The following is a 230,686-nucleotide window of genomic DNA, read 5'->3' on the forward strand; positions in this document are numbered from 1 at the left end:
CATTTACAGGGAGGGTTGTTCAGATGCCGAAGGAAAAATTAGTAACAGGACCTGGAGTCATTAATCTTGTTTCTCAATATATGGGACCTAAACATGTGGCTTTTGTTCAAAAAGCGTGTGATTACGCAACACAAGCACATGAGGGACAAGTCCGTAAATCAGGGGAGCCGTACATTATTCATCCAATTCAAGTCGCGGGGATTTTAGCGGAGTTGCGAATGGATCCGCACACGGTGGCGACAGGTTTTTTACATGATGTCGTTGAAGATACGGATGTGACACTAGAAGATTTAGCAGAGGCGTTTGGTAAAGACGTTGCGATGCTAGTAGATGGCGTAACAAAACTGGGGAAAATTAAATATAAATCACATGAAGAACAGCTGGCGGAAAATCATCGTAAAATGCTGTTAGCAATGGCACAGGATCTACGAGTAATTATGGTTAAATTAGCTGACCGTTTGCATAATATGCGCACACTTAAACATTTGCGTGAGGATAAACAGCGGCGTATCGCCCAAGAAACGATGGAAATCTATGCTCCATTAGCACATCGTTTGGGGATTAGCCGGATCAAATGGGAATTGGAAGATACCGCGTTACGTTACTTGAATCCAAAACAATATTATCGGATTGTCCATTTGATGCAATCAAAACGTGAAGAGCGTGAAGCGTATGTCACAGAGACTGTGGAAGATATTCGTGTGGCTACAGAAGAGCTAGAGATTTATGCGGAAATCTATGGTCGACCAAAACACATTTATTCGATTTATCGGAAAATGAAGGATCAAAAGAAACAGTTTGATGAAATTTATGATCTGTTGGCGATTCGGGTAATTGTGGATTCGATTAAGGATTGTTATGCGGTCCTGGGCGCGATTCATACGAAATGGAAGCCAATGCCAGGGCGTTTCAAGGATTATATTGCGATGCCAAAAGCGAATATGTATCAGTCGTTGCATACGACTGTGATTGGGCCAAAAGGTAATCCAGTTGAAATTCAGATTCGAACACATGAGATGCACGAGATTGCCGAATTTGGGGTAGCGGCTCACTGGGCCTACAAAGAAGGCAAGACTGAAAAGACTGAGCCAGATGGCATGACGAAGCAGCTCAGCTGGTTCCATGAAATTATCGAGCTGCAGGATGAAAGTTATGATGCGTCCGAGTTTATGGAAGGCGTAAAAGGTGATATCTTTAGTGATAAGGTCTATGTATTTACGCCGAAGGGTGATGTAACTGAACTGCCGAAGGGCTCTGGCCCACTGGACTTTGCCTATAGTATTCATACCGATGTCGGTAATAAAACGACGGGTGCTAAGGTGAATGGCAAAATGGTTCAACTGGATTATAAGCTGAAGAATGGCGATATTATCGAAATTCTCACTTCGCCGAATTCATTTGGACCGAGTCGTGACTGGCTTAAAATGGTAGCGACTAGCAAGGCAAAAAATAAGATTAAGCGTTTCTTTAAAGTGCAGGATCGTGAGGAAAATATTATTCGTGGGCATGAAATGGTAACGAAATGTCTGAATGATTTAGGCTTTGCACCGAAAGAATTTTTGACGAAAGCTAAGATGAGCGAGGCGTTGGACCGTTTTAATTTCCAAGCGGAAGATGATATGTATGCAGCGGTCGGTTATGGCGAATTGAGTGCCTTGACGTTGACCAATCGTCTGACAGAAAAAGAGCGTCGTGAGCGAGAAAAAGAGAAGCAAAAACAAGAAGCGGAAGATATTCTTAATCAAACAGTCAAAAAAGAGCCAGAAAAAATGAAAGTCCGCCATGAAGGGGGCATTGTCATTCAAGGGGTCGAAAATCTGTTGATTCGCATTAGTCGTTGCTGTAATCCGGTACCGGGCGATGAGATTGTCGGCTACATCACGAAGGGTCGCGGAATTTCAATTCATCGTGCGGATTGTGCCAATGTGCAAAGTAAGGATGAATTGCCAGAGCGCTTGATTGAAGTGGAATGGGAAGATTCTGGCAATACGAAGAAGGAATACGATGCGGACCTAGAAATTTACGGCTACAATCGTTCGGGCCTATTAAATGATGTGCTCCAAACGATTAATTCCATGACCAAAAACTTGGTGAGTGTGGAAGCCAAAACAACGAAGGATAAAATGGCTACGATTCACGTGACATTAGGGATTCAAAACTTGTCTCATTTGAAGACAATTGTCGATAAAATTAAAATGGTGCCTGATGTCCATGGGGTTCGTAGAACTAACGGATAGGAGAGGAATAAAATGCGCGCAGTGATTCAACGAGTAAGTCAAGCTGAGGTTCAAGTCAACGGACATGCGGTAGGGAAAATTGGTCGAGGATTTATGATTTTGTTAGGGATTCATGAGACGGATACGCCCGAGGATGTTGAGTATCTTGTGCGCAAAATTTCTCTATTACGGGTCTTTGAGGATAAAGAGGGCAAGATGAATTTGAGTATTTCTGATATTGGCGGTAGTATTTTGAGCGTCTCGCAATTTACTTTATTTGCCGATACGAAGAAAGGCAATCGCCCAAGTTTTATTCAAGCGGCGCGTCCTGAACAGGCGATTCCCTTATATAGTGCGTTTAATGATGGCTTAAAACGCAAAGGAATTCCTGTATCAACGGGTGAATTTGGCGCTGATATGGATGTCGTCTTAACCAACGATGGCCCAGTCACAATCATTATTGACTCAAAAGAATAAAAAAAAGCTGAGGATTCGTTTGTAGTAGCCTCAAAAAGTGCGAAGAAATTGCGCATTTTTTGAGGCACTATGGGCATCTGCTCGGCTTTATTTTTTGGGCTTCAAAAAAATCTAGTAAAGGCGGGAGAAACTCATGAAATATATTCGATCAATTCAGCTTTCTTCAGAAACGGTTAAAAATCCCAATCTCTATCCTTATAACAATTTAAAAGGTAAGACAGGGGCTCATTTTTCATTAGATACGATTACGATGTTTTATGGGAGTAATGGCTCTGGGAAATCGACGTTACTGAATTTGATTGCTTCAAAATTGAAAATCAAAGGCGCGGAAGAACCCATGTACTACGGTCCGGCAGCGATTGATTATGTGGGGAAGTATGTTGAAGAATTACAGATTTTTTTTGAAGAAACAGAGGATGGTAAACGTCTAAGAAGGATTTCGCCAGATTCTTACTACATAAAAAGTGAAGATATTTTGTATGAGATTAAGAAGATTCAGCAGGCAGCGATTCTCGAAGAGGGCTACATTTATAAAAGAAAGCAGTTGGGCATGACCCAAGAGCAAGCGGTCCGGCATAAGGATTCTTATCAGATGCAAGAGCAGATAGAACGATTATTGTTCGCGCAGGAAAAATACTCGAATGGCGAGACGGCGATGCATATTTATGAGGATTATCTGGTGCCGGGAGGCGTGTATTTATTAGATGAACCGGAGGCCTCTCTTTCGGCGAAGAAGCAGCTGGAGCTGGTAGAAATTATTACGAAAGCGGCGCGTTTTTTTGATTGCCAATTCTTAATTGCGACACATTCCCCTTTATTATTAGGTAGCTTAGAAGGGATTATTTATGATATGGATCAAGATCATATGCTACCGACTCAGTGGACACAGCTAGAGAATGTCCGTATCATGGCGGAGTTCTTTCAGAAGTATCGAGATAAATTTTAGCTAAGTGGGTTTGGAGATGATCACTTAGCTAAAATCTTAGCAAATGTACGATTCGATGTACTGTGATAAATAACACATCTGAAGTTAGGTTTGAATTCAAAAATTTTGATTATCTACTGAAAAAAGAGGAAAAATATCGTCTTCAAAATTTTCTTGTGTTTTTTTATAAAAAAGTAGCTTTTGTGATTTTTTGAAGAAAAATAAATTGAACACCCAAAATTAGAACCGAAAATATTAAGTATACCAAATTTCTTGAATAGCCCTGCTATTTAGCGTCAAAATTCTTCAAAAGCTAAATAGTCAAAACATTAAGTATACCAAATTTTCCCCCTTTTTTTCGATTTAAGAGAGAGTTAACGCTTGAGTTTAGAAATGCTTGGCAAAGTAAGAGTATCGAAAGAAAAAATAACGATGACTGAAAATAATTCAACAGATAAATAATGGAAGAAATAGGTGAATTCTGCGGGTTCAAAAAGGCATCAATAATTTCTCAGAAGCGATTTTCAAATAGTAAAAGTTGGAAAATGCAAAAATAGTGACAAACTGTCACTGGTAGTTTATACTGGGCAAACGGTGACAGTTTGTCACTTTTAGAAAATGATTATTGGAGGATGACAGAATGTTTTTAGCGATAAAAGAAATGCGGTACGCGAAGCTGCGTTATGGCTTAATTATAGGCATTATGTTTTTGATTGCGTATGTGGTATTCATGTTATCTGGTTTAGCGACGGGCTTGTCTTGGCAGTTTAAACAAGCAATTGTCGATTGGCAGGCGGAGACGATTGTTTTATCTGAAGATGCCAATCAAGCATTTGCGGCTTCTCAATTAACCCGGCAGGATTTGACGGGTGTCAAAGGAGCGGATAAAGGGGCAGATAAAGCGCCGATTGGTTTATATAGCGCTGGTATCAAAGGGGATGGCGAGCAAGTCAACGTCTCAGTCTTTGGCACGGACACAGATGCGTTTATCTTACCAAAGGTGACGGAAGGTCAGATGTTTAAAGAGAATGGTGAAGTCATTATCTCACAGAATTTAGCTGACAAAGGCTACGAGATTGGTGATTTGGTAAAAATTGGGAAATCCGATGAGAAAGTCAAAATTGTTGGTATTTTTCCGGAAACTTTTTATTCAGTGACGCCGGTAATCTATACGTCGCTTGATAGTTTGACGGCTTTAAAATACCCTGGTCAAGTGTTTGCTTCAGAAGAGGAGCAACCGTTAAATATTGTTGCTGTGAAAGAGTCTCAGGTTGAATTAACTAATGACGCCACGACAAAATTAGAGCAGATGAAAGTAGCCGATTTTATTGAAAAATTACCGGGCTATTCGGCGCAAAATCTAACGCTAAATGCGATGATCTATTTCTTATTTGTCATCGTGGCGGCGATTGTCGGGATCTTTATGTATGTCATGACTTTGCAGAAAACAGCGATTTTTGGCGTGATGAAAGCGCAAGGAATCAGTAATCGTTTTATCGCCAGCTCGATCGTCGGGCAAGCTTTTATTGTTGGCTTGGTGGGTGTGATTATTGCGGTTGCGGCAGCGTATGGCACGAGTTTTATCCTGCCTGAAGTGATGCCGTTTTCAATAGACTGGCAACTGTGGAGTATTTATAGCGGCATTTTATTGGTTGTCGCAATTATTGGCGGACTCTTTTCGATTCGCACGGTAGCAAAAGTAAATCCGATTTCGGCCATAGGAGGTTAGTCAAAAATGAATGATATTTTAGTGATGAATCAGATTGAGAAAAAGTTTGGTAAAGGACACACTGAAGTAACGGCGCTAAAAGGCATTGATTTTACGGTCAAGGCTGGCGAATTTATTAGTATTATTGGGCCTTCTGGTTCGGGAAAAAGTACCTTTTTGACGATTGCCGGTGGCTTGCAAAATCCAACATCTGGTGAAATTTTGATTAATCAGACGAATTTTACGCGACTTTCCGAGAAGCAACGCTCGAAATTGCGTTTTAAAGAGATTGGTTTTATTTTACAAAGTGCCAATCTGATTCCTTTTTTAAAAGTTAAGGAACAATTTTATTTAGTCGATAAAGTAACCGGTCGTAAGAAAGAGGAAGCCTACATGGAAGAGCTGTTGGAGTCCTTGGATATTCTTAAATTGAAGGACAAATACCCTAGAGATTTGTCTGGTGGCGAAAGACAGCGAGTAGCGATTGGCCGAGCTTTATTTAATCAGCCGAGCTTAATTTTGGCAGATGAACCGACAGCCAGCTTAGATACGGATCATGCTTATGAAGTGGTCAAACTATTGGTCAAAGAAGCGCATGAAAAGCAAAAAGCGACCGTCATGGTGACGCATGATTCGCGAATGGTGCAATGGAGTGACCGCATCTATCGGATGGAAGACGGCCGGTTACTAGAAGAGAAGTAAGTGGCCTTTGAAATGAGCAGGCGGAAGCCTAGTCTGCTTATTTATCAAAGAAAACGGTGGAAATAATAAACGACATCGTTATAATAATGGATAGAATGGTTTTGTCGATTGGAGGATTGAGCATGCCGAGCCAAACATTTTTACAGCTTAAATCACCGAAAAAAGAAAAGATTGAAAAAATTCTCTTGGATGTTTTTTGTAAGCAACCGGTCAGCTTAGTCAAGGTTTCGGAAATTGTCGAGGCGATGGCTATGTCACGTGGCGCTTTTTATAAATATTTTACAGATTTAGAGGATGCCTATCATTATATTGTAAAAAAATATTCTGGCGTAGTTCATGGCGATATCCTACAAGCGATTAGTCAAAATGAACATGATTTTTTCCAAGGCATTAAACACTATCTTGCTTGGTGTGGTCAATTGGATCAGACTAGTGAAGAATGGAAAATATTAAAATTATTGACCCAAAGTAATGAGTTGTCAGGGGGCAAACGAGTTAAGCTTTCGGCGGACTCACCGATGTTGACACAATGGACGACATTACTTAAGAACAATCAATTTCAGATGAGTACCACTGAAGAAGCCCTTAGCTTTTTATATTTTGTGATGGCTTTAGTGATGGATTCAATCAAAGATTTGATTGTCAATGACTGGTCGGCTGACGAACTGGTACAGGATTTTCATTATAAAGCCAGCTGGTTATCAAACGGTTTGCATACGAAATAATAATCAGTTGTATGGTACGTATTTGAAAAAATTTTAAAGATAATTCCGCTATTTTTTGTTATGATAAATAGACAAGAGTGGGGGGATATGATGAGCGAGTCGAAGCAGACAAAAAAAGTTATTGGTGAGGCGCTAGTTGCGTTTTGTGAAGAGAAAAGCTTTAAAAAAATTAGTGTGCAAGACCTGACGAAAAAGGTCGGGCTGAATCGTCAGACGTTCTATTATCACTTTTCAGATAAGTATGATTTATTACGTTGGGTCTATCTAGAGGATTCCTTGTGTTATCTGAAGTCTGAAAGTTTGTCTTTGGAGAATTGGGAAGAACAAGCCTTAAAGATGCTCAAAGCGATGAAAGAAAAAGGTCCTTTTTATCATAATACGGTGCGAGAAGATCCAGAAATTCTGGTCAATGAGTTTTCTGAGATTACACAAAAATTATTTATTTCTTTGTTCAATCAGATGGATGAAGAAAAGCAGTTGTCAGAAAAAGATAAATATTTCTATGCACGGTTCTTTTCGTATGGCTGTAGTGGCGTCCTGATTAACTGGATTTTAGAAAGCTATGAAGAAAGTCCTTTGGAGATTGCGACACAACTATTTCGTTTGGCGCAAGATGTGGAGTTCTTTTCTTATCAATTATATTCAAAAAATGAAGTCGAATAGGCTTCTTTTTTATACAGAAGATGGAGGTTTGTTTGATGAAGAAAGTGTTGTTTGTCTGTTTAGGGAATATCTGCCGCTCGCCGATGGCTGAAGCAATGATGCGAGCTGAAATAAAAGCACGTCACTTGGAAGATAAAATTGTGGTCGATTCGGCGGCAACTAGTCGCTGGGAAGTTGGCAGTCAGCCACATCACGGGACGCAAAAAATTCTAAAGGCGCAGGGGATTGATTGTTCAGGAATCTATGCCCGTCAGATTACGACGCAGGATTTTCTTTCTGCGGATGTAATTATTGGTATGGATCAAAATAATGTCGATGAGCTGTTGAGCATAGCACCAGAAGAAGCCAAAGGAAAAGTTCAGCTATTCATGAGTGTCGTGCCAGGAAAAGAACAGATGGGTGTTCCAGATCCTTATTATACTGGGGATTTTGAAGAAACCTATCAGCTAGTTTCGGAAGGCTTGGCTGAATGGTTCAAGCAGTTTGGGGAGAGAGAAACACGGTAATGTCGATACCCTTTAAGGGGAACATCAAAGGGAACATCAAAGGGAACATCGAACGAGAACATGTTTTCTTGTGTTTTCTCTGAAAATTAGGTAAAATGATAAGTACTAGAACGTTTGTTTTTTCTGCTAAGGAGGCGATGACGATGGAGAAAAAGAAGGATTCAACTATGAAAAAATTAACTAGATTGGTCTCAACGACTTCTCAAAGCTTTTTGGATGCTTTTATTAATGACTCTGGTGATCAGCGTGTGCAAAAGCAGATGACAGCTGACATCGTGAAGAAACTCCAGAAGGCTGCTGCTCAGAAAAGTTTAGTGGTACTTCAAGTCCAAGAAGAGCCGCATAATCCTAAAGCTAAGGTCATTTCAGGTTGGATTGCTACCAAAACGGTAGGAAAAGATACAGTGGTTTTACGTGATCAATCTCAGGAGCAACAGATGCATATGGTCTCTATTGCTCAAATTAAAAAGATTAGTGTGCTTTCGACCAAAGGGTCAGAAGAACGTATGACAAAATAGATGAATAGTCACACAAATAATAGATAGATAGTCAAACAAAAAGTTCAGTGAAACGTTACGTATTCACTGGGCTTTTTTTGTTGTGTAGACCAAATGCTTAACTGGTGTTGGCTGTCTTTCTAGATTTCGATTATTTGAACGCTGTAATTAGTAAACTATAGTTATTTTTAGCGAATTATTTGTTAGTTATTTAGAATAGTTATTTCAAAATATTTTTTCTTTAGAAAAAATGTTGAAATAATATCATGACTTAACTTGTTTATACTAGAGAGTGTAAAGGAGAAAGTTGGATAAAGGGTTTATAGAATGAAATAGTCTAAGGCAATGTTTTGAAAGGACTCGTGAGGTGCTGGTATCGAACACGCGGATACAAGGGCCTCTTAACAAACAGGAAAAACGAGTCTGAAGGCAGCTATAGAGAACCTAGTTTTGACAGGACAGCTGACTTAATTAGCAGATCTTTGCTTAGTCGAAGATGATTTTCACAGATGGAACAAGCAGATACATATCTTTTGCTAATGGGGTCAGGAAAGCCTCATCAAAAAAATAGCAGCAACAAAGCACCCCGGCTAGATTGTTCGATGAACAACTACCATCTTCTTCGTTACATTAAAGGGTTTGACAAAAGCGCTCTCTGTGCCGTTCATTCGGAAAAAATTAAGGGATGCTAGCTGAATGTCTGATCCTTGAACCAATCGTTTATGAGAACCTATGTCATTGATACAGGAGGTGAAAAAGTGAAGAAAAGGAAACTAGAAAAACTTTTTTCAGCTGCTTTAGTTGGCTTACTGTTATTTCATCCAACAACTTTCCTGGCAATTACTGCTGATTCAGGAACTGATTTAGCAAAAGAAGGACAACAGGAAAGTCAACGAGCTACTTTAGATACGAATGTTTTACCGAGCAGTCTAGAGGAGTATGGGGTAAGAGCAGTTGAAGCAACAAGTGGTAGCCTTAATGAGGGAGAGATGAAACAAAGCGCAGAGAATCATTCTAAGGGGGAAGAAGGATTAGCTGCAGGGGTGAGTGAACAGGTCGACGGAAGCCAAAAAACTGAGTCTGATACTAAAAACTCAGAGAATGTGGGCATTTCTGGAGATCCGGCAAGTCAGGATATTCAAGAAGTACAAGAAGTACAGGAAAATCAAGATAGCCAAGTGGACAATGGAGTCCAGGAGGGACAAGAGAATCCTGAGGTTAAAGAAAATCCGGCAAGTGAAACAGGTCAAGATACAGGCCAAAGCTCAGAGACGCCAGTGAGTTCGGCTGCCACAGAAGAATCTGCTAGTACAGAAGATTCAAGTGAGACAGAGGAGTCGGACAAAAAGGAAAAGACGGTTGAAAAAACACCACGAGCAACTGTTGTGCAAGTCTCAACGGGTGAAGAGTTGAAAAACGCCTATAACAATCAGGCGGTTACAGCGGTTTCATTTACCAGAGACATCGTTATTTCAGGGAATATTCTGACGGAGCGGTCAACGTCCTTCTCGATTGAAGGGAATGGCTATAAGTTAGATTTAGGTGGCTCGCTCTTTAAAGTCAAACTAGCTTCTACGGCGGTTATGGATATTAGAAATATTTCTGAGATTAAATCCAGTAGTGTTTCGACTCTTCAAGGAGTGGTTCATTATAGCGATGTGCTAGCAACTGCTGTTTCAGGGTGGGAGATTAACTTTACCAATGTGCGTAGTCACGAGGATAATGTGATCCGGATTGCTTCGGTTCCAGGTGCGCAACTGAATTTGGCTGGTGAGATTTATTGGAAAACGCGTTCGGAGATGGCCTTGATTGATGGCGTCTATATTGCTCCCAATGCGAAGGTTACGGCGATTAAACAGCCCATTCACGATGATCGCTCATTCTTTTGGTATTCAAAATCCAATATGACCCAAGCGACTTCTGGTTCACGTAAATTTGAAGTGGGTGAGAATGCTACAGCCAATTTTAAAATGACTGGATCAGGCTATCTATATCCGGTGGTTTTTGCTTACTATACGGAGCTACGATTAAAAAAAGGTGCCAGCTTTAATGCAACGATGCCGGGCAATGCTTGGCGGAGTGACTACTATAATAGTAGTTTTATTGCGGAAGGGAATAACCGAATTAATTTGACTTCACTAACTTCAGGAAGTGCGCCGGTCGCGTTTGGTTCTGCTGTAAGTCCCGCAGTAGATTCTTATTTTTCAGTGGGACCACAGAGCGAATTGTATGTGATTGGTGCTACAAATAGACCCTTGTTCAATACTACATCGGCTATTGATGCGGCTCGGATGAATGTCATAATTGATAATCCTAAGAGTTATGACCTGAGAAATTATTCTAGTGGGACAACAGTTAATTCAAGTATTGCAAATGCCAATATCAAAACTTTTCAGATTAAAAATTCTGATATCGGCACTTGGAGACTTGCAACCAATGCGGATGGACCTGCAGATTATTTAGCAGAAGCAGCGACGATCACGCAGACCAATGGGACTGTGACTTCAACTACGGATAGCACACTTTCTTCTTATTTTCCAACGGCTGGAATTAGAAGAATTTCTGGGCTAAATCAGGACCCAGAGCTGAAATTCAATTCAGTGACAGATGCCGATAAATCAGTCAAAGCTAGAGTTATTCTTGGCTACAGTCCTGATAATAACGGAATGGCTGATGACGGCAGTGTCAATTATATTCCTGTCTATGCTGGGAAGGACCAAGCGAAAGCCGATATCACAGATTCATTAGGGACTAAATTTACTGATTTGACCACAGATGCTAATGGGTACGTGAAGACGACAGGAACGCAATTTCAGATGAAAAATAAAACAGTAACGGGAAGCGCCAAAAGGGGGGGCCGAAGTTCTGTTGAACAAGCAACTAGTACGGTGATTGATGTGACGCCACCGAATCCAACAGGATTAGCTGGTGGTTCGTCAATTATCGCGCCGACAACCAAAACTTTATCTGGCTCAACTGAGGCAGGCGCTAAAATTACCTTGTATAAAAATGGTTCTTTAACCAGTGTCACAGCCACGGCTGATGCCAGCGGGAGATTTAATTTGACGCTACCGAGCATTGTTTCTGGTGATAAATTGCAAGTGATTGCGACAGATAATGCTGGACTAGCTAATGTTGAAGACCGACCAACGACCAATAGTGCCAGTGGGAATAAAAACCCTCTGACGGCTCTTTCTTATCGAGAGGCAGTCTTTAATGCGGGACCGATTGTGACGGTTGGCTTAGCGGCAACTATTACAGCTGATGATGTGACAATCAACAAAGGGGCCTCATTTAATCCACTGAGTGCTAATAATAACTTGAGTGCCAGAGATATCGATGGTAGCAATATCACCAGTAAAATTACCGTAAAAAGTAATTCCGTGAACGTCAATGTGCCGGGGACTTATGAAGTCGTCTATCAAGTGACGGGCAATAACAGCGTCACGATTACGAAGGCAATTACTGTGACAGTTAAAGGTGGCGGAGTTGTTATTGGTGATGCAGTGATTAAAATTGAAAATAAAAATAGGCGTATTCGACAATTTCTCAATAATTTTAATCCTTTAGACGGAGTTAAAGCGACGGATGGCGACGGAACAGAAATTACCCACAAGATTGCAATAACCTATAACGATGTGGATACACAATTGCCAGGAAATTACGTCGTCTATTTTGCGGTGACTGGGGCAAATGGTAATCGAGTGACGGATTATATTCTGGTTGAAGTCTACAAAATGGAAGGACCAGAGATTATTGCCGAGGACATAACTCTTTATATAGGTCAGTCCTTTGATCCGATTACTCATGCTCAGTTTATTAATATTGATGGTACACCGATGCCCGTAGAATATTTAACGGAAGACTATAATGTCGATACCTCAAAAGTAGGCGAATATGAAGTGATTTACTTTGCTATTAGTGAGATTGATTATTCATATTCTAGTAAAACAATCATCGTAAGGGTTATAGAATGGCCGGCAAAGATTGATGCACCGGAAGTTTTGGAGCTGTATGTTGGCACAACGTTTGATCCAAAAAATCATGCCACCGCTAGCGATAGTGATGGAACTGATTTGACGAACCAACTAATCGTTGCCTCGAATACGGTTAATACTGAGACCGAAGGTGAAGGGCAAGTCGTCTACAAAGTTACGGGTAGGAATGAAGAGGAAGTCACGTTTACGATGCGCGTGATTGTCTTGAAGCGACCGCAGGAAACGAGCTTTATTAGTTATCCGGAGCGTATCTCATTTGGTCAAATTGAAGCGTCTAACCAAGAACAAAATGTCTTTGGTCAGCTGAGTGAAGCCTTAATTGTTAAAGATCAACGGGAAAATCAAGCGAATCATTTGAAAATTAAAGTACAGGAAATCACTCCGTTGACTTCAAGTGAGACGGCAGAAACATTGGCCGGCTACACATATTTCCAAAAAGATGGGCAGAAAACTTTCATCACGCAAGATCAAGTAATCGTTGCGACAAAGGATGACGCAGCTGAAGAGTTTAATGTCAGTCAATTTTGGCAAGCAGATGGAGAAGGAATCTATCTTTCTCTACCAGTTGAAAACCAACGAGTAGGCTCTTACCATGGGAAATACAGCTGGAGCATTGAGGATACCCCATAGAAGAAAGGATGAGAAGATGAAAAAAATAGGCAGTCTATTACTCGTCGTATCTATTCTTTTCACTTCTGGGGGCATGATTACCTATGCAAGTGAGGGGTACGACTCAAATGCTGTCACTGGTTTTTATGGAAAATATGTAGCACCTAATCCAGATGACAAAGATCCAGATAATATTGTTGATCAGGATCCTGATGATAAGAATCAGGGGAACGATAACGGGAATGGCAAAGATTCTGGTAATGATTCTGGAAACGGAGCTGGGAATGATTCTGGAAGTGGCGTTGGAGACGGCGTCGGAAATGGAACGGGTAACGGAACAGATACTGGTTCGAAGGGCAGAGTTGATGTACCTGCGGGTCCAATCTATGCAAAACCGACTTATCCAGTGATTCCTAAAGCAGGAGATCATTCATATGGTCTCTATCAAATGATTGGCGGATTGTTATTTTCAATCTGTCTGTGGGGAGTCTACTGGTTGAGTAAAAGGCGGGTGTCACATGGCTAATGTAAAGAAATTGATTGGCTCACTGATTCTAGTGGCGACAATTATTCACAGTCCACTGGCGTTTGCTGCGGAAGAACAAAGTCAGATTGAGTCGGAGAATCAGGTCTCAGTCATTAGTGGTGAGAGTCAAGGAAGTCCCTTGGATCCATTGAATCCTGAGCCTAATCGGCCGATTGAACCGGTGAATCCTTTACCGGGGACGCCAGAAACGGGAACGGGTGGCAACTTGAGTATTGATTTTGCTTCCAATTTCCAATTTGGTCAACATCCGGTTTCGACGAAAGAAACAGAATTTTTTGCTGATCCACAGTATTTAGTGGGCGGCGAGGCACGACCGAATTTCATTCAGATTACAGATGTTAGAGGAACGGGCACTGGCTGGCAATTAACGGCTATTCAATCGCCTTTCGAAACGGAGACAAAAACAATTTTACGAGGGAGTGTCTTATCTTTTGAGAATCTCTCGGTGTTATCAGAGCGAGTGTCAGAAAATGGACCGACGTTGTCTGCACCTAGAATTGAATTTGTTCCAGGAGAGGAAACCGCGATTGCTTCAGCAGGAGCTAGTCAGGGCATGGGCACTTGGATTATTCGTATGGGTCAGTCTGAAGCTGAGGCGGCGAATAGTGTCAAAGTCGATGTACTCAATGAAACCGTTCGATTGAAGAACCTTTATACGACTAAAATACAATGGGTGTTGAAAGATACACCGTAAAACAAGGAGGAGACAGATGAAGAAGCAAGTTGCGTATAGTTTACTTACGACCCTCATTTTATCTGGCATGGGCATCAGTGCATCTGCGGCGGAACAATCAATCACTTCAAATGGTGTGGTGGAATTTATTCCGGGAACAGGGATTACTGAGCCGATTGATCCAGATGTTGATCCGACAAATCCTGAGACTGTTGGACCGGTGACACCGATTGACCCAACAGATCCTGAAGGAAAGCCAACACCAGGAACGGCGGGGCCTTTGAGTATTGATTTTGCCTCATCGTTTGATTTTGGTTTAAACAAAATTACCAATAAAACAATGGATTATTATGCGCGTGCGCAAAAGTTTTCTAATGGAACTGCGGCTAGAGCTAATTACGTTCAAGTGAGCGATAATCGTGGAACGAATGCTGGCTGGCAGCTAACAGTTACCCAACAAACGCAATTAACGGCAACCACCAAAACAGCGAATGATGTTTTAACAGGAGCCGTGATTTCACTGAGTGAGGCGGCTGTCAACAGCTTGGCAACTAGTGCTGCACCAACACCGGAGGCTCAAGTAAAATTGACTCCTGGGGAACCTGAAAAAGTGACGACGGCGGCGAAAGATACCGGTGCTGGAACGTGGGTCACTAAGTGGGGCAGTGTTGAGGAAGTAACGGAAAAGAATGCGGCGGGCGAAGAGAGCCAAGTAGCGGTGAACAAAGCGGTAAAATTAACGATTCCGGGTGCCACTGCGAAGGATGCAGTGAAGTATGCGTCTGTCTTAACATGGACACTGAGCGATGTACCTTTGTAAGCAACAGGACGAAAAAAACGATAAAAAACTAAAAACAGACAGGGGAAATTTAAAATGAAAAAAAGTTCAATTATCTTAGCGAGTGCGATTTTATTAAGCAGTTTAACAGGGGTAGCGGCAAATGCAGCGCCAGCAATTTATGAAACAAATGGTCAAATCGAATTTACTGAGGCTACTGGTGTAACAAAACCGTTGGACCCAGATAATCCAGATACAGGAGTGACACCGAAAGATCCGACAAAACCAGATGGAACACCAACGGAGGGAACACCGGGACCATTAAGTATCGACTTTGCTTCAAGCTTGATATTTGGCCAACAAGAAATTACGTCAGAAACAAAGACTTATTTTGCTGAATTACAGAAAGCAACAGATAAAGAGGGTGCTGAAATTTCACGTCCTAACTATGTTCAGGTCAGTGATAACCGTGGAACAGAAACTGGTTGGGTTTTAACAGTTAAACAAGATGGTCAATTCAAAACATCTAGTGGTGTTGAATTGGCTAGTGCTAAAATCACTCTAGGTGACGGAACATTAGCGACAAATTCGACTTCAGCACATCCAACCGCTACTGCAAGTATCGCATTAGACCCAGCAGGTGCTGAAGAAACAGTAATGATCGCCGCTGCAGGTCAAGGGGCTGGAACGTATATCACTAAATGGGGGGCTGATGCAGCAAGTGCTGTTGAAAGTATCTCACTAGAGGTTCCTGGTGGATCTAAGAAAGAAAAAGCTGTTTATTCAACAAAACTTATTTGGTCATTAGCAGACGTACCAGCGTAAATATATTTTTTAGAGTCGTGACTGGGTGGAGCAGCGTCTCCCCCAGTCAGCGTTACTCTGATGAACAAGTTTTTGAAAAAAAGCGTTATACAAGATATGCGACATCATTTTAAGATTCAGATAATAAGCCAAAGCTCATTCAAATTTGAGTGATTAAGTAGGGAACACGTTGATCAAATCGAGCGTTTCGTGCTTTTTATTCGTTTAGTGAGTTTTGTCATATTAGCTAGAATGGGAAGTGAATCGTTCCGAGTCACTTTATCAGTTGATATATATAAATTTTATTAGGAGAGACATGCGATGAAAAAACTAGTTGTTTTACTATTTACTTTAGCAATTTTTGGAGGGGCCAAAGCGGTCGAGGCAGCAGAACTGAATTTTTCTGTTGAAACGATTCCTTCTGAGTACCAAGTGGACGAGAAAAAGACCTATTTGGATTTACGCTTGGCACCGAAGCAAGAACGAGAAGAACGGTTTATTTTGACTAATGGGACGGCGAATCCAGTTGACTTGGAGATCATTATCAATCATGCAGTCACGAATATGAATGGCGTGGCTAACTACAGTGCAGGTGAAACGAAGAATACGGATGGCTTGGTCTATATGATTGAAGATTTGGTGACGTATGAGAAGACGGTCAGCATCCCAGCGAACAGTAGTGTCACTTACCCAATCACCATTAAAATGCCGGACAAGGAGTATGAGGGTGTATTAGCCGGCGGGGTGACATTTAAAGAGGTGAGCAAAACAGAGACTGCGGAATCGACTGATGCAAAAGGTATGGCCATCGAAAATGAATTTTCTTTTGTGAAAGGCTTGGTGTTGCATGGCAAAGAGGGGGAGATTCTACCTGAATTGAACTTGATAGCTGCGCATCCTACACAAATAAATGGCCGCAACGCTTTTACTACGACGATTCAAAATAAGCAACCAATCTATGTCAGCCAAGTGGCAGTAATAAGTGAAATCGTCAAAAAAGGCACGACAGAAGTCTTGTATACAAATCAAAAAGAAAATATGCAGATGGTGCCTAATTCCCATATGGATTTCCCAACTCCTTTGAATGGGAAAAAGTTAGAAGCTGGAGATTATACAGCCAAGGTGACGGTCTATGCAGGAAAAGATGATGCCGGGGAGTATACTTACAAAAACTTGGCGGAAGAGGACGAAACGTATACTGATAAATGGGAATTCAGTAAGGATTTTACGGTCAAGGCAGAGGAAGCGAAGAAGCTCAACAAGAAAGATGTCAGCATTCCTGAAGATAATTCCAACGTGATGTATATCCTTTTAGGCATTTCTTTCTTGGTTATTTTGATACTGCTAGTCATTATTTTGAGAAAACGAAGCCATGAAAATAAAGCCAAATAAGCCCAGCGATAAAGCTGCTAGAAACACAACGATATTAGCTTTTATGTTGTCCTTATTTCTGATGGCTAGTGTGTTATTAATAGCATTTCCGTACTTACGAGGCGTCTTGATCGACAGCACGCGCTACACTAAAAGAATCGTTTCAGTTCATTCCGCTGATTATTCGATTGCGGATGAGGCAGAGTTTACGGCGATTCGTTCACCAAAAATGGCGGATGTTCTAGCGAGCTATACGCAGTCAGAGACGGTCGAGGCAGTCGGGAAACTGACGATTCCTAAGATAGATTTGGATTTGGAAATCTTGCCAGAGCTGAGTAATAGTAACCTGTTATTAGGCTGCGTCTCGCTCTTTCCAAATCGAATCCCGACGAAAGAGGATCTCGTATTAATCGGTCACAATCTGAATTATGCGCATTCGTTTTTCGAACGATTAGCTGAATTAAACGTTGGTGATATGATCCAACTTGGCTATGATCAAAAGAATTATCACTTTGAAGTTGTAAAGAGTTATATCGTTTCTGAAGAGGAAGTCAGTTTGCTAGAGGATTCTGGAAGTGGCATACTGCGGCTCATCACTTGCGATAGTGTCTATGAAACACCGAATAGATTGATTATTGATGCAGAAATTAGGCCAGTTAGTGGAAAAATAGAAGCCAATGAACAGGATGCAGTTGTGACTGAAGGAGCTAACCTAGTCAGTCATCAAGTGAAACAGGAAAAGACACTGCAACAAAAAATGCTTTATCGTCTCTCAAGTAAAGGAGCCCTTTTCCTCTTAGGTGGGATTATAGTAGGGCTATTTGGAATCTGTTTTCTTATTATCAAGTCTGTTCTGAAGCAAGGCACTAGATAAACTAGGGGATGTTAAGGGGAAGTCTCTGTTTGCAACACGATTAGTCGTGTAGTGGACAGGGGCTTTTTTTTGCTTTTAATGAGATTATGAATATTGTGCATGCTAGAAATCTTTTCATGATAGTGCTAAAAGAAATACATTCAAAAGTAATTTTCAGAGAAACTCTAGAAGTAGTCTGCATGGAATAGGGTGTGTAGATGTAGACTAAACAATACTTATCATTAGTCAATTTATAAGGATATATAACACGTTTGAAGTTAGATTTGAAGTCAGAAATCTGGATTGTTTGCTGAAAGATAACTAAAATTATTGTTCCTGAAATTTTTGAGGAGAACGTTCTTTTTGTGTTTTTTGAGGAATCATAAATGAAAAGTCCAAGAATATATTCCAAAAAGTTAAGTATGCTTAACTTTTTTGGTAGCTTTTCTACTAAATGTCAAAATTTTCCACTGGATTATCTGCTAAAAAGAAATTAAAAACATCTTTCCTAAATTTTCTTATGATTTATAAGGAAAACGTTCTTTTTGTATTTTTTGAGAAAAAATAAATTGAACGTCCAAAATTACAGTCAAAAAAAGTAAGTATACTTAATCTTTGAGGGGATTCCTCCTACCAAGCGTCAAAATTCTTCAAAATTTGAAGAGTTCAAAATAATAAGTATACTTAACCTTTTCTCCGTTAGAATCAAAAAAAGTAAGTATACTTACTATTTTTTGGTGATCTTTTTAGTAGATATTGAACTTCTTCAAAAGTTAAATAGACCCAACAGTAAGTATACTTAACTTTTCGTTATTGGGAGGATTCCCAGTTGCTAGAGGTAGTAACTATTAACTTGATTAAAAAAATAAATAAAATAACATTTTAAAGAATGCATTCGAAAATAATTTTTGGGAAAATATGAGGAAGCAGTTTGCATGAAATATGATGTGTAGATTAGAGAGTGGTTAACATTCTTGTTAGACGGATTGGTACAAGTTGGGTTGAGCGGCTAGGGACGGGTAGGGAATGAAAATGTACCATTTTCTTTATTGCTCTACGCATATCATTCTGCTAAATGGATTGGCAAAAGTTGAGTTGAGTAGCTAGGAGCATTTTAAATGAAGTGAATTGTCCCAATTCACAGGATTGCTCTACGCATATCATTCCGCTAGATGATTCTGCAGCTATAGAGTTGAGCGGCTAGGGACGGATAAGGAATGAAAATGTGCCATTTTCTTTATTGTCCTACGCATACCATTCAACTAAATGGATGTACAAATATAGAGTTGAGCAGCTAGGAGCATTTAAACGAAGTGAATTGTACCAATTCACAGGATTGCTCTACGCATATCATTCTTGCTAGATGGATCGTCAAAAGTTGAGTTGAGCGGCTAGGGACGGATAAGGAATGAAAATGTACCATTTTCTTTATAGTCCTACGCATACCATTCTGCTAATGCACTTAAGTTAGCAGAACTGGCAAAATAGCCCACCAGTGGGTAGCTGGTGGGCAAGGAGTAAAAAATGAAAAAGTGTTTTGTTAGGGTTGTTTTTGGGTATGTAATTACTATACCGAGAAAGTTTGAATAAATTAGGATGAAAACATAAAAAAATGGTAAAGAAAGGTAAGCGGAATTCTTAATATTGAATTGATTGATGAGGTATTGTTTGACAAGTGATTAGATTCAGGGATTTATTTTCATGGTTATGGAATAGGAGTTGAGTGATGGAGGAGGTATCGGGGGCACAAGATTGCTCTACGCATATCATTCTACTCCTGCGATACTTGGTAAGTAGAACTGACAAGCCCACCAGAGGGTAGCTGGTGGGCAAAGGAGTTAAAAAATGAAAAAGTGTTTTGTTAGGGTTGTTTCTGGGTATGTATATATAATAGCAAATGACTGTGACTAAATTGTGACAAATCTATTTGGAAATATTTAAGAAATTATTTCGGTAAATTAAATAAGCTTTGGTATTTATTGAGTATTTGAAATGAGCAGAGGGATGGAGTCTGTAAGATGGTTCTGCAGCTGTTGAGTTGAGCAGCTAGGGACGGGTAGGAAATGAAAATGTGCCATTTTCTTTATTGTCCTACGCATACCATTCCGCTACTGCGATACTTGGTAAGCGGAACTGGCAACTGGCAAAAATAAGGCCCACCAGAGGGTAGCTGGTGGGCAAAGGAGTAAAAAATGAAAAAGTGTTTTGTTAGGGTTGTTTGTTGGTATGCTTATATATTACCGAGTAAATATGAATATTCTGTGATAAAAGTTCTCAAAAGCTGTAAAGAATTGTTAAGGGAATCTTATAGCTGAATATATTTCTTTTTAGCGTTTTTTTTCAAATGTTATTTGACTATTATTCAAAGTTTTTTTCGGTATAGAGTTGTCGTAGTTCTTGATAAAGCGAAATTAATTCCGTTTCACTTGATGAATGATCCCAGAAATAAACGGGTAAATTGGGTTGATCTTGTTTTAATAAAAGAGACGAGCTGATAATTAAGTCATAGTCTTGACTTTTTGCATGGTTGTAGGGTTCAGCTTCGACAAATTTTAAGTCATCTAAAAATTGATACAATCCTTTTACTAACAGAAAATTGTGTTCCATGGCTAGGCTGACTTGTAATTTCTCTGAGTATTTTACCCGGTCATAATAAGGTAAGAGAATACTTGCGTACATTTTAGAAATCTCAGGTAGGACCTCATCAGTAATGAAACTAAAGGATTGTTCAGTCTTAATTGAATGGAAAAATTGTGTTATTTTATCTTGGAACTCCTCACTTGAGTGTGCTTGCATTTGTGGCTGAACGACGAGGCCATGAATAGATGGATAGACTTGTCGTAGGACATAGAAACTGAAGCCGACATTTAAAAGGTTGCCGAAAATTAGTGGACTTTCTAATAATTCTGGCTCAGCTTCGAAGAAATGTGCTCGGACATAATCCAAAAACTTAGTTGTCAGGTCATAGACAGGATTTGGGCGAGTCGAAAAATCTTCTAATGTCTGTAACAAACTGCTATCCTCTTCAATTGTATAGAAGGGGGCGAAGTGAGCTAAAAAGGCGATAAAGCCACTCTCACCTTTGATTTGTCTAGCGGTTAAAGGGAAATCAATCAGCTCTGTAATTTTTTGTGGGTCATAGTAGGTGTTTTTCTTTAATAAAAAATCATAGCGTTTATCATATTTAACGAATTTATTTTTAGCGAATCGTGACAAAAAAATTCCTGCAAAAAATTTTAATTCTAGGCGACCTAAATAGGTTCGGCTGAGAGGGAAATATTCTGCATAGGCTTGCGCCAGTTCTTCGGCTTTTTCTTCAGAAACACTGAGTGGCCAATACATACCTCGTGTGCCTAACCAAACTAAGATAAATAAAGCAATCCGAATAATTCGTTCATCCCCCACCAAACCAGCTTCTGTATAAGTAAGACGGAGGTGGAATTGATGTAAGTAAGCTCGAAGGTTAATAATTTTTCTGGAAACAGTCGAGCGACTAACGAAGAATTCTTCACAAAATTTATTTATATTGGGGTTAGGTTCATTTAAAAAATAAATCATAAATTGAAAAGGGACCGACTGTTGTAGTAAAAAGTAGCGATATTCATCAATGGTTGTGGTGATCTTGAAAGAGTTAACTTTTCCCGCACCAATTAGCATAGAGGGGTGATCTGGATGGATTTCCACCAAATCTTTATCAATCTCTGCTAAGTCAATCATTGTCTGCTGATAGTTTAAATCCATTTCTTCGGCAAGCTGTGTGACAGGGTAATGTTCATCATTTAAGCGAATAATTTTTTTAAATAAATCGAACTTTATCAATGTAGACGGATCCATAATCAATTCTTCATATAACATACGTTCGCCCTCCTTAACCGCATTGTACATTGTTTTACAAGTGCTGTCAGTTGATAACCTAACTCTCAAAGCAGATTCTCATGCGTTCCCCGAAAAAAACTTCTTTTAAGCAAAGAATTATTTAATAAAAAAACAGCAGAAATTCATTTTCAGAATTTCTGCTGTCGAGATAAGTTCTTAAATTAAAGGATCAGAGAAGGTGTTTGGTTTGATGATAGACCAGATAATTCCCAGTATAAAGCCAATCATAGCGGGGAGAATCCAGCCCATGCCCATCGTGAAAAAGGGCAAATAATTAGTCGCAAATTCTAAGACTTTTTTAACCAAACTTGTATTTTTTAAGAAATCTGGTGATGCTAGTAGCGCATCTAACACCGCTGCAAACAATGTGAAATAGGTAGTCATTTTATAGACGTGGGGGCGATGTTTAAATAATGGACTGAGCAAGACGAGTAAAATTAGGGTCATGGCTAAAGGATAAATAAACATGAGCACAGGTGTTGAAAATTGAATAATCTTAGTTAGTCCGACATTGGCGAAGATGCAGGGTAAAATACTGGCTGCTGCCACATAGAATGAATAACTCCGTGAAGGAAAAAGCGTCACAAAGGTTTCACCACAAGCGGTGATCAGGCCAATCGCAGTTTTTAGACAGGCGACAATCACGATCAGGGCCAGGAGAATACTGCCAGCGGTTCCTAAATAATAATTAGCAATTTGCGCTAAAGCTACACCACCGTTGGCACTCAGCGGAAATTCACCTAAGCTCATAGCGCCTAAATAAGAGAGTAGCGTGTAAATAATTCCCATAAGAAGAATGCTGATAGAGCCTGATTTAATCGTATCCTTGGCAATAGCAGAAGGTTGAGTGACACCCATATTCCGAATAGTTGTCACGATAATAATCCCAAATGCGAGAGCAGCAAGGGCATCCAAAGTATTGTAGCCTTGTGTAAAGCCAGTGATAAAGGTATTACTTTGATAGCTAGGTTGGACCAGACTTTCTGAGACCGTGCCAAGTGGCTTCAAAAAGCCTAATAAGAGTAAAACACCTAATAGAACCAAGAATAGTGGATTCAGAAATTTCCCAACATAATCTAAAATTTTTGACGGCTTGCGTGAGAAAAACCAAGCGGTTAAAAAGAATAAAACACTGAATAATGCGAGAAATGCTGGATGGATAGTTGGATCAATAAATGGTGCTAAGCCGACTTCGAAGGAGGTCGTAGCCAAACGTGGCAAGGCAAAAAATGGGCCAATGACTAAATATAAAAGAACTGTAAAAATAATTGCGTAGGTTTTATTGACTCGTTTTGCTAAATCAAAGACCCCTTCACTTTTTGAAATACCGATTGCGATGACCCCTAAAAAAGGCAAACCAATACCTGTAACTAAGAAACCTAAATTGGCCATAAAAATTTGTGCACCAGCTTCTTGTCCCATATGAACGGGGAAAATTAAGTTTCCGGCACCAAAAAACATGCCGAAAAGCATCGAACCAATATAAAGATATTCACGCCAGCCTAACTTTTTTTCCAATAACAACAACTCCTAACTTTTTTATTTCTAATAAAAATAACATGCTTACATTTGTTTAACAATAAAAATCGGGAAAGTTTCGTCAGTTTTTTTGTGGAGCAACCATTTAATAAAAAAAGCTGAGACAGTCAGTGCAACGACTGATGTCCCAGCAGTAAAGGATGAAGTTCACGTATGTCTAGCAGATTGCCGCTAGTTTTTTGCGGCTTTTAGATGGCTAGTGGAACAATCTTCTGACATTTTTTAATTTTTGATAGAATTTTTTCTGGCGCGTTTATCGTATTAATTAAGTACGCGGTGTAAAAATTCTTTCGTCCGGGCTTCTTTTGGATGGACAAAGAGCTGATCAGGTGTGCCTTCTTCGGCGATGACCCCTTTATCCATAAAGATGACGCGATCAGAAACTTCTTTGGCAAAAGCCATCTCGTGGGTAACGACAATCATGGTTAAACCCGTGTGCGCTAAATTTTTCATAGTAGTCAGCACTTCGCCGACCATTTCAGGATCAAGGGCAGAAGTAGGTTCATCAAATAGCATGACATCAGGATTCATAGATAGCGCGCGGGCAATTGCCACCCGTTGTTTTTGACCACCAGAAAGCTGAGAAGGTTTGGCATCGACATAGCGGGCCATGCCAACATTTTCTAAGTTTTCAAGCGCAATTTTACGTGCTTCTTCTTTTGAACGTTTCAAGACTGTTAATTGACCGGATAGACAGTTATCCAAGACATTCATGTTATTGAATAAATTAAATTGCTGGAAAACCATTCCAAGATGTGTGCGGTACGTAGGTAAGCTGTAGCCTTTCGCCAAGACGTTTTCGTCTTTGTAAAGAATTTTGCCGTCTGTTGGCTTTTCTAGTAGATTGATACAGCGTAAAAGTGTCGATTTTCCAGAACCGGAAGAGCCGATGATGGTCACAACTTCGCCTTTGTTGACTGTTAAGTTAATATCTTTTAAGACTTCATTTGTACCGAAGCTTTTTTTCAAATGTTGTACATCAATAATTGTGTTCATGGGAAACCTCCTTATTTTTCTTCCTGAATAGCAACTTCGTCGGCTACTTCGATTTGGACATAGGCTGAAGGACCGTCCATTTTTTTCTCAACAACACGCAAGATTCGGGTAATCGTATAAGTCATAATCAGGTACATAATACCAACGATTGTGAACGTTTGGAAGAATTTATAGTTGCCACCAGCGGTTGAGTTTCCTTGGAAAAATAGATCCGCGACACCAATCACACTCAATACGGCAGTATCTTTGATATTGATGACGAACTCGTTACCTGTAGCTGGCAAAATATTTCTTAAGACTTGCGGAATAATGACTTTTCGCATCGTTTGACCATGCGTCATACCGATGGCTTGGGCTGCTTCAAATTGACCAGTATCAACGGCGAAAATACCGCCTCGAACAATCTCTGACATGTAGGCTCCGGTATTAATAGAAACAATAAATAAAGCTGCAATGGTTTTATCTAACGAAATACCGAAAGCTAGTGCTAGTCCATAGAAAATGACCATTGCTTGAACCATCATTGGTGTGCCACGGAAAACTTCAATGTAGACTGATAGCAACCAGTTAGCTAATTTTTGTAAATAATAGAAGAATTTATTTTCAGATTCTGGAATCGTACGGAAAACACCGATTAATAAACCTAACACCGTTCCAACAACTGTTCCGAATAAGGCGATAACTAGAGTTAACCCTGCACCACGCAAGAAAAGCGTGCCGGATTGATCCCAAATCGTTTTAATGTCACTTAGGACACCCGTTTCCTTAGCGGCTGCTTCATCTGTATCGCCGTCCGCTGTTTCCTCTACAGCAGCAGGTTGATCAAGAATCGCTTGATCCATGATTTCTGTTCGTTCATCAGCTGAAATAGTTGCCAAAATCTGATTAACTTTCTCTTGGTCTGGATCGCCTTTACGCATCCCGATTGCTACTTGCACATCTTCGGGAGTCGTTTGAAAGCCATCTTCGGCTGAAAATTCTAACATCGTCATGTTTTTGTCAACGCTAGTTGCAGTGACACCTTCTGGACGCTCACTGACATAGCCATCAATGATGCCAGAAGAAAGTGCCGTCCGCATCGCTGAGAAGTTATCCATGGCTTGTTCTTTTATAACACCAGGGATTTGCTCAACGACTGAGTAATGGAAGGTGTTGAGTTGTCCAGTGATTTTAGCGCCGGATAAATCTTTTAGACTTTTAGCATTGGCATAAGAGCCATCTTTTTGCGTTACAACGACTAATTGTGATTCATAGTAAGCATCGGTAAAATCGACTTCTTTTTTACGTTCAGCTGTGGGTGACATGCCGGCGATGATGGCATCAATTTTGCCAGACTGCAAGGCAGGAGGAAGGCCGTCCCACTTAGTTTTGACAATCACTAATTTTTTACCTAAGCCGTCAGCGACTTTTTTAGCGATTTGGACATCATAGCCACCAGCAAAAGCACCATCTCCGACAGGAATTGCGCCATTTGAATTATCTTTTTGCGACCAGTTAAATGGTGCATAACCGGCCTCCATTCCGACACGAAATTCATCGGCTGGTGTTTTCTCGTCTGCGTGAGCCAAAGGACTAGCTAAATTGACTAACGATAGAACGAAACTTAGTGCAATGATCATTGAAAGTACTCTTTTTTTCATCTTTTTCTCCCCTGTTTTAAAAATATTTTCTTTGGCTAGGTGCGTAAAGAATGGTTTATCCTGTGTGTTTAAATTAAAACAACAAAAAAAGCCGCCGTTTCTATAGCAAGGCCGCTTGGTTTTATATAGGATGACAAACCTCTCACAAAACATAGCGCAACTTAGTATCACTACTAAGACAGTCCACAAGCTATTAACTTGTGTCCCAACATAAAGCCCAAGAGAGGACGTTACATTTCGGCGATTCTTCCTAGGCCTGCTTCAGCGTGTCTTCTTCACTCCACAGGATTAATAAGTCTCGCGACCTCTACCTCATTGATTGAGGCATTTCATATTCAGTTGATTGGTACAGTTACTGAGTGTACTTTATAATCTAAAAGTTGTCAATATAATAGTCGTTTTTTGGCTAAAGTTCCGAGTATAGATAGATGACGAAAAAACAGCTCCGCACAATAAAAAGANNTCTTTTTATTGTGCGGAGCTGGACGTTTCTTTCGCCTCTTTTTAGGCTTTAGCTGTTTTTGGTTCGCGGCCTAAAACGGCTTGAACAACAGCTAATACACCTAGTCCTGCTAAGATTAGATAGATTAAGCTTGAGTATTGAGTGACATCCCAACCCCACGTTCTATAAACTACTAGCATAATAGCTAGAACAATTGCGGCCATTACGTTGAAAAAGGCAAATGCCCAGAGGTTTCCATTTTCTTTGCGAGATAAATAGAAAATTGAAAAGAAAAGGCTTAGTGCAAACCAAGCAATACAAGCTAAAATAATTCCCCAATAAATGAACACTGGTAACATGTTAATTCACCTCACTTTATACAGCTAGTATTCTATCACGTTTCCTATTATTTGTCATGGAACTTGTGAGGAATTCAACAATAATTTGGCGCACCTAATTTGGTGGACACATTTCACACAGTATAGTTGACTGATGGAAGGGAAGGAATCCAGGCAGAAACGCGATCATTTTTACATAAACAGCAGATTGATGGTTTCTTATCACTGCTGATTTCTAGTATAATAGAGGGGAGGTGAAGAACATGAGAAATAGTTTGCCAAAAGAAGCCGCCGAACGCATTCGTGCGGCCCAAAAGATTACTTTTTTAACAGGTGCAGGTGTTTCGACGCCTTCCGGAATTCCAGATTATCGTTCACTCAAAGGCGTCTATCAAGGTCTGGAGGAGCCAGAATATTTATTGAGTCATGAGGCGATGGTTAATGAGCCAGAAAAATTTTATCAGTTTGTTCAAAATCTGTATCATCCAGATGCCCAACCCAATGTGATTCATCGGGTGATGGCTGAGTTGGAGCAGGAAAAATCTGTTTGGGTTGTCTCGCAAAATATTGATGGCTTGCATGAGAAGGCGGGGAGCCAACAGGTAATTAATTTTCATGGGAGCTTATACGATTGCCATTGTCGAAAATGTGGTGAATCAGTTTCTTATAAGGCGTATATGAAGAGTGACCGACATGCGGACTGTGGTGGGCAAATCCGACCAAATATTGTATTATATGGGGAAGGTTTTAGAGCGAGCGTCCTTGATGGTGCAGTGGAAGTTGTTGAACAGGCAGAGCTTATTGTGATTGTTGGGACGAGTTTTCAAGTGCATCCGTTTTGTGACTTAGTGCGGTACAAAAAACCACAAGCAAAAGTAATCGTAATCAATCAAACACCCATCTCACTGGCTCAGGACTATGACTTTGTCGAGGCAGATGGGGTACGTGTTTTTCAACAATTATAATGAAAAGAAAAAGGAGTAATGGAATGACTGAATACAAAAGTGAAAAAGAAAAAATGATTGCTGGAGAACTATATTTTTCAGCTGATCCTGAATTAGTAGCTGCACGTAAGTTTGCGCGTGAACAGATGGCTTTGATTAATGGACCGCAAACAACAGAGGTTCGTAGCCAATTGTTGAAGGAAACTTTAGGCACGACGGGAGAGCATGTCTATATTGAACCGATATTTAGCTTTGACTATGGTACGAATATTCATGTGGGTGCAAATTTTTATGCGAATTTTAACTGTACCTTTTTAGATGTCTGCCCGATTGTGATTGGCGATAACTGTATGTTCGGTCCGAATGTTCAATTGTATACTGCAACTCATCCTTTACACCCTGTGAAACGTAATAGTGGTCTAGAAAATGGTAAACCGATTACGATTGGTGATAATGTTTGGCTAGGCGGCGGTGTGGTTGTCGCACCTGGCGTGACTTTGGGGGATAACGTTGTTGTAGGCGCAGGAGCTGTGGTAACAAAATCATTTCCTGATAATGTCGTAATCGGTGGCAATCCAGCGCGTGTGATTAAAGAAATTGATTTAGAGGAAACGAAAGACTCATTGACGCAACAACGCCAACTAATTGATTCTGTGGATAGTCAAATCGTTCAATTATTAGAAAAACGAATGACAGCTGTCTCGAAAATTGCTGAGATTAAAGGGCAAAGTGGCAAACAAGTGTTGGATTCATCTCGTGAGCAACAAGTCTTAGAAAAAGTTGGAGATAGAGTCGTCAATCCTGATTATCAGGCGACGATTGTCGAAACGTTTAAGGATGTCATGAAGCATTCGCGTGCCTACCAAAAGGCGAAATTAGAAAAGGGGGAAGCTGAGTGATTGAGGGAAGCACTCGTCGAAGTGAAATTATTCGTCAACTGTCAGTCAGCGAAAAACCAATTAGTGCCAGCAAATTCGCCAAACAATTTGGTGTCAGTCGTCAAATCGTGGTAGGGGATATTGCCTTAATGCGCGCAAGTGGTGAAGGGATTGTAGCGACTGCCCGTGGCTACGTTTTAGAGAAAGCGAAAAGTGCAGAGGGCTTACTGAGTAAAATTGCGGTACAGCATGGTCCAGAAGATACCAGAAATGAATTGGAGCTGATTATTAAACAAGGTGGCGAAATTATCGACGTGATTGTTGAACATCCAATTTATGGAGAATTAGTCGGAGGACTTCATTTGAAGACGTTGAAAGATGTTGATTTGTTCATGAAGTCTTATGAAGAAGGCCAAGGCTCTTTGTTATCTCAATTGACCGAGGGGATTCATCTGCATACGATTCGTTATCAAGAAGAACGCCAATTTGAAGCCATCAAACAAGCGTTACTGGACGCGAATATTTTATACCAATCAGAATAAAAAAGAAAAAACGTGTTTTTCTGACCAGCTGCATGTAGCTAGTGAGAGAAACACGTTTTTTTACGGTTCGTAATCTTTCATGAAGATTAATCGATAACTAAGACGCCATCTTTTAAGGCAAATGGTGTGTCTTTATTGATATGGTCATAGAACATCACACCATTTAAGTGATCAATTTCATGTTGAACAACAATCGCTTCGTAATTTTTTAAACGAATCTTTTGCTTGGTGCCTTCGCTATCATAATAACTTAATGTCACTTTGGCATGACGCACCACGTATCCAGGCACTTCACGATCGACAGATAGGCAACCTTCACCTTCGCCTAGACAAGCATCTTGAACAGAGTGGCTTAAAATCTTAGGATTGTACATCACGGCGCTCAATAACGGCTCCTCATTTTCGGGATCCCCACTAGGAACATGAACAGCGATGATGCGTTTTGAAATATTCAATTGGGGAGCGGCTAAACCGACGCCACCACGTAATTTCATTTCTTCAGCCTTGACTGGGTCTTGGCTGTTTTTTAAAAATTCCATCATATCTTGTCCCAATGCCACCTCTTCTGGAGTTGGTGGAACGGTCACTTCTTTTGCGACTTCACGCAACGTTGGGTGGCCTTCACGGATAATATCATCCATAGTAATCATACGGTAAAAATACTCCTTTCAAGCAGTCAATAAATAAAATAGGTAATAGGTGCACGATTTATTGACATTGTTTAATTCACTTTAAGAAACTTTCTGCCTTATTAGTTTAACATAAAACGGAAAAGGTCGGGGGAAAATTGTTTGAAGAAGTGTGTGTTTATCTTGGGATGAGCAGTGTTCGCTGCTTCATTAGGTTAAATCGCATAAAAAAAAAGCCCAACCTATTAGCAGTAGGTTGGGCTCCGGTGCATCTTGATGAGTGAAATAGTTACTTTTCATAGAGAGCATAACACAAATAAATAGATTGTACAAATTACGTCCGTTTATTAAAATAAAGAGAGCGGATACAAAATAAACTTCCATTATGATAGAAGTCTCATCATACTCACAATATTCTAGGGTTATTAAGTGTGCTAGTGTGGTGATGGCGACTTGCCTCAAAAGGAGGTGTCGTCTTGATGAGAGAGATAGTTACGTTAGTTGTTGCGCCTCTATTTGTAGGTCTAGTGTTAGCACTAGTTTCCTATTGGTTGGGCAAAAAGGACAACGACTGAGAGCAAGTTACTCCAACCCGCCCGCTTGAGTTATTAAATAGAGTGTAAAAAAAGCCCAACCTACGGCAAATAGGTTGGGCTTTGGTGCGTCTTGCTAGAAATAGTTACTTTTCATAGAGAGCATAACACAAATAAACAAATTATACAAATTACGCTCGTTTAATACAGGAGACAATTAACTTTTTTCGATGAATAGTTAAAAATGCTCGATTTTTTGGTAGCAGATAAAAAATATGATTTCGAACCTATTTGCTTTGCTAATCTGACCAAGTAAATAATTACGAGAATTGAGCGCGAATTTAGGGCGTAAAAGTAAAAGAATTCTTGCAATTTGATGGGTTTTCGGGTAAAGTATACGTGTGTGTAATGCACCGTCTGTCACTTGGTTGAGCGAATCACCAACGTTCTACTCAGTTACGAGATGAATCTATAAGAAAGAGGTGGAAGACATGTCAATGTCAAAAGAGAAAAAGAACCAAATCATGAGCGAATATGCACGTCACGAAGGAGATACTGGTTCACCAGAAGTACAAATTGCTGTATTAACTGCTGAAATCAATCACTTAAACGAACATGCACGTGTTCACAAAAAAGATCACCATTCTTACCGTGGACTAATGAAAAAAGTTGGTCACCGTCGTAACTTGTTAGCTTACTTACGTAAAACTGACGTTCAACGTTACCGTGAATTAATCCAACGCTTAGAATTACGTCGTTAATTAAAATGAAAAAGTGAGGTTCAAGGTGAATCTCACTTTTTTGCTATTACTTATCACAGGTAAGTGTAAGCATCATTTTATAAAACAGGGGGAAAGCACCTTACGCTTAAATAAAATCGCCTTTGGAAAGTTTGTCGGGCTTCTACTAACCAAATGAAAGGTCCTAATTTTTAAGTATTGCCTTCATTTAGGAGTTTTCATTTGTTTAGTAGCGTCTTACTTTTCACAAGGCAAGAGGAGCTATTTATGTCAGAAAAACAAGTATTTAAAACAAATTGGGGCGGCCGTCCTCTACAAGTTGAGATTGGTCAACTAGCCAAACAAGCAAACGGTGCGGTATTAGTGCGTTATGGTGACACAGTGGTCTTAACTGCTGCGGTTGCTTCTAAAGATGCACGCGATTTCGATTTCTTCCCATTAACAGTCAACTATGAAGAAAAAATGTATGCCGTTGGTAAAATCCCTGGTGGCTTCATCAAACGTGAAGGACGTCCAAGTGAAAATGCGACATTAACAGCGCGTTTAATTGACCGTCCAATCCGTCCAATGTTCGCAGAAGGCTTCCGTAATGAAGTTCAAATCACGAACACAGTGATGAGCGTGGAACAAGATTGCACACCAGAAATGGCAGCAATGTTCGGTTCTTCATTAGCATTAGCTATCTCAGATATTCCTTTTGATGGCCCAATCGCGGGTGTTAATGTGGGACGTGTGGATGGAGAATTCATTTTAAATCCAACAACTGAACAAGCGGAAAAAACAGATATCGAATTGACTGTTGCTGGTACGAAAAAAGCGATCAACATGGTTGAGAGTGGTGCCAAAGAAGTTTCAGAAGAAGATATGTTAGGCGCGTTACTTTTCGGTTTTGACGCAATCAAAGAATTAGTTGCTTTCCAAGAAGAGATCGTGGCAGCTGTTGGCCAACCTAAAATGGAAATCAAATTATTACAAGTTGATGCTGACTTGAAAAAAGAAGTCTTCGACGCTTACTACGGTACAATGAAAGAAGCCGTAATGACTGAAGAAAAATTAGCTCGTGAAGATAATATCGACGCGGTTAAAGATCAAGTAAAAGAAGTCTATGCAGAAAAATTTGCTGGACATGAAGACGAAGCAAATCTGTTAAAAGAAATCAAACAGATTGCTGAAGATTTAGAAAAAGACGTAGTTCGTGAGTTAATCACGATCGATAAAATCCGCCCTGATGGCCGTAAATTGGATGAAATTCGTCCATTAGCTTCAGAAGTGAAATTATTACCGCGCGTGCATGGTTCTGGTTTATTCACTCGTGGCCAAACACAAGCACTCTCAGCGTGTACTTTAGCACCTTTAGGTGAACATCAAATTATTGATGGTCTAGGTACGCAAGAAAACAAACGTTTCATCCATCATTACAATTTCCCACAATATTCTGTGGGTTCAACAGGACGTGCGGGTTCACCTGGTCGTCGTGAGATTGGACATGGTGCTTTAGGCGAACGTGCCCTAGCACAAATTATTCCAAGTGAAGAGGATTTCCCTTACACAATTCGTTTGGTTGCTGAAGTATTAGAATCAAATGGTTCATCTTCTCAAGCGAGTATCTGTGCCGGAACATTAGCATTAATGGACGCTGGTGTACCAATCAAAGCACCGGTTGCTGGGATTGCTATGGGACTTGTCAGCGATGGCGAAAACTACACAATCTTAACTGATATTCAAGGTTTAGAAGATCATTTAGGCGACATGGACTTTAAAGTAGCTGGAACGAAAGATGGAATTACTGCCCTACAAATGGATATTAAAATCCAAGGAATCACGGAACAAATTTTAACAGAAGCCTTAACGCAAGCGAAAAAAGCTCGTTTAGAAATCTTAGATGAATTGACGTCAACATTGGCTGAGCCTCGTGCTGAGTTAAGTGAGTACGCACCGAAAATTGAAATGGTCAAAATTGATCCTGCGAAAATCAAAGATGTTATCGGTAAAGGTGGCGACACTATTAACGGTATTATTGATGAAACAGGCGTTAAGATTGATATCGATCAAGAAGGTAACGTAAGTATCGCTTCTGCTGATGCTGAAATGATTCAAAAAGCCATCAAGATTATTGAAGAATTAACGAAAGAAGTTAAAGTTGGCGAAGTTTACCTAGGTAAAGTTGTCCGCATCGAAAAATTCGGCGCGTTCATCAACTTAATCAAAGGTAAAGACGGCTTAGTTCATATTTCACAACTTGCGAACGAACGTGTAAATAACGTAGAAGATGTGATCAAATTAGGCGATGAAGTCCTTGTAAAAGTGACTGAAATCGACAAACAAGGGCGCGTAAACTTATCAAGAAAAGCATTATTAACAGACGATAAGAAATAAGCTCGACTAAATAAGATGTTAATCGCGAGAATCGAATAACGACAACAAGAAACACGACTCAGGAACTGCCAATTGGTGGGGAATGAGTCGTGTTTTGTTGTGGGCTAATATCGCCTTATTCGGGTTACTTCTTGTTTCGATTATTTAGCCAATAATCCGATTTTTTTGAGCCAATTTTTATTAGTAGCCCGAAGTTTGAACGCTGCAATATTTTTTATCAGAGTGAAGAAAACGGTTGCTTTTTTTTGATGGGTGTTATAGGCTAGATATATAGAAATAGTTGGATAGTTATTGCATCATGCAAGCTAAACCTGTTTATAGATAAGGGCGAGAAGGGCCTTTATTTGTGAGCGGGTTTTTCTTATTTTATGCGCAAAATGATGTTCAAACAAGAGCTTTGTTCACATGTCTAGCGATTGCTGGACTTTACAGTAGCTGTATTAAGTGTGTCGGAGCTATTAAAAAATTTAATTAAATTAAAAGAAAAGAGAGTGATTTATTATGACATTTCCAAAGAATTTTCTATGGGGCGGCGCGATTGCGGCGAATCAAGCTGAGGGAGCGTACAATGTTGACGGACGTGGTCTTGTTCAAACGGATGTGACGACTGGTGGTTCAGTTAATTCATCACGCATGACCACGTATATTGATAAAGATGGGAATCCCGGAAAAGCACCTTCGATGGGGCATAATGGTCGTATTCCTGAAGGCGCAAAATTTGCCGTCTTAGAAGACGAATATTATCCAAACCATAAAGCTGTTGATTTTTATCATCGCTATAAAGAAGATATCAAACTTTTTGCTGAGATGGGTTATTCTGTCTTCCGCCTGTCTATTTCTTGGGCGCGTATTTTCCCAAATGGCGATGAAACAGAACCGAATCAAGCGGGTCTAGATTTCTATCGTTCAGTTTTTGAAGAATGTCGCAAATATAATATTGAGCCGCTGGTTTCAATCTGGCATTTCGATACACCGCTTGCGCTTGAAGTGAATTATGGTGGTTGGTCAAACCGTAAATTGATTGATTTATACGTGAATTATGCAAAAGTTGTGTTCACTGAGTACAAGGATTTGGTGAAGTATTGGCTGACGTTTAATGAAATTAATAATACAACGATGTTCCTTGATATCTATGGCGATGCAGCGACAGATGAGGATTATCAAGAAGGGTATCAAGTGCTTCACAATCAATTTGTTGCGTCTGCTAAAGCGGTCCTATTAGGTCATGAAATTAATCCGGAATTTATGATTGGGAACATGATTTGTGGCATAACTTTCTATCCTGGTACATGTGATCCTGCTGATATTTTAGCAAATCAACACAAATGGGAGTCTGGCATTTATTACTGTGGGGATGTGCAGGCGAAAGGGAAGTATGGGACTTATGCCAAACGTCTTTGGAAAGAGCACAATGTGACACTTGATATCACGGAAGAAGATTTAGAGATTCTTAAAAAAGGAACCGTTGATATGTATACATTCTCTTATTACATGTCTAATAATGTGACCACGCATACCGATCAAGAACAGGTAGCTGGGAACTTTTCATCAGGGGCTAAAAATCCTTATCTAACTTATTCAGATTGGGGTTGGGCGCATGATCCAACAGGTTTACAATATTATCTTGAAAAAATATATGATCGTTATGAACTACCTTTGATGTTAGTCGAAAACGGCCTAGGTGCGTTTGACACAGTTGAAGAAGACGGTTCGATTCATGATGATTACCGTATTGATTATCATCGGGCACATGTCAAAGCGATGTCAGATGCGATTGATAATGGCGTTGATTTAATTGCTTATACTACCTGGGGCTGTATTGATATCGTCTCGGCTGGAACAGGTGAGATGCGCAAACGTTACGGTTTTATCTATGTCGATATGGATGATGAAGGAAATGGAACATTGAATCGTTCGAAGAAAGATAGCTTCGAGTGGTACAAAGAAGTGATTGCGACTAACGGTCAAAATTGTCTGACTGATTAATACGCAAGTAAATAGAATGAAATAGGTAGACGGGTAGACGGAGGAAAGAGGAGCATTCGCGTGCTTCTCCTTTTTCTGTCTCTTCCTTCATTAGATAAACAAGCAAATAACTAGCTAGATGAACCGTCTGTTAATTGATAGAATAAGAACAGGTAGTGTTTCACAAATAAGTGTAGGAGGAATGCGCATGTATACAATTGAAAAGAAAGAACAGTGGCAAAAAGTGACTCATGAGTCTGGACCTGTCTTGGGCGTGGCATTGGATTCAGGGGTTAAATTAATTGAAGTAGATGGACTGATGTTTAAAGATTTAAATAAAAATGGTACCCTGGATCCTTATGAAGATTGGCGCTTGCCGATTGAGGAGCGGGTCAATGATTTAGCTAAGCGCATGTCGATTGAAGAGATTGCTGGCTTGATGCTTTATAGTAAACATCAATCGGTTTCTTCTGGCAACGATTCATTTTCAAAAATATTTGGCGGGACTTATAACGGAAAAACGTTTGCTGACTATGACGGTGAGATTACAGATTTGACAGACCAACAAATTGATTTCTTGGAGAAACAGAAAGTCCGTCATTTTCTATTAACAGCAGTGGATTCGCCAGAGGTTTCTGGGAAATGGGCGAATAATTTACAGGCGGCTTCTGAAAAAATTGGCTTAGGTATCCCGGTTAACCTCAGCAGCGATCCGCGCCATGGGACTAGTGCAGATACGGAATTTAATTCTGGTGCCGGTGGCGATATTTCAAAATGGCCGGAACAATTAGGCTTAGCGGCGACCTTTAATCCTGAGACGGTTAAAACATTTGGTGATATTGCTCGTCAAGAATATCGCGCACTAGGAATTGCTACGGCACTGTCTCCACAAATTGATTTAGCGACTGAACCGCGTTGGATGCGATTTGATGGGACCTTTGGTGAAGGAACGGAGTTAGTTACTGATCTGGCGAGAGCTTATTGCGATGGTTTCCAAACGACGCCAGATGCCCAAGGTTGGGGAGCTGAAAGTGTTAACGCGATGGTCAAACATTGGCCTGGCGGTGGGAGCGGAGAAGCCGGCCGCGATGCTCATTATGGCTATGGAAAATATGCCGTTTATCCTGGCAAGAATTTTGATGAACATTTGAAACCTTTTGTGAATGGTGCCTTTGCCTTAACGGATGGCACGAAAAAAGCCTCGGCCGTGATGCCTTACTACACAATTTCTTACGAGATAGATCAGAAAAATCACGAGAATGTCGGGAATGGCTATAGCCGCTATCTGGTCACTGATTTATTGAGAGAAACTTATCAATATGATGGCGTGGTTTGTACGGATTGGAATATTACCAAGGATGCGCCGAAAATGGATGAATTTCTTTCAGGCAAGCCTTGGGGCGTGGAAGAGTTGAGCGAAGTTGAACGTCATTATAAAGCTTTATTGGCCGGTGTTGACCAATTTGGTGGGAATAATGAGATTCAGCCAGTCCTAGAAGCGTTTAAAATGGGTGCAGCTGAATTCGGTGAAGCCGCCTTTACTGAACGATTTAGAGCCTCAGCTAAACGTTTATTGACAAATATTATGCAAGTGGGTTTATTTGAAAATCCTTATGTCGATGTTGTCGAAACCAAAGCAACTGTCGGTCAGCCTGAATTTATGGCAGCTGGTTTCAAGGCACAGCTAGAGTCGATTGTTCTGCTTAAAAATAAAAATATTCTGCCGCTAGCGACGAAACAAAAAGTCTACGTGCCGAAGAATTTCCGAGCAGAGAGCAAGAATTGGTTTGGTCAAACGATTGATGCTCATGAGGTTAATCCGATTAACTCAGACATCTTGAATAAATATTATCAACGAGTGACGACGCCTGAAGAAAGCGACGTGATTCTGTGCTTCGCAGACTCACCAATCATGACGGGCTACGATACAGAAAAAGGCTATCTGCCAATCAGCTTGCAATATCAGGATTATACAGCGAAAACAAGCCGTGAAAAAGCGCTAGCTGATCCTGAGCGGACATATTATGAAAAATCTAATCGTCCGGTGAATCAACAAGAAGGACTACAGGTCAAAGCCTTGAAGGAACAGTATCCAAATAAACCAATCATCGTAGTGATGAAGATGACAAATCCAACGATTCTGTCAGAAATCGAACCTTATGCTGATGCAATTTTAGTAGAATTTGGTGTCCAAAGCCAAGCTATTCTAGAAATTCTATCAGGCAAGCAACCTACGAAAGGGCGCTTACCATTCCAACTGCCTACCAATATGGAAACGGTGGAAGCCCAACAAGAAGACGTTCCGCTGGATATGACGCCCTATGTCGATGAACTCGGAAATATTTATGACTATGGATTTGGCTTAAAGAGCTGAATTGAAAACTAAATTGAAGTGCTAAGCTGTTTGAAATAGAAATAGGTTTGGTCATCAATAGATTTCAAGAAATTATAAGCAAGTCACCGATAAATCGAAAAATAAAAAAACTCTGTCCTTCATGTGCTACCGAGTTTCTAAAATAGTTAGAAATGATTGCTAACTTTTTTAGAAACTGACGCATAAGGACAGAGTTTTTATTTACATGATTAGTAAGATGAATTAGTTATTTTTAAGACGTGTGACATCAATCACAGTCCCGGTAAAGGCATCAGCGATAAATTCATATTGAACTAGCTGGCCATCTTCTATGCGCGAAATTCCGCCTAGATAACCTTGTGAACGGATAGCAAACTTCCGTAATGGATGTTTCTCAAATGAAATCCATGAGCCATCGATGGGGCCTTCTACTAGAAAAGCCGCTTTGACTGCTTCTAAAACTTGATCTGGGCTGAGTGTTCTTTTTTTATGATACCAAATGGTGGAAGCAACTCCGCTGACTAAACCAAAGCCCATTCCTAGTGCTAAGCCACCTTTAAAGTAGTTAATTTGATTGTCTTCATTCATTTTGGAAGTCCTCCTCCTTTGCGCCATTCGGCAAACAAGCTCGTTTTCTCTAATTGTATCTATATTTTACCATACTCTATGAAAAATCTTAGAATTAAATACATTAAAAAATGAAAAAAAAGGAGTATAATAAAAAACGGATCAATAAGCAAAACGAGGCTGTAGCGAAATGAATTTTTTGGCTTGCCGTTTATTCAACAGATAGCGGATAGGCTAAGGCTTTTCGTGACACCTCCAGGCTTATTAAATTTTATTGCAAGGAAGGGGTATTGTCTGAACATTTTTTGAATGTCAGATGAGCTGTAGATGGAAGAAAAAACATTTCAACGTATCAAAGAATTAACAGAATTACAAGGAACAAGCGGATTTGAGCAAGATATTCGAGCTTACATGGAACAACATATGGAACCACTTGTTGATGAGCTCCAATACGATGGCTTAGGTGGCGTATTTGGTTTGAGAAATCATGCTGATGCCGATGCACCTCGTGTGATGGTTGCGGCCCACATGGATGAAGTTGGTTTTATGTTGACACAAATCCAAGATAACGGTTTATTCAAAGTCGTTCCTTTAGGTGGTTGGAATCCGTATGTGGTTTCTGCTCAACGTTTTACCCTAAAGACACGTAAAGGCAATTACCCATGTATCTCTTCTTCAGTTCCACCACATTTATTACGCGGCACAAGTGGTCAAAAACAATTAGAAGTGACAGATATCTTATTTGATGCTGGTTTTGAATCAAGAGCGGAAGCGGAAAGCTTTGGCGTTTTACCTGGCGACACGATTGTTCCTCTTGTAGAAACAATTAAAACAGCGAATGGCAAGAATATTATCAGCAAATCATGGGATAATCGCTATGGTTGTACGGTTGTCTTAGAAGCGTTGGAAGCCTTGAAGGATGAAAAATTAGGTCATACCTTAATCGCCGGTGCCAATGTTCAAGAAGAAGTTGGCTTACGCGGAACAAAAGGTTCTGTGCACAAATTTAACCCTGATTTATTCTTCGCAGTAGATTGTTCAGCAGCGGACGATACGGTCACTAAAAATGGCACATTCGGTCATTTGGGTGAAGGAACACTGATGCGTATCTATGATCCAGGTCTAATTACGTTGCCACGTTTGCGTGAATATTTACTAGACACAGCTGAAACAAACAATATTCCTTACCAATACTTTGTATCAAAAGGTGGGACAGATGCGGGTGCCGCTCATACGTCAAATGACGGGATTCCAAGTACTGTTATCGGTGTTGTGGGTCGTTATATCCATACGCATCAAACAATGTTTAGCATTAAAGATTATGAAGCAGCTAAAGAAATGTTGATTCATACCTTAAAAGGTTTAGACAAATCAACTGTTAATACGATTGTTTACGGCAAATAAGAACCAATGATAGAAACAAGTAGCTTAGTTAGATAAAGCTGCTTGTTTCTTTTTTGATAGCTAAGTTTTATCGGTGGCAAATTTTCCTATTCCTAGGCTAAACTGAGTAAATAGTTGGACTCTTTCAGCTGAAATAGAGGGTTTTGTGGTGTTGCCAGTGGCTTGTCTTTGTTCATTTCTCAGAAAAGTGTATAATTTACTTATATAGAAGAGAGAAAGTAGGCTGAACGAATGATTATACCTAAGAGTCTTGAGGAGTTAGCAAGCTATGTCGAGAAAGGGAAGAATGTCTTCTTTTTCACTGCAGGTTGGTGTGGCGATTGTACTTTTATTAAACCAAAGATGCCTGAAATTGAAGCAGATTTTCCAGAATGGCAATTTATCGAAGTAGATAGAGACGCATTTATGGACGTGGCTGTTGAATGGAACATATTTGGTATCCCTAGCTTTGTTGTCATCGAAGATGGAAAGGAATTAGGGCGTTTAGTTAATAAAGATCGGAAAACGAAAGAAGAAATTGAAACCTTTATCAGAAGCGTTCAAAACTAGAAATAAACTGGAGGGATTAAGATGAGCACGCAAGAATATAAACATATTTTAGTGGGAATCGACGGCAGTCAACAAGCCAATGCCGCCTTTAGAAAAGCGATTGAAGTCGCACGCAGAAACCAAGGAACGGTCTATGTAGCTAACGTGATTGATCAACAATACTATAACTTTATGGGCTACACGCCAATGAATCAAACCTTGGTGGATCAAGAAACCGAAGAAGCCAAAAAATTGATTGAAGAGTGTAAAGAATATGGAAAATCAGTCAATTATGAAAAAGTCGAAGGCATTGTCGCGTACGGCTCAGCTAAAGAAGCGATGGCTCACCAATTACCCGAAAAATATCAGATTGATTTGATTATGGTGGGGCAATCTGGCTTAAACGCAGTGGAACGCTTCATGGTGGGCAGTGTCTCAAGCTACATTATTCGTGAAGCATTGTGCGATGTTCTGGTTATTTCAGCACCAGATGAGGACGAGGATCAAGCGGCTGAATAAGTCAGAATAAGCGAAAAAAATTGTTCTAGAGATAAAATAAATAATAATTAGTAGAATAGGCATCTCCAGTTTCTTTCATTTGAAATTGGAGATGTTTTCTTTGATGACAAAATGGCAACCCATTCACTAGATAAATCTGCTAGAATAAGGTATTCGTAACAGGTGAGGTGGAGAAGTAAGTGGCTGAAATCGGTGAAACAATCAGAGAAATTCGTAAAGGTAAAGGGATTCTTCAGAAAGTATTGTATAAGGGTATTGTGTCACCCACGTTTGCTAGTCAATTTGAAAAAGGAACACATCGCATGAACTCAGAGGCCTTTTTAGAAATTCTAGATAGACTCTCGATGAATTCTGACGAGTTCCAAAAAATTCATAGGGGTTTTCAGGAAAATAAGTATACGGTTCTGTCCAATGCACTGATTGATGCGATGAATCAGAAGGATATTCTGCAAATAGAGGAATTACTGCTGGACTTTGAGGAATATCAAACAGTGTTCCAGTATAGTTTAGTCAGAGCATTGGCCAAAATGAATATTGCGCGACTAAAAGGGGAAACGCTAGACGAGGAGAGCGCAAATGTGAAGGTGATTGTCAGATTTCTGGCAAAAATAGATAATTGGACCTTATCAGACATCGTATTTATTACTAATTTCTCCCCCTTCGTTCCTTATGAATTGTTGATCGTTCAAGTCAAACCAATCGAAGAAAAACTAAAAAAACATAATGAACTGAGATTGCTTTGTTACTTCTATAATAATTTGTTGGATCGAGCGTTTTTAGAAAAAGATTATCAGAACGCCAAAATACTTTGTACAAATCTTGCGGAAATAGCACAGGCTCCAGAGTTCCTATTTTTTAAGATGATGTCACAGGTATTTAGTGATTTATTGGAACTAGCCCAGAAAGAGACGAACGCGACGCAAAGACAGGCCTATCTAGAACGAATAGATATTATCGTGAGGATTTTGGAGCAATATACGTCATTCGAATTGGAAGAAGAAATTGGGCAGCATATTCGTAATTTAGAAGAAAAAAATTAAGTATACTTAATTTTTTGAGAGTAGTGAGGGCCATTCTTATATGATAAAAGAAAAAACATATAAGGGTGAGCGAAATGAAATCAAAACGACAAGCAGAAATTGACATGGTAGAAAAGGGAAGAATAGCACTAGAATCGAAACCAAAAGCAGAATCAAAATCAGAATTAGAACCAAAAATCCAGTCGAAAATAAATCAAAAAATCGCACTGTTAATTGGCTTTAATGCCAGTTCATCTTTTGCGGATAGCTTCTTTTATCTTGTATTACTTTCGTTTGTGACGCAAGAAATTAATCTGAAAAATATGATTCCCTTCCTATCAATCTCTGAGACATTGCCTTTTTTTCTATCCGTTTTTATTGGAACCTTAGCGGATAGAACACGCAGAAAAAGCAAGTATCTATTCGTTTCAAGTGCGATGAGAATGGGGATTTATATGGGAATCCTCTTCGTGTATTGGCAATCGAATCAATTTATTTTTGTGGTGGTGGCTTGTGTATTAAATGTTGTATCCGATAGTTTTGGCAAATATGGGGGCAGTCTATTATTACCTGTCATTAAGCTACTGATTCCTGATCAAGAGAAGATGGAACGAGTACAGGGGCTGAATTCAGCAGTGGGGCAAATTTGTTCCATCGCGGGAACTTTGATAGGTGGATTTTTATTTACACGGATCACGTTGACGGGGTTACTGATTATTAATATCGGTCTGTTTAGTCTCGTCTTATTCATGACACTGGGTATTGTGTATCGGTGTCAAAAAATAGTCGAAACGATTGAAGTAGCGACTGTCGGTGAATTTAATTTTTTGGGTGAGCTTAAGTCAACGATTCGACTAGTTTTCAAAAATAAAAAGCTAGGACGTGAACTTTTCTTGATAGCAATCACCAACTTGTTGCTATCATTGACGTTACCGATAGTTTCTCTGCTTTCCAGTGGAGAAACTGTTTCTGGGCAATTAAGTCTGATTCAAACGATTCAAATTATATTTATGATACTAGGGAGTATCTTGACTGGAACACTCAAACGAGTGAGCTTGACCTCTTTATTTCTCGCTTTTTTTGGGACTTATTTCATGTTTTTACTTTCGTTGATGTTTGATCGATTAACGATTTCGCTGGCCTTTGTGGCACTCTTTTCACTGAGTTTAGGGCTACTTACCCCTAAATTTATGGCCTCAATTATTTCAACAGTAGCCGTGAAGAATATTGGTGGTTTTATGGGCATCATGAATACCTTGATAATGTTCGCGCCGTTTGTAAATTCGCTCCTTTTACAATTATTGATTCCAATCGTCACTGTCAAAACGCTGATTATTATCTACCTATTGCTGACGATAATGGCAGTTGGGCTCGCATTAATAACGGGTGCGACAGCAACTAAGAAGAATCTGAATTGAATACAGAATGAAATTAATTTGGGTGAAAGTATGCCTAAGATGGGTAAAATCTGTTGAGCGAGTGTACTCATTTTCCAAGTCGCAGCGTACATGAAAAAATTCTCATGATTTTATAGATGAATTCTGCTAAACTTGTTCTAGTGAGAAAAAAGAGATTTCAGGAGGTAGGCACGTGATAGCTGCATACAATAAAGAGCACGTCGGTGATACACTAATGGTGATTATCGCTGACGACAAAGAAGTAGAAAATAAGGTAGAACGTAAAGGCAATGTAGCCCGAGTGGAAACAATCGAAGGGACAGTCGTTGCTTGGAACTTTTTCCATATTTCAGATTATTTGCCAATTGAAGGCGTGGGCCAAATTTCATTGACAGAAGAGCAAGTCGCAGAGTTAAATCGTTTAATTAAACAAGCAGGATTTGAAGATGAACTTGTTGTAGATACGGAACCGAAAATCGTGGTAGGTTTCGTTAAAAGCTGTAAAAAACATCCAGATTCTGATCATTTATCAATCACACAAACGGAAGTTGCACCAGGAGAAATCCTGCAAATCGTCTGTGGCGCACCGAACATCAAAGCTGGTCAAAAAGTTGTTGTAGCGAAACCTGGCGCGATGATGCCTGATGGCTTAATGATCTGGCCTGGCGTTTTACGTGGCGTGGAAAGCTTTGGTATGATTTGTTCTGCCAAAGAATTACATGTACCAAATGCACCAGAGAAAAAAGGCATCTTAGAATTACCGTTTGATGCAGTAATCGGCGAAGCTTTTTCAGTTGGCGCGTAAAAATATATAACGACAAAAAAGAGGCGTGTGAGAATTTTTCCCACACGCCTCTTTTTTCCTGTTTTGTTGCTAAATTTCTTAATGATTGGTGGGTCAGAAGCTAAATATCTGACCACTTTTGCTGTTTGTCTCCGATTAATTATATAGGAGACAAAGCAGATTTTTTTCTTATAAATTTGGTATACTTAAACTTTTTGTTTTGAGCAGTCTCTCCAAGAAGAAGGACCGCTCAAAACTTTGGTATACTTAATTTTTTTTAGTTGCCATTTCCTGTGTTTGGTTGATTGGCTGATTGTAGAGCAGTTTGATCAATCGTTAATTCAACTGTGATTGTTTTTTCTGTTTCAGCACGGTAGAAGGTGATTTTTACAGAGTCACCGACTTTTTTCTTGTACAAGGCAGATTGTAATTCTACACCAGAAGCAACGTCTTTGCCATCGATTTTAGTGATCACGTCGTATTGTTTCAAGCCAGCTTTTTCAGCAGGTGTTGCGTTATTTACATCGATGATGACCACGCCGTTGATGATTGAGCTAGGAACTTTCAAGATTTCTTTTTGTTGTTGTGAAGAAATAGTTGAAAGGTCGCGCATTGAAATTCCTAAGGCTGGACGAGTTACTTTTCCATCAGTTTCTAATTGATTAATAACATTCACGACTTCATTACTTGGAATGGCAAAGCCGATTCCTTCAACGCTGACACTAGATGTGCTTTCTTGAGTTGAACCAATTTTACTTGAGTTAATCCCGATTACTTGGCCGGCAGCATTGATTAGTGGCCCACCTGAATTCCCAGGATTAATTGCCGCATCTGTTTGAATCGCGTTCGCATTGGCTACCGTTTCACCAGATTCACTTTGCATGACTACTTGACGATTAAGAGATGAAATAATCCCTGAAGTCACTGAGTTGGCATAAGTTGAGCCTAGAGGAGAACCAATCGCAATCGCCGGTTCACCGACTTTAATCTTGTCTGAGTCACCAAAATCCGCAACTGTTGAGATTTTATCTGATTTAATTTTTAGCACAGCTAAGTCAGTGTAGACATCCGTTCCCACGAGTTCAGCAGAAACTTTCGTGCCATCCTTCAAGAGAACTTCTAAGCCATCTTGCCCTTCAACTACGTGATTATTCGTCACGATATAGGCCGTGTCGCCTTCTTTTTTATAGATAACGCCACTTCCTTCACTGGCTTCTTCTAAGTCACCAGATGCGTCTTCTTCATTAGAGTTAGTCTCTTCACGGCTACCAAATAAGCCACCGAAACCATTTGTTTGTTGCTGTTGTTTTTGTAAATTAATCACGGAAACAACCGCGTCTTGAACTTTATTGACCGCATCCGTAATCGTTGAATTGACATCCACTTTGACCGGACTAACCGTTGTTTCACTACTTTTCGGTGTAGTATTTGAATTATTGCTGTTTGCAGAGTTTGATAGGCTTGTGCCCATTGCTAGATAAAAGCCACCGACGATGATCGCGCCGCCGACAAGTCCACCAGCTAAGCCAGCACCAAATCTTTTCCAAAAACCAGATGATTCTTTTTTAGGTGTTAAGTTGTTATTATTATTCTCCATTATTCTTTCCTCCCGTGTCATACTCACTGTTATAAGTATAATCTCTTTCGATAAGATTAGTCTACTACGGGACTTTGAACTTTTTATGAATAAGATTTGGAAAAAAATCTTGCAAAAGGTGAAGAATCGAAAGTTATCCCCAATAAATGTGGACAAACTAGGAAGTTTTCGGGTAAAACTAGTTAGAAAGTTATGCACAGGTTTGTGGATAACGGGGATAACTCGGTGGAAAACATATGTTTGCCTATAAGATTACTGTGAAATAAAGGATTCTAAGTGATTTTTCTGTGGATAAACCTGTGGGTACTGTGGACAACTCTGTGAGTAACTTTTTGCTACTCAATAAGAATAGAAATAAAAAATTGGGGAAATCTAGGGGCCATTCATGATAAACTAGAGGAGAATAAGTGAAAGGACACATAAAATCATGCATATAAAAATAATAACTGTTGGAAAACTAAAAGAAAAATATCTCGTCCAAGGCATCGCCGAGTATACCAAACGACTCTCAAAATACGCTAAGATCGATTTAATCGAAGTCCCAGATGAAAAAGCACCTGAAAATTTGAGCGCCGCAGAGATGATCCAAGTCAAAGACAAAGAAGGTGAACGAATCCTCGCCAAAATTAAAGACCAAGAATTTGTCTTTGTCCTGGCCATCAACGGCAAACAACCCACAAGCGAAGCCTTCGCTAAGCAAATCGACACACTAGGCATCCAAGGAAAAAGCCAATTAACTTTTGTTATCGGTGGCTCACTAGGTCTCAGTGCCTCAGTCATGAAACGAAGCAACGAACAAATCTCATTTGGCAAAATGACTTATCCACATCAGTTGATGAAACTGATTTTGGTCGAGCAAATTTATCGGGCTTATCGAATTAATAAAGGTGAGCCATATCATAAATAAAAATAGGTTGGCTCTTTCATACAACTTTTTAGATAACTAAATGTATTGCTGAAAAAGCCGAATAAGTAGTAAGTGTTATGAGGAGGTGTGAACAGTGAAAATTGAAAATACAACTCTAGATTACTGGCAGCTTGATGGGAAAAGATATCTGAAATATTCGAGTGCTTATCGAAATAAATTATTGAGTATCATGCAAAATTCAATATTTGATGAAAATATTAGAGTTTATGAAGTCGGTAAGAGTCTTGAAAAAACTAGTGATTATTATCTATTTCATGGTGAAGGAACTCTGTATTATACAGTTACACGAGTTTCTAGTCATAAAACATACTCTTCTTATTATTCTTACCGTTCATTCTTTCCATTTTGTTATGAACGTTCCGCTAATTTTACGGGAGATGTTCGTGATTATTTATATGGTGTGAGTTGGGATAAATTAAGTTATACTGAATATTTTTATTTGCAAATGATGAGATATGAGCAGATGGGAATATACATAGTTGGAGGGAAAAAGAAATTTGGAACACGTTGGAATCCTAGAGGGGCACTAGAATTTATAGTAAAAAATGAGCATACGAATGAAATCTATCCAGCCAATGCATTGTTAACACAGACTTTTAGGAAGATGGTGGCAAATGGGTTATTAATTCATGAAATTAAGAAAAATGAATTACGTTTATTATTATCTAAATCTGCTAAAATCCTCTGTCAGAAAACCAAAAAATTTTATCATTCGACTTGGGAAAAAGATCGACTGGTAGAAGGTCAAAAAGATATTAAACCAGTTTATGAATTTGATGAAGGTACAATTAATAATGTTTGGAGGACTCCGCAATCTCAATTTTCTAGTCAAGGCCTCGATAAATATGGAAAGACGGCTTCGAATGAAAAGAACGTAAGTCAAACAATTACTTCTATAATAGTAGATACCCAAACCAAGAATAATGCACTTGATAAATTTGATATACTTCATCGAGTAAAAATATATCGTAGAAAAAATAGCTTAGTCTATCAAATGATAAAAAAAGATATAGGTATCATAGCTGAAAGTGAATATCAAGTTGATAAAATAGTGATGGAGAAATTTTTTGTTCGTCTGAACTATGGGCTCAAATTGGATCAATGGGGAGTTCCTCAACATTCTATAGAAAGTAACTCGACAATAAAAGTGCGTCATAGTGATTTACGAATAAAAACTATCGATGTAAGTAGGCAAAATAAGTCAGTCCTAGAAAATTTAAAAAAACAAATTGTAAGCTTAGTTGATTTCGAAATCCTACCAGCTATATTTGAAGAGTAATAGGGAATAAAACTGTGAATTATAAAGCATTGAAGATAGAAATTTCTGGAAATAAAAAAATATATTAACTAAAGACAGTTATTCTTTGATAAGCGAAGCACGTATAATAAACGAGAAATAGTATGACTTGTTCATTGACAACTATATAAGAAATATCTGAGATGAAGCATTCAAAACTGAAACCTTGCTATGGACAAATGGCGCGATTACGGGATTTTATGGGAAATGAATAATTCCTGTGAGGCTTTAGAGCTGTGTTGAATTGAATGTTTGCAAAATTTCTCAATCTTTTAGACTTGCAGTAATATTGCTGTAAAGTTATCCCAAATTTATTAAAAATATCTATTTTATATAGGACAAAAAACTTGCTGTAGCCAATCAAAAAGCAATTCCATAAAAAGCTGAAATATACGCTTTTATGGAGTTGCTTTTTTGAGTTTCAATAATTAAAAGAAAGCCTATTTATACAGCCGAAAGTGCAGCGAAGGCGGTAGCTAAATCTGCTTCTCTAGTTGCTTCCAGACTAACGGGTAGCTGTTGCTGATTTTTTAAGAAGGAGAGAACAGGTTTGTAATTCATCTGTCCTGTGCCGACGGGAACGATTTTTATTTTTTTGTCGTGGATAACAAAATCTTTCAAATGAACAACTTCGATATGGGCATGTAATTGTTCTATCGCTTTTTCCACAACAGCTTCTTGAGTTAAATAATTGTCAGGTCGGATTAAGTTTGCTGCGTCAAAAATAACTTTAAGGTGAGGCGATTGAATCTCATCTAGTAATCGTTTCATCAGATCACTTGTGTAAACAGGATGGTTTAGTCCGGCTTCAATGCCGACAGTGACATCAAGTGTTTCAGCTAGCGTAACTAGCTCGATAATCGAGGTTCTGGCTTGGATGTAGGCTTCTTCCGTGAAGTTTTCAGTCGTGTATCCTTGTGTGACACTACCGGTTTCGGTGCCGACTAATTTTGCTTGAAAGGACTTCGCCAAGTGGAGATGCTGTTTAAATAAATTGATTGCTTGTTGTCGAACTAGTGCATCTCGTGAAGAAATATTGACATAGCAACCTAACACAGAAAGTTTTATATTCTGATTAGCAAAATAATCCCCATATTCTTTAGCAAAATCAGGTGTTAAATCAGTCCAATTTTGAATAAGAGTGGGAAATGATTTTTTTGGAGCAAATTGAATGTGCGTAAATTGATGGCTAGCTAACTTTTCTACAAGTTGCTCCTTTGTTTCTGCTTGAATGTCGTGTGCGCGAATTCCTAAATTTAATGTGTTTAACATGATTAATCACCTTTTATCCTGATGTCTTTAGCAAGTGGGAGCGGTAGTTTTTTTAATTCTGTTGCGATTAATTGAGCAATAAGTTCTGCTCCATTCGGATTCAAATGAGTATTGTCAGTAATTCCTTCAGGGTAGTTTTCAGAAGAATTTTCCGGTAAGTGTAAGAAAAAAGTCTTCGTTTCTTCAGCAGAGTAAGTGCTTAAAAGCTTCTGACTCTTTTCAAAAATGTCGACTACATATAGGCCTTGTTCAGTAGCTAAATCTTTCATCGCTTGAGGATAGTTCCCAAGCGTATTTGGATTAAGTTTTTTTGAATCAGAAAGATAGTCTCGACGAGTAATAGAAGTGAGTAGAATAGGCGTGGCCTTTTTTTTATTTGCGACGTTGATGTACTCTAAAAGATACGATTGATAGTCACTATCAGGATCAGTGCCACGCTCATCCTCTTTTTGATCATTATGACCAAATTGAATCAGTAAATAATCGTCTGGCTGCAATAGCTCTTCAATTTCTTTTAGGCGGCCTTCTTGAATGAACGATTTGGTTGAACGGCCGTTCATCGCTTTGTTGATTATTGTATAATCCTTTGGAACATAGTTGTGGAACATTTCTCCCCAACCCATTTCAGGACGTTTATTAGGTTCTTTAATAGCTGCAGTAGAGTCGCCTGCAATAATAATTTGTGTCATGTTAAATTCCTCCAGATTGTTTATTTAACCAGTGTTCTGCTAAGGATATCCACTGATAAATACTTGAATCTTCATTTCTCATAGCCATGCCATGTCGACCATTAGGAAATAAATGAAGTTCAACAGGTACGTTATTATTTATTAATGCTTGAGAAAGTATCAGACTATTTTCGACGGGAACAGATTGATCACCTGTTGTGTGCCAGATAAAGCAGGGTGGCGTGTTGGGCGTAATTAGGGTTTCAAGTGAGTAGGTATCGGCAATTAGTGTCGAATAACTAGCGCCTAAAAAGTTTCTAGCACTTCCTATATGGGCATATTTTCCAGTGAAAGTGACGACTGGATAACAAAGAATTAGACCCGCAATCTGTTTAGCTAATCTTGTCCCTAATGAACAGGCTAAGTGTGCGCCGGCTGAAAAACCGATAAAATAAAAAGTGGTGAATAAGGGATCCGTTTGTAATTGTCTAATAATCTCTTCTAATTCTTCAAATAAATCCTCAGGTGATTCTGGGGGTACCTGATAAGAGAGTACCACAGAATGATAGTTATTTCGATAAGCCCATGCTTGAATATCCGTGCCTTCTTTGTCAATCGCTAAGTGCTGATAGCCGCCCCCTGGGAAAATAATTACACAGGGGCGAGCTTTTTTATCACAATATAATAAGCTGTAGATAGCACTTTTAGCAGTCGAGTCTGATGAATCGTTTGAAGGATGAGTCATTGTTGTCACCTCTACTAGTTAAAAATGGAAATAATTTGCGGCGTTGCGATAGCAGATGTTTTCGATAAGTGACCCAAGTAATTCCCTATCTTCAGGAGCTTCTTCGCGCTCAACAAGTTCACCGATGAACTCACATAACACACGTCTGAAATATTCGTGTCGCGTGTAAGATAAGAAACTTCTAGAATCCGTTAGCATTCCGACAAAGTTGTGTAACGCACTTCCGTCAGCAAATTGAGTTAACTGATTTCTCATACCTGCCCGAGTGTCGTTATACCACCAACCAGAACCTAATTGTAGTTTACCTGGAGAATCCTTTTGGAAACAACCCATCAAGGCCACTAACAATGGATAATCATTGGGATTTAATGAATATAAAATGGTTTGCGGAAGCTGATCGGTTTTATTTGCCGCGTCTAATAAATGTTGAAGTGGAATAGTGATAGACAGGTCATTTATACCATCATAACCAGTATCAGGACCAAGTTCTTCTAACATTTTGCTGTTACAATTTCTATACGCATGAATGTGTAATTGCATGGTCCAACCATGTGCGTGATAGGCTTTAAATAGATGAACTAGTGTTGCTGTTTGATAAGCATAGACTTCTTTTTCAGCAAGTGTTTCTCCTGCGATAGCTTTTTTAAAGATTAGGTCGACAGATTGAGTATCTACTTCTACATATTTTAAAATATCTAAGGCATGGTCAGATAAGCGACAGCCCATAGTGTGAAAGTAGTCAATTCGTTGATCTAGCGCGTCTAGTAATTCAGAATAGTTTGTAATTTCATTTTTATCTGTCACCGCGGCTAATTGTTGAATGTAAGAGGAGAAGCCTGTCTGACTAATGTTTAATGATTTATCCGGACGGAATGTCGGCAAAACACGGAACCGTGATTCTTCATCAGCTAGTTTTTGATGAAATATTAGCGTATCGATTGGATCATCCGTCGTACAGATCACTTCTACTTGGCTATTTGCGATGATTTCTCTACGTTTAAAATTATCTGTTGCTAATTTTTCATTGGACATTTGCCAGATAATCGGTGCATTTTCTTCATTTACCAAAAGATCGATACCAAAAAAACGTTTCAGCTCTAAATGTGTCCAAGTATATAAGGGATTGCCAAGAATCTTGGGAACGGTTTGACACCAAGCTACGAATTTTTCATAACTTGAAGAGTCACCAGTAATTAGTTGCTCATCTACGCCACATGCACGCATCAAACGCCATTTATAATGGTCTCCACCAAGCCATGCTTCTGTAATATCGGTAAATTGTTGATTCTCATAGATTTCTTTAGGGTCTAAATGGCAGTGGTAGTCAATAATCGGCATTTTTTTTGCGTAGTCGTGATAAAGGTCTTTCGCCCATTGGTTAGATAATAAAAAGTTGTCTGATAAAAACATAGTGATTCCTTCTTCCTTAAATGATTATTTTCACAAATTGTAGTAAAGGGAATGGAGAGTATTCGTGAAAGAATCTCTCCATCGTATCAAGCTAAAGCGTCACACCATTTTTAAAAATAGCAATTTCGCGCACATCATTGGATTCATTACGAGTTTGTTGCCCGCTCGCAACGGCGATAATTGATTGAATGAAGTCTTCCAACACGACTTCCATTGGTTCATTCAATAAGCGACCGGCATTGAAGTCCATCCAGTGGCCTTTTTTATCAAATATTTGGGTATTAGTTGCTACTTTCATAGTAGGTACATAGGCACCAAATGGCGTTCCACGACCGGTGGTAAATAGAACAAGTTGGCAATCTGCTGATGCAAGAGCGGAAGCAGCTACTAAGTCATTGCCTGGTCCTTCAAGCAAACTAAGACCTTTTTCTTTAACCTTATCACCATAATGTAAAACATCTACGACTGCGGATGTTCCAGATTTTTGTGTACAACCGAGAGATTTATCTTCCAGTGTTGTAATCCCACCATCTTTATTTCCAGGAGAAGGGTTTTCATAGACTGGTTCGCCGAATGAAAGGAAATATTCCTTAAAGTCATTGATTAAATGAACAATGTCTTCAAAGACCTGTTCATCTTTTGCTCTAGCCATTAAAACTTGTTCTGCACCAAACATTTCTGGTACTTCTGTGAGTACAGAACTGCCTCCTTGGGCGATCAGAAAATCAGAAAATGCGCCTAATAGTGGGTTGGCTGTTATACCAGAGAAGCCATCAGAGCCGCCGCATTTTAGTCCAATAGTCAGTTCACTTAAGGGAATAGGTTCTCGACTATCTTCTTGAGCCGTAAGATATAGTTCTTCCAGGAGTTGTACACCTGCTTCCACTTCGTCATCTACTTCTTGTGCTACGAGGAATTTGATTCGTGAAGAATCGTATTCACCTAGACTTTGTTTAAATTCTTTGACGGTATTATTCTCGCAGCCAAGGCCAAAGACTAACACACCACCTGCATTTGGATGTTGAACAGCATCAATTAAAACTTTTTGCGTATTCTTATGATCTTTTCCAAGCTGAGAGCAACCATAAGGATGTTTAAGAATAGTCACATTATCGAATGTTCCTAAATCAGGGTGATTATTTTTAAATTTTTGAATCATTAGTTCAGCCATTCCATTAATACAGCCAACAGTCGGAACGATTAATAAATCATTTCTGATACCTACTTTATTATTTGCGCGACGATAGCCATCGAACGTTAACGCACGCTTTTCATAATTAACCGGGCGTAAATCTGGTTGGTAAGTATAACTGAGTTCACCGGATAAATTTGTTTTTATATTGTGTGTATGAATCCAATCCCCCATCTTAATATCCTCAAGTGCATGACCAATTGGATAACCATATTTTATAATATTGTCCCCTTTTTTAAGGGAGCATAAGGCTATCTTGTGTCCTTGAGGAATATCCATATTAGCTGTTATTGATTGAGGAGTTTGAAAAACAGTTCCTGCAGTAATCGGATGTAGTGCTACAGCAACGTTATCTTCGCTGTTTAATTTCAATAAATCGGATGCTTTTGTTGTACGGTCCATAGTCGTTTCCATAGTGTGCTCCTTCATAGTTAGTTGTTTGGGTATTCTACTTACTAGTTGTTGTAAGCTTACTGAAGTTCTTTATTAGTCAAGTTGTTGAATGAAAGCTCGTGCGCCATCACTTTCGATAGCTGCTACAGCGTGACTGACTGTATCCGCTAGTCCGCAAGCTACAAGGTCTGCTCCCCAAAGACTTTCTTTTGAAAGGAGGAAGGTGACCGCTTCACTTGAACTCATCTCTTTGCTTTCTTCAAAAATACTAATAACTTGGGCATCATCTTGAATAGTAAATTGATTTGAACGATAGAGAACAATCAAGCCTGCTAATGAAGCAATTATGCGTTTCGGAAGCTTATTTTCTTCTAATGAGTGTAAAAGAATAGGCAAGAGACGCGCTTTAAATTTAGAAATACTGTTTAATGCAATAGAAGTGAGCTCGTGTCGAACGAAAGGGTTTTTAAAACGTTCTTTAATTTGTTCAGCATATTCAATGAGTTCTGATTGCGGCAAGTTCAGCATAGGAATAAGTTCTTCTGTAAATAACTCATCGATGAATCCTGAGAAGTCCGGATCAGCCATTATTTCTTCGACGGTCTCAACACCTGCTAAGAGTCCTAGGGGTACCATTGCTGTATGAGGTCCATTTAGCAAATGAACTTTCCGTTCTCTATAAGGCGTCATATCATCGGTTATGATGACATTTAAGCCGGCTTCAACCAGTGGGAATTTTTCTGCTATTTCTTGTGGTCCTTCAATTACCCAAAGCATAAAAGGTTCTGCTTTAACCATCAGTTGGTCAATATACCCATGACGTTCATTCAATTCGTCAGCTTTTTGTCTAGGGTATCCTGGGACAATCCGATCGACTAAACTACAGCAAAAAGTATTCCGTTCCTCTAACCAAGTCTTAAAGGCATCGTCCAATTGCCAAGCTGTGCTATAACGTAAGATTAATTCTTTTAATTTATCTCCATTACGATCAATTAATTCGCAAGGAATAATAATGAAACCAGGCTTATTCAGTTGGAAACGGCGATAGAGTAGAGCAGTCAGTTTAGCCGGAAAGCTTTTCGGTGGGGTCATATCTAAGGCATCTTCTTCCACATAAGATATACCAGCTTCAGTAGTATTTGATAAAATGATTTCTAAGTGATCGTCTTCTGCTAAATCTAAAAATGCTTGGAAATCATCGTAAGGGTTAATTACTCGATTGATAGCGGTAATAATTTCGGAGCTGTTAATTGTTTGACCATCTAGGATTCCTTCAAGCAGCACGGTATATAAATTATCTTGCTCAGCAAGCATTTCACCTAATCCTTGTTGAATGGGTTGAACAACAACCGCGCTGCCTTCAAATAATTGCTGTTGATTCATTTGCTGTAATTGCCAGTCAACAAAGCCGCGCATAAAGTTTCCTTCGCCGAATTGAATTACTTTTTCTGGATACTGTTGAAAAGGATGCATTTGTTTTGATAATTTTTCCATGGGTTCCTCCTGCGAATGCACACGTTAACATTCTGTTTTATTTTTTTCCCCTCCCGTATTGGAAGGGGTTAGTTGACTGTTTGACGAATTTCTAAGGATGTATCAACCAAGAATTGTAATTGGCTGACTGTTTGTTGCTGGATAATTTTTAATAGTTCAATTGTTCCAATCTGACTAATCTGCATGATTGGTTTATGTACAGTAGTCAAAGGTGGACTAGTATATTTAACGAAGGGAATATCATCGAAACCAATGATGCTAATGTCACCAGGAATAGATAAGCCTTTCGCATGGCAAGCTTTCATAGCACCAACTGCCATATCATCATTCGAACAAAAAATTAATTCTGGTCGCTCAGAAAGACTAAGTAATTTTTCGCAAGCCAATTGTCCACTTTCGATACTGTAATCACCTTGAACGATAAACTCATTATTGAGTGGGATATCATGTTGCTTTAAGCTGTCGAGGTAGCCTTTCTTTCTCTCAAAGGTTGAACGAAAGCCAACTTTTCCTTCGATGAAAGCAATTTTACGATAGCCTTTTGTTAAAGAAAAGTCAATAGCTGATTTTACGCCTTGACGATCATTACTGGTAACATTTAATATATTTTTTTCATCTAATTGTCGATTGAGAACAGCAAAAGGAATCTCTTCAGAAAGTAGATGATGGATAAAGTGATCATCTTCATCACTTTGACTCATTAGGATGACACCGTCATAACGTTTATTGGTTTCTAAACTGTAATCAGTAAGAGAGTCAAGCCCTTGAACGGTTAAACTATATTCTTTTGGTAATACGGAATGAATTCCCTTGATGACTTCTACCAAAAAGCTGTCACTTGTTCCGTCTTGAATACTAGAAAAGAAGAGCCCAATGATATATGACTTTTGATTGACGAGGCGTTTAGCACTCATATTAGGCGTATAGTTCAGCTCTTTCGCAATTTTTTTGATTTTATCTTTGGTTTCAGAGCGAATTAAAGGACTATCATTCAGTGATCTAGACACGGTTGTATGTGAAACACCGGCTATTTTTGCAATATCTTTAATTGTCACCATTAAAAAATAACTCCTCCTTTTCTATACAGCTAGAGCATATCTTGAAACGAGATAAATGTCAATAGGTCAATGATGCACACGTGAAAATTACCATTGGTTTTTTTAGTTAATTATGTTATCCTTTATTTGTTGTTGTAGGAAAGGAAGAAAAAGAAAAAAATGAAAAAGAGTTCGGTTTTTTATAAAATTTTTCTACCCGTGTTTTTATTAGGAACGTGTTTAGTCATTGGTTTTAGTTTATATATCTATCAGAATATGTATACGTCAATTGAAAATGATTTTTTGTCAGATAAAATGAGTTTTTTAAGACAATTACGCACTAATTTTGAAAGAAAAATTAGAACAATCGAGTATTCTTTCTCTACATATGGTTCAACTCGGAGTTTTTCGGAAACGTTTACAAAAGAGCTGGATGCGCAAGATTATATCGAGTATTCAGAGATTCGCAAAGAACTTAATTTTATTGAAATGATGGCGATGGATCAGAATTCATTTGATTTGATTAGTCTAAAAGGGGGCTGGGGGGTAATAAATGGTTCATTACACCAGTTGTCTACTTCTGAAGTACAAGAGTTGAATAATCAATTTATGGATAGTAAAAAAAGTCTTTTTTGGCAGAAAGAAAATAATGGTATTCAAATGATCATTACGTTACCCATGTTTGAAGATGATAAATATGCAATGGGTAAAGCAATGATTACTGATTATAGTATTGACCAAATTATTAAAAATGATAGTGAAGACTTGATCAAGATATATAATGATGAAGAATTATTGTACAGTAACCAATCAAAAAGCCAAGAATATCAATTAAATAGTTATAGTGATGAGCTAGACTTCAATAATCCTAAAGTAGTTAAGAAGGATGGCAAAACATTTATTTTATTGAAATCTGACTATAATAATTGGGTATATAGCATGCAGTTAAGCTTAAATTCAGTAGCAAGTACAACTAGTAAGCTTAGGAAAGGCTTATTTGCCGTTTCTTTGGCGTTGATTTTCTTGATTGGAACGATATCCTATCTATTTTCGGAACGATTTGCGAAACCTATTAGACAAATTCAGGAAAGATTAGATTTAAAACCACATCGATTTAAGGATAAAGAATTAGATTTGGTTGCCAATTCTATCACAAAAATATTAGGTGAAAATCAATCATTGAGCGCAAATTTAATGACTCAAAAGCCACAATTGGAAACGCTTTTTATTCTGAGCCTTTTTCGAAATCGTGTTGAAAAAAGAGAATTAGAACAACGTCTAGCGCAGTTTGGTTATCCTAGCCATCAGCGGTATTATACGGCGGCCATTCAAATTGATTCGCTAGATAAGGATCGACATGGTGGTGAAAAAGATTTGCTACTAATGGCGATTAATAATATCGTTACGGAGATTGTTCCAGAAGCGAATCGAATGATTCCTATCGTTTTAAATGATGAGATGCAAGCAACAATCTTCCGTATGGATAAAGATGATCCTGAAGCTAGCCGAAAAATAATGCGTTATTGTCAAGAGATTCAAAGTGCTGTAAATGAGTATCTACATCTATCAATTAGTATTGGGATAAGTAAAAAATTCTTTATTTTGACACAAAGTAAACAATCAGTTGATTTAGCTAAAGAGGCTCTACATTATCGTGTGAATACAGGTCCAGGCTCGATTATTTTCTATAATGAAATCGCACCATCAGGTAATGAAAAAGAGTTAGTTAAGTATCCGATACAGCTACAGAACCAATTGTTCGAGGCTATTCGCTCAGGAGAAGACGTGGAGTTGATTTTGGATGAGTTGGTCAATAAGTTGTTTTCAAGCAATAAAAATCCATTGAATTTAGAAGTGGCACTGATGCGTTTAATTAATGAATTAGTTCAATTAGGACAAATGTTAGGTGTTGGCTCAAATATTTTTGAAAATATCAAACAGATTTATTTAAATGCTTTAACTAGATATCAACCAAAAGAATTAAAAGCAATTTTATTGGAACAATTGATTCTACCGATTATGAAACATACACAGGAACGGACAGAGATAGAGTTTAAGACACTTTCTGATAAAATCATGCATATTATTCAGACGGAATACGATAAAGATTTATCACTAGACTGTATCGCAGATCGTTTGCATTATAATCCTAATTATTTGAGTAGTGTATTCAAAAAAGAATCAGGTGAAAACTTTGGTGATTATGTTCAAAATTATCGACTGGATGTTGCAAAACAGTGGTTACGAGAAACAGAGTTACCGATAAAAGAAATTGCCGAACGGTTGCAGTATCGTAATCCCCAAAATTTTATCCGCTTCTTTAAAAAGAAAGAACAAAAGACTCCAGGCGAGTATCGAAAAGCTTATCGCTAATATTGAAAAAGATCAGTGTAAATAAACTGGATCCGCTGAAATTCTGAATTATGAAGACAATAAAAAAAGTGATTCAAAACAAGTATCTTGTTTCGAATCACTTTTTTATCTGTAATCAGATAGCTTAACCTTTGACCGAGCCCATCAACGCGCCCTTTACAAAGTATTTCTGTACAAAAGGATAAGCGATAAGCATAGGAACCGTAGCTACAACGATAACCGCCATTTTGATTGTTTGTGCAGGAGGTAAGATATCGACTGAACTACTCTCTGCTTGCATCCCGCTTGAAACAATCACGATTTGGCGAAGTAATATTTGAATAGGCCATTTTGTAGAATCATTAATATAAAGAATTGCGTTCATATAAGTATTCCAATAAGTAACTGCATAGAACAATGAAATTGTAGCGATAGATGGAAGGGCTAGCGGTAACATTATTTTTACAAAAACACCTAAGTCCGTACAGCCATCCATTTTTGCTGATTCTTCAAGACTATCAGGTAATGCCTGGAAGAAGTTTCGCATGATGATCATGTTCATAGCGTTGACACAGACCGGTAAAATCATAGACCAATAAGAGTTTACAAGACCTAAAGATTTTACAACAAGGAATGTTGGGATCATGCCTCCGCTAAAGAGCATAGAGAAGACGATTAGAAAGTTGAAGAAGTTACGTCCGAACAGATATTTACGAGAAAGGCCATAAGCCATAAGAGAGGTCACGACCATACTTACTAATGTACCTACTCCTGTGATACCGATGGATACGGCTAGTGCTCGGAAAATTGTTGGCGTGGATAAGATGTAGCGATAAGCATCGAGTGAAAATGTAGTCGGGAACAAAACAAATTTCTTAGTAACGACCTCTTGGGTTGATGCAAAGGAAGTAGCAACAACGTTTAAAAAGGGTAAGACACAAATTAGAGCGACAATTGTTAGTAAAGTGATGTTAAACACATTAAATGCGCGCTCTCCTGATGAAGTTTTTCTTTTTTTCATAAATAAATCCTCCTATTAAATTAATGAATAACAATTTCCTTGGTTCAAATTTATCATGGGGATAGAATTACGTATATAATCATCTAATAATACGCTGGGTTTCTTTCGAAATAGAAAGTAGTTAATAGAAAAAACAATCAATGCTCATTAGCACTGGTAAGTATCATGTTCTTATTATTAAGCGCTAACATTGTTGATTTATCAACGTTTCTTTTGGTGTTCAGAAGAAATGATTATATACGTAATACAGTTCTTTTTCTATGATTGGTGTATCAACTGGAAGTCACAAAAAATAAAAGGAGGCAATTATGGAAAATGTAACAAAGCCAGATGTATATGTATTAAATAAGACACCCGAAGAGGAAAAGAAGAGAAAAAAGCAGAAATTAATTGCGGGCATTAAAACAAACAAAATCCTCTATTTGATGATTTTGCCAGGGATATTATATTTCGTTATTTTTAAATATGTACCAATGGCCGGATTAGTTATTGCGTTTCAAGATTATCAGCCATTCTTAGGTATCTCAGGAAGCCCATGGGTAGGCTTGAAACATTTCGTTCGACTGTTTACAGAACCGACATTTCTTATGTTACTGAAAAATACATTGATATTATTCGCGATGAATATCTTCATCTTCTTCCCACTACCTATTGTTCTGTCACTACTATTAAATGAAGTTAAGAACAAGCATTTTAAAAATGGGGTGCAAACATTAATTTATATTCCCCATTTCATGTCTTGGGTAATTATTGTATCAATTACTTATGTATTCTTAAATGTAGACGGTGGAATTATTAATGAGCTTTTAGCAGCGCTAGGAAAAGATAAAATTAGTTTCTTAACTTCGACAGAATGGACAAGAATTGTCTACATTGGCCAAGTTATCTGGCGGGAATTAGGATGGTCGACAATTATTTATCTATCAGCTATTACAGCTGTGGACACCCAGCTTTATGAAGCGGCAGAAATGGATGGTGCAGGTCGCTTACGTAAAACTTGGCATGTCACTCTACCTGCTATTCGACCAGTCATTATCACGCTACTGATTTTAAAAATAGGAGCAACATTAGATTTAGGCTTTGAGCATATGTTCCTACTATTAAATTCTCTAAATAGAAATGTTGCAGAAATTTTTGATACCTACATTTATACTGCTGGATTGAAGAACGGCCAATTGAGTTTTAGTACAGCAATGGGAATGTTCAAAGGTGTCGTGGGTCTTGTCATGGTTGTTTTAGCAAATAAACTTGCTAAAAAACTTGGTGAGGACGGTGTCTATTAAAACAAATGTAATAGAAGGGGTGAGGAAACAATGATTCAGTCAATTGAGAAAGTAAACGCAGTCCTTATTCGATTTTTACAACTCATCTATTTAAACTTTTTGTGGATAGTTGTTACGGTTTTAGGATTGGGAATTTTTACCATTGGCCCAGCAACCTATGCGATGAGCTCGATTTTTAGAAGATGGATACGTTCAAAGGATCAGTTTCCTTTAACAAAAACCTATTTTGCTTATTTTAAAGAAAATTATAAAGAATCAGTTTTTATGAGCTGGATATATATTGTAGCAGGTGGGATTTTAACAGTTGATTTGATGTATGTCTCAAATTGGTATCTTCGTGTCCTTCTATTTATAATTTGTTTTTTCTATGTAATCTCACTTATTTATATCTTTCCAATTATGGCACACTACAGTTGGCAAGGTTATGCGATAAAAATTAAAATGGCTTTCTTATTTGGATTTGCACAGCTGCAATATACAGCCGTGTATATCTTATTTATAGGGATTACTTATTGGTTTATTGGACAATTTTTACCAGGTATATTCACGTTTGTTGGTAGTAGTTTTTTAATATTTGCAAGTACATGGACAGCGTTACAAGTATTTCGTATATTAGAAGCAGAATCTATCAAAGACGTCGAACATAAAACAATCATAAAGAGAGCAAAGGAGAAAATTGATGAAAAGAGAAAAATTTTTAAAGTTAGGTCTTAGTGTTGCAGCAATACTTCTGTTAAGTGCTTGTGGGAATAAGGCGAAGGACGCGAGCGCCTCAGATGATGGAGGGCCAACAAAGATTACATGGATGAACATGTTACACACGCCTTCACCACCTACAGATGTCATTGTAGATAAAATCGAAGAAGCAACAAACACAGATATCACGTTTAACTGGATTCCAGATGCTTCAAAAGAAGAACGCTTAACTACGGCATTAGCTTCAGATGAATTAGCTGATATCGTAACGATTACAATCATGCAAAATTCTTCTGTTAGAAACGCACTGAAATCAGGAATGTTTTGGGATGTAAAAGACTATTTAAAAGATTATGATAATTTGAAAAAAATCTCTGACGAACGGATTGAAACAGCAAGTATCGATGGACACGTCTATGGTGTACCGATTCAAAAAGATCTTGCACGTTCCGGCTTAGTTATCAGAAAAGATTGGTTAGATAAACTAGGTTTAGAAGTACCAACGACTATGGATGAGTTATATGAAGTAGCGAAACAATTTACAGAAAACGATCCAGATGGGAATGGGAAAGATGATACTGTAGGATTTGGTGATCGTGCGCCGACCGATATCAAATATAGTAGCTTTAAATTATTTACTTCATATTTTGGCGCACCAAATGGATGGGAAGTAGAGAAAGATGGTACATTTACTCCTGAATTTTTAACACCAGAATATAAAGAAGCATTGAATTTTTCAAGAGACTTATTTGAAAACGGATACTTAGCGCAAGATTTCGCAGTAACGCAAAAAACAGATCAACAGCAACAATTTGCGCAAGGAAAAGCTGGTATCTATACTGGAATGATCGATATCAAAAATCTTAAAACTATGGCACAAGGAATTCAAGATGATATGGAATTAGTCCCTGTAAATAAAATTTCTACTGGCGATGGCGAATATCATGTGTGGTCTGAAAATGGCGGAGTTGGGGGCTTACTAGCTTTTCCAAAATCAGTTGTAAAAGACGAAGCACATTTGAAAAAATTATTACAGTTTGTTAATGATTTAATCGATGAAGAAGTATTCTATTATATGACCGGTGGTATTGAAGGAACGCATTACAAAATAAATGAAGATGGCGCGCTAGAATATATTGATATGGATGCATGGCAACAAGATGTCCAACCATTATCTAGCTCTCGTCCAAGTGAAGTGACGTATAAAATTAAAGATGCATCACCTGAAAAACAATTGGCTAATGAGTTAGTTGCTGAAAATGAGCAGTATGCAGTGCTTGATCCAACATTCTCTTTAGATTCTGAAAAAGCGAATGAAGTTGGATCTGAGATTCAAAAAATTATTACTGATGCAACTGTTCAGTATATGATGGGTCAAATTGATGAAAAAGCCTTTGATAAAGCAGTGTCAGATTGGCAGGCACAAGGCGGAGATCAAATGAAGAAGGAATATGAAGAAGCCTATAAAGCTGCACAAAAAAATAAATAAAAATGTGAAATGAAAGTATTTTGTTTTGAGGTATTCGTTCATCATGTCTAAATCACGCATAAAAATCATTTAATGTAGTGTAATGTAAGACTAGGTTAAATGAAACAGTAGTAGCTAATAAGCCGAAATTCACGAAAATGACAGGAAACACGGAATATTTCATTCAGATGTTGATTGATTACTACTCAGTGTTCTTTAAGTTTTAGTGAGTTTTGGCTTATTTCTATATTTATTAGTTAGCTACACAATAGTTAGAGTTATTGAAAGTGGAAATAGTTGTGTTTTGTTATTCATAGGCGAAGAAATGAGCGTGAGACATGCAAAGGTATGATTGGAAAGAGAAGCAAACACTTCAAGAATTTATTGATCAAGCAGAAGGGATTATTGTTATTCCAGAGGGCTATTATCAAGAAAGGCTAGTCATTAATAATAGCCACCTCACGATTATTGGTGAAGGCGAAGTTATTATCGATAGCGCAGTAAGTGTAAAAAAATCCCCTTCATTGACAACCTATCAAACAGCTACCGTCTATATACTTGGAAATAATATTTGTTTGAAAAACTTAACGATTAGAAATTCATCCGGAATGAGTGCTGAGGTCGGACAAGCAGTCAGTTTGTTTGTGGATGGAAATGAAGTTTATATTGAAAACTGTCAGATTGAAGGGAATCAAGATACGTTGTATTTAGGACAGCCAAAGGAATTAGTTCCTAGTCGAACAACGAGGGTTCATTTTTATGATTGCCGGGTTTCTGGGGACATAGATTTTATTTTTGGCTCAGCTGCGGCGCTATTCGAAAACTGTCAAATAGTTAGTACAGCTATAGATGTGGGGTATTTAGTCGCTCCTGCAACTCCGCAAGATCAGATTCTTGGCTTTGTTTTTGTTAACTGTTTATTCAGGCAAAAACACGAAAGTGCCAAACACTATTTGGCTAGACCCTGGCGAGAGTATGCAAAAGTATATTTTTTTGAAAGTAGATTTGAACTCAAATTCGCAGAAGGTCGTTGGGATGACTGGGATAAGCTAAATGCGCGAGTGACAAGCGAGTTTTGTGAATATAACAATTCATACGCTGATCAATCAAGAAACGCATCTTGGGTAAATAAAAAAGAACTTGATAGTTTTATGTACTTAAAATATTTTGAGAAGGTGAAAAAATGGACAATTGGTCAATAAAAACAGCAGAGACGATTATGGAAAGAACACCGATTCTTTCTGAGGATAAAGGATACAACAAAAAGTGGTCCTATGATTACGGAGTTGTTTTAAAAGGATTTCAACTTTTATGGGAGAAAACTGGCGATCCGAAGTTTTTAGCATTCATTAAAACGAATATTGATGAGTTTGTGACAGAAGAAGGTACGATTAAAAAATATCGTGTTGGTGAGTACAATATCGATCATATCAACACAGGGAAGTTATTATTTGTATTATACAGAGAAACGAAAGAAGAAAAATATCGTAAAGCAGCTGAATTATTATATCAACAATTAGAAAATCATCCTCGAACTTCAGAAGGGGCTTTTTGGCATAAAGAAATTTATCCTTACCAAATCTGGTTGGATGGTTTATACATGGGAACACCGTTCTATACGGAATATATCAAAGAATTTGGCAAAATAGAAGAATATGAAGATGCCATGAAGCAATTTGAAATTAGTTATGCACACCTACTTGATAAAGAAACTGGCCTATTAATTCACGCTTGGGATGAGAAAAAAGTCCAGCCTTGGGCAGATCCTGAAACAGGACTTTCGCATCACTTTTGGAGTCGTTCGATTGGCTGGTATTTAATGGCTGCTGTGGATACGTATGAGTTATTGGAAGGAACAGACATTGACAGAAGTCTGCTACGTTCGATTGTTGAAACGACTCTATCGGCGTTATTAAACTATCAAAGTGAAGATAGCGGCGTATGGTATCAAGTAACGAATGAGCTGACGAGAAAAGGGAATTACTTAGAAGCTTCAGGTAGCAGCATGTTTGTCTATGCAATAGCTAAAGGCATACGCCTGGGTATTTTAGAGAGAGCAGAGTGGGAAGCACAACTCAAAAAATCATACCAAGGACTGCTAGATGAGTTTGTACTAGTCACCAAAGAAGGCTGGGTTAATTTAAATAAAAATTGTATGGTCGCCGGATTAGGTGGTGCTGATCAAAGAGATGGTAGCTTTGCCTATTATATAAGCGAACCGATTATCTGCAATGATCAAAAAGGTGTCGGCGCCTTTTTACAAGCCTTAATAGAGACGGAGGAAATATTACATGGTTAATATTTTAGAGTTTGGCGCTGATGAGAAGAAAATGAATACAAGCGCCATTCAAGAGGCTATTGATGCGACAAGTCAAAAGGGCGGTGGACGAGTAGTCATTCCTGCAGGGACGTATAATACTGGAGCAATCTTTTTGAAAAGCAACATCGAATTACATTTAAGTGCAGGAGCAGTATTGAAATTTTCTGATAAACAAGAAGATTATCCGGTCGTTTCTTCTCGATGGGAAGGGGTTCATAAAGATGTCTATGCTTCATGTATCTATGCAGAGAATGCAGAGAATATTTCAATCACAGGCTTCGGCGTATTAGATGGGAATGGCGAATCTTGGTGGCACGTATTCCGTAATCGACGCGAGGAACTGAACTATCCACGACCTAAATTGATTAGTTTTCACGCCTGCAAACGAGTAACTATCTCAGGCGTTCATATGGAGAACTCGCCCAGCTGGACGGTTAATCCAATTCTTTGTGAGAATATCACGATAGATAACATTTCTATTAAAAATCCTGCTGACTCACCAAATACAGACGGGATAGATCCAGAATCATGTAAAAATGTTCGAATTAGCAATTGTCATATCGATGTTGGCGATGATTGTATTGCAATTAAAGCTGGAACAGAGGATACAGAAGAACGGGTTTCTTGTGAGAATATTACAATCGTTAACTGTACAATGGTTCATGGCCATGGTGGTGTCGTTTTAGGTAGTGAAATGAGTGGCGATATTAGAAATGTAACGATTTCAAATTGTATCTTCCAAGATACAGATAGAGGCATCCGCTTGAAATCAAGACGTGGACGTGGCGGAACAGTTGAAGATATTCGAGTGAGCAATATTGTCATGGATAATGTGATGTGTCCATTTATCATCAATCTTTATTATTTCTGTGGACCACGAGGGAAAGAACCTTATGTATGGGAAAAAGTTCCTTATCCAATTGATGATCGAACACCTTGCTTTAGACGAATTCATTTTATGAATGTGACTGCACGAAATGTGCAAGCAGCAGCAGGCTTTATTTATGGTTTAGCTGAAAGAGTAGCAAGTGATATTAGCTTTACGAATGTTGATATTTCAATGGCAGAAGCAGCAATTCCAGGGAAACCAGCTATGATGACTGGGATTGAGGATATGACCAATAGAGGATTTTTTGTTGGTTTTGCCAAAGACATTTTGTTCGAACGCGTTTCTATAGAAAATCATGAAGGACCCGCGTTCTTATTAGAAGAAACAGAGGATATCGAGATTTCTCATTGTCGCTCTTACAATACCAAAAAAACAGAAGAATTGATTCGTCAGAAAGAGTCCTAAGTATGAAATTAATTGATTTATTAGGCGCACAATCTCTTGCTACTGAACCTAAATATCAAAAGACTAGTTCTCAACAAGTTGACGGGTATCTAGTTGAACGCTATCAACTAGCACTTAACGGGATTGAATCTGTCCCAGCTATTTGCGTTAAGCCTCTGACAGAGGGGCCTCATCCTGTCGTGCTCTTCCAACATTCTCATGGCGGAGATTTTGGCGTTGGGAAAACAGAACTCTTAGAAAGTTCAGCCTATTTGGCCAGTCCTAGCTTTGCTAAAACTTTAACGGATATGGGCTATGCAGTTTGGGCAATCGATGCCTGGGGCTTTGAAGAAAGAGGGGGGATCGCTGAAAGTGAACTCGTCAAAGAATTTCTTTTGACTGGGCGAACCCTTTGGGGAATGCGTTTGTTTGATGTCATAGCGCTGATTGATTATCTAGAAACTAGAGAAGATATGGATATGACCAATCTCGCAACCATTGGGATGTCTATGGGTGGCTTGTTGAGCTGGTGGTTGGCTGCGATTGATCCGCGTGTTCAAGTGTGCATCGATATTGCTGCACAAGTTGATCTCGAAACGTTACTTGCGCACAGAAGACTGGATCATCATGGGTTCTATTATTATGTGCCCAATCTTTTAACGTATTTTTCGACCGCTCAAATCCAAGCAATGATTGCGCCTAGAGCGCGTATGAGCCTAGTCGGTAAGCAAGATACGATGTGCATAAACGAAGGCGTAGAAAAACTAAATAATTATTTACAAACTGTGTATATAGAAAAAGGCGCACGACAAGCTTTTGTATCAAAATCATTAACCGGTGGACATATGGAAACTTCCGAGATGCGTTATGAATGGTGTCAGTTTTTGAAGGAGCATACACAATGAAGGAAATTATTATCGGCTCTGAAGATTTTTGCCAATTTGCTTCAATCCAAGCGGGAATTGATTATTTGGCGGAACTTCCAGAGCCTGTAGAAAAAAAGTTGACGATTTTAGCAGGAACTTATTATGAAACAATAACTAGCTATCTTTCTAATGTGATTATCTGCGGGCTTGGCGATGTAAAAATTATTGGCCATTACGGTGCTAGGGAAATCCTGCCAGATGGATCTGAGCGAGGAACCTTTCGAACAGCAACCTTTTTTATTGAAGGTGAAAATATTTTACTGGAGAATCTATCAATTGAAAATCAAGCAGGTCCTGGTGAATTAGTCGGACAGGCGATAGCCTTGTTTAATTGCGGCCATCAAACAACTGTCAGAAATTGTCGGCTAGTAGGTTACCAAGACACGCTCTGTACAGGGCCTTTGCCGGATTATCAAAAAGACGGAACCCCTTTTTTAAGTCCAATTAAAAAGCTGAAAGATTACTGTTTTCAAAAATATGAGCACTGTTTTATTTCAGGAACCATTGATTTTATTTTTGGCGGTGCACAAGCGATCTTTGAGTCGTGTCAATTGCATAGTTTAGATAAAGATGGAGCTGGTTTCATTACGGCAGCCTCGACTTCAAAAACACAAGCCGAAGGTTACCTATTTGAAAACTGTTATTTAAGTGCTGAATCTCAAGCAAAGAAAGTTTTCCTAGGTAGACCTTGGCGTCCCTATGCAAAAACGACCTTCAAACATTCGTATTTTGGCAGTCATATTGCTGCAGAGGGCTGGGATAACTGGGGAAATCCTAAGAATGAACAGTCCGTTAGATATCATGAAATAGATAATTATGGCGCACAAGGTAAAAGACCTAGTTGGATAAGAAGAAACGAGGAGAAGTGACTTATGAAACGAAAATGGGAGATAATTGCAGGCAGTATAGGCGGAGTAGTATCATTAATCTTCTTTGGTGGCGTCTCTGTGACCATGAAGCAAATGTCGCAGAATGAATTCATCGAGATGTATCGTGATTTTGCAAAAGATGGAAATGTATCGGCTACCGAAGCCTATCATTCATTAACAAATATAACTAATTATTTTTCTATCGCTTTATTTCTATCAATTATTTTTTTAATAGTAGCTATTTGTTTCTCGATAAAAGATAAATATTTGATCGTGGCCGTTCTTTTATATGCGATTGCGGGCATTGTTTTATTATTAGGAACACAGATGATTGCCTATCCATTTTCGTTTTTTTATTTTGTTGCTTGCGGCTTAGCCACTTACCGACTAATAAAAAGAAGGGAAATTATACATGTATAAAACAAAAATCAAAAATCCAATTTTAAGAGGCTTTAATCCAGATCCAAATATCTTACGCGTTGAGGATACGTACTATTTAGTTGTTTCTTCGTTTGAATGGTTGCCCGGTGTACGGGCGTATAGCTCAAAAGATTTAGTCAATTGGACGCATGTCACAGATATACTAACGCATCAAGTGAATTTGCAAGGGAATCCGCTTAACTGTAGTATATGGGCGCCTCAATTAAGTTATTCAAATGGAAAATTTTATTTAATTTATACAGATGTTAAAAGTACCGCTCGACCGTTTAAGGATTCCCATAATTATTTGATTACAGCAGATGAAATTACCGGTCCTTGGTCTGAACCTATCTATTTAAATAGCAGTGGATTTGATCCTTCTCTTTTTCATGATGAGGATGGACGTAAGTGGTTGTTGAACGAAATTTGGGATTATCGAATGACTACAAGTAATAAATCTGCAGGAATTGTACTACAAGAGTATGATGAAGAACTTAAGGCAGTAACTGGTCCAGTGTATAAAATTTTTGATGGTACAGAATTGGCTAAAACGGAAGCTCCTCATATTTATCGCCACCAAGAGTATTATTATTTAATAACAGCTGAGGGTGGTACAGGCACCGGACATACAGTCACTGTTTGTCGCTCAACATCGATTACTGGTCCGTACGAATTAGATGAGAGACCTTTATTGACTGCAAGCGATAAACCAGATTCTCCCTTACAATGTTCTGGACATGGGAGCTTAGTTGAAACACCTCAAGGTAAATGGTATATGGCCTACTTATGTACTAGACCGTTGAATGGCGCCGCAATCTTAGGCAGAGAAACGGCAATTCAAGAAGTAGTTTGGGAAGATGGCTGGTTGCGATTAGAGACTGGAGAAGATGGCCCAGCTGTTGAAACGTATATTGAAACCGAAGAACAGATTACTCAACAAATTAAGACAGCTTTTCATGATGATTTTTCTGGGAAAATTAAGTCTGAATGGAACGCGCTACGTATTATGCCAGATAACAGCTGGTGTAATATTGAAGAGAATCCAGGTTATCTACGTCTGTTTTCTGGAGAATCGATTCAATCTAGTTTTGACAATCATATTTTGGCTATTAGACAAAAAGATTTTGATTTTGAGGCACAAACAAAAGTCGAGTTTACCCCAAAAACATTTAATCAAATGGCGGGTATCACTCTTTTCTTGAACACGCAAAACTACATGTATTGTTACATTACTTGGGATGAAAAAGAAGGAAAAGTCATTCGATTTATTTTATCAATAGATGGAGAATACGAATTATCTGACGTGATTATCCCAATTACAGAGCAGTGGGTTTCCTTGAAGGTCGCTGTTTCTGGACCTGTCGGTAAATTTTATTATCGAGAAGACGATAAGCATCCATGGCAACAAGTGGGTGCACCACAAGATATGTCAACATTAGCTGGAGGATTTACTGGGAACTTTGTCGGTATAGGCGTTCATGATATGGATAGAAAAGCCGGCTGCTCAGCAGATTTTGATTATTTTATTTATGAAGGATTAGATAAATAAGTGCATGGATAGAATGAACAAAAAGGTATGCTCCCTGGGGAGCATACCTTTTTGTTTCTATGAATCACTTTAAAATGAAGTTTTATAGGGAGCTAATTTTTCCCAGTCAAAGGTTACACCAATACCTGGTTCTTCAGGTGCAACAGCCATCCCATCTGTTTTATCGATAACAAGCGGTCTAGTCGTGTATTGATCAATTGGGAAACTATGCATTTCTAAGTATCCAGCATTTGGTTGAGCAGCTAATAAACTTACGTGTAATTCTTGCATACCGTGAGTGGATACAGAAAGATTGTGAGTTTGAGCTAGTGCAGCGACTTTCAACCAACCAGTAATTCCGCCAACATTTGAAGCATCCGGTTGAGGGAAGTCAACATGTCCATAATTAATCATGTGCATAAATTCGATTGGCGTCCGTAAGTTTTCCCCACCAGCAACAGCGATATGTCCTTCTTCGGCAATCCGTGCGTAGCCTTCATAATCTTCAGGAATAGTTGGTTCTTCTAAGAATAGAATGTCATATGGATTCATTAATTTGGCAGCTTTAATTGCTTTTTCTACAGACCAACTCATATTAGCATCTACCATAAATGTGACATCTGGACCAATCAATTCACGAACAGCTTTTATTCGTTCGATGTCTTCTGCTAAAGTTTTTTGACCAAGTTTTATTTTTACGGCTTTTAAGCCCATATCGAGATATTTTTGATTATTTTTTAGTAATTTATCAAGTGGGAAATTTAAATCGATTGCGCCACCATAACATTTTACTTTATTACTATGTCCACCTAATAGTTTGTATAAAGGTTCATCAGCTTTTTTTGCTCGTAAATCCCATAATGCAATATCACAGGCTGCAATGGCAAAACTAGCTAAACCTCCACGGGCAACATAATGGATGCCCCAATTCATTTTATCCCAAAGAGATTCGACGCAGCTAGGATCTTGATTGATTAAAACCGCTTTCAATTCTTTGTCGATTAATTTTGCAATTGATTCTCCACCGAATCCACCTGTATAAGTATAACCGACACCAGTCCGGCCATCGTCCGTTGTGATTTTTACGATAGGGACTTCAAAATGGGTATGAAGGCCATGTTTTGCATCTTCCATAATTTCAGGTAAAGGAATACGGTAATACTCAGTAATGACATCGATAATTTTTGACATAATAAAATCCTCCTAATTTCTACTAATGTTAACGTGTGCATTGTTATCATAACACATTTTTTGGAATATTGGAAGAAACTAATTTTAGACGATTTATTTATAGATTACTCTAGACTAATTAGGATATAAGTTTTAGATTTATACCAGTCGCACAAAAAAATAAGCTCGTAACATTTTGTGATGAAAATGTTACGAGCTTAAAAATGAATTTCTTTATTATTATTTATTTTTTCTTTCTTCTAAAAATCACGAATAGAATGACAATGACGACTATGAGTCCGCCGATGACAGTTAGCCAAGCTTTTCTTTGCTCACCAGTTTTTGGTAAGAAGCCTGTATTCTTATCCTCTTTGTCTTCTTTTGCAGGCGTGCTTTCTTGAGCTTTTTGAGAAGAACTTGTCTGCTCAGTGGTTGAGCTTTCAGTTGTTGGTTGAAGAGCCGCGCCGCTTAGCACTTCTGGATTTTCAGAGTAATTAATAATCCAAGCAATCACCTCTGGGAATAAGGAACCCTGTTCTGCGATAATCTTTTTTTGAATAGGAGAAATATATCTTAAAATGTTCATTAATTCATCACGATCAAGTTTTGGCATGGGCATAAAAGAACTTGTTGTAGGGTAAAGCGCAGCTAGATAGTTTTCTAATTGATCAATTGATGGAATCATATCCAAGGTATTTTCGTAATCAGTTGGATTATAGGCTAGTGCGGGTTCAATTTCATCCCACGAAAGAGTTTTATCTTTGTACAATGCTTGCAGAACACGCGCATAACCGCCAATATCTAAGCCATAGACTTCTGTGCTATATCTGGTTGTAAGCGTCATCGCATTAAGTAATTGTTCATCAGAATAAGAATCTACTTCCTCAGGGGAAATGATTGATGCCATATTAGCATCTTTTAGGCTTTTGCGAAGATCTTCTGCGGTGCTACTGACATCTACTTCTTCAGCAGAAGTAGCAGCTTTTACACCAATTTTGTCTTCAAGCGTATTTTCTACATCCTCTTTTTCTTTAATTACATCAACAGAATCAGGCACAGTGACTTCAGAAGTGCTTATATCTGTTGTAGTTTGCTCTTTTTCTGTTGATGAGCTAATGACTTCGCTCGACTCAACGGTAGAAGAAAAATTGGTTTCTTGTGTAGAACTTGTTGTTAGACTTTCCATCGTACTTGAATCGACTGTATTTGCATTAGCGGTTAAAGGGAGTAAAAGAATAAATGCTGATAAAAATATGTATTTTTTCATCTATGTCATCTCCTTGATATGTTTGTAATATAAATGTAACATAAAAAGCGTGAAAGTAAATGATAACGCGCATTTATTTTTATTGTTTTCTCTGATATTTAAAGAAACTTAATAATTGCTATGAAAAAGATGGTATGACTAGCAGTACTAATTCTACATATTGATTATCAGGAAGAATCAGTGTATTTTTTAGGAAAGACATAGTCTCAATTGTTTTAAAAAATTGAGAAAAATCAATGGTGATTCGGCGAAAGAGTCAGGGGTAGTATGCTAATGGGTGTTAAACAGATGATTAGTGGAGAAGGGAGCTTGAATATTTATGACGTGGGGGGCAATTGCAACGTGGCGGATGGCGCATGATGGCGTCGTCGAAGCGCTGCGTTTATTGGCAGAAAATGATCAGGCCGGCGATGCGGTCGAGGCATTGATAAAAACGGTGGAGGATTATCCTTACTATAAATCAGTGGGGTATGGAGGATTGCCGAATGCGGCGGGGATTCTTGAGCTGGACGCGGCCTACATGGATGGCGATTCGTTTAAAATTGGTGCGGTCGCTGGAATTCGCGATGTCAAAAATCCAATCTCAGTGGCGCGAAAATTGAGCGAGGAAAAGTTCAACAGTTTTCGCGTGGGTGAGGGAGCGACGAATTATGCGATGCTGGAAGGCTTTGAACGGAAAAATATGCTGACTCGCCGGGCCCATCGTATCTGGGAAAAACGCCTGGAGGAAATTCGGCTATATAACCTAAATCCATATGACGGACACGATACAGTTGGGGCAATTGCACTTGATCAAGCGGGCACGATGGTCGCAGGTACGTCGAGTTCTGGTTTATTTATGAAGGCGCCAGGACGAGTCGGGGATTCGCCACTTTCCGGTTCGGGTTTTTATGTCGACAGCGAGATTGGCGGCGCGGCGGCGACTGGTTTAGGAGAAGACCTGATGAAGGGCTGCCTTTCCTATGAGATTGTTCGATTGATGGGCGAGGGGCTCAGTCCTCAGAAGGCTTGTGATCAAGCGGTCTACGGTTTCCATGACAAATTAACGCAGCGTTATGGCAAAGCTGGAGCCTTTTCACTAATTGCTATGAACAAAGCCGGCGAGTGGGGTGTTGCGACGAACGTGGAGTTTACCTTCAGTGTGGGTAATGAACAAAATAAGCCGCAAATCTTTATTGCGAACAAAGGTGAAAACCACACGACGCACATCGAACCTATCACGAAGGAATGGCTAGAAGCCTATGAGAAAAGAATTAAGGCGCCAGTGGAGTAGGATGTGGTTTGCTACCGTAAAATATTTTCCGAAATAAATTCCCTTTCAGCTTCAGCAACCCTACTAGCAGCTGATCAACTGCTCCCAAGCTTAATTTTTATCCGTTCCTAGTAACTTAGATATTTCACTTTACATGATTTTTTGGTATTCTCAATTTGCGTCATCGTGAATTCATCCTTTATTGATTGGTGTAGGAACCTCAATAATACATAGGATTTTACGATGACGTTTTTTTGTTTTTCTAGGTGGCTAAGTTCATTATAAAATCCGCCAGAATTTTTTGTGTTAAAATATATGAAAGTATCATTATTCCAACTTTTAGTACGTACAGTAGTATATTTTGATAATATACTTGAACCTCATTTCAGAAGTTTATTTTAGGAGCCCTATTCATGGAAAATACAAATTATTCTATCGGATCGATAATTAAAGAAATACGAATGGAGAAGCTGCTTACACAAAAATATGTTGCAGGTGATTTTTTCTCTACTAGGCATTTGATTAACATAGAAAATGGGTCAGTCAGCCCAAGTACAGATATTTTATTGCATATATGCCAGGCTTTAGGCGTCTCTATTGAAGAATTGTTCAATAGACTTTATGCTAAAGAGCAGACAGCACTTGACGAAATAAAAAATAGATTTAACTTTCTTTATGAGAATGGCTCATTTGATCAAATTCACGAGGAGCTTTCAATAAAGTTAGATCAAATTGTTAATAAAAATATTTGTGCGGCGGTTACGTATAAGTTCCTAAAAATTATGACAGATTACTATGGGAATAGTGATGAAAAACAAATCCTATATCGTTTAGAAAGTCTGATTGAGAGTAATCCGATCATATTAGAAGAACCGCTAAATGATTTACACGTAAATATTATTATTCAATATATTCAGGTTAGCTCTTATTCAGAAAAATCACTAGTAGTTGCACAATCTATCGATTTTATAAAAGATAGTGCACTGACGTATGCAGTTAACATGGGCTTATTAGTAAAAGAAGAATGGAAAAATGTGGTGGATAATTGTCGATTGTGTTTAGAAAATGTCCGGAATAAAGATCTTTTTATTTTGCCGGGTATATATTTTCAATTAGGCGTTTCTTTATACAAAATGAATGATTTAACAGGTTTGAATATGATTAATAAAGCTTTCATACACGCACAACTAAATTGCCAATCTTACTACCTAGACGGATTCAATGAGTTATTGGAATATTTTAGTATTGTACTTCCTATTGATTGTTTAATGGAAAATAAGGATTGGTTGTCTGAGTAATAGATATCAATCCTTGTTTTTTGAAACTAAATTAAGGTTAGATAATAAAAATAGCAACGGGCAAGTGAACTATAATTCACTTGTCCGTTGCTATTTCTTATCTTATATTTTGAATATACCAAAAATAAGCTAGATAGGAAGATGCCCAATGAATCTAATTTTTAACTATACAACAAAAAGAAAATTGATTGTTTGCTTTGCCTTTATGATTTTAACCGCTTGTACGAATGCGTTTACTAGTTTTCTTTTTTCAACAATCATTCAATCGGCAACTCAAGGGAACGGGTCGTACGTTATTTTACTTGTAATTTCTGTTCTTATTTATAGCCTGTTTTTTGTTCTAAGCTATTTTGAGATTCGATTAATTAATCAACTGACCTTCGAGTTTAACACGCGCATAAAAGAAAACTTTGTTCAGAGTCTTTTACAGGGAGGGAGCAGTGATCGTTCTTCCGGAGAGGAACTTAACTTTATTACAAATGATTTAAAACTATTGGAACAAAATTATCTAGGGAGTTTTTTTCAAATAGTGAAATTATTAGCAACATTTGTCGTCTCATTTGTAACAGCGTTGTTCTACAGTATTCCGATGGCCTTTATATTTATCGTTTTTTCACTAATTCCTTTATTTGTCCCTAAACTTTTTGAGGAACAGACCAAACAATCATCAAAAGAATGGTCGAAGGCTAATTCACTTTTCGTTTCGGCATTTAAAGAGATGATGACTGGACTTTCTGTTATCCAAATGTTCCAGAGTGAAAAATATTTTTCCCGAAAAAATTCAGCACTCATTGAAAAAGTAGAGAGTCGCTTGTTACGCATGAATTTTCTAACCCAAATTAGTTCCTCTTTAATCAATACTGTGGGCACGATTTGTTTTTTTATTCCAATCATTATTGGTGGAATACTTGTGACGGAAAAGCAATTGGCGCTGTCCAATCTGATGGGGTTGGTACAAATTTCAAATACGATTGTTAATCCGTTGATTTCAGGAATCGCTTTGATTAGTACCTTTCATTCGACATAACCAATTATTGAGAAACTACAGCATTACTTTTCACCAACCGAGAAAAATTCAACTAAGAAAAATAGTTCAGCAGCAACTGGAAGAATGCTTTTGAAAAATCTAACGGTCTCTAGGAATAATCGTGCACTGTTTCAGCCAATAAACACGACAATTGCGAGTGGCGACAAGGTTTTAATTAGAGGCCGATCGGGTATTGGGAAATCAACACTCTTACATCTTATTTTGGGGCAGAATATAAGTCATCAAGGAGTTTTCGAGATTGAACAAAATACTGTTGCGAACATGGGGAAATTAGCTTTACTTTTAGTTCCTCAAGAGCCATTTATAATGAATGCCTCAATCAAAGAGAATATCTGTTTTAATGAAATATTTTCTCCAGAGGAATACCAAGAAGTTATCAAAAAAACTGACCTTACCTCTATAGAACGAGAGTGGAAAAGTAAACCATTAGGGGAAAATGGACAATTTTTATCAGGCGGGCAGAAACAAAGAATTGTATTGGCAAGAACACTGATTAGAAATCCTAAAATCTTACTGTTGGATGAGTGTACCTCTGCATTGGATACAGAGTCGACTAGAAAATTACAGAAGATTATTCAGTCTTTACCTCAAACTGTTCTTGAAGTAGCTCATAAAGTTCAAGAAGAGGAGGAACAAATGTATGATCAGATTATTGACTTGATAGACGATTAGTAAAGCTAATATAGTATTTATGTTATTCGTGGTCAAGAAATGTGTATAAGAACTAATTTTTTATTGAATGCAGATTTGGGAACACATATCTATTTTGAAACTTAATAATTGTTATGATTAGCAATTTAGTAATCGGAAAATTTAGATGATATATCAAAAATTTCTTCTATTTAATTATTTTTGTGGTAGACAATTAGTTGTTACTAAAATGTTTCTATAGTATTTTGTGCATATTAAAAAAGTTATTTCATTTAATAGCGTAAGAAATTTTTACGAACTGGACTTCATAGAATTATGTGATAATAATTTTTTGTTTTCCTAAAATGTTTTCGTAGTTTATTTTTACTTGGTCCAAATCAAGAATAGGCAGCATATCTAGTAATTTTTTAATTTCCAATGTGGCTTGCTCTTTTTCTTTATTCAATAAAATTAAACAAATATTCAAGTTCAATTTTGATAAAATCTTTTCATATAGTAAGAGATGTGTATTCGCTTCTTCTAGAGCCTTTTTCGAGTATTCATAAGCAAGTTCATATTTCTTGTGGGCGATTAACAATGTAGATAGATTGAGAAGCATATGCTGCTTGGAATTTTGAAATTCAGTAAATGAAGAATAATGTTCAATTTTTTTAAGTGCCAACTTAGAAAAGAATAGAGCATCATCTATAGTAAAAGCAAACATACTATTATTAAACAATTTCATTTCATAAAGATACCAATTACTACAAGATAATAGATATTCTTTGATAGGAGCTAATGCAGTAGCAGTTTTTTCAGAGGGAGTATTATTATTTTCATAATAAATTCTGAGAGATTTACTTAAAAGAGAGATATGTTGAAGATAATAGTCACCCTCACTTAAGTATAGTTCCTGGGCTTCTTTTTCTAATTTCTTTAAGTTTTTAAGATTATGACTACTTGCTGAAAGGCTCAATTCGATAAAGACTTCCCGATTATATGGAGTACTATTATCATTCAATATATATATAAACTCATCATATGTGATGCTCAATCTATTGAGTAGCTTAATAAAAACAGTGAGTGAAGGAAAATACTTATTTCCTTCTATCAAAGACAGATAAGATCTACCTACTATTTGAAAAGCAGTTTCTTTTTGTGTCATGTTTTTGTCATGTCTTATTTTTTTAATAGCACTGCCAAATTCCACAGATTACACCCCTTTTATTTTTTTATAGTTATATTTGTTCGATATACTAAACAAATATAACTATTAACTTCACAATGTTTAGTATAATTAATATATAGTACTATAGCATTGCTTCTTTTACTATTCAAATATATAAATGCGATGTTAAAATTAATTAAATAGCACGCTTTTGTGAATACTATAACAACTAGTGAATTAACGTATTATTTAAGCTATATCTACAGAATATATTTATTTATATTTTAATTAGACATCTGAAATGAATGCGTTTACGAAGTGGAGTAGTAAATTGTACCGATAGATGTAGCCAGGATAAAGAATAATATAAGTATTAAACGGAAAGTGGTGATTGGTATTAATGAGAAAAATGAAACATTTAGAAGTAAGATAGGTTCATTAACGAGGGTGACTAAGATTACAAAGGGCATGTTTTTTAAGCTGCTGCTCTTGATCGTGATTGTTGCATCTACGAATACAATCGTTTCTTATTTGAGTCAAATAGGGATTACGGCAGCTTTAGAGCGCCAACAGAAGCACCTAATATTGGCGTTTGGCCTTATGATTTTGTTTAATTTGGTCTTCGGATTTACCATCTATTTTTATGATATTGAGAAAGAAAAGGTTCGCCAATATGTGTCAAAAAAGATAAAAAACGATTTACTTAATCGACTATTAGTGATGGATGACAGTGAACTTTCTGGCCTAAAATCAGGAGATTTGGTTATAACGGTGAATGAGGATAGTGAGATTTGCGCGTCATATATTACGAATATTGTCCTACCAGCAATTCAGATGGTTTGTACGATTGTGATTGGTTTAGTCTACATCTTTTTTACCTCGTACGTGATTGGCTTGATGGCCTTGCTGACTATTCCGATTTTTTATACACTGAATCGGAAAATTTTTAAACGGTTGGAAGACAACAGTGCTGAGATTAGAACGATGGCAGAAAAAATGACGACCTTTTCTGAAGAATACTTCAATAATCTGCCAATTATACGTCTATATAGGATGCAAAAGAAGTTAGCACAAAAATATGAGCGTCTTTTTGAAGATAAATATCAGAAAGAAGTGACCGGCTCAAAAATTAGAACTATCTTGAAGTATAATACTGAAATGCAAATATTGGGTTCAGAAATGTTATGTATTGTCTTGGGGATAGTCTTATTGCGGTCCGGTTCTCTTTCAATAGGTGAGTTGATTGGGATTACTAACGTTTATATTGGCTCAATTATCTGGCCAATTATTGATTTGCCAACGATTGTTTCGGAGCTAGCTGTACAGTTTAGCTCATGGACAAGGATTGAGCGTATTTTTAATCGGAAAATAACAGATACTCAGCACAAAGAAAAAAATTATCAAGTTGTTCCTAGTGAGACAAATCAATTAGTCATTGATCGCGTTTCGTTTAGCTATCGTAAAAATCCAGTGCTATCCAATATTAATATGTCCGTGAAGCAAGGAGAAATAGTCTATATTGTTGGCGATAGTGGTGCAGGTAAATCAACGCTGATTCACCTGATTTGTGGCATATTGCCATTAAAAGAAGGAACGATTCAACTGTATTCAGATGAGGTAAAGGTAGAGGATAGTCTTTTTGACAGTCTTTCTTATGTGCCACAGAAGAACAACTTATTGCCTTTTTCAGTAGCTGATAATTTGAATTTTGGGCGAGTTTTTTCGACAGAAGATTTAAATAAAGCTTTGGCGGATGTGGGTTTATTAACGGTTGTCAATGCATCTCCGCATGGCTTAGAAAGTCGAGTGGGCAAGGATATTAATTTCTCAGTGGGGGAATCCCAGAGACTGTTGATTGCGCGTTCCATCTTGCATGACAAACGAATTATGATTCTTGATGAGCCGTTCTCTTCATTGGATGAAAAGAATATTGCGCAAGTCTTAAAACTGTTACGAGCGCTAAAAAAAGACAAAATCTTGCTGATCGTTTCCCATCATATCCCGACGCTTACTCAAGGTGAATCAATCTTTCGATTAGAAAGGAGCAAGCCATGAATTTTATCAAGAAAAACGGTGAAGTCTTGCGATTCTTAGACATTTCTACGAGGGAATACGTGTTATCGATTATCTATTCATGTCTGAGCTCGATTACCTTTGTGACCGTCGTTTATCTACTGAAACAGATTCTCGACAGCTTATCTCAGACTATCGGAATGACCACCTATAGTTATTTATTCGTCTGTTGTCTGTTAGTGATTTTAAATATATTCTTTATCAGACAATCGATGTTTTACAAAGTACTCACTAAGCAACGCGGGCTAAAAGTAACGCAACGTCGCTTATTTAAAAGCTTATCAACAAAGCCTTATTTCTCAATTGAAAAATTGGGCATGGGCAAGTGGCTGACCATGATTGGTCCGGATTCTGTGGATGTTTCTAATTTGACTTCAGAAACCCATACCAACTTTTTCTCTGGTTTAGCCAAATTCTTGTTTACCTTAGTCATTAGTGTGACGATAAATTGGAAATTGGCTGTTTTTATCTTGCTGATATCCGCTTTCTCGGTTATCATTCCGACTTATTTTAGCAAATTAATCAAGCAGACGAAGGATATCAAACGGGGAAATGATAGTGAGCTTCGAAATTTTGTCGTGGAAGTCTTACATAACAAGAATTCTATCCGACTATATAAGGCCTACAAATTCGTTTTGGCGAAGTTTAACAGTCAAAATTGATCAATATATCGAATCGAGTATTCATAATAGGCGATATAACGCAAAATCCACTTATCTGAGTATTGGTTTTGGAATGTTTGCTAATACCCTATGGATTATCTTGGGGATTTATCTGATCTACGTCAATAGTCTAACGACTGGCGGATTATTTCTATTTATGTTGCTGGGTGATAGTTTGTCTTGGCCATTTTCGATGCTGCCGCAATTAATGAATGAATCCCATGACCAACTATCCTCTTATGAACGAATGACTGAATTTCATTCTGAGGATAAACGTGAGAAAACGCCTGGAAATACTCAGCCATATGAGCAAGATTCGTTAGTTAAAATAACGGATTCATTAATTTCTCTAAACAATATTGCTTACAAATATGGGGACACTGCAGTTTTTTCGAACATCAACGCGGAACTGGATAAAGGCGATTGGCTGTCGATTTCAGGAAACAGCGGGGCTGGAAAATCAACGCTGATGAATCTCATTCTAAAACTTTACACGCCTTCAGATGGTGAGATTAAGTATAATCAAGCACTATTTGATGAAAATAACGAATTATTGATTGGCTATGTGCCACAGAAGAGCCTACTGTTCACGGGAACAATACGCGAAAACTTGCTGTATGCTCGGGCGAGTGATGAGATAATTGAAGACGAAGAGCTCTATCTCGCTTTGGAAAAAGCCAATGCGCTAAATTTTGTGAACCAACTAAAAGATGGCTTGAACACGATGATTGGCGTAGGTGAAGAAGTTCAATTATCGCTAGGGCAGCAACAAAGAATCGCCCTGGCAAGAGCCTATGTCAGCCAAGCAGAAGTCTTTGCGCTAGATGAGTTCACCTCAGCATTGGATGCGGTTAACGAAGAAGTCATCCTAGAAAAACTCAAACAAGCTAACAAATCAGTCCTGATGATTTCACACAAAGCAACGACTGTTGAAAACTGTAACAAAGAAATTAGGTTGGTACGGGGATAAGTAGGTTGAATTATAGGTTGCGTAGGAAACATTCTCATATGGAAATAAATTCTCTCAGCTTCAGTAACCACACCATCAAGTAATCAACCGTTTTTAAACTTCAATTTCTAACTATTTCTAGTAACTTAGATATTTCACTTTACCTAGTTTTGTGTTATTCTCATTTTGTGTCATCGTAAATTCATCCTTTATTGATTGTGTAGGAACTTCAATAATACATGGGATTTTACGATGACGTTTTTTTGTTTTTCTAAGTGGCTAAGTTCATTTTAAAAATCCGCCAACTTAATAATTTATAAATTATTCCCTAATTTTTTCAAATTCAAACTAAAAATAAAGAATTTAGCTTCCCTATGGTCATTCATGTTGAGGATATTTCATGGTATAATTTTTGATAGTCAATTTTTATAGAAAGTAGGAAGTGCATGATAATTTCTATCATCATAGTCTGTTTGAGCTTTGCTCTAGTGGGGTTTACTACAGGAAAAAGTCATCGAGCTGCTATTAAAGCGTATAAAGAAAATCTTCGTAAGTATCAAAAAGAGAAGAAGCTGACAGATTCCGAGTTACAGCTATTCAAAGAAACTTTAGGAGAAGCGAAAGAACTCATTTTGAGTTGGGAAGAAACGAATAAGGGAATCAAGAGTTTGAATATGATTGAAGCTCAGGAATTAGGATTGAAGTCGTCTAAAGAAATTTTTAAAGAGCTGATGGAGCATCCTAAAGAAATTAATCAATTAAATGAATTTCTCTATATAAAGTTACCGGGTGTAGTGGATGCTTCTAAACGAGTGAGGCAGATTTATGAAGCGGGTTTATCCACACCAGAGATTGATGAGTCGCTCAAGTCGATGCAGCATACGATTGAAGTGATATCGAGAAGCATCACGGATGATTATGAAGCAATTGTTCAAGAAGATTCAGAAGAAATTGCCTTAACGAAAAAAATTATTGGAGAAAAGTAATGGGGAAAAAGAAACGGTTTTATGATGAGTATGACGCGCTGTTTACTAAGCCAAATGCACGAGTAAAAATCCAAGAGGGCTCATTTGCAACAACTGTTGGTAAAGTGAAATCAGAATTATCCAGTGCAGCTGTTGCCAAAAAGGGAAAACCTAATCGTAAGAATAGATCAGTCAATAAGAAAAACAAGCGCTTCGTCTGGATAGGGATAATCGTTGCGGCAGTCTTGGTCATGATGGGGATTTATGGGAGCACACTTCCTGATGATTATGATGACGAGTATGATGAAGATCGTTATACTGACATACGCCCATTGCAAGAGGCGGGGCTCAAACGGACGGGAACCATTGATTTAAGTCAGCCGTTGGTGATTAGCGTGGATGAGAAGACGCTGCATTTTAATAAAGGCTATAGTCTTGAGATTAAAGGCGATGTTGATATCGAGAATCTGACAGAAGAATTGTCTGTATTACCTACCGATAAAGGATATCCAACTGTGGAATCGATTGCTTGGGTGAAATTTTATTCTGGGCGAGAGTATCTTCGAGGGGCTAATATGGGAATGTCAGGAAATTTGATTGTAAGTATGTATGATTATCTGGATAATAGAGAGAAAGCGACGACTTTTACTAAAGCGTATCCTGTAGCAGATATCGGGGATGTTCAAACGGGGTATGTCGTCGATTATGATGGAGATGAGGAATACGTTTATGTGGGAATTCAAAGGTATTTTATCTTTCCTGATGGAACGGGGATTTGGTTAGAGACTAATTCAGATATCTTAGATAGAATCGAACTTCATCCCGATGATAGTTTTGAAACAATCAAAAAAGCTTACTCTGAAGATTTTAAATTCCTTGAAGACAGTTTTTTGTTTACTCAAGATACAGAGAAGCAAGGATAGTTTTTGATCGTATAAATGAAGAAGTTGGCTCCTAGCAATAAAGGAGGGCTTCTTACTTATTGCACGAAAATCAGTGGATGATTTTCGTGCTTTTTTGCCTAGCTATTTACGATTTCCCCGTGAATAATCACGAAAAGTGTGCTATCTTTAGGCTGTGATAGGCGAATGATTTTGAACGCTTAGGCATTTATCGGATATTTGAAATTTATCTTACCTGCTGGAGGGGAATTCATGAACTATTATGATCAACATTTGCATACGTATTTGTCATTTGATTCGACTGAAACTTTTGAAAATTATTTGGATAAAGGCTTGGAAATATTTGTTTCAACGGATCATTTTGATTTGAAGAATCCGTACACTAATTTTAATGATGATGTGCCTGATTATGAAGAATACACGAAGAAATTAGCTGAGCTTTCGACTAAGTATGAAACGAAGTTATTGAAAGGAATCGAGATTGGTGTGGTTCCTGGTCAAGAAGCCGCGATTATGGATTTTTTGAGCCAGAGGGAATATGATGTCAAAATTATGAGTATTCACCAAAATGGCAAATTTGACTATATGGATCCAATCGTTAAAACGAAGCCTAAGCTTGAGGTAGCCAAAGAATATTTTGAACAGATGGCGCAAGTGCTGGACTCATTTCCAGAAGGCAATATCTTGGCTCATTTTGATTATGGCTTGCGTCAGCTGGAATTATCGCCTAAAGAGTTAGAGGAGAATTTCGAGCCGATATTGACGGAAATATTCAAAAAAGCGATTGACCGTCAGATGGGTTTTGAATTGAATGCTAAGAGTTTTGTGAAGTACAATAATGCCGAATTGTATCGCTATGCGGTGCCGTTATATATAAGTTTGGGTGGCGAGTTGTTCACTTTAGGCTCAGATGCCCATGTGGCGGAAGATTATCGATTGGGTTTCTCCGAGATGGCGGATTTATTGCGGGCTAATCAGGTCAAAGAATTGGTGGTTTTCCAAGGAAAAGACAAATTTATGACTGAGTTGCCAACGGCCTAAAATATAACTGAAATAAATGAAGTGGCAAATTAATCGCAAGTGAAAAAAGTATGCTCACAGATCGTTATTTCTTGGGATCCAAGGAATCGTTGGAAGTAACTTACACGAGATAATTCGTCAAATGCTAATCAAATCGGAGGAGTCAAATGGAAATCTCAACACGCACGTTACATTTAATGGGAACTGTCATTCAACTACAGGTGACTCATGAGACGCCGGAACTTCTGCTTGATGAAGCGAAACGGCGTTTGAGGGATTATGAACAGCGCTTTAGTGCAAATACTCCGCAATCGGAGTTGATGTCTGTCAATCATCAAGCTGGGATTCGCCCAGTGGCTGTTGATGCCGAATTGTTTGAATTGATCGAGATTGGTGTTGCCCAGAGTCAAATTTCGACGAGTTTTTTAAATATTGCGATTGGTCCTTTGGTACAGGAATGGCGCGTAGGATTTAGCGATGCCAAGCTGCCAGATGATGAGAGGATTCAGTCATTATTGAAACGGATTGATCCGCATAAAATTGAGTTGGATCAAGCCAATCAGACGGTTTATTTGAAAGAAAAAGGCATGTCCATTGATTTGGGCGGCTTGGCAAAAGGGTATTTTGCCGATAAAGTGATTGCCTATTTCCGTCAGATGCAGGCGCAATCGGGCTTGATTGATTTGGGCGGCAACGTTTTAACATTTGGTCCAGCTGCGAATCATGCGGATGGTAAATGGCGCGTGGGGATTCAAAATCCATTTTTACCACGAGGCAATTATGTGACAGTCTTGAAAACCGCAAATCAATCGGTGGTGACTTCAGGTATTTATGAGCGCAAATTTGACTGGCAGGGCAAGAGTTATCATCATATTTTTGATAGTCAGACAGGGTATCCTCTGCAGACGGACTTGGCTAGTTTAACCATTGTGTCAGAGGAATCCTTAACAGGTGAGATTTGGACAACGCGCTTGTTTGGCAAATCAGCCAAGGAAGCACTGCTTGAAATTAATCAAACGCCTGAGATTGAAGGAATTGTCATGACGGATGCTGGCGAGATCGCCTTCAGCAAAGGCATGGCTCCTTTGATTGAACAATAGAAAAATAGTTGAACGAATCAATTAAAAAATAGAAACTGAGGGAATCACCACTAGTCGGTGATTCCCTCAGTTTCTTTAAATGTACTATTCAATTTAGATTAAATAACCTAGCTGAAGGCATATTTTGAATCGGAAATCTGGATTATTTACTGAAAGAAGAGGAAAAATATCGATCCCAAAATTTTCTTATAATTTTTGAGGAAAACGTGCCTTTTGTATTTTGTGAGAAATAATAAATTGAAAGTCCCAAATTAGAGCCTTAAACATTAAGTATACCAAATTTTTAGGAAAGCCCTGCTATTAAGCGTCAAAATTCTTCAAAAGGTAAATAGGCAAAATAGTAAGTATACTTAATATTTTCATTTTTTCGATTTGAGAAAGAGAGTTACTGCCTAAGTTAAGGAACACTTAACAAAGTAAAACTATGGAAAGAGAAAATAACAATGATTGGGAATATTCTAACGTTAAATAATGTTTCATTAAGGATTCAAAAAAATATTTATGATTTCTGATCTAAACTTTCTTGCAAGTTTGTGATAAAACATTCAATGAAGTCATTTTCGACTTTGCTGAGGGTTCGATTATTGTAATGAGCAATAAAATAATTCAGCGAAACGTCTTGTAGTGGGAGTTTGACCACATTATACTTATCGCCAGTTTCGTGGACCTGGACACTTTCGGGTAACAAAGTGACGCCGAGATTTGCTTGGGCGAGGGCGCCGATTGTAAATATGTTATTGCTTTCTAAGACGATCTCCGGCTGAATGGCAAATTTCTGAATGAGGTAATCGATTTGATGACGAATCGCTGAGCCGTGTAAGGTCAGAATAAGTTTTTCTTGCAGTAGTTCTTTGAGTGAAATCGTTGAAGCATCCACGGAACGTTGCCCTTTTTGATAGAGTTTTGAAGACTCAGGAATAATTGCATAATAGCCATGTGGGCCGCGTTCATAAATGGTTAGCTGTGGTGGTAGAGTTTCTGGATTTTGACCAATAAAGAAATCAATTTGATTATTTAAGATTTTCTTCTCGTTTCGATGAGGCAGATCTTCGATTAATTCGACATAAACTTGTGGGTATTTCTTTAAGAATTCTGGTAAGAATAAAGGCAGTAGATAGGTACCAAGGCTGGAAAGGACACCGACTTTAATGATGGCTTTTTCAGGATGAATATAGGTTTCTAACTTTTTATTAAAACGATTCTGTTCAGCTAACAAAGAATTTAAGTGATGATAGTAAATTCTACCGGCTTCGGTCAATTGCAGGGGAGTGGCTTGTCGATCAATCAGTTCGGTGCCGAGTTCTTTTTCTTTTCGCTTAATCACCTGGGTGAGATAAGGTTGTGAAATATAGAGACTTTTCGCGGCTTTGGTAAAATTTCCGTGCTTCAAAAGCATCTCTATGAATTGCAACATCGTCAATGAATCGGTTTGGGTCATAGAAAATTCCTCCTGTCTGATTCCATTATAACAAAAAAGTTATCGCTTGATAATTAAATAAATATTTTACAATACAGACGTTATGTTTTACACTAACGATAGAGTGAATGAATGGTATTCTTTATATTTCAACATTTATTCACAGCTGTTTAGCCTATTTTTTTAAAATTAATTGTTCAATAAATCACAATAAAGGAGCGTTTTAGTATGAAATTAGTTGGAATCGTCGGAACAAACTCGGATCGTTCAACCAATCGTCAGTTATTACAATTTATTCAAAGTCATTTTAGTCAGCAGGCAGAAATCGAAATATGTGAGATTAAAGACTTGCCGGCCTTCAATGAACCTGAGGATAAAACAGCACCTGCCGGAATTCAAGCGTTGTCCGATAAAATCACGCAAGCGGATGGGGTCATCATCAGTACGCCGGAATATGATCACGCGATTCCAGCGGCTCTGAAAAGTGTTATTGAATGGCTATCGTATACAACACGTCCATTAATCGATAAACCAGTTATGATTGTTGGGGCTTCACATGGTTCGTTAGGATCATCTAGAGCACAAGCACATTTACGTCAAATCTTAGATGCTCCTGAATTAAAAGCGCGTATCATGCCAAGTGCTGAATTTTTATTAGGTCGTTCTTTGCAAGCATTTGATGAAGAGGGCCAACTGGCTTATCCAGACAAAGTCAAAGAGTTAGAAGAATGTTTTGATGAGTTTTTATTATTTGTCGAAATTACCAATCAATTAGTCAAAGATCATCGTTTTAAAACGGAACAAAATAGACAGTTTTCTTGGGAAACAGCGAATGGAGGAAACCACGAATGAAATTTATCGGAATTGTTGGAACAAACGCTAAAAAATCATACAACCGGATGTTGCTAGAATTTATGCAAAAACATTTTGCCGGAAAAGCAGAAATTGAACTCTTAGAATTGACAGATGTACCGATGTTTAATGAGTCGGATGATCAATCAGATAGTCCGCTTATCCAAATGTTTAACCAAAAAATTATCGAAGCAGATGGCGTAATTATTGCGACGCCTGAGCACAATCATTCGATTCCTTCAGCATTGAAGAGCATTTTAGAGTGGTTATCATTCAATTTGCATCCATTTGATGGCAAACCCGTCATGATTGTTGGCGCATCATATGATGTCCAAGGGTCTTCTAGAGCACAGCTTCATTTGCGCCAAGTCCTTGATGCACCAGGCGTGAACGCGACAGTTATGCCAGGTTCAGAATTTTTATTAGGCCGAGCAAATCAAGCGTTTACTGAGAATGGTGACTTGAAAGAAGAGCGGACAATTGATTTCTTAGAAAGTTGTTTCTGGCGCTTCATGCGTTTTACTGAAGTCGCTAATTTGTTAAATGAACCAGAAGAAGTTGTCTTTGAAGCGGGCTCATTTACCGTAACAGCTCCAGGACATAATGGCGATTTACCGATGGTTGTGACCTTGTCAGAGGACCGCATCGAAAAAATTGATATTGATACATCTGGGGAATCTGAAGGGATTGCCGATGTGGTATTCACACGAATTCCGCAACAAATCATCGAAGGTCAAACGTTGAATATCGATGTTTTATCAGGCGCTTCAGTGACTAGTAACGGCGTAATCGACGGCGTGGCAAAAGCAGTGAAATTAGCTGGTGCGAATCCAGATGTGCTGAAAAAACGTCCAAAACCAGCGAGTGCTTTACGCAAAGAAGATGAAGAATATACGACGGATGTTGTCGTTGTCGGCGCAGGTGGTGCTGGTTTAACAGTAGCTTCTAGAGTCTTACAACAAGGTAAAAATGTCATCGTTGTTGAAAAATTCCCAGCAGTCGGCGGAAATACCGTTCGAACAGGTGGACCGATGAATGCGGCGGATCCAGAATGGCAAAATAAATTTGCGGCAATTCCAGGTGAAAGTCATACCTTAAAAGAAATGATGGAAATGGATGAAAACGAGATTGATGAAGAGTACCGTCAAGATTTCCGTGACTTACAAAAAGAAATTCAAACTTACTTAGAGCAAAATTCAGAGCAAGAAGGTCACTTATTTGACTCGAATCTGTTCTATCGTATGCAAACATACTTAGGTGGGAAACGGACAGATTTAAATGGTCAACCAATTTACGGCCAATATGATTTGTTGAAAATTATGACAGACCGTTCAGTTGAATCAGTGGAATGGTTAGAAGCGATTGGCGTGGAATTTGATCGCACAGATGTGACAATGCCAGTGGGCGCGTTATGGCGTCGTGGTCATAAACCATTGAAAAATGAAGGCTATGCGTACGTTTCTGCATTGACTGATTTTGTAACTGAAAATGGCGGCACAATCATTACTGATACACCGGTGAAAGAATTGCTTGTTGAAGACGGCAAGGTGTGCGGCGTTATCGGTGAAGGTATGAATGGTCAAAAAGTGACGATTCATGCACAAGCAGTTGTCTTGGCTTCTGGTGGTTATGGTGCGAATACGAAGATGTTGAAACAGTACAATACGTATTGGACTGAGATTGAAGACGATATTAAAACATCGAATTCACCAGCGATTACTGGGGACGGAATTGTTCTTGGTCAAAGTGTTGGCGCTGATTTAGTCGGCATGGGCTTCTCACAAATGATGCCTGTTTCTGATCCAGATACTGGGGCTTTATTCAGTGGCTTACAAGTGCCACCACAAAACTTTGTGATGGTTAATCAACAAGGGAAACGTTTCGTTAATGAATATGGTAGTCGTGATACCTTGACACAAGCAGCGATTGATAATGGGGGCTTATTCTACCTAATTGCTGACGAAAATATCAAAGAAACAGCCTATAATACGAGCCAAGCAAAAATTGACAAACAGATTGCAGCAGGCACGTTACACAAAGCAGATACGTTAGAAGAATTGGCTGAGAAATTAGGCATGGATCCAGCTGTTTTCCTTGAAACAATTAAAAACTACAACCATTATGTGGAAGTTGGCGAAGATGCTGAGTTTGGCAAAGACGTCTTTGATTTGAAAGTTGAAGTCGGACCTTTCTACGCAACACCTAGAAAACCAGCTGTTCACCATACGATGGGTGGCTTGAAGATTGATACACAAACGCATGTCTTAAATGAAGCAGGCCAAGTGATTTCAGGCTTGTATGCAGCCGGTGAAGTTGCTGGAGGAATTCACGCAGGGAACCGTTTAGGTGGAAATTCGTTAACCGATATCTTTACCTTTGGCCGAATTGCGGGTCAAACAGCAGTTGAAGAAATGACGAACGCATAAAAAATTTAGTTGGAGGGTAAGAATGAATAAATCGATTAATAGATGGCTGGTGTTAGCAGCCTCAACCACTGTTTTGTTATGTACGGGCGCAATTTATGCGTTTAGTGTGTTTGCGGGACCTTTGAGCGCGTTGAGAGGATGGAGTATGGCGGAGATTATGCTCGCCTTCACCATCAATTCGGCTGTCGGACCGATTCCGATGATCTTAGGTGGATTTTTAACCGATAAAGGCTGGGCCAAATGGTCGATAGCCGTGGGTGGCTTATTGTTTGGCCTAGGATTTTTCCTATCAGGTTTTGTCAGCAGTCCGGCGATGCTTTATCTGACGTATGGCGTGATCGGCGGAGTGGGTCAAGGGTTAGCCTATTCTGGTTGTCTGAGTAACACGATTCGTCTGTTCCCGGACAAACGCGGTCTGGCTTCTGGGATTATTACAGCCGGCATGGGTGGAGCGGCGATTGTCGCGGCGCCTATCGTCAACTTGCTGATTGAAGCGCAGGATGCTTTACATGCTTTCCGGATGCTAGGCATTGCTTATATGGTGATTGTGGCGGTGGCGAGTATTTTTATCAAATCAGCGCCAGCGAACTATCAGCCAGAGGGATGGACACCACCAACTTCTGCTGCAGGTGGGCCTGCGGTTAATAAAAATTGGGTCAAAATGTTACAAACACCTCAATTTTACGTAATCTTCTTTATGTTATTTACCGGTGCTTTCTCAGGCTTAATGATTGCTTCGAATGCTTCAGTTATCGGACAAGAAATGTTCGGTATATCAGCGGCAACAGCGGCCTTTTATGTGAGTCTGTACTCACTAAGTAACTGTATGGGTCGTGTCATCTGGGGCACTATTTCTGATAAAATTGGTCGGAACAATGCCTTGACGATTATTTTTGGCGTAATTATTGTGGCCTTCCTATTACTCGTAACCTTATCTTCACAAATTGGGTTCGCGCTAGGAATTATTATTCTTGGCCTTTGTTTCGGTGGCGTGATGGGCGTTTTCCCACCCATCGTTATGGAAAATTACGGACCAAGAAATCAAGGTGTCAACTACGGAATTATCTTCTGTGGTTACTCAGCCGCAGCCTTTGTTGGCCCGCGTGTGGCAGTCAGCATGGCGACATCAAATGCTGGTGACTTTACCAATGCCTTCTATGTGGCGATCGGTATCGCAGTTGTAGGCTTAATTCTAAACTTTGTCTATGTACAATTGAAGAAACAAGCCGCAGCACGCGTTTTAGCAAAATAAACAAATCAATTGGATGACTGATCTAATAAGTCATCTGAAAATAATTCAAAATTAGTTTTTTAATAGTAGGAAATATCTTTCAGATGAGCGCAACTTGACTCATTTGAAAGATATTTTTCTTTTCCTTCGCCAAAACCACTAGAGCCTTCGTGAGTGTGCTATCATAGAGAAGGCTATGAATTGGAGGGAATAGATTATGAGTATCCAACACAATCCACAACCGATTGAACAAGAAACAAATCAAGGAATTAACCAATCAATCAACCAATCAATAATTAATCAGCTGACGCAGCAATTACGGACAACTTTTATTAGTGAATATGCGTATAAGACTGACTGTTTTTTGACTTTCGATGGGACACGTGCCTATCATTTTCGGCTGGACCTTTCTGACTATTATGGACGAGCTGAAAAAGAAATGTCTAAAGCGACGTTAACGAAAGTAACTGGCTTTTTAAACAGCGTCATTGATGTTATTTTTGCTGAAGCTTCGCAGGTGGTCTTTTTTGAATATGTCTACTAGCCGAAGCGCTTGAATCAATTTATTCATAGCAAGCAAGTACTCAGTGATCAGTACGGGTATTGCGCTGGTGATCAGGAAGAAACGTTGTTGCGGACGATGCGCTATTCGCTGAAGCATCCGAGTCAGCTGTACAAAATAGTTAAGGCGCTCGTTCATCAAGATTTTCCTGGACTAGATGCAACGGCTGCGAGAATGAGTAATCATCTGGTGCTGATGAATCCCGAAAAAGAGCTGCTGATTCATATTTATGATGACCGTGGCTGTGATATTTTTTGTCGAAATGAGTCGGATTATAAAGCCCTAATGGCGTTATGTAAAGAGCAGATTGATTACTATACTCAGATGATGGAAAAACATAAGTATCAGGTGATTGATTCACCCTATGGTTTGAGATTTAAACGATAGTTGATTGAAGTAGTGTGAAGATGAAGAATAAGTAGTAAGTATAAATGTAAGTGGAAAAGGAAGAAGGCAGAAATAAAATGAGAAATATTAAATTAACGATTGAATATGATGGCAAGCGCTACTTGGGTTGGCAACGTCTGGGGGATTCAGATAAAACGATTCAAGGGAAAATTGAAGGGGTCATTACTAAAATGACTGGCGAAGAAATTGAAATTGTTGGTTCAGGCAGAACAGATGCTGGCACCCATGCTAGAGGACAAGTTGCTAATTTTAAAACGACAACCGAGATGACGCGCGAAGAAATGCAGGTCTTTTTCAATCGCTATTTGCCGAATGATATTGTGATTACAGCAGTTGCTGAGGAGCCTGAACGATTCCACGCCCGCTACAATGCCAAAGGGAAACAGTATAGCTATTATGTCTGGAATCATGCAGTGCCATCTGCCTTGAATCGGAATTTTAGCTTTCATGTGCCGCAAAAATTGGACATTGAAAAAATGAATCAAGCTTGTGAAAAATTAATCGGTACGCATGATTTTGCTGGCTTTTCAGCGTTGAAAAAAACCAAGAAATCAACGACTCGAACAATTCAAAACCTGACGATTGAAGAAGAAGGCAACTTGCTTCATTTTACCTTTGAAGGCAATGGCTTTTTACACAAAATGGTTCGTATCTTGACGGGGACATTGATCGAGATTGGTTTAGGTAAATTAGAAGTTTCAGTGATTGATGAAGTATTCGAAACAAAAATCAGACAAGAAGCCGGCGAAACCGTACCAGCTCATGCGCTATTCTTGGATAGAGTCGATTATTAAGTAGAGCGTTGAAGGAGGATGATTCTTGATGAGTGGAGTATTAGCAGTGGGCGACATGCATCTGAAACAGACCGTGATTTTACCTTTAGTGGATCAGGCATTGCAAACGGTCGAGGTTGATACGATTGTCCTAATGGGGGATTACCTCGACGAATGGAATCAAAATGTCAATGTCGATAGATATGAGGATGAGATGAGCTATCTGGTACAATGGGTCAAGAAAAAACGCGAATCAATGACCGTAATTTGTTTATTAGGCAATCACGATCTTCCTTACCTTACCCAAAATTATCGCTATTACAGTGCCCCATTACTTGAGATTCAACGCGCAATGACGGGTTATCTTGAAGCGCTTGAACCACGATTGTATTTTCAAGCTGGTGAGTGGCTATTTACGCATGCCGGGGCAGTTGGTCAGGGGGAATTACCCTTTGCGATCTTTGATGATTTACAGTTTGGGACAGCAGAGACCAAAAAATTACTGTTTGAACTGGAAGATACCATTGATACAGCCCGTGGTGGCGATGCGGAATATGGCTCAATTGTTTGGGCGGACTACCATTATAGTTTGTTGACGCAGGCCAATCCTAATTATCCGAAACAAATTGTCGGACATTCGCCAGTCTCGAATATTGATGAATGGATGGATCTGATCGACGTCGATACTTTTAGTCTGACTAGAGACGGCCAACCGATTGGCGATGGTTCTTTGTTATTCATTGACGGGGATACCCGCCAAGTTATTCCGACAAGCTATCAAGAGGACATCTTAAGTCATGAGTTCTGAAAGCTTCTAGGAAGTAGAGAAAGCGACATTTAATGAGGGATGAATTTGCTGATAGAAACGGCAAAAAATAAAGTAAGTACAAACGGACAACGAGAGAAAGCATTCATTCTCGGTTGTCCGTTTTTTTTGTTTAATCAAGTATAAACAGCTGAAAACATATCGCGCGTAATGAGTAGTATCTAAAAGATGTAGGAAATAATGGTGAAAAATTCCGATTGACATCGGTTTCAGATGATGATAGTATTTTAAGTAAGGTTTGATGTTATTACTTCGGGTAAGCATGACGAGCCTCTAACAGTTGAAGAGTGGATGTTATCGCAAAGATGTGAGCAGGACCTATTTACGTAGCACAGAGATGTCGTGCTGGTAAGTGGGCTTTTTTATTGCAATGATTAGTTAGCGGGGATAATTATGATCATAAAACGAGTGCTAAATAATAATACAGTAATCTCCTGCAACAGCAAGGGATTAGACGTTTTATTAATGGGTAAAGGAATTGCTTTTGGTAAAAAAAAGGGTGACCAAGTGTCGATTGAAGAGGTTGAAAAAACATTTATTCTACGCGACAAAGCCACTCAAAACAAGTTTACGGAGTTGATGATTGCGGTCCCGATGGAACAAATTCTAGTGGCCGAAAAAATTATTAACTTTGGTAAAATTAAACTGGGTAAGAACTTAAATGAAATTATTTATGTGAATTTAACAGATCATATTCATTCAACGATTGAGCGTTATGCAGAAGGAATTATTTTGAAAAATCCTTTGAGATGGGATATCGCTAGATTTTATCCAGATGAGTACGTGATTGGTGAGAAAGCGATTGAAATTATTCGAAATGAGTTACACGTCAGTTTGGAAATTGATGAAGCAGCCTTCATTGCTACCCATTTTGTAAATGCGGAAATGTCGCAAGGCGATGGTTTGGCCTATGGGATTGCTGAAATTACTAAACAAGTGGAACAGATTGTCAAAGAGTTCTATCGAACGGAATTTGATGAAAGCTCATTAGACTATTATCGTTTCATTACCCATGTAAAGTTCTTCGCGCAACGGTTACTATTAGGCGATCACTACGAGGATACAGATGCCGAGTTACTAGAGATGATGAAGAAAAAATATCAAAAAGAGTATGAATGTGCATTGAAGATTAAAGAGTTTGTCAAGGTGCAACATGAGTACGAGTTAAGCTGCACGGAGATTCTATACTTGACTGTGCATATTAGAAGAATAACAAAGAATTTATAATAGGATGTTATCCAAACGGAGCATGACCTAAGACACAGCTGAGCAATCAAGCTGGTTTTAGGTTATTTTTTTTAGGAGGAGAAAAGATGAATTATTCAGAATCAGTCAAAGAAATATTGCAAGAAGTGGGCACAAAAGACAATGTTCAGTCAGTTACCCATTGTATGACACGTTTACGGTTTGTTTTAAAGAATGAAAAATTAGTTGATGACGCAAAAGTCAAAAAAATTCCAGGTGTCATGGGTGTTATGAAAAAAGGTGGCCAATATCAGGTCATCATGGGAAATGATGTTGCTAATTATTACAAAGCATTGACCAAGTTAGGGAATTTCAGCAGTGATGCCTCTGTTGGAGAAAAAGAAAAGAAAAATCTATTTGACGCCTTTGTCGATGTTATTTCTGGTTGTATGTCACCGTTAATTCCGGCCCTTATTGGTGGTGGGATGATCAAAGTTATCTTGATTTTATTGCCATTATTAGGTTGGCTCAATGAATCAGCGCAAAGTTACCAAATATTGGCATTTTTCGGCGATGCGCCATTTTATTTCATGCCGGTGATGTTGGCTTATACAGCGGCTCAAAAATTTGGTGTGACACCGATGCTGGCTGTGACAATCGGTGGAATTATGCTACATCCTAACTTTACGGCAATGGTGGATGCGGGAGATCCAGTCAGTATTTTTGGCTTACCAATCACTCTAGCGACTTATAGTTCATCAGTTATTCCGATTCTATTAATGGTTTGGTTGATGAAATATATTGAAGGTGCCTTTGATAAAGTTATTCCGACTGTTTTGAAGAGCTTCTTAAAACCGTTACTAGTAATTTTGATTTCTGGGATTTTAGCTTTAGTTGTTGTAGGACCTTTAGGAACCTACGCTGGACAGTTGTTATCAACAATCATTTTATGGATTCAAGGAAAAGCTGGCTTCTTAGCATTAGGAATTATGGGTGCTTTAATGCCATTAATCGTTATGACAGGGATGCATTGGGCGTTTGCACCAATCTTCTTGATTGCTTCTGTTCAAAATCCAGATGTGCTAATTTTACCAGCGATGTTAGCTGCTAACATCGCGCAAGGAGCAGCTTGTCTAGCTGTATCACTGAAAGCAAAAGATAAAAACTTAAAAACTGTATCTCTAGCAGCCGGGATTTCGGCACTCTTAGCGGGTGTTACGGAGCCAGCATTGTACGGTGTGACGTTAAAATATAAAAAGCCACTTTATGCAGCGATGATTGCTGGTGGAATTTGTGGAGTTTACATGGGCTTCACTGGACTTGAGTCTTATGCATTCGCTGTACCTTCACTTGTATCGTTACCACAGTTTATTGGTGGTGAAGGAAATGGTAACATCATCAATGCCGTTATCGTAGCGATTGCTTCAATTATTATTACCTTCGTGCTAACACTTGTTTTTGGGATTGATGAAGAACCAGATGCAACAGAGAGAGTGAGTGTTCCTGATTCTATCGAGAGTGGCAGTCATGATCCAAAAAGAGTTTTTGCACCTGTAAAAGGGCAAGTGATTCCTTTAGAAGAAGTCAATGATTCAGCTTTCTCTGCAAAAATGATGGGTGAGGGAATCGCTATTCTTCCTGAAGATAATCAAATAGTAGCGCCTTTCAGCGGCACCGTAGCAGCTATTTTTCCAACGAAACATGCGATTGGTTTAGTCAGCGATTCAGGTATCGAATTATTAATTCATGTCGGCATTGATACGGTTGAGTTAGATGGAAAATACTTTGAAAGTTTTGTTGAAGCAGGCGACCGTGTTGAAAAAGGACAGCTTTTATTAACGGCTGACTTTGCGAAAATTAAAGCAGCGGGCTACGATATTATTACACCGATTGTTGTGACTAATTCGAAGGATTATATTGAAGTTGTTGCAAAAGAAGAGATGAAAAATACGACTGAAAATGAACCGATTATCTATGCGGTTTAATTAAGGAGAAATGAAGATGACTAAATTTCCAGAAAACTTCCTGTGGGGTGGCGCAATCGCTGCGAACCAAGCAGAAGGAGCTTATAATGAGGATGGCAAAGGACTAAGTGTTGAAGATGTCGCACCAAAAGGCTGGAAGGGCCGTCCAACAAGTGAACCAACACCGGATAATCTTAAGTTAGTAGGGATTGATTTTTATCACCGCTACAAAGAAGATATCAAACTGTTTGCAGAAATGGGCTTCAAAGTATTTAGACTTTCAATCGCTTGGTCGAGAATTTTTCCAATGGGCGATGAAACGGAACCGAATGAAGCAGGATTAGCCTTTTATGATAAAGTCTTTGATGAATGTGCTAAATATGGCATTGAACCTTTAGTTACTTTATCACATTACGAAACGCCCTTACATTTATCTAAAACCTATGATGGCTGGCGTAGTCGCGAATTGATTGGCTTCTTTGAACACTATGCGAAGACGGTCTTTACGCGATACAAAGATAAGGTAAAATACTGGTTGACATTTAATGAAATCAATTCAATTACCCATGCGCCTTTCTTGAGTGGCGGGATTTATACACCACTTGAAGAATTGAGTAAACAGGATATCTACCAAGCAATTCATCATGAATTAGTAGCTAGTGCCAAAGCGGTTAAGGCTTGTCATGAGATCAGTCCAAACGCACAAATCGGCTGTATGGTTTTAGGAATGCCGGTCTATCCGCTGACTCCAGCGCCTAAAGATGTCCTTAAATCTTTGGAAACAGAGCGAGAAAATTATTACTTCTCGGACATTCAGGTTCGTGGTTATTATCCAAGCTATACGCGTCGTTTCTTCGAAGAGCAAAACATTCAGTTAGAAATCACTGAAGATGATCTGTCTTCATTAAAAGAAACTGTTGATTTCATTTCGTTTAGTTACTACATGTCAACCTGTGAATCAACAGATCCAAATCAGGAAACAGGCGAAGGAAATATTCTAGGTGGCGTGCCTAATCCTTATTTAGAAGCGAGTGAATGGGGCTGGCAGATTGATCCAGAAGGCTTACGTTACTATTTAAATAATCTCTATGACCGTTACCAAAAGCCATTATTTATCGTAGAAAATGGCTTGGGCGCAGTCGATGAAGTCGTCGAATTAGAAGATGGATCAAAAACCGTTTATGATGATTATCGGATTCAATACATGAATGATCACCTTGTACAAGTCAGTGAAGCAATCAAAGATGGCGTTGAAATCATGGGGTATACCTCATGGGGCTGTATCGATTTAGTCAGCTTCACAACAGCAGAATTGAAAAAACGCTATGGCTTAATCTATGTTGACCGTCAAGAAGATGGCAGTGGTACCTTGAATCGTTATAAGAAGAAGAGCTTCTACTGGTACAAAGAAGTGATTGAATCAAATGGCAAATCTTTAGAAGAATAAAGCTAACTGATAGCAAGAATAAGTTAGGCAACAAAGATAAATAAGTAAAATGGACAACGAGAGAAATTACTCATTCTCAGGTTGTCCGTTTTTGCGTTAGTCAAATAAATTATTCAGTGTCACAAGTGTAATCTGCATTTCATCAGCTAGCTCTTGAACCGTGACAGTCGGCTCTTGTTTCATGAAGAAGAAATAGCTGGCTTGATAGTTAGGAAAGAGTCGGGATTTTTCAGTTAATTTTGAGAATTCTTCTTTGGCATTGAAGTCGTTACGCCACTTACATTCACCCAAAATAATTTTATGATCGAACTCATCACTGACCACAACATCAACATCGGTTGGTAATCTTGAGGCAGAATCGGTGCCCCACCAAGTTCCAAATGTCGTTGGGAACAAATCGAGTTTATCGTCTAAAGCTTGAAGATTTAGGTAATCAAGACAGATTTCTTCGAAAACAGGTTTCCCTATAAATGTCGACATGTTTTCTTTAGATAAGATTTTCTTTTCAGCCAAGCGGCTACCCAATCCTCTTTCAATCATATTTCGATTGAAGAAAACAAAACGGTACCAAAAACGCAGTAAATTATCTTTCATTTGATATTTGCCTTTTTTTGATTTTTCAAGATTTTCACCGAAAGGTACAAGCTTTTCGATGAAATCCATGCCGATTAAAGTATTGAGATATCTGGGCAAGCTTGTAGCTGGAATTCCGGTTTTTTGACTGATTTGAGCACTGGTTTCATTGCCAGTCGCGATGGCTTGCAGAATAGAGTTATAGTTTGCTGGTTCACGTAATTCTTCATTAATTAGAATGGCTGGTTCTGCATAGAGCGTGCCATCTAGTTCAAAAAAGAGTCGTTGAATATTACTTTCAAAACTATCTTCAGGGCGGATTAGATTAAGATAAAATGGAATCCCACCCAAGGTTGCATAATAGCTAATTTTATCGACATTTGAGATATTTCCAAGTAGCTCACCGGTTGTTTTATAATCAAAAGGTCGTAATTTCATCGTTGCTGAGCGCCTTCCATAGAGCGGGGCGTTGTAGCCAATCACGTTTTTCTCTACAAAACTAATGTAACTACTGCAGAGAATCAGAAATATATTTGACTGTTTAAATTGGTGATCAATGGTATGTTGCAGCATGGAACCGAGACTCTTATTGGATTCAGCCGCATAAGAGTATTCATCGATAATCAAAATGATTTTTTCTGTCATCTGTGTTGATTGCTCATAAATAAAAGATAAGGCATGATCCCATCTAGAAAAAGCTGGCGTCGAATCAGGTAAACCAAAGTAACGATAGATGACAGATGAAAAATCATCGAGGTTGGTTTTATCATTTGCTTGTTGAGCTAAATAATAAATGACTTTTTTACCTTTAACAAACTCATCAAGTAAGGCTGTTTTACCTACGCGTCGTCTACCATATAAAGTGAGAAATTCAAATTGCGTACTCTTTTCAAGTTCATTTAATTTTTGTAGTTCATTCTTTCGACCGACAAACATAAGCTAGCCTCCTTGTATATTTGTATACAAAAATTATAACACGAAAAGATTATGAACGTAAACATTATGTTTGTGTTCATAATCTTTTTGGGTTGATTGTTTAGCTTCTCTTTGTTCTAATCTCTCACCTAGTCCACACTAATATCAATCACGCGGCTAGTGATATCTTGATAAAATTCTTGTTCGTGGGAGACGATGATGACGGTGCCGGCGAAGCTGGCTAGGCTTTGTTGCAGGCTGACTTTTGTTTCTTGATCGATATGGTTAGTGGGCTCATCGAGAATTAGAAAGTTGCCTTTTTGCATGGTCATCTGACAGAGTTTGACTTTGGTTTGTTCGCCCCCACTGAGTGTCGAAAGCGGTTCTTGTGCTAGCTGGTTAGGTAAGCCGGCGCGTGACAGATGTTTACGTAATTCTTTGATAGTGGCTTTTGGATATAAGTCACTTAAATATTGTAGCGGTGTTTCAAATGGGTTATGCCAGACTAAATCTTGTGAGAAATAATTAATCTGAGTGTTTTCAGGGAAATGGAAATCTCCACCGAGTTTATTTATCTCGCCAATCAAGGTTTTTAAGAGCGTTGATTTTCCGATACCGTTGAAGCCGCGAATAGCCACTTTTTCTCCGTAACGAATCGTCAAATTAATCGGATCTAGGAGGGGCCGCTCGTAACCAATCTCCAATGCGGTTGTTTCTAAGGCTAAGGTAGTCACGATTGGCGCGTAAGGGAAATCAAAATTAGGTTTCGCGGTACTGCCTGGCGGTGTGAGTCGCTCGATTTTATCGAGTTGCTTTTGCCGACTTTTAGCCATGGTTGAACGTGAACCGGCTTTGTATTTACGAATATAACTTTCTGTTTTCTCAATCTGTTTTTGTTGGGCATGATATTGACGCAGATAGGATTCGCGATTTTGTTCTTTCTGTTTCAAGGCTTGTGTCAGATTTCCGGTATATTTGATGAGTCGACCAAATTCAATATCAGCAATATGTGTCGTGATTTGATTGAGGAAGGCGCGATCATGGGAGACTACTAGAAAGGCTCCAGGGAATTCTTGGAGGAATTGTGTCAGCCAGGTAATGTGCTCATCATCTAAGTGGTTGGTGGGTTCATCCAAGATTAAGACGTCTGGTTTTTCCAGTAATAGCTTGGCTAAAATGAGTTTCGAACGCTGTCCACCGCTGAGATTTTTGAGTTGGGTATCCATACCGAGAATATTGATACCGAGGCCAGTACTCATCTCATTGACTAGTGTATCAATCTGATAAAAATCGCCTTGGTCTAATTGAGTTTGCAGGCGTCCGGCTTTTTCTAGTAAACGATCGTCGAGGGTTTCGCCGTATTCAGTATACAATCGGCCAATCTCAGCTTCTTTTTCAAATTCCTCTTTAAAAGCAGAACGGAGAAATTCACGAATACTGAGGGATTCTTCGACTTCGACATATTGATCTAAGTAGCCGACGTGGGCATTTTTTTGCCAAACGATTCGACCGTCATCAGGTAGAATTTCACCGGTGATAATTTTGATAAGGGTACTTTTGCCGGCTCCGTTTTGACCGATTAGGCCCATGTGTTCACCAGAATTTAATTGTAAATCGAGGCCTTCGTAAAGAATTTTATCGCCGAATTGTTGCGTGATATTTGTGATTGTTAACATATCTGTTCCTTCTTTCTATACATAAAAATAGCAGATAAAGAGAGTCGCTCTTTTCTGCTGAAATGAAAAAAGCTACCAACAAAAGCGATTGTTGATAGCGTAATATACAAATACATTAATCGAAAAACGTCAATGACAAATAAGCCTGTCAAAAAGAGACGGTTTTTCGATGAAGAGTGGATGGGAATCCTATTGTATATGCTTCTAACAATGCTTCATCGTCCAATTGTTAAAAGCTACTTCTCTAATTAGAGGGAGATTATTATGACTGTTCATCGCAGAACACCTCTTCTTGTTTGTTGTAATAGACTGTATCATCAGAAATTTTCTCTGTCAAGCGATGGCGTCGAAATTATTCGGTGTGTTGAGAAATAATTTTATTTTTTTTTGCGTTTAGTCCAATTTGTCAGTAGGGCTATGAAAGACAGGTATAAAACTTCTTACAAATAAATGGAGATATAGACCAATTTTAATTTGAATAGAAAAATGGCTGAAAACCACTGGCGGCGCGCTTTTATCGGCAAAAAAAGAAGGGAATATGCTTGCGCAACCTAATAAACGGTGCTATAATTGGACTATACCAAAAAATACAGACGATAAAGGAGTCATCACCATGGAAATCATTCGTGTGAAAGATGCTGAAGAAGGCGGAAAAAAAGCATTTGAAATTATTCAATCAGGCATAAGCAACGGTGCAAAGGTTTTAGGCTTAGCGACAGGCAGCACACCGGAAACGTTATATAGAGAAATGAGAAATAGCGATTTGGATTTTAGCGAGATGGTTTCAATTAACCTTGATGAATATCTAGGTTTAGGTGGCGATGATGCGCAGAGCTATCGTCATTTCATGAATGTTCAACTATTCGATACCAAGCCATTCAAAGAAACATTCGTTCCTAACGGCAAAGCTGAGAATCCTGAGGCTGAATGTGCGCACTATGATGCGATTATTGATGAACATCCGATTGACATTCAAATTTTAGGAATCGGTACAAATGGCCATATCGGCTTTAATGAGCCTGGCGCACCGCTTGATGGCGGGACAGCTGTGGTTAACTTAACTGAGTCGACAATTGAATCGAATAAACGTTATTTTGATAAGGTTGAAGATGTACCAACGAAAGCTATCTCAATGGGCATTGGTTCTATTATGAAGGGTAAAAAAATGATTCTGATGGCCTATGGTGAAAACAAAGCTGACGCGATTAAAGCGATGGTTAATGGAGCAGTGACGACTCATGTGCCAGCTAGTGCTTTGCAAAATCATGCGGATGTTGTTGTTATTATTGACGAGGCAGCTGGTAGCAAATTAAAATAAGTAGTCAGTGAGTAGCCTGTCTATTTTAAAGAGAAATTCGGACATTGTGACGAGAAAATAAACGGATAAGTCCAATCATAAATAAGTGAAAAGTCTAAGAGTAGTCAGTGGCGAATAGCCAGACGAACTCTTGGACTTTTTATTTTCATCTTTGAGATAAGCTGTCCCAAAAAGAGCTTCAAAAAGAATCGAGACTCCTGTATCATTAAGGAAAGAAGTGACTTTCTTACTTAGGGAAGAAGCGAAAAGGGGCGTGAATTAATGAAGCAAACAATCGCAATATTTTCAGATATCCACGGCAATGTGACCGCGTTTGAAGCGGCAATTGCGGATGCGAGGGCAGCTTGGATCACTGACTGCTGGATTTTAGGCGATGTGGTTATGCAGGGTTGGGGTGCCGCAGAAATTTTTGCGTTAATTGACTCGTTACAGCCGTCTGTGTGGGTCAAGGGGAATTGGGATGACTTGTTTTTGATGGTCCATGATAAGTCTGAGCACATAGATCCAGAGGATGCATCGGATATTTACATAGCGAAATTAGGGTTGGATTTGTTGGAGCGATTGACGTCAGAAAATAGAATGTTGTTAGAAAGTCGGCCGCTGAATCAGCTGAAAACGGTCAACGGCATCACCTTTAGTATTAGTCATAATTTACCGACGACGAACAGTGGCCGAGCATTACTGCCGACAGCCAATCAAGAAAATTTTGATCAATTATTTCCTGATGAAACGCTTGATGTTGCGGTCTATGGGCATGTACATCATCAAATGATGCGTTATAGTCAGTCGGAGCAGCTGGTGATTAATCCCGGTGCGATTGGCTATCCATTTTGTGCCAGAGAGAATTTATGGAAAGCGGGTCGAGCACATTACGCGCTACTCACAGTTGATGAGGATGGTTCAGTGGCTGTTGATTTTCGGCAAATCGCTTATGATATTGATGAAGAATTAGCGCGAGCGAAAAAAGCCAAGCTTCCTTACCTTGAATTGTATGAAGAGACGCTGACGAAAGGCCTGAATCGGACCCACGATCGAGCATTTCTATCTGTCGTCAATAAAAAGTATGCCTATGATCAGGAAGTTCGAGCTTATTTGAATAGTTGATCTATGGTTGAATGTAGCTGTTGGTACCACTTGGTCTCAGGTGATAATTTGGCCTAAGAGTGGTATAGTTAAAGGAGTGAGGTGACCGAAAAAATGGGAAGTCCATTAACTATACCTGAAATTATTATCCGTCTCGTGTTAGCAATTTTAATAGGTGGCGTGGTTGGCTTTGAGCGGCAGTATAAGAGTCGACCGGCTGGTATGCGTACGCACATATTGGTGTGTCTGGGAGCAACAATTATTGCCTTGATTCAAGTCGAGATTGCTAGTAGCGCGATTCATGCAGCAATCGAAAATCCTAAGTTGGCCGGCGTGATTCGTTCAGATGAAGCACGGTTGATTGCGCAGGTCGTTAGCGGGGTTGGTTTTCTAGGCGCGGGGACGATTATTGTCACGAAGCGTTCCGTTACTGGATTGACGACGGCAGCCTCTCTTTGGGCGGTAGCTGGAGTCGGCATTGCGACAGGCATGGGCTTTTATGCAATTGCAATTTCTAGTTTTTTAGCTGTTTTCTTTGCTCTGACGTTGGTCAAACGAATTATTCACATTCCTGCGACCAAGAAGCTTGAGGTGCAGTATATCCATCGAGAAGAAACCAAAAGTTTTATTTCACAATATTTTGAGGATCGTAAAATTGAGATTGAGGATGTCAATTTTGATGTCAAATTTGTTGAGGATTATCGAATTTATACCAATATTTATACGATTGATTTACCTAGAGGCTTAACCTATGCGGAAGTCATCGAAGAGCTTTCGACATACAAAAATATTACCAAATTACGATTAGTGACCATTTAGTACCCATTTTTAGTACCCATTTGATAGGAGGAAATGTATGAATTTAGCAAACTTTAGAGAATTAGGTGGCTTGAAAAATAAAGAAGGGCGCCAGGTGAAACATAATCGTCTGCTGCGTTCTGGTGAAGTTTTTCAGATTAATGAAACGAGTCGCGACGTCTTGAAAAAACACGAATTAAATAAAATTATCGACTTGCGTGGGGAACACGAAATCTCTACGCGTCCGGATGATGAGTTGGATGCGGTGAGCTATCACTGGATTGATATCATGAAGGAAGTACATGATAACGGCAGTATGGAAGACTTGTTGGATATGAGTGATACTCAGCAGGTGAGCAATCATATGAAGAATTTGTATACGAATTTGATTGTCAATGAAGGTGCCCAACAAGGCTATCGCGAGTATTTCGAAGAGCTATTAAAAACAGAGTCTGGTAGTGTCTTGTTCCACTGTTTTGCCGGAAAAGACCGAACTGGTGTAGCGGCAGCACTGACTTTAGAATTTCTAGATGTGCCAAGAGAAACTATCTATGAAGATTACTTGAAAACCAATGTTCAGCGTCAAAAACCGAATGAAATCTTCTTAAAAGAAGCGGCTGAGCGCGGCATGACGGAAGGCCAATTGGCAGGAGTGAAGGTGGCGATGGAAGTCGAAAAAGCTTATCTTGACCATGCCTATCAGCTGATTGACGAAAACTTCGGTGACGTTAAATCCTACGGGAAAGAAATTTTGCGCTTGAGCTCGTCTGATTATCAGTTACTAAAACAAATGTATCTGGACTAAGCTGCGTGTCCTCTAGCAGGTCCTTTCTTAGGACTATACATACTGAATGGTCTGACAGTAAATTTAACAGACTTCTTAGATTAGTGAAAATTGTCGACAGATAAATAATAAAAAGCAAGAGAATGAGGGAGTTTACACTCCATTCTCTTGCTTTTTTGTGTTGGATTCGATTCGCATCAGTGAATAAAAGTTATCCATAAAAGCCAGCCAATTAGGATCGTTAAGCAGCCACTAATCAAGTTGACTTTATCGTTATTGAGCCAGGAAAAGCCTTTTATGAGTTGTGTTTTTTGTCCGTGATGAACGAGACTTTCCGTCCACTGATGGCAGACTGAACATTGGTAGCGCGCTTGAAAACTGGCACCTAAGAGACTGTCAATAAACGAGGCGAGCATGCCACAGAGCGAAGGGACAACAAAATAGCTGGCAGAAGTTGGCTGCATTTGTTGAGATAAACTGGCTAACAGCCAAAAGCTACTGGAAATTAGAAGAGCACCACCAATTGAAGCAAGTGTTCCTAGAAAAGTTACGCCGCCGGAAGTACCAGTGGGCAGTTTTTTTAGTGTGAGTACAGAGCGCGGCGCAGTTGTGCTGAGCTGACCAATCTCAGAAGCCCAAGTGTCAGCGGTCGCGCCGGCAATTCCTGCGACATAGCCAATCAAAAATAATTCATTTGAGGTAATAGCGTAGAGGAGCAAGCTGATGATTGCCGGCAGACTATTGGCAAAAACCTGCGCTGCATCTCTTGTTGCCCCTTTATCAGCAATAGAATCTTCTGTGTGGGCAAAAAAGAATTTCTTGAATAAATGGATCGCACCAGAACTACAGAAAAAGAGGCAAATCAAGATCCAAGTGAACCAAGAACCGAATGTCGTTAGCAGCGTTCCAATTAGACAGAGTGCAGCTGCACCAGATGCAGTCAGCTGTTTCGTCAAGTAAGCAAAAAAGCCCAAGACTAGGCATATGAGTAGACCAAAAATTGCTCGATAAAATAGAATTAACACTGCCTGCACTCCTTCGCGTACTAAATTTATTGCGGTCGATTCATTTGTGGCTAAGACTTTCTGTGAACACCTGACTGCGTGTTTGCGAGCCGAGTGACACGTCGATTAATCTTCGATATCGTCATGCACCGTTTCATGTAGTTGAAAGGCTCGATTATAAAAGGTTAAACCAGTGACCATAATCCACGCTGAGAGGACGCCTAATAAACTACCCAAAACGATTCCTAAAAAACGATATTGGATAAGTGTGAAAATATATTGCTGGCGCGCTAATGTTGAAAGCATCAACGTCATAGGTGTTGTGAAAAAGTTTGCGACTGCATAGTTTCGTCGAACGAAAACTTCGACAGTTAAGTACAGCAAGGTAATGATAATGATGGATTGGAGCGTGGTTAAAGGTAAATTTAATAGAAAAGCGGCAATCAGAATGCCAATCGATGTCCCAAAAATTCGTTGGATATTGCGATGCATCATAGCCCGCAGATTATCTCCTTGTAAGATGGCCGCACAAGAAATGACTAACCAATAAGGATTGACCAGCTGTAAGGCTTGGCTGAGATAGACGGCAAAAAATAAAATTCCGCCATAAAATAGGGCATCGACAATCGCCGCTGGATCCGTATAAAGACGTTCTTGAAGAGAAATTTTTGGAACGGGTACAGGTGCTGTTTTTTCAGTTAATTGGACTAAACAAGCAGCAATAATTGAAATGGCCAGACCTATTAAGAAATAAAGGCTCATCTTAGGGATATTTTCTAAGGGAATCTTCGTGCTAGTCCCCATCCCAGTGACCATAACGATGAAGAACACGCCGGGCTTAGCAATTTTGAATAAACGGAAGAGTAATCTGCCAAAAAAGGCAACGAGGCCGACTAAAATCGGAGCAGTCCAATCAAGATGCGTTGAAAGCATGCCTAAAAAGTTACCGATTAAAAGACAACTACCGACTAAACTTAAGCGAGTTGCAAGTTGTTTGATTGGGATATTTTGATAATATAGGAAGGTAAAAATACCTAGTGAGCCAAAACTGCCGATGGATAAATCGTTTAAGGCATAGCCTAGCAGTAAAATGGTGAGCATACAGATGCCAGCACCTAAGAGACGAAACGGATTGTCCTTTGTTTCGTGGAAGGTGGTTAATTCTTTCATTAATGGTTTCATTTAAACACTCCTTCTTCACTAATAACCTTAGCACAAATTGAATTGGAAAAACAAACTTTTTACAATTATAGAGAATACAACTAGTGCGAAAGCTAAACAGCTTTATGATAAATTTTTAGTACAGTGAATCTGCCGAAAACAATGTGTCGCATCCGGTATCCCTTCCATCGAAAAAAGTTTGCAGTCTGGTCGCAAGCAGCTCAACAAAGTGCGTTGATCTCATTGCTAAATCAGTTCAAACTATCTTCGAATAAGGCTGGCTACTGACAGCTAGGGCCAGGTAAGGAATGAAAATGTACCATTTTCATTATTGGCCTACGCATACCATTCCACTACTCTGAAACTTGGCAAGTGGAACTGGCAAATTCATGATTTCCCTTTAGGGACTGCAGAACTTTTTTGATTCCAGGAATCCCTACTGCTAGATTTACTAGCTATTATCTTGATTAGACGAATCAATAAGATAATGCTTGAAGGAGTATATTCAAAAGTAATTATCAATAGGCAATCTTCATGTAATGTGATGTATAGATTAAACAGCATTTATCGATAGTATTTTTGTTCATTCATAGATGCTAGTCGTTTTTACCGAAGATAAAAAGGTGTAGGGAATTACTCGCATAGTTGAAATCTTAGCAAATATGAGAGCAAATATGACAGTGAATATAGCGGGATACATAACATGTATGAAGGTGGATTTGACTTTAGAAATCTGGAATATCGATTAAAAAAATCGTCTCAAAATTTTTTTTTATTATTTTTAAGGAAAACCTGCTTTTTGTGTTTTTTGAGCAATAATAAATTTAAAGTCCGAAATTAACCCTTAAAAAATTAAGTATACTTAATATTTGAGGGTATTCCGTTTATTCAGCGTTAAATGAATGTCAAAATTCTTCAAAAGGTAAATGGGCAAAAAAGTAAGTATACTTAATATTTCTCGTTTTATAGATTTAAGAATTAGTTGCTGCCGGAGTTAAGAAATATTTGGTAAAGTAAGACAATGGAAAGTTAAAATAACACTGACTGAATATATTTAACGTTTTGTACAAGAATGTGCTGACTTTAAGTCTTGCAAAAACTAGAGTTAGTGACTATAAGTTCTGCATAGTGACTTTAAGTCTGGCACAATGAATTTTCGGAGGGCTTGATTTTACGTAGTTCATTTGATTCTGTAATTGATTCGTTCTGACACACTTTCAGAAAACATCTTTTTTTGCAGAAAATGACTTGACTTGATTGGCAAATGACGGTATACTGATAAAGTTGAGAAATAAAAGTAGGAGCCGCCGCTTCTCGCCTTAGCTGATTTTGTCACTGGGCTAGATAGTTTCACTTATCATTATGGCTAACATAAGGTGAGTTGAATATTGCGCGGGTTCGAACGATGAACTCGTTTTTTTATTGCCTAAAAGGCAGACTTTACTTTCTCGCAATAAACCTGGAGGTGAATGACCATAGCAAAGGATATGATGGTTAACGACGGCATACGTGCACGCGAATTACGATTAATCGGTTCAGACGGCGAGCAATTAGGTGTGAAAACAAAAGTAGAGGCTTTACAGATTGCAGAACAATCTAATTTAGACTTAGTTTTAGTAGCACCAGGAGCAAAACCGCCCGTTGCGCGAATCATGGATCACGGAAAATTCCGTTTTGAGCAACAGAAAAAAGAACGTGAAGCGCGTAAAAAGCAAAAAGTGATCAATGTTAAAGAAGTTCGTTTGAGTCCAACAATTGATATCAATGACTTTAACACCAAACTTCGTAATGCCCGCAAGTTCTTAGAAAAGGGAGACAAAGTGAAAGCTTCTATCCGTTTCAAAGGCCGTGCCATTACCCATAAAGAGATTGGTCAGAAAGTTCTTGATCGCTTAGCTGAAGAAACAGCTGACATTTCAACTGTCGAACAAAAAGCGAAAATGGATGGACGCAGCATGTTCTTAACGCTGGCACCGAAAACTGAAAAGTAAGTTTTTATTGACTCACTGATTGTTACGCAGTCATAGTCGCATAATGAAAGATTTTGAGGAGGAAATTAGTCATGCCAAAACAAAAAACACACCGCGGATCAGCAAAACGTTTCAAACGTACTGGTAACGGCGGATTGAAAAGATTCCGTGCGTTTACAAGTCACCGTTTCCACGGTAAAACTAAGAAACAACGCCGTCAATTGCGTAAAGCAAGTATGGTATCATCTGGCGATTACAAACGTATCCGTCAACAATTAGCAGGGATGAAATAAGCCATACTAAGAAGGCTTTACAAAATTTAAAATTCAGAGAAGATTTATTAGGAGGAATTAAACATGGCACGTGTTAAAGGTGGAACAGTAACTCGTAAGCGTCGTAAAAGAGTGCTTAAACTAGCAAAAGGTTACTACGGATCAAAACATACCCTATTTAAAACAGCAAAAGAACAAGTAATGAATTCATATAACTATGCATACCGCGATCGTCGTCAAAAGAAACGCGATTTCCGTAAATTATGGATTGCTCGTATTAACGCAGCAGCTCGTATGAATGGTTTAAGCTACTCAAAATTAATGCACGGTTTGAAATTGGCAGAGATTGATATCAACCGCAAAATGTTAGCTGACTTAGCTGTAAACGATGCATCAGCATTCACAGCGTTAGCTGACCAAGCTAAAACAGCTTTAGCTAAATAAGCTTTTAAACATTGATAATACAACGTTTATCCCTACTCGATTGAGTGGGGATTTTTTTGTATTTTCGTCAAATAGTGTTGGTGAGGGTCAAATTTAATAGAATACAGTGTCTCCAGTTAAGCAGCTTTGCTTAGCTAGAGGCTTTTTTTGTTTTTTTAATTATAAAATTGTTATTTTTATTATCCCACAAAATGAAAAAGATATTGGTCGTCTCTTCTTCGATTTGCTTGGTGATACGGGTGTACTTTGTATCACTATCAGTGGATAAAAAGATAAGCGATAAATTAAACTCCCCACTCTAGCAAGAATAGTGGGGAGTTTTACTGTCTATGGATTTTTGATGAATAGTTACTATCATTAGACATATAGGCTTATAGGTTATCGCTTAATTAATAAAGGGTTGTAGCCTATTTTATTTGCAGCAGAATTGATCAGATTGTTATTTATCGCATTAATAATCTCCTAGTATTTATCGGATGACATTAAAAATCGATTATCGATATTTGTTGAGATTACAGGAATGACGAGTCATAACTACGAGTCTTTTTGGGAGTGCAGGAGTATCTTTCTTTATACTTTTTATAGAAATAAGTCATATTTTTAAATCCACTATTCATTGCGATAGTATTTATGGAATCATTTGTGTTTTCTAAAAGAAACTTTGCATGATTTAATTTAAGCTCTAGTAGAAGATTAGAGTAGGTATTCCCTGTATTCTTTTTAATTAATGCGCTTAAATAGTTCGTAGAATAATTGAAATTTTTGGCCATTTCTGGAAGCGAGCAGTTCAAGAAATTTTCTTCCATGTACGTAACAATTTTAGAAAATTCGATTTGACCTGAGAAATTATTCGATTTTTGATTCGTTTCATATTGGAAAATTCTTACTAGTTCAATAAATAAAATAATCAAATAGTTATCAATTAGAGAGGATGAACCTAGAGCTGGAAAGAACCATTCCCATAAAAGCATAGACATAATTATTTCAATATGTGTATTCTCGTTTGAATGGAAAATGATATATTGATCATGTTCTTGAGTGTAGGATATGGAGCGTAAAAGAAAATCAGAAATAATTCCATTATCCTGTATTTTAGTAAAGAATGCGTTTGTAAAGTAGTCTTTCCTTAAAAGTATATTAATGATGATATCGTCTTTATCCGCATATAGGACTGAATGGGGTGTTTTTGTATCAATAATAATAATTTCACCAGTCCTAAGTACTATTTTTTCTCCATCAATAATTTGAGTACATGTTCCTGAATAGACATAGTTTATTTCTATAAACGTATGTATATGTGTAGGGACTTCAGCAAAACGCGCATGCTTGGTTATGTGTATTTTTTTTTGCGGTGGAATCAGTTGATCAAAAATATAGACTAGCTCTCCATTAATTCTTCTTTTTTTTAAACTTTTATAGTGAGCGTCGTTGTCAACCACTGCCTCAGCAGCAGAAATTTCAAATAAGTAATCGTCAAGTTTACGTTTTTCCATTTTGATTCTCCTTTTTAAAATCGTACAATATGATACTTTTATCAAGAGATTTGTCATTGTAACAGATCGATGAAAGCGATATATTTGTTTTGTAAACAAGTAGTAACGGCGTTCTAATTCACGTGGTATTTTATGGTAATTATACTATATCATCGTGTCATAGGATATAAAATATTATAGTTTTAAAAATTTGGAGTGATGATGTTGCTGGCAATACAGAATTTATTATGTGATTACAGAAATAATCCAATCGGTATAGATACTAAAAAACCGACGTTTAGTTGGGAAATTATTTCAGATAAAGTAAATGTTTATCAAGAGCAATTTAATATTCAAGTCTCTTTGACCCAAACATTTAATCAGATTATTTGGAATAAAAAAACTTTCTCGGATAATTCTATCAATGTTACCTATGAAGGTCCTTCTCTTGAATCGTTCAAAAAGTATTACTACCGAGTGAAGATATGGACCAACTTAGAAGAAGCGTCTGAATGGAGTGATACTGGCTCTTTTGAAATGGGTATCTTAGATACAAATTTATGGATGGCAGATTGGATTACACCTGAGAGGAGGGATATAGAACTAGATTTTGGAACTAGACAGCCATTCAGTTGTTATAAAGATTTTATTTTAAATACGAAGATAAAAAAAGCAATTGTCTACGTTTCAAGTTTAGGATTGTATGAGTTAGCTTTGAATGGGAAAAAGGTAGGTGATGATTATTTAACGCCAGGATGGACTGATTATAATAACTGCATTCAATACCAAACGTATGATGTTACTGATTATATATCAGAACAAAATAGGATTGAGGCAGTTATCAGCGAAGGTTGGTATAGTGGCTATCTTGGTTGGCAAAAAGGAAAAGATAGTTATGGGAACACAAATGCACTAATTGCACAGTTGCACCTTTATTATATTGATGGAACAAGTGAAATAATTGGAACTGATAATAAATGGATGGAACAAACAACTACAATAAAGATGGCTGATATATACAACGGATCGATTTGTGATTTCCAAACAAAAATACAAGATAAAAAGAATATGGTATCCTATGCTTTTCCAAAAGATGGACTTACTGCTCAACAAAATGAACCAGTAAAAAAAATTGAGGAAATTAGGCCAAAGAAACTCTTCAAAACGCCGAATGGTGAAGTTGTTTTGGATATGGGACAAAATATGGTTGGTTGGGTAAAAATCAAGAATAGCCCTAAGCTGAAGACCACATTAAAATTGACTCACGCTGAAGTTTTGGATAAAGAGGGTAACTTTTATATTGGTAATTTACGTCATGCAGCTCAGCAATCAATTTATTATGGTACGGAGAAGACATTAGAAGATTTAGAACCACATTTCACATTTTATGGATTTAGATATGTCAGACTGGAAGGGTTTCCTGAAGATATAGATATTTCCTGGTTTAAAGGGATTGTAGTTCATAGTGCTATGGAAGAAATTGGATTATTTGAAACGTCCAATCCTCAGATTAACCAATTACAAAGTAATATTCGTTGGGGACAAAAGGGAAACTTTGTCGACGTTCCAACGGATTGTCCACAGAGAGATGAAAGATTAGGTTGGACAGCTGATGCTCAGGTATTTAGTCGAACGGCTAGCTATATTATGAATACCAATCTTTTCTTCAGAAAATGGTTAGCTGATATGCGATTTAATCAAATGGAGGATGGGTCAATTCCGTTAGTTGTTCCAGATGTAATAAAAGGGCAATATTTCTTAACCGAGGAAGGAAACAAAGTCTTAAAAACTGCCTCTGCATGGGGAGACGCAATTATCATTTGTCCATGGATGGTCTTTTTAACCTATGGGGATACAAGGATTTTAGAAGATAATTATGAAGCAATGAAGAAATGGATTAATTTTATTTTGATTCAAGGTGAAGAGCCATATCTATGGGATAGCTCAGTTCAACTTGGTGATTGGCTGGCATTAGATCACAAAGAGGATAGCCTTTTTGGAGCGACAGATGAATCTTTAGTTGCCACTGCATTTTATGCATATTCCGCTGATATTTTAAGTAAAATAGCAAAATTATTGTATAAATATGATGACTTTTGCTATTACAGTGAACTATTCGAAAAAATAAAAATGCGATTCCAAGAAGTATTTATTCAAAATGGCGAACTTGTTTCGCAAACACAAACGGCACATATACTTGCATTATATTTTGAACTAGTACCTGAACAAAGCAAAGTTCAATTTTCTAATACTTTAGTCGAGTTAATTCAGAAGAAAAATAACCACTTGGATACAGGCTTTGTTGGAACACCCTATATTTGTCATGTATTATCTGAAAATAATTGCCATGAGTTAGCTTTGAAGCTCCTTCATAATAATGATTATCCGTCTTGGTTATATCAAATTGAACGAGGCGCGACTACGATGTGGGAACACTGGGATGGCATAAAAGAAGATGGAACCTTCTGGAGTGATTCAATGAACTCTTTTAACCATTATTCATATGGAGCAGTAGGGGATTGGATGTATAAATATATTGGTGGTATCAGTATCGATGAAGCAGGATTTAAGAAGAGTAGAATTGCTCCAGTTATCTCAAAAGACTTCAGTTACGTAAAATCTTCAATAAAAACAATGTATGGTCTTTTAGGATGTTCTTGGAAAACAAATGGCAATCAGGTATCTATGGAGGTTCAAGTTCCACATAACACAAGTTCAACGATACGTATTAAATCTGTTGAAAATACAGACAGCGTGATTAGTGTAATACGTAGTAATTATGAAGTCATGGATTTATCGGTCCAAGAAGATGATATTTATATCACAGTTGGATCGGGATTATATAGGTTCGAATATACAATAAATAAGTTGTAAATGTTAGAAATACGAATGATTTAATAACTTAGGAGGGAAATTATGGGGAAATATGAAGGATTAGCAGAAAAATTAATTGAATATGTTGGAGGAGAAGATAATATTATCTCGTTGGTTCACTGTGCTACCAGACTTAGATTTGAGTTGAAAGATGAATCGGTGGCAAACGATGAGGCAGTTACAGAAACGGACGGCGTACTATCATTAGTCAAGAAAAATGGACAATATCAAATTGTTGTTGGTCCAAAAGTAACAGAGGTATATAAAGAAATTAATTCTAAGCTAGGATTTAAGAATTCAGATCCTATTGATGTGTCAAAAGAGCCAAAGAAAAAGAAAGGGCCACTAAATGTTGCACAGGAATATATTTCAGCAATAATGATGCCATTATTAAATATTATGTGTGCTAGTGGGATGCTAAAAGGAATTTTGGCTTGTTTACCTATGCTAGGGGTTAACACAGATGCTGGAATATTCACTGTATTAAATGTTATTGGAGATGCGCTATTTGCTTTCTTACCAATTTTTATCGGTTTCACTGCAGCTAAAAAATTCAGACTAGAACCTTTTTTGGGTGCTACACTAGGTGCAATTTTAGTTCATCCAGCTTTACAAAATTTAGACAAACTAAATGTGCTAGGGATTGATGCTAGCGGCTTAAGTTATACTGCTACAGTAATCCCAATTGTTTTAGTTGTTATGTTAGCAGCTCCATTAGAACGTTTTTTAAATCGTCTTTTACCAGAAATGATGAGAGCTTTCTTCACTCCGATTATTGTATTAGTTGTCTGCGGTACAATTGGATTTACTGTGATTGGTCCAGTTGCAAATTCTATTGCTGAAGGATTTAAAATTGGTATGGTTGCCGTGTCAAACTTTAGCCCTATTCTAAATGGTCTACTTTTAGGTGGTTTATGGCAAGTGTTGGTTATTTTTGGTATTCATCAACCTATTGGAACGATACTAACTATGGATTTAATTCTTGGAAACCCAAGTCAAATGATTCCAATAATTGCCCCTACAGGATTTGCTCAATCTGCAGTTGTTCTCATGATTTGGTTGAAGACCAAAGATAAAAAGTTGAAGGCTTTAGCCCTTCCAGCTTGGATTTCAGGATCGATTTTTGGAGTTACAGAACCTGCAATTTATGGTATTACACTACCTAGAATTAAATTTTTCATTATTAGTTGTATTGGTTCTGCGCTTGGTGGAGCATATATTGCTGTTACTAAGGTTACGGCCTATAATATGGGTGGCTGGGGGATGTTCGCATTTCCTCAAGTAATTAGTGAGCGCGGTGGTGTAGCGAATGTAGTGAATTATTTCATCGCCATTGCGATTGCTGTAATATTTTCTTTGGTCGCAACGCTATTTCTTTATAAAGATCCGGTTGAAGATAGTGAATAGATAGTAGATTCTCTTATTGAGAATGGTTTCATGATTATGAGCTTTGAAAGGTGAGTATGAATTAGTGGAAAAATATATGGATAAAAAAATTAGTCCAAAAAAACGGGCTGAATATTTGTTAAGCGAGATGTCTCTAGAAGAAAAAATGGGTCAAATTGTAGGATATTTCCCGAAAGATAAGGTTTTTAAAGAGTTAGAAGAAGAATATCCATATGGTGTAGGCGAAGTCGCATGTTTAGAAATGAGAACATTTGAAAGCTTAGACGAAGCAATTGAGCTACAAACTCAGATTCAAAAAACTATTATGAATTGTTCACCACACAATATTCCGGCAATTTTTCATATGGAAGGCGTATTCGGAGCTTTGATAACGAAGGCAACAACATTTCCGACTAGCATTGCGAGAGCAGCTAGTTGGAATCCTGATTTAGAAAATGAAATTGGTCAAGTCGTAGGTGAGCAGTCTGCTGTTCTAGGTGTTGGTCAAGTTTTTGCACCTGTACTTGACATAAATAGAGATTCCCGTTTTGGCAGAATAAGTGAAACTTACGGAGAGGATCCTTGTATTGCTGCTGCAATGGGAACGGAATTCGTTAAAGGGATTCAATCTAGTCGCTCTGGTGAAAGAGGAATAGATGCTGTTGCTAAACACTTTGTTGGTTTTCATGCAGGTCAAGGAGCAATACATGGTGCAGATACGCCAATTCCTGAACGATTGTTACAAGAAGTGTATGCAAAACCTTTTCAAGCAGCTATAACCGAAGGTGGACTGCGAGGCATCATGCCTAGTTATAATTCAATAAATGGTGTCCCAGTATCTGTATCTGAAGAACTTCTGACAGTACTACTGAGAGATAAAATGGGTTTTTCAGGTCTGATTGTTTCAGATTATTCAGGAGTTAAAGAAGTCCATACAAGACATAAAATGTTTGGTTCTATGGAAGAAGCAGGTTACGAAAGCTTAAAAGCCGGAATGGATATTGAATTACCTACGAAACGTTGTTTTAACGAACAACTTATGGAAGGTTTTCAAAAGGGTCGTTTTAATGAAGACGTACTTGATGAAGCTGTATTAAGAATCCTTGAAACAAAATTTAGATTAGGATTGTTTGAAGAACCATTTGCAGCGAATTTAGATTATGTTAATCAAGTGTATGATAAAAAGGGAAGTAAAGAAATAGCTTATCAGTCAGCAGCAGAATCTATAGTCTTACTTAAAAATAATGGGATTTTGCCAATACAAAGTAATCCTAAAAAAATTGCTATTATAGGCTATCATGCAGATACATTACGATCAATGTTTGGAGGTTATTCACATTTCAGTATGAATGAAGCTGTTTTAAGTGAAGAAAATACGATGGCAGGAATTGAAAGTGATGACCAAGTAAAAGTTAAGGATAGAAAGCTTTTTGAGGGTTCATTTGTAAGAGATGAGTCGAGTATTATTAACAAGGTTGAAAAATTAGTCAATAAATTATACCCTAATTCGCGGACAATTAAATCTGAGCTTGAAAAGCAATTTCCTGAAGCTGAGATATTATATGCATTCGGTTATGGATATACAGGTACTGACTGCTCTCATCATGAAAAAGCGTTAGAAGTTATAGAAAGTGCTGATCTAGTAATATTAACTTTGGGTGGAAAAAACGGAACTGGTGCAATGGCATCAATGGGAGAAGGAATAGATGGTACGAGTATTAATTTACCTGAAACTCAAGAAAGTTTTATTAAGAAAGCTGCCAAATTAAATAAGCCAATGATTGGCGTTCATATTGATGGTAGACCAATTTCAAGTGACGCTGCACAAGAGCACCTTCAAGCAATTCTTGAAGTTTGGAATTTAGCTGAAATGGGTCCTGAAGCAATCGTTGATACGATTGTTGGGAAGAATAATCCTAGTGGGAAACTTCCAGTATCCGTTGCCTATAATTCTGGACAATTACCATTATTTTATAATCATGCAAATGGCTCAAGCTATCATCAGGGAACAACTAGTGCATTTACGAATAGTTATGTCGATTTGACTCACGAGCCAAGATATTTCTTTGGGTATGGATTATCCTATACTAATTTTGAATATAAAGACTTACGCATTAGTGAATTAGACTCGATTGATGAGGATATCCTTAAGATTGACTTACAAATCCAAAATGTTGGGGATTTTGATGGAACTGACATAGTGCAGTTATATATTCAAGATGAAACAGCAAGCATAGTTAGACCTAATATGGAGTTAATTGGTTTTAAACGTGTCTATCTTAAGAAGAATGAAATGAAAAAAGTTACGTTCGTATTAAATACCACACAACTAGCATTTTTAGATAAAAATATGAATTGGAAAGTTGAAGCAGGTCGTTTCAAGTTATTAGTCGGTCAATCTTCGAATGACATTCTATTGGATTCAAGTTTTGAAATTAAAAATAGTAAAATTATTAATGGCAACGAGCGTCATTTCTATACAAAATAATATCGAGTTGAGTGAGGTAAAATTATTATGGTGTTTCCAAAAGAGTTTTTATGGGGTGGTGCTACAGCTGCCAATCAATGTGAAGGTGCTTATGATGTCAATGGAAGAGGTCTGGCAAACGTCGATGTGATTCCACATGGAGAAGATCGTCTTTCAGTAGTAACTGGCGAAATGAAGATGTTGGATTTTGATGCCAATCATTATTATCCTGCAAAAGATGGTATTGATATGTTCCACCGATATAAGGAAGATATAAAGTTATTCGGAGAAATGGGATTCAAAGTGTATCGATTATCGATTGCTTGGACAAGAATATTCCCTCAAGGTGATGAAGAAGAGCCAAATGAGGAAGGCCTAAAGTTTTACGAAGACTTATTTTTAGAATGTAAAAAATACGGTATTGAGCCACTTGTAACGATTACTCATTTTGATTGTCCAATCAATTTGATTAAAAAATATGGTGGTTGGCGTAACCGGAAAATGGTTGATTTTTACGGGAAGCTCTGTAAAACAATTTTTAGTAGATATAAAGGATTAGTGAAATTTTGGTTGACGTTCAATGAAATTAATATGTTATTACATGCCCCATTTATGGGAGCTGGGATTGTTTTTGAGGACGGTGAAGACAAGGAACAGGTTAAATATGAAGCGGCACACCATGAACTTGTTGCAAGTGCTTTAGCGACAAAAATCGCTCATGAAATTGATCCGGAAAACAAAGTGGGATGTATGCTAGCAGCAGTAATGTATTACCCGTATTCATCTTCACCAGAAGATTATTTTGAAGCCATAAAAAAAGATCGAGAAGGTTTCTTCTTTATAGATGTTCAAGCAAGAGGAACTTATCCAAGTTATGGATTAAAGAAGTTAGAAAGAGCTGGAATTCACTTACCAATCTTGGATGGTGATCTTGAGTTGCTAAAAGATAATACCGTTGATTTTGTCTCATTCTCTTATTACTCCACAAGAGTTATTGGAAAGAATCCAGAAATTTTTGGTGAGAGTGAAAATATCTTCAGCCCTGTTCAAAATCCGATGCTTCCGCCTGCGGATGGATGGGGAGCTCAAGTTGATCCATTAGGATTACGTTCTACCTTGAATATCTTATACGATCGTTATCAAAAGCCACTTTTTATTGTTGAAAATGGGTTAGGGGCTCCTGATAAGTTTGAAGGGGATGGGGCAACCATCAATGATGATTATCGCATTGAATATCTGAGTAAACATATCCAAGCTATGAAGGATGCAATCGAACTAGATGGTGTTGATCTATTAGGTTACACAACTTGGGGATGTATAGATTTAGTTAGTGCTGGAAGTGGGCAAATGTCGAAACGTTATGGCTTTATTTATGTGGATAAAGATGATAATGGTGAAGGAACACTGAAAAGATATAAAAAGAAATCTTTCTACTGGTATAAGGATGTTATAAGTACCAATGGTGAAAAAATCTAATTTATAATTCTATACATCAATTTTTGAGATATTGGGGGATTCAAATTGTTATTTAAAAAAAGTAAAAATAAAAATCTTTTGTATAGCCCTACAAATGGACGTCTCATTTCTCTTGGTGAAGTAAACGATCCCTTATTTTCCAGTAAGTCTTTAGGAAATGGTTATGCCGTAAAACCCTCAAGTGGAGAAGTTTTCTCACCAGTAGCAGGTCAGGTAGTCTCAATATTTCCTACCAAACATGCGATAGGAATAAGAACCAAATCTAAAGATGAATTTTTATTACATGTAGGGATAGATACAGTTGAATTAGATGGCGAAGGTTTTGAGATAGCCGTTCAGGAAAATGATTACGTTGATCAAGAATCATTAATATTGACAGTAGATTTAGATCTATTATCTGCGAAAGGCTATGAAACTGATATTATGGTAATAATGACTACCCAAGTACATGATATTGAGCTAGATGTAGAAAATATGACTATTTCTCATGGAGATGTAGTCGGGAAAATCAAATGACAAATTCATGATTGGCATAGTTGTCTAAAGTAAAGTATGCCAGTCATGAATAATACAGAAAATACTCATTCAAGTGATTTATGAGACTACACTTGAATGAGTATTTAAATTGTCGAATCATTAATCGGCAACCACTATCAAGAATACCTCGTCAGTCTTTCAATAAGGAATAGATACGAGAAACAAAAGCTTACATTGATGGTTGTATCGAGGGAAATCGAAAAAGATAGGAGAACAATATGGATATATTTGTTGCGTTAGCCCCGATGGCTCTATGGGGACTTATTGGGCTTGTAAGTGGAAAAGTCGGTGGAGATGCTAATCAGCAAACACTGGGTATGACTATAGGTGCTTTTTTATTTTCAGTTGTTACAGTCTTGTTTTTACAGCCAACTCTTAATAGTTGGATTCTATTGGTTGGATTCTTGCCAGGTCTCTTTTGGAGTGTTGGTCAAAATGGTCAATTCCATGCGATGAAACATTTAGGTGTGTCTGTCGGACAGCCGTTATCTACTGGGATGCAGTTGATTTTAAATACGGTAGCAGGTGTGGTATTATTCCATGAATGGACGAAAAGTAAAGATTATATTCTAGGTATCGCGGCTTTACTTTTATTGCTTGTCGGTGCATATCTGACTGCGCGGCAAGATGATGACGGCCGTCCGAAAACTGATCAAAAGATGCTGAACTTCAGTAAGGGTTTCAGGTCATTGTTTTTTTCTACGATTGGTTATGGGTTGTACACCATCTCAATTACTTGGGCGGATATAGATCCAGCTGCCGTAATTTTACCGCAGAGTGCTGGTATGTTGGTCGGTGCAAGTATGCTCACTGTAAGAAAAGTTTCCATTAATCGTTTTGTCTGGAAAAATATGAGTAGTGGCCTTTTGTGGGGGGCAGGGAATGTTTGTATGCTCCTAACGCTACAAAAAGTTGGATTAGCAGTTAGTTTTTCTCTCTCTCAGATGGGGATTATCATTTCCACTTTAGGCGGTATTTTTCTATTAGGTGAAACAAAAACAAAAAAAGAAATGACCTATGTAATTTCAGGGTGCCTTCTGGTAATTATCGGTGGGATTCTTTTAGGGTATATGAAGGCGACATAAAGAAAGATGCAACACTAGCATTGTATTGCATCTGTCTAAGCTAACGACAGAATTTTTATACCTTTTTTTGAGAAGTCAAAAGGAAAATAGAAATTTCAAAATCTAAATTTAGCAGAATAGTTCGATGTAGAGTTTGGCAATCATTTAGTTGATATTATACATCAGTTGCATTTTCACATAAATTATTTAATAAATATTCTACTTTCCTATATGCCCCACAATTTTTGACTTCGATTTTTATTTTAGTATTTTCCGATTTGACTAGGATATTGACTCAGTAAAAATAAGATTTCTTGATGTCAGTTGAAAGATATGTGTCTTCATTTCCCTATATTATAGGATTTCCATACATAATTATGGATAATGATACCCTACATCTCAACTGACCAAGCTAAAACAGCTTTAGCTAAATAAGCTTTTAAACATTGATTATACAATGCTTGTCCCTACTCGATTGAGTGGGGATTTTTTGGCTCATTTTTACACTTATGACGGCTAGAGTATTTACTAAATTAAAATTGTCTTAGCTCAGTTGCTCATAGTTTTTTTCATTTTCCCATCTCCTGTAGATATTTTTTGCAGTATTGTGTTCATTATAGATCAGCTATATACTTGAAATAAACATCCAGGAGGTCAATTTGATGAATGATTTTATAGAAAAAATAGCAACCCATGCTTCAGTCAGAGATTTCAAGAATAGTCCATTATCGCCTGAGGTTAAGCAAACATTGCTGACGGCAGCGCGTAGTGGCTCAACTTCGAATTTTGTCCAAGCTTTTTCAATCATAGAGATTACCGATCAAACGTTGAGAGCAGAATTAGCTGAAATTAGTAACAGTGCGCCATATGTGAAGAAGACAGGGACGTTTTATGTGTTTGTAGCTGATTTATATAGACAATCGAAGTTGTTAACCGATAATGACAAAAAATTGGACGGCTTAACGAATATGGAACCTTTGATTGTAAGCATAGTCGATACGACAATCGCTGCCCAAAATATGGCAGTAGCCGCTGAGTCTATGGATTTAGGCATCTGCTATATTGGGGGAATTCGCAATGATGTGCGAAAAGTTTCTCAATTATTGAAGCTACCTAAATATACACTTCCTTTATTTGGACTAACAGTAGGCGTTCCTGCTAGCAGAAATAAAGTGAAACCAAGATTGCTAGAAAAAAATCAAGTCAGTGAAAACTATTATCCGAAAGAGCAGTTTACTGATTTAACCGACTATGAAAAAATCACGAAGGACTATTATGGTTCCCGTGAAAGCAATCAAAGACAAGCATCCTGGTCAGAAAGAAATGTGGCTTTCTTTGAAGAAATCAGACGACCAGAAATCGCAGAATTTTTGCGAGAGCAAGGGTTTACGTTGAATTAACTAGAGTGAAGAATCTAGTTAGAGACAAAAATAGTCTTCTATAGTAATTTACTTAACTCGTTTTCAGCGACTTCGATACTGATAGAATATTGTGGTTTCAGGCCACGATGGATTGTATCTGCCAAAAACTTCATCAGGTCAGGTTGAAGGATGGTCGAATAATTAATATCAATACGCGAATAGTCTATATCTTGAATCATGTGATTATTAATTGTAATTAATGAACGGCTATGATTAGTGGACAGTTCAATCCTGCCAGCTTTTAGAAGATACTTTTTGATTTGAACGGGTGGGACATTGCTGTAGCTAAAGACTTCTTCTATACCTAGCTTGATTAGTTTGGGTAGATCTTTTTTATTTTTGGCATTTATATCAGCGAGAACAATCGGTGAATAGGATAAATTTCGGAATTGGTGAAATGGGAGCATCCATGCCATAGTTGGAGTTGATGAAGAGTCATTCTCAAATGAGGATGACTCTTTTAGGTAGATAGAAGATTTTTATGAAGGCTAGTCTATCTTTTTATACGGAAGGACAGTAAAATATTTTAAGATTTCTGCGGTCTACTGGCTACTCATCGATCATGATGGGTAGTTTTTTCTATTCTGTTTCTATTATGGGCTAATCGGAAAATAACAAGCAGAGCTTCGGTGATTTTTCAGATAGAGTAGATAAAATCCCCAAATTTGTTAATTATGAACTTTTTTCCAAGTTGTGGCTAGTTGCGGTATTTTCGCGTATTTTAGCAAAGTTGAAAATAGCATGAATCCACTATCTAAAGGATTCTCCCTTTAAAATCAGCTTTTTCACCTCATATTTCACCATCAAAGGTGCGCAACTAGCCACAAGTACTTGAAAAGTGGCTAATGTACCATCCATTCAATAATAGGATTGAAGATTATCAGAACTATAAACCTTGCAACCTCGGGATTCTCTGGATGATCTTCATAAAAATTATCTGAGTTAAATTCGCATTTTACTGAAAATTACAGTCTTTGGTGTTTTTTTCCAAGTTGTGGCTAGTTGCGGTGTTTTCGCGCATTTATACAGATTGAATAGAGCCAGGCATACAAGGAAGGGAAATCTCCCATTTTTCTTTTATTGGCCTAAGAATACTGTTCTGCCGCTTAGAAACTTGAAAAGTGTGACTGTTCTCCTCATTATCTGATGAGTTTTCCTGTTAAAATCAGCATTTTTTCCTTCTATTTCCCGCTAAAAGATGCGCAACTAGCCACAAGTACTTGAAAAGTAGTCACTTTATAATCTTGTTATAGCCGTTCGATATACTTTAAATAACAAATCCGAATTTTGTAGACCAGATAATATCGAGTTTTTTTACATGGAAGAAAAAGTTTTTCTATGACTCACGCTAAAAGTTGTTATATTCGAGTATTTTTAGTTAGTTAAATGGTAGAAATAGTCTTGTAAATATGAATAAAATAACCATAAATGATAAAGAGATACAGTTGAGTGAAAGCTTAGCTGTTTTTTTCGGTAAACTATCTATAGCTATCAGTTATTGAGAGGAATATTTCTGTGAAAACAATAAAAAATATGTGTTATTTTAGGCGGATTGACAATTTACGTCTACGCTTCTATATATGAACTGTTCTAAGATTTTTTCTAAATGATAGATAGGAATACGATGATGTGTAATCTGTTAAACGAACTAAAATAACCAGTGAATTTTTTTATCCGACTGCACCTGTTTTTTTGTTTGTTCTTACTTATATAATGGGGTTCCTAGTTATTTTTTAAATAATCTGAATATTTGGCGAAAAATTTGAAATTTTTTGTGATTTATGGCGAAGAATGGCGACTTTTTATAAAATAACACTACATTTTTAAAATAGTGTAGGTTATGATGAAAAAGATTCTAAAACTAATAATCTCTATTCTTTTTGGGGATAAAGTCTTGAGAATTTCCCACGAAAAAAATTTATTGCTTCAGAGGTTGGCTACTTTAGTTTTAAGAATAACTAGCAGAAAGGTCGTGATTTATGATAGAGAATGTGTACCAGTTACAAGAGAAAATCCAACAGAAGTCGGCAAAAGTCGGAATTGTTGGTTTAGGATATGTTGGCTTACCGAATGCCATGTACTATGCTGCGGAAGGCTATTCTGTGTGCGGCTTTGAGATTGATGCTACGCGCGCGCAATCGCTGAAACAGGGAATTAGTTATATTGAGGATGTTTCAGATGAAGAGGTACAGCAGTTTATTGAGAAGCATCAGGTAGCAGAAACGTTTCATTACATAGCGGAACAAGATGTTGTGATTATCGATGTTCCCACGCCGATTACTGAAGACAAGCAACCGGATCTTTCATATATTCAACGAGCAGTGTCGTGCATTTTGCCTTACCTTCATACGGGTCAGCTATTAATTTTAGAAAGTACCAGTTACCCAGGGACAACTAGGGATTATCTGGTGACGCCGTTAGAAAATGAAGGCTTTACCATAGGCGAGGATTTATTTGTCGCGTTTTCGCCTGAACGTGTGGATCCTGGAAATACCGTATTTGAAATGAAAAATACACCTAAAATTGTTGGTGGAGCAACTGAGAAATGTACAGAATTGGCGCAGTTGGTGATTGGAGCACAAGCGATTCCTGTGCGCTCGATGGAAGTGGCGGAGATGGCGAAGGTCTATGAAAATACATTTCGCTTCATTAATATTAATTTGGCCAATGAGCTGTACGCAGTCTGCGCGGCGATGGAGATTGACCCATACGAAGTGTTGGATGCCTCAGATACAAAACCGTTTGGCTTCATGAAATTTACGCCCTCGGTAAAAATTGGTGGGCACTGTATCGGCGTTGATCCTTACTATTTAAAATGGCAGGCTAATCGCAACAATGTGGAAGTTCCTTTGATTGATGCAGCGAGTTTGGTAGAAAGCCAAGCACTGGATTATTTGATCAAAGAAGCATTACTTTTCTTAAGTAAACGACCAGTTCCGTTAATGGATGCACGTGTCGCTATCTTGGGAACAGCTTACAAGAAGAACGTCTCTGATACACGCATGTCAGCTGCGATAGACGTTGTGAAAAAGTTAGAAGACTACCAATTAACGATCGACCTTTATGATTCCCATGCGACAAAATTAGTCGTGGATAATGAAGAACGACCGGTTATTTCGCCTTTTCATCAAGCGATTAAAGACTATGATTTAGTCATTTTATTAACAGACCATGATGGAGTAGATTATGAAAAAATCAGTAGGGAAAATCACTTCTTCATCGATACAAAAGGTGTATTGACTGCTGAGATTGGTCAACCCAAAGAGGGGATTGGTGTATGAGTATTTTTACGTTAACATCTAAAGTAACCTTAATTCTTGCTGTGATATGTGCAATCTTTTGTCTAGTCTATCGAGTACTGACTAGGAAGAATCGCTATGTGAAAACGAGAAATGAGGAAAAGCTAGATGAAAAATCGTAAAGTTATTAATAGCTTACTCTGCCTTATTTCAACTGTTTTTCTATGTGCTATTTTTTATTATTTTTTTATCAAGAATGCCTATTCACCTTATTTGGCGATTATCTGGGTTGTGAATGGTCTGGCGCTTTTGGTATATGCGTATAGCTATACCTTTCGTTGGCTGCCAAAAGATCTTCGTTTAGATAAATACAAAGAGGCTCGAGTTATTGGGCTGATTCCAGCGTTTAATGAAGAGCCGGAGTTGTTAGAACAGACGATTTATTCTATTTTGAATCAAAGTTACGAGGTTGATGCTGTCCACGTAGTCGATGATGGATCCGTGCCAGCGGTTGTACCTTTTGATCATCCGAAAGTCATTTGGCATCGGCAAGAAAATAAAGGGAAGCGGCATGCGCAAGCTTGCGCGTTAGAGAAAATTAATCCTGAGACAGTTGATTTCATTCTGACGGTGGATTCGGATTCCGTATTAGAAGAGGATGCCTTAGAAAAATTACTGCTCTCATTTGAAAAAGACGATGAAGTGATGGGTTGTACCGGTTTTGTTATTACCAAAAACTTTCGGAAAAATTTAATTACACGTATCTCTGATCTGAACATCGGGATTGCCTGTATTGTGACCCGTCCTTCTCGTTCCTTGACCGGCTCATTAGAAACGACTTCTGGTGCGCTGTCTCTCTATAAGAAGGAAATTCTTTTCGATAATCTGCCACATTACCTTTCTTCTGGTACGTATAGCGATGATCGTCAGTTGTGTTTATATAGCGCGATTGAAGGGAAAGCTATCGGTATTCAGGAGGCCGTTGTCTATTCGGATATGCCAGAGAAGGTCTCGGGTTTACTGAAACAACGGCAGCGTTGGGGCAAAGGTGGATGGAAATATTTTCCATTTCAAGTAACTAACCTGTCCTATGTTGACTTAATTTTCCCATTTTTAGGAATGGTTCAATGGTTAGCTGCGCCAGTCTTTTTAGTGGCAGTTGTCGTCTCATTATTTGTCCAGCAATACTCGTTTATCATCATTTACTTGCTGGTGCGTTTAGTCATCCGTTACATAGAAGCTGCGATGTACCTACTCGGGTCCTCACATATGAATCCCTTAGAAAAGTTTTTAACTTGGCTACTCATCACGCCGATTGAAATGTTATTGACTTCGTTTGTCTTAGTCTTTGTCAAATATCATTCGCTCATCACAATCGGTGAAGAAGGCTGGCTAACTCGAGGGAATAAATGATTAGGTGAAATTATTGAGGCAATAAAGATAGTGCATACGGTGAACAGAAGTGTTGCATACATAATAATAAAGTATCACCCAGGACCATCCTTGTTTAAATGAACGAGGATGGTTCTTTTTTTGACTACTTGTTGCTGGAATTTATTTGTTGTCGTGAAGAAGATTTATAAGGTTTTTTCATGATTGTTTGTGAAATTAAAAGGTTAGTTGATTATCAAATACTCTTTCTTATTGAGAAATCCTATTAAATGTTTTCCAGTGTGGATTTTGAATGAAGGTGAAATAGAGAGTTTTTTTCGCAAGTAGAGAGACTTAACTGATGGATACTGGCGATTATAGATATATGCATATTTAGTTAATTTTGCATAATTATTAATTATTTTGTTTTTAAAACGTTTTCAGGTTTTGTTTGAAATGTTATATAATTGATTATTATAACCGCCGTTTCAATAACCTTTGTATTTTAAGTGTGATTTTTATAGGTTTTCAAATTAAAGGTTGTCAAATTTTTATAAAATAATGTCAGTTCTATGAGAATTTATACATATAAAAAAGGTACTATTTGTAAACTGGAGAAACGTAATATATAATGACTTGTATTTTAGAAATATTATAAATAAGATAGGCAGGGAAAAACTCGTGAAAAAAATTGCAAACATAGTTGCTTTATGCACGATTCTACTAGGAGCTATTTCACCGGTAACAACGGTAAATGCGACTACATTGTCAAATGAAAACGAAGAAGTACTGAACAATGAAATTGGAAACAAGGCCTTGGGATCTGAGTCTAGTGTAAATACTAACTCCCTAGCAGATGCCGCCAATACGACAGCTACAACGCAGAATAATGGAAACGAAACCATGATGGATAGCTCAACTCTATCAAGTGAAAGTTCGAACACTACTGCCACTATGACCACGACAGATTCGACAACTAGCCAGTCAGACACGCAAACAGATACACAAAACTCTGATGCAGATGCAGCTAACACTCGTAACAATGAAGCAGTAGCTAAGACAACTGAAACGACACAGACAAGTGAGAGTACGACAAAAGATTCAACAACTGATTCTTCTGCAACTGACTCTTCAACGACAGATTCTTCTAGTAAAGAAAAATCGACGAAGACAGCAGAAGAATTGGTGCCGGATCCGTCACTTCGGGCGATGATTAATCGTGATTTGAAAGAGGCTGATGATTATGAGTTTACGGAAGCTGAATTGTTGAATGTACACAGTTTGGACTTTAATTACGTGAAAGAGAAAGTAATCAGTGATTGGACAGGGTTAGAATTATTAACAAATTTAGAAGATATGTCAGATGCTGGAACTTCGTCTATCTCAAAAGATTCTGATTTTGTTGAATTGATTAGTAAGATTAATCAGTTACCAAAATTAACTTATCTTAGTTTTTCAAATACAATTCCCGAGTATTCTGTACTCTCGAATTTGACATCTACTTCACTAGAAACACTCGAACTTCCTTTCGACTTAGATGGGCTTAAAACAACTGACTTATCATTTCTAGGAAATATACTAGCTAATCCGAATCTAAAAACAGTTACTCTATGTCATACGCCAGGGGGGAAAGCTGGTTATTCAACTTCTTATAAAAATGGCATTGGTTCAGACCTCATTACCTTGCCTAATCTTCCAGAAGGCTATTCGTTTAACTTAAATGAACTTTCTGAAGGTTGGCAATTCGTCGATCAACGTCTGGTTCATGATGGCGAAATATCTAAGTTCTCAAATGCGGAAGGTGTTCTCACTATATCAGGACCTAACGCAGATAAGGTAAAATTTGGTAGTCGAAATTTACCTGTTAATTATCTTAGAATGTATTTTTATATAGACTTTACTTCACAAGCAGCTGTAAATACTCATGACTCTATTGTATATGTGGGTGACGAGTGGAAGCCTGAAGATAATTTTATCTCTGCTACTGATATAAATGGGAATCCAGTGGACTTTAGCCAAATCACTGTGGAATATGACCCGTTTACTACAGAGAAACCTGCAGAGCGTCATGTGAAATATATATATGGGGATATTACAAGTTATGTGACTGTTTCCGTGATTGCTAAAAGAACAGCGATCGAGGTTAAGCCTCTGACCATTTATGAAGGGGATCCATGGACGGCAAAAGATAACTTTGTCAGCGCGGTAGATAAGGCTGGCGACCCATTAGACTTCAGTGAAATAAGTGTCGATGATTCAGAAGTCGATACGAATAAAGCGGGTACCTACAGGATATATTATAGTTATGACAACGTTATCAATAAGGAAGCAACCCTCTACGTATTCGAAGATCAATCTGAGATTAGAGTGGAAGATCTGAGCATCTATGAAGGCGAGTCGTGGACGCCAGAGGATAGTTTTCTTTTAGCAAAGGATAAAGATGGAAATCCAGTAAGATTTAGTGATATCACGGTGGATGCAAGCCAAGTGGATACGAATACGCCAGGTGAATACAAAGTGAATTTCTCTTATGAGGGAATGACGAGTACAGCGATTCTTACGGTAAAAGAAGATCAAACAGCGGTTAATGTGCATGATTACGATATGTATGTCGGCGATACTTGGTATGCAAATTATAATTTTGAGAGTGCCTTTAATCAAGCTGGTGCTAGCATTTCATTCGGCCAAGTGACCGTTGATAGTAGCCAATTGGATACAAATACACCAGGAACGTACGACGTAGTGTTTACTTTTTCGTCATCGATATCGACAGCGACAAGTGTTGCAAAAGTGCGAGTTCATCCAATTTTAACCGCAGTTGAGGTCAGAAATTCAACGATTTATGTCGGCGACATATGGAAAGCGGAAGACAATTTCAAATCAGCGCAGGATAAAGCCGGCAAAGATGTTCCGTTGAGCGCGGTGACGGTTGATACAAGCCACGTCGATACAAGTAAGGTCGGAACATTCGAAGTTGCTTACACTTATGATGGCGTGACAAGTACCGCGACTGTGACGGTGGAAGCACCAAAAACGGCAATTGAAGTCGAGAATTCAACGATTTATGTCGGTGACAAGTGGACACCCAAAGATAACTTTAAATCAGCCGTTGATAAAGCAGGGAATGCAGTTGATTTTAGCGAAATTAAAGTTGACGCTAGCCAAGCCGATATTACCAAAGCTGGTTCGTTCGAAGTAACTTATAGTTATGACGGCGTGAGCAGCATTGCTAAGGTTACTGTTAAGGAAAATAAAACAGCAATCGATGTTAAGGATAAAACAATTTACGTTGGTGATAAATGGACAGCGGAAGATAACTTCGAGACAGCGGTCGATAGAGATGGCAAAGAATTGAAATTTACTGATCTTACCGTAGATGTTAGTCAAGCAGACACGGCCAAACCGGGAGAATTTGAAGTAACCTATAGTTATGACGGTGTGAGCAGTACAGCGAAAGTCACTGTTAAAGAAAACAAAACAGCAATTACTGTTAAAAGCAAAACAATTTATGTCGGTGACAAATGGACAGCGGAAGATAACTTTGAATCAGCGGTTGATAGAGATGGTAAAGAATTGAAATTCGCTGATCTAACTGTAGATACTAGCAAAGCGGATATCACAAAAGCTGGTTCGTTCGAAGTAACTTATAGTTATGATGGAGTGAGCAGCACAGCCAAAGTAACTGTTAAAGAAAACAAAACAGCAATTACTGTTAGAAATAAAACAATCTATGTCGGAGACAAATGGACAGCCAAAGATAACTTTGAATCAGCGGTTGATAGAGATGGTAAATCTGTAGATTTCAGTAAAATTACAGTTGATGAAAGCCAAGCAGATATTACAAAAGTTGGTGCATTCGAAGTAACATACAGTTATGACGGTGTGACAAGTACAGCAAAAGTCACTGTGAAAGAAAATAAAACAGCAATTACTGTTAAAAACAAAACGATTTATGTCGGTGATTCTTGGAAAGCTGAAGATAACTTTGAATCAGCGGTAGATAGAGATGGAAATGAATTGAAATTTGCTGATCTAAAAGTTGATGATAGCAAAGCAGATATTACCAAAGCCGGTTCGTTCGAAGTAACTTATAGTTACGACGGAGTGACAAGCACAGCTAAGATTACTGTTAAGGAAAACAAAACAGCAATTACTGTTAAAAACAAAACAATTTATGTTGGTGATTCTTGGAAAGCTGAAGATAATTTTGAATCAGCGGTTGATAAAGATGGAAATGAATTGAAATTTACTGATCTTACCGTAGATACTAGCCAAGCCGATATCACCAAAGCTGGCACATTCGAAGTAACGTATAGCTACGACGGAGTGACAAGCACAGCAAAAGTGACTGTAAAAGAAAATAAAACAGCGGTCAAAGTGAAGGATTCAACGATTTACATTGGCGATGCATGGACGGCCAAAGATAACTTCGAATCAGCAGTTGATAAAGATGGAAATGCAGTTGATTTCAGCCAAATCACAGTCGATGGAACAAGAGCGGATTTGGATACGGTCGGAATTTACACAGTTGCCTATTCGTATGATGGGGTCACAAGTATTGCGACGATTACTGTGAAGGAAAATAAAACAGCGGTCAATGTTAAAGACAAAACGATTTATGTCGGTGACAAATGGACAGCGGAGGATAACTTTGAATCAGCTACCGATAAAGCCGGTAATTCTGTTGATTTCAGCAAAATTACAGTTGATGCAAGCCAAGCAGATACGACAAAAGTCGGCACGTTTGAAGTAACATATAGTTATGACGGCGTGAGCAGCACAGCGAAAGTAACTGTGAAAGAAAATAAAACAGCAATCAAGGTTAAAGACAAAACAATTTATGTCGGCGATGCCTGGACAGCGAAAGATAATTTTGAAACCGCAGTTGATAAAACAGGAAAAGCTGTAGGCTTTAGTAAAATTACAGTTGATGCAAGCCAAGCAGATGTCACCAAAGCTGGTTCATTTGAAGTAACGTATAGTTATGACGGCGTGAGCAGCACAGCGAAAGTGACTGTGAAAGAAAATAAAGCAGCGGTCAATGTTAAAGACAAAACAATTTATGTCGGCGACAAATGGACAGCGGAAGATAATTTTGAAACCGCAGTTGATAAAACAGGAAAAGCTGTAGATTTCAGCAAAATTACAGTTGATGACAGTCAAGCAGATATCACAAAAGCTGGTACGTTTGAAGTGACTTATAGTTATGACAACGTGACAAGCACGGCAAAAGTCACTGTGAAGGAAAATAAGACAGCAATTACTGTTAAAGATTCAACGATTTATGTTGGCGACGAATGGACAGCTGAAGATAACTTCGAAACAGCGGTTGATAAAGCGGGTAATGCAGTTGATTTCAGCGAAATTACCGTTGATGCAAGCCAAGCAGATACGACAAAAGTCGGTACATTTGAAGTGACGTATAGCTATGCTGGTGTGACAAGCACGGCGAAAGTTACGGTGGAAGAGGAGCATACTGCGATTAAGGTTCATAATTTGACTATCTATGTTGGCGACGAATGGACGGCCAAAGATGACTTCGATTGGGCTGTTGATAAAGCGGGCCATGCAGTCGATTTCAGTCAGTTAACTATTGATGACAGCCACGCGGATATTGATGAGCCTGGGACATTCACAGTTACGTATACGTATGAAGATGTGACAAGTGCAGCTGTTGTTACTGTAAAAGAGAACCTAACAGCGATCAATGTTCGTGATACAAAACTGACCGTTGGTGATACTTGGACGCCAGCAGATAACTTTGTGAGTGCGGTCGATGAAGCGGGTAATGCTGTCGAACTCGACGATATAATTGTCGATGCAAGTCAAGTAAATATCGCAAAAGTTGGCGTGTATGAAGTGACGTATAGTTATGCTGGTGTGACTAGCGTAGCAACCGTTACTGTTGAAGCGAAAGATGAAGTTGCGCCGAAACCTGATGAACCTTCAACTGATGGCAAGGATGACGGAAAAGACGATGGCGAAACAGGCGGAGCTACTGATAACACAACAAAACCTGACGATTCAAACAAGGCAGATAACTCGAATAACTCAGATAAAACAGGTACAGCAGATAGCAAAAACAACAAGAAAGATACCGTAAAAGATAATAAAAAGAAAGCTGTTCTTCCAAAAACTGGGGAAGAAAATGGATTATTCTTTAACTTGAGTGGTTATCTAGTGTTGGCTATGGCAAGTGTTGCTTGGTATTTGAGAAAGAAAGTTAAGAAATAAAATTTTGAACGTATATAAGATGAATGACTAGCTAATAAAAGTTTATCTTCATAATCTATACAAAATGAAAGAGCTGCAAAAAAAATATTTTTTGTCACGTTGACAAATTATTTTTGAGATGGTAAGCTGAAAAAAACAAAATATTAGCAGGATTCGTTACGGATAAAGCCGGCAATGCCTAAAGAAAGTATGTCTATTTAACATACCTTCTTTAGGCATTTTTTATTGGAATCAGCTAAAAAGGAGGAAAAATATGGGGAACAAAGAGTTAGCGAAGGCTATATTAAATTACGTTGGGGGTGAGAAAAATATTGTCTATTACACCAATTGTATGACAAGGTTGCGTTTTAAGTTGAAGGATGATGGAAAGGTCAATCAGCAGGAATTGAGTAAACTTGAAGGAATATTAGGCGTTCAATTTCAAGGGGATCAGTTTCAAGTGATTCTTGGAGGGAAAGTCGTTGATGTAGCGAATGAAATCAATGGGATGACTTCTTTAACGACTGTTGAAGAAGAAGCGGAAGAGCCGAAAAAAAGAGGTTTCTCTAGTGCTTTGAATACTTTGTCTGCCATCTTAACACCTGCGTTACCGCCAGTGATTGCGGGAGGACTTCTTAAAGGATTAATCTTCATGTTTACCAATTTTGGCTGGGCCAATGGTAGTGGCGATACGATTATTTTCCTAAATGGATTAGCGGATGCCATGTTTTACTTCTTCCCATTCTTATTAGCAGTAAGCTCCGCGAAAAGTTTTAAAACCAATCAATATCTAGCGATGACTTTAGCGGGATTAATGATGTATCCGTTTGCGATAGCGGATGGACAAGAGTTTATGAAATTATTTGGCGTTTTACCAGTAGCGGTGGTTGATTATAGTGCATCAGTCTTGCCGATTATTTTCTCGGTTTGGCTGTTGAAATATGTCTCTCGCTTTTTTGACAAATTAATTCCTGAGATGGTCAATATGGTGTTCTCACCATTGCTTGCTTTACTTATCACAGCGCCAATTGCGATGAGTATTTTAGCGCCACTAGGTTATTATATCGGCGAATACCTTGCTCTTGGTGTTAAATGGCTTATTGATTTCTCACCTGGTTTAGCCGGTCTGATTGTTGGGGCCACGCGACCAATCCTTGTATTAGGTGGCATGCATCATGCGATGAATCCGATTGCCCAACAAGAAATTGCAAGTTTCGGTTATTCACAAACATTAGCAATGATGCTGATGAGTACGGTAGCACAAGCAACAGCGCCGTTAGTTGTCTATTTTAAATCAAAAAATGCAGATGAAAAACAAGTAGCCTTGTCAGCGGTAATTCCTGGGTATATTGGGATTACTGAACCTTCTATCTATGGAATATTGGTTAAATATAAAGGCGCGATGATTGCCGCCTGTCTAGGTGGTGGGATTGGTGCTGCAGTGAGTACTATCTTAGGTGGTAGAAGTTATGGCTTCGCTATGCCAGGATTAATTTCTCTACCGGCTTTCATGGGTGATGGATTTACAGGTTTAATTATCGGAATTGTCGTTTCAATTGTTGTAACTGCGATTTTAACCTTTGCCTTACTGAATCGCTTTTCAGATGCATCAGAAGAAACTACAGAAAATGTGAAGGCTGCTAATTTATCACAAATTGACCCACTTAGTATGATGGTTGCTTCACCAGTAAAAGGAGAAGTTCTTGAACTTTCTGCAATTAATGATACGACATTTTCTCAAGAAATATTGGGCAAAACAGTCGCTATTCGCGTAGCTGATGGCAAAATACATGCACCTTTTGATTGTGAAGTAAAAGCTGTATTTCCGACGAAACATGCGATTGGCTTGGAGGCATCTGAAGGAGGAATGGAAATTTTAATCCATGTGGGCTTAGACACAGTAACTTTAGATGGTGAAGGGTTTGATTTGAAGGTTGAGCAAGGACAGATAGTTAAGAAGGGGACCGAATTATTGCAATTTGATCCGGCTTTAATTAAGAAAAAGAATCTTAATGACGCAGTAATTATTGTGGTAACAAATTCAGAAAAGTACAAAATGATTGAAAAAGCCACAACTGGAACGATTAATTTAGAAGATGGATTATTTAGTATCTCAGCAAACTAATAGAAAAGAAAGAAGGAAAAGAAGATGAAAGTAGTAATTACAGAAGATTATAATGAAATGAGTACCGTAGCAACCCAATATCTTTTAGGAGCAATGCATGGTCAGTATCGCAAAAATATCTCAATAACAGCAGGTTCGACACCGAAAAAAGTGTACGAAATTCTAGTTCCTCTGGTGAAAAATAAAGAATATTTTGAACAAGTTCATTATTATAACTTTGATGAAATTGAGTTTAAAGGCAGTGGAAATGAATATGGCGTAACTATGACAAATCTGAATAAAATGTTTTTCGATCCAGCAGAGATTAAAAAAGAACGAATTCATGTGTTAGATTGGACGAATTATGAAACACAAGATGAACGTATAAAAGCGGATGGCGGATTGGATTTCGTTTTACTTGGTGTTGGTGCGGATGGTCATTTTTGCGGGAATTTACCAAATACGACTAAATTTGGCGATCTGACTAGTCGAGTTGATGAAGATGCAACACCTAATATGGTAGATGTGTTGTTAAATGAAGTCGGTGGTGTTGAAGAGATGCGTCCATCATTTTATGTTACAATGGGACCGAAAAGTATTATGCAAATTAAACAATTAGTCATGATTGCTAATGGCAAAGAGAAAGCTGAAATTGTAAAAAGATTAGTAGAAGGAACCGTTTCTGAAGAGTATCCAGCGACGTTGCTAACGACCCATCCAAACATGACTTTAATTGTAGACAAAGAAGCGGCTTCGTTGCTATAGGCTGATAGAGTAGGGGGAACCCAATGCGAATAACACAGAGATTAAATAACAATGTTGTTTTGGTTGAAGGGGAGTCCGAACAACCGATGATTGTTATGGGTAAGGGAGTTGGCTATAAGGCTTATCCTGGCAATCTCATTGATGAAACATTGGTTGAGCGCAGGTTTATATTAAAGAATGAACCGAAGAGTGAGATCGATAAAGCGGCTACTTTGATTAGCGAAATTCCGTTAGATTATATCAAGTTAAGTGACACAATCATCAAATTAGCTGAGCAAGAATTACAAGCAGAGTTTGGCTTGAGTATGCTAATTTCCTTAACCGACCATATCTATTCTGCCGTGGATCGAAAAAAAAGAAGTATAACAATCGCAAGCCCACTTCATTGGGATATCAAACAGTTGTATCCACTTGAATACCAAGTAGGCGAGCAAGCGGTGGCTATTATTAACCAAGAAATAGATATCGAGCTTGATGATACGGAAGCGACAGCAATCGCCATGCATTTTATTAGTAGTGGCAACAACTATGAATCTATTCAGCAAGCAATGAATGTGACGAAGGTGATTTCAGATATTATTTCAATCATCCAATATCATTTTCAAATCAAAATCGACCAGAACTCGATTAGTTTTTCTCGATTGGTATCGCATCTCCAATACTTTCTTATTCGCCAAGTAAAAGGAATTAAAATGATGGATATGAGTGAAGAAATGATTCGTGTGATTATCAATCAATATCAATCCTCCTTTCAGTGTGCGGAGAAGATTATTCGCTATTTGGAGACGAACCATCAAGTAAAACCGCCCCTAGAAGAAGAAGTCTACTTAACTATGCATATCGAACGCGTACGACAGACAGAGAATTGAGTACAAGTGTTGCTTGGTACTTGAGAAAGAAAGTTAAGAAATAGATCAGTGAACTATGTTAAAGTGAATAACCAGTTGCTCAAAGACTAGTTATCAAAAGTAAATCAGAAAAATCACACGGCTGTCCGTGTGATTTTTTTCTTTATTTACGGGAGTATAGATTGATAGCTAAAATAGTAGCTAATAGTTATTCCGTTAATATAGGATTGGTATCATTTTCTTTTCAGATGCTGTGATAAAGTTGTATTATTAAATTAACTTTATCAAAGGATAAAAATATTAATGTGAGGTGTAGGCGATGATTCAAATACCAAAAGGAGAATATATAATTGGAACTGAGCACCCTGATGGTTTCTTAACCGACCGTGAGGGACCTAAGAGCAAGGTCTCGTTATCGGATTTTTGGATTGATGAGACAACTATAACTAATCGAGAGTTTAGAGTTTTTGTAGAAGCTACAGGGTATATTACAGAAGCAGAGAGATTTGGATGGTCCTTTGTCTTTAGTTATTTTTTGGATTCTGAAACAAAAAGAAGAAGTCCAAAAGTACCCAATATGGCTTGGTGGTACGCAGTGAGTGGTGCAGATTGGAGACATCCAGAAGGAGCGAATAGCGATATTTCTCAACGTATGGATCATCCTGTTGTACAAGTTTCAAGAAATGATGCACTGGCATATTGTCGATGGGCTAAAAAGAAATTACCGACAGAAGCTCAATGGGAAGTTGCTGCTAAAGGAGGAACTGATTTTGAACGTTATCCTTGGGGTGAAGATTTTTTATTAAATGGACAGCACCATTGTAATATTTGGCAAGGAAATTTCCCACAGGAAAATACAGAAGAGGATGGATTTAGTAACACTGCACCAGCAAAATATTATGAACCGAATGGTTATGGACTTTATCAGATGATAGGGAATGTTTGGGAATGGTGTAGCAATCCAGCTCGTATACCATTGAATACATTTCAAACAATTAGCAGTAATGAAATGTGGGAGAATTATCAAAATGAAGATGATCAGATGTACGCAATTCGGGGAGGCTCTTTCCTTTGCCATCAAAGCTATTGTAAACGATATAGAATTGCTGCAAGAAATGGAAATTCTGGTATGTCTACAGCAAATAATTTGGGATTCCGATGTGTGAAAGACTAAAGTATAACATTAATGCGGGGAATAGATGAATACAAAAAAAGGTTTTTAAAACGCTTGCAATCTCGAAATTATTCAGGTATAGTAAATGTAAATCGAATGGGTAGTTACTGATAAAGCAGGCTATACCTTATGACAGCTATGATGAAGTTGAATCATGTGCGTCTTAAGGATGGCTTTTTTTGTGACTAAAGGAGGTGAATGTCATCTTGAAGATCAAAAAAATACTCAATAACAATGCAGTATTGGTCGGAAAAGATGGGAAAGATTTTATTTGGATTGGTACTGGCCTGGGATTTAAAATGAAACCAGGACAAGAAGCAGATGAAGACAAAATTGAAAAGGTTTTTGTTTTACATCAAAAATCATCAGAAAGACTTGTTCAATTATTGCAAAATATTCCAATAAAGTATGCATCTCTAGCTGATGATATTATTAAATTTGCAAAAAAGAAATTGCCGTATCAATTGAGTGATGCTATTTATATTTCTTTAACGGATCATTTGTATAATTTAGTGAAGTTAAAACAAGAAGGTATCAGTATTAATAATCGGCTTTCTTGGGAAATCAAAAAGTTTTATCCAATGGAATATACTATTGGTACATATGCAGTATCTCTAATTGAAGAAAAGACTTCAATTGAATTGGATGAGGCGGAGATCAGTAATATTGCGATGCACATCATTAACGCTCAAATTAATGATGATGTCGACCAGATGGAAGATATAAAGCTTTTGACAAAAAAAATAAAAGATATTATTTCCATTATTCGAATTCATAACAAAATTGAAATTGACGAATCTAGCTTAGCGTTTGAACGATTTGTAACTCATTTGCGATTCTTTTTTAGAAGAATCGAAGCGAATCATCCAAAGAATGAAGTAGGTAATCCGTTACTAGTTCATGTCATAGAGAGATATCCAGAAGCTTATGAAACGACACATCTGATCGAAGAATATTTAAAGGTTACATTGTTTGATGACGAACAATTGTATCTTACGTTGCACGTACAAAAATTAATAGAGAAATGAAGTTAAGGTGTTACTGGTAATGCAGGCAAGACTTAACTAAACTATTATCGATGTTTGGATAAGGTTTAGTTTTAGTCTTGTCTTTTTTATTTATAAAAAGAAAGGAAGTTTATAATGGAATATCAAGAATTAAATGCAGCGATTTTAAAAAATATAGGTGGGAAAGAAAATATCAATGGTTTGACTCATTGTATAACTCGACTACGTTTCAAATTAAAGGATGAGTCTAAGGCTCAGACAGAAAAAATCAAACAAATACCTGGTGTTGTGACAGTCGTTAGAAGTGGGGGGCAATACCAAGTAGTAATTGGCAATCATGTTCCAGAAGTATATAAGGAATTTATAGCGATGTCTGGAATGAATATGGAAGCAGAAGCGGATCAAGAAGATAAACCAAAAGGTATATTAAATACATTTATAGATGTTGTATCAGGAATCTTTACGCCAGTAATTTCTGTTTTGATGGCCTCTGGGATGATTAAAGGATTAGTAGCTATACTTACAACTTTTAATTTGATTGATAAAGTTTCTGGAACTTATTTGATTCTTAATGCAACAGGCGATGGACTATTTTACTTTTTCCCACTGTTTTTAGGATATACTGCTTCTAAAAAATTTGGTGGGAAACCGTTTATTGGTATGGCGATAGGTGCAGCATTAGTTTATCCTTCAATTGTAGCCGCAAGCGGAGGAATGGAGCCTTTGTACACGCTATTTTCAGGAACTATGATTGAATCGCCTATCTATATTACTTTTTTAGGAGCGCCTGTTATATTAATGAATTACGGATCAAGTGTGCTTCCGATTATTGTAGCTGCTTTCTTAGCTTCAAAACTAGAAGTCTTTTTTAACAGAATTATTCCAAAAATGGTTAGAAGCTTTTTCGTTTCGTTCTTCACGTTATTAGTAACTGTTCCGTTAGTCTTTTTGATTGTTGGACCAATTACTACTTGGGCAGGATTGCTGTTGGGACAAGTCTTATCTAGCGCATATGATTTAAGTCCAATCATTGCAGGAGGAATTATTGGCGCTTTTTGGCAAGTATTTATTATGTTTGGTTTGCATTGGGGATTTGTCCCAATAGCGTTGAATAATTATGCGACATTAGGATACGATGTAATAATGATGGCCGGTTTAGCAACGCCACTTGCAATGGCGGGTGTAACATTAGGAATATTCCTGAAAACAAGAGATACTAAATTAAAAGAGATTGCTTTTCCCGCGTTTCTTTCAGCTCTTTTGGGGATTACTGAACCAGCTTTATACGGAGTTACCCTTCCTAGAAAAAAAGCCTTTTATGCTACTTCGATTTCTGTGGGTGTAGCGGGAATTATTATGGGTATTTTTAAAACTAAAGTTTTTATTAATGGTGGTACAGGATTATTCGCTCTTCCGCGGTTTATTAATCCAGAAACAGGAGTTGATAATAGCTTTATTGGGTTTGCGATTGCCAGTGGAGTTGCGTTTGCTCTAGGGCTAATTTTGACGTTAGTATATGCTTACAAACCGACTGATGATGAGAATGTAGATGAAAAATCATCAGATAAAAAAATGAATAAAGTAGATGGTCAAAATGAAGTTAACAGATCAATGGGACAAAATGTACTGTATGATTTAACTGCACCAATTCAAGGAGAGATTATTCCTTTATCTGAGGTAAAAGATGAGGCGTTTGCTGCTGGATTATTAGGCAAAGGCATTGCAATAATTCCAGAAAACGGAAATGTGTATGCTCCTGCTGACGGAGAGGTTACGACGCTATTTCCTTCTAGACATGCGCTTGGAATTATAACAGATGATGGGATTGAAATACTAATTCACATTGGCATGGATACGGTTAATTTGAAAGGGGAGTTCTTTACTCCTTATGTGACTCAAGGAGATAGAGTTACCAAAGGACAACTTATCTTGCAATTTGATAAAGAAGCCATTATTGATGCAGGCTATAGTGTGGTTACACCAATCATTATATCTAATACAAAGGAATTTTTAGATGTTATTGAAACAGATAAAGTGAACGTATTGAATACAGATACTTTACTAACAGTTATTGCATAGGAGTGAAATAAAATGGAAAAGAAAAATATTTTTTTATTTGTTGCGGATCAGATGAGAAATGATTCAATGGCACATATGGGGAATCCAGCTTCTATTACCCCAAATATGGACAGTATAATAGAAGAGGGAGTTTCTTTTGAAAATGCTTATTGTCAGAATCCAGTATGTGTTCCTTCGAGAAATAGTTTTTTGACTGGATTATATCCCCATGTAAATGGTCATCGAACAATGCATTATTTACAACGTGAAGATGAGCCGAATATCTTGAAAGAAATGAAAAATAATGGTTACGAAGTAATCTGGATTGGTAGAAATGATGTTGTGCCGGCTGATCGTCCTAAAACTGAATATTGTGATGAATACTATGATGGTGTAAAAGATGAAAATACACGAGATGCGCAAAACAGTGCTTTTAATCATTCAGTTGATATGAATGAACAAAGCCAGGCTTTATTTGACAAAATGTTGACTGGGGACAATTATTATTCATTCTATATGGGGAAACTACCAAATGGTGAAGGATATGGAAAGACGGATTGGAATTGTGTCGAAAAAGCGTTAGAATATTTAGATCGTAGAATGAAGAGTCCATCAGATAAGCCATTTTTTGTCTACTGTACAATTTCATTCCCACACCCGCCATATGCTTGTGAAGATCCTTGGTACTCTAGTATTGATCGTAATAAATTACCAAAACGACGTCCAAATATTAAAGATATTCCTAACAAAGCTTCTATGTTATATGGTATTAACGAAAAACAAGAACTGAATGGATGGTCAGAAGAGCGGTTTGACGAATTGCGTGCGACATATCTAGCAATGGTCTCTCGTTTTGATCATCAGCTAGGCTTAATTAAACAAAAGTTGAAAGAAACTAATTTGTATGATGAAACGAATCTGATCGTTTTTAGTGACCATGGTGATTATACAGGTGATTATACTATTACAGAAAAAGTTCAAAACTGCTTTGAAGATCCAATTTCGAATGTACCTTTATTAATCAAGCCAGCCAAAGAGATTGCTGTTAAACCGAGAATTACAAAAGCCCAAGTGGAACTGTTAGATTTGCCAGCGACGATTGCGGAATTAGCAAATATCGAATTATCTTATACACAATTTGGACAATCATTGGTCTCAGTTATTAAAGGTGCTGAAGAACATAAGGATGCTGTATTTTGTGAAGGTGGTAGGATTCATGGTGAAGAACAAGCTATGGAATTAGGACACGGACCAAAGTCTACTTATTGGCCAAGATTAGCTACGCAGTATAGTGAAGGTCCAGAGCATACAAAAGCAGTGATGTGTAAAATGAACAATTATAAATATATTATGCGTTTGTATGAACAAGATGAACTATATGATTTAGAAAAGGATCCGATGGAAATCGATAATCTCGCTGTAAAATCAGAGTATCAGGAGATTTTACAAAACATGAAGAATCGGGTCGCAAGATTTTATATGGAAACTACTGATTTTGTACCTAATAAACGAGACAAAAGATAAAATAGCAGATTGTTATTAGATATAAAATGAAGAAGATGCTACTATTGGTGCTGTCCTATCAGAGTAGCGAAAGAAACCTCAAGAGAATAGAGACGTTTAGGATATAAATGTACGGAGTTGTATTTAGTCTATTCTAATTAGTATATCAAATGAAAATTTTTATAAATAGAATTGGGGAATTTTAATGAAACATATTTCGGTATTAGTAAAACCGGCTTCTTCGTTGTGTAACCTGCGTTGCAAGTATTGCTTTTATGCAAATGTAAGCTCGTTGAGAGAAGTTCGATCATATGGAAAGATGACGGAATCCGTTACAGAAAAAATGATTGAACAGATTTTTATCGATTTGGAAGATGGAGATCATTTGACGTTGGCTTTTCAAGGCGGCGAGCCAACGTTAGCAGGATTAGACTATTACCGGAAAGTAGTTGCATGCGTTAAAGCACAGGGCAAACGAGTTCAGGTCCATTATACAATTCAAACTAATGGAACCTTAATCAATGAACGATGGTGTGAATTTTTAAAAGAGAACGAATTTTTAGTTGGGGTGTCAATCGATGGGCACCCCGAGTATCATGATTTGAATCGAGTAGACACAAAGGGGACAGGTACATTTCAACGGATTATTTTAACTAAGGAACTATTTGATCGCTATCAAATTGACTATAATGTGTTATGTACATTGACGAACCCCTTGGGAAAAGAAGCAAAAAAAGTTTGGCAGTTTCTTCAGAAACATAAGATTCAGTACGTACAATTCATTCCGTGCTTAGATGATTTGGATACCCAGACGCGTAGTAGTTATGCTTTAACACCAAAACGTTTTTTTGGATTTTATCGTCAATTACTATCTTCTTGGTTAGCGGAGTTAGAAAAAGGAAACTACATTAGTGTTAAACTGTTTGATGATTTGTTAAATTTGCTAGTGAGGAAACAAGTCACTGCCTGCGGTATCTTAGGTAGTTGTCAAGTACAATATGTGATTGAAGCAGATGGCAGTGTATATCCATGTGATTTCTATGTATTAGATGAATATCGTATGGGTTACATCCAAGAGAGTTCCCTCAAAGAATTATTTAATCAGGATATCTCCAAAAAATTCGTATGCGAAAAACCTGCCTTGCCAGAAAAATGTCAAAGTTGTCCTTTCAAAAATATATGTGGTGGGGGCTGTAAACGGATGAAAGATGCAATTTATGTAGATGAAAAAGATTATTGTGGGTACCAAGAATTATTACAGCTTTTTCTGCCAAAAGTTAATCAGATTTTGGATGCTTTGCAAAATGTACAGAAGGGACAAGCTGAATGATTGGAATAATTTATTTTGTTGTGATTGTATTAGCGAATACGATAGGAGCCGTCTCTGGTATGGGTGGCGGAGTATTAATAAAACCGATTTTTGATTTCATAGGGGCGGATTCAGTCATGGCTGTTTCATTTTATTCAGCTGTAGCAGTGTTTACCATGTCTGCTGTTTCGACCGCTCGGCAACTGATTAGTGGTCGGAAATTCAATTGGAAAATTATTAGTTGGGTGTCGCTAGGTGCTGTGCTAGGAGGGATTCTAGGAAATGTCATTTTTGAGGCTATTTTACGATGGTTTTCTAATGAAGACATTATACAGCTGATTCAAATTGGCGTGACTGTGATTACTTTGATATTTGCTTTTCTTTATACAAAATATGATTGGAAAAATTTTCGCTTTACTAGTGTCACTTGGTATTTAGCCTGTGGATTATCATTAGGGTTTTTAGCGAGTTTGCTAGGGATTGGTGGCGGTCCTATAAATGTCGCCTTACTGATGTTTTTGTTTTCACTTCCCATTAAGGAGGCTACGGGCTATTCAATTTGTACGATTTTCTTTTCTCAACTTTCTAAACTAATAACGATTGCTTTATCCACAGGTTTTGCTCGGTATAATTTGGAAATGTTATTATACGTTATTCCAGCAGCCGTAATCGGTGGATTAATTGGAGCAAGATTGAGTAATATTTTTCCACCGCAAAAAGTCACTACAATTTTCCAAATAGTCATTATAATCGTATTATTTATCAATCTTTATAATGGAATAAAAATTATAATGTAATCTATAAAATTGAAAAAGATAAATAAGATCAACGTATTTACGGAGAGCGGATAGCTTGAAAGATAATTCATAAAAATCCCCTTCATGGCTGGACTAGATTGTCCAACATGAAGGGGATTTATTTGGTATACTTAATTTTTTTCAATTCCATTAATTTGGTATATTTAAAGTTTTTGAATTGTTTCTTAGATTACTGAACCACTTTCGAGATTTGTTTCGCGGGACTAAGCTCCGTGGACCTCGTCCAAAAACGCTAATACTTTCTGATAAATCGCACGTGTTTCTTCGGTGACTGTTCTGTCGAAGTCATGTTGGTCTTGATTAATTGTGATCAGCTGGCTTTTTGGAATGAGTTGGGCTGCTTTTTTTGAGAGATAGTAAGGAACATCTGGATCATTGTCGGCATGAATGAGTAAGGTTGGTGGCATCTTTTGTAAGTCGTCTTCTTCAAGTGAAAACTTCGTCAAGTCTTGTTTGTCCGACGTAAGATACTTGAGCCAGCTGCCTTGTTGTCGCCCGGCTAGGTATAGTGGATAGCGTTTATTCATGCTGCCTTGAGTTAACGGTGTCGTCTCGATTAGTTTTTCTAAGCTAGCTGCAGGAATAAAGGGATAACGTAAATAGTAGGGTGTCGGCAAGGAAAATTCGGCCGTGGTTAATTGGTAATACCCATAAAATGCTAGTAAGGAGCGTGGCGTAAAGCCTTGCTGAATGAGATAATAAGCTAAATAGGTTCCGGCTGAGCGGCCCATGAAATGATAGTTAGTAAGTTGGAGTTTCTTCAATAGAGTCGTGAGACTATCTGTTAATTGCGCAATAATCGTCGCAAGCGTGGATTCAGGGGCTAACAAGTAATCGAGACTCAAGAAATTGTAGCCACCTTCTATAAGAAGAGAAATATAATCTTCGGGTAGATCGTCTCGTTGTCCAAAGACTAAACCGCCACCATGAAAATAAATAATTGTGGGTGCGTCAGCTGAGTGGCTGGGGTAAAAACTATAGTTTATTGGCAGGTCTTGGTAGCTGGAAATTTGTGAAATAATTTTTTTCATTAGATATCAAACCTCGCTATATTAGTATTCTTTCTCTAGTATACTAATTAAAATTTAAAAATTATGTCACAAGATTACAAAATAAGACTAATTTTTGTTTAGTTTGAACAATGAAAGAGTCTGTGGCAACCGCTTACAATAGATGTATGAAATAAGAACGGAGGAGTAAGAGTTGGATTTAGCAAAAACAGTAAAAAGAAGAATTAGTGAATTGTCAGCAATTGGGAGCGATCCGACAGGAGGCATGACGCGTTTACTCTATACGGATTCGTGGAAAGAGGCCCAGAATTGGGTTGTTAATGAGCTACAGTCATTCGGCATGGTGACCGAATTTGATGAAGTGGGCAATTTGTTTGGACGAACAGAGGGCTCGGCTAGCAAAAAAACAATTATGTCTGGCTCACATATTGATACGGTCGCAAATGGCGGCACATTGGATGGACAATATGGTGTGATTGCGGCTATGACGGCGATGGAATATTTAATAGAAACGCATGGTCAGCCGAAAAAAGCTTTAGAAGTCATTTCGATGGCGGAAGAGGAAGGCAGTCGCTTCCCAACCGTTTTCTGGGGGAGTAAAAACTTTGTCGGTGAAGCAGTCAGAACAGATGTTGAAGGAATTGCTGATTCGACTGGCGCCAAATTTGTTGAAGAGATGCGTCGTCAAGGCTTTGATTTTAAAGAAAAACAAACGCGCCGTGAGGATATTGATGCGTTTGTAGAGATTCATATTGAACAAGGGAATGTCTTAGAGAAAGAACAGCTGCAGATTGGTGTCGTGAATAATATTGCTGGCCAACGTCGTTATACAGTTGTGCTGAAGGGTCAAGCGAACCATGCGGGAACCACACCGATGGGCTATCGTCATGATGCGGTTTATGGTTTCGCGAAGATTTGTAGTGAAGCGATTGATAAAGCGAAGGCAGTCGGGGATCCATTGGTACTGACTTTTGGGAAGGTTGAGCCGAAGCCAAATACGGTCAACGTAGTGTCTGGTGAAGTTGTATTTACGATTGACTGTCGTCATACGGATGCGGCTGAATTGATTGATTTTACCACAGCTTTGGAAAAAAGGATTCAAGAAATTTCGGCTGAGGAGGGCTTAACGGCGACGATTGATCTATGGATGGATGAAGCACCCGTTCCGATGAATGAAGAAATTGTCGCGACAATTGAAGCGCAGGCGAAAAAAGGCAATTATAACTATCGCGTGATGCATAGTGGCGCAGGGCATGATTCACAAGTCATCGCACCACACTATCCGACGGCGATGATTTTTGTACCAAGTATTGACGGAATTAGTCATAATCCAGCAGAAGAAACAAAGTTTGAAGACTTAGTTGAAGGGGTCAAAATTTTAGCAGACACTCTGTACGAATTAGCGTATTAATCAACGAACGAGTCAGCGAATGAATCAACGAGTGGCTCGGTGAATGTATCAACGAATGAGTCGGTTGGTTCATTCGCTGAGTTACTAAATTAAGCAATCAATGAAACAATCGTAGCGAAAGCGAAATTTATAGAAAACGAGGAACAATAATTATGGGATATAAAAATGAACAAACAGGCTATCGAAATGGGCTATTAGAATCACGTGGTGTGATTAAGAAAGATAACTTTGCCATACTTCCACATGATGGATTAGTAAAAAATATCGTTCCAGGCTTTGTCGAATGTGACTTATCAATTTTGGGTTCGCCTAAGTTAGGTGCTGGCTTTGTTGATTACATTATTACCTTTCATAAAAATGGCGCACAAGAAACAGGCTTCGGTGGACCGGGGATTCAAACATTAGTCTATGTAATTTCAGGGAAATTGACGGTTAGTGATGGAAAAGAAGAGTCTGTCTTAGAAGCAGGCGGTTATGCGTATTATCCTGAAGGTGTCAAAATGTTTATGAAAAACGCGCAGGATGAGGATACAGAAGTCTTCTTATATAAGAAGCGTTATGAAGCGTTAGAGGGTTATGAAGCACATAAAGTGGTGGATACGATCCATAATTTAGAGCCAATCGAATATGAAGGAATGAAGGATGTTCTTTTATGGGATTTATTACCTAAGGATTTAGGTTTTGATATGAACATGCACATTTTATCGTTTGAACCAGGTGCGGGGCATGGCTATATTGAAACGCATGTTCAAGAGCATGGCGCCTATTTATTGAGTGGGCAAGGGATGTACAACTTGGATAATGAGTGGTACCCAGTGGAAAAAGGGGATTACATTTTCATGAGTGCTTATGTGCAACAAGCGGCTTATGCAGTCGGACGTGGCGAGCCTCTTGCTTACGTATATTCAAAAGATTGCAACCGTGATCCACAGCTTTGAGTAAGTTCAGTGACGAATAAGAAAAAATTAGGAGTAAGCATATGACAGAAGAGACAGCAATAGTGACCGTTGAAGCAGGTAAGTTGCATCAACTGATTAAAGAGAAATTAATGGCAGCTGGTTTACATGAAGCACACGCCGAAGAAACAGCGAAGCATTTAGTCTATGCGGATGCCTGTGGGATTCATTCTCATGGCGCCGTGCGCGTAGATTATTATGCAGAGCGAATTGCCAAAGGTGGCGTGACGATTGATCCTGAGATTGTCTTTGAAAAAACCGGGGCGTCGACAGGGCTTGTTCATGGCGACAATGGCGTAGGCCAGTATGTCTGCGATGAAGCCTTAAAGCATGCGATAGATTTGGCGAAAGAATCTGGCTTAGCTTTGGTGGGTGTTTCCCAAACGAGTCATAGTGGCGCATTATCTTATTACGTCAAAAAAGCGGCGGAGCAAGGTTATTTAGCTTTGGCGATGTGCCAATCTGATCCGATGGTCGTGCCTTATGGTGGTAGTGAAACGTATTTTGGCACGAATCCGATTGCTTTTTCGGCGCCGAGAAAGAATGAACGTCCGATTGTTTTTGATATGGCAACGACGGTTCAAGCTTGGGGCAAAATTTTGGATGCCCGTTCTAAAAATAAAGAAATTCCCGATACATGGGCCGTGGATAGTCAAGGGAATCCGACGACTAATCCACATAATGTTAATGGTTTATTACCGATTGCCGGTCCAAAAGGCTACGGTTTGATGATGATGGTGGATATTTTGGCTGGGACTTTGCTAGGGTTACCTTTTGGCAAACACGTCTCTTCAATGTACGCCGATTTAACGGAGAAACGTAACTTGGGTCAGATTTATTTGATTATTGATCCAGCCCGATTTACAGATGTCGATACATTTAAAGAAAATATTAATCGAATGGTCAATGAGTTGCATGAAATTAAGCCGGTTGAGGGTGTCCAGCAAGTCTATTATCCGGGTGAGTTGAGTCAAGCTCGCTACGATAAATACATGACGAACGGGATTCCGATTGCGACGCCGGTCTATGATTACCTAGTGAGTGAGACGATTCACTTTAATCAATATGGTGGAAAAGGTGCGTTTGCCGAATAAAGAAGAGAGTGAGTGGAGCCAAGAATGATTCATACAATTATTGAAAAAAATAACTACCAAGATTCGATTGTCCTGATGCTTTTGACGAATCATTTGGAGGAAATGCCAGGAGTAACCAGCATCTCTGTTATGATGGGTACGCCAGCGAATAAGGATATTTTTAAAACTGGGGGCTTATACACGCCTGAGTTAGAAGACGCAACAGCCAATGATATGGTGATTGTGGCGGATGTCGAGAACCAAGCAACAATCGATGAGTTGGTTAAAGAAGCGAAGACTTATTTGGAAGAACAAGCGAGTAAAAATCAGAGTGGCGCGACCCAGGAACGAGTGAAAACTTGGGATAAGGCTTACCGTTTAGGCGAAGATGCCAGCGTCTCAATCTTATCGATTCCTGGTACACATGCGGCATTAGAGATTGAGAAAGCCTTGGATGCTGGAAAACATGTTTTCTGTTTTAGCGACAATGTCTCTGTTGAAGATGAACGACGCTTAAAACAACAGGCGCATCAACAAGGATTGCTTTTGATGGGACCTGATTGTGGAACGGGCATTATTAACGGAATTCCTTTGGCCTTTACTAATGCAGTTCGTAAAGGCAAGATTGGCGTGATTGGTGCGTCGGGTACGGGGATTCAAGAAGTCACAACGATTATTCATCGCTTAGGCGAAGGTGTGACACACGCGATTGGAACGGGCGGCCGTGATTTGAAAGAAGAAATCGGTGGTACAACGTTTAAAGATAGTATTGCTTTATTGGAACAAGATCCTGAAGTGCAAGTAATTGTAGCAATCTCTAAACCGCCAGCAAAAGCGATTCGTGATGAGGTTCTAGATTTATTACGCGCAAGTAAGAAGCCTGTGGTTTCAATTTTCTTGGGCGAAAATCCAGAGTCGCATGAAGAGAATTTATTCCATGCGCATACGCTAGAAGAGACGGCAAAAATTGCAGTCGCGTTACTGCGTGGCACGAATCCGACGTTGATCGAAGAGGAAACTTTAGCAGTACCGTCAGTTAAATTAGCAGCGAATCAACGGACGATTAAAGGGTATTATTCAGGTGGTACGTTGGCATATGAAGCGGGCATGTTAGTTAAAGAAGCATTTGGCATTCAATCAACGACTGCTGCAGAGGGCTTCATTTTAGCAGCTGAGGGTCATGAAATTATTGACCTTGGAGACGATATTTATACCAATGGGAAACCACATCCGATGATTGATCCGACGATTCGTAAAGAAATGTTAGCGGCGGCTGCCAAAGATGAAACGACGGCTGTTGTGCTGTTGGATGTTGTCTTGGGTTATGGTGCTCACGATGATATGGCGAGCGAACTAGCGCCGATGATCAAACAAATTCAAGCTGAGGCCGTAGAAAAGGGTCGACAAATTGCGGTTGTAGCAACGATTGTTGGGACAGATGAAGATCCGCAAAGTATTGTGGAACAAGAAAATATCTTGAAAGATGCTGGTGTGATTCTATGCGAAAGTAACGCGCAAGCCGTTAAGTTGGCTTTAGCAATCGTCGATCATCCGGTAACTGAAGAGAAGAAACCGGTTCATGCAAAAGCTGCGACGACAGTCGAAATTCCAGTAGTCTCTCAACGCTTAGGGCAGCTGCTCTCAGCGGATAAATTTATTAATATCGGCTTAAGTAGCTTCACCAAAGCTATCACTGATTATGGTGGAAAAGTCGTTCAATATGATTGGCAGCCAGTTGCTGGTGGCAATGTCGAATTGCAAAAAGCCATTCACTATCTAAAAAAAGTTTCATTGAAAGTAGAGGGTTAAGTATGGTTTATCAAACAATTGAAGAAGCAAATCAAGCAGTGGTTGCTAAAATTATTGCCGGTTCACCATTCTTACTAGATGTTGTTCCTGCAAAAGAAGTCATCAAGCCTTTGCAAACAGGCAAAGTGTTATTACATGCGGGACCGCCGATTACTTATGACAAAATGGTTGATCCGATTCAAGGAGCCTGTGTCGGGGCTGCCTTGTTTGAAGGCTGGGCGAAGGATGAAGCGAGTGCCCGCGAGTTATTAGAGAACGGTGAGGTTGAATTAATTCCGTGTCACCATGTCGATGCAGTCGGTCCAATGGGTGGGATTACTTCGGCGAACATGGCCGTATTAGTTGTTGAAAACACAGAAGCAGGCAATGTGGCTTACTGTACGATGAATGAGGGAATTGGTGCAGTGTTACGTTTTGGTGCCTATTCCAATGAAGTAGTCACACGTTTGCATTGGATGAAGGATGTCCTTGGTCCAACCTTAAGTAAGGCAATTAAGAAAAAAGGCCCGATGAATATTAACGTGTTAGTAGCCAAAGCAATTGCGATGGGCGATGAATTCCATCAACGAAATATTGCTGCTTCACTGGCGTTTCTTAAAGAAGTAGCACCAACAATTGTCTCGTTAGAAGATGTGACGCAAGCAGATAAAGAAGCCGTGATTCAATTTTTAGCAGACACGGATCAATTTTTCTTGAACGTTATGATGGCCTCATCTAAAGCCGTTATGGATGGCGCTAGAATGATTCAAGAAGGTACAGTTGTAACGGCGATGTGCCGGAACGGTCATGAGTTTGGCATTCGGATTTCTGGGATGGACGATGAGTGGTTTACCGGACCTGCCAATACACCGAAAGGCTTATATTTCACAGGATTTTCGGAAGCTGATGCAGCGCCCGACATGGGAGACAGTGCGATTACTGAAACCTTCGGCGTAGGCGGTATGGCGATGATCGCGGCACCAGCCGTGACACGTTTTGTCGGCTCAGGTGGCTTCAATGATGCCTTAAATACTAGTGAAGAAATGACCGAAATTACCTTAGCACATAATCCAAACTTTTCTGTACCAACCTGGGATTTCCAAGGAATTGCGACGGGGATCGATGCTTGTAAAGTAGTTGAAACAGGGATCCTACCAGTGATTAATACAGGGATTGCTAATAAAAAAGCTGGCTTAGGTCAAATTGGTGCCGGAACAGTGACGCCGCCGATTGAATGTTTTGAAAAAGCCGTCTTGGCGTATGCTAAAAAATTAGGTTTCGAAGGATAAAATCATGCAAACAATGACGGCTTGCGCGGACTTGGCGACGTTATCTAAAGACAAGACTTGGCAATTGCATAGTCAGTTTCGTCAAACTTTTAATCTAGTTTCTAGCGAGCAGCGCCAGCTACTATTGGTCGCGCCCAATTCGCTCAGTCTGATGCCTGGTGGACTCTTTTTACCAGAAAAAGACTTCATCCAGCTTCATTCTTTGAGCAAGCAGATCACTGCGACAACTTTAGCGAATCAAGTCTTGGTAATTGAGACAGCGCAGCAGTCATTTATGATTCAGGTGACAGCAGGTCCTTCAACCAAGCTTGAACCACTGCTGCAAACGAGTGCTCAGAAAGAGTTAACGTGCAAGTCTACGTATCAGTCAGTCTTGGATAGTCTGGCGAGCTTGCCGCAACGAACGGGCTTTGATATTGGCCTTAGTGAATTTACTAGCCAAGATGCGCAGGAATTATTTCAAGCGCAGACAGATAAGTCAGTTAAGACAGACAAGTCGCTAGAACAATTGGCGGACTGGGTCAAATTTTTATTAGGTCGTGGTCGAGGCTTGACGCCTTCAGGGGATGACTTTCTGATGGGTTGGCTTTTGATAAATCAGATGAATCAGGCGGATCAACTGACGGAGATTGTCAAGGAACGCTTGGCAGATCCAGTCCAGCAAACCACCGATGTCAGTCAACATTATTTATCGTTGGCGTGTGCTGGATATTATGGACGAGACCAACTCGCTTTGGCGGAGATTCTTCAGGGAAACACTTCTCTGGAAAATCAACCGAATGTCTTGAAAAATATCATTAATCATGGTCAAACATCGGGAAGTGATTTTCTAGCGGGCGTCGCTTGGGGAATCAGACAGTTGCTAAAAAAGAAGAACCAATCGGGTGAAACGAAAAAATTAGGGTAGTGAAAAATGAAGTAAGTAATGAATAAAAGGGTTTGATTATAAATTAATGCAGAAAAAAAGGTTTGAATGGGCGTATTTCGGCTAGAGAGACTTAAGGGGAAATTACTCAGTTTAATCCAAACGAAGCGCCATTTGAACCAAACATAGGGGGGAACTAATTGGGAACACGTGTAGTGATTGCACTTGGGGGAAATGCGATATTGCGTCCAAAACAAGAAGCAACAGTAGAGATTCAATTAAAGAATTTGGAAACGAGTGCGGAACAAATTGCCAAAATTGAGAAACTGAATTACGAAGTCGTCTTGACGCATGGAAACGGGCCGCAGGTAGGAAACATTTTACGCCAAAATGAAGTCGCAAAAGATGTCGTACCACCAGCACCATTAGAGGTCTGTAACGCAGAATCGCAAGGCTTTATCGGTTATATGATGGAACAAACGATCAAGAATGCCTTGCGAAAAAATGACTCAGACGCAACAGTTGTTACGTTACATACACAAACAGAAGTCGATCGTTGTGACCAAGCGTTCCAACAGCCAAATAAACCGATTGGTATCTTTTACGATGAAGCGGAAGCTGAACAGTTAATCAAGGAAAAAAGCTGGACCATGATGGAGGATGCGGGACGTGGTTATCGCCGGGTTGTCCCTTCACCAATGCCTTTACTGATTCATGGAATGGATGCCATTTCTCATTTGCTGTCGAAAAACATTATTGTAATTGCCGGCGGTGGCGGGGGAATTCCTGTGTATCGTGATGATGAAGGAATGCTACATGGATTAGAAGCAGTCATCGATAAAGACCGCACAGGGAAGAAAATGGCGGAACAGGTCAATGCGGATGTCTTCATGATGCTAACTGACGTGCCAAATGTCTACATTAACTACGGCAAACCAAATCAGAAGAAATTAGAAGAACTATCAGTTGCAGAAGCTGAGCAATATATGGCAGAAGGACATTTTGCGGATGGTAGTATGGGTCCAAAAATGGAAGCAGCCATCTCTTTTGCAAAAAATGGCCGCAAAGCGATTATCTGTGCCTTAGATGAAGCTGACCTTGCTTTACAAGGCAAAGCTGGGACGATAATTAGCGGGTAAGGTTAAGAACTAAATGTGAACAATAAAAATCGTATTCAAGTAGCTAGATAGCTGGTTGAATACGATTTTTTTCAATGAAGGATGTGTAACTATTACGAAATCATAAATCATATATCGCATCCGGGATTCCTTCCATCGAAAAAGTTTGCAGTCTGGTCGCAAGCAGCTCAACAAAGAACGTTGATCTCATTGCTAAATTAGTTCTTAACCCGCTGTAAATACTATAGTCAAACAGCGGATAATTCATAATCCCCCTTTAGGGACTGCAGAACTTTTTGATTCCAGTAATCCCTACTGCTAGATTTGCTATCTATTATCTTGATTAAATAAAATCTAGCTGATACAGAATGTCGGAAAGCTACGTTTATGAGTCTGTAAAGAAGAAATCTACATAAAATTCACTTCATAGACTTGGTATTATTTATTACCAGTAATTTCGCTTCCATTACAGATGATGTTGTTTTGTTAATGTCTGAACGTCCACTGATTTTTCAATCGAAATAAATTGCTGGTCAAAAATTAAAGATTCGTAATTATCGAGTATATATTAATTATCCATCAACAAAATTTAGACGGGTTAAACTTTAAATTCAACTTCTAATGAGCTATATATACTTGCAAGTAGAAGTTAATTGTTTGTCTGTTCTGATAAATCTCAACACATTGTTGTTCTAGCTCAAACTGCTTTAAAAGTGGGGCGTTCTTTGTTTTTTAAAAGGTGAAATAGCCTAATGCATCACTTTTCTGAGTGCGCATTAGGCTATTTGATATTCATTCTTTATTCGTAGCGGTGTTCCAGAATTACTTCTTATCGACACTTACTTGGTTGGCTGATTCGGATAGTTCGATGGCCATCCGTAGATTTAGACTAGTTTGCGGATTTTGAATATTGCTGTCTAAGAGTTCTTCACATTGGTTGATACGGTATTTGATCGTGTTTCTGTGAAGGTAAAGAACCGTCGCCGTTTTGGAAATCTCACAGTTGAAATCTAAGTAACATTTGAGTGTTTTACGTAGCTCAATCAACGAAGGCTCTGTAGGATAGGCTAAGTCTTTTAAGGTCTTCGTGCAGAAGTAGCGGATATCCTCCGTATTGGTCTGTTCAAAGAGCGCGAATAATCCTTTGGCATGATAGTACTGGAAGATTGGCGGTTCTTTCAGTTGTTTTACTTCTTCCATGGCGATTTTTGCTTCGACGAACGAGTTTGCAATCTCTTCAAGCGCCTCATAGGCATTGCCTAGAGTGAAATGTAAGCGAATCGGTAAGACTTGCGCTAATTCCTCAGATAATTCTTCGAAAATAGTTTCAAGTGATTGTTCTGGAGCTTGGAGCAACAGGCCGATGTCATTACTTTCTTTTATTGGGAAAATTAGGACATCCTTCACGCGTTGCGGCAACTTTTCCTTGAGCCAGGACATAGCGACTTGCGATTTTTCTGCTTGGTAGCGCAGTTTAGTGGCATCTTCTTGGTGCACAAAGCAAGTCACGATATTCATTTGATAAAAATGACTCTCTTTGATTCCAAAGGGTTGTCCCAAATCCAGCCAATTGCGGCCTTCATTTTTCTCGTAGTTTTGTGAAGTAATTAGTTGATTTAAATAATCACTCCGCAATCGCTCAATCGATTCTTGAATTTTTTGATTCTTAAAGAGCATAAAGGTTAAGACTAAGACGGCTTGATCAATGGCAAATTCTGAAGTTGGAAAGGGAATCTGCTCAGGATTCAAGACGAGTAAGTAATAAGGGAAATAGGTATCAATCTTAATCGGAAAACCGGCGATTTGAATCATTTTTTCATCGGTATTTTGAATCAGAAATGAGGTTTTTCCACGATCAATGCGTCTAAAATGTTTTTCATTAATTTGTTCAGTATAATAAGCTACGGAACGATCGCTGTGGGAAAAATGATTCGAATGAGCAATGACCTCTTTCCATGGATTGAGGAGAATTGTCGGTGCATTAATAATTTTTCCGAGATCAGTGATAAATCGTTCATTACTAACTTCATGAATTAATAGATTGGTGAAACGTTTTTGGATATCTAAGGCGTAGGTCAGCTGTTCCGTTTTCGAGTCCCACAGATAACTCAATAATTTATGTAAGAGTTGCCCCAGGGGCTGAGTGGCAGGGACTTCTACGATAGGTAAGTCTAAGGCGGTTCCGTAGGCAATGATTTCAGGATCGATTTCGCCTAAGAAGCGGCCAACTTTGATGCCTAAGCCGGCGCATTTTTTCTCTTTTAAGGAAGCAATCAATTTTTTTAAATTGGTTTGATCGTTTTTGAAAACCATCGCAGTGGTTAAAATAAAGGTTTCTTCAGGAATATAATTAGCAATATCGGGTGTTTCGGTAATTTCGACGCTGACGATTTCATGTTGTTGCTCGTGGGTGGATAAAATTTTCAAATCTGAAAATCGCGGTACCTGCAAGACTTCTTCTAATGTTGCCAATAATTATCCCTCCTGACTAGTCTATTTCGTGTATCAAGTGCTTTCATTCATTTTAGATGAAAACGAAGTCATTTGCAAAAAAACTCTTGGTAGTTTTGCACAAATCGGCAGATTCATTGGTTAATCTTGCTAATGTATCCCCCGTAGAGTTCCTTTAAAATAGAAGAATGGAAAAAAAGAAAAGAGGAGATTCTATGTATAAACAAGTGAATACTACGAAACGAATTATCATGACCCCTGGACCAGTAGAAGCTCAGCCAAGTGTGTTAAGACAGATGAGTCAAACGATGTTAGGGCAATTTGACCCAGAATTCTTACGGATCATGAGTGAAGTCAAGGAAATGATTAAGGTTCCTTTTGGCACGAAAAACAAGCAAGCTTTTGCGATTGATGGGACGTCTCGTTCAGGAATTGAAGCGGCCTTGATTGCTTTAATTGAACCAGGAGATAAAGTTTTGATCCCGGCGTATGGCCGATTTGCTTATTTATTAGGAGAAATCTGCCAACGAGCGCAAGCCGAAATTATTTGGTTAGAAAAAGATTGGGAAGCGCCGTTCGAAGAAGAGGCAGTGATTGAAGCAATCGAAAAAACACAACCGAAGCTCGTGGCGATGATTCACGGGGAAACGGCGAATGGTCAGATGCAGCCGTTGAGTAAGATTGGTCAATTCTGTCGCCAACAAGATATCTTTTTTGTTGTCGATATGGTGGCAACTTACGGTGGTGTAGACATTCGAGTTGATGAGTGGAATGTCGATGTGGCAATCGCCGGCACGCAAAAATGTGTCAGTGTCCCTTCTGGTTTATCATTAATTACGTATAACGAGCGCGTGGAAAAAGTCTTAGCTAGACGTTATCAAAAAGAGTTAGGGTTAGGTGACGATGAGCGAAGCGATGCGTATATTTCTAGTAATTATCTGGACTTGTCTCAGCTAGAAAAATATTGGAGTCCGACGCCGATCAATCACCACACGGAAGCGACAGTCATGATTTATGGCTTACATGAAGGCTTGCGCGTGATGTTAGAAGAAGGTATGGAGAATGTAGTTGCCCGCCATCAGAAGAATTATGATATCTTGAAGGCTGCATTTGCGAAAATGAATCTGACTTTTTATGGGAATCTTGAAACGATGATGCCAACCGTGCTACCGATTATGATTCCTCAAGGCGTCGATGGGGAAGCGTTGAGATCGACTTTATTAAGTCAATATGGGATTGAGATTGCCTCTTCATTTGGTTCTCTAAAAGGCAAAGTTTGGCGCGTTGGTAACATGGGTTATAGTAGTCAAAAATCTAACGTCTTATTACTGATCAGTGCTTTCGAAGCTGTCTTAAAAGCGCATGGTCATGAGTTTGATTACGGTGCTGCCAGTGTGTATGCCTTAGAAATGTATCAAAAAGAACAATAATTATTCGAGATAAATATATCAGCTTTACGTATTTATACACGATTGATGGCTTTGTTTTTCTGATATATTCAGCACTTTATTGAACAGGGATGCAGCTGCCGCAAGGCCTGCGATTATTGCTAAAGATGCAGGCGAATTGAGTTATTTGAAATATTACAAAACAAGCAAAACACCTCTAGCAGTTGCTAGTTCTCTGATTGTAGTAGTGAGAGACTAGCACCTTGCCAGGGGTGTTTTCTACGTGAAGAATGATTGTTGGATGAGTATGTATGTAGGGTATATAGGGTGTTTTGATGCATCAAAATGCGAACAGAAAAGTCATAAAGTACACTAGGGGGAATTTACAAAAATTGGCTGAAATTGAAGGTAACTTTGGCGAGTAAATGACCAGTGTCGTGTGAAAAAGGTGGGTTAAAAATAAAAACAAACAAAATTGGTGCGCATATCAAATAATGTCTCAGTAAATGGTCCTTTTTTGGTTATTTTTTAATCATCTGCTTAGGAGATCAATCGCTAGAAGTGCGCGTATATTTGCCTCATATGGGAGTCGTTTGTTGGAGCTGTTTTTACGCCGTTTGGGTGAAATTAGACGATAAATTTGTAACCATTGGATAATTTTTACGGAATAATGACGAAAATGCTGAGTTTGTGCCTGTTTAAGACCAAAAATGGTTTGACAAATTCTGTCCTACTTGATACACTTTAAACGCAATGTTTTGTTTACGAATGTTTTTTTTTGCATCAAAAATAACTCTAGGTATTAAAACGACTGGTATTTTGGGACAGCGATAAAAACAGCGAGCTAGACAGGCAATGGCGAGGGCATTAATCGACAAATTCGTCCATTAGTGACCCACTGAAAAGCAGTAGCCAATGGGTAGTGGAGTTACCTATTAATTGCGATAAATAAAAGGGTTCAAAATATATAAGGAGGAAAGCCAGTTTTGTTGATAACTATGATTATAAGTAGCTTTCTTATAATGGGAGGACTGGGTGTACTTGTCTATCGTTATCTCGTGTATAGTCGGCTCAACCAAATTAAAGATATAGAAAACTATCCAGTAATTTTCCAACGAAAACTAAATCATGTGAAGCAGCAAGAAGTAGAAAAGCATGTGCTTTATCTATTAATCCTCGCCTTTTTATTACTAATGAGTGTCTCTATAGGGATATTCTCTACCTACCAATTAACGCAAGCGTCCAGTGTTTCTAAAAATGAAATTCAGCAGTTAAAAGAGAGAGTCGAGCAGCTGGAAAATCAGGCACAGTCGTTAGAGAGTCCAAAACAAGTGAGTAACGAAGAGCAGGATCTAGAGAATCTTGTGTTATCTGATGAATCTCTTAATCTAGCTGATTATCCATGGCAAATAATTTTCGATGATGAAAATCAAAATATACAAAGTAAAAGTGAACAAAACAAAATGGAATCTAACTTATCCAAGGAATTAAAAGATTATTTCCAAGTGGATACGGTGGAAGTAATTTTAGAGGCGAATCAAACGATGAGTCTTAAACTAACAAAACAACAACAAGCAATAGCGAGTGAGAATGAACAATTGCTGGAGAAGATCACTCGATTTGTGAAAGAAGCGGAAGCGATACCTGGACTGAACCAAATCGCTGTTACCGCAGAGGGTCTAATTAAAGAAGATGATACGAGTAGTAGTTTATATAGTAGAGAATCAAATCAAGAAAGTTTCAAAGAACAGCGCGACAATACTAGTAAGATAAAGGAAGGAAAAATGTAATGGTAGATAACAAAAAAGAAAGATGGTTTTCTCAAAAAAGTTTGATAGATGAGGTTAATAAGGTTTCTGATGAAGTGATTGAATCACTTTCACAAGAGGAAAATTCTAAGTTCAAGAAAGTGACACCAGTAGACACAAACTCAGGAGACGTAGACGAAATGGAACGTAATATGAAGCGATATGAGAGACAGATCAAGATTCTTCAAGCGGAAATCATTCAAGAAAAACAAGCCCATGAGCAAGAAATCAATGGCTTGAAATCTGAAGTGACCGAATTGAAAGCGGCAAAAGAACAAGCAACAAGCCAACCAGCTGAGCAAGAAGAATTAGCTCGGTTAAAGAAAGAAAATGAAGCATTAAAAGCAGAAGCTGCGAAGAGTGCAACGAATAGTTCAGAAGATTTATCTGGCCGTTTAGAGTCATTAAATGCTGAAGTACTTCAATTAACAGCTGATAAATTTGACCTTAAAGAACAAGTTCGTGAGTTGAATGCTAAAAACACAGATTTACAAGGCACAATCAGTGAGCAAGAAGCAAAAATTCAATCATTAGTGAAACAAGCTGAAAAACGCCCAGAAGATGAAGGCGATGCAGAGGCTTTATTGAAAGCGAAACGTCAAATCAATGATTTAGTTGAGCAAAATGAAGCGTTGAAACAAGAAGTTGTTGAATCGCAAAAAGAAATTGGTGAAGTGTTAGTTTCTGCGAAGAAACAAGCGAACCTAATGTTAGAAGAAGCACATGTTGAAGCGAAACACATGATCAGCACTGCTGAATTAGAATTAGAAAACATTGGTAGCCGTGCGAAGAAAATCTTCATCGAAGTGGAAGATTCAAAAGAGCAAGTGGTTTCTATGTACAATGAGATGCAAAAGAAAATTAATCACTTAGTTGAAGGTAGCTTACTTTCAGATTACCAACCAAATAAATAACAAGACTGCTGATTAGTCTCCATACGTGGTGAAGGATTAGTATAAAATAATGATATTTATTTTTAGTTTTGAAAACTGTGCTTAAGCTATAGGATGAATATAGCGGGTCAGTGTAGGGGTAGTTTTAATATAGTCAGTTGAATGAACGACCCTCCGAAACAGTAGATGAATCATCTATCTTTTGGAGAGTTGTTCATTTTATTAAAATAGTAAGTTGTGGGTAATTATTCAAAGCGAACAATTAAAATTTTTGCGCGAAAAAATAACACAAGATATCCATTGGACATGATAATTCAGACATAAAGGAGAAAGAGTATGAGTATTTTTAAAAGAAAAGCGAAAAATAAAAAGAATTTATTTGATGATATTGAAGATTTTGAGGACGACGAGTTCGATGATGATGAGTTTGACGACGATGATGAATTCGATGACGACGAGTTTGATGATGATGAATTCGATGATGAAGACGGCGATGAAGATGAGCTTGATGATGAAGAGCTAGAAGAGTTGCAAGAAAAAAATCAGATGCTAGAGAAAGAAAATCAAAAACTAGCAGCGGATAAACAAGAGCTTCAAAAGAGTCGAGTTCGTTTAGAAACACGGATTCATGATTTAGAGACAGAACTTTCTTCAGTGGAAGCTATTCCTTCAGATTATTCTGAACGAGCGGTTGAGTTGGAAGAATACAAAAAAATGGTAGAACAATTGACTGCTGAGAAAGAGCAACTTTCTTCAGAAAAAGAGCAATTGGCTGCTGAAATCTCAACAGAGTCGCCAGATGTTGAAGCAATCAAAGAAGCTTTTGAAAAAGAGAAAGAAGATTTCGAAGCGGAGATTGAGCGTTTAACTAGCGAACAAGAAGCGTTACTTGCTGAAAATAATCGTTTAACTGATGAAAATGAAGCATTAACTACTGAAAATACACGTGTCACAGCAGAAGTTACGAAATTAACTGCAGAGAACGAAAAACTTTCAGATAATGCTATTCGCTTATCTCTAGAAATGAGACGTTTAGAAGAGGGCACAGCGCCATCTGATAACGAAGCAGAAACAAATACAAGCAAAACTACGATTGAAGATGCGGAATCTCCTCGTGTATTAATCGAAAAAGAACGCTTAGAACTTGAAAATGAAACTTTACAACATCGTTTAGAATTATTGGGTCAACGAAATGATCAATTGGCAGAAACTTTGGCTAAATTAGAAGTTGCTATGCAAAATGGACCTGAAGAAGCGATGGCTGTGACTGAAACACCTGAGTACAAAGAATTAATGTCACAAACACAAGCGTTGGAAGAAGAATTAGCACAGATTAAACAACAAGCTCAAGCATTGGAAGAAGAGTTAGCGCAAATTAAACAACAAGAAAAAGAAGAAGATTATTATGCGTTAACCAAAGAAGAAATGGCTGAGGTTATGTTTGAAGCGAAAGCTAAAGCGAAGGATATTATCAACAAAGCGGAAGTTGTTGCTTATGATATCAAATCTGAGGTTCAAGAAGAGTTACGTGCATTAAAAGCGGAAGCACTTCTATATCAAAGAAATATTGAGCGAACTCGTGATGATTCAGCTGCCTTATTCAATAAATTAATTGAGCAAGCAAGCGACTTAAATCGGACGTTTTAAGGAGGTTGAATAATGGACTATAAAAAGGTTGGACTGGTTAGTAGTGTCGTATTAGCCTACTCAGGGTTCTCTGCGAGTATTTCTGTGGAAGCGACGACGGTCTCAACGGATTCATTTACCCTGCAAGATGAACAGGAAAGTAAGCCATTAAATTTGACCGTGCAACAAGCTTCTCAACAATCAACAAGCGACACCAGCTCCTCTACTGATGAGGGGACTGGTTCGTGGGTTGAGGGTACAGAGAGTAGCACCGTTGACTCGAGTGTTTTGGATTCGAGTGGCGGCATCTCAACTAGCGATACAGAAACTACCACAAGCCAGACGAGCGAAAGTGCAACGACTGATTCAACAACGAGCACTAGCACTAGTTCGGAAAAACAAGCACCACCACAACGGACGACGACATCAAGTAGTCAAGAAGTGAAGGGTAAAGTGGATAAAACGACTAACTCAAAAGAACAAGACGCAGGCGTGAACAAGGCGAAAACGTCGACATCTGCGGATAAAAAGGAAGCAGACAAAGAGAAGAAAAAAGAAGTGATTCCAACAGTGATTGCTGTTTCACCTAATTATTCGACTCAACAGTTTGTTCAACAAATCGCGGAACAGGCTAGACTACTGGGACAAGAGCATGATCTATATGCATCAGTGATGATTGCTCAAGCAATCTTAGAGAGCGGCTCAGGAAATAGCGGATTAGCGAGTCCGCCAAATTACAATTTATTTGGAATAAAGGGTAGTTATGGTGGAAAAACAGTTCGATTTGTAACTAGCGAAGAGGATGCTTCGGGTGAATTACATAAGGTAAACGCGAATTTCAGGAAATATTCTTCCTATAAAGAATCTTTGGAAGATTATGCGAACTTATTAAGCCGTAATCTCTACAGAGGGGCTAGAAAAAGCAACACGACTAGTTACATGGATGCTACAAGCTTCTTAACTGGACGTTATGCGACGGATACGAGTTATGGGGCGAAATTAAATGGCCTGATTGAAGCGTATAATTTGTCACAGTATGATTATCTAGTAGATGAAGTTCCGGCTGATGCAGGTCGAGTGCAGTCGAAACTGACTACGAAAAAAACTGAAGAAACTAAGCATGAGGACAAAGAATTGTTTGACGCTTACACACACAGAGAGCAAGAATATCGCGAACATGAAGTGTTGCCAGGTGAGTCCCTCAAGTCAATTAGTGAGCAGTATCAAATCTCAATTGCTGAATTGGTCGAGTTGAACCAATTGAATCGCTTTGTCTTGATGGTAGGACAAGTTCTGAAAATTGAACCGATTGTTCGTCCAAGTCAAATGGATCAAGAAGCATTGATCGAATCGGATACTCGCTACAAACAAGATGTACTTGTAAACAAAAAAATAACTGAAGTGGTGCCAGAGCCAGTCTTCAAACCGTTAAATTTACGCTATAAAATCACTGCTATTTCAGCAGTTCCAGCAGAAAGCTATAAAGTTGAACGTGGCGATAGTTTGTTGAGCATCTCTAAGAAGGTCGGCTTATCGATCCAATCAATCAGAGAATGGAATCAACTTGAAAGTTATATTTTAAGAGAAGGTCAAGTGCTGCGCCTGACACCAACTCTAGACGTTTAGTTACGACTTAGTAACCACATTAAAAAGTACAACCTCGCAATATGCAACCCCTATTCTCACCAATACATAAAGGTATTCAACATCTTCGAAAAAAACCACCTCATATAGAAAAATGAAAAACCTCGAGAGAACATGAAGATGTTCTCTCTTTTTGCTTAGAGGGGATTTATTCACAAACAATCACGAAACATTCTCGCAACAAATGAAATCCTCTGTTACTGCTATCTTAAAATAAGCTTCCTCAAAAAAGTATACTGAAAACAAGCCAACTTGAAAGATACCTATGGAAACCGGAAATTTTAAGTAGGGATTAATACGTAAGTTCGGTGGGAGAAACAACTGGCAACTAATAGCCCAGGAGTAGCATGTTCACACAGTTCATTCGGTTTTTATAGTGTAAAAAATTAGCTAATGTGCACAAACTTTTCTGAAATTTTGTCACTACTGTTAAATGTATCTACACCCAACACCCTTTACAATGTAAATAGACATTGGAAGCGCGTACATTGTCTTTTCGGATTAAAAAAAAGATTGATAAAGATCTCAGTATTTATCGTTTAAAATATAAGTATGTGAAATATTTTTATAGAAGAGTGCCCACTGTTAAGACAACAGCAATAATTATTTACTATCATAAAAATCCAATAAAACGTACGGAAATTTTCTACTTCGAAGAATCCGAATTGGGCTTTTCCACTATCGGCAGAAACATTTTTTGACCTTCGCAGATGAGCATTTTTTCAAGTTATCCAGTTTGTACAAAAGATATACATAGTGGCATCTTTAGTCAATTTCATTTTTTAACCGTTTACAATGCGCTTATCAAATTAATGATATGAAGTTTCAAAAGCAGAGAAGGAGGAGGAAGAGTGGAAAACAAAGATTATGTGGTTTCAGAAGAAGAGGTGGCCCGATTTAAGGAACGCGGCTACAACGATGACATGCTTCCCAAAACATCTGAGAAGCGCAATATGGGGATGAAGAATTATTTTACTCTCTGGATGGGATCCGTTCATAATATTCCTAACTATACAGCAGTTGGCGGATTTTTATTTTTAGGGTTATCGCCAATTAATGTCATGATGGCTTTGATTATCAGTGCACTTGTTGTGGCTTTATTTATGACAATGAATGGCCGAGCAGGATCAAAATATGGCATTCCCTTTGCCCTTCATCTTCGTTCGACTTATGGGGATGTCGGAGCAAAATTACCAGGATTCTTAAGAGGCTGTGTCGCAGCAATCGCCTGGTTTGGACTACAGAATTATACAGGTTCACTTGCTCTTTTAGTATTGATTGGAAAGATTTGGCCTGGTTTTTTAACAATTGGTGGGTCGGCAAGCTTCTTCGGTATTGGTATTCCAGGATTAATTTCTTTTACAATTTTCTGGGCAATCAATATGCTGATTGGACTTGGTGGCGGCAATATTTTAAACAAGTTTACAGCAATTTTAAGTCCGCTAATTTATATCGTATTCGGTGGAATGGCGATTTGGGCTGTTCAGGTAGCCGGCGGTATCGGTGAAATCTTGTCTTTTGATACGAGTGGTGCAACTCAAAATATCAATCCAATTTTCGCCTATTTTATGATCATCAATTCAGTATTAGCAGTTTGGGCGGCTCCGGGAGCGAGTGTTTCCGACTTCACCCAAAATGCGAAATCAACTCGAGATCAAACGGTGGGTCAAACGGCAAGTTTGCTAGTTGCTTACGTAATCTTCGCCTTTTCAAGTGTGGCAATTTTGATTGGTGGTTCGATTCATTACGGTATTCAGGAATGGAATGTGCTGAATATTGTTGAACGTTGGGACAATTTCCCAGCAGTTATTGTTGCGATGACGGTATTCTTACTTACAACGATTTCTACCAATGCTACAGGAAATATCATTCCGGCAGCGTATCAGCTTTCGGCTCTGTTCCCTAAAAAGGTGAATTACAAACGAGGCGTTATTATCGCTAGCTTGATAAGTTTTATAATTATGCCTTGGAAACTAATGGAAAACGCAGATAGTATCTTCATTTTCTTGAATTCAATTGGTGCTGTTTTAGGACCAGTTGCAGGTGTTATGATCGCTCATTACTTCTTTATAAAGAGTCAAAAAATTAACTTAGATGCACTTTATATGAATCCTAAAGAAGACAATACCCAAAATAGTTATCGTGGATTGAATCGCCAAGCCTACATTGCGACAATCATCGCTTTGCTTATTTCCTTAAGTGGACAATTCATCCCTGCGTTACAGGTGATTTCGAATATTTCTTGGTTAGTTGGATTCTCTTGCGCATTTGTCATCTACTATGCTTTGAAGAAATTAGGCTCTGAGGATAAAACTGAAGAAGCCTTTGATTAATAATTATATATAGAGAGGAAGTACACAGCATGAATCACGATTTAGTAATTAAGAACGGCCTAGTAATTTTAGAAAACGGTGAAGTTAAAACAGATATCGCAGTAAAAGATGGGGTTATTTCAGCAATCGGTAATGGTTTAGAAGGCGCTAAAACAATTGATGCACAAGGATTAGTTGTTAGTCCTGGGATGGTCGATGCACACGTTCATATCACTGATCCTGGAGGCGGCTACCGTGACGAGTGGGAAGGGTATGTAACTGGGACGGCTGCTTGTGCGAAAGGCGGCGTGACTTCATTTATGGAAATGCCATTAAACCAAGTGCCTGCAACAATCGATGGGGAAAGTTTACAAATCAAGTACGATGCAGGTAAGAACAAGCTACGTTCTGATGTTGCTTCATTCGGCGGACTGACTCCACTAAATCTTAAAGGTGGCATTCAAGAGTTGAACGATGGCGGCGTGGCTGCTTATAAATGTTTCATGGCTACTTGTGGCGATCGCACAATCGATGGCGATTTCATGAACGTCGATGATTACTCTTTATATGAAGGCATGAAGCAAGTTGCTGCGACTGGCAAAGTCTTAGCGATTCACGCAGAAAATGCAGCAATTACTGATAAATTAGGCGAGATTGCTTATCAAAATGGGGAAACAACGTTGAAGGCTTATGTAGAAAGCCGTCCAGTCTTTACAGAAGTAGAACCAATTCGCCGCGCGATTTTATTAGCGAAAGAAACAGGTTGCCGGATTCACATTTGTCACGTGGCATGTCCTGAAGGGGTTGAAGAAGTAACGAAAGCCCGTGCAGAAGGCGTCGATGTAACGTGTGAAACATGTACACATTATTTATACTTCCATACAGACGAATTAGATGCGATTGGACCAGTTGTAAAATGTTCACCGCCAATCCGTGATTTAGATACACAAAAAGCATTGTGGGATAAAGTCTTATCAGGAGAAATTGCATTCGTGACATCAGATCATTCTCCATGTACACCAGACTTAAAAGATAAAGAAAATGCGTTTGAAGCGTGGGGCGGAATCTCTGGCGTTCAAAATAACGTCGATGTCTTGTTTGATGAAGGGGTTCAAAAACGTGGAATGAGCCTGAAAATGTTTGCTGATATCATTGCGACAAACCCAGCAGATCGTTACGATCTAGATTCTAAAGGTCGGATCAGTATTGGTAAAGATGCTGACTTCGTCTTGATCAAACCAGATGCTCCTTATACTTTGAAAGCAGAAGATTTGGAATATCGTAACAAGATTAGTCCATACATTGGCCGTGAAATTGGCGCACAAGTCGTTCAAACAATTTTACGTGGGGAGTCTATTTACAGCCAAGAAGCTGGCGTAACTGCTGAGTTTCCTGGGAAATTTATCTAAAATAAGAGATTATGTCGATGAACTGCGTGAGTTTCTACGTGGTTCATCGTGATTTTTGATTTAAGGGAGGACGTAAGAAATGGAAGAACAAATAGGAACAAAACGAGCTCCCTATTGGAAGCAGATTATTTTTGTATTAACAGCTGGGTGGATTGTTATTTGGATTTACCGGACGGTATTGACGCCAATTTATCCGATTATTAGTAATTATTTTGGTGGGGCTAGTGATGCAAGTTTGGGTAATATCTCTAGCTTTTATTTTCTAGGATATGTCTGTATGCAGATTCCTTCAGGTATTTTAGTTGACCGTTTTGGGAAAAAGAAAATCTTGATTCCCGGATTCTTACTTTTCGGTGTGGGTGCATTGATTGTTGGGATTTCGCAAAGTTTATCGACGGTCTTTATCGGAAGTATCCTTGCGGGTCTAGGTTGTGGGACTTATTATGGGGTAGCCTATTCATTGACGACCGAATATGTTCCAGCCAATAAAAAGAGTTTAGCAACAGCAATTGTAAATAGTGGAACGGCAGTCGGTAGTGGTTTAGGGTTAGTTTCTTCTAGCTTTTTAGTGGGAGAAGGGGTCCTACCATGGCAGTCGCTACTTTTCATCACGGCTCTTCTAATCGTGGTTATGCTTTTTGTGTTCAAAAAATTTATTCGCAGCGAAGCACCAGTCGTAGTAAAGGAAGTCAGCACTGAAGTCAAAGCTGAGAGCTCCATCAAAGACTTGTTCAAGCTACCGATGATTGCCGCTTATATTCTCTACTTTTCAACCTTATATACGTATTATTTGATTGATACATGGTTGCCAAACTTTTTGGAGACAGAACGTCATTTCCAAGGAACAGCTATTGGTATCGCCTCTTCATTAGTATTCTTTACAGCGATTCCTGGGGCATTATTCTTCAGTCGTATTGCGGATAAAATTCCTCATAAGAAGACAATGATCATCATTTTATTAGAAGTATTAGCAGCGAGCGTCTTGTTCATGACGATCACGACAAAAAATCAAACCTTATTGATTATTGGAATTATGGCCTATGGATTCTTAGGCAAGCTAGCAGTTGAGCCAATCATTATTTCATGGTTAGGTCAGTTTGCACCTAAAAAAAGTATTGCTACTACATATGGTGTATTTAACTTCTTCGGTATGTTAGCCTCGGTTATCGTACCCTCAGTTACTGGAATGATTTCTGATGCAACTGGAACAAAAGTTTATGCATTTTATTTAGCAATTGGAATTATTTTCGTGGGAACGCTGATTTTTTACTTAATTAATAAATACCATGAAAAGAAAGAAAACGAACTAAAAATCGCCGGCAACAGCAACTAAAAGAAAATTGAAATGGATCACTCACTGAGTTTAATGGTGGGTGGTCTGTTTTTTAGAATGTTTAACTATTTCAAGTGCTAGGAATTTTCTTAGGATAGTTTTTTTCAGTGCTTTGTATCTGGCTCATAATCTGTGCCGCATCCGGGATTCCTTTCATTAAAAAGTTCGCAGTCTGGTCGCAAGCAGCTCAACAAAGATCGTTGATCTCATTGCTAGATTAGTTCAAACTATCTGTAGAAAATAAGTGCACAGCTAGTAATTCATAATCCCCCTCCTGGGGACTGCAGAAATTTTTGATTCCAGGAATCCCTACTGCTAGATGTGGTAACTATTAACTTGAGTAAAATGATCAATAAGATAATGCTTAAAAATACATTCAAAAGTAATTTCAGGGAAACTTCAAGAAACAGTCTGTATGGAATATGATATTTAAATTGAACACGCTTATTGTTATTAATTTTGGTTCCTTGATAGATGACCGTTGTTTCGGTGGAGATAAGGAACTCCCAAAAATTCACTCGCAGAGTTATGAACATGGTAAATGCGGCATTCAATTTACCGGGATATATAACACATCTGAATTTAGGTTTGAATAGATTATCTACTGAAAGAAGACTAAAAGTATCGTCCAAAAAATTCTCTCAAGATTTGTAGGGAAAAAAGTGGTTTTTAAGGTTTTTGATAAAAAATAAAATGAAAATCCAAAATTAGACCCCAAAACATTAAGTATACCAAATTTTTCTCGTTTTTCGATTTAAGAATCGGTTACTACGTGAGATAAGAAAAACTTGATAAAGTAAAACTAGAGAAAGACAAAATAACAATGCTTGAAAATAATCTAACTTCAAATAATATTTAATTAACCGTGAAAAAAACGGCATCTACGGCTTAATTGGCCGGAAGGATTCAGCGAAATTGACAATCACGAAATTGATTATAGATTTATCTAAGGAAGAATCTTGGAGTGCGATTGTCTTACTAGGAAATCGAAAAGGCACGAGAGAGGTTCAAAATAGCTTGTAATGGACGAGCTCAATAATTGGGAGTTTAACGGTGTATAATCAAATGACTGTTTACCAAAATATCCAAAAAGGCATTCATGATTTCTCAAGAATTGTAAGATTAGCTTATAGATGATTGCCTAATGTGTGATTAATCTTTTGTTTTTTTTATTGGAGATTTAAGTGAAGTTTTAGTCAGATTCCCAAGCACATGTAGGTCGTGTTATGATGGACTTAGTAAAAAAGTAGCTACTGGGAAGGTATTAATGCTATGCTTATCGAAGATTGATTAGCAAAAAAATAAAAGAATAGAGTAAAGTCAGCTATCCATATTAGGTTGGACAATTTCAACTTAGACTGTAAAATGGATGTGATAATTACGAGGTCATGATAATTTAATTCGATAAGAAGAATGACAATCGCTACGAAATAAAGGAGAGTCAGCCATGAATGATTTATCTTACATAAGCAATCATTTACAGACTGCTACACAAATAGATATAACGATTTTTTCTCGTGAAGGTAAATTGGTGCATAGCACTGCCAGAAATAAATTGAGTGAAAAAGATTATAGCTTGTTGTTTGAGTATTTTTTTTCTCTGTATGTTGAGAAAAATCACCCTTTTTTACATGAGGAATCTGAATCATTTCTCTATTTTCTTTTTGAAGATCAGACTAAAAACTTTTATGTAGTTGGAGCGACAACGATATCGCGGGATGCTTTAATGGGGATATCTCAACTGAGGGATAAGCTCTCATTGAGTAAGAATTTGGCCGTGCATTTTGAGTCCTCTTTCTCAGGATTAACGAGTAATTTAAGCTTAATTTATTATACTATTACAAGAAAAATTCTGACTGAAACGGATTTATTACTTGATAGCTCATTAAGTCCAGAGTATTCAATGATTCCACTAACACAAATAAACGAGTATCGACTAAGTAGTAGCACGGAAGAGGATATGGAACATTACTCATATCTCTTCGAGCAACATTTCCTTAGTGAAATACAAAAAGGAAATGTTGACTATATAAAAAATAAAAATGATGACTCTTTTGTAAAACCTAGAACTTCAGGAAAATTAGCTTTTTCTGAGATGAAACAATTGGAGTATCAAACAGTTAGTTTAATTGTTTTAGTCACACGAGCAGCGATAAGAGGGGGCATGAGTGCATCTGAAGCCTATCGCTTAAGTGAATTGTATTTACAAAAGCTCTCTCAAAGTACTTCTACACTAAAAATGGTCGAAATTTCTAATGTTGTTCAGGAAGACTTTGTATTGAGAGTGAAAGAAGCAAAAGAAAATGGTAAAAATCAAAGCTATGCAGAACAGGTAAAAGCCTACATTTGGAACAATATCTTTAAGCAAGATTTAACTGTTAAAAATATCGCTGAGACGCTAAATATAAATATTAGTTACTTATCAAGAAAATTTAAAGAAGAAACAGGACAAACGATGTCTCAATTCATCATGGAGAGCAAACTGACAGCGGCTAGTGAAATGTTACAATACTCAGTCCGTTCTTTAATCGAAATTACAGAAGTTTTAAATTTTTCTTCTCAAAGTTACTTCAGCCAATTGTTTAAACAGCATTTTAAGCTAACTCCAACACAGTATCGAAAACAATATCAAATAATTGATAACAATTAAAGTCAAAAAAATGATAAAAAAGTCAAATAAACAACAATTTTGGAAATCGATTTCATTTACTATAAGAGTAGATGGAGTCGGTTTTTTTTTAGACAGAAGGGAGAGTAAAAATGAAAAAAATAAATTTAAATAAAGCTTGGGGATTTTCAAAAGGGATTGATAATTCATTGGCCGGTAGAATTCATGGCGCAACAGATGAAATGATCACAATCGATTTACCTCATGATGCGATGATTCTTGAGGAAAGAGATGAAGAAACCGTTAATGGTAGTCAGTCAGGTTTTTATCCGGGTGGAAATTATTCCTATGTTAAGAAATTAAATGTTCCCAAAGAGTGGCAACAAAAAGAAGTGAGATTAGAATTTGAAGGTGTTTATAACAATGCTCGTGTCTATATTAACGATGATTTGGCACATATCTCGCATAATGGTTATGCCAACTTTTACGTAAATTTGCTTTCTTATCTGAAGTACGGGGAAGAGAATGAAATAAAAGTTACTTTGAACAACGCTGATATGCCAAATTCTCGCTGGTATACCGGTAGTGGGATTTACCGTAACGTCAATTTATGGCTCTCAGATTTATGTTATTTTGAACTCGACGGAACAAGAATTAAAACGACAGAAATTAGTGAAGAACTAGCTGTTGTTGAAATTCAATCTGTTTTACGCAATGAGTTAAGACAAAATAAAGCAGGAAAACTAATTACAAAAATTTATCAAGCCGACGAACTTGTTGCCGAAGAAGAGCGGGTCATCACACTGATGGCGAATGAAAGCAGCACGGTTCATCAAAGAATCAATGTCATTGAGCCAAAATTATGGAGTCCCGAGAATCCTCATTTATATCAAGTGGAGCTGGAACTAGTTACCGATGAGACGAACGATAGTTTAGTAGAAGAAATTGGTATCCGAACGATAAGTATCAATTCCGTTCAAGGGTTTCAATTGAATAACGAAACGGTTAAATTACGCGGAACTTGTGTGCATCATGATAATGGGATATTAGGTGCGCGTGAATACTATGACGCAGAGGTTTGGAAAGTTAAAAAGCTAAAAGAAGCTGGTTTTAATTGTATTCGGATGTCCCATCAACCAATGGGTAAAGCACTTTTACAGGCATGTGATCGTTATGGCATGCTCGTAATCGATGAATTGTCTGATATGTGGTTAACGAAAAAAAATGATTACGATTACTCGGATCATTTCTATCGTGACTGGGAAAAGGATGTTGAAAGTCTAGTTAATAAGGACTTCAATCATCCATCGGTCATTATGTATAGTATGGGAAATGAAATCCAAGAAGCAGCCACAGCAAAAGGCGCGGCATTAAATCGTCAGATTCAAGCAAAATTTAAGGCTCTGGATTCAACCCGCTATACGACAAATGCGATCAATGCTTTAACAGCTATTAGTGATAAATTACCGTTAATTTTTGCTGACGTCAAAAAAATGCAAGCTGAAATGGAAAAACGCACCAAAGAAAATGATCAAGAAAACACTGATAAAAGTGGCAGTAACGAATTAAACAGTATGATGAGCATTTTGAAAGGACAACTGGCTGATATTATTGCGACACATTCAATTACGAGCGAATCTCTTAGAGAGTTTTCTGAAGGCATGGATGTGGTCGGTTACAATTATATGACTGCCAGACATGCGTCAGAAATAGAGTTATACCCAAATCGGGTGGTAATGGGCTCAGAAACATTTCCGAGTGATATCGCAGTTCTTTGGCAGATTGTTAAAGAAAATGCTCATGTAATTGGGGATATGACTTGGACTGGATTGGATTATCTTGGCGAAGCAGGCTTAGCCGGATTTTTCTACGGTGAGGGAGCAACAGGAAGAGAAAAATGGCCTCATCGGACGGCAAACACAGGGGATATTACGATTACGGGGGTTAGAAAACCAATCAGTCTGTACCGTGAAATTGTATATGGGTTAAGACAAGCACCTTATATTGCTGTTAAGCGAATGGAAAAAAATGGGCTGCCGCTTATGACTACACCATGGTCTTTTAAAGACAATATTTCAAGTTGGAACTGGTCTGGATATGAAAACGAGTTAGCAAGTGTCGATGTGTATACCAACGCTGATGAAGTTGAGCTGCTTCTGAATAATGAAGTAATCGGGCGAAAGAGTGTGAAAGATAGTGCAGAAGCTTATACTGCGAATTTTGAAGTGCCTTATCAAGAAGGCGAATTAAAAGCGATTAATTATCGTAAGGGTATTGCTAGTGAAGAGTTTGTTCTGCAAAGTGCTAAGCAAGATGAAGTCACACTTCACACCACTATTAGTAAACAAACACTCACACAAGATGAGCTAGCCTATGTTGACCTTTTTGTAGTGGATAAGAATGACACTATAAATAGGCAGGATGTCCAAACAATTGAAGTGGCAGCTGAGGGGGCAATCGAAGTCTTGGCCTTTGGTTCAGGTGACCCACTTTCGGGAACTGCATTCAATAGTCAGCAGTGGGAAACTTACGACGGACACTTACTTTGCATTGTAAAAGCAACAGAAGCAGAAGGTAACGGGACTTTGACTGTTCGCTTAGGTGAAGAAACAAAAGAATATGTATTTAATGTGAAATAAAAAATTCATTAATTATACTCTGTGAATTTTCAAATGAATTCAATTCTCTCTAGTTATTCCTCTCTTATGCGAGAGTAAAGCTGTGAGATTAATACTTAAAAGGGAACTAGAGAGAGAGTTGGATTTGATAAATGAAAGAAGTTTTTTTGCAGAAGCAGATGGTACTAATGATAAAAAAGTTTAAAAGAGCTGCATGGTAGTTCTAAAAATAAAAGAATAAGGAGATAAGAAAATGGAAGCGAATACATCGAATGTGAATGAAGTAGTTGAAACAAACAAAAAGACACCAAAGTGGTATGCTTTGGCCTGGTCATCCCGTTCAATTTCTTTAGCTGCAACAGTTATTATTTTAAATCAAATCACTTTTTATTCAACAGAGGTTCTCGGCTTAAATGTTGGTGTTGTCGGAACATTGTTTCTGGTTGCCAAAATTTTTGATGCGATTGCCGATTTTTTCATTGGTAATTTTATCGACAAACATAATTTTAAAAAAGGCAAGGCAAGACCCTACGAGGTGTTAATTATTCCTTTATGGATCATGATTGTTCTACTATTTAGCGCGCCGGATTTTGGCAATGTTGGTAAATTGATTTATATTTTAATTATTTTTGTATTAATTTCTTCGATTGGTCAAAGTATGTTACAGGCAACTGACACAATCTATTTGGGTAGAGCCGTAGCAAGTGAGACAGAACGTGGCAAAATCCTTTCGATATCAGGTGTGTTTGTCATGTTTGTTTCAGCAATGGTCAGTATGTCGTTGCCAAATCTTATGGTTAAATTTGGTAGTCAAGCGCATGGATGGACTAAAATTTCTCTGATCTATGCGATTCCGATGATTATTTTAGGGATGGTTCGATACTTTACCATCAAAGAACGTAAGGTGGTTCAGAAAGACCATGTCGAAGACCATAATTTTAAAGATAACTTGAAAATTATGTTCCAAAATAAATACATTTTTATTCTTTGTGGAATTATTCTATTGGCAAATGCCGTCCAAAATACTATGTCTATGGTAGGAACCTATTACTTTACCTACATCATGGGGAATTTAGGTTTATTCGGAATGGTAGGATTGTTAGGATTAGTTTCGCCACTTATTTTGTTACTATTTCCAGTTGCGATTAGAAAAATTGGTTCACTTGGATTTTTGAAAATTGGTTTAAGTGTTTCTATTTTGGCAAGTGTCATTCGTTTCATTTTTCCAACCAGTTTCCCGGTTGTCTTAGTGACAGTGATGCTAACAGGGATAGGTGCCTCATTTGTAACGATGCTTAATAGTTATTTTATTTTGCAATGTATTGAGTACGGAGAAGTGAAGCATGGTCGTAGAATCGAAGGATTGCCAACAGCTTTAGCAAGTTTTATGACGAATTTAGGTCAAGGTGTATCAGGTGCGGTGGTCGGACTTGTCATGTCACTTGCAGGGTATGCGGCAGCGAATGCGCAACAAACGGAGGCTGCTCTATTCTCAATCCGAAGTTTATATTCATTCATCCCAGCAATCATGGGGATTGTTATGATCATCTTGTTACAATTCTTTGATGTAGAAAAACAATTACACCAACTTAAAGCAAATAAACAATAAAAATAAGCCGGTAAAGAGGTAGATGAGAATGAGGTTTATGATGGGTGCGGCTACGGCTGCTCATCAAGTGGAAGGAAATAATCGACAATCTGATGCTTGGGTGATGGAAAATGTATCTCATACGACGCACAGTGAGCCATCGGGTATGGCGACCGATCATTACAATCGGTTTAAAGAAGATATTGATTATTTAAAGAAGGCTGGTCTTAATACGTATCGTTTTTCAATTGAGTGGGCACGCGTAGAACCAGTTGAAGGTCAATTTGACCGGAAAGAAATTGAGCATTATCGGAGTGTTTTAGCGTATTGTCATGCGCAAGAGATTATTCCCGTTGTGACACTGCACCATTTTACATCACCTGTTTGGGTAATCCAAAAAGGTGGTTGGGAAAGTCCTGAAATAGTGACTTACTTTGCTAATTATGCACAGAAAATAACCGAAGAATTAGGCGACCTTTTAACCTATATTTGTACGATTAATGAGGCCAATATGGGAAGCCAGATTCGTAAAGTGATGCTGTCGATGGCACAAAATAAGAGTAATGAAGTGCAGGTTGGTATGAATTTAGAAAAAATAAAAGAGAGTCAGCAAAAATATTATATGGAACTTTCTGAAGCTTTCAATATGCCACCTGATCAAATATTCCCCTTCTTGTCACCGAGAAGTGAAGCAGGAGAGAAGATCACTTTTGATTGTCATCAACGAGCACGAGAAGTTATCAAACAGGTGAATCCTAAACTGAAGGTGGGTCTGACCTTGTCTATTTTTGATAATCAAAGTGAAATAGGTGGGGAAGAGTTGAAGGCTGAAGCTGATAAAGAAGAATTTATTGATTTCCTTCCTTATATTGAAGCAGATGATTTTTTAGGCGTACAAAATTATACGCGAAAGATTTTTAATGCGAATGGTGAAAAGAAGGATGACCATATACGAGTGACAAAAATGGGCTATGAATTTTACCCACAAGGGATTGAGCATGTGATTCGGTTTGTCAATGAACACTGGAAAAAAGAAATATTTGTTACAGAAAATGGCCTCTCGACAGATGATGATAAGGAACGCATCGAATACATTGATGTTGCCCTACAAGGCATTAAGGCATGTGTAGATGATGGCTTGCCAGTAGTTGGGTATACTTATTGGTCACTCCTCGATAATTTCGAATGGCAGTTAGGCTACAAGCAGACTTTCGGGTTGATTGCAGTCAACCGAGTAACGATGGCGCGTGAACCTAAGCAGAGTTTAACTTTTTTAGGAACAAAAGCGGATGAACTATTTAATTAATTTTTTTGTTAGGAAGGGATGCACATGAATAAAAAGATAGAAAAGCTATTAAATAATCAGGGAGATAATTATATTTTTCCTTTTTTCTGGCAACATGGGGAAGATGAAGAGACACTTCGCAAGTACATGGATGTTATCGAAAAGAGTAATATTAAAGCAGTCTGTGTTGAAAGTCGCCCTCACCCAGATTTTGTGGGTGAAAGGTGGTGGCGTGACTTAGATATTATTTTAGATGAGGCGCGCAGAAGAAAGATGAAAGTCTGGATACTAGATGATAGTCATTTTCCAACTGGATTCGCTAATGGTGCTATGAAAGAACAACCGCAAGAGTTATGCCGGCAAAGTATTGCTTGTCAAAAAATAGATGTCCATGCGGGCGATATTTATACGCGTACAAAAGAAGAATTGCAACATCCAAGAGAATTTGAACCAAATATGATTGAACAGCATGTGCTGCCTAAAGAGCAACGGCAGTTTGACGATGATCGCTTGTTGGGAATAATCGCACGGAAAAAAGATAGCAATGGATTATATAGTCGCGAAAATCAGCTAGATTTGTCTTCTTTGATGAAAGAAGACAAAATAGAATGGGCTGTTCCAGAAGGTGAATGGCGTATTTATTTAATACATCTTTCGCGAAATCTAGGCTATCATCGTGAGTATATTAATATGATGGATCAGGCGTCATGCAAGGTTCTACTTGATACTGTTTATGAGCCTCATTATGAACGGTATCAAGAAGATTTTGGGACAACTATCGCTGGCTTCTTTTCAGATGAACCGGAATTAGGCAATGATCATCTTTATAATTGGGATATGTTGTTGGGAAATGATATCGATTTGCCATGGAGTGCTGAGCTTGAACACGATTTGCAAAAAAATAGATCAGGTAGTTTAGCTGAAAATTTAATTCTATTGTGGGAAAATGATTTTTCAAGTCAAGAAAAAGCAAAAATCAGGTACGAATATATGGACAGTGTGACCAATTTAGTCAAAAAGAACTTCTCTATGCAAATAGGTGATTGGTGTCGCGAGCGTAACGTTCAATACATCGGCCATTTAATTGAAGACAATAATTTACATGCCAGAACAGGGTCTTCATTAGGGCATTACTTTAGAGGATTAGCTGGTCAAGACATGGCAGGCATTGATGATATTGGTGGACAAGTGATGCCACAACAAGAAGATGTTAATGTGACGACTGGTATTTTAGGGAGGCGCGATGGTGAATTTTTCCATTATATGTTAGGAAAATTAGGCAGTTCTTTAGCAGCCATTGATCCATTAAAAAAAGGCAGAGCCATGTGTGAAATATTTGGTAACTATGGCTGGTCAGAGGGTGTGAGATTAGAAAAATATTTAGTTGATCATTTTCTAGTGAGAGGAATTAACCATTTTGTTCCTCATGCGTTTAGTCCTAAAGCCTTTCCAGATCCAGATTGCCCCCCACATTTTTATGCCCATGGGCACAATCCACAATATCGTCATTTTGGCGCTCTTATGGCTTATACAAATCGGGTCTGTGAGTTATTAAATGATGGGACGCATGAAGCTCCTATAGCGATTATTTATCATGGGGAATCTGAGTGGACTGGCGAAACCATGTTCTCGCATAAAGTCGGTCGGATTTTAGCTGACAATCAAATGGAATATGATATTTTACCTCAAGATGTCTTTAGTGACCAAGCGTTTTATGGGACTACTTTTAATTCTCAAAACTTGACAGTGAATCAACAAAACTATCGAGTCGTGGTGGTTCCGTATTCTCAATATGTGACAGCAGAATTTGCAACTGCGATTCCAGAAATGATTCGTCAGAGGATTGAAGTATTATTCATCGATGATTATCCTGAAGGAGTAACTAATGAAGAGACGACGCCAGAAATTCTTGATAACATCAAGCAAGCGAAGGTAGTCACACTTAATAAGTTGCTCGATTACTTACAAGAAATAGATATTGCTACAGTGAAAATTACGCCTAGCGGCGATCGCATCCGTTATCACCATTACACGCATGAAGATGGAACAAGTATCTATATGTTTGTTAATGAAGGAGAAAAAATCTATCACGGGGAAATAACGACCCAGGAAACGATAAGCGGATATCTCTATGATGCTTGGGAAAATGAGTGTCAAAAACTTGAACAAACTGAAAATGGATTTAGGTTAGTGATAGAACCTTTGAAAAGTAAGCTAGTTGTTTTTGAGACAAACGGACAGATAGAAGAGACTCAATTAAGTGAGCCGCTGAAATCAATCGAACCAAATCTTACTTTTGTTCAACCGTGGAAACGTAGCCTAGCAAAAGGTATCGACTATCCTGCTTTTCAAAAAGCAGAATCCATCAAGTTACCAGATACTCTGAGTCAGAGTCAGCCCTATTTTTCTGGGATTGTGAGATATTCAAATACATTGCTAGTAAAAGAACAGCCAACAAGTGTGATTTTGGAAGTAACCGAAGCACACGAAGGGGTGGAAGTATTCGTTAATAAACAATCAATGGGCATTCAAATAGTACCACCTTTCAGGTATGATGTTACGTCAGCGATAATCACTGGTGAAAATGAGATAGCAATTGAGGTTGCTACAACATTAGAAAGAGAGATGTCACAATATCCAGATAGAAGAGGACAAAAAATAGTAGCCAAGTCAGAGTCTGGTATAACTGGACAGGTGAATGTTTATATGGAATAGTGTGAATGTGTTAAGAGAAAATATCATTAGCAGGAAATATCTTTGTTAGAGATGAATACCATAAATAGCCTGATTTCTTCAGTGAATCAGGCTATTTACTGTTTGGCCAGTTTTTAAAAATTAGACAAGTATAGAGCAAATTCGCCACTCAATACATAGTACTGAAAACAAAAAGTCTGCCAAAAGTGACAGACAATCGTTAAAATTTTCCAATATTGTTGGTGATTTCCTACGTCAGCGTAATTGATTCATTGTAAGCAAGAACATCCGTTTTAAAGCCCGCTTCAGCAACTTTTTCGGTCCATGCCTTCAGATCAATTTGAATCGCTGGGAATGTATTGTAATGAATAGGAAGAATGGTTTTGGCGTTCAAATATTTTTCTGCGCGAATCGCATCGTCCATGCCCATGGTAAAATGATCGCCGATGGGTAAGATGGCGACGTCTAGTGGAAATTCCGCGCCGATTAACTGCATATCACTAAATAGCGCAGTGTCGCCTGCGTGATACACATGATGTTCTTGGTCGTAAATAACGTAGCCTACAGGGAAACCGCTGTATACCTCCACACCATTTTTATTAATAAAACCTGAACCATGGAAGGCAATAGTCGCTCTCATGGATAGATTCTTTAGCTGAACAGTGCCGCCAACACCCATCGGAATAAATTGATCATATTCCTCGCCAAGTGCCCGACTCAATTCTGGACTCGCAACGATTGGACACTGATTATGCTTAGCAATGGCAACTGCGTCACCCACATGATCATGATGGCCATGAGTTAGAGCAACAAAATCAACGGACAACTCACTATAATTCGTTGTCTGCAATGGATTTTGTGATAAAAAAGGATCAATTAAAATTTTTGTATCCTGGCTTTCAATTAACACACAAGAATGACCTAAATAATGGATTTTCAAGCTGTTTCCTTCTTTCTTAATTCAACTAAATCTTCTAGTATTATAGCACTTTCAATCGTCAGTTACAGTGAAATGCTCGTACGCTTTGCATAGAGCTACCTTGATTTCCTTCGTTATTCTCTCATAAAATCAATCTATACATAGATTAGTCGCAGAAAGTCACAAATTCGTTGTCACTTGTGATTAATTCTCAAGCAAAATTAAATTGATTTTGTTATTAAAAAAATACAATTGAGCTGGCTATTGAAGTGTAGTAAACTAGCAAGGTGAGTGAAATTCTAGAGACTTTTGTGATGAATGTAACGAGTTATTTTTAGCAATATTTTAAAGGATATTTTTATTATAATAAGCAGTAAATGGCTGAGACTTGTTGCAAAAATCACAGTAGGATATGGAAGAATTTATTGACTAATAAGTGTTCACAAAAACTGAGGAGATGTCGAAATGTTAAATCCAAGCGAAATTTTAGAACAGAGCATTACTATGGGGAGAAAGAAAATTGAGAAGCCTTTATTGGCAAAATTGATTTTAGGATTTATTGGTGGGGCCATGATTTCATTGGGCTATCTTGCTTATATTCGCGTATCTGCTTCCATTTCAGTCGAGCTGCCGAGTATAGCTAGCCTGGTTGGTGCAAGTGTTTTTCCGATTGGCTTGATTGTTATTTTATTAGCTGGCGGAGAATTGATTACAGGAAATATGATGGCTGTCAGCAGTGCTTTTTTCGCTAAAAAAGTTTCTTTTATGGAATTGGTAAGTAACTGGTTGGTGATTACACTAGCTAATGTGGTTGGAGCAATTTTTGTGGCGTTCTTCTTTGGTCATTTTGTGGGCTTAACCCATTCAGGTGCTTTTCAAGCGCAGGTTATTAGTCTAGCAGAGCATAAAGTTGAAAGTTCATTTCTTCAAGCATTTGTTTCTGGGATTGGCTGTAACTGGTTCGTTGGTCTAGCTTTGTGGCTGTGTTATGGGGCGAAAGATAGTGCTGGTAAAATATTAGGCATCTGGTTCCCAGTCATGGTTTTTGTAGCCATTGGTTTTCAGCATAGCGTGGCCAACGCCTTCGTGATCCCTGCCTCAATTTTTGAGGGTGGCAGTACATGGATGGACTTCCTTCAAAATTTTGTACCCGTCTATTTAGGTAACATCGTCGGTGGCGGCATCTTTGTTTCAGGCTTTTATTATTTAAGTTATAACCATCATTAATCGATTGCAAATAAATCAGATAAATGAGCTAGCTTAGGAAATTAAAGTAAGCAGTCGTAGCTCTTTATCTAAATTTTTAAAGTGTGCCACGAAACTATGTGTTAGTTTCGGGTGCACTTTTTGTTTACTCGCTATTAATATTCCGCTACACTAAAGATGAGCGGTAGCAAGCATTCTGTTTGTTGCCAATAGCAGAAAAAGGAGTTCGTAAATCATGTATACTGTCCGAGATAACTCCTCGATATAGCTGATTTTGATAGGCACTGTATCGAGGTACGAAAAATCATTTCCTATCAATCGGTTATATCGCCTTTATTTTAAATTATAAATGAGGAGAGATATAATGGACACAAATGAAAAATTAAACAGTTGGAAACAGAGTGAAGAAAATCAAAAAAACTTTCAAGGGTGGGATTTTTCCTATCTTGAAGGGAAATATGAGATGGCAGAAACACCTTGGGATTATCGGTCGTTTGTCTTACAATATTTGACTGACGAATATCAGTTATTGGATATGGGAACTGGTGGCGGCGAGCTGCTTCAGTCGTTTGCCCATCCTAAGAATCTAACGGCAGTCACTGAAGGGTGGGTACCGAATTACGAATTATTGCGTAAGGAGCTAGCGCCTCAAGGAGTGAACGTCCAATTTGTTGAAGAAGATGACCGCTTAAATTTTCCGGATCAGTCGTTTGATCTAGTCACCAATTCTCATGAGTCGTTTTCGATTGAGGAAGTAGCTCGAGTCTTGAAGCCTGGCGGATTTTTTATCACCCAACAAGTCGGTGATTTGAATGGGATACAGCTATCTTCCAAACTCATTCCTGGCTTTCAAAAGCTATCGTTCCCGTTGCATTTATCCACTGTTGTAAATGAGTTGAAACAACAGGGATTTCGAATTCTATATGCCAATGAAAGCTATCCAACACAGCGCTTTTTTGATATGGACGGTTTGATCTATTATGCGAAAACCATTCCGTGGGAGTTTCCTGATTTTTCTGTCGAAACTAACTTTCCAGAACTATTGGCTCTTGAAGAAGAGTTGGAACGACAAGGCTATATTGAAAATCGCGAACATCGGTTTATCGTTGTGGCGCAAAAATAAGAAATCTAGTAGCTAGATCCATATTGAAGTAAATAAATCTATCGAAGGAAGTCTCTCTTTACGAAGTCAAATTCGGAAAGGGAGATTTTCTCTTTTAGATAGAAGAAATGAGTTTCTTTTCTGCTCCTTTCATTACAAGGAAAGAAGCAGAGTTCGCTACCACAAAAAGCCGCGCTAATTCGTGCGAAAAAAATAGTGGAAAAGTAAGCACTAAGAGGTGCGTAATTATAATAAATACTATAGAATGAGCGATAGAGATTCTTAGCGATTGAATTTATATAATAACAAATTGATTTTACAGCAGCCGATGCTTGAAGGCTGTTTTTTTACTGGAGGTAAAAATATATGGGAAATGTGAACAATAAAAATAACAAAAATACGATGATGTACCTGGCAATTTCCAATTTGTTCTTGGTCTTTTTAGGAGTCGGCTTGGTAATTCCGGTGATTCCTCAGCTGAAAGAGCAGATGCACTTTTCTGGCGCGACGATGGGCATGATGATTTCTATCTTTGCGATTGCCCAACTGATTACCTCACCAATTGCGGGTATTTTGTCAGATAAAATAGGACGAAAAAAGATGATTGCAACTGGTATGTTAATCTTCTCGCTATCAGAGGTCTTATTTGGCTTAGCACAAACGAAAAATGGTTTCTATGTCTCTCGAGGCCTGGGTGGGATTGCGGCAGCCCTTATTATGCCTTCGGTTACAGCGTTTGTCGCAGATATGACAACTATTGCGGAGCGACCAAAGGCGATGGGGATGGTTTCCGCTGCCATCAGTGGTGGCTTTATTATTGGGCCTGGTGTTGGCGGATTTATTGCCTATATGGGTATCCGTGTGCCATTTTATGTAGCTGCCGTCTTAGCGTTCATTGGCTTTGTCCTCACGCTGACGGTATTGAAAGAACCTGAGAAACGGATTCAAGCAGCAGTTGAAGCGTCTCATAACAAAGGCTCATTTATGGATATTTTGAAGAATCCATTGTTTACTTCGCTGTTTGTGATTATCCTGATTTCTTCTTTTGGCTTGCAGTCATTTGAATCAATTTATAGTATTATGGCGACGATTAATTTTTCATTTACAACGGGTGAAATTGCCATGGTGATTACGATCAGTGGAGTGCTAGCACTGATTTGCCAGCTGTTTTTCTTCGATGCGATTGTCCAAAAAATTGGTGAAATGGGCTTAATTCAACTAAGCTTCTTCGCCAGTGCTCTATTTATCGCCATCATCGCATTTACCAAGAGCCATCTAGTAGTCATCCTTTCAACATTTATTGTATTTCTAGCTTTCGATTTATTTAGGCCTGCCGTAACAACTTATTTATCTAAGAATGCTGGGGAACAGCAAGGTACGATCAATGGCTTGAATTCGACCTTTACCAGCTTTGGTAACATCTTAGGCCCAATGGCAGCAGGCTATTTATTCGATATTAATCATTTCTATCCTTATTACATCTCAGCCGTGATTTTGTTAGGAACTGGATTTTTATCTCTATTTTTGAATCGACGAGGGAAACAACTGATTGGAAAATGAAAATGATATTCTCTAGAAGAATCGAGTTTTTTCTTCTAGAGCTTTTCTTTTATAAGCCAAGAAATCTGCATAAATAAGCAGAAAAAATCGGAAATTTCAGTATTGATTGGGTTTTTTTGAATAATAAGTAAATAGTAAGGTAAATATTATTCATAAAATCCCGATTGTTATTTGTAAAACTTTCAGAAATTTGTTATAATTTTCAGAAAATTAGAAACAAGAAAATGGTGGGCGTAAATATGAAAGTTGTGAAGGGTTGGAATCGGTTTTCACTGATTCAGCAAATTATTGTTGGCATTATTATTGGAGCTATTTTAGGAATGGTCGTACCTAGTTGGAGCGCTATCGGGGTTTTAGGGGAACTATTTATTGGGGCGTTGAAGGCAATTGCTCCGTTGTTAGTTTTCTTCTTAATTATTGAATCCTTATCGAAGCATAAAAAAGGTACGAAGACCCACATGAAGACGGTCTTTGTCTTATATATTTTGGCTACGCTAGTCGCAGCCTTTACGGCAGTGCTGGCTTGCTATTTATTTCCTGTGAATTTGGTCTTGCCTGATGCCTTTACTGGTCAAGAAGCACCTGATGATTTAGCTGGAATCTTGACTGGAATTCTGACAAATGCCGTTTCAAATCCGGTGCGTGCGTTGATGGAGGGAGAATATTTAGCCATCCTCTTCTGGGCTAGTCTGATCGGGTTCAGTTTACGCACAGTTGGTGAGAGCACGAAAAAGATGGTCAGCGATTTGTCCGCCGCCATTTCTCGAGTCGTTCAGATTATCATCCGATTTGCCCCATTCGGGATTATCGGTTTGGTCTATAATTCGGTCGCAGAAGTCGGTGTCAGCGGTTTGGCCGAGTACAGCAAGATTATTTTGCTCGTCGTCGGCACGATGTTAGTGGTCTCATTTATCGTCTACCCTCTGATGGTTTTTGTTATGTTACGTCAGAATCCTTTTCCCTTGACGATTTATACTATGAAGGAAAGTGGCATTCCGGCCTTCTTTACCCGTAGCTCGGCAGTCAACATTCCCATCAATATGAAGCTCTCTGAGAAGCTAGGTTTGAATAAAGAATCCTATGCCATTTCGATTCCGTTAGGAGCAACCGCCAATAGCGGGGGCGCGGCAATCACTATTTCTATTATGACTCTTTCGGCAGCCCATACATTAGGTATGGAAATTCCGTTTACTCTGGCATTTTTACTTTGCTTATTATCAGCTATTTCAGCAACTGGGGTCTCTGGGATTGCTGGAGGAAGCCTGTTATTAATTCCATTAGCTTGTAGTTTATTCAACATTTCCAATGATATCGCGATGCAAGTGGTGGGTATCGGTTTTGTGATTGGTGTTATCCAAGACTCAGTTGAGACAGCCGTCAATTCAGCCAGTGACTTACTCTTCACCGCAGTCGCAGAATTTTACGACCTAAAAAAAGCTGGCAAACCCGTCGACGTCAACCAACGAGTAAAAGAAGCAATTGCTAGTAAGGATGCATAAAGTTAGTCTCGTATTTACCATAGTAAACAATAAATAGAGCTAAGGACCGTTGCTTGTAAATGATACGAGGATCCAGTCCTTAGATTCTTAGCGGACATCCAATAAAAAAAACAACGCCCTAATTCTTGTCGGTAAAGAATTAGGGCGTTGTTCTTTGGCGTACAATAAAATAACTAGTAGATGGGCCTGGGGAAATTTTTGCAGCTGTTTTTTAAGTCTTCTTATTTGTCTGAGAAGCCAGAATGAGTACTTTTCCCACTTGTGGCTAGTTGCGGTGTTTTTGAACAGTTCGACTGAGTGTCAAAAAACAAGAACCCCTAAGTTAGTGCGTTTTGCTCTTAAAACCATCTTTTTCAGCCTATTTTTCCTTTGAAAGATGCGCAACTAGCCACAAGTGGCCAAAAAACAGACATTTTCCATCCATTAAATAGATGGGCTGAAATTTATAAAAGTTTAGAAGTCCTATAAGAATAGGATTCTATTGATGACTTTTATGGAAACTATCTGAAATTAAGCTACTATTCACCTTTGTCCCCTCATTTTTCATCTGGAAAATAGAAATTTGAGCATTTTTTTCATTGATAGCAATTAATGATAGTTTGAGTATTTTACTGCATTAACTAGCGGTTTTCGTTAACAAGTGAAGATTTTACTCGACTTTCTCTTAAATAGAATCACAACTAGCCACAAGTGAGTCAAGAAAACGATAATTTCTTCCATTTATTCTTTTTAAAAGGCCAGAGTGGAAATCATAGAATAACATGAATATGCGATTTGGCTTGCGAATGTATCTAGTCTATCTGAGGATTTGCTCTTTTTTTGAGTAAGTTTTTTAGAAAGCTGATTTTGATTTTGCTAAAATCATGAATCTATTAGCTATGCTTCCAAGGCATACATGCCCAGTGCAATGAGTATTGGACGGAGATAATGGGAGACGATAGCATAGAAACTAACAAATTGCGTGTTCTTTTTGTAGGTGGCTTATTTAATAGAGGAAAGAACAGACAGAATAAAATGAAAGAGTTCTCTAGTTAGCAACCACTGGTAACTAAAGAACAGGTAGGAGTCTGATATGAAGTTTTTTTCGACAAAATTAATTGCGCTATTATCCGTTGCCTTGATTGTTAATTCTGCACCCGCTGTTTCTGCGAATATTCCAGCGATTGCCGCTGATTTTCCGGGGATATCGCCAGTATATGTCAATCTATTAACGACAATTCCGTCCTTGTTCCTAGTCGTAGGCGTATTTGTGACGACGATTGTCGAACGCAAATTAGGTCAAAGAGGGACGATTCTATTTGGATTACTGATTGTGTCAGTATTCGGTACGTTGCCAGCTTGGCAGCATCAAAATTTTTGGCTGATTGTTGCTTCGCGTTGTCTTCTGGGTTTTGGCATTGGTTTATTTAATCGTCTATTGATTCAAATGATTAGTCAGCTATTTCAAAGTGATCAAACGAAAAAGGCCAAAGCTTTGGGCTTAGAAAGTGCTTGTGAGGGATTAGGCGGTATTTTTATGACGCTTGCGGTTGGGCAATTGCTAAAAATAAATTGGACTTATTCATTCTGGGTCTATGGTGCAGCCTTATTTAGCTTATTTTGTGTCTTGCTATTTATTCCGAAGCAGCAGAATCAAGCGGATAAGAATAGTGCATCTGTGCAAGTAACTCCAATCTCCTTTACTCGGAAAAGAAAAACGCTTCTCTTGGGATTTATTTTGTTTTGGATTGTCCTTTTATTTATTAATTACAACCTGCAGATTACTCCTTTATTAATTGAACAGGGAATTGGCGATGCGACCGCTGGAAGCTACATGATCGCTGCGATTGCCACTGGTGCTTTTATTGCTGGAAATTTATTTGGGTTTACCTTTGGTCGATTGAATCGTTGGCTTTTGCCATTGGCCGCAGCTTTGGCTGGATTAAGTATTTTGGGTAGTTGTTTTTCAACGTCGCTGCCGACTAGTCTGGCTTGTTCATTTATTCTTGGCTTTGCTTTTCGTAATATTATGCCGTATTTCATGCATATCTTTACGAGTGGTGGGGAAGCGGTGGCTAAATTTGGAGCGACTGTCGTGCTGTTGGCGTATAACTTAGGTGCGACTGCTGCGCCGTATGCTTCTCGGATGATTTCTTCAATCAGTGGCAGCTTGGCAGCGGAAACTCAATTACTGATTACCGGCAGTCTACTCTGTAGTTTGGCGTTACTAACGTTAGTGTTAAGTTATTTTATGAAGCCGATAGAGTGAAGTGAACGATTTAATTTTGACTGTTTGATTGTCGAGTACTAAGTAACGAATGATTTTATTGAAGAACAGAACTTACTATGAGTAGGATATAGGAATGAGTAATTTTTATAAATCATAACTAATCAGAACTGAGTGAGGATGCTCAATAATCAGTCGCGATAGGTAAATAGGAGGGAAAACGATGTATCTTTTTCAGAGAATTGAAGAGGCTGTGTTTAAACAGTATGATGCGAGGCGTACGATTGGGGAATTTATTTTGGCTAATCGAGAGAAGCTTTCTGAGTATAGTATGGAAGAGGTGGCTAAGCTGACCCATACGTCTAAGCCGACACTGGTTCGTTTTGCGCAATATTTTGAGTATTCTGGCTGGAAGGAATTTATCTATGCGTTTACCCACGAGGTGGCGCAATTTGATGCGAATCACTTTGATATAGATAGTAATATTCCTTTTGCCAGTCAATCGGATACGTTGGAGATTATCGAAAATATTGCCAATTTGCGCATGCAAACAATTAAAGAAACAGCTAGTTTGATGTCGGTGTCAGATATTAATCGCGCGGCTACCCTGATTAACGAAGCGGAGTCTGTCATTATTTATGGCAGAAGTCCCAATTCTTATTTCGGTGAAGCGTTTAAACGAAATCTTAATACCCTTCATAAAAAAGCCTTTGTGGCAGATAGTAATGAATCAGGGCTAATATCTAATACGCTAACCTCTAAGGATTGTGCGATTATTATTTCTTATTCAGGCAATAATTCAGATACCTATCCGATGAAAAATGTGAAGTTTTTATTGAATCGTAAGGTGCCGATTATTAGTATTACCAGTGGTGGCGAGAATTATCTACGCGATTATTCGACGTTGGTTTTGAATATTTCTAGTCGGGAGAAGCTGTATTCAAAAATCGCTAATTTTTCGACTGAGGAGTCCATTCAGTTCATTCTAAACGTGCTCTATTCGAAAATATTCTCGTTGAATTATGAAGAAAACATGCGAATAAAAATTGAAGGGTCTCGTCGTTTGGAAAGTCAAAGAAAAACAACTTTTAAAGATATATCGGAAGATTTATAAAAAATGTGAAATACATTTCATGAAAAATAGTCACTAAAAAATTAATCTGGAATCTGTTTCACCTTTGCTTAGAAGTATTGGAAACGCTATCTGTTCATGATAAGTTACAGACAGGCGAGGTTGAAAGAAGCGGACAGCCTTTCTAACAGCCGCAAATTTCGTATGAAAAGTAGACAGATAGGAGTGGAAAATATGAGTAAGAAGTATCAACAGTTAGCGCAAGAGATTGTTGCCCAGCTTGGTGGGAAGGAAAATATCACCGAGGCGTATCATTGTCAAACGCGTTTACGGTTTAAATTGGCGGATGGTTCAAAACTGAATCAAGAAAAATTAGAAGCGTTAGATGGTGTGGCTAAATACATAGATAACGCTGGCGTACATCAAGTGGTGATTGGCACGCATGTGAAAGAGGTTTTTGAAGAGGTAGAGCCGCTTGTCGACGTCAACAAAGCTAGCAAGGATGGAAATAATAATCAAGGGGACCAAGAAAAGAAAAGTCCTGTGACAGCGGTGATTGATTTTGTTTCTGGCGTCTTTCAGCCAGTGATTCCAGCCTTATCTGGTGCTGGAATGGTCAAGGCTGTCTTGGCCTTGTTGGTTGTTTTTAAAGTAGTAACGACAGATTCACAAACGTATTATATGTTGAACTTATTTGCCGATGGCGTCTTCTTTTTCTTACCTATGATTTTGGCGTTTACCGTCGCTCAAAAATTGAAAAGCAATCCGATTTTAGCAGTATCAGTTGCTGCGATGATGATGCATCCCAACTGGGGCGCTTTGGTAACAGCCGGCGAGCCAGTGCAATTCTTTGGTGTGCTGCCATTCACTTTAGCGACCTACACAGGCTCAGTGATTCCGATTTTATTGATTGTTTTTTGCCAATCTTACATTGAAAAGTTTTTAGGCAAAGTGATTCCTAAATCGGTGGAATTAGTTTTTGTACCGATGCTGACTTTCCTGATTATGGGTACACTGGCCTTTTCAATCTTAGGGCCGATTGGTTCGATTTTAGGCGGCTATCTAGCAACCTTCTTCACCTTCTTAAGTGTCAATGCTAGCTGGGTTCCGGCTGTTCTGATTGGTGGATTGTTACCAGTCATGGTGATGTTCGGCTTGCACAATGGCGTGGCGCCACTGGGTGTGATGCAAATGGCCGAGTTGGGTTATGATAGTATCTTCGGTCCAGGCGCGTTGGTTTCAAATATTGCACAAGCAACGGCTTCAGCTGTGGTCGCTTTACGGACGAAGGATAAAAAGTTGAAGCAAGTCGCTATTTCTGGTTCAATCACAGCCTACATGGGGATTACTGAGCCAACCTTATATGGGGTAAATTCACCGAAAAAATATCCTTTAGTTGCGGCGATGATTGGTGGCGCGTCCGGTGGTTTATACGCCGGTCTGACAAATACGCACCGGTTTGCCACAGGATCTTCCGGCTTACCAGCGGTCTTACTTTATATTGGGGACGACACGATGCGCTTTTTCTGGAACATCATTATTGCTCTAATCATTTCAGCAGCCGTGACGGCCGTCTTGACGTATGTATTGAGCTTTAAATTTGAAAAAGAAGCGACTGAGTTAAATGAAGTAGCATCCTTCTCAGGAATTGATGCGGCTCCTACAATTGATTCATCAAACGGTCTCAGCGAATCAGTAGTGTCTGCTGCTGAAATTGGTGAAATTAAAGTCGAAAATAGTCGCATGAGTAGTCCGATTCCTGGCACAGTGATTCCTTTGAGCGAAGTGAAGGATGAAGCATTTGCCTCGGAAGCGTTAGGAAAAGGTTTTGCAATTGAACCGTCTGAAGGAAAAGTATTTGCTCCCTTTGATGGACAAGTGGCGGCGCTTTTCCCAACAAAACACGCGATTGGTTTGGTATCAGAGACTGGCGTAGAATTACTGATTCATGTTGGCTTAAATACAGTTGAATTGAACGGTACCTATTTTGATGCGTTAGTTGAAACAGGCGCACGAGTAACAAAAGGTCAGCTATTACTCACCTTTGATATTGAGAAAATTCAAGCAGCTGGGTATTCGACACAAGTGCCAGTTGTGGTGACCAATACGGCTAATTACCAGACGATTGAAGCCATTGTCCAAGGCCCGATTCAAAATAATCAAGCAGTCTTAGCGATTAACGGATAGGAGCGTGTGAATGATGGCATTAAGCAAAGATTTTTTATGGGGCGGCGCAACAGCTGCCAATCAAGCAGAAGGTGGGGTTCTTGAAGGGGGCAGAGGCTTATCGAATGTCGATCTTCTGCCAACCGGACCTGATAGAAGTAAAATTGCAGCCGGTGAACTGGAAATGTTAGAGTGGCAAGAGGGTTACTATTATCCTGCCAAGGCCGCAATCGATATGTATCATCGTTACATGGAAGATATCGAGCTGTTTGCCGAACTAGGTTTTAAAGTCTATCGGATGTCTCTTTCGTGGTCGCGAATTTTTCCAAATGGCGATGACAACGAGCCAAATGAAGAGGGTTTAGCATTTTACGAAGGAATTTTCAAAAAGTTAAAAGAGCATGGGATTGAACCATTAGTTACGATTGCCCATTTTGATGTGCCAGTCCACTTAATTAAAACTTACGGAGGCTGGAAAAATCGTCAGCTGGTCGATTTTTACACGCAGTATGCAACGACTGTCCTTACGCGTTTTAAGGAGTACGTAACTTACTGGTTAACGATTAATGAGATTAATATTCTGTTGCACCAACCTTTTGTAGGTGGCGGAATTATCTTTAAAGAAGGCGATAATCGCCAAGAAATTAAGTATCAAGCTGCCCATCATCAATTGGTGGCTAGTGCCTTGGTTACAAAAGCAGCGCACGCCATTAATCCTGAGAATAAAGTCGGCTGTATGCTGGCTGGCGGCAGTCACTATCCGTATACTTGTCGTCCAGAAGATTATCAAGAAGCAATTAATCGTGATCGCGAAGGGTATTTCTTTATCGATGTCCAGGCTCGTGGCAAGTATCCTAACTATGCGTTGAAGAAATTTGAGCGTGAAGGCTTAAACATTCAGATGGCAGAGGATGACGCCGAAATCTTAGCAGCCTCTCCGGTGGATTTTGTGACCTTTTCTTATTACTGTTCACGGACGGTGAGTGGGACGCCAGAGGATTATGCCCAGGCAACGGGTAATTTGTTTCCTTCGATAAAAAATGAATATTTACCTTCTACTGAGTGGGGTTGGCAAATTGATCCGCTTGGCCTAAGAAATTCATTGAACCAACTCTATGACCGTTATCAAAAGCCGTTATTTATTGTCGAAAATGGCTTAGGGGCAATCGACGAGCCAGATGAAAATGGCTATGTCGCAGATGATTATCGGATCGATTATCTGCGAAAACATATTCAAGCCTTCAAGGATGCTGTCGAGATTGATGGCGTAGAATTGTTAGGTTATACAACTTGGGGCTGCATTGATTTGGTGGCCGCGAGCACTGGCCAGATGAGTAAACGTTATGGCTTTGTCTACGTTGACCGCGATGACGAAGGAAATGGAACATTGAATCGAACCAAGAAAAAGTCTTTTGATTGGTATAAGAAAGTTATTGCTTCGAATGGGGAACAGTTATAAAGAGATTTGTTTTGGTTGAATTGATTGAAATTAATGATAAACCAAATGCCTAACGATTAATAATATAAAAATGAACGGCTCTCTGCTCAATCAGCAGTTAGCCGTTCATTTTTTATGTTTTTGATTCTACGTTTTTTGTTTATACTTCACAATCTGGCGTACGATTTGCTCTTCACCTTCAGCTTCTAGTCTTATACTCAAAGCGTGTGTAGAGCGCGTAAGCGAAGCTGGCAAAGAGTAATGGGCCTGTGATGAGTGAGGCTAGGTTGGCGTAATTACCTAATTTTAGTGGCTCATAGAGTTGAAAGCTGATAGCGATAAAAATACAGGCGCAGACACTGAGTGATAAGAGCTGGTTCACTTTCTGATTTTGGATGAAGAGTGCGTGTTGTGGCACGATTTTTTTCTTCAAAAAGAAAGGGAAACTGATCGCTACGATAAAGTATGGTAAGGCGCGTGAAATATTGGTCATGTAGGTTAGTTGATTGAATAAATTCCCTACAAAGTGATTATTTACAGAGAGTGCAAGGATGCAAAGAGCTACGATTACTGCTTGCAAATAAAGCGCGCGGATTGGCATCTTTTGTGGATTACTACGTAATAGTTTTGGTGACCAAATTTCTTTTGGTGTGCCTTTAATTAGACTTTTCAATGGCCCGTAACTAATCGAAGAGAGTAAGCCGAGATAGGCTGCCATCAAGGTGAAGGCTGTATACCGGACAAAAATTTGTTGTAAGAGTGCGCTTGTAGCGGCCGAAAAATGAAATGTTTGGGCTAGGTTAGCGGCCAAATTTTCCATTAATTGATACATCAGATTTCCCAGATGAATGTGTTTGGATTCTCTCAGCAGGGTTAAATCATTGGCGCCGCTCCACAAAATGATGCCTAGACAATAGAGTGCAACAATTACTCCAGCGCTTAAAATTAGGGCTCTGGGGTATTTCTTTTGACTGTCGCTAGTTTTATCTGAGAGGCTGGCAACGGTGTCGAGTCCGCCGAAAGCTGTGATGGAAAAAATGAAAAAGGGCAGCTGTGAGGCGAATTGATTGGTAGTGCCTTGAAAGAAACTAACTGCTTGAAAACTTTTACCAATATTTGGCCAAAATTGATCCGCGTGTTGCATAATTAGCGCGAGGTTGCTGACTAATGACAGGCAAAGGAGACCGAGCATGGCGAAGCTACTTAATTTTAGAAAAGTCACGATGGCTGGAAACCCACGACTGATTAGCCAATGAATGAGAAAGACTAGACTGATGGCGACAGCGGCTAAAATCACGTTCGTCGGCAGAGAAAACCAGGTGTCAGCTTTGGTTAAATCTTCACCAAAAAAAAGAATCGATAGCGGAATGGTTAATTTCATAAAGAGGCTGACCATCCAAGTGAAGTAGCTGCAATACCACAAGAAAACCGTGATAAAGGCGACTTTTGGCGAGAGGGAATCCTTCAGCCAGTCGTAAAGCGTACCTGATTTGTGGGCATATTTTTTAGTATATTGAGCAACGATTAAGGCATAAGGAATAAAGTAAAATAGGGCACTGACTAAAAACCATGGGAGTGCTTTAACCCCCATCATAAAGTAGGCTGTCGCCATACTTGAAAAGGAATAAACAGTGGTTGTAATGATTAAAATTAGGGAAGATACCGATAGATTCTTAGACATAAAATGCAGTCCCTCCAAGGAAGTTATGGTATTATATTAGTGAGTTTTCTAACAAAGTTCAATCGGATCTGCGAAAGTTTTGGTTGAAAGAACAGAATATAGGGAATTGGAGTAGTGAAAATGGGAGACATCCAAGCGTTAATTGAAGAGAAACTGAAAGACTGGCAAGTGGATTTTGTCGGACTTGCTGAAAATGTTGCTCCACCCGAGGCGCCAAAAGAAATTCATTGGCTGTATGTTGCTGGCAATCAGAGTCAGGCCTATAAAAATATTCGTTTGCAGGTTGGCCGTGGGATTGCTGGATTGGTTTGGAAAACAGCGCGACCGCAAATGGATCGCGATATCATGAACGACGTGGCGAAAAGGCTGGAATACCCAATTGCTCGCACAGAGAAATTAGCGAATGTTTATGCTGTTCCTGTAATGTCTAAACATGACGTGATTGGCGTCTTATTGACGGGCTACCGGAGCGACTGCACAGCGTTCGATATCGAAGCGATTGGTCGAGCAGCAGAAGAGTTGGCTTCATTACTCCAAGGAGATGAGTGAGAACATGCAAGAGGAACAAAATCTTTTCCGGCATATCCAAAAAGCATTGTGGCTGTTAACGACGGATTATCAGGTGATTTGTAAGACGAAGTTGGCAGAGGAATTGGAACAGGTGTATCCGTTTGATTTGAAGAAAATCGTGGAGATCAGTTTGGGCCAAGGCTGTGCCTTACATAGTACAAAAAAAGAGTGTCTGCAGTGTCCCCTGGAGGAAACCATCTCGGCGGCTGGCTTTCCATTCAAGAGTTTGACGAAAGAATCGGAATTAGCAGAGTTTTGGGGGCGAGTTGATTTTTCAGAGGATCAGCTGATGTTACAAATTGAACCGGTGGCTGAGGAATTGCCTGGTGCTGCGGATCATTCAGTTTTTGATTATCTGAATGGTGTGCGAGAGATGGAACGCAAAAAAATCGCTCAGGATTTACATGATGGGATTGCTCAGAGTGTCTATAGTTTAATGTTGGAAACGCGCGGCTTGAAATGGATTGAAAAAGGGACGCAGGCTGAGAAATTACAAGAAATCGATCGGCATTTTTCAGAAGTCTTAACGGAAATTAAAAATTTAGCTGGGGAATTACGGCCGATGTCGCTGGATGAATTCGGCTTGGTGCCAGCTCTGGAACAATTTATCAAGCGAACGATTGAGATGACAGGCTTTGAGATTGATTTTCTGGTAACGGGGTGCGAACAGCCTTTAGTAGAAGCGGCGCGCACGGCGGTTTATCGGATTATCCAAGAAGCGATTGCCAATGCGATGAAGTATTCTGGGGAGAACCAAGCCAGCATTTTGTTGGATTTTAAAGAGGATACGCTAGCTGTGACCGTTGAGGATGCGGGACAGGGCTTTAATTTGGCAAAAGAAGAGCGCGGCTTTGGCTTACTCAACATGAAAGAACGAGCGCACGCGGTTTCTGGTGAGCTGACTATTGAGTCTGAACCAGCAAAAGGCACCAAAGTTTTCTTCACGATACCAGTAAGGGAGTGAGTTAAAATGAACATTTTGATTGCTGATGATCACGCGATGGTCAGAAATGCGCTGGCTTTTTTCATTAATGCCCAAGCCGACATGCAGGTCGTCGGAGATGCTGCGGATGGTCACGAGGTTTTCATGAAATTGGAGCGGCTGCCTGTCGATGTGGTGTTGATGGATATCAGTATGCCACCTGGCGAAAATGGCCTTTTAACGACACAACGGGTCAAGGAATCGTATCCGCAAGTCAAGGTCATTATTTTGACGATGCATGATGAGGAATCTTACGTGCGCAAATCGTTGAGTGCGCACGCGGATGGCTTTATTTTGAAGAATGCTAGTGATGATATTCTGATTGAGGGGATTCGTGCGGTCGCAAACGGGCAGCGTTATTATCACGGTTATACGGAAAAAGAGCTGAGTGAGATTGAGCTTTCCGAGGGTGATTCACTCTATGCGAGTCTGTCCAAACGGGAAAAGGAAATTTTGCCGCTGATTGCGCTAGGCTATAACAATAAGGAAATTTCCGAGCGGTTATTTATTTCAGTGAAGACCGTCGAAGCCCATAAGGCAAATATTCGAAAAAAATTGAATATCGAAGGCTATGCTGGGTTGCTGCGCTATAGTTTGAAACATCACTTGGTTGACTTCTAAGAGGAATCAATAGAATGGAAGGTATAGCAGATTCGAAGGTACAAGAGGATCGAAGAGATAGGGAAAAAGATCCAAGGGAAATAAAAATTCAGATAAATAGGAGGAATAGGATGAATCAAGGAGTCATTTTCGTATTACATGGGCGTAAAGGGCAGGTTTCAACAAAAAATAATGCAGTTGTTCAATCGGTGATCGATGAGCTATCGGTACCCGGCAAGATTGGTTTGTTAGAAGGTGATGAGCAGACGTTGGAGGATGCGATGCAAGCGCTTCTCTCGTTGAATGTACAAGAAATATTGTTTGTGCCCGTCTTGTTATTCCCCGCTACGCACGTCAAAGAAGATTTGCCTCAACGGGCGCAGGAATTCTTAAAAGATCAAGCTACCTATCGTATCGCTGAGCCACTAGCGACGACCGATGCTGTCGAAAACTTTTTGGTGCGTTCAATTCAAGAAGCCCGCGAAGAAGAAAACTCAGAAAAGGGGAATTCTGAAAATGCACAGCTGGAAGTTTTAGTGATTGCACACGGGACGCCTCATTATGAGGAGCCTAATCTGCAGCTGAAGCAAGTGGCGAAGAAAGTAGAAGCACGGCTTAATGTGCCAGTCTATACGGCGAATCACATCGGGGAAGAACGCTACCTAGATTTCTTAGAAGAGCATCAAGAAGGTTTGCTGATTCAGCCGTTGTTCCTGACGGACGGCTTTTTGACAAGAAAAATTCAGACAAACATTCAGGAAGCGCGCGGACAGAAAGATCGATTTTTACCGACGATGGAAGAAAGTCCGGAGTTGAAGGAAGCTATCGTAGAGAGAGTGCGTGAATTGTTATGTACCCAATCCTAGTCGACGTTTCAAAAATAACGATTGTCGTAGTTGGTGGCGGCAAAATTGCTACCCGGAAAATCAAATCGTTAGTGGAAGCCGGCGGACGACCGATAGTGATTGCGCCTCGGGTTTCTGATGTAATCGAAGAGTTTGCACAGAAGAAGCAAGTGATTGTGAAAAAAAGAGCGTATCGTGAAGGCGATATTCAGCATGCTCAGATGGTTTTTATCTGTACAGATGACGAAGTGGTGAATCAGCATGTGCTTAGTGAAGTGACCCCAGAACAATTGGTCAACGACACAACCAAACAGGAAAATAGTAACTTTTTCAACATGGCTTTTCTAAGAGAGGACCATGTCGGTGTCGGAATTACCACGTATGGCGAGTGTCCGACAGAAGCGAAACAAATCAAAGAAGAGCTCAAGGGATTTGTACAGGAAAAAGAGCAAGCGTTGAAAAAGGGTGAAGAGCTCAGAGGCATTAGAAATTCTGAAAATCGTGAATAAAACACAAAAATAGACCTCAGATAAGTGTATCGACCCCCGAAAGTTAGACCAAAAAATCTAACTTTTGGAGGTCGGTATTTTTGTGTTTCCAGACGTATTTTATGTAAATAAAAGTTGAGCTGAAATACTACCAAAAACTCGTAAACATCTCCCTCGAAGAATTACTCGAAGTAAAATAATTCCTCGAACTTTTTATCTAGTGTAATGCATAAAATCAAGGCTAATTTAGCGGTTGGATTGAACTGCAAGGTTTCGATCGAGCTGATGGTATTTCGCGAAACGCCAATCATTTCAGCTAACTGCGCTTGTGATAATTTGGCTTCTGCTCGGGCTTCTTTTAAATGATTGTATAAAATCAGATTATCTTTCATTATTGTCCCACCGTACTCACAATATACCAGACTAAAAATGCGAGACATAAGACGCCAGTAAGCAGTGAAAAGTATAAAGCTGAGCGATCTTTTCCTCTTTTAAATCGATAAAACGAACCTACGGATAAGAAGATGAATAACAGAGAAGCAATGTCACCAATCGGTTGATTCACCCAATTTTTATAAATAAATAAGAGTAGTGCTAATCCGCATAATGCGAAAAAACCTTGATCATCACTAAACTGATTGGTTTGTTCTTGCCCTTCGTCAACGCCTTCTGCTTTGTATCGTTTTAGAATGTCTTCTTTATTCATGATTGTCTCCTCCTTTTTTATGACAAGTTTGCTTTGCATAGTTTTGCTTTATCCTTGACAAGAAAACTTGTCAAGGTGTCTGAAGTGGATTCTGAAAAGGTAGCGACGATATTGCTCGATTTCCATCATTTATCCGATCGTTCATGCCATGTTCATTTCAAAAAAGTTTTTCCATTTTATCAGATATAGGGGATTCCCTAATATAAATAGCGCGAGTTATCTACTATATTGTGAAGAGGATAACAAATGAAAATTATAAAGAGGTGGACCCTATGAGCGAACGTTTAGTCGTGATTGGTAACGGTATGGCCGGTGTTCGAACGGTTGAGGAAATTATTAGCCGTGATCCAGAGCGTTATGAAATTACTATTATTGGTAAAGAAGAGTACCCGAATTACAACCGAATTATGCTGTCGAATGTCTTGCAAAAGAAAATGACGGTGGATGAGATTATCACGAATCCTTATGAGTGGTATGAAGAAAATCATGTCGCGTTGATTAATCATGACCCGGCTGTCGGTGTTGATGTGGCTGACAAAGCAATCACGACTGAATCGGGCATGCGGATTCCTTATGACAAATTAATTATGGCGACTGGCTCGCATCCGTTTATTTTGCCGATTCCTGGTGCAGATAAAGAGGGTGTCGTGGCGTTTCGAACGATTGATGACACGGCGGAAATGCTGGCAGCTTCGGCTCAATATAAAAAAGCGGTCGTGATCGGCGGTGGCTTACTTGGTTTGGAAGCGGCTAAAGGGTTACAAGAGCAAGGTATGGAAGTGACCGTGGTTCATTTGGCTAAATGGCTGATGGAAACACAGCTGGATGAAAAAGCGGGTCAGTTATTGCAAATGGAGTTGGAAGATCAAGGCTTGCATTTCTTAATGGAGCATGCGACGCAAGAAATCTTAGGCGACGAACGTGTAACCGGCTTGAAATTCGCTGACGGAACAACGATTGATACGGATCTCGTAGTGATGTCGATTGGGATTCGTCCAGCAGTTGAACTGGCTCGCGAGATGGGCTTGACGGTTAATCGTGGGATTGTCGTGGATGATTTTATGGAAACCAGCCTGCCAGATATTTATTCTGTCGGTGAATGTACCGAGCATAATGGCGTTTGTTATGGCTTAGTTGCGCCTCTATTTGAGCAAGGAAAAGTTCTGGCGGATGTCTTGACGGGCAAAGAAGCAAAAGCTTATCAAGGGTCGACCACCTTTACTTCACTGAAAGTTTCTGGGGCTGATTTGTATTCGGCAGGAAATATTTTAAATACGGATGACATGGATAGCATCGAAGCCTATGATAGTAGCTCGAAAAAATACAAGAAGATTTTCTTGAAGGATGGCAAAATTCAGGGGATCGTTTTATATGGCGATACTGAGGATGGTAGCCGTTATTATAACATGATGAAAAAAGGTCAAACTATCGACGATTTACAGTCAATCGCTGTCTTACAAGCCGTTGGTGAAGGCGCTGGTATGGGTGATGATGTTCTTTCATGGGATGATGATGAAACGGTCTGTGGCTGTAATGGCGTGTCGAAAGGCGATATTTTACGGAATATTCGCGAAAAAGGCTTAACTAGCGTAGCAGAGGTTGGAAAAGTGACCAAAGCTGGTACTTCTTGTGGAAAATGTAAGCCACAGGTTCAAACGTTATTAGAAAGTGAACTAGGCGATGCCGTGACGACTGCTTCTGGGATTTGTGCCTGTACTGATCTGAATCGTGACCAAGTCGTGACGCAAATTTATGCCAAACATTTGACCAGCACGAAGGAAGTTTTTGAAGCGTTGGATTGGAAAAATCCTGAAGGCTGTTCGAAATGTCGTCCAGCAGTCAACTTCTATTTGAATGTCGCTTGGCCGTTAGAGCATGAAGATGAGCGGGAATCGCGAGTTGTGAACGAACGGATGCACGCCAATATTCAAAAAGACGGAAAATTCTCAGTCATTCCAAGAATGCGTGGTGGACAAACAACGCCGCAACAATTGATGAAGTTGGCGCAAGTAGCTGAAAAATATCAAGTACCACTAGTCAAAGTGACTGGTTCACAACGGATCGGTTTATATGGCGTCAAAAAATCAGACTTGCCAAAAATTTGGGAAGAATTGGATATGGTTTCAGCACAAGCTTACGGAAAAGTTTTCCGTTCAGTTAAAACCTGTGTTGGTAAGAGTTTCTGCCGTTTTGGTACCCAAGATACGATGGGCCTAGGCGTTAAGCTAGAAGAGCGTTTTGAATATATCGATACCCCGCACAAATTTAAAGTCGGCGTTTCTGGTTGTCCAAGAAGCTGTGTCGAATCTGCTGTGAAGGATTTCGGAATCATTGGGGTCGAAAATGGTTTCCAAATCATGATTGGCGGAAATGGTGGAACAGACTTGGTTGAAGCACAACTCTTAACGACTGCCGAAACCGAAGAAGAAGTCATCGATATTTGTGGCGCGATGTTGCAATACTATCGTGAAACAGGTATTTACGGCGAAAGAACAGCGCCATGGGTCGAACGAATGGGCTTTGAGAATGTCAAAACCGTCTTACTAGATGCCGAAAAACGCCAAGAATTATGGACAGCTTTGGATAAAGCAACTGAGGCAAAAGGCCGCAAAGATCCTTGGGGACCGATTACTAAAGATGTCGATTTACGTGAAAAAATGTATACGATTGAAAATCCTGAAGTCGTGGGAGGCAGATAAAATGACAAAAGTATTGGCTACTAAAAAATCAAAATTAATTCCTCGCGTCGGTCGCTTAGTCACGATTGATGAGAAGAAGATTGCTATTTTTGAAACAACGGATGGACAAGTCTATGCGATAGAAGATTACTGCCCGTTGACGGAATCACCAATTTTAGAAGGCATTGTCTCAGGAGAATTCCTGTATGAACCGATGCGAGAATACAAAATTTCATTGGTGACAGGAGAAATTCAAGAGCCTGATGAAGGACAACTAACCGTTTATCCTGTGACGATTGACGGTGACGACATCTATCTGGAGGTGTAGTCATGATCTCTTTTGTTGGTGCTGGTCCAGGAGATATTGAGTTACTGACAGTCAAGGGGCAACGCTTGTTGGAGACAGCCGATGCGGTGATTTACGACCGCTTGGCTAATCCACTGTTATTGTTTCATTGCAAAAAGACCTGTGATTTCTTCTATGTTGGCAAAACACCGTACCAACCTTCCATGAAGCAAGCTGAAATTAATCAGTTACTCAGTGAAACGCCGAAAAACTATCAACGGGTGGTTCGCCTAAAAGGCGGCGACCCGGAGATTTTCGGGCGCTTAACCGAAGAATTAGAAGTCGTGACCGCTTTAGGTTATCCTTTTGAGATTGTGCCAGGCATTACCGCAGCTAGTGGCAGTGCCGCTTATAACGGACTTTCGCTCACCAAACGTGGGATTGCTCGCGGCGTGACATTTTTGACTGGCTACGTCCAAGAAAATCAAGTCAATCAAGTAATGGAATTACCGAAAGAACAAACTTTGTGCTTATACATGGGCATTGAAGCTTTGAAAAGCTGGATACCTCAATTAAAAAATAGCCCAGCCAAAGATTGCAAACTAGCAGTCATTGAATGGGGGACTTTAGGTCGGCAACGTAGTGTCTTTGGCACCGTTGAGACTATCGAAAAAGAATTAGCAGACAAACAAATTCAGAATCCGGCGATGATTTTGATGGGCGATGCAATCGATGAAGCGTCAGCTTATCCGTGGTTCGAGGAACTAGACTATGTGAAAGAACGTATCTTAATCGTTTCAACTGAAGTACCGACAATGGCGGAGCTGGTGGAATATACCAGTCAAGGCGCTGATCTTTGGTGGCAACAAGTCGGGCCAACCCGTGATACACGCTTTGATGAGATTACACAACGTATCAAAAAAGACGGCAACTTCTCGACACTCTTGTTCAAAAGTGAACAAGCGGAAATGTTTTATCGAGAAGAAATGGAAACTGATAAGTAAGCAGTATCCGAAAATAAAAGTTAGCTAGTTTGTTTCAATTAGTTTAATCGAACGATTGAACAGAAAAAACACCAAAAAGTTTAAACAGACACTCATAACTAAATGTATATCAGAAGGTAAAAATACAGATAATTTAAGATAAATCAAAGCTAAAATAAAAATCAAAATAGAAGAAAATGATCGAATAAAGGAGCGTAAATTTTATGTCTTTATCACCAAAGGAATTAGTCGATGATGCGATTAGTAGAGGGAAAGCGAAGGCTAATTATAGTGTATTAACGACGGCTGTGTTGGCTATTATGGCAGGAGTATTTATTGGGCTTGCCGGAGTGGCGATGATTCGCACGATGGGCTCAATGCCGAAAGAGTGGGGGACCTTGGTTAATTTGTTGGGTGCGTTGATCTTCCCTTTTGGACTTATTTGTTTATTATTAGTTGGTGGCGAATTAGTGACGGGCAATATGTTGGCTGTTTCGATGGCGTTGTATGCCAAAGAAATCAGCTTGAAGCAGTGGGCTCGGAACATGTTTTTAGTGACGGTCTTTAACTTAGTTGGCGCAGTGGCTGTAGCGGTCTTTTTCGGCTACTTTTCTAATACGCTACAAGGACCTTTTGTTGAACGGACGATCGCTGTGGCTGCTGGCAGAATCGCGGATGCTCCGATGGCTACTTTTTTATCGGCGGTGGCTTGTAACATTTTAGTCTGTACCGGCGTTTATATGAGTTTTGCGGCGAAAGATTTTATCGGCAAAATTGTCGGTATCATGCTACCAATTACTGGGTTTGTGATTGCTGGTTATCAGCACGTGGTGGCCAATATGTTCTTATTAGCAGCTGGCTACTTGGCGGGTGGCGTGACTTTGAGCCAATTTTCAATCAATATGGTGGTTGTCTGGTTAGGAAATTTAGTCGGTGGCGGCGGAATTCTTGCTGGCATGTACTTCTTAGCCTTTAAAGTAGGAATGAAAGAGACGCCTAAATAGAATCCGAGTTGCGTTCCAATTAAGTTCAAATTGAGTTAAAGCTGAGTTCAAGTTGAATTAAATCGATATGAATTGTACGGAAGCAGAACTAGTTGAAAAAATGGCGGACTCTTCTATAATAGGAAGAAGTAGCAGAAATATGCATGTGGGAAGTGGAGATAATGAGAACGTTGAAGGTTGGTAGTCGAAAAAGTGCGCTGGCGATGAAGCAGACGCAGTTAGTGGTGGACGCAATTAAAGAAAATCATCCGGAATGCTCGTTCGAAATTATCGGCATTTCAACCAAAGGGGATCGTTTGCAGCAAGTCCCTTTAGCGCAAATCGGCGGGTCAGGCGTTTTCGTCAAAGAGGTAGAACATCAATTGCAAGAAGGCCTGATTGATTTTGCAGTGCATAGTCTGAAAGATATGCCAGCCATTTTACCTGACGATTTGATGCTAGCAGCGACACCTAAGCGCGCGACGCCATTTGACTGTCTCATCTTGCAGGACAAAGAAAGCTTAGCTCAGGAAGAGCCATTATTAATCGGCACTAGTAGCGTCAGAAGAGCCAAACAATTAGCAGAGGCCTATCCGCAAATGACCTTCACACCAATCCGCGGCAAGATCGAAACACGCATACAAAAAATGACAACAGAGAATTTAGATGGGACAGTTTTGGCCTGTGCCGGACTGGAACGTTTGGACTATTTTGATAGACTGCCCGCCTATAAAGTTTTGACGCCAGAGGTTTGTGTACCGGCTGTCGGGCAAGGAATATTAGGTGTGGAATGTCGCAAAGAGGATACCGAGCTGATTCAGTTATTAGCGGGAATTACCCATCAAGAAACCCATGAAGCCGCGCAAGCCGAGCGACAATTTCTACGGCGAATGGATGGGAATTGTGAGATTCCGTTAGGCGGCTATGCAGAAAAATCAGGCGATGAATGGATTTTTCATGCTTATTTAGCCAAGGATCGTTCAGCAGAAGGACGCTATCTTCGATTGGTCGGAGCAAATGCCTTTGAGTTAGCGAATCAGGCGGCAGATGAATTGCTGTAAGTGGGGGTTAAGATAATGAGTAAACCAACAATTCTCTTAACTAGAGCCGAAACTTTGAATACGGCGGATCAAGAATTTTTTGAGCAAATGGGCTACCAAACGCAGATTATTCCATTGGCTGAGATTGTTCAACTTCCTTTGAGTCAGCGAGCTGTGAAGAATCTTAGAAATGCAGAATGGCTCTTTTTCACGAGTCAAGCACCGGTGCTCTCGGTGTTGAAACAGGCCAATAAGGCGAGTAAGGTCGCAGTGATTGGCAAGAAAACGGCGGCGATAGTCAGGAATTCTGGATTTTCAGTGGATTTTATCAGCCCAATTGAGACAAAGGCAGCGATGGTTTCAGCTTGGAAAGAGCATTATCCAGAGAGCACCACAATTTTTTATGCCAAAAGTCAATTAGCGGATACGTATGTGGCGCAGCAACTGGTTGGAAATTATACAGTCTATGCGCAGACAACTTACGAGAATCGTTTGCCAGAAGTAGCAGCAAGTCGGCTTCAAAAAATGCAGCAAGTAAAAGCAATTCAAGCGGTGTACTTAACGAGTCCATCAGCTTGGCGACGATTTCGTTCTATATATCAGGGTGAAATAAAAGAGCTTCAACTGATTGCGATTGGTCCAACGACACAACAAGCAATTCAGCAAGACGGTTTCCAGGCAATTCGTAAGGACCAGATGAAATTAGGCTAAAGTTGTGCGAGTAGAGCGGAAAAAAAGATTTATACGTTTAAAAAGCACGCAAGATAAGAGCATTATAAAAAGAACGCTCGACTGAGAGGGAAAACCATCAGTCGGGCGTTCTTTTTGGATTGGAATTTATAAATCTTCAGAATCAATCAAAGGAAGGTAAGTGTCTAATCATCTAGTATCTACACACAAAATCGCCCAAACATTATACTATGTTAGGTTATTTGATATTTTAGTATCCTGCTACACACGGCTCTTGAACAGCCACAGTTGCTGGAATTGATTTATTTTGGCTCTTCTTTGGAATAACCTGGAAAATTTTCGGCACGCATGCGCAGGACAATAGACAAGTTTTACTTCGTCCCTCCGCGTGATGATAGTAAGCGAATGGTTTTAAACTATGCTTGCCCTTCACAAATAACCAATAATATGTGGCCAATTTATGACTTTGAATAACTTGATAACTGGTCTCGTCTGCATGGAAGGCTTCTTCCTGGTTGAGGTAGTATTTTAAGCGTTCTACCATCTTTTTTGATTGATTCTGAAGCTGGATAAGGATGAGCTCATTTGTTTTCACTAAAAAAAGTCTCTAATACACTTGATAAATCAACTATACTCGGGGGTGTTTGATTGTTATAGCTACTCTTTTATTAGATACTTGCAAAAAAGGATGGATTTTTTTAGAAATTCAAAAAAACATTCCCTGTTATTTATTTATAAGGTATAATAAAATAACATGCTCAAAAAATAATTGGGCTGTTTAAAATAACTGAAATATGAAAAAAAGAAAGTAGGCTATCGAATGAAAAAAATGGTTTTTACATCTTTAGCAGTCATTTCCTTGTTAGGACTTAGCGGCTGTGGAAAAGAAGAGGCAGCAACTACTAAAACTAGTACCAGTGAAACACAGACATCGGAGAGTAGCTCAAGAGAAACTGAGACTAAGAAGGAGTCTGCTACTGCAGGTACAGGAGATTGGGCAGAGGTTCAAACTAAGTTAAAAGAGACGACTGAAGCAAAAAATATGACGACTATATTTGAACATAGTGAACCAATCGTCAATGAAAATAATCAGGTTAGCGTAACAATTAACGGCTACCAATACATAAAATTAGAGGATGTTTCTAGAGATTTCAGAATCGTATTTGGCGATCAAGTTAAAGAAGCCGGTGTGCTACTTATCTCTGCGACATATGAAAATAATAGCGATAAAAGCGTGTATGTAGGACCAGGATTTTCGATGTCTGTTGTCGGCTATTCTTCATCAATTGGGTGGAATCCTGATTTATTAGAAGATAATTTATTAAGCCAAATGGTTGCTAGTAAAAATGAAGTGAAACCGGGTGAAACAATCTCGGGCTATGTCGCTTTATCAGTTAAACCAGAAGCTATGGCAAAAATTGAGGAATCTGGTGTTGGTGAATTAGAATTTGTTGGAATGTATAGTAAACCGGATAGTTTCAGCAAAGATGATGCCCTTGTTGAGCCAGGAAAAGAAACAATTACGTTATCTAAAGCTGGCGAAACTAGTCAACAAGCTGCCGCAGAATTTTACGGCGATAAAGTTACAGCAGATAACATGGGAACAAAAACTATGATTGAAGCAAAAGAAATCAACAAAACTGAAAAATTTGAGGATGTTAGTGTAACGGTAACTGGCTATCAAGTAGCAGATTTTGAACCCAATGAAGACCAAGCGTCAAGATTTTCTGATTTTGAAACAGGCGTAGTCCTAGTTACTGCAGAAGTTATCGTTAAAAATGATGGAACTGAAGCCTTAAACGTGGATGATACTTCAGCAACATTAGCTATTGGTAATTCAATCAAAATGATGAGTGAAAACATGCTACAAGTCGATTCTGGTGCCGATAATGTTGGAAAAGGCCAAGAAGGAACGAAATATTTAGTCTTTACTTTAGATAAAGAGTCTTATGATAAACTATATAAAGATCAAGGATTGGTTCTAGATGTGAACATTTTAAACACTGAATTTGAACGTATCACAAGCCTTAACGATTTAACATTTGAATTGAAATAAAACGGTATTGCTGAAAATAGAAAATAGTTGTATTTTTGGCATATAAAATAAAAGAGCCCGTATAAAAGGAACAAATTCCTTTTTATACGGGCTCTTTGTGTGGACAGGTAACTAGATGACTAACAAAAATAACTGCTAAGGAGCAACTATCGAACAGCTGAGGCAAACTGATTGAATCCTATTCGTTATTTGATTCATCGATTGTTTGCGTGTACTTATCTTTAAGAGAGAGTGCACCAAAAGTTAATGATATTCCGCCATAGACAAGGGTCATTGGTGAGGCGTAGATGCCAAAAATTAAAACTACCCAAGAAATGACAAAGGTATTGCCTGCCTGAATGAATAGATGGATAAATAAAGGAATGACGATTGCCGAAATAGGCAGAAGTGCGAGTATTCCATCAAATATTAGAACAGGTTTCAAGGCTTCTTTGCGAACCATGGCTAGATGAATCACTAATTTGATTACGAATATGGCAACAAAAACAAGTGGCGCCTTGAATAAAAAGCCTAACAATGCGAATAAAAATAAATCAAGCGTACTGAAAACGGTCGCGATTTTTGTATAATTATGTTTCAAAGGAACCCCTCCAGACTGGTTAGAGATAGCAGCTTCTACTAAAAAGATCTGTAAATAGATGCTTACTTGTAGTTTACCGAATTTTCGAAATGAACGCCAACTATTTTGAAAAAATAAAGGTAGAATGGAGAAGTGGATGGGGAAGAAGCAAGCAAATTCAAATAAATGGGCATATGACAAAATTTTGTCATATGCCCGTTTATGGATATAAGTGAGAAATTAATAGACGCATCTACTGCTCGTAAGTCATTTAATAAAAAATTGTTGATTTTCGAATATCTCTAAGTATTATGGTTGAAAGCTTTTTCGTATAATAATCTCTGATCCTAATAAAACCGTCTTAGTAATCTGTCTAGGATAAACAATTTGATCAACCAGCATATCTATTGCAGTTTTAGCAATTTCTTCCACATCAATCCGAAAAGTAGTTAGTGGTGGGGAAACAAACTTAGATATCTCCGTATCGTTAACACTGATTATTTCTAAGCGATCTGGGATAGAAATATATCTTTCATTAAATGCTTGAAGAGCACCAACAGCAATTGTATCTGAGGCAATGAAGAAAGCATCAGGTAAGTCATCACCTAACTGATTGATTAATTCTAAGGTTAATTCATACCCTTGATTGACGGTGAATTTTCCTTTAGAAAAAATATATTCTTCGTTTAATACCCCTTTTTTCTTTGCATACTGACGGAAGGCAATCTCACGACTATCAGATTCGTCTTCATCTTCATCCGGATTATGAAAGGCGCCGCCGATAAAACCAATTTTTTTATAGCCTTTTTTTAGGAAGTAATCAATTGCTTGGCGAGTAATTCTATCTGTATCAGGCTTTACGGTATCAAATAAATCAGGCTCAGGGTTCAATTCTAATAAGACACCATTTGGACACTTCTCTTTAAGTGTTAACAGCTCCTTGCTCGTAAACGAACCCACACCCACAAATCCTGAAACTGAATCGGGTATTTGTATAGTGTCTTGTTCATGTTTAATCATTTCAATTTCCATATTACTTAGTTGGGCATATTTTTCTAAAGATAGACGTAGTTGTTGGAAATAAACATCTTGTAATTCTTCTTGTTCAGTTAACCAAAATAATACGGCAATTTTTTCCAACGTTGTTTTAATTTTTGAACGATCATACCCCATTGAAAGTGCTGTATGTATGATTTTTTGTTTGGTTTCATTTGTTATAGAAAGTGAAGAGTCTCCTTTGAATAAACGAGAAACTGTTGCTTGTGAATAGCCGGAATTTTTTGCAATTTCTTTTAGAGTTACCATATATATTTCACCTCAAATACAGTATACACTTAATTTATAGTAAAAGTAAATAAATTTACTAAATTATATTACTTTTTAAAGATATATAATTTATTGTAGTGGAGATCAGAAGTTCGAAGTTAGTGATGAATTCTGCGTGTTCCGTCTATTATTCAGAGTTTTATTGCTTTTTTAGCACGTATGTTGGTAAATTTATTTACCTTTAAAGTAAATTATGCAAATAAAATACTTTACAAATTAAGTAAAATAATTTATTATAGTTCTTGTAGATAGCGTTTTCAAAATCATTAAAATGAAAAGGTGGAAATAAAATGAAGAAGATTACGATGTTTTTATTAGCTAGTTCAGTTGTGTTGGGTTTGGCAGCATGTGGTCCTAAAGGTGATTCAGCAAGTGACTCACCAGAGAAATCGAGTAATAAAGAATATGATTTGCTCGTTTGGGAAGACCAATCAAAGTCTGCAGGGATTGAAGATGCGGTTAAAGCATTTGAAAAAGAAAATGATGTGAAAATTAAAGTCGTAGAAAAAGCATATGGTGGACAGATCGAAGACCTACGTTTAGATGGACCTGCCGGAACTGGTGCAGATGTCATTACGATTCCTGGAGACCAGATTGGTACTGCGGTAACAGAGGGATTGATTAAAGAATTGGCTGTCGATGAGGATACGCAAAGCATGTATACAGAATCTGCTATGCAATCGCAAATTGTCGATGGAAAAGTTTATGGATTACCAAAAGCTGTTGAAACACAAATTTTATACTATAACAAAGCATTGATTTCCGAAAATGAATTGCCAAAAACAGTCGATGAATGGCAGGCATATTCTAAAGAAGTAACAACAGATGATAGCTATGGATTATTAGCTCTTTGGGATCAAATCTATTATGCACAAGGCGTCCTAAGTGGATATGGCAGTTATGTATTTGGTCAAAATGATGACGGTAGCTATGATCCTAGTGATATTGGTCTTGCTAATAAAGGAGCAATCGAAGGAGCAGAGGTTATCAAAACATTTTATGATGAAGGATTATTTCCATCTGGGTTAGTCGGGGAACAAGGAATTAACGTATTGGATTCTCTATTTACAGAAGGGAAAGCCGCAGCTGTCATTTCTGGACCATGGAATGTCGCACCTTATAAAGATGCCGGAGTTGACTATGGAATCAAAGAATTACCAATGCTTGGCAATGGTGAACATATGGGTTCGTTTATCGGTGTGAAAAGCTATAACGTCAGCAGCTATACTAAAAATGCTGAGTTAGCTGAAAAATTTGTCACCTTCATTTCAAATGAAGAAAATTCAAAAGTACGTTATGAAAAAACAGGGGAAGTACCTGCAGTTACGGCTTTAGCTGATGATCCTTCAGTGAAAGAAAGCGAAAGTGCTGTAGCAATTGCAGAACAATCCAAATATGCGGAGTTAACACCTGGGATTACAGAAATGAACTCTGTCTGGAAACCAATTGATGCCGCTCTTCAAACAGTCGCGACAGGAAAGGCAGAACCAAAAGAGGCTTTGACTCAAGCGGTTGATCAAATCAAATCAGCTATTGCAGCAAATGGTAACTAAGCTGTAATCAATAGAAAAATAGAATAGGGACTTTAGCTAGGCAGAAGATAGAGAGAAACAGCGATTGTTTCTCTCTTAAACATAGAGTTTAACTAAAGGAACTTAGGTAAAGTTTTAGACGTACTCTAATGAAAAGGGAGATTGTTTTATGAATGACACAGTGAATCAAACAGGCTCTAGGGCTAAAAAAGCGGCACTTTTTTCAATCATTCCTGGATTTGGTCAGTTTTATAATAAGCAAAAGATAAAAGGTGGATTATTCTTATTTTTCTTTGCTATGTATCTGATCGTTTTTAAAGATTTATTCAATATGGGTTTATGGGGAATTGCGACGCTAGGAACTGAAGTACCAAGAGATAATTCAATATTTTTACTGGCAGAAGGACTTGTCGCTTTGATTGTCATTGCTTTCGGTGGCTTATTTTACTATTTAAATATTCGTGATGCTTATAAAAACGGTGAATTAGTTGATCAAGGCTTGGAAGTAAATTCAATTAAGCAAAGTTATCAAGCTTTATTAAAAGAAGGCTATCCATATTTAATGAGTAGTCCAGCATTTATTTTATTAGTTTTTTCAGTTATTTTTCCGATTTTATTCAGTATTGCTCTGGCATTTACAAACTACGATTTATATCATTCCGCACCGGCAAATTTAGCCGATTGGGTGGGGATAGAAACATTCAAAAAAATCTTTACGGTTGATATTTGGCGAGATACATTTTTCAACGTACTTGGTTGGACAGTTATTTGGACATTGGTTGCGTCTAGTCTACAAGTCGGAATTGGTGTCTTTTTGGCTGTAGTCGTTCATCAAAAAGACCTTCGCTTCAAAAAATTCTTCCGGACGATTCTTGTCTTACCGTGGGCAGTTCCAGGGTTTGTGACAATCTTAGTCTTTGCGGGAATGTTCAATGATAGCTTTGGTGCAATCAATAATACGATTTTGAATTTTCTTCATATTTCACCGATTCCTTGGCTAACAGACGCCAACTGGACTCGCTTAGCATTGTTACTGATTCAAGGTTGGTTAGGTTTCCCGTATATTTTTATTGTCACTACAGGAACTTTGCAATCTATTCCAGAAGATTTATATGAAGCGGCTACGATTGATGGTGCGTCGGCTATTCAGAAATTTAAAAAGATCACTTTGCCGTTAGTTCTTTATTCAATGGCACCAATTATCATCACGCAGTATACCTTCAACTTTAACAACTTTAACATCATTTACTTATTTAATTCTGGCGGTCCAGCAGTTCCAGGTTCGACAGCAGGCGGAACAGATATTCTGGTCTCTTGGATATATAAATTAACGATGCAGAATAGTCAGTATGCTTTAGCAGCAGCTTTAACGATTATGTTATCGATTGTCGTTATAGGAATCGCCTTGTGGCAGTTTAGACGAACAAATTCTTTCAAGGAGGAAGTTTAATATGAAAAAAAATCATGCAGGTCTTAAAACGCAACGTCATATTAAATTAACTCTGACTTATCTTTTGTTGATCGTGATGGTTGTCGTGATTGTCTATCCTTTATTATGGACAATCGGAGCAAGTTTTAATCCCGGGAATAGTTTGGTTAGTACGAGTTTGATTCCTAAAAATCCGACGCTTTCTCATTATACAAGACTCTTTGCAAATGAAGGCACGTTGTTTTATGGGCAATGGTATCTGAACTCGTTGAAAATCAGCTTCTTCACCATGTTATTGTCATTAATTTTCGTTTCGATGACCGCTTATTCGTTCTCAAGATTCCGCTTCACTGGAAGAAAAAACGGCTTGATGTTGTTTCTTCTTTTGCAGATGATTCCACAATTCTCTGCTTTGATTGCGATTTTTGTGTTAGCACAAATGCTAGGCTTAATTAATAGTCATTGGTTGTTAATTTTGATCTACGTAGGTGGACAAATTCCGATGAATACTTACTTGTTAAAAGGGTATTTTGACTCAATTCCCTTGGACTTAGATGAGAGCGCAAAAATAGATGGTGCTAGTAATTCACGAATTTTTTGGCAGATTCTAATCCCGTTATCTCGTCCAATGTTGGCAGTTGTTGCGATGAATGGTTTTACAGGTCCATTAGGAGATTTTGCATTATCTTCAGTATTACTTAGAAATCCAGAATATTATACTTTACCAATTGGCTTATACAAATTAGTTACAGATAAAATGGGCGCAAGCTATACAACGTTTGCAGCAGGGGCAATATTAATCAGTATTCCAATTGCACTAGTCTTTGTCTCATTACAAAAACATTTTGTTTCAGGCTTGACTGCTGGTGGAACGAAAGGATAGGAAGTTATTATGACACGTTTTGATTTAGAAAAGAGATTTTTACACGGTGGGGATTATAATCCTGATCAGTGGTTAGATTATCCAGAAATTTTAGAAAAAGATTTGCTACTTATGGAAAAAGCGAAGGCTAATACCTTTTCCTTAGGGATATTTGCTTGGAGTACGCTTGAGCCAGAAGAAGGAGTCTTTCATTTTGAATGGTTAGATAAGATTATGGATGACATTTATGCTGCAGGCGGCAATGTTATTTTGGCAACACCAAGCGGTGCGAGACCTAGCTGGATGTCAAAAAAATACCCAGAAGTTTTACGGACAAATGCTTCACGCGAAAAAATGATCCATGGGGGACGACACAATCACTGTTTTTCTTCACCAGTCTATAGAGAAAAAGTAGCTATCATCAATAAAAAACTAGTAGAACGTTATGGGCAACATCCAGCGTTACTGATGTGGCATATTTCAAATGAATATTCAGGCCATTGTCATTGCGACTATTGTCAAGAAAACTTTCGTAATTGGCTGAAGGAAAAGTATCAGACGCTAGGGCAGTTAAATCACGCGTGGTGGGGACCGTTTTGGAGTCATACAATTACTGATTGGGCTGAGATTGAGTCACCTTCCCCATTGGGAGAAACGATGGTTCATGGCTTGAATTTAGATTGGAATCGATTTGTCACTGACCAAACGATTGATTTTTTTGAGCATGAAATCAAAGATATTCGTCAACTGACTCCAGATATTCCTGTTACAACCAATTTTATGGCGGACACCTATGATTTAATTCCTTTTCAAAGTTTAGATTATGGGAAATTCGCTAAGCATGTCGATGTAGTTAGCTGGGATTGTTATCCGGCTTGGCATAATGATTGGGAAACAACGGCAGATTTGGCAAGTAAAGTAGCGTTTATTAATGATCAATACCGTAGTTTCAAACAGAAGCCTTTCTTGATTATGGAATCTACACCAAGCGGGCTAAATTGGCACGATGTAAACAAAGCAAAACGTCCAGGGATGCATATGCTTTCTTCGATGCAATTTATCGCACATGGCTCCGACAGTAACCTATATTTTCAGTGGCGTAAATCACGTGGTTCTTCTGAAAAATTCCATGGAGCAGTTGTTGATCACGACAATGATGAAAATAATCGTGTTTTCCAAGATGTTGCGCAAGTTGGTGAAGCTTTAGAAAAAATTAAAGAAATAAAAGGAAGCTATAAGCAGGCAAAAGTCGCTATCATTTACGATTCAGATAATAATTGGGCGTTAGAGGATGCACAGGGATTTTCTCAGGCAAGTAAGCAATATCCTCAAACTCTACAAAAGCACTATCGCTATTTCTGGGATCACGATATTGCAGTTGAAGTGATTACCAAAGAACATGACCTAGCGAAATACGATTTGGTGATAGCACCAATGATGTATTCTTTACCTGAAGAAACTATGAATAAATGGCAAGAATATGTGGCAAATGGTGGACATTTAGTCTCTACTTATATCACAGGGTATGTAAATGAAAATGATCTCACTTATATTAACGGCTGGCCCGCCCAGCTACAAGAATTATTTGGGATAAAAGTAACAGAAACGGATACCCTTTACCCAAGCGATGAAAATTCAGTTGCTTATATGGAGCAGAAATTTATTGCAAAAGACTATTGCAGTTTGTTTGAAGTAAAAGAGGCTGAAGTCCTTGCTACTTATGGCTCAGACTTTTATAAAGACCAAGCAGCAGTGACTAAGAATCAAGTTGGAAAGGGAACTGCGTATTTCATAGGAGCTCGAACGCAAGCTGATTTCTTAGATCATTTTTACGAAGAAATCGTTCAAGAAAATAATCTGAAAAATAATTGGGTGGTTCAAGGCAATCCAGCAGTATCTGTACAAGCACGTGATTTTGAAAATCAAAGTTACTATTTTGTTATGAACTTCTCAGAGGAAGAAAAAACGATTGAGGTAGCCGAAGAAACGGTAGATTTGTTGACGAATCAGTCTGTGGCTACAAATATTTCTTTAAAACCTTATGAAGTAAAAGTCCTCTCACCTCAGAAATAATATAAGAAAATATATGAACGGAAACCATTATGTTACAAAGGTTTCTGTTCTTTTTTAATTTAACTTACAAAAAGTAAGCATAATTCTTTACTTACAAAAAGTAAGGCTGTATACTAGCTCTTGTAAGGTAATTAAAAAATAAAAAAACAAACATCAAAGGAGTCGTTATCATATGAAATTCGGAATTATTTTAGGTAGTACAAGAGAAGGACGCGTAAGTCCACAAGTTGGCGAATACATTAAACAAATTGCTTCAGCACGTGAAGGTCATGAATTTGAAATTGTTGATGTAAAAGAATACGATTTACCATTTATGGGAACTGGCACACCAAATGCAGCATGGAATGAAAAAATTAATGAATTAGATGGCTACATATTTATCGTGCAAGAATACAATCACGGCATGGCTTCTTCATTAAAAAATGCGCTAGATAGTGCTCGTGACGAGTGGTTCAATAAAGCAGCTGGAATTGTCAGTTATGGTTCTGGTGGCGGAATCCGTGCTGCAGAGCAAGTTCGTTTGGTCTTAGCTGAACAAAAAGTAGCAGATGTTCGGACTAACCCAGCTTTCAACCTATTCACTGACTTTGAAAACTTTTCTGAATTCAAACCAGGTGAACACATGGCAGCCGGCGTCAATGATATGCTAGATGAATTATTGTTATGGAGCCAAGCAATGAAAGGGATCCGCGCGTAAGAAGTAGCCGGAAATTCCTAGTAGTAAAATAGATCAAACAAAAAAACGCCAAGCTGGCGTTTTTTTGTTGTGGAGTAATAGAAATCAGTCGGGTAAATTTCTCGGATCATTTCAATTCCATATACATGATCAGCGTTTGGTCCTGCTGCTTCAGGAATTCTTTGTCGAATACATCTGTTTCCAAATTGTAGAATATCCCATCTGCATTGGATCGCCAGTATTGTAATACATAGCGCTTGTTTAGCTCGAGCGGACCATCCTCTAAGATGCGCTGTGAGCTACTTGCTACAATATCTTTGCCGAATTCTTGACCTTCTTCACCGTATCCTTCAAAAGTAAATCCGCTGGTTGAATTGCCTGAATCATCCGAGAATTGAATACGGACTTGTGTTGGTGTGTCACCAAATCCAGGGATAACTCCCCAACTGAGTATTTGAGAGAGCATTTCAGAAGGCCCATCATTGATTAAGCCACCAAAATCTTGATGATCTTTTCGTTGATCCTTCTCATAATAGTCCACATAAATGGTTATTTTTTTGGCTTTGACATTCATGCCGTAGGTCTCAAAATTATCTAGCAGCATCATGGCTAGAGGCTCGGTCTCTTTATTATGAAAGGAGCGGATTTGACCATCAGGGACGCCAGCGATTTTCTCGCCTTGGAAAGGTCCTAGATTCCAGTAAAATAGGTAAGCGCTCAAGAGTATTCCGATTAGAATCACGAGTGATAGGGTTGAGCCGAAGATTGTTTTGATGAGGCGTCCTCGGCGTGATTGTTTGACTAATTTTTCAAATTCTTTGTCTTCAAAGTTCATTTTGGGTTCCTCCCTTTGTGTTATTTTTCTTTTTCCATCAGGGCTTGTAATTTCTTTCTAGCTCGATATAACTCTGTTTTCAAGCTCTCTTTGGGCCGATTTAAAATGAAGGCCATTTCGTCTATCCGTAAATTTTCTTCGTATTTCATCAGTAAGAGATTGACGGATTTTATGTCCATTTGGTTGAGTGCTTGATAGAGTGTGTCATAGTCGTTTTCATTGTCGACTAATTGAGTCGGCAACATATGTAGATGGAGTATTTCTTGGTATTTTTTCTTGCGATTGAACAAGTTGAAATAGAGATTAATGCCCACTCGAAAAATCCACGGTCGAATCATCTTAGCAGGGAGAACAGTCTCAATTTCCAAAATCTTAACGATGGTATCGTGCGCAATGTCTTGTGCGTCTTGATTATTGGCACCCATTTTTATCAAATAACCAATCAGTTCATTGATAATGCCTAACAATTCTTTTTCATAAGCGTCAAGCTTCAAATTTTCCCCCTCCTCATAGATAAAACAAATAGAAATCCAAAAAGTGAACAAATAAAATAAATTTTTTTTAGTATATCATGGAAATCATTGCTGATAGCTGTAAAATAAAGGTTTTGTAGCGAAAAAATCGATTAAAATAACTGTGATTCTCTTTTTGTGAAAATTCTAACGAAAATGCAATTGAAAAAAGCGACATTATTTTCATAGATATGTTAAAATGTGTACGCTATCTATTTGCTTTTAAATTAGAAGGGGTCATTTTCATGAGTAGAGATAAAACCGTAGCATGGCGAGAAGCGTTACACGCCGTGATGCCCTTGTGCTTGAGTTATATTCCTGTGGGATTAGCTTGTGGGGTCTTGCTACAACAAGTTGGTTTTAATGTATATTTAACGGCACTGCTGTCAATTCTCGTATTTTCTGGTGGCGCTCAATTTTTAGTCGCGTCTATGCTAAGTGTTCACGCGCCAATTTATTCGACAATCTTGATGACTTTTTTCCTGGAACTGCGCTACACGCTATTGAGTTCAAGCATATCTTTATTCATGAAAAAAGAGAAGAAGCGAACGATTGCTTTGTTTTCCCAATCGTTGAATGATGAAAATTATGCGGTCAATTATTTGAAATATTCGACGGATCCTACATGGAATTCGCGAAAAGCACTGTATGTTAACTGGTTCTCTTTGATTTCTTGGTTACTGAGTAATATCGTCGGCACCTTACTGGGCTCGATGATTACGTTGGATGCGGATATGGTTCATTTTGCCTTAACTTCGATGTTTATTTTCATGTTCATTATGCAAATGAAGGATGCGTTGTTAATCTTTACAGGGGTTCTATCTGGCGTGCTATCTGTTATTTTTATGTTAGCGTTTCAAAATACCTTTGGCTTAATTGTTGCGACAATCTTGGCTTCATTATGTGGGTATGCAGCAGAACGTCTATTTAAAAAAAGAGAAGACAAGAAGAAAGTCGCCAACGAATTAACTCCGCCACTTTTCCCATTTAATGAACAGGAGACGAAGAAAAAATGACGAATTTAACTTTGCTTTTAATGATTGTGGGCTTGTTCGCAGTTTCTTATATTCCCCGCGTTGCACCGTTATTATATTTTACGAAGCGAAAGGTTCCAACGTGGTTTAGTGAATGGATGAAGTATGTTCCGGTTGCCTTATTCGCGGCCTTGTCTTTCAAAGATGTCTTCATCACTCATGAGCACCTGGATTTAGCGTGGAATGTCAAGATTATTGCGATGCTTCTAGTCGCGGGCGTCGCCTATAAAACACGCTCGATGGCCTTCTCGGTAATCACCGGTCTCTTGGCTATCTTCCTACTTTCCTTATTATGATAAATTTGATGAATTGCTAACGATAAATAAAACGTCGTTAGCAATTTTTTTGTGCGGAAATTCAGCAGAAAATCGTCAGGATTATAAATGGAGAATTCCAATAAAGGAATTACAAGAGGAGTAATTGTGGTTGTAACTCTTGTCTATTAGAACCTGTAAAAAGATGAATATTCTAATAGGTAGGATGTTAGTAAAGCAATTAACTATGTCTAAATCAAGCTTTTTTATCCGATTTTTCGCGGTTATGAAGTAGTTCTTCTTCATGTTCTCTGAGCCAGTTTTTTATACTATCTAGGATGAACAGGCTGCTTTGACCGAGCTCCGTTAAATGATAGTAAACGGGGAATCCAGTGGATGATTCGCCTTCTTTATGTACGATGCCATAGGAGACCAAATTAGTTAAGTTTTCAGTAAGAACTTTTCTTGAGACACCGGTCATTTGTCTTTCTAAATCAGCGAAGTGGCGTGGTTTTTCAGCTAAAAGGAGTAAAATAAAGGGTACCCATTTTCCTAAAAGGGGCATCGCCAAATTTCTTAGTCGTAAATCATCTGCTTTGTTGTTCTGCACGTCAAGGTAACCTCTATTTCTTAGTAAAATTTGTGTTTATAATTAGACCCATTATAACATGTACCAAGAAATGGAGACTATCATGAAGAGACACTTTTTTAAGACATTTGAGTTTGAATTTGAAACAACAAGATTGCTCTGGTACACACCTAGTGGCGGGTCAGATTATGGCGAGGTTGCGACGACGGCAGAGAAAATTAAAGACGGCGATTACGAATCTTGGTATCAGGAATGGGCAAAATTTGCCGGAGTATTAGAACAAAGAGCGACTGATTTTACCTCACAACACAGTAAAGCAAACAGTTATTTACGTGCGAGTCGCTATTACCAAGCGGCAGAATTTTTCTTAGCGCCAAGTGATCCGCGTAAACTTAAAGTATATCAAAAATCAATCGATCTATTTTATCAAGGATTGGCGTTAAAAGAAACGAACTACATAATGGAAGATATAGACTATAAAAATGCGAAGATGAGAACCGTTTTCTTCAGGACGACCGGAGAATCAAAGGGGACTTTATTTGTTTGCGGCGGATTTGATGCGTTACTGGAGGAGCTATATTTTACAAATGTCAAAGCAGGTTTAGCTGAGGGCTATGATGTGGTGTTATATGAAGGACCGGGCCAGTCGGATATGATTCGGAAATATAAGCTATCTTTTGAAGCGGATTGGGATCAACCGACCAAAAAAGTAGTTGATTTCTACTGTGAAAAATATCAATTAGCTGGGCCGAAGATTGGCATTGGTCTATCATTGGGTGGCTTATTAATGGCGCGGGCAGCCAGCAAGGATCAGACACTTTTTGACAAAATTGTCCTATATAATTATTTTCCAGCAATGGTTGATTCTTTCAAGAGTTCAATGCCTAAATTTCTCCATCGTTCGTTTGAAAATGGCTTGCCTCAGCTGCTTGAGAAGATTTGCTCGTTGTATATCTCACATAATAAGTTTTTAAATTGGCAGATTGAGCATGCAAAATGGACGTTTGGTGAAGAGTCATTGAACAATTTGCTGAAGACGTGTCGAGCCTTTAATGAAGAAATTGCTACCGAAAAGCTGACGACAGATACTTTGATACTGCTGGCAGAAAATGAAAATTACTACAATTATCAATATGGACTAGATTTTTATGAGAAGATTCCGGCGGAGAATAAGAAGCTGATTTTATATAATAAAACAAACTTTTCGTCAGATTTACATTGTCAAAATGGGGCTGCCTATGATTCAAACGATCAAATTTTTGAATGGCTTAATCATTCTCAAATGAACGAATAAATAGCCTAATGATATCAAGTTCATTTCAATTAAAATTATTTGGAAAACTAGAGATTGGTCTGAAAGTGAGTAACGAGTAGTGTTATAAAAAACGTTGCTAGGACAGTCAAAAATAATAGGATTTATCAAAAAAGTTTGAGACTCATGTAAGTGGGTTTCGGCTTTTTTATTGTTTAATGTAAAGTTGAGTTGACATTTTAAAATTATCACGTATACTAAATGTAAAGTTGAGTTGACATTCGAAGGAGGAAACTCGCGTGCCTGTGATCAATTATGTGAAGGAGTTTCGAAAAGAACGAAAACTCACACAAGAAGAGCTAGCGAAACTAGTAAATGTTTCGAGGCAAACTATTATTTCTTTAGAAAAAGGATCTTATGTTCCTTCATTGGAGCTAGCTTTAGATATTTCCAATGTCTTCGAAACGAATGTAGAACAAGTATTTCGAAAGGAGAGAATCGCACATGAAGAAAATTAAGAGAGATACCATTATCTTATTGAGTACATTTTGGTGTGTTGGTTTAGGTATTATTTTCTTTCGATCAATGAATCAGATTATCCGACAAGTACCAGAGAACTTACTGATGATACTCATGATAGTGATGTTAATTGCTTTACTAGTCAGTGTGGTGGTACTGTTTAAATATATCTGCGAAGGCTGGATGGAGTTTAAACAGACCAAACAGGCGAATTTTTGGCAATTTTTATGGACAGATGATTCAATCATCGAGGAAGATGAGCGGAGTATTAAGATTAGTGAGCACGCGTTAAAAAAATCCAATGAGTATACAGAAGGAATAACGGCACTTTTCCTATTAGGGCTGATTATTTCAGGCGTGGGTTCAGTGACCACGAGTCAGATTATCTTTGCCCTGTTAATTCTCTTCACTGTGAAAACATTGAGTTATTATTTTCTTTCCAAAAAAGGCTATTACGCCTGAACCGATTGTGCTATCTTTAATTAGAAAGACCTAGTTATTTAATTTTTTACTACAGTCAATCAAACTAGTTCACTAGGGGCTCTAAATGATGCTATACTGAACAAGATATTACGCACATTCTGAGAAAAAATTAAGACAGAATGGGCTAAAGAAGGAGCGTATTATTTAATATGAAAAACTTTATAAAAAATTGGGGCTCAGTGATTATTATACTTGTTGTAGTCCTGGCAGCGAGATATTTTATTTTTACACCGATTACAGTTATGGGTCACTCGATGGACCCGACATTACAAGATGGTCAGAAGCTTATATCCTCTAAAATTTCAAGCTACAATCGCATGGATATTATTACGACGGTTGAGCCTGATGAACCCGAAACTTTGATTGTTAAACGTCTGATTGGCTTGCCAGGGGATACGGTTTCGATGAAAAATGAGACACTCACAATCAATGGAAAAGAATATAAAGAAGACTATCTAGATGAATTTAAGAAGAAATTTGCTGACGACAAATTGCAAGAGGAATATTCTTATGACGAGAAATTTCAAGCCGCCGCTGAGCAGGCTACGCAATTCACACAAGATTTTGAAGTGACCATCCCTGAAGGAAAGTATCTAGTGCTAGGGGATAATCGTCTGATTTCTAAAGATAGCCGCATCTTTGGTTTGGTAGATAAGGACTTAATCCAAGGAAAAGCAGTCTTCAGATACTGGCCTCTAAATGAAATTTCACTTGTAAACTAAGTTTAAAAAATCTCGTCTCTTTAAGTAGAGAGGAGATTTTTTTCTATAGAGAGTTAGGCGTTTGGTTGTTACAAATTCTATTCGTGCAATCTTTTTTGTGATTGAAAAAAGTTTGTTCTCTCATCTAAATTTTACTTTCTCATTGTTTTGTCATATAATTAATGTTATACAATACATAGATTTATTCTGCTTGGAAGGAGTGGGGATATGTTTGAAAATATTTCAGATAAGTTAGAGAATCGAAAAATAGAGAAGAAACAAAAGTTAAGAGAAAAGAATGCGCAGCTTCGGGCTGAGGGCAAAGATCCTTTAAAAGGTTGGAATGTCATGGTTGATACAGGTGCTGGGGGTATTAATTCCAGTGGGTTAAGCCAGAATTCTTCGATAAATCCGATTGATAAAAGTAGTAAAGGGGAAACCTATTTTGCTAGTGAACAAAAGAATGTAGCCGATAGAGCGGCCCAACGTAAGGGAAATAAAGAGTAAACGCCCGGGTAAATGACGGTTATTCCGCTTAAAAAATTGAAAATTAAAACACTGTGAGAAAGAAAGTAGAATTGTCTAGTTTTCCAAAGAGAGTCTCGGTAGCTGAGAAGAGATGAAACGAAGGTAATTTGAAAATGGCTTTTGAGTGGATCCTCTAAAGATAGGTAGGAGGATACGGTAGGCCCCGTTAGATAGCCGCAAGTCTCCGATTTCCGGGTACTTGACGAGGAAGTATTTGTGAGAATACTTCGAATTAAGGTGGTAACGCATATCAATATGTCCTTAGGTGTCTACAAAGACGTCTAGGGATATTTTTTATACAAAAAATGTTTGAGTCCTACTTTTCATCGATGCATGAAGAACACTTGATGACAGAGGCAGGTCAATGGATGAAGTTACGCTTGGTTATTAAAAGAGCGAAAAAATTTTGAGAGGAGAATAAAATTATGACAAACATTATCGAGAGTATTAACTATTTGAAATCACAAAAATGGTTGGATTTAACGCATGAGGTGACGAGCGAAATTCCTTATTTTTCAGCGTTCCATCCACTGCAAGAGAAAACATTATTTACAGTTGAAGAGGACGGATTTTTAGCAAAAGAATATCAGCTTGTTACGCAATATGGCACACATATCGATGCTCCTGCTCATTTTGCAAAAGGTAAACGCTTATTAGAATCGTTGGAGTTGAAAGAATTAATCTTACCGCTGTTCGTGATTCATAAAGAGGAAGAAGTTGCAAAAAATGCTGATTATACGGTAAGTGTCGAAGATATTTTAGCCTTCGAAGAACGTTACGGAAAAATTCCTGAGGGCAGTTTTGTGGCCTTTGCTAGCGGTTGGTCGACTCGCTGGGAGAATCATGAAGAGTTTTATAATAAAGATCAAGAAGGCCAAGCGCATACGCCAGGTTGGTCATTGGCAGCCTTGAAATTCTTACACGAAGAACGCAACGTGCATGCGATTGGTCATGAAACGTTGGACACAGATTCTGCTGTCGATTGCACTAAAAATGCTGGATTGATTGGAGAACTCTATTGGCTATCTCAAGATAAATATCAAGTCGAAGTCTTGAATAATTTGTCTGCGGTACCAGCAACAGGTGCAGCGATTGTGCTCGGTGTGCCAAAAATTAAAGAAGCGCCAGGATTCTCAGTCCGAGCCTTTGCGATTGTGCCAGAATAAGTGAGCTGAAGTAAAAAAATAGGAAGTGATAACGATGCAGCAAGTGAAATTTGGTGGGACTGCTGGCGAACAAGATGGATTAGCAGAACTTGTAAAAAATGGTCAAAAGGTCGCTACTTCGACACTCAAATTCTTTCAAGATGAGGGGATTATTGAGCCAACCTACGCTGGCGATCAATGGTTGATTGTCAATAGCTTGGATGAGCCAATCTGTGAAGTCGTGGTCACCGAAGTCCGTTATCGCCCATTTGGTGAGATTGATGAAACCTTCGCGATTGAAGAAGGTGATGGCACTTTTGAGAATTGGCATCAGATTCATCGCGCATATTATGGGCAGCTACTTGCAGAATATGGGCAAGAGTTGACTGAGGAAACTATCTTGGAATGTATTTATTTTGAGAAGGTTAGTTGAGAATGACTCATTCAAGTCCTATAAATTTTCACAAGAAATAGTGTTTAGATTGTAGTGAACAAATATAATTGTAATGTGAAAGAAAAGAGAACCGCTTTTTGCTTCGTCTGGAGGATAAGTCCTTATTGTCAGGAGCAAAAGGTTTTTTTTTTAAGTGAAATTTCAAGATGAAAGAACAGGAGGAGTGACTTACATTTCGAGAGGACGACTGCATGAAAAAATGAAGGAGAAAAAAAGTCAGTGATTCTTTTTCTAAAAATGATGATATAATGAATGAAAATTTGGGAACAGTTTTTTAGAAAATAATCTGGAGGAGCTTATGAATAATATTATCTCAGTAAATCTATTTAGTCAGGGATTTCATGAAAAGAATCTAGATAATTATTATATTTACTATGTGTTGAAAGGCACGATCGAGTTGATTAATCAGGATCAGTCGACTAAGTTAAATAGCTCAGATATTTTTGCTGTAAATCCTCATGAAACGATTGAAATCAGAGCGACTGAGGCTATTTTCGTAGAAATAGAAATCGACAGATATGAGCTTTTAAAATTACTAGATTATAAGCGAGTAATGATTATATGTGATAGTACGGCCAATGATAATCAAGTGTACTCAAGATTGAGAGTAAGAATTGAAGAAATGATTCGAGGTGACTACGAAAATAAGTATTCTCAATTATTCAGTCAAGCGAGTGTCTCGCAATTTTTAGTCTACCTTATCACGAATTTCTCTAATAATATCTTTATCGAAGAAGATAATGAAGCTAGGAAAGATGAGATTATTGCCTATATAGCAACAAATTATAACGAGGATTTATCGCTACAAAGGATTGCCGAGAACTTCGGAGTTACACCACAATATTTTTCAAAATATTTTAAGGATCATTTTCAACTGAACTTTTTGAAATACCTAACCAATTATCGATTGAAGAGAACGCTCTCAGATTTAATAAATAGCTCTCATACTTTATTGAAAATTGCTTTGGATCATGGGTTTCCTAATCAAAATTCTTTTTCTAAATCATTTAAAATGGTCTATGGGATGACACCAGCAGAATATCGTCAACAACATAAAGGCGAAGCACAGTCGACAGTAGAAAAAAATCTGGATTTTTCTGATATCGAGTATTTATTGACACATAAAGAGTCTCATACCGATCCCAATGTGCATACGGCTGAAATAGTAATTCCGGCTAAACAAGAAATTTTCCAACCTTTTTGGGAGAATTTAATTAATCTTGGGGAGCTATCAAAATTATTTGATAACGGATTAAATAATCAGGTGAAACAGTTTAAAGAAGATATCAATTTTGAGAAGGCACGAGTGATTCTCGATACACAGAATCTGGCACACAGTGGATTTTTTATGGAAGAGAAAGCGATAGATTTCCTAGTTGATCTGGGATTCGAGCTTTTGTTGGTTCTGGATTATCGAGAAATTAATCAACAAGAAAATTTTGGCAGCTATTTTGCTAACTTTTTGAGTCATTATTCTAACAGATATGGGATTGACCGCTTGAATGCTACTGAATTTGAACTTATTTATAATACGCAATTTTCTGAGAAGAAAGCACAGGCGTATTCTAAATTATTTAAGCAGATACAAGGTATTTTTGATCGTTTTCAGATTGAAAGTAAACTATATGGTCCGGGGTTGTTACCGGGGAATAGTGGTGAAAATCTATCTAAATTTTTAGAAAGTAATCGATCAATCAGATATCTCTCTATTGGAGTTGCGCCCTATTCAATTGGTAGCTATAAAGGGGAAGTTTTCATTAATCGATCAGCGGATAGTGAATACATTTCTGAACAGTACGCAGTCAGTAAAAATATTTGTCGGGCGTATCAGATTGAACACTTACTTATTTCAAATTGGCAAGATTCATTGAATAGTAAGAGCCAAATTAATGACACTTCCTATAAATCGGCAAGTATCCTAAAACATTTAATTGATGTTTATGGTGAGATAGACTCACTGCCAATTGAAAGGCCGTTTGATTTAATGTCAACAGGCATCTCGAATCGTCCATTAGCTGGTTTGCCTGGGATTGTATCAAAGGATGGCATAAAGAAACCTGCCTACTACAGTTATACTTTTTTGAACAAGTTGGATAAATATTTCTTATATAAAGATAGTGCTTTACTGGTGACAAATAGTAATAATAAGTATTTCCAGATGGTGTGTCATAATTATAAGCAACCCAATTTTCGATTCTATAATCAAGAAATAATGGGAAATAAATCGATTGATTACGAAACTTTATTTGAAGATTACGAGGTGAAGTTAGTAAAAATTAAACTGACAGGACTTTCTAATGGTAATTATTTCCTTAAATCACGAGAAGTTAGTGAGAAGAAAGGGAGTTGCTTTAGTATGTTTAACGAGATGGGATTTGACGATTTCTCATTTTTCGGAAAAGATGAATTAGATTACTTAAAATCTGTTTCTAAACCGCTTATTACCGGAAGGCAGATGGAAGTTTCAGATAATCAAATAGAAATCGAAGTATTTTTAGAGCCAAATGAAATTAGACATTTACACTTAATCTATATGCACTAATCCCATCAACCTTTTAATATTTCCTACCAACCTTTAAAAAGTCATCATTATTAGATGGCTTTTTAAATTATTCTCAAATAGTAAAAAAATGGCATTAAATATTAATCTCTTATTTTTATCGAAAGATTTTTCTTAAAATGTTGCTAGAATAATAAACTTTCTTGCTTAAGAATAAGCAAGATTTCAAGTTACTATTTGAAGATAATAGAACTATCATAACGCGAAAGGAGTAATTATTATGAACTATGATGGTTTAGCAAAGAAAATCGTTTCTTCTGTAGGTGGTAAAAAGAATGTCCGCAATGTAACGCATTGTGTGACTCGATTGAGGTTTGAATTAAAAGATGAAAGTCTGGTGTTGGGTAAAGAGTTAGAAAAGGAAAATGGGGTTTTGGGCATTGCAAATACTGGGGGGCAATTTCAAGTGATTATTGGGCCAGAAGTTGATCAAGTATATGCAAAAGTAAAAAAAGAATTAGGTGAGTTTGATAAAGAGGATGAACTGAATCCTCAGCAACAAAGAAGCTCTTGGAAAGAATGGCCTAAACAAGGTTTAGATACTTTAATTAGTTGTTTTGTTCCAGCGATTCCAGTAATTGCTGGCTCAGGAATGATCAAAGTATTAGCTGTTATGCTCAACTTTTCGGGAGTTCTTGCCATGGATTCCTCGAGTTATATTCTGTTGAATATGATTGGTGATGCTGTCTTTTATTTCTTGCCAATTATCGTAGCATACAACGCAGCCAAGAAAATGAATGTTGATATCTTTTTGTCATTGGTAATTGCTGCAATTATTGTCCATCCGACATTGTTGACACTTGGCGAGCTTGGTACATCAGCTAATTTTTTTGGACTTGGTGTTGAAATTATTAATTACAGTACGCAAGCATTACCCGCGATATTTGGTGTTTGGCTATTAAAATATGTCGATAAATTTGCTGATAAAGTCAGCCCAGCAATCGTCAAAGTATTTTTAAAACCGATGATTTCGTTATTGATTGTCGCTCCAATCATGTTAATTGTGATTGGACCACTGACTTCTGTTTTAGGTGATGGTTTTGCTGCATTAGTGACGATTATGAATCAATGGGGTTGGTTGGCAGTTGGACTAAATGCTGCTCTGTTCCCGATTATGGTGTTGACTGGCACACACAATGCAACAATTCCGTTATTAGTACAAATGTTTGCTACTCAAGGGTTCGATGCGATTTTCTTACCTTCAGGATTAGCAGCGAATGTTGCCGAAGCTGGAGCTGCTGGGGCTGTTGCATTTAAAACTAAGAATAAAAGATTGCGAGGCACCGCGTTGTCAGCAACTGTTTCGGCCTTGTTAGGAATTACTGAGCCTGCGTTATATGGCGTTAATTTACGCTTGAAAAAACCGTTTGTTGCAGTCCTTCTAGGTTCGTTATTAGGTGGTTGTTATATTGGTATGTTGGGGATTACGGCACCGACATTTGTTACGCCTAGCGTACTGACAATTCCAATTTTTGCTGGGACAATTCCTAATTTTGTATTGGGTCTGACAAGCATTCCGGTGACATTTGCGATTACGTTCTTGATTACTTATGTGATTGGGTTTGAAGATATTATTGATGATTCTGAAGCTATGCAAATGGATGCGATTGTTTCACCCGCAAAAGGTCAAATCGTTGAATTAAGTCAAGTCAATGATGTTGCTTTTTCTAGTAATTTAATGGGTGAAGGCTTCGCTGTAATTCCTAGTGAGGGAGTGATCAGTAGTCCGTTTGCTGGGGAAGTCATCTCTTTATTTCCTACAAAACATGCGATTGGCTTGAGAAGAAATGATGGTCTGGAGTTACTAATTCATGTGGGCATTGATACAGTCAAATTAAATGGTGAACATTTTGAAAGTTTAGTTAAGCAAGGTGATTTAGTGAAAAAGGATCAACAATTGTTAACCTTCAACCAAAAGGAAATTGAAAAGTTAGGTTACGATCTAACAACAATGGTAGTCGTAACAAATCCGAAAGAATTTTCGGAAATTCGTTTGAAAATAATCGGAGAAAATCAGACAAATGCAGAGGTGCTATATGTTAAATAATTTTTTATGGGGTGCTTCAACGGCGGCCAATCAAATAGAAGGCGCTTGGAATGAAGACGAAAAAGGTGTTAGCGTAATTGATACGATTGCGACGGATTTTAAAAATGGCGTTCGAGTAGAGGTTGATTCAGCTTTTGAAGACGAGTACTATTCTTCTCACGAGGCAATCGATTTTTATCATCATTATAAAGAAGATATAGCATTGATGGCTGAAATGGGGCTGAAAGCTTATAGAATGTCTATCGCTTGGACAAGAATTTATCCAAATGGAGTAGAAGATGAACCTAATGAGAAAGGATTGAAATTCTACGATCAAGTTTTCGATGAATTAAAAAAATATGGAATTGAACCGATAGTAACTATTTCCCATTACGAATCACCGTGGTTTTTAGCTGAAAAAGGCGGCTGGACGAACAGAGAAATGATTGACCATTATCTAAAATA

General features: G+C 38.5%; 186 protein-coding genes, 1 riboswitch and 1 other annotated feature (1 of these 188 running past the window's edge). Of the genes, 148 read left to right on the forward strand and 38 right to left on the reverse strand.

The window, feature by feature from the left end:
* Positions 1-23: 23 nt before the first annotated feature.
* The 16 genes from BAU15_RS00270 (at position 24) to BAU15_RS00345 (ending at position 18,073) form a co-directional block, all read left to right on the forward strand.
* Entirely contained in the window at positions 24-2,237 is a 2,214-nt protein-coding gene (locus BAU15_RS00270; protein ID WP_161840748.1) for a RelA/SpoT family protein, read from the forward strand.
* A gap of 12 nt (positions 2,238-2,249) precedes the next feature.
* Positions 2,250-2,693 carry a D-aminoacyl-tRNA deacylase gene (dtd, locus tag BAU15_RS00275; protein ID WP_161840749.1) on the forward strand — a complete coding sequence of 148 codons (444 nt, stop codon included), beginning with the start codon at positions 2,250-2,252 and terminating at the stop codon, positions 2,691-2,693.
* Between the two features lie 133 nt (positions 2,694-2,826).
* Entirely contained in the window at positions 2,827-3,639 is an 813-nt protein-coding gene (locus tag BAU15_RS00280) for an AAA family ATPase (RefSeq protein WP_161840750.1), read from the forward strand.
* Between the two features lie 619 nt (positions 3,640-4,258).
* On the forward strand, positions 4,259-5,347 hold the full coding sequence (locus BAU15_RS00285) for an ABC transporter permease (RefSeq protein ID WP_161840751.1): 1,089 nt from the start codon (positions 4,259-4,261) through the stop codon (positions 5,345-5,347).
* A gap of 6 nt (positions 5,348-5,353) precedes the next feature.
* Positions 5,354-6,028, forward strand: coding sequence for an ABC transporter ATP-binding protein (locus BAU15_RS00290; RefSeq protein WP_161840752.1), 675 nt, complete (start codon positions 5,354-5,356; stop codon positions 6,026-6,028).
* Positions 6,029-6,114: 86 nt separating this feature from the next.
* Entirely contained in the window at positions 6,115-6,753 is a 639-nt protein-coding gene (locus BAU15_RS00295; RefSeq protein WP_237580097.1) for a TetR/AcrR family transcriptional regulator, read from the forward strand.
* A gap of 90 nt (positions 6,754-6,843) precedes the next feature.
* On the forward strand, positions 6,844-7,416 hold the full coding sequence (locus BAU15_RS00300; protein WP_161841268.1) for a TetR/AcrR family transcriptional regulator: 573 nt from the start codon (positions 6,844-6,846) through the stop codon (positions 7,414-7,416).
* A gap of 35 nt (positions 7,417-7,451) precedes the next feature.
* Entirely contained in the window at positions 7,452-7,922 is a 471-nt protein-coding gene (locus tag BAU15_RS00305) for a low molecular weight protein-tyrosine-phosphatase (protein WP_161840753.1), read from the forward strand.
* 143 nt (positions 7,923-8,065) lie between these two features.
* Positions 8,066-8,440 (forward strand): hypothetical protein, encoded by a 375-nt coding sequence (locus BAU15_RS00310; protein ID WP_161840754.1) that lies wholly within the window; start codon positions 8,066-8,068, stop codon positions 8,438-8,440.
* A gap of 737 nt (positions 8,441-9,177) precedes the next feature.
* Positions 9,178-13,047, forward strand: a complete 3,870-nt coding sequence (locus BAU15_RS00315) for an immunoglobulin-like domain-containing protein (RefSeq protein WP_161840755.1) — start codon at positions 9,178-9,180, stop codon at positions 13,045-13,047.
* A gap of 16 nt (positions 13,048-13,063) precedes the next feature.
* Complete coding sequence (locus tag BAU15_RS00320; RefSeq protein ID WP_161840756.1) at positions 13,064-13,552, forward strand: hypothetical protein; 489 nt, start codon at positions 13,064-13,066, stop codon at positions 13,550-13,552.
* Positions 13,545-14,267, forward strand: coding sequence for a WxL domain-containing protein (locus BAU15_RS00325; RefSeq protein ID WP_161840757.1), 723 nt, complete (start codon positions 13,545-13,547; stop codon positions 14,265-14,267). The genes BAU15_RS00320 and BAU15_RS00325 overlap by 8 nt, the downstream gene beginning before the upstream one ends.
* A gap of 16 nt (positions 14,268-14,283) precedes the next feature.
* Complete coding sequence (locus BAU15_RS00330; RefSeq protein WP_161840758.1) at positions 14,284-15,066, forward strand: WxL domain-containing protein; 783 nt, start codon at positions 14,284-14,286, stop codon at positions 15,064-15,066.
* A gap of 54 nt (positions 15,067-15,120) precedes the next feature.
* The gene (locus BAU15_RS00335; protein WP_161840759.1) at positions 15,121-15,849 is read left to right on the forward strand and encodes a WxL domain-containing protein; all 729 of its coding nucleotides are present in this window, start codon (positions 15,121-15,123) and stop codon (positions 15,847-15,849) included.
* A gap of 300 nt (positions 15,850-16,149) precedes the next feature.
* Positions 16,150-17,220 (forward strand): WxLIP family cell surface protein, encoded by a 1,071-nt coding sequence (locus tag BAU15_RS00340; RefSeq protein WP_161840760.1) that lies wholly within the window; start codon positions 16,150-16,152, stop codon positions 17,218-17,220.
* A complete protein-coding gene (locus BAU15_RS00345; RefSeq protein ID WP_161840761.1) occupies positions 17,201-18,073 on the forward strand; it encodes a class A sortase in 873 nt (290 codons plus the stop codon). Before BAU15_RS00340 ends, BAU15_RS00345 begins: the two co-directional genes overlap by 20 nt.
* A gap of 2,337 nt (positions 18,074-20,410) precedes the next feature.
* On the opposite strand, the gene BAU15_RS00350 is transcribed toward BAU15_RS00345, so the two are convergent.
* The 5 genes from BAU15_RS00350 to BAU15_RS00370 form a co-directional block, all read right to left on the reverse strand.
* Positions 20,411-21,907 (reverse strand): helix-turn-helix domain-containing protein, encoded by a 1,497-nt coding sequence (locus BAU15_RS00350; RefSeq protein ID WP_161840762.1) that lies wholly within the window; start codon positions 21,905-21,907, stop codon positions 20,411-20,413.
* Between the two features lie 177 nt (positions 21,908-22,084).
* Positions 22,085-23,446, reverse strand: coding sequence for a branched-chain amino acid transport system II carrier protein (gene brnQ, locus BAU15_RS00355; protein ID WP_161840763.1), 1,362 nt, complete (start codon positions 23,444-23,446; stop codon positions 22,085-22,087).
* 282 nt (positions 23,447-23,728) lie between these two features.
* On the reverse strand, positions 23,729-24,463 hold the full coding sequence (locus tag BAU15_RS00360) for an amino acid ABC transporter ATP-binding protein (protein ID WP_161840764.1): 735 nt from the start codon (positions 24,461-24,463) through the stop codon (positions 23,729-23,731).
* A gap of 11 nt (positions 24,464-24,474) precedes the next feature.
* The gene (locus tag BAU15_RS00365) at positions 24,475-26,103 is read right to left on the reverse strand and encodes an ABC transporter substrate-binding protein/permease (protein WP_161840765.1); all 1,629 of its coding nucleotides are present in this window, start codon (positions 26,101-26,103) and stop codon (positions 24,475-24,477) included.
* A 144-nt stretch (positions 26,104-26,247) separates the two neighbouring features.
* Positions 26,248-26,421, reverse strand: a riboswitch (Lysine riboswitch).
* Positions 26,422-26,607: 186 nt separating this feature from the next.
* The gene (locus BAU15_RS00370; RefSeq protein WP_161840766.1) at positions 26,608-26,904 is read right to left on the reverse strand and encodes a hypothetical protein; all 297 of its coding nucleotides are present in this window, start codon (positions 26,902-26,904) and stop codon (positions 26,608-26,610) included.
* A 242-nt stretch (positions 26,905-27,146) separates the two neighbouring features.
* Between BAU15_RS00370 and BAU15_RS00375 the strand changes: the two genes are divergently transcribed.
* From BAU15_RS00375 to BAU15_RS00385, 3 genes are read left to right on the forward strand one after another with little or no spacing between them, the layout of a single operon-like run.
* Positions 27,147-27,848: an NAD-dependent protein deacylase gene (locus BAU15_RS00375; RefSeq protein WP_161840767.1), complete on the forward strand. Its 702-nt coding sequence runs from the start codon at positions 27,147-27,149 to the stop codon at positions 27,846-27,848.
* Positions 27,849-27,871: 23 nt separating this feature from the next.
* On the forward strand, positions 27,872-28,726 hold the full coding sequence (locus BAU15_RS00380) for a chorismate mutase (RefSeq protein ID WP_161840768.1): 855 nt from the start codon (positions 27,872-27,874) through the stop codon (positions 28,724-28,726).
* Entirely contained in the window at positions 28,723-29,247 is a 525-nt protein-coding gene (locus BAU15_RS00385; protein WP_161840769.1) for a transcription repressor NadR, read from the forward strand. The genes BAU15_RS00380 and BAU15_RS00385 overlap by 4 nt, the downstream gene beginning before the upstream one ends.
* 86 nt (positions 29,248-29,333) lie before the next feature.
* Here BAU15_RS00385 and def read toward each other — a convergent pair whose 3' ends face one another.
* A complete protein-coding gene (gene def / locus BAU15_RS00390; RefSeq protein WP_161840770.1) occupies positions 29,334-29,897 on the reverse strand; it encodes a peptide deformylase in 564 nt (187 codons plus the stop codon).
* Between the two features lie 458 nt (positions 29,898-30,355).
* On the opposite strand from def, the gene BAU15_RS00395 reads away from it, so the two are divergent.
* The 5 genes from BAU15_RS00395 to BAU15_RS00415 all read left to right on the forward strand — a co-directional run bounded on the left by BAU15_RS00395 (position 30,356) and on the right by BAU15_RS00415 (position 37,864).
* Positions 30,356-30,451, forward strand: coding sequence for a type I toxin-antitoxin system Fst family toxin (locus tag BAU15_RS00395; protein WP_161840771.1), 96 nt, complete (start codon positions 30,356-30,358; stop codon positions 30,449-30,451).
* 449 nt (positions 30,452-30,900) lie between these two features.
* Positions 30,901-31,170, forward strand: a complete 270-nt coding sequence (gene rpsO, locus BAU15_RS00400) for a 30S ribosomal protein S15 (RefSeq protein ID WP_161840772.1) — start codon at positions 30,901-30,903, stop codon at positions 31,168-31,170.
* A gap of 246 nt (positions 31,171-31,416) precedes the next feature.
* A complete protein-coding gene (gene pnp / locus BAU15_RS00405; RefSeq protein WP_161840773.1) occupies positions 31,417-33,525 on the forward strand; it encodes a polyribonucleotide nucleotidyltransferase in 2,109 nt (702 codons plus the stop codon).
* Between the two features lie 501 nt (positions 33,526-34,026).
* Positions 34,027-35,511 carry a glycoside hydrolase family 1 protein gene (locus BAU15_RS00410; RefSeq protein ID WP_161840774.1) on the forward strand — a complete coding sequence of 495 codons (1,485 nt, stop codon included), beginning with the start codon at positions 34,027-34,029 and terminating at the stop codon, positions 35,509-35,511.
* A gap of 187 nt (positions 35,512-35,698) precedes the next feature.
* A complete protein-coding gene (locus BAU15_RS00415; RefSeq protein WP_202622682.1) occupies positions 35,699-37,864 on the forward strand; it encodes a glycoside hydrolase family 3 protein in 2,166 nt (721 codons plus the stop codon).
* A gap of 222 nt (positions 37,865-38,086) precedes the next feature.
* Here the strand turns inward: BAU15_RS00415 and BAU15_RS00420 are convergent, their stop codons facing one another.
* Positions 38,087-38,431: a PepSY domain-containing protein gene (locus BAU15_RS00420; protein WP_161840776.1), complete on the reverse strand. Its 345-nt coding sequence runs from the start codon at positions 38,429-38,431 to the stop codon at positions 38,087-38,089.
* A gap of 306 nt (positions 38,432-38,737) precedes the next feature.
* Here BAU15_RS00420 and pepA point away from each other — a divergent pair, with 306 nt between their 5' ends.
* From pepA to ytpR, 6 genes are all read left to right on the forward strand, one after another.
* The gene (gene pepA, locus BAU15_RS00425) at positions 38,738-39,814 is read left to right on the forward strand and encodes a glutamyl aminopeptidase (protein ID WP_161840777.1); all 1,077 of its coding nucleotides are present in this window, start codon (positions 38,738-38,740) and stop codon (positions 39,812-39,814) included.
* A gap of 231 nt (positions 39,815-40,045) precedes the next feature.
* Positions 40,046-40,363: a thioredoxin family protein gene (locus tag BAU15_RS00430; protein ID WP_161840778.1), complete on the forward strand. Its 318-nt coding sequence runs from the start codon at positions 40,046-40,048 to the stop codon at positions 40,361-40,363.
* A gap of 21 nt (positions 40,364-40,384) precedes the next feature.
* The gene (locus BAU15_RS00435) at positions 40,385-40,861 is read left to right on the forward strand and encodes a universal stress protein (RefSeq protein WP_161840779.1); all 477 of its coding nucleotides are present in this window, start codon (positions 40,385-40,387) and stop codon (positions 40,859-40,861) included.
* 179 nt (positions 40,862-41,040) lie between these two features.
* Positions 41,041-41,901 carry a helix-turn-helix domain-containing protein gene (locus BAU15_RS00440; RefSeq protein WP_161840780.1) on the forward strand — a complete coding sequence of 287 codons (861 nt, stop codon included), beginning with the start codon at positions 41,041-41,043 and terminating at the stop codon, positions 41,899-41,901.
* A 74-nt stretch (positions 41,902-41,975) separates the two neighbouring features.
* Entirely contained in the window at positions 41,976-43,298 is a 1,323-nt protein-coding gene (locus BAU15_RS00445; protein WP_237580098.1) for an MFS transporter, read from the forward strand.
* 172 nt (positions 43,299-43,470) lie between these two features.
* The gene (gene ytpR, locus BAU15_RS00450) at positions 43,471-44,082 is read left to right on the forward strand and encodes a YtpR family tRNA-binding protein (protein WP_161840781.1); all 612 of its coding nucleotides are present in this window, start codon (positions 43,471-43,473) and stop codon (positions 44,080-44,082) included.
* A gap of 256 nt (positions 44,083-44,338) precedes the next feature.
* Here ytpR and BAU15_RS00455 read toward each other — a convergent pair whose 3' ends face one another.
* Positions 44,339-45,658, reverse strand: coding sequence for a S1C family serine protease (locus BAU15_RS00455; protein ID WP_161840782.1), 1,320 nt, complete (start codon positions 45,656-45,658; stop codon positions 44,339-44,341).
* A 427-nt stretch (positions 45,659-46,085) separates the two neighbouring features.
* On the opposite strand from BAU15_RS00455, the gene rlmH reads away from it, so the two are divergent.
* Positions 46,086-46,565, forward strand: coding sequence for a 23S rRNA (pseudouridine(1915)-N(3))-methyltransferase RlmH (gene rlmH / locus BAU15_RS00460; RefSeq protein ID WP_161840783.1), 480 nt, complete (start codon positions 46,086-46,088; stop codon positions 46,563-46,565).
* 94 nt (positions 46,566-46,659) lie between these two features.
* Positions 46,660-47,865 (forward strand): hypothetical protein, encoded by a 1,206-nt coding sequence (locus tag BAU15_RS00465; RefSeq protein ID WP_161840784.1) that lies wholly within the window; start codon positions 46,660-46,662, stop codon positions 47,863-47,865.
* A gap of 462 nt (positions 47,866-48,327) precedes the next feature.
* On the opposite strand, the gene BAU15_RS00470 is transcribed toward BAU15_RS00465, so the two are convergent.
* From BAU15_RS00470 to BAU15_RS00500, 7 genes are all read right to left on the reverse strand, one after another.
* Positions 48,328-49,155, reverse strand: a complete 828-nt coding sequence (locus BAU15_RS00470) for a sugar phosphate isomerase/epimerase family protein (protein ID WP_161840785.1) — start codon at positions 49,153-49,155, stop codon at positions 48,328-48,330.
* Between the two features lie 2 nt (positions 49,156-49,157).
* Positions 49,158-49,844 carry a rhamnogalacturonan acetylesterase gene (locus BAU15_RS00475; RefSeq protein ID WP_161840786.1) on the reverse strand — a complete coding sequence of 229 codons (687 nt, stop codon included), beginning with the start codon at positions 49,842-49,844 and terminating at the stop codon, positions 49,158-49,160.
* 1 nt (position 49,845) lies between these two features.
* The gene (locus BAU15_RS00480) at positions 49,846-50,568 is read right to left on the reverse strand and encodes an alpha/beta hydrolase (protein WP_161840787.1); all 723 of its coding nucleotides are present in this window, start codon (positions 50,566-50,568) and stop codon (positions 49,846-49,848) included.
* Positions 50,569-50,586: 18 nt separating this feature from the next.
* Positions 50,587-51,978 carry a glucuronate isomerase gene (gene uxaC / locus BAU15_RS00485; protein WP_161840788.1) on the reverse strand — a complete coding sequence of 464 codons (1,392 nt, stop codon included), beginning with the start codon at positions 51,976-51,978 and terminating at the stop codon, positions 50,587-50,589.
* A gap of 91 nt (positions 51,979-52,069) precedes the next feature.
* Positions 52,070-53,572, reverse strand: a complete 1,503-nt coding sequence (locus tag BAU15_RS00490) for a UxaA family hydrolase (protein ID WP_161841270.1) — start codon at positions 53,570-53,572, stop codon at positions 52,070-52,072.
* 84 nt (positions 53,573-53,656) lie between these two features.
* Positions 53,657-55,057, reverse strand: a complete 1,401-nt coding sequence (locus BAU15_RS00495; RefSeq protein WP_161840789.1) for a tagaturonate reductase — start codon at positions 55,055-55,057, stop codon at positions 53,657-53,659.
* 68 nt (positions 55,058-55,125) lie between these two features.
* Positions 55,126-56,115, reverse strand: coding sequence for a LacI family DNA-binding transcriptional regulator (locus BAU15_RS00500; RefSeq protein ID WP_161840790.1), 990 nt, complete (start codon positions 56,113-56,115; stop codon positions 55,126-55,128).
* Positions 56,116-56,274: 159 nt separating this feature from the next.
* Between BAU15_RS00500 and BAU15_RS00505 the strand changes: the two genes are divergently transcribed.
* The gene (locus BAU15_RS00505) at positions 56,275-58,467 is read left to right on the forward strand and encodes a helix-turn-helix transcriptional regulator (protein ID WP_161840791.1); all 2,193 of its coding nucleotides are present in this window, start codon (positions 56,275-56,277) and stop codon (positions 58,465-58,467) included.
* 124 nt (positions 58,468-58,591) lie between these two features.
* Here the strand turns inward: BAU15_RS00505 and BAU15_RS00510 are convergent, their stop codons facing one another.
* Positions 58,592-59,467, reverse strand: a complete 876-nt coding sequence (locus tag BAU15_RS00510) for a carbohydrate ABC transporter permease (protein WP_161840792.1) — start codon at positions 59,465-59,467, stop codon at positions 58,592-58,594.
* A gap of 308 nt (positions 59,468-59,775) precedes the next feature.
* Between BAU15_RS00510 and BAU15_RS00515 the strand changes: the two genes are divergently transcribed.
* The 10 genes from BAU15_RS00515 to BAU15_RS00560 all read left to right on the forward strand — a co-directional run bounded on the left by BAU15_RS00515 (position 59,776) and on the right by BAU15_RS00560 (position 70,271).
* A complete protein-coding gene (locus tag BAU15_RS00515) occupies positions 59,776-60,750 on the forward strand; it encodes an ABC transporter permease (protein WP_161840793.1) in 975 nt (324 codons plus the stop codon).
* Between the two features lie 30 nt (positions 60,751-60,780).
* Positions 60,781-61,464 carry a YesL family protein gene (locus BAU15_RS00520; RefSeq protein WP_161840794.1) on the forward strand — a complete coding sequence of 228 codons (684 nt, stop codon included), beginning with the start codon at positions 60,781-60,783 and terminating at the stop codon, positions 61,462-61,464.
* The gene (locus BAU15_RS00525; RefSeq protein WP_161840795.1) at positions 61,430-62,935 is read left to right on the forward strand and encodes an extracellular solute-binding protein; all 1,506 of its coding nucleotides are present in this window, start codon (positions 61,430-61,432) and stop codon (positions 62,933-62,935) included. Before BAU15_RS00520 ends, BAU15_RS00525 begins: the two co-directional genes overlap by 35 nt.
* Before the next feature lie 317 nt (positions 62,936-63,252).
* On the forward strand, positions 63,253-64,116 hold the full coding sequence (locus BAU15_RS00530) for a pectinesterase family protein (protein ID WP_161840796.1): 864 nt from the start codon (positions 63,253-63,255) through the stop codon (positions 64,114-64,116).
* Positions 64,098-65,213 carry a glycoside hydrolase family 88/105 protein gene (locus tag BAU15_RS00535; RefSeq protein WP_161840797.1) on the forward strand — a complete coding sequence of 372 codons (1,116 nt, stop codon included), beginning with the start codon at positions 64,098-64,100 and terminating at the stop codon, positions 65,211-65,213. Before BAU15_RS00530 ends, BAU15_RS00535 begins: the two co-directional genes overlap by 19 nt.
* Entirely contained in the window at positions 65,206-66,528 is a 1,323-nt protein-coding gene (locus tag BAU15_RS00540) for a glycoside hydrolase family 28 protein (RefSeq protein ID WP_161840798.1), read from the forward strand. Before BAU15_RS00535 ends, BAU15_RS00540 begins: the two co-directional genes overlap by 8 nt.
* A 2-nt stretch (positions 66,529-66,530) precedes the next feature.
* Positions 66,531-67,412 (forward strand): dienelactone hydrolase family protein, encoded by an 882-nt coding sequence (locus tag BAU15_RS00545; protein WP_161840799.1) that lies wholly within the window; start codon positions 66,531-66,533, stop codon positions 67,410-67,412.
* The gene (locus tag BAU15_RS00550; RefSeq protein WP_161840800.1) at positions 67,409-68,302 is read left to right on the forward strand and encodes a pectinesterase family protein; all 894 of its coding nucleotides are present in this window, start codon (positions 67,409-67,411) and stop codon (positions 68,300-68,302) included. Before BAU15_RS00545 ends, BAU15_RS00550 begins: the two co-directional genes overlap by 4 nt.
* A 3-nt stretch (positions 68,303-68,305) precedes the next feature.
* Positions 68,306-68,722 carry a DUF4064 domain-containing protein gene (locus BAU15_RS00555; protein WP_161840801.1) on the forward strand — a complete coding sequence of 139 codons (417 nt, stop codon included), beginning with the start codon at positions 68,306-68,308 and terminating at the stop codon, positions 68,720-68,722.
* On the forward strand, positions 68,715-70,271 hold the full coding sequence (locus tag BAU15_RS00560; protein ID WP_161840802.1) for a glycoside hydrolase family 43 protein: 1,557 nt from the start codon (positions 68,715-68,717) through the stop codon (positions 70,269-70,271). Before BAU15_RS00555 ends, BAU15_RS00560 begins: the two co-directional genes overlap by 8 nt.
* Before the next feature lie 69 nt (positions 70,272-70,340).
* Here the strand turns inward: BAU15_RS00560 and BAU15_RS00565 are convergent, their stop codons facing one another.
* Both BAU15_RS00565 and BAU15_RS00570 read right to left on the reverse strand, forming a co-directional pair.
* Positions 70,341-71,441 (reverse strand): mandelate racemase/muconate lactonizing enzyme family protein, encoded by a 1,101-nt coding sequence (locus BAU15_RS00565; protein ID WP_161840803.1) that lies wholly within the window; start codon positions 71,439-71,441, stop codon positions 70,341-70,343.
* 223 nt (positions 71,442-71,664) lie between these two features.
* Entirely contained in the window at positions 71,665-72,687 is a 1,023-nt protein-coding gene (locus BAU15_RS00570; protein WP_161840804.1) for an LPXTG cell wall anchor domain-containing protein, read from the reverse strand.
* 319 nt (positions 72,688-73,006) lie between these two features.
* On the opposite strand from BAU15_RS00570, the gene BAU15_RS00575 reads away from it, so the two are divergent.
* The 4 genes from BAU15_RS00575 to BAU15_RS00590 all read left to right on the forward strand — a co-directional run bounded on the left by BAU15_RS00575 (position 73,007) and on the right by BAU15_RS00590 (position 76,957).
* Positions 73,007-73,960 carry a glycosylasparaginase gene (locus tag BAU15_RS00575; protein WP_161840805.1) on the forward strand — a complete coding sequence of 318 codons (954 nt, stop codon included), beginning with the start codon at positions 73,007-73,009 and terminating at the stop codon, positions 73,958-73,960.
* Positions 73,961-74,352: 392 nt separating this feature from the next.
* Entirely contained in the window at positions 74,353-75,237 is an 885-nt protein-coding gene (locus tag BAU15_RS00580; RefSeq protein ID WP_161840806.1) for a helix-turn-helix domain-containing protein, read from the forward strand.
* 148 nt (positions 75,238-75,385) lie between these two features.
* Positions 75,386-76,264 (forward strand): ABC transporter ATP-binding protein, encoded by an 879-nt coding sequence (locus BAU15_RS00585; RefSeq protein WP_161840807.1) that lies wholly within the window; start codon positions 75,386-75,388, stop codon positions 76,262-76,264.
* Between the two features lie 90 nt (positions 76,265-76,354).
* A complete protein-coding gene (locus BAU15_RS00590) occupies positions 76,355-76,957 on the forward strand; it encodes an ATP-binding cassette domain-containing protein (protein ID WP_161840808.1) in 603 nt (200 codons plus the stop codon).
* 292 nt (positions 76,958-77,249) lie between these two features.
* Here BAU15_RS00590 and BAU15_RS00595 read toward each other — a convergent pair whose 3' ends face one another.
* Positions 77,250-78,125, reverse strand: coding sequence for a helix-turn-helix domain-containing protein (locus BAU15_RS00595; RefSeq protein ID WP_161840809.1), 876 nt, complete (start codon positions 78,123-78,125; stop codon positions 77,250-77,252).
* A gap of 405 nt (positions 78,126-78,530) precedes the next feature.
* On the opposite strand from BAU15_RS00595, the gene BAU15_RS00600 reads away from it, so the two are divergent.
* From BAU15_RS00600 to BAU15_RS00630, 7 genes are all read left to right on the forward strand, one after another.
* Positions 78,531-80,138 carry an ABC transporter ATP-binding protein gene (locus tag BAU15_RS00600; protein WP_161840810.1) on the forward strand — a complete coding sequence of 536 codons (1,608 nt, stop codon included), beginning with the start codon at positions 78,531-78,533 and terminating at the stop codon, positions 80,136-80,138.
* Entirely contained in the window at positions 80,135-80,818 is a 684-nt protein-coding gene (locus tag BAU15_RS00605; RefSeq protein WP_161840811.1) for an ABC transporter ATP-binding protein, read from the forward strand. The genes BAU15_RS00600 and BAU15_RS00605 overlap by 4 nt, the downstream gene beginning before the upstream one ends.
* 73 nt (positions 80,819-80,891) lie before the next feature.
* On the forward strand, positions 80,892-81,788 hold the full coding sequence (locus BAU15_RS00610) for an ATP-binding cassette domain-containing protein (protein ID WP_161840812.1): 897 nt from the start codon (positions 80,892-80,894) through the stop codon (positions 81,786-81,788).
* Positions 81,789-82,213: 425 nt separating this feature from the next.
* Entirely contained in the window at positions 82,214-82,753 is a 540-nt protein-coding gene (locus BAU15_RS00615) for a 5-bromo-4-chloroindolyl phosphate hydrolysis family protein (protein WP_272927899.1), read from the forward strand.
* Complete coding sequence (locus tag BAU15_RS00620; protein ID WP_161840814.1) at positions 82,753-83,655, forward strand: hypothetical protein; 903 nt, start codon at positions 82,753-82,755, stop codon at positions 83,653-83,655. Before BAU15_RS00615 ends, BAU15_RS00620 begins: the two co-directional genes overlap by 1 nt.
* 231 nt (positions 83,656-83,886) lie before the next feature.
* On the forward strand, positions 83,887-84,675 hold the full coding sequence (locus BAU15_RS00625) for a PHP domain-containing protein (protein ID WP_161840815.1): 789 nt from the start codon (positions 83,887-83,889) through the stop codon (positions 84,673-84,675).
* 146 nt (positions 84,676-84,821) lie between these two features.
* On the forward strand, positions 84,822-85,754 hold the full coding sequence (locus BAU15_RS00630) for an FAD:protein FMN transferase (protein WP_161840816.1): 933 nt from the start codon (positions 84,822-84,824) through the stop codon (positions 85,752-85,754).
* A 499-nt stretch (positions 85,755-86,253) separates the two neighbouring features.
* Here BAU15_RS00630 and BAU15_RS00635 read toward each other — a convergent pair whose 3' ends face one another.
* Positions 86,254-87,192 (reverse strand): LysR family transcriptional regulator, encoded by a 939-nt coding sequence (locus BAU15_RS00635; protein WP_161840817.1) that lies wholly within the window; start codon positions 87,190-87,192, stop codon positions 86,254-86,256.
* A gap of 207 nt (positions 87,193-87,399) precedes the next feature.
* Here BAU15_RS00635 and BAU15_RS00640 point away from each other — a divergent pair, with 207 nt between their 5' ends.
* The 10 genes from BAU15_RS00640 (at position 87,400) to BAU15_RS00685 (ending at position 98,845) form a co-directional block, all read left to right on the forward strand.
* On the forward strand, positions 87,400-88,023 hold the full coding sequence (locus BAU15_RS00640) for an NADPH-dependent FMN reductase (protein WP_161840818.1): 624 nt from the start codon (positions 87,400-87,402) through the stop codon (positions 88,021-88,023).
* On the forward strand, positions 88,020-90,449 hold the full coding sequence (locus BAU15_RS00645) for a flavocytochrome c (RefSeq protein WP_161840819.1): 2,430 nt from the start codon (positions 88,020-88,022) through the stop codon (positions 90,447-90,449). The genes BAU15_RS00640 and BAU15_RS00645 overlap by 4 nt, the downstream gene beginning before the upstream one ends.
* Positions 90,450-90,471: 22 nt before the next feature.
* A complete protein-coding gene (locus BAU15_RS00650; RefSeq protein ID WP_161840820.1) occupies positions 90,472-91,701 on the forward strand; it encodes an L-lactate MFS transporter in 1,230 nt (409 codons plus the stop codon).
* 196 nt (positions 91,702-91,897) lie between these two features.
* Positions 91,898-92,224: a hypothetical protein gene (locus BAU15_RS00655; protein WP_161840821.1), complete on the forward strand. Its 327-nt coding sequence runs from the start codon at positions 91,898-91,900 to the stop codon at positions 92,222-92,224.
* Positions 92,225-92,233: 9 nt separating this feature from the next.
* A complete protein-coding gene (locus tag BAU15_RS00660) occupies positions 92,234-92,629 on the forward strand; it encodes a DUF3885 domain-containing protein (RefSeq protein WP_161840822.1) in 396 nt (131 codons plus the stop codon).
* A 77-nt stretch (positions 92,630-92,706) separates the two neighbouring features.
* A complete protein-coding gene (truA, locus tag BAU15_RS00665; RefSeq protein WP_161840823.1) occupies positions 92,707-93,444 on the forward strand; it encodes a tRNA pseudouridine(38-40) synthase TruA in 738 nt (245 codons plus the stop codon).
* A 28-nt stretch (positions 93,445-93,472) separates the two neighbouring features.
* Complete coding sequence (locus tag BAU15_RS00670; RefSeq protein WP_161840824.1) at positions 93,473-94,231, forward strand: metallophosphoesterase; 759 nt, start codon at positions 93,473-93,475, stop codon at positions 94,229-94,231.
* 411 nt (positions 94,232-94,642) lie between these two features.
* Positions 94,643-95,476 (forward strand): BglG family transcription antiterminator LicT, encoded by an 834-nt coding sequence (gene licT / locus BAU15_RS00675; protein ID WP_161840825.1) that lies wholly within the window; start codon positions 94,643-94,645, stop codon positions 95,474-95,476.
* 86 nt (positions 95,477-95,562) lie between these two features.
* Complete coding sequence (locus tag BAU15_RS00680; protein WP_161840826.1) at positions 95,563-97,419, forward strand: beta-glucoside-specific PTS transporter subunit IIABC; 1,857 nt, start codon at positions 95,563-95,565, stop codon at positions 97,417-97,419.
* Between the two features lie 16 nt (positions 97,420-97,435).
* The gene (locus tag BAU15_RS00685; protein ID WP_161840827.1) at positions 97,436-98,845 is read left to right on the forward strand and encodes a glycoside hydrolase family 1 protein; all 1,410 of its coding nucleotides are present in this window, start codon (positions 97,436-97,438) and stop codon (positions 98,843-98,845) included.
* A gap of 96 nt (positions 98,846-98,941) precedes the next feature.
* Here BAU15_RS00685 and BAU15_RS00690 read toward each other — a convergent pair whose 3' ends face one another.
* Together BAU15_RS00690 and BAU15_RS00695 are read right to left on the reverse strand one after the other, a co-directional pair.
* Positions 98,942-100,354, reverse strand: a complete 1,413-nt coding sequence (locus BAU15_RS00690) for an ATP-binding protein (protein WP_161840828.1) — start codon at positions 100,352-100,354, stop codon at positions 98,942-98,944.
* 128 nt (positions 100,355-100,482) lie between these two features.
* Positions 100,483-102,009: an ABC-F family ATP-binding cassette domain-containing protein gene (locus tag BAU15_RS00695; protein ID WP_161840829.1), complete on the reverse strand. Its 1,527-nt coding sequence runs from the start codon at positions 102,007-102,009 to the stop codon at positions 100,483-100,485.
* 613 nt (positions 102,010-102,622) lie between these two features.
* Here BAU15_RS00695 and BAU15_RS00700 point away from each other — a divergent pair.
* The 4 genes from BAU15_RS00700 (at position 102,623) to BAU15_RS00715 (ending at position 106,013) form a co-directional block, all read left to right on the forward strand.
* Positions 102,623-103,327, forward strand: a complete 705-nt coding sequence (locus BAU15_RS00700) for a glucosamine-6-phosphate deaminase (protein ID WP_161840830.1) — start codon at positions 102,623-102,625, stop codon at positions 103,325-103,327.
* 261 nt (positions 103,328-103,588) lie between these two features.
* Complete coding sequence (locus tag BAU15_RS00705) at positions 103,589-104,431, forward strand: metallophosphoesterase family protein (RefSeq protein WP_161840831.1); 843 nt, start codon at positions 103,589-103,591, stop codon at positions 104,429-104,431.
* 93 nt (positions 104,432-104,524) lie between these two features.
* Positions 104,525-105,229: an MgtC/SapB family protein gene (locus tag BAU15_RS00710; protein WP_161840832.1), complete on the forward strand. Its 705-nt coding sequence runs from the start codon at positions 104,525-104,527 to the stop codon at positions 105,227-105,229.
* Positions 105,230-105,266: 37 nt separating this feature from the next.
* Positions 105,267-106,013 carry a tyrosine-protein phosphatase gene (locus BAU15_RS00715; RefSeq protein ID WP_161840833.1) on the forward strand — a complete coding sequence of 249 codons (747 nt, stop codon included), beginning with the start codon at positions 105,267-105,269 and terminating at the stop codon, positions 106,011-106,013.
* 176 nt (positions 106,014-106,189) lie between these two features.
* Here the strand turns inward: BAU15_RS00715 and BAU15_RS00720 are convergent, their stop codons facing one another.
* A complete protein-coding gene (locus tag BAU15_RS00720) occupies positions 106,190-107,017 on the reverse strand; it encodes a DUF92 domain-containing protein (protein WP_161840834.1) in 828 nt (275 codons plus the stop codon).
* Between the two features lie 105 nt (positions 107,018-107,122).
* On the reverse strand, positions 107,123-108,178 hold the full coding sequence (locus BAU15_RS00725) for an FUSC family protein (protein ID WP_161840835.1): 1,056 nt from the start codon (positions 108,176-108,178) through the stop codon (positions 107,123-107,125).
* A gap of 1,448 nt (positions 108,179-109,626) precedes the next feature.
* Here BAU15_RS00725 and infC point away from each other — a divergent pair.
* The 3 genes from infC to rplT all read left to right on the forward strand — a co-directional run bounded on the left by infC (position 109,627) and on the right by rplT (position 110,843).
* On the forward strand, positions 109,627-110,148 hold the full coding sequence (gene infC, locus BAU15_RS00730) for a translation initiation factor IF-3 (RefSeq protein WP_161840836.1): 522 nt from the start codon (positions 109,627-109,629) through the stop codon (positions 110,146-110,148).
* A gap of 71 nt (positions 110,149-110,219) precedes the next feature.
* Positions 110,220-110,420, forward strand: coding sequence for a 50S ribosomal protein L35 (rpmI, locus tag BAU15_RS00735; RefSeq protein WP_161840837.1), 201 nt, complete (start codon positions 110,220-110,222; stop codon positions 110,418-110,420).
* Positions 110,421-110,483: 63 nt separating this feature from the next.
* The gene (rplT, locus tag BAU15_RS00740; RefSeq protein ID WP_161840838.1) at positions 110,484-110,843 is read left to right on the forward strand and encodes a 50S ribosomal protein L20; all 360 of its coding nucleotides are present in this window, start codon (positions 110,484-110,486) and stop codon (positions 110,841-110,843) included.
* Between the two features lie 512 nt (positions 110,844-111,355).
* On the opposite strand, the gene BAU15_RS00745 is transcribed toward rplT, so the two are convergent.
* Positions 111,356-112,336, reverse strand: a complete 981-nt coding sequence (locus tag BAU15_RS00745) for an AraC family transcriptional regulator (RefSeq protein WP_161840839.1) — start codon at positions 112,334-112,336, stop codon at positions 111,356-111,358.
* 198 nt (positions 112,337-112,534) lie between these two features.
* On the opposite strand from BAU15_RS00745, the gene BAU15_RS00750 reads away from it, so the two are divergent.
* The 7 genes from BAU15_RS00750 to nfsA all read left to right on the forward strand — a co-directional run bounded on the left by BAU15_RS00750 (position 112,535) and on the right by nfsA (position 123,519).
* Entirely contained in the window at positions 112,535-115,189 is a 2,655-nt protein-coding gene (locus BAU15_RS00750) for an alpha-L-rhamnosidase (RefSeq protein ID WP_237580100.1), read from the forward strand.
* Positions 115,190-115,231: 42 nt separating this feature from the next.
* Complete coding sequence (locus tag BAU15_RS00755) at positions 115,232-116,596, forward strand: PTS transporter subunit EIIC (protein ID WP_161840840.1); 1,365 nt, start codon at positions 115,232-115,234, stop codon at positions 116,594-116,596.
* Positions 116,597-116,660: 64 nt separating this feature from the next.
* The gene (locus BAU15_RS00760) at positions 116,661-119,063 is read left to right on the forward strand and encodes a glycoside hydrolase family 3 N-terminal domain-containing protein (protein ID WP_161840841.1); all 2,403 of its coding nucleotides are present in this window, start codon (positions 116,661-116,663) and stop codon (positions 119,061-119,063) included.
* A 27-nt stretch (positions 119,064-119,090) separates the two neighbouring features.
* The gene (locus BAU15_RS00765; RefSeq protein WP_161840842.1) at positions 119,091-120,518 is read left to right on the forward strand and encodes a 6-phospho-beta-glucosidase; all 1,428 of its coding nucleotides are present in this window, start codon (positions 119,091-119,093) and stop codon (positions 120,516-120,518) included.
* A gap of 45 nt (positions 120,519-120,563) precedes the next feature.
* The gene (locus BAU15_RS00770; RefSeq protein WP_161840843.1) at positions 120,564-121,034 is read left to right on the forward strand and encodes a PTS sugar transporter subunit IIA; all 471 of its coding nucleotides are present in this window, start codon (positions 120,564-120,566) and stop codon (positions 121,032-121,034) included.
* A gap of 239 nt (positions 121,035-121,273) precedes the next feature.
* A complete protein-coding gene (locus tag BAU15_RS00775; protein ID WP_161840844.1) occupies positions 121,274-122,140 on the forward strand; it encodes a GRP family sugar transporter in 867 nt (288 codons plus the stop codon).
* Between the two features lie 641 nt (positions 122,141-122,781).
* Positions 122,782-123,519 carry an oxygen-insensitive NADPH nitroreductase gene (gene nfsA / locus BAU15_RS00780; protein WP_161840845.1) on the forward strand — a complete coding sequence of 246 codons (738 nt, stop codon included), beginning with the start codon at positions 122,782-122,784 and terminating at the stop codon, positions 123,517-123,519.
* Positions 123,520-123,557: 38 nt separating this feature from the next.
* On the opposite strand, the gene BAU15_RS00785 is transcribed toward nfsA, so the two are convergent.
* Positions 123,558-123,956 (reverse strand): DUF6933 domain-containing protein, encoded by a 399-nt coding sequence (locus BAU15_RS00785; RefSeq protein ID WP_161840846.1) that lies wholly within the window; start codon positions 123,954-123,956, stop codon positions 123,558-123,560.
* A gap of 1,563 nt (positions 123,957-125,519) precedes the next feature.
* Here BAU15_RS00785 and BAU15_RS00790 point away from each other — a divergent pair.
* From BAU15_RS00790 to BAU15_RS00850, 13 genes are all read left to right on the forward strand, one after another.
* Complete coding sequence (locus BAU15_RS00790; protein ID WP_161840847.1) at positions 125,520-126,821, forward strand: nucleotide sugar dehydrogenase; 1,302 nt, start codon at positions 125,520-125,522, stop codon at positions 126,819-126,821.
* The gene (locus tag BAU15_RS00795; protein ID WP_161840848.1) at positions 126,818-126,961 is read left to right on the forward strand and encodes a hypothetical protein; all 144 of its coding nucleotides are present in this window, start codon (positions 126,818-126,820) and stop codon (positions 126,959-126,961) included. Before BAU15_RS00790 ends, BAU15_RS00795 begins: the two co-directional genes overlap by 4 nt.
* Positions 126,948-128,192 (forward strand): glycosyltransferase family 2 protein, encoded by a 1,245-nt coding sequence (locus BAU15_RS00800; protein WP_161840849.1) that lies wholly within the window; start codon positions 126,948-126,950, stop codon positions 128,190-128,192. Before BAU15_RS00795 ends, BAU15_RS00800 begins: the two co-directional genes overlap by 14 nt.
* Before the next feature lie 639 nt (positions 128,193-128,831).
* Positions 128,832-134,384 carry a bacterial Ig-like domain-containing protein gene (locus BAU15_RS00805; RefSeq protein WP_161840850.1) on the forward strand — a complete coding sequence of 1,851 codons (5,553 nt, stop codon included), beginning with the start codon at positions 128,832-128,834 and terminating at the stop codon, positions 134,382-134,384.
* Positions 134,385-134,637: 253 nt separating this feature from the next.
* Positions 134,638-136,488 carry a glucose PTS transporter subunit IIA gene (locus BAU15_RS00810; protein WP_161840851.1) on the forward strand — a complete coding sequence of 617 codons (1,851 nt, stop codon included), beginning with the start codon at positions 134,638-134,640 and terminating at the stop codon, positions 136,486-136,488.
* Between the two features lie 24 nt (positions 136,489-136,512).
* Positions 136,513-137,232: a glucosamine-6-phosphate deaminase gene (locus BAU15_RS00815; RefSeq protein ID WP_161840852.1), complete on the forward strand. Its 720-nt coding sequence runs from the start codon at positions 136,513-136,515 to the stop codon at positions 137,230-137,232.
* 23 nt (positions 137,233-137,255) lie between these two features.
* Positions 137,256-138,101 carry a PRD domain-containing protein gene (locus tag BAU15_RS00820; protein ID WP_161840853.1) on the forward strand — a complete coding sequence of 282 codons (846 nt, stop codon included), beginning with the start codon at positions 137,256-137,258 and terminating at the stop codon, positions 138,099-138,101.
* A 298-nt stretch (positions 138,102-138,399) separates the two neighbouring features.
* Positions 138,400-139,254 carry a formylglycine-generating enzyme family protein gene (locus tag BAU15_RS00825; RefSeq protein WP_161840854.1) on the forward strand — a complete coding sequence of 285 codons (855 nt, stop codon included), beginning with the start codon at positions 138,400-138,402 and terminating at the stop codon, positions 139,252-139,254.
* 206 nt (positions 139,255-139,460) lie between these two features.
* Complete coding sequence (locus BAU15_RS00830; RefSeq protein ID WP_161840855.1) at positions 139,461-140,282, forward strand: PRD domain-containing protein; 822 nt, start codon at positions 139,461-139,463, stop codon at positions 140,280-140,282.
* Between the two features lie 114 nt (positions 140,283-140,396).
* Positions 140,397-142,340, forward strand: coding sequence for a beta-glucoside-specific PTS transporter subunit IIABC (locus BAU15_RS00835; protein ID WP_161840856.1), 1,944 nt, complete (start codon positions 140,397-140,399; stop codon positions 142,338-142,340).
* 12 nt (positions 142,341-142,352) lie between these two features.
* Positions 142,353-143,843, forward strand: a complete 1,491-nt coding sequence (locus BAU15_RS00840; RefSeq protein WP_161840857.1) for a sulfatase family protein — start codon at positions 142,353-142,355, stop codon at positions 143,841-143,843.
* Between the two features lie 184 nt (positions 143,844-144,027).
* Positions 144,028-145,152, forward strand: a complete 1,125-nt coding sequence (locus BAU15_RS00845; protein ID WP_161840858.1) for a radical SAM/SPASM domain-containing protein — start codon at positions 144,028-144,030, stop codon at positions 145,150-145,152.
* Positions 145,149-145,928, forward strand: a complete 780-nt coding sequence (locus BAU15_RS00850) for a sulfite exporter TauE/SafE family protein (RefSeq protein ID WP_161840859.1) — start codon at positions 145,149-145,151, stop codon at positions 145,926-145,928. Before BAU15_RS00845 ends, BAU15_RS00850 begins: the two co-directional genes overlap by 4 nt.
* 224 nt (positions 145,929-146,152) lie before the next feature.
* Here the strand turns inward: BAU15_RS00850 and BAU15_RS00855 are convergent, their stop codons facing one another.
* The gene (locus BAU15_RS00855) at positions 146,153-146,980 is read right to left on the reverse strand and encodes an alpha/beta hydrolase (protein ID WP_161840860.1); all 828 of its coding nucleotides are present in this window, start codon (positions 146,978-146,980) and stop codon (positions 146,153-146,155) included.
* Positions 146,981-147,152: 172 nt separating this feature from the next.
* Here BAU15_RS00855 and allC point away from each other — a divergent pair, with 172 nt between their 5' ends.
* The 7 genes from allC to arcC all read left to right on the forward strand — a co-directional run bounded on the left by allC (position 147,153) and on the right by arcC (position 155,480).
* Positions 147,153-148,370: an allantoate deiminase gene (gene allC, locus BAU15_RS00860; protein WP_161840861.1), complete on the forward strand. Its 1,218-nt coding sequence runs from the start codon at positions 147,153-147,155 to the stop codon at positions 148,368-148,370.
* A 152-nt stretch (positions 148,371-148,522) separates the two neighbouring features.
* Positions 148,523-149,308: a (S)-ureidoglycine aminohydrolase gene (gene allE / locus BAU15_RS00865; protein ID WP_161840862.1), complete on the forward strand. Its 786-nt coding sequence runs from the start codon at positions 148,523-148,525 to the stop codon at positions 149,306-149,308.
* A gap of 41 nt (positions 149,309-149,349) precedes the next feature.
* A complete protein-coding gene (gene allD, locus BAU15_RS00870; protein WP_161840863.1) occupies positions 149,350-150,420 on the forward strand; it encodes an ureidoglycolate dehydrogenase in 1,071 nt (356 codons plus the stop codon).
* A 24-nt stretch (positions 150,421-150,444) separates the two neighbouring features.
* Positions 150,445-152,208 (forward strand): acyl-CoA synthetase FdrA, encoded by a 1,764-nt coding sequence (gene fdrA, locus BAU15_RS00875; protein WP_161840864.1) that lies wholly within the window; start codon positions 150,445-150,447, stop codon positions 152,206-152,208.
* Between the two features lie 2 nt (positions 152,209-152,210).
* Positions 152,211-153,476 (forward strand): YlbE family protein, encoded by a 1,266-nt coding sequence (locus BAU15_RS00880; protein WP_161840865.1) that lies wholly within the window; start codon positions 152,211-152,213, stop codon positions 153,474-153,476.
* Positions 153,477-153,480: 4 nt separating this feature from the next.
* A complete protein-coding gene (locus BAU15_RS00885) occupies positions 153,481-154,383 on the forward strand; it encodes an oxamate carbamoyltransferase subunit AllH family protein (RefSeq protein WP_161840866.1) in 903 nt (300 codons plus the stop codon).
* 158 nt (positions 154,384-154,541) lie between these two features.
* Positions 154,542-155,480 (forward strand): carbamate kinase, encoded by a 939-nt coding sequence (gene arcC, locus BAU15_RS00890; RefSeq protein ID WP_161840867.1) that lies wholly within the window; start codon positions 154,542-154,544, stop codon positions 155,478-155,480.
* 801 nt (positions 155,481-156,281) lie between these two features.
* On the opposite strand, the gene BAU15_RS00895 is transcribed toward arcC, so the two are convergent.
* The gene (locus tag BAU15_RS00895; protein ID WP_161840868.1) at positions 156,282-157,931 is read right to left on the reverse strand and encodes a PucR family transcriptional regulator; all 1,650 of its coding nucleotides are present in this window, start codon (positions 157,929-157,931) and stop codon (positions 156,282-156,284) included.
* Positions 157,932-158,125: 194 nt separating this feature from the next.
* On the opposite strand from BAU15_RS00895, the gene BAU15_RS00900 reads away from it, so the two are divergent.
* From BAU15_RS00900 to BAU15_RS00960, 13 genes are all read left to right on the forward strand, one after another.
* Entirely contained in the window at positions 158,126-159,340 is a 1,215-nt protein-coding gene (locus BAU15_RS00900; RefSeq protein ID WP_161840869.1) for a pyridoxal-phosphate-dependent aminotransferase family protein, read from the forward strand.
* Positions 159,341-160,320: 980 nt separating this feature from the next.
* Positions 160,321-161,088, forward strand: a complete 768-nt coding sequence (locus BAU15_RS00905) for a hypothetical protein (protein WP_161840870.1) — start codon at positions 160,321-160,323, stop codon at positions 161,086-161,088.
* Positions 161,088-162,020 (forward strand): coiled-coil domain-containing protein, encoded by a 933-nt coding sequence (locus tag BAU15_RS00910; protein WP_161840871.1) that lies wholly within the window; start codon positions 161,088-161,090, stop codon positions 162,018-162,020. The genes BAU15_RS00905 and BAU15_RS00910 overlap by 1 nt, the downstream gene beginning before the upstream one ends.
* 315 nt (positions 162,021-162,335) lie before the next feature.
* A complete protein-coding gene (locus tag BAU15_RS00915) occupies positions 162,336-163,646 on the forward strand; it encodes a coiled-coil domain-containing protein (RefSeq protein ID WP_161840872.1) in 1,311 nt (436 codons plus the stop codon).
* Between the two features lie 12 nt (positions 163,647-163,658).
* Complete coding sequence (locus BAU15_RS00920; RefSeq protein ID WP_161840873.1) at positions 163,659-165,251, forward strand: glucosaminidase domain-containing protein; 1,593 nt, start codon at positions 163,659-163,661, stop codon at positions 165,249-165,251.
* 869 nt (positions 165,252-166,120) lie between these two features.
* Positions 166,121-167,602 (forward strand): allantoin permease, encoded by a 1,482-nt coding sequence (gene allW, locus BAU15_RS00925; protein ID WP_161840874.1) that lies wholly within the window; start codon positions 166,121-166,123, stop codon positions 167,600-167,602.
* 29 nt (positions 167,603-167,631) lie between these two features.
* Positions 167,632-168,990 carry an allantoinase AllB gene (gene allB / locus BAU15_RS00930; protein WP_161840875.1) on the forward strand — a complete coding sequence of 453 codons (1,359 nt, stop codon included), beginning with the start codon at positions 167,632-167,634 and terminating at the stop codon, positions 168,988-168,990.
* Positions 168,991-169,069: 79 nt separating this feature from the next.
* A complete protein-coding gene (locus BAU15_RS00935; protein ID WP_161840876.1) occupies positions 169,070-170,323 on the forward strand; it encodes an MFS transporter in 1,254 nt (417 codons plus the stop codon).
* Positions 170,324-171,770: 1,447 nt separating this feature from the next.
* Complete coding sequence (locus BAU15_RS00940) at positions 171,771-172,973, forward strand: helix-turn-helix domain-containing protein (RefSeq protein WP_161840877.1); 1,203 nt, start codon at positions 171,771-171,773, stop codon at positions 172,971-172,973.
* A 110-nt stretch (positions 172,974-173,083) separates the two neighbouring features.
* Complete coding sequence (locus BAU15_RS00945) at positions 173,084-175,570, forward strand: glycoside hydrolase family 2 TIM barrel-domain containing protein (protein ID WP_161840878.1); 2,487 nt, start codon at positions 173,084-173,086, stop codon at positions 175,568-175,570.
* A 232-nt stretch (positions 175,571-175,802) separates the two neighbouring features.
* Positions 175,803-177,158 (forward strand): glycoside-pentoside-hexuronide (GPH):cation symporter, encoded by a 1,356-nt coding sequence (locus tag BAU15_RS00950; protein ID WP_161840879.1) that lies wholly within the window; start codon positions 175,803-175,805, stop codon positions 177,156-177,158.
* Between the two features lie 28 nt (positions 177,159-177,186).
* On the forward strand, positions 177,187-178,443 hold the full coding sequence (locus BAU15_RS00955; protein WP_202622683.1) for a glycoside hydrolase family 1 protein: 1,257 nt from the start codon (positions 177,187-177,189) through the stop codon (positions 178,441-178,443).
* 24 nt (positions 178,444-178,467) lie between these two features.
* The gene (locus tag BAU15_RS00960) at positions 178,468-181,137 is read left to right on the forward strand and encodes a hypothetical protein (protein WP_161840881.1); all 2,670 of its coding nucleotides are present in this window, start codon (positions 178,468-178,470) and stop codon (positions 181,135-181,137) included.
* A gap of 229 nt (positions 181,138-181,366) precedes the next feature.
* Here the strand turns inward: BAU15_RS00960 and BAU15_RS00965 are convergent, their stop codons facing one another.
* A complete protein-coding gene (locus BAU15_RS00965; RefSeq protein WP_161840882.1) occupies positions 181,367-182,056 on the reverse strand; it encodes a metal-dependent hydrolase in 690 nt (229 codons plus the stop codon).
* Positions 182,057-182,500: 444 nt separating this feature from the next.
* On the opposite strand from BAU15_RS00965, the gene BAU15_RS00970 reads away from it, so the two are divergent.
* From BAU15_RS00970 to BAU15_RS01005, 8 genes are all read left to right on the forward strand, one after another.
* Positions 182,501-183,262, forward strand: a complete 762-nt coding sequence (locus BAU15_RS00970; protein ID WP_161840883.1) for a formate/nitrite transporter family protein — start codon at positions 182,501-182,503, stop codon at positions 183,260-183,262.
* 343 nt (positions 183,263-183,605) lie between these two features.
* Positions 183,606-184,364, forward strand: coding sequence for a class I SAM-dependent methyltransferase (locus BAU15_RS00975; protein ID WP_161840884.1), 759 nt, complete (start codon positions 183,606-183,608; stop codon positions 184,362-184,364).
* A gap of 345 nt (positions 184,365-184,709) precedes the next feature.
* Entirely contained in the window at positions 184,710-185,903 is a 1,194-nt protein-coding gene (locus BAU15_RS00980; RefSeq protein WP_161840885.1) for an MFS transporter, read from the forward strand.
* 239 nt (positions 185,904-186,142) lie between these two features.
* Positions 186,143-187,402, forward strand: a complete 1,260-nt coding sequence (gene sstT / locus BAU15_RS00985; protein ID WP_161840886.1) for a serine/threonine transporter SstT — start codon at positions 186,143-186,145, stop codon at positions 187,400-187,402.
* A gap of 1,072 nt (positions 187,403-188,474) precedes the next feature.
* On the forward strand, positions 188,475-189,650 hold the full coding sequence (locus BAU15_RS00990) for an MFS transporter (protein ID WP_161840887.1): 1,176 nt from the start codon (positions 188,475-188,477) through the stop codon (positions 189,648-189,650).
* A 181-nt stretch (positions 189,651-189,831) separates the two neighbouring features.
* Positions 189,832-190,722 (forward strand): MurR/RpiR family transcriptional regulator, encoded by an 891-nt coding sequence (locus BAU15_RS00995; RefSeq protein WP_161840888.1) that lies wholly within the window; start codon positions 189,832-189,834, stop codon positions 190,720-190,722.
* Positions 190,723-190,914: 192 nt separating this feature from the next.
* Positions 190,915-192,867, forward strand: coding sequence for a beta-glucoside-specific PTS transporter subunit IIABC (locus BAU15_RS01000; RefSeq protein WP_161840889.1), 1,953 nt, complete (start codon positions 190,915-190,917; stop codon positions 192,865-192,867).
* A 13-nt stretch (positions 192,868-192,880) separates the two neighbouring features.
* Entirely contained in the window at positions 192,881-194,305 is a 1,425-nt protein-coding gene (locus BAU15_RS01005) for a 6-phospho-beta-glucosidase (protein WP_161841272.1), read from the forward strand.
* A gap of 178 nt (positions 194,306-194,483) precedes the next feature.
* Here BAU15_RS01005 and BAU15_RS01010 read toward each other — a convergent pair whose 3' ends face one another.
* A complete protein-coding gene (locus BAU15_RS01010; RefSeq protein ID WP_161840890.1) occupies positions 194,484-195,965 on the reverse strand; it encodes an amino acid permease in 1,482 nt (493 codons plus the stop codon).
* A gap of 120 nt (positions 195,966-196,085) precedes the next feature.
* Between BAU15_RS01010 and BAU15_RS01015 the strand changes: the two genes are divergently transcribed.
* From BAU15_RS01015 to BAU15_RS01035, 5 genes are all read left to right on the forward strand, one after another.
* Positions 196,086-196,514 (forward strand): GAF domain-containing protein, encoded by a 429-nt coding sequence (locus BAU15_RS01015; protein WP_161840891.1) that lies wholly within the window; start codon positions 196,086-196,088, stop codon positions 196,512-196,514.
* A 4-nt stretch (positions 196,515-196,518) separates the two neighbouring features.
* The gene (locus BAU15_RS01020; RefSeq protein WP_161840892.1) at positions 196,519-197,499 is read left to right on the forward strand and encodes a sensor histidine kinase; all 981 of its coding nucleotides are present in this window, start codon (positions 196,519-196,521) and stop codon (positions 197,497-197,499) included.
* 6 nt (positions 197,500-197,505) lie between these two features.
* Complete coding sequence (locus BAU15_RS01025) at positions 197,506-198,138, forward strand: response regulator transcription factor (protein ID WP_161840893.1); 633 nt, start codon at positions 197,506-197,508, stop codon at positions 198,136-198,138.
* A 110-nt stretch (positions 198,139-198,248) separates the two neighbouring features.
* A complete protein-coding gene (locus BAU15_RS01030) occupies positions 198,249-198,983 on the forward strand; it encodes a sirohydrochlorin chelatase (RefSeq protein ID WP_161840894.1) in 735 nt (244 codons plus the stop codon).
* Positions 198,968-199,471, forward strand: coding sequence for a precorrin-2 dehydrogenase/sirohydrochlorin ferrochelatase family protein (locus BAU15_RS01035; protein ID WP_161840895.1), 504 nt, complete (start codon positions 198,968-198,970; stop codon positions 199,469-199,471). The genes BAU15_RS01030 and BAU15_RS01035 overlap by 16 nt, the downstream gene beginning before the upstream one ends.
* 161 nt (positions 199,472-199,632) lie before the next feature.
* On the opposite strand, the gene BAU15_RS01040 is transcribed toward BAU15_RS01035, so the two are convergent.
* Positions 199,633-199,842 (reverse strand): helix-turn-helix transcriptional regulator, encoded by a 210-nt coding sequence (locus BAU15_RS01040; protein ID WP_161840896.1) that lies wholly within the window; start codon positions 199,840-199,842, stop codon positions 199,633-199,635.
* The gene (locus BAU15_RS01045) at positions 199,842-200,156 is read right to left on the reverse strand and encodes a DUF6442 family protein (protein ID WP_161840897.1); all 315 of its coding nucleotides are present in this window, start codon (positions 200,154-200,156) and stop codon (positions 199,842-199,844) included. The genes BAU15_RS01040 and BAU15_RS01045 overlap by 1 nt, the downstream gene beginning before the upstream one ends.
* 272 nt (positions 200,157-200,428) lie before the next feature.
* Between BAU15_RS01045 and nirB the strand changes: the two genes are divergently transcribed.
* The 6 genes from nirB (at position 200,429) to BAU15_RS01075 (ending at position 206,837) form a co-directional block, all read left to right on the forward strand.
* A complete protein-coding gene (gene nirB, locus BAU15_RS01050) occupies positions 200,429-202,855 on the forward strand; it encodes a nitrite reductase large subunit NirB (RefSeq protein ID WP_161840898.1) in 2,427 nt (808 codons plus the stop codon).
* Between the two features lies 1 nt (position 202,856).
* Entirely contained in the window at positions 202,857-203,162 is a 306-nt protein-coding gene (locus BAU15_RS01055) for a nitrite reductase (NAD(P)H) small subunit (protein ID WP_161840899.1), read from the forward strand.
* 2 nt (positions 203,163-203,164) lie between these two features.
* Positions 203,165-204,124, forward strand: a complete 960-nt coding sequence (gene cobA, locus BAU15_RS01060) for a uroporphyrinogen-III C-methyltransferase (RefSeq protein WP_161840900.1) — start codon at positions 203,165-203,167, stop codon at positions 204,122-204,124.
* Positions 204,125-204,327: 203 nt separating this feature from the next.
* On the forward strand, positions 204,328-205,107 hold the full coding sequence (locus tag BAU15_RS01065; RefSeq protein ID WP_161840901.1) for a formate/nitrite transporter family protein: 780 nt from the start codon (positions 204,328-204,330) through the stop codon (positions 205,105-205,107).
* Between the two features lie 161 nt (positions 205,108-205,268).
* Positions 205,269-206,147, forward strand: coding sequence for a hydroxymethylbilane synthase (gene hemC, locus BAU15_RS01070; protein ID WP_161840902.1), 879 nt, complete (start codon positions 205,269-205,271; stop codon positions 206,145-206,147).
* Positions 206,148-206,162: 15 nt separating this feature from the next.
* A complete protein-coding gene (locus BAU15_RS01075) occupies positions 206,163-206,837 on the forward strand; it encodes a uroporphyrinogen-III synthase (RefSeq protein WP_161840903.1) in 675 nt (224 codons plus the stop codon).
* Between the two features lie 229 nt (positions 206,838-207,066).
* Here the strand turns inward: BAU15_RS01075 and BAU15_RS01080 are convergent, their stop codons facing one another.
* A complete protein-coding gene (locus BAU15_RS01080) occupies positions 207,067-207,411 on the reverse strand; it encodes an IS66 family transposase (protein WP_272927901.1) in 345 nt (114 codons plus the stop codon).
* A 225-nt stretch (positions 207,412-207,636) separates the two neighbouring features.
* Here BAU15_RS01080 and BAU15_RS01085 point away from each other — a divergent pair, with 225 nt between their 5' ends.
* Entirely contained in the window at positions 207,637-208,872 is a 1,236-nt protein-coding gene (locus BAU15_RS01085) for a DUF4352 domain-containing protein (RefSeq protein ID WP_161840905.1), read from the forward strand.
* A 178-nt stretch (positions 208,873-209,050) separates the two neighbouring features.
* On the opposite strand, the gene BAU15_RS01090 is transcribed toward BAU15_RS01085, so the two are convergent.
* Together BAU15_RS01090 and BAU15_RS01095 are read right to left on the reverse strand one after the other, a co-directional pair.
* On the reverse strand, positions 209,051-209,452 hold the full coding sequence (locus tag BAU15_RS01090) for a hypothetical protein (protein WP_161840906.1): 402 nt from the start codon (positions 209,450-209,452) through the stop codon (positions 209,051-209,053).
* Positions 209,453-209,740: 288 nt separating this feature from the next.
* A complete protein-coding gene (locus tag BAU15_RS01095) occupies positions 209,741-210,736 on the reverse strand; it encodes a LacI family DNA-binding transcriptional regulator (RefSeq protein WP_161840907.1) in 996 nt (331 codons plus the stop codon).
* A gap of 311 nt (positions 210,737-211,047) precedes the next feature.
* Here BAU15_RS01095 and BAU15_RS01100 point away from each other — a divergent pair, with 311 nt between their 5' ends.
* The 5 genes from BAU15_RS01100 (at position 211,048) to BAU15_RS01120 (ending at position 217,350) form a co-directional block, all read left to right on the forward strand.
* On the forward strand, positions 211,048-212,310 hold the full coding sequence (locus BAU15_RS01100; protein ID WP_161840908.1) for a galactooligosaccharide ABC transporter substrate-binding protein GanS: 1,263 nt from the start codon (positions 211,048-211,050) through the stop codon (positions 212,308-212,310).
* Between the two features lie 148 nt (positions 212,311-212,458).
* Entirely contained in the window at positions 212,459-213,739 is a 1,281-nt protein-coding gene (locus BAU15_RS01105) for a galactooligosaccharide ABC transporter permease GanP (protein WP_161840909.1), read from the forward strand.
* Position 213,740: 1 nt separating this feature from the next.
* The gene (locus tag BAU15_RS01110; protein WP_161840910.1) at positions 213,741-214,601 is read left to right on the forward strand and encodes a galactooligosaccharide ABC transporter permease GanQ; all 861 of its coding nucleotides are present in this window, start codon (positions 213,741-213,743) and stop codon (positions 214,599-214,601) included.
* 9 nt (positions 214,602-214,610) lie between these two features.
* A complete protein-coding gene (locus BAU15_RS01115; protein ID WP_161840911.1) occupies positions 214,611-216,653 on the forward strand; it encodes a beta-galactosidase in 2,043 nt (680 codons plus the stop codon).
* 172 nt (positions 216,654-216,825) lie between these two features.
* Positions 216,826-217,350 carry an NADPH-dependent FMN reductase gene (locus BAU15_RS01120; protein ID WP_161840912.1) on the forward strand — a complete coding sequence of 175 codons (525 nt, stop codon included), beginning with the start codon at positions 216,826-216,828 and terminating at the stop codon, positions 217,348-217,350.
* 106 nt (positions 217,351-217,456) lie between these two features.
* Here the strand turns inward: BAU15_RS01120 and BAU15_RS01125 are convergent, their stop codons facing one another.
* Complete coding sequence (locus BAU15_RS01125; protein WP_161840913.1) at positions 217,457-218,164, reverse strand: hypothetical protein; 708 nt, start codon at positions 218,162-218,164, stop codon at positions 217,457-217,459.
* A 20-nt stretch (positions 218,165-218,184) separates the two neighbouring features.
* Positions 218,185-218,658 carry an RNA polymerase sigma factor gene (locus BAU15_RS01130; RefSeq protein ID WP_161840914.1) on the reverse strand — a complete coding sequence of 158 codons (474 nt, stop codon included), beginning with the start codon at positions 218,656-218,658 and terminating at the stop codon, positions 218,185-218,187.
* 263 nt (positions 218,659-218,921) lie between these two features.
* Here BAU15_RS01130 and BAU15_RS01135 point away from each other — a divergent pair, with 263 nt between their 5' ends.
* Together BAU15_RS01135 and BAU15_RS01140 are read left to right on the forward strand one after the other, a co-directional pair.
* On the forward strand, positions 218,922-219,692 hold the full coding sequence (locus tag BAU15_RS01135) for an AzlC family ABC transporter permease (protein WP_161841273.1): 771 nt from the start codon (positions 218,922-218,924) through the stop codon (positions 219,690-219,692).
* Positions 219,689-220,006, forward strand: coding sequence for an AzlD domain-containing protein (locus tag BAU15_RS01140; protein WP_161840915.1), 318 nt, complete (start codon positions 219,689-219,691; stop codon positions 220,004-220,006). The genes BAU15_RS01135 and BAU15_RS01140 overlap by 4 nt, the downstream gene beginning before the upstream one ends.
* 214 nt (positions 220,007-220,220) lie before the next feature.
* On the opposite strand, the gene BAU15_RS01145 is transcribed toward BAU15_RS01140, so the two are convergent.
* The gene (locus BAU15_RS01145; RefSeq protein WP_237580101.1) at positions 220,221-220,574 is read right to left on the reverse strand and encodes a winged helix-turn-helix transcriptional regulator; all 354 of its coding nucleotides are present in this window, start codon (positions 220,572-220,574) and stop codon (positions 220,221-220,223) included.
* A gap of 82 nt (positions 220,575-220,656) precedes the next feature.
* Here BAU15_RS01145 and BAU15_RS01150 point away from each other — a divergent pair, with 82 nt between their 5' ends.
* The 10 genes from BAU15_RS01150 to BAU15_RS01195 all read left to right on the forward strand — a co-directional run.
* A complete protein-coding gene (locus BAU15_RS01150) occupies positions 220,657-221,847 on the forward strand; it encodes a serine aminopeptidase domain-containing protein (RefSeq protein ID WP_161840916.1) in 1,191 nt (396 codons plus the stop codon).
* 257 nt (positions 221,848-222,104) lie between these two features.
* Positions 222,105-222,323, forward strand: coding sequence for a helix-turn-helix transcriptional regulator (locus BAU15_RS01155; RefSeq protein ID WP_161840917.1), 219 nt, complete (start codon positions 222,105-222,107; stop codon positions 222,321-222,323).
* Entirely contained in the window at positions 222,310-222,786 is a 477-nt protein-coding gene (locus BAU15_RS01160) for a hypothetical protein (RefSeq protein ID WP_161840918.1), read from the forward strand. The genes BAU15_RS01155 and BAU15_RS01160 overlap by 14 nt, the downstream gene beginning before the upstream one ends.
* A 170-nt stretch (positions 222,787-222,956) precedes the next feature.
* Entirely contained in the window at positions 222,957-223,529 is a 573-nt protein-coding gene (lepB, locus tag BAU15_RS01165; RefSeq protein ID WP_161840919.1) for a signal peptidase I, read from the forward strand.
* 207 nt (positions 223,530-223,736) lie between these two features.
* Entirely contained in the window at positions 223,737-224,015 is a 279-nt protein-coding gene (locus BAU15_RS01170) for a hypothetical protein (protein ID WP_161840920.1), read from the forward strand.
* Positions 224,016-224,059: 44 nt separating this feature from the next.
* Positions 224,060-224,302, forward strand: a binding site (T-box leader).
* A 159-nt stretch (positions 224,303-224,461) separates the two neighbouring features.
* Positions 224,462-225,202, forward strand: a complete 741-nt coding sequence (locus BAU15_RS01175; RefSeq protein WP_161840921.1) for a cyclase family protein — start codon at positions 224,462-224,464, stop codon at positions 225,200-225,202.
* A gap of 34 nt (positions 225,203-225,236) precedes the next feature.
* Positions 225,237-225,614: an ASCH domain-containing protein gene (locus BAU15_RS01180; RefSeq protein ID WP_161840922.1), complete on the forward strand. Its 378-nt coding sequence runs from the start codon at positions 225,237-225,239 to the stop codon at positions 225,612-225,614.
* A gap of 319 nt (positions 225,615-225,933) precedes the next feature.
* Positions 225,934-228,177: a helix-turn-helix domain-containing protein gene (locus BAU15_RS01185; protein WP_161840923.1), complete on the forward strand. Its 2,244-nt coding sequence runs from the start codon at positions 225,934-225,936 to the stop codon at positions 228,175-228,177.
* Between the two features lie 238 nt (positions 228,178-228,415).
* Positions 228,416-230,242: a beta-glucoside-specific PTS transporter subunit IIABC gene (locus BAU15_RS01190; protein ID WP_161840924.1), complete on the forward strand. Its 1,827-nt coding sequence runs from the start codon at positions 228,416-228,418 to the stop codon at positions 230,240-230,242.
* A protein-coding gene (locus BAU15_RS01195) for a glycoside hydrolase family 1 protein (RefSeq protein WP_161840925.1) crosses the window boundary here: on the forward strand, positions 230,232-230,686 show its 5' end (the start). It continues 967 nt past the right edge of the window; only the first 455 of its 1,422 coding nucleotides appear in the window; the start codon lies at positions 230,232-230,234; its stop codon lies off the right edge, out of view. The genes BAU15_RS01190 and BAU15_RS01195 overlap by 11 nt, the downstream gene beginning before the upstream one ends.

This window comes from Candidatus Enterococcus huntleyi, from assembly GCF_009933175.1.
GTDB classification, from domain to species: domain Bacteria; phylum Bacillota; class Bacilli; order Lactobacillales; family Enterococcaceae; genus Enterococcus_K; species Enterococcus_K huntleyi.

Excerpts from the sequence above, each read along its gene's own strand:
- BAU15_RS00500 (WP_161840790.1), bottom strand. The coding sequence starts at position 56,115 with ATGGTGACAATTAAAGATATTGCAAAAATAGCCGGTGTTTCACATACA.
- BAU15_RS01160 (WP_161840918.1), top strand. The coding sequence starts at position 222,310 with ATGAAGAAAATTAAGAGAGATACCATTATCTTATTGAGTACATTTTGG.
- BAU15_RS00995 (WP_161840888.1), top strand. The coding sequence starts at position 189,832 with ATGTATCTTTTTCAGAGAATTGAAGAGGCTGTGTTTAAACAGTATGAT.
- infC (WP_161840836.1), top strand. The coding sequence starts at position 109,627 with ATGACCATAGCAAAGGATATGATGGTTAACGACGGCATACGTGCACGC.
- cobA (WP_161840900.1), top strand. The coding sequence starts at position 203,165 with ATGATCTCTTTTGTTGGTGCTGGTCCAGGAGATATTGAGTTACTGACA.
- BAU15_RS00820 (WP_161840853.1), top strand. The coding sequence starts at position 137,256 with ATGCGAATAACACAGAGATTAAATAACAATGTTGTTTTGGTTGAAGGG.
- BAU15_RS01115 (WP_161840911.1), top strand. The coding sequence starts at position 214,611 with ATGACACGTTTTGATTTAGAAAAGAGATTTTTACACGGTGGGGATTAT.
- BAU15_RS00330 (WP_161840758.1), top strand. The coding sequence starts at position 14,284 with ATGAAGAAGCAAGTTGCGTATAGTTTACTTACGACCCTCATTTTATCT.
- BAU15_RS00495 (WP_161840789.1), bottom strand. The coding sequence starts at position 55,057 with ATGGAAAAATTATCAAAACAAATGCATCCTTTTCAACAGTATCCAGAA.
- BAU15_RS00480 (WP_161840787.1), bottom strand. The coding sequence starts at position 50,568 with ATGACTCATCCTTCAAACGATTCATCAGACTCGACTGCTAAAAGTGCT.
- BAU15_RS00550 (WP_161840800.1), top strand. The coding sequence starts at position 67,409 with ATGAAGGAAATTATTATCGGCTCTGAAGATTTTTGCCAATTTGCTTCA.
- rpsO (WP_161840772.1), top strand. The coding sequence starts at position 30,901 with ATGTCAATGTCAAAAGAGAAAAAGAACCAAATCATGAGCGAATATGCA.
- BAU15_RS00360 (WP_161840764.1), bottom strand. The coding sequence starts at position 24,463 with ATGAACACAATTATTGATGTACAACATTTGAAAAAAAGCTTCGGTACA.
- BAU15_RS00900 (WP_161840869.1), top strand. The coding sequence starts at position 158,126 with ATGTATAAACAAGTGAATACTACGAAACGAATTATCATGACCCCTGGA.
- BAU15_RS00815 (WP_161840852.1), top strand. The coding sequence starts at position 136,513 with ATGAAAGTAGTAATTACAGAAGATTATAATGAAATGAGTACCGTAGCA.
- BAU15_RS00710 (WP_161840832.1), top strand. The coding sequence starts at position 104,525 with ATGGGAAGTCCATTAACTATACCTGAAATTATTATCCGTCTCGTGTTA.
- BAU15_RS00825 (WP_161840854.1), top strand. The coding sequence starts at position 138,400 with ATGATTCAAATACCAAAAGGAGAATATATAATTGGAACTGAGCACCCT.
- BAU15_RS00470 (WP_161840785.1), bottom strand. The coding sequence starts at position 49,155 with ATGTTAAACACATTAAATTTAGGAATTCGCGCACACGACATTCAAGCA.
- BAU15_RS01040 (WP_161840896.1), bottom strand. The coding sequence starts at position 199,842 with ATGAAAGATAATCTGATTTTATACAATCATTTAAAAGAAGCCCGAGCA.
- BAU15_RS01030 (WP_161840894.1), top strand. The coding sequence starts at position 198,249 with ATGAATCAAGGAGTCATTTTCGTATTACATGGGCGTAAAGGGCAGGTT.
- BAU15_RS00680 (WP_161840826.1), top strand. The coding sequence starts at position 95,563 with ATGAATTATTCAGAATCAGTCAAAGAAATATTGCAAGAAGTGGGCACA.
- BAU15_RS00715 (WP_161840833.1), top strand. The coding sequence starts at position 105,267 with ATGAATTTAGCAAACTTTAGAGAATTAGGTGGCTTGAAAAATAAAGAA.
- uxaC (WP_161840788.1), bottom strand. The coding sequence starts at position 51,978 with ATGTTTTTATCAGACAACTTTTTATTATCTAACCAATGGGCGAAAGAC.
- BAU15_RS00705 (WP_161840831.1), top strand. The coding sequence starts at position 103,589 with ATGAAGCAAACAATCGCAATATTTTCAGATATCCACGGCAATGTGACC.
- BAU15_RS00530 (WP_161840796.1), top strand. The coding sequence starts at position 63,253 with ATGCAAAGGTATGATTGGAAAGAGAAGCAAACACTTCAAGAATTTATT.
- BAU15_RS01055 (WP_161840899.1), top strand. The coding sequence starts at position 202,857 with ATGACAAAAGTATTGGCTACTAAAAAATCAAAATTAATTCCTCGCGTC.
- BAU15_RS00915 (WP_161840872.1), top strand. The coding sequence starts at position 162,336 with ATGAGTATTTTTAAAAGAAAAGCGAAAAATAAAAAGAATTTATTTGAT.
- BAU15_RS00430 (WP_161840778.1), top strand. The coding sequence starts at position 40,046 with ATGATTATACCTAAGAGTCTTGAGGAGTTAGCAAGCTATGTCGAGAAA.
- BAU15_RS00350 (WP_161840762.1), bottom strand. The coding sequence starts at position 21,907 with ATGTTATATGAAGAATTGATTATGGATCCGTCTACATTGATAAAGTTC.
- BAU15_RS00370 (WP_161840766.1), bottom strand. The coding sequence starts at position 26,904 with ATGTTACCAGTGTTCATTTATTGGGGAATTATTTTAGCTTGTATTGCT.
- sstT (WP_161840886.1), top strand. The coding sequence starts at position 186,143 with ATGAAAGTTGTGAAGGGTTGGAATCGGTTTTCACTGATTCAGCAAATT.
- BAU15_RS00960 (WP_161840881.1), top strand. The coding sequence starts at position 178,468 with ATGAATAAAAAGATAGAAAAGCTATTAAATAATCAGGGAGATAATTAT.
- nirB (WP_161840898.1), top strand. The coding sequence starts at position 200,429 with ATGAGCGAACGTTTAGTCGTGATTGGTAACGGTATGGCCGGTGTTCGA.
- BAU15_RS00300 (WP_161841268.1), top strand. The coding sequence starts at position 6,844 with ATGAGCGAGTCGAAGCAGACAAAAAAAGTTATTGGTGAGGCGCTAGTT.
- BAU15_RS00305 (WP_161840753.1), top strand. The coding sequence starts at position 7,452 with ATGAAGAAAGTGTTGTTTGTCTGTTTAGGGAATATCTGCCGCTCGCCG.
- BAU15_RS00455 (WP_161840782.1), bottom strand. The coding sequence starts at position 45,658 with ATGGAGAATAATAATAACAACTTAACACCTAAAAAAGAATCATCTGGT.
- BAU15_RS00955 (WP_202622683.1), top strand. The coding sequence starts at position 177,187 with ATGAGGTTTATGATGGGTGCGGCTACGGCTGCTCATCAAGTGGAAGGA.
- BAU15_RS00765 (WP_161840842.1), top strand. The coding sequence starts at position 119,091 with ATGGTGTTTCCAAAAGAGTTTTTATGGGGTGGTGCTACAGCTGCCAAT.
- BAU15_RS00575 (WP_161840805.1), top strand. The coding sequence starts at position 73,007 with ATGACGTGGGGGGCAATTGCAACGTGGCGGATGGCGCATGATGGCGTC.
- BAU15_RS00280 (WP_161840750.1), top strand. The coding sequence starts at position 2,827 with ATGAAATATATTCGATCAATTCAGCTTTCTTCAGAAACGGTTAAAAAT.
- BAU15_RS00555 (WP_161840801.1), top strand. The coding sequence starts at position 68,306 with ATGAAACGAAAATGGGAGATAATTGCAGGCAGTATAGGCGGAGTAGTA.
- BAU15_RS01075 (WP_161840903.1), top strand. The coding sequence starts at position 206,163 with ATGAGTAAACCAACAATTCTCTTAACTAGAGCCGAAACTTTGAATACG.
- rpmI (WP_161840837.1), top strand. The coding sequence starts at position 110,220 with ATGCCAAAACAAAAAACACACCGCGGATCAGCAAAACGTTTCAAACGT.
- BAU15_RS01135 (WP_161841273.1), top strand. The coding sequence starts at position 218,922 with ATGAGTAGAGATAAAACCGTAGCATGGCGAGAAGCGTTACACGCCGTG.
- BAU15_RS00635 (WP_161840817.1), bottom strand. The coding sequence starts at position 87,192 with ATGACCCAAACCGATTCATTGACGATGTTGCAATTCATAGAGATGCTT.
- BAU15_RS00695 (WP_161840829.1), bottom strand. The coding sequence starts at position 102,009 with ATGTTAACAATCACAAATATCACGCAACAATTCGGCGATAAAATTCTT.
- fdrA (WP_161840864.1), top strand. The coding sequence starts at position 150,445 with ATGATTCATACAATTATTGAAAAAAATAACTACCAAGATTCGATTGTC.
- BAU15_RS00690 (WP_161840828.1), bottom strand. The coding sequence starts at position 100,354 with ATGTTTGTCGGTCGAAAGAATGAACTACAAAAATTAAATGAACTTGAA.
- BAU15_RS00910 (WP_161840871.1), top strand. The coding sequence starts at position 161,088 with ATGGTAGATAACAAAAAAGAAAGATGGTTTTCTCAAAAAAGTTTGATA.
- BAU15_RS00850 (WP_161840859.1), top strand. The coding sequence starts at position 145,149 with ATGATTGGAATAATTTATTTTGTTGTGATTGTATTAGCGAATACGATA.
- BAU15_RS00560 (WP_161840802.1), top strand. The coding sequence starts at position 68,715 with ATGTATAAAACAAAAATCAAAAATCCAATTTTAAGAGGCTTTAATCCA.
- BAU15_RS00295 (WP_237580097.1), top strand. The coding sequence starts at position 6,115 with ATGGATAGAATGGTTTTGTCGATTGGAGGATTGAGCATGCCGAGCCAA.
- BAU15_RS00625 (WP_161840815.1), top strand. The coding sequence starts at position 83,887 with ATGAACTATTATGATCAACATTTGCATACGTATTTGTCATTTGATTCG.
- BAU15_RS01125 (WP_161840913.1), bottom strand. The coding sequence starts at position 218,164 with ATGAACTTTGAAGACAAAGAATTTGAAAAATTAGTCAAACAATCACGC.
- BAU15_RS00520 (WP_161840794.1), top strand. The coding sequence starts at position 60,781 with ATGATTCAGTCAATTGAGAAAGTAAACGCAGTCCTTATTCGATTTTTA.
- BAU15_RS01170 (WP_161840920.1), top strand. The coding sequence starts at position 223,737 with ATGTTTGAAAATATTTCAGATAAGTTAGAGAATCGAAAAATAGAGAAG.
- BAU15_RS01185 (WP_161840923.1), top strand. The coding sequence starts at position 225,934 with ATGAATAATATTATCTCAGTAAATCTATTTAGTCAGGGATTTCATGAA.
- BAU15_RS00580 (WP_161840806.1), top strand. The coding sequence starts at position 74,353 with ATGGAAAATACAAATTATTCTATCGGATCGATAATTAAAGAAATACGA.
- truA (WP_161840823.1), top strand. The coding sequence starts at position 92,707 with ATGAGAAATATTAAATTAACGATTGAATATGATGGCAAGCGCTACTTG.
- licT (WP_161840825.1), top strand. The coding sequence starts at position 94,643 with ATGATCATAAAACGAGTGCTAAATAATAATACAGTAATCTCCTGCAAC.
- BAU15_RS01120 (WP_161840912.1), top strand. The coding sequence starts at position 216,826 with ATGAAATTCGGAATTATTTTAGGTAGTACAAGAGAAGGACGCGTAAGT.
- BAU15_RS00655 (WP_161840821.1), top strand. The coding sequence starts at position 91,898 with ATGAGTATCCAACACAATCCACAACCGATTGAACAAGAAACAAATCAA.
- BAU15_RS00510 (WP_161840792.1), bottom strand. The coding sequence starts at position 59,467 with ATGAAAAAAAGAAAAACTTCATCAGGAGAGCGCGCATTTAATGTGTTT.
- BAU15_RS00570 (WP_161840804.1), bottom strand. The coding sequence starts at position 72,687 with ATGAAAAAATACATATTTTTATCAGCATTTATTCTTTTACTCCCTTTA.
- BAU15_RS00410 (WP_161840774.1), top strand. The coding sequence starts at position 34,027 with ATGACATTTCCAAAGAATTTTCTATGGGGCGGCGCGATTGCGGCGAAT.
- BAU15_RS00380 (WP_161840768.1), top strand. The coding sequence starts at position 27,872 with ATGACTGAATACAAAAGTGAAAAAGAAAAAATGATTGCTGGAGAACTA.
- BAU15_RS00990 (WP_161840887.1), top strand. The coding sequence starts at position 188,475 with ATGAAGTTTTTTTCGACAAAATTAATTGCGCTATTATCCGTTGCCTTG.
- BAU15_RS00490 (WP_161841270.1), bottom strand. The coding sequence starts at position 53,572 with ATGGACCGTACAACAAAAGCATCCGATTTATTGAAATTAAACAGCGAA.
- BAU15_RS01020 (WP_161840892.1), top strand. The coding sequence starts at position 196,519 with ATGCAAGAGGAACAAAATCTTTTCCGGCATATCCAAAAAGCATTGTGG.
- BAU15_RS00415 (WP_202622682.1), top strand. The coding sequence starts at position 35,699 with ATGTATACAATTGAAAAGAAAGAACAGTGGCAAAAAGTGACTCATGAG.
- hemC (WP_161840902.1), top strand. The coding sequence starts at position 205,269 with ATGAGAACGTTGAAGGTTGGTAGTCGAAAAAGTGCGCTGGCGATGAAG.
- BAU15_RS00420 (WP_161840776.1), bottom strand. The coding sequence starts at position 38,431 with ATGAATGAAGACAATCAAATTAACTACTTTAAAGGTGGCTTAGCACTA.
- BAU15_RS00940 (WP_161840877.1), top strand. The coding sequence starts at position 171,771 with ATGAATGATTTATCTTACATAAGCAATCATTTACAGACTGCTACACAA.
- nfsA (WP_161840845.1), top strand. The coding sequence starts at position 122,782 with ATGAATGATTTTATAGAAAAAATAGCAACCCATGCTTCAGTCAGAGAT.
- BAU15_RS00745 (WP_161840839.1), bottom strand. The coding sequence starts at position 112,336 with ATGGAAAAACGTAAACTTGACGATTACTTATTTGAAATTTCTGCTGCT.
- BAU15_RS00505 (WP_161840791.1), top strand. The coding sequence starts at position 56,275 with ATGAAAAAGAGTTCGGTTTTTTATAAAATTTTTCTACCCGTGTTTTTA.
- BAU15_RS01150 (WP_161840916.1), top strand. The coding sequence starts at position 220,657 with ATGAAGAGACACTTTTTTAAGACATTTGAGTTTGAATTTGAAACAACA.
- allE (WP_161840862.1), top strand. The coding sequence starts at position 148,523 with ATGGGATATAAAAATGAACAAACAGGCTATCGAAATGGGCTATTAGAA.
- BAU15_RS00810 (WP_161840851.1), top strand. The coding sequence starts at position 134,638 with ATGGGGAACAAAGAGTTAGCGAAGGCTATATTAAATTACGTTGGGGGT.
- BAU15_RS01010 (WP_161840890.1), bottom strand. The coding sequence starts at position 195,965 with ATGTCTAAGAATCTATCGGTATCTTCCCTAATTTTAATCATTACAACC.
- BAU15_RS00980 (WP_161840885.1), top strand. The coding sequence starts at position 184,710 with ATGGGAAATGTGAACAATAAAAATAACAAAAATACGATGATGTACCTG.
- BAU15_RS00950 (WP_161840879.1), top strand. The coding sequence starts at position 175,803 with ATGGAAGCGAATACATCGAATGTGAATGAAGTAGTTGAAACAAACAAA.
- BAU15_RS00935 (WP_161840876.1), top strand. The coding sequence starts at position 169,070 with ATGGAAGAACAAATAGGAACAAAACGAGCTCCCTATTGGAAGCAGATT.
- BAU15_RS01095 (WP_161840907.1), bottom strand. The coding sequence starts at position 210,736 with ATGGTAACTCTAAAAGAAATTGCAAAAAATTCCGGCTATTCACAAGCA.
- BAU15_RS00785 (WP_161840846.1), bottom strand. The coding sequence starts at position 123,956 with ATGGCATGGATGCTCCCATTTCACCAATTCCGAAATTTATCCTATTCA.
- BAU15_RS00525 (WP_161840795.1), top strand. The coding sequence starts at position 61,430 with ATGAAAAGAGAAAAATTTTTAAAGTTAGGTCTTAGTGTTGCAGCAATA.
- BAU15_RS00945 (WP_161840878.1), top strand. The coding sequence starts at position 173,084 with ATGAAAAAAATAAATTTAAATAAAGCTTGGGGATTTTCAAAAGGGATT.
- BAU15_RS01180 (WP_161840922.1), top strand. The coding sequence starts at position 225,237 with ATGCAGCAAGTGAAATTTGGTGGGACTGCTGGCGAACAAGATGGATTA.
- BAU15_RS01105 (WP_161840909.1), top strand. The coding sequence starts at position 212,459 with ATGAATGACACAGTGAATCAAACAGGCTCTAGGGCTAAAAAAGCGGCA.
- BAU15_RS00320 (WP_161840756.1), top strand. The coding sequence starts at position 13,064 with ATGAAAAAAATAGGCAGTCTATTACTCGTCGTATCTATTCTTTTCACT.
- BAU15_RS00610 (WP_161840812.1), top strand. The coding sequence starts at position 80,892 with ATGTTTGCTAATACCCTATGGATTATCTTGGGGATTTATCTGATCTAC.
- BAU15_RS00540 (WP_161840798.1), top strand. The coding sequence starts at position 65,206 with ATGGTTAATATTTTAGAGTTTGGCGCTGATGAGAAGAAAATGAATACA.
- BAU15_RS01110 (WP_161840910.1), top strand. The coding sequence starts at position 213,741 with ATGAAAAAAAATCATGCAGGTCTTAAAACGCAACGTCATATTAAATTA.
- BAU15_RS00835 (WP_161840856.1), top strand. The coding sequence starts at position 140,397 with ATGGAATATCAAGAATTAAATGCAGCGATTTTAAAAAATATAGGTGGG.
- BAU15_RS01045 (WP_161840897.1), bottom strand. The coding sequence starts at position 200,156 with ATGAATAAAGAAGACATTCTAAAACGATACAAAGCAGAAGGCGTTGAC.
- BAU15_RS00615 (WP_272927899.1), top strand. The coding sequence starts at position 82,214 with ATGATAATTTCTATCATCATAGTCTGTTTGAGCTTTGCTCTAGTGGGG.
- BAU15_RS00725 (WP_161840835.1), bottom strand. The coding sequence starts at position 108,178 with ATGAAACCATTAATGAAAGAATTAACCACCTTCCACGAAACAAAGGAC.
- BAU15_RS00845 (WP_161840858.1), top strand. The coding sequence starts at position 144,028 with ATGAAACATATTTCGGTATTAGTAAAACCGGCTTCTTCGTTGTGTAAC.
- BAU15_RS00365 (WP_161840765.1), bottom strand. The coding sequence starts at position 26,103 with ATGAAAAAAAGAGTACTTTCAATGATCATTGCACTAAGTTTCGTTCTA.
- BAU15_RS01035 (WP_161840895.1), top strand. The coding sequence starts at position 198,968 with ATGTACCCAATCCTAGTCGACGTTTCAAAAATAACGATTGTCGTAGTT.
- rplT (WP_161840838.1), top strand. The coding sequence starts at position 110,484 with ATGGCACGTGTTAAAGGTGGAACAGTAACTCGTAAGCGTCGTAAAAGA.
- BAU15_RS00435 (WP_161840779.1), top strand. The coding sequence starts at position 40,385 with ATGAGCACGCAAGAATATAAACATATTTTAGTGGGAATCGACGGCAGT.
- BAU15_RS01005 (WP_161841272.1), top strand. The coding sequence starts at position 192,881 with ATGGCATTAAGCAAAGATTTTTTATGGGGCGGCGCAACAGCTGCCAAT.
- dtd (WP_161840749.1), top strand. The coding sequence starts at position 2,250 with ATGCGCGCAGTGATTCAACGAGTAAGTCAAGCTGAGGTTCAAGTCAAC.
- BAU15_RS01175 (WP_161840921.1), top strand. The coding sequence starts at position 224,462 with ATGACAAACATTATCGAGAGTATTAACTATTTGAAATCACAAAAATGG.
- lepB (WP_161840919.1), top strand. The coding sequence starts at position 222,957 with ATGAAAAACTTTATAAAAAATTGGGGCTCAGTGATTATTATACTTGTT.
- allD (WP_161840863.1), top strand. The coding sequence starts at position 149,350 with ATGACAGAAGAGACAGCAATAGTGACCGTTGAAGCAGGTAAGTTGCAT.
- BAU15_RS01015 (WP_161840891.1), top strand. The coding sequence starts at position 196,086 with ATGGGAGACATCCAAGCGTTAATTGAAGAGAAACTGAAAGACTGGCAA.
- pepA (WP_161840777.1), top strand. The coding sequence starts at position 38,738 with ATGGAAGAAAAAACATTTCAACGTATCAAAGAATTAACAGAATTACAA.
- BAU15_RS00285 (WP_161840751.1), top strand. The coding sequence starts at position 4,259 with ATGTTTTTAGCGATAAAAGAAATGCGGTACGCGAAGCTGCGTTATGGC.
- BAU15_RS00290 (WP_161840752.1), top strand. The coding sequence starts at position 5,354 with ATGAATGATATTTTAGTGATGAATCAGATTGAGAAAAAGTTTGGTAAA.
- BAU15_RS01000 (WP_161840889.1), top strand. The coding sequence starts at position 190,915 with ATGAGTAAGAAGTATCAACAGTTAGCGCAAGAGATTGTTGCCCAGCTT.
- BAU15_RS00640 (WP_161840818.1), top strand. The coding sequence starts at position 87,400 with ATGAAATTAGTTGGAATCGTCGGAACAAACTCGGATCGTTCAACCAAT.
- BAU15_RS01025 (WP_161840893.1), top strand. The coding sequence starts at position 197,506 with ATGAACATTTTGATTGCTGATGATCACGCGATGGTCAGAAATGCGCTG.
- BAU15_RS00270 (WP_161840748.1), top strand. The coding sequence starts at position 24 with ATGCCGAAGGAAAAATTAGTAACAGGACCTGGAGTCATTAATCTTGTT.
- BAU15_RS00700 (WP_161840830.1), top strand. The coding sequence starts at position 102,623 with ATGGAAATCATTCGTGTGAAAGATGCTGAAGAAGGCGGAAAAAAAGCA.
- BAU15_RS00685 (WP_161840827.1), top strand. The coding sequence starts at position 97,436 with ATGACTAAATTTCCAGAAAACTTCCTGTGGGGTGGCGCAATCGCTGCG.
- BAU15_RS00650 (WP_161840820.1), top strand. The coding sequence starts at position 90,472 with ATGAATAAATCGATTAATAGATGGCTGGTGTTAGCAGCCTCAACCACT.
- BAU15_RS00840 (WP_161840857.1), top strand. The coding sequence starts at position 142,353 with ATGGAAAAGAAAAATATTTTTTTATTTGTTGCGGATCAGATGAGAAAT.
- def (WP_161840770.1), bottom strand. The coding sequence starts at position 29,897 with ATGATTACTATGGATGATATTATCCGTGAAGGCCACCCAACGTTGCGT.
- BAU15_RS00670 (WP_161840824.1), top strand. The coding sequence starts at position 93,473 with ATGAGTGGAGTATTAGCAGTGGGCGACATGCATCTGAAACAGACCGTG.
- BAU15_RS00795 (WP_161840848.1), top strand. The coding sequence starts at position 126,818 with ATGAGTATTTTTACGTTAACATCTAAAGTAACCTTAATTCTTGCTGTG.
- BAU15_RS00565 (WP_161840803.1), bottom strand. The coding sequence starts at position 71,441 with ATGTCAAAAATTATCGATGTCATTACTGAGTATTACCGTATTCCTTTA.
- BAU15_RS00515 (WP_161840793.1), top strand. The coding sequence starts at position 59,776 with ATGGAAAATGTAACAAAGCCAGATGTATATGTATTAAATAAGACACCC.
- BAU15_RS00335 (WP_161840759.1), top strand. The coding sequence starts at position 15,121 with ATGAAAAAAAGTTCAATTATCTTAGCGAGTGCGATTTTATTAAGCAGT.
- BAU15_RS00445 (WP_237580098.1), top strand. The coding sequence starts at position 41,976 with ATGAAATCAAAACGACAAGCAGAAATTGACATGGTAGAAAAGGGAAGA.
- BAU15_RS01140 (WP_161840915.1), top strand. The coding sequence starts at position 219,689 with ATGACGAATTTAACTTTGCTTTTAATGATTGTGGGCTTGTTCGCAGTT.
- BAU15_RS00800 (WP_161840849.1), top strand. The coding sequence starts at position 126,948 with ATGAAAAATCGTAAAGTTATTAATAGCTTACTCTGCCTTATTTCAACT.
- BAU15_RS00585 (WP_161840807.1), top strand. The coding sequence starts at position 75,386 with ATGAATCTAATTTTTAACTATACAACAAAAAGAAAATTGATTGTTTGC.
- BAU15_RS00855 (WP_161840860.1), bottom strand. The coding sequence starts at position 146,980 with ATGAAAAAAATTATTTCACAAATTTCCAGCTACCAAGACCTGCCAATA.
- BAU15_RS00645 (WP_161840819.1), top strand. The coding sequence starts at position 88,020 with ATGAAATTTATCGGAATTGTTGGAACAAACGCTAAAAAATCATACAAC.
- rlmH (WP_161840783.1), top strand. The coding sequence starts at position 46,086 with ATGCATATAAAAATAATAACTGTTGGAAAACTAAAAGAAAAATATCTC.
- BAU15_RS00545 (WP_161840799.1), top strand. The coding sequence starts at position 66,531 with ATGAAATTAATTGATTTATTAGGCGCACAATCTCTTGCTACTGAACCT.
- BAU15_RS00630 (WP_161840816.1), top strand. The coding sequence starts at position 84,822 with ATGGAAATCTCAACACGCACGTTACATTTAATGGGAACTGTCATTCAA.
- BAU15_RS01085 (WP_161840905.1), top strand. The coding sequence starts at position 207,637 with ATGAAAAAAATGGTTTTTACATCTTTAGCAGTCATTTCCTTGTTAGGA.
- BAU15_RS00375 (WP_161840767.1), top strand. The coding sequence starts at position 27,147 with ATGAGAAATAGTTTGCCAAAAGAAGCCGCCGAACGCATTCGTGCGGCC.
- BAU15_RS00310 (WP_161840754.1), top strand. The coding sequence starts at position 8,066 with ATGGAGAAAAAGAAGGATTCAACTATGAAAAAATTAACTAGATTGGTC.
- BAU15_RS00620 (WP_161840814.1), top strand. The coding sequence starts at position 82,753 with ATGGGGAAAAAGAAACGGTTTTATGATGAGTATGACGCGCTGTTTACT.
- BAU15_RS00775 (WP_161840844.1), top strand. The coding sequence starts at position 121,274 with ATGGATATATTTGTTGCGTTAGCCCCGATGGCTCTATGGGGACTTATT.
- BAU15_RS00905 (WP_161840870.1), top strand. The coding sequence starts at position 160,321 with ATGGGAGGACTGGGTGTACTTGTCTATCGTTATCTCGTGTATAGTCGG.
- BAU15_RS00755 (WP_161840840.1), top strand. The coding sequence starts at position 115,232 with ATGGGGAAATATGAAGGATTAGCAGAAAAATTAATTGAATATGTTGGA.
- BAU15_RS00970 (WP_161840883.1), top strand. The coding sequence starts at position 182,501 with ATGTTAAATCCAAGCGAAATTTTAGAACAGAGCATTACTATGGGGAGA.
- BAU15_RS01100 (WP_161840908.1), top strand. The coding sequence starts at position 211,048 with ATGAAGAAGATTACGATGTTTTTATTAGCTAGTTCAGTTGTGTTGGGT.
- BAU15_RS00340 (WP_161840760.1), top strand. The coding sequence starts at position 16,150 with ATGAAAAAACTAGTTGTTTTACTATTTACTTTAGCAATTTTTGGAGGG.
- BAU15_RS00535 (WP_161840797.1), top strand. The coding sequence starts at position 64,098 with ATGGACAATTGGTCAATAAAAACAGCAGAGACGATTATGGAAAGAACA.
- BAU15_RS00880 (WP_161840865.1), top strand. The coding sequence starts at position 152,211 with ATGGTTTATCAAACAATTGAAGAAGCAAATCAAGCAGTGGTTGCTAAA.
- BAU15_RS01190 (WP_161840924.1), top strand. The coding sequence starts at position 228,416 with ATGAACTATGATGGTTTAGCAAAGAAAATCGTTTCTTCTGTAGGTGGT.
- BAU15_RS00975 (WP_161840884.1), top strand. The coding sequence starts at position 183,606 with ATGGACACAAATGAAAAATTAAACAGTTGGAAACAGAGTGAAGAAAAT.
- BAU15_RS00790 (WP_161840847.1), top strand. The coding sequence starts at position 125,520 with ATGATAGAGAATGTGTACCAGTTACAAGAGAAAATCCAACAGAAGTCG.
- BAU15_RS00750 (WP_237580100.1), top strand. The coding sequence starts at position 112,535 with ATGATGTTGCTGGCAATACAGAATTTATTATGTGATTACAGAAATAAT.
- pnp (WP_161840773.1), top strand. The coding sequence starts at position 31,417 with ATGTCAGAAAAACAAGTATTTAAAACAAATTGGGGCGGCCGTCCTCTA.
- BAU15_RS00395 (WP_161840771.1), top strand. The coding sequence starts at position 30,356 with ATGAGAGAGATAGTTACGTTAGTTGTTGCGCCTCTATTTGTAGGTCTA.
- BAU15_RS00325 (WP_161840757.1), top strand. The coding sequence starts at position 13,545 with ATGGCTAATGTAAAGAAATTGATTGGCTCACTGATTCTAGTGGCGACA.
- BAU15_RS00885 (WP_161840866.1), top strand. The coding sequence starts at position 153,481 with ATGCAAACAATGACGGCTTGCGCGGACTTGGCGACGTTATCTAAAGAC.
- BAU15_RS00345 (WP_161840761.1), top strand. The coding sequence starts at position 17,201 with ATGAAAATAAAGCCAAATAAGCCCAGCGATAAAGCTGCTAGAAACACA.
- BAU15_RS00920 (WP_161840873.1), top strand. The coding sequence starts at position 163,659 with ATGGACTATAAAAAGGTTGGACTGGTTAGTAGTGTCGTATTAGCCTAC.
- allB (WP_161840875.1), top strand. The coding sequence starts at position 167,632 with ATGAATCACGATTTAGTAATTAAGAACGGCCTAGTAATTTTAGAAAAC.
- BAU15_RS00475 (WP_161840786.1), bottom strand. The coding sequence starts at position 49,844 with ATGACACAAATTATTATTGCAGGCGACTCTACTGCAGCTATTAAAGAA.
- BAU15_RS00605 (WP_161840811.1), top strand. The coding sequence starts at position 80,135 with ATGAATTTTATCAAGAAAAACGGTGAAGTCTTGCGATTCTTAGACATT.
- BAU15_RS01065 (WP_161840901.1), top strand. The coding sequence starts at position 204,328 with ATGTCTTTATCACCAAAGGAATTAGTCGATGATGCGATTAGTAGAGGG.